Source organism: Desulfomonilia bacterium, assembly GCA_036567785.1.
Lineage (GTDB): Bacteria > Desulfobacterota > Desulfomonilia > UBA1062 > UBA1062 > DATCTV01.
The window spans coordinates 230,687-422,211 of the sequence record DATCTV010000062.1 but is presented as its reverse complement, the minus strand read 5'-3'; the positions used below and the strand labels follow the sequence as shown (position 1 = coordinate 422,211).

Below are 191,525 nucleotides of genomic sequence, written 5' to 3'. Positions count from 1 at the left end.
CCCATGGAAACCTTCCTGGAAAATCTGCCCTTGGCAAAAGACAAAATCTTGGATATGAAGTTCGATCTGGCAGCTTAAACTTAATCGTACAAACATCCCCTCGGAAAGGAGAGCTGTCAGATCAGGTCGGAGCTACTACATGTCAGTGCCTGTCATCAAGATTTCTGAATTTAGTTAATTCTGGTGTCCAACTTAATTTGAATTCACCTGTTGGGCCATTTCTGTGTTTTGCTATATTAATCTCAGCAATGCCCTTATCTTGTGTATCCGGATTATAAACTTCGTCTCTGTATATGAGCAATATGATGTCTGCATCCTGTTCGATTGCACCGGATTCCCTGAGTTCGGACATCATAGGTCTCTTGTCTCCTCTGGCCTCGACATTTCTGTTAAGCTGGCTTAATGCGATCACAGGTACTTTGAATTCTTTGGCAATTGCTTTCATCGATCTTGATATCTCGGAAATCTCCTGCTCCCTGGAATCCACCCTGCCCTTTATTTTCATAAGCTGAAGATAATCTACCACCACGAGCGCCAGGTCTTTTTCTCTTATTGCAAGCCTTCTCAGCTTTGCCCTTATTTCCATCGGTGATATTCCGGCGGTATCGTCGATATACATGGGTGCATCATAAATTTTTGCCGAAGCAGTTGTCAGTTCAACCCATTCCTCGCTTTTAAGATAGCGTGAGTCACGCAATCTGGTTTGATATACGCCCGAGATTGATGAGAGAATTTTGAGAAGAAGCTGATCCCTTCCCATCTCAAGGGAGAATAAAGCTACAGGCCTGTTCTCATATACAGCCACATGTTCGGCAATATTCATTGCAAGGGATGTCTTCCCCATGCCCGGACGTCCTGCAATAATAATCAGATCAGAAGGATGAAGCCCTCCCATAAGTTTTGTATCAAGGTCGGAAAACCCGGTCTTTATTCCGCCTTCTTCGATTTTTCCTTCCGATATAAGTTTTATCCTGTCATAAAGAGTGTTTACAAGCTCTTTTGTTCTGATAAGACCTGATGCCTCATTTCTCAATTCCCTGTTGATATCAAAGATAATCTTTTCGGCTGATTCGACTGCGTCGGAAACTTCCCCGGCATTTGTCCTGGCTATTTTTACAATCTCATTTGCGCCGGTGATAAGGGATCTGATAATCGCCTTGTCTTTAACAATACTTGCATAGTATCCGATGTCTGCTGTAGTTGGAACCCTGTCGGTAAGCTGGCCTATATAAGCCGCTCCTCCAGCCTTATCGAGTTTGCCTTTCCTGTCAAGAGACTCGGCCAGCGTAATATAATCAATGGGGATGCCTTTATCCCTGAGAATCAGCATTTCTTCATAAAGCATCCTGTTCCTTTCAGAATAAAAATCCTGAGGAGGCAGGACATCAATAATTTCATCCATGGCGGAATTCTCAAGGAGAACCGCACCAAGGATGAATTCTTCCGCATCCTTATTGTGAGGAAGGATTGCTATTGTTTCTTCCAAGACATTAAACCTCGGCTTTCACTTCAACTTTAATTGCTGCCGCAACTCCTGGGTATAGTTTTATTGTAACATCATGCGTACCTGTATGCTTGATCGGTTCGACAAGATGGATTTTTTTCTTTTCGACTCCAAAACCTTTTTCTTTCAATGCATCTGCGATCTGAGACGTAGTGATCGATCCAAACAGCTTACCGTCATCGCCTGATTTTACATTAAAGCTCAAAACAACGGCAGAGAGCTCATCTGCAGCTTTCTGAGCATGATCTCTCGTCTTTGCTTCAGCCCTTATCCCTGCCTCGATCTTGTCCTTGAAAGTCTTTGCCGCTCCTTTTGTTGCAGGAATGGCCTTGCCTCCCGGGATAAGATAATTTCTTGCATAACCGTCTTTTACTTTTACTTCCTGACCTGCAGAACCCAATTCTTCAATTGTTTCCAAAAGTATAACTTTCATGCCTGATCTCCTTTAATTTTTATGCGTTTTCTGAAATAAAACCAGTTGTCAAACAATCCCAAGAGTATTGCCATAATCATTATATACATCTGTGTTATTATCAACAGGTAAAAAAATATCCGCCACCCTGTCCAAATTTTCATATACTCGAAAATAAACACGATAACCGAAAGCCCCTGGAAAAAGTATCCAATACAAACAATCAGAAGGATGTTCAGGCCGATTGTATTCACTATTTTATTCGGCAGAAGAGAGCACACGGAAGCAACAATGAATACCGCTATCAGCCAGCCGGGACAACTCCACCTGCTGAGGTCGGTTTTTAAGGCAACTTTTGATGCGATGACCAGATTGAACCACATTATCATTGCTGTTCCTATGACAGTTATTGACGGGAAGAGTCTTATTATTGCTTCTTCAATAGAAGGTCTTTTGAGATTGAAAGCGGTAATATCAGCCGGGTTAAGCACGGTTGAATATTGTCTGATAAAATTATCCATCATTGCCTTTACCCAGGCCGAAACCGTCTGATTTATTGTGGAACCGCTTTTATAGCTTAATAGTGCAATCATTGAGATGAATATCAGCGATGCTGCTATTGTCGGAAGAACCACTGACATTCCTATCTTTTTTCTTTTTATCATTTCCCACATCAATAATCCGCATAAAATGATAATGCCATATGTTATCGCCCCTTCAATAAATGCCGGTATCAGACCTAAACAAATGGGGCTTAAAGAGACTGCATATTTCAACACTCCGTCTGTTCTGCTCGCAAATATGCAATAGAGTGCCGGCAAAAAAAGCACTATTGCCATTGTGTATTCAGGCATGCAGATTAAAGACGTTCCAGATATCAGCAGCACCCCGGCGGAAAGCCAGGGTGCCGGTGTTTTGTTTCCGGTCAATGCCGGCGGCATATTCCTAATTGTGAACTGTAAAGGGCAACAGGGCTATCATGCGTGCTCTCTTAATCTCGATAGCGAGCTCTCTCTGATGACGGGAGCATGTCCCGGTAATCCTTCTTGGCAGAATTTTTCCCCTGTCCGTGATATAATCCTTAAGAACCTGGCAATCCTTATAGTCTATCTTGAGTTTTTTATCTTCACAGAACCGGCAGCTCTTTTTCTTGAAAAATGTCCTGGACTTGTTTGGGGCTCCCGTCTGTTTCGGTTTTCTCGGCCTTTCCATGTCTATACCTCCTCTTCCGAGTCTAAGGCTTCGGGTTCAGAATCATCCGCCGCCTTGGTATCCTCTTCAACTGCTTCCTGGGATTCTTCTGCTTCGGCAACCGGCGCCGGCGCAACCACCGCCTTTTCAAGATCTTCCCGTTTCACATGCTCACCAAGCTTGATAATGATGAAACGCAATACGTTTTCATCAATCCTTAACGTGCGTTCAATTTCGGAAAGCATCTTTCCGGGACCTTCCAGATAACTTAGAAAATAATGACCTTTTGACTTTTTCTCGATTTTATAGGCCATGGTTTTTATTCCCATGTCCTCAATCCTGATTACTTCACCATCGTTTTTCCTAACATTGTTTGTGAAACGGGTGATGACCTTTTCGACAGCGTCTTCCCTGAGTTCAGGGTTGACGATTTTCATAAGCTCGTAAAACATCTGTTCCTCCTTATGGATTTTTTAGCCCCGCCTGGAGCAAGGAGCGCGTTTCTAATATAACAAAGCCTTTTTATATTCAAGCACGTTTTTCCAGTGACATCTTGATATGGGTAAAATAAGGGACAGCCGTTTAATGACGTCCCTTATTTTCAATATTTCAGACATCCCATTTTCCTTGCGAACGCAGCTTTTCCACGATCTCTTTTGATTTTTTCTTAAGCTCCATATAATCGGTTTTCGCCACCCTGTTAAGCGGCATTTCACCCTGATTGATGATCTCAACATGAGACGGTCTCGAATATGCAGCAATATCGTCACATGCCGTCATAACATCATTCGGGGTTATTGGATTTGCACTATCAATATTTTCTGCGAATACCATTATACCTTCACTGAAAATGTTATGCTCGACGCCTATTACAGCTATCGCGCCGATTCTTCCCTTCAGCCTGCCTGAAATATGGCTCTCTATATCGTCCGGGAACACCTGATAGCCTTTGGGTTTTATTACCAGTTTTGACCTGCCGGCAAAGTGCAGACCGTCGGCATCATAATATCCGAGGTCTCCGGTATAACAGACGCGGTCTTTTGATACCGTTTTTCGGGTATTATCTTCGTCGCCCATATACCCGAGAAAAATCTGTGGGCCTGAAAAACATATCTCCCCGACTTCACCCGGACTTTTTTCCTTTCCTGCCATGCCGTCCGCCTGCATCGGCTCGCGGATCGATATAGGGCACAGCGGCATATCAAATCCGATACCCTTCACCAGGTCATCCACACCGGCATTGACATCGGTATAAGTACAGAAGCCGGCTGTTTCGGTAAGTCCGAGACCGGTTCCGATACGCCTGGCCATCTTTGACATTTTCTCAAGAAACTCGCGTGTCACTGCCTGACCTCCGTATATGGCGAATTTCAATGACGACAGGTCATATTTGCCGTAATCAGGCAATCTCCATTCCATATTGAATAATGCAGGTATCTGCCCGATGTTTTTGACCTTGTAAGCCTGTATCGCCTCGAGGCTCTTCAACGGATCAAATATATGGAGAATAACGCTTATTCCGCCACCGAATATTGTTGTGGCAAGCTGCTCGGTTATGCATCCCACATGCGAAGGAGGCAGATTGATAAGCATGGTATCGCCTTCCTCAAGTTCAAAAGAAACGGCAAGACCGATATTCTGTATCAGTATGTTCTCATGACACAGAAGCGCAGGCTTCGGCGACCCTGTTGAACCGGTAGTGAATATAATGAGGCAGGCATCTCTTTTATCGACAAGCTTTCTGGCCCTTTTGACTGTACCGAAGATAAGGCTTTTTATGAAGACTTTTTTAATGTCCTTTACAAAATCAGTAATGCCTACAGCACCTTCCATTATCATGTCCTGTTCCTTCTGGAACTGGACCCAGTGTTTGATATAAGGCGACTTTTTCATCACTTCGGCTATCATCGGCCTGAAATCCGCAATAGGTGTCTTTCCAAGGAAAAAATATGCCTTGGGTTTCATCTTGTCCATGCAGTACTGTATTTCTTTAGCCTTCAGCCTGAGATCAAGCGGGGCCACGATCGCCCCTATGCGGTAGCATGCATAAATCAGGTACACATGCTCTTTCAACAGAGGAAGAGAAGTGGCTACTACATCACCCTTTTTTATCCCGATTGAGAGCAGCTTTGCAGCAAATGCCGATACCGATGTATTGAATTGCTTCCAGGATATCTTATCACCTGTATTGTGTTCGATTATTGCAATCTCGCCGGGTTTGCTCTTCGCATATTTTTCTACATAGTCAGCCTGGTTTGAGAGCAGTTTCCGGTATTGCTCATGATATAGTTCCGGGTTTTTCCTTGCCATATTATCCTCCTGAAATACTTTAATTTTACCCCTAAATGTCAAATGATAAACAGAACCAGGGGGGCATCATTAATAATATAAAGAGGTATTTCTGTCCAGACTCAATCCTGGTGGTAAATTCTCCTGTTTGAAGAAAGGAGCATCTATTCCTTCGAGAGTGGTTAAACCGGCTGCCCCAGCAGGGCAGAGGCCTTGATGGCAGCTTCTTTAACCGTTTCTCCGTATTCATCGTAATGGGGCATGATGAGCCTGTCCAGCCCGGAAATGCCTATCGAGCAAACGACCTGTCCTTTATGGTTTAGCACCGGAGATGCAAAACAGATGACGCCGGGTTTATATTCTTCGTTATCAACGGCCAGTCTGGAATCTCTTATACCGGAAAGGGCACTGTAAAGCTCTGTCTTTGAAACAATAGACTTGGGAGTATATCTTTCAAGAGGTGATATCCTGATGATTTCATCGATCGTATTTTTTTCCATGAAAGCAAGAATAGCCCTGCCGAGTGCGGTCTGGGTAGCGGATTCGCGTGTGCCAATGGAAATGCTTATGGTTATCGCATCCCTTGGCTGTTCTACAGCTATAAAAACGACTTCTCCCCTGTCCAGGATCGCCAGGTGCGTATTCTGGTTCGTGCGCCGGCAGACGTCTTTCATTATGGGCCTTAAAAATTCTTCAAGGCGCAGATTGTCCGAAAAAGACCCGGCCAGTTCAAGCACCTTGAACCCGAGCGAATATCGTTTCGTATCATTATCCTGATAGATAAATCCCGCCTTGACCATTGTCTTTATAAGGCGGAAAACGCTTGAACGGTCTATCTTGAAACTTGCGGCTATTTCGTTGAGCGTCATGGGAGAACCCGCTTTGGCCAGGATTGTCAAAATTGTGAGCCCTCTTTCAAGTGATTGGATTGTTCCGTTGTTCATGATCTGATGAGGTATAGGTTTTAAAAAATAATGTCAATCGGATGGATATATGTTTAATAGATTGTTGCAACCGTCTTAAACAAGTTTGATAAGAAGAACATATTCCAAACGGGAGGATTTATGAAAGCTTTGATCATGGGTGGAGGAATGTCAGGCCTGGCAACTGCAATCAACCTGCTAGATGCGGGAATTGATGTCGAAATCATTGAATCCGATACCATATTCGGCGGCCGGGCCAATTCATGGCTGGATAATGAAGGCGACATGATTGATAATGCGCTTCACGTGTTCTTCCCCTATTACGTCAACCTCATCAATTTTTTTAAGAAAATGGGAATTGAAAAAAACATAATCTGGAAAGGTACTGACTTCTTTTTCGCACAGGACGACGGAAACCAGCCGGTGCTGCATTTTGAAAACTACCCTGCGCCGCTTCACACAGCCATCGCATACATGAATCTTATCAAAAGCTATAAAGGCATTCCCAAATGGAAAATGCTTGCCGGCATGCCTGCATTCGCTTATGCCGTAGGAGCTTCCAAAAAGGAACTGGACGAGCTGGACAATCAATCCTGGACAGAATGGGTTTCAAGAAGGGGTCCGCGTGGGGCATTCAAGCCCATGTCTCCTGCCATATACGGCCTCACATTCACCCCTGAATACGCTATATCGGCCAAGGTAATGGTAAACTGGTTCAAAAAGGTTTCGGCATCCGCAGAGACCTCACGTGTCGGTTTTGCAAACGGAGGGCTCGGCGAAATCTGGGTCGGAACCTGCCTTGAGTACATCAAGTCAAAGGGCGGCAGTTTCGAGACAGGAAAAATGGTGACCTCGATAAACTGTGAAGACGGCAAAATCAAGAGTGTTACCGTAAACGGCAAAGAGGATTACAAAGCCGATATCTACGTTTCAGCCATAAGTCCATACTCTCTAAGAAAGGTCATCCCGAAGGAATCGTTCAAATATAAATACTTTCAGGATTTGACCCATTTCGAAGAATCCCCCTCGTTGTCCATACAGGTGTGGTTTGACAGAAAACTTACAGATGTCGATGTGACATTCTTCTCAACGGACTGCATTTTCAACACCTATGCAGACCTTTCGAATGTGCTTCCCCATATATTCAAGGGAGGCAGCATGTTCGAGATGGTCATTGCGCCCGCCGATGCCGTACGCTTTCTGCCTGATGAGGTGATTTACGAGAAGACGATCGATGATATCAAAAGGCTCTTCCCTGCCGCACGCGAAGCACAAGTCAGAAAATACAGGGTTGTAAGGGAACGTCAGGGTGTTTACCGGCCCTTCCCCGGCATGGAAAAACACCGGCCGTATCAGCGTACGCCCTACCCCAACCTTTACCTGACAGGCGATTATACAAAAACACATGTAAGTTCGGGCGGGATGGAGGCTGCTATCTGGACTGCCAACCATTGTTCGGAGCTCATCATACAGGACAAACTGAATAAACGCGTCGTGTTGAACATTGAATTTGCGCCACCCAAAGGACTTGTACCTCTTGTCAGACCTTTCATGTATGCCTCTGTCGTTCTGGCACTGACCGCAGGTGTAAAAATCATAAGGAAGATATTTTTCAGATGAAGCCCTTAATCAGGATTTTCATAATCATCCTTATAACGGCGGCCTGTCTTGAAGCATCGGTCAAGGTAGGCCCCTGGAAAAAGATACGGGAATCGGATGGAATTACAGGCTGGGTCAGAACGAATTCAAGGAGCAGCGTCGATGAAGTCAGGGCAGAAGGTATTATTGATGCACCGATGTCTGTTGTCGAAGCGATCTTAAGGGATATACCAGCACAGAAAAAGTTCATGTTTCTATGTGAAGATGCAAGAAGAATCGAATTGCCCGGGTACCCTGACACACCTGACAGCTTCAGTACATACTTTCAGCAGGGGCTACCCTGGCCGTTGTCGGACCGCTATGGCCTGGGAAGGATATCATTCATGCTTGAGAAAGAAACAGGGAGGATAATTGTCAGAGGGCTTGCTGTAAAAGCTGATTTCAAGCCTGAAAAACCAGGCATGGTGGAGATGCCTTTCGGGGATGTCACATGGACGCTCAAGGAAGAAGGAGGTAAAAAAACCCTTCTCACCTACCAGCTTCTGACAGACCCGGGCGGAAATCTGCCATCTTCTATAGTCAATATGCTGCTGAAGAATCTTGGCGTTACAACACTTAAGAACATCAGGAAACTTTCCAAAATGCCGCCCTACAAAGACGCCAGGACAGTATTGACGACCACTCCTTACCTGCAGGATTAATGTCTGCGGGGGCATCTCATTCATCTGATGGATATTGCAACTCACTGAGGAAAAGGAAGGAGAATCCGACCGTCAGAATCATGAATCCGTGATGTATTATAAATGCAACAATTCAAATTATTGTGAAAATTCCCGCGATTGGTGAAATGAATAATCAACCGGGGAAATGCACAACATGCGCCGGGCTTCATCGGCGTCCGCCAGTTCTCTTCTGATCACCTTCGCCATATATGAAATACGCTCGATCAACTGAACGTTTGTGGCAAGTTCTTTTTTCTCGTAGTCAAAATAGATATTGTCCTCCAGGCCGACTCTGACTCCTCCTCCTGCCGCAAGGGCAGTGAGATTTACCGGCAGTTGAAAAACTCCGATGCCGGCCGCGGACCACAGAGATTCTTCGGGAAGACAGTTTATCAGATAGGCAATATCCTCAATACGGGCCGGTATGCCTCCCAGTGAGCCGAATATCAAATTAAAATAAAGTGGTTGAGGCAGTCCAAGCTTTTTATGAAGATGCTTGGCAAAATTCAGCATGCCGCTGTCGAAAATCTCAATTTCCGGTTTGATACCCTGTTCAAGCATTGTTTCAGCAAGCCTGAATATAATATCCGGAGGGTTTACGCTTGCATGCTTGGGAAAATTAAGAGAACCCGTTGTGATGCTTGCCATTTCAGGCTTTTCTATTCCTTCCAGGAAAAGGACTTCAGACCTTTGTTCGAAATCCTTGAAGAACCGTCCGCTTGTGGAAACACAGATAATTACATTGCACTTTTCCCGGATCCTGCGGATGATGCGGCCATATTTTTCGGCTTTATAACAGGGATTGCCCTGTTCATCACGAATATGCAGGTGGATAATCGCAGCACCTGCCATATGACATGCAACTGCGTCCTGCACGATCTCATCTTCTGTGACTGGTACATGCGGAGTGTCTCTCTTTGTGGGTATCATCCCGGTGATAGCTGCATTGATTATAACCTTCGGATAGGGTTCCATGGGATAGTCGCAGCTCATGATGGCAATCTCCTGTTTTTAAAATAGACACTCAATCGTTCATTCATTGCCCTTTTCATCGTCCCGATCGTCCGGATAAAAAGGTTTTGCGATAATCCTGCACCTGTATGTAAATCCTTGGCATTATAAGTTGACTCGGCCATGAGAGTGGTACTTGACCCGGTCAGTTCAATGAAATCCTTGTATCCGAATCCGAAACGGGCATGTATGCGTTCGGCACGTCCCGGATCACCCAGAAGATCAAATAGGACATCCATAGCAAAGGAATTCAACAAAGGGGTGTTTCTCTTAAGAGCCAGCCGGGCGAGAACATATGGAATCAGGTCATTCGTCAGACTATAAGGACCTGTAAATTCGGCTGCTTCCGGGAATATCCTCAGAAGTTCATTTTCATCATGGATGCCGAGGTAATGATTCAGGATTTTACGATATTCCCAGACCGTGCGCTGCCTTGATTCCTGCCGGTTGCCGCTGGCATTGGCTTCATTGTCACGGACCCTGAATTGTGTGAGTTTTTCCTCCATGATATGTATATCGTATTTGAAACAGAGTCTTACCCAGAGATCAAGATCAGGCAGTTGATGCAGCCTTGAATCGGGCCTTCCGACCACGTCATAACATTCACGGCGGATCATGACACTGGGTAAACAAATACAGTTGCCCTCATAGAAAAAACGGCGCAGCCATTCGTAACGGCTTCGATTGGGTTGAGTGAAAATGCTGAAATAGAAATGGTTTTTGTCAGTAAAGGCTAGACCGTCGTCATCAATTATCTGAGCATCGGTAAAGACCGCGCCATATCCCGGGTGACTGTTCAAAAAGTCAACCTGTTTCTGAAGTTTATCCGGCATGTAGGCGTCATCAGAATTAATAATGGCAATGTATCTCCCTTCCGCCAGATCGATGCCCTTGTTTTTCGTAAAGATCATTCCGGCATTATGAGCGGAGAAAGTGGCCTTTATACGCGGATCGTCAAATCTTGCAATCTCCTGAGCCGTGCCGTCGTTTGACCCGTCATCGATAATGATGAACTCGAAATCCTTGTATGTCTGAGACAGCACGCTATTTATGCTGTGAGCCACGTACTTCTCATGGTTATAGGCAGCCATGATAACGCTTACTTCGGGTGCACGGCGGCGTGAGGCCATTGATTTGGCCGGAACACCCGAGACGGTTGTACCGTCAGGCACGTCTTTGTGGACACATGATGAGGCCCCGATGATGCAATCCTCACCTACCTTAACATGAGGCAGGATAACGGCCCCGGTTCCCACAAAGGTATTCTTGTTTATGGTAACGCTTCCGTTGATATTGACCCCCGGGGCGATATAAACATTTTCACCAATGATTGAATCATGCCCCACATAAACCCCGTCCGAGACCACCGTATTATCTCCAAGTCTTACCTGGGGTGAAACCACTGCATTATGCCTGATAATGCAACCCTGACCGAGGATTGCGTCCGCCGAGACAATTGCAGTCTCTGCTATAAGGCTGGCCAGAGTGAATCCGGCTTTTTTCAGGAGATCTCCGTACTTCCTGCGTGCGGCAACGTCCATGATGGCAACAACTGCCAGAGCCCCTGATTCAGCAAGTTGCGGCAGATCATCACTTGTGCCGAGATTATTAAGTCCATAAGTCGACTCAACATATGCACACCGGAAAACATCATCGACATAGCCGATAAAGTCGTAACGGTCTTTAAAAACAGAGTATATCAGGCCGGCAAGTTTCCCGCCACCGACAAGGATAACCCTTATTTTATTTTCATTGTCTCTCATCATAATTAATACCCAGCACCGTTTCCATAAATATTTAGACTATGTAACAAAGACTAGGCAACTTAAATCTCCTGACTGAAAAAATGTTTTTATTGACACTTAAATCCTTAAGGTGATTCAAATGGTTTCTGTCAGGCTTTTCTGACCTTTACATAAAAATCCTAATATATTTTAATCAAAAGGACGGGAACCCATGAAGGGAAACGATGTAATGACAATCGATGAATTCGAGAGCAAGAATCTGCTGAAGCAATACGGAATAGAAGTGATAAAAGAGGCCCTCTGCCATGATGTTTCATCGGCATATGCCGCGGCCGGAAAGATGGGCTATCCTGTAGCGCTGAAAGTCTGTTCGGCCGACATTCTTCATAAGACAGAGATGAGAGGAGTTATCCTTGATATCGCCGGTTCTGATGAAATGAAAAAAGCGGCAAGGGAACTCTCAGAAAGGTTCCCGGGTAAAAACCTCCTGATACAGAAGATGGCCAGGAAAGGGATCGAACTCATAATCGGTGCCAGACGCGATCCTGTTTACGGGCCGGTTATTCTTGCAGGGTTCGGAGGTATATTCACCGAAGTCTTCAGGGATACATCCATAGAACTTGCCCCGGTAGATAAAAAGACGGCTATGAAAATGCTCGAAAGCCTCAGGGGGGCGTCCCTCCTCAAGGGTTTCAGGGGACAGGAAGGCGCCGATATAGAGAAGATCGCCGGATGCCTGGTCGGCATCTCAAGGCTTATGGCCGAAAGGGAAGATATTTTTGAAATAGACGTCAACCCGCTCATTGCAACACCTGAGAGTGCAGTGGCAGTAGATGCCCTTGTAAGGTTGAGTGGCTCACCTGCCGGAAAAAAGAGGAAAGTTTTTGACAGCCGGACAGTGGACCCGTTCTTCAATCCGGAGAGAGTTGCCCTGATAGGCGCATCCCGCACCCATGGAAAAGGCGGCAACATTATATTGAGAAATATCATCAGGGCGGGATACAAGGGCGAACTGATACCGGTAAATCCGTCAGTCAATGAAATACTCGGCCTCAAGGCATACAAATCTGTCAGAGACATCCCAGTCCCTGTCGACCTTGCTATGATAGTAATCCCCAAGGCCGCCGTGAAGGAGGCCATTGCAGATTGCGAAGCAAAAGGAGTCAAGGCTGTCATCCTCAGCACCGGCGGATATTCCGACATCGGCCATGCAGGAGCACTCGAACAGGAGGAAATCGTCGAGCAGACAAAGAAGGCCGGGATAAGGCTGATGGGCCCGAACAGCATCGGGACGATCAATCCTGCTTCAGGCCTTGCAACATCCATAGTCGGTCTCGAACCCATCATGCCGGGAGGGGTTTCCCTGATAGGCCAGTCAGGGGTGTTCTCATCCGGCTGGGGCAGATGGATTGCGGACATGAAACCCTTCGGAATATCCAAGATAGCCTGTATCGGGAACAAGGGCGATATAAACGAATGCGACCTGATAGAATATATGGCAACCGATGAAAATACGACCACGCTCGGCATGTACCTGGAAGGGGTGAGCGATGGCGAGAGGTTCATAAGGGCTTCGGCAAAAGCCAGCTCGAAAAAACCGGTAGTTGTAATCAAGTCGGGACGGACAGAGGCCGGTGCTCAGGCGATTGCGTCCCATACAGGTTCTCTTGCAGGTTCGGACGAGGTTTTTAATGCCGTATGCAGAAGGACCGGACTCGTTCGCACTCACGATTCCGAAAGCTTCTTCGACACATTGGCGGCCTTTGAAGCCCTGCCCCTGCCGAAAGGCAACAGAATGGGAGTTCTGTCTATCACCGGCATGGGCTGCGTTGTGACAACTGATGCATGTGACGAGCACGGGATTGAACTGCCGGAACTGAAGCCTGAAACGCTTAAAAAGCTCGGCGAGGTGATGCCGTCATGGGCCCCGGTCAGGAACCCGGTAGACATCTGGTCTGCAACCGAACAGCATGGATCAAAAAAAACAATGAGCCATATAGCCTCGTGCCTACTGGATCAGAATGACATCGACGCAGTCATGATCATTTTCGTTCTGATGCCAGAAACCATATACGATATAGAGGAAGCCTTCGGCGACATCATAAGGGCCCACCCTCACAAGCCCGTTTTCGTAAGCTATTACGGAGGCACAGAAAAAGAGGCCAGACATGTGCATGAAGGCTTCATGAAACTCGGCGTTCCATCCTATCCCACGCCAGAACGTGCCGTCTATGCGTTCAGCTGCATGGTCAGATATGCAAGATACAAGGGGCTGATAAAATAAGGCGCATGAACCTGCGGCAGCCTTTTCCTCTGATAAGTATAAACACACCATAAACTCGGGGGTGTTTATACGGCAGCCATACCATAAACCGCATTTTTGCCGGATCGTTAATAAATTAGATATTACGCAATATCAAAGAGTTATATTTTTTATTCCAATTCCTCTGATTTTTGGCATGCATCTGGCTTAGAGTTATCCAACTGAAAAGGAGGAACTCAGATGAAGAAACCTGTTAAAAAGAACATCTGTATCGCATGCGGGAAAGAGCCGGCAACAACAACATGTGATCATTGCGGAAGACCGATATGCAAGGAGTGCATCACACTTGAAATCTGGGGTTCGGGCGCTGAAGACCTGAGTGCGAAATATTTCTGCCCGGGCTGCAAGGAAAATCCCGATATCAATCCATGGGGTGCTCATACCAGAGAAGCCGAAAAACTTGCTAAAGCAGCCTGATAAATCGGGCCTGCGAATATCTTTTCTTAATAAGCAATATTTTATCTTCATAAGAGGTATCTGGAATGGATGGAATTGAAAGGGTTGCAGTAATAGGCACAGGAGTGATCGGCTCCGCCTGGGTATCTCTTTTCGCACAGAAAGGATACCGGGTTACGGCCTATTCGAGAAGACCTGAAACAAGGGAAAAGGGATATCAACAGGTCTGCTCTAACCTCGATTTCTTTGTTGAAAAAGGGGTTTTGACAAAAGAAGACCGCAACCAGGCTGTTGAGCGGGTCAGGTTTGTTTCGGAGATCAAAGAGGCCGTCAGCGATGCCCATTTCATTGAGGAATGTTCAGGCGAGACATATGAAATCAAAAAGCCCGTATTCGAAGAGATCGACCGCCATGCTCCTGCTTCGACAATAATCGGGAGCAGCTCTTCGGGTTTATGCATGAGCGAAATTCAGCAATCGGTAAAACACAAGGACAGGTGCGTCATTACCCATCCATGGAATCCGCCGCACCTTATTCCCCTGATCGAAATCGTACCAGGCAGGGATACGTCCGATGCCACGGTCAAGACCAGCATCAGATTCATGGAACATCTCGGCAAGATACCCGTCCTTGTTAAAAAAGAGGTGCCCGGATTCATCGGCAACAGGCTTGCAGTAGCGCTGTGGCGCGAAGCCATCGACCTTGTGGAAAACGGAGTCGCCAGTGTGGAAGATGTTGACAAGGCGCTTTATGCAGGCCCCGGGCTCAGATGGGCGCTTATGGGTTCGCACATGATCTACCATCTGGGCGGAGGAGAAGACGGGGGCGTCGGCCACTTCATCGACGGCATCGGCAACACGACATTCAAGGCAATCTGGGAGGAGCTGACAACCTGGAATTATATAACCGAACCGATGAAGGAAAAGCTAATCGAAGGCATTAAGGAAGAGATGAAAGGCCGCAGCTTCAAGGATTTTGTCAAATGGCGGGATGACAAGATATTCGAGCTTATAAAGCTTGTCTATGGAGGCTGACATGTCAGGCAAAATCATGAGCGTGGAGCAGGCGATCGGACTGATCAAAGACGGTGATACAGTTGCCGTAGGCGGTTTCGTGGGCAATGCCCACCCTGAAGAGCTTACATCCGGTATTGAACGAATATTCCTTGAAAAAGGCCGTCCCAGGAACCTGACCATTGTAGGGGCAGCCGGTCAGGGAGACGGAAAAGACAAAGGGCTCAACCATCTGGCGCATGAGGGCCTGATCAAACGGGTGATCGAAGGCTACTGGAACCTGGCACCCAAACTCGGTAAAATGGCGCTGGAAAACAAGGTCGAGGCATATAACTTCCCTCAGGGCGCAATCTCATGCCTGTTTCGTGAAATTGCGGGCAAACGCCCCGGGTTTATAACGCACACCGGGCTCAAAACATTTGTCGATCCAAGACTTGAAGGCGGCAAAGTAAACGCCAGGACCACCGAAGACCTCGTCGAGCTCATCAATATAAATGGACAGGAGCGCCTCTTCTACAAGGCATTTCCGATAAACGTGGCGCTCATCCGCGGCACGACCGCCGACAAGCAGGGAAACATCCGCATGGAGAAGGAAAGCACTTCGCTCGAGATGCTGTCCATGGCGCAGGCGGCAAGAAATTCGGGCGGGATAACAATCGCCCAGGTAGAGAGAATATCAGAGAACGGAAGGTTCAGGCCCATGGATGTCAGGGTACCGGGAATATTTGTCGATGCGGTTGTTGTAGCAAGACCCGAAAACCACTGGCAGACCTTCCTTGAAGTCTATAATCCAACCTATACAGGCGAAATTTACGCACCTATGGAAAATATGGAACCCATGGCGTTCACGACGCGCAAGATCATCAGCCGCAGGGCGGCAATGGAACTGACACCAGGTGCGATAGTAAATCTCGGCATAGGGATGGCGGACGGAATTGCCGCCGTTGCCGCCGAAGAGGGCATACACAATCTGTTCACTCTCACAGTGGAGTCAGGGCCGATCGGAGGGGTGCCTGCCATGGGACTCAGCTTCGGCGCCTCGGCAAACGCACAGGCAATAATCGACCAGCCATACATGTTTGATTTCTATGATGGAAACGGCCTCGACATGGCGTTTCTGGGGATGGCCCAGACAGACAGGCACGGCAATCTCAATGTCAGCAGATTCGGTACCAGGATGGCGGGCTGCGGCGGGTTTATAAACATCACACAGAATGCCAGGGAAGTCATGTTCATAGGTACGCTTACGGTCGGCTCCGAAGTCAAAGTTACCGACGGCAGAATGAAGGTCGTCAAACAGGGACGCGGAAAGAAATTTGTCGAAAATGTCGAACAGATCACGTTCAGCGGCGAATATGCACGGGAGACCGGGCAGAAGGTGCTTTATATAACGGAGCGCGCCGTATTCGAACTCAGGGACGAAGGCGTAACATTGACGGAAATCGCTCCCGGGCTTGACCTAAAACGCGACGTGCTTGACGAGATGGAATTTGTTCCTCACATCGCACCTGATATGCGTCTCATGGATGAAAGGATATTCTTTGATGAAAAGATGGGAATCCATGACGAGATTTCCGCAAAAAAGAAAATCTGAACAGGGAGCGGGTGAACATGGACATATTAGAAGAAGGTACCGGAGAACTTTTTACTGACCCCGATCCCGATAAAGCGCGGGAATATTTCCGCGGCAAATCACGAAATAAGACAAACAAGCAGATGAGCCTCAAGGATGCTGTAAAGAGGTTCATTCATAACGGTGAATATCTTGCAATCGGGGGCTTCGGGTCCAACCGGACACCGCTGGCGGCTTGCAATGAAATCGTCAGACAGGGACTTAAAAATATGGGATTTGCAGGAAACGCGTCCACTCATGATTTTCAGGTGCTGGCGGCAGGTGAAGTCTTCGACCGTGTCGACATGGCATGCGCCGCGGGCATGGAGGCCAGAGGTATCAGCCTGTGCGCACGCAGATATCTTGAAAGCGGACGTGTAAGGATCTGCGAGTGGTCGAACTTCGGCATGGCTGCACGTCTGAAGGCAGCCGCCATGGGCATGCCTTTTATAACTGCGAGAAACATGATGGCTACCGATACATTCAAATATTCGGCTGCAAAAATCATTAAATGCCCCTTTACCGGCAAGCAGCTTGTGATGCAGCCCGCACTCTATCCGGATGTAGCTGTGATACATGTTCATGAGGCGGATATCTACGGCAACTGCCGCATCAGGGGAAGCCTCTTTTCGGACGATGATCTCGCCCGGGCGGCAAAAAAACTGATCATCACGGCCGAGCGCATTATTCCCAATGATGAAATAAGGCGAAACCCGATGGATACCGTCATCCCCTATTACCTTGCAGATGCCGTATGCGAAGTGCCTTACGGGGCATATCCCGGAAGCATGCCTTATGAATACTTTTCAGATGAAGAGCATTTGAAAGAGTGGCTTTCCCTTCAGCATGATGACGCTCAATTCAGGGCATTTCTAAGGCGCAATATATATGAGTGTCAGGATCATGCAGCGTACATCCAGATAAACGGAGGTACAGGAAGGCTTAAAGAATTAAGGGCCAGAGAACTGATGCTTCATAAGGAGGAATCCCACCATGCGGGACTATAATATCATGGAGCTGATGATCTGTGTTGCGGCCCGTGAACTGGGCAACGGGTACACTGCCGGAATCGGAACCGGAGCGCCATGCGCAGCTGCAATGCTTGCACAGAAGACCCTGGCCCCTCACCTGGTGATTATGTTCGAATCCGGCGGAACAGACCCTGTACTGCTTGAAATGCCCGTTTCGGTCGGAGACTCCAGGACATTCAACAGGGCCGTGATGGCGGGCGGCACAATGGAAATAATGCAGGCATGCAGCCGCGGTCTTGTGGACTATTCAATACTGGGCGGCGCCCAGATAGACATGTATGGAAATATCAATTCAACCATGCTGGGCAGCGACTACAGGAAACCGTCCATAAGGCTGCCCGGCAGCGGTGGCGCGAATGACTTCGCCTCCCTCTGCTGGCGCACTATCATTATGTCGGTGCAGGAAAAAAGTCGTTTTGTAGAAAAGCTCGATTTCATGACAACTCCCGGCTGGCTTCAGGGCGGGAATTCGCGTACGGAAAAAGGATTGCCGCCGGGTACCGGGCCTTACAGGGTTATAACCAATATGGCCGTGATGGACTTCGAGCCCGAGAGCAAACGCATGAGGGTGATATCGGTCAATCCCGGCTGTACATTCGATGATATCCAGAAGAACTGCGGATTCGAACTGCTCAAGGCCCCTAAAATCTTTGTCACAAAGTCGCCTACCGCACAGGAACTTAAAATCCTGCGCGATGAAATCGACCCGCACAGGCTTATAATCGGCAGGTAGCATAATTCCAATAGGTCAGTTTATCTGCATCACACCTTGACTCTGTTTCACCCTGCCGGTAAATTGAATACTTATGAACAGGTTCTATGCATGCCTTGCGGTTTCCATTATCATTCATATGGCAGTCCTGGTTCCGTTTTATCTCATGGAAAGGTTTGGAATTATTGCACCTCCCGGGATAATCAAAGTTTCCCTAGTCGGTTCTCCGGCGGTTAAAGGACAGTCCGAATCCGAAAAAGCAAGCCGGACGGATTTTAATGTCACAGCTCAGGAAGAGAAACCTGATTCAAAAGAAACTGAAAAATCCGACTATAATGAAGAACAGTCTGACAGGATCAACGAAGCGCCCGTTGACGACCCGAGCAATAAGGCCAACCTCAGCTATTACGGAAAGGTCAAGGGGAAAATTTTTATCAACTATAAATATCCCCAGGAAGCTGCAGATGAAGGCATACACGGATATGTTAAAATTACTTTTATTATAGACAGTTCCGGCAGGGTCACTTCATTGAGGGTGAAAAAAAGCTCGGGCTATAAAATCTTAGATGCCGTCTCGTCAAAGGCAGTACTTGATGCAAGCCCGTTCCCGCCCCGGGAAAACAGTATCAAGATCGAGGTCGGCTTTCTTTATGTCCTCGACAACTGAGGTATCAATTTATTATTTTCTTTTCTCTGAGTTCATCCAGTTCCTGATCGGTATAACCGAGCCAGTCTCTCAATATCAATAGATTGTGCTCACCCAGACCGGGCCCCGGCATTCTGATAGAACCGGCAGTATCCGAGAACTTGTACGGTATTCCGGGAATATCTACTTCACCGAATTGCGGGTGGGTTATTTTTGTCAGCATACCGCGTGATTTCAGATTTTCATCCGAGTTCACCTGCTCGCAGGTATATGCTGTTCCGCAGGGGATTTTCCTTTTTTCAAGACTTTCTACAACCTCAGCCGATGTGTGCAGAACCGTCCATTCTTCAATTATTGCAACCGCCTCGTTGTGATTGCGTATCTGGGAAATAAGGTTGTTGTACTTCGGATCATTTTGAAGTTCAGGCCTGCCCACGATTTCAGAAAGGTCTTTCCATTGCCTGGATGTTATCGCCACTATTGCGACCTTACCGTCCGAGGTCCTGAAAAAACCGTAAAACGGCATGCGGTCGTCCGAATTGAGCACATCCCTCGGCATCCTGCCGAGCGTTTTGTTCGCATCTTCCATTGAGGGCCCGATCGCTCTATCCAGCATGGCCCTGTAATTCGAGAAATAGAGTACATCCTGCATCGACATGTCTATGTGCTGGCCGTTGCCGGTCTTCATCCGGTTAATCAGGGCAAGCAGCACGGCGTTGGCTGCATAAGCGCCTGCCGTAAGATCCGCCCAGTAATTTGAAGGTGTTCTGAGTCCTTTCTGATCATTCCAGAAATGTCCTGATGTGGCCTGGGTTATTATGTCAAAAGCAACCCTTTCGGGATTAACGCCTGTCTCGCCGAATCCGGAGATGGATACATGTATAATGTCTTTTTTTATTTTTTTCAGATCATCATAGCCGAGACCATATTTCTCGAGTGAACCTGGAACATGATTATGCACGAATACATCCGTCTCCTTGACAAGCCGCCTTACGGCATCACTGCCTTCGGGTTTTCTGAAATCAATCGCCAGCCCGTACTTGTTCCTGTTGAATACCGAGAAACCCCTTTCCGCACCGGGCACCAGTCCGAATATTATCCTCAGAGTCTGACCTTCAGGCGGTTCCACATGGACAACTTCGGCCCCCATGTCCGCAAGAATCTGGGTGCATCGCGAACCTGATATGAACTGTGCAAGTTCTATAACCCTGATTCCTTCAAGAACACTCATTGTTTACCTCCAATCTGATTGTGAATATTACAATCAATGTAAATTTAGTTTACAAGTATCACCTGTAAACTCTTAATTAAATTGTATATTTTTACGATTACATGCTTGACGAAAATCTTCAATAACTTATTATTTGTAAAAATGCGATCTTCGTTGATATATCATCAGGCCAAGTATTAGGTCTTTCAAATATCAAGGAGGAATTATTTATGAATTTTCAGTCTCTGCCATTTGGAATTAAAACATCTGCTTTATTTTTTGTAATGTTTTTCTTTCTTTTGACTGCTTCCCAGGCTGGGGTCTGGGATATGGACATTCCAATTCCCAATAACGATCCCGGCTGGGCAACGTTCAGAACCCTTTGGGACAAGCACTGGGACGGGAAAAACATAAACCAGATAATTGCCTGCTTAAAGGGCATAGAGCAGAAGAATCCCAATAATCTCGAGGTTAATCTCTGGCTTTCAAAGGCTTACAGCATAAAGGGAAAGCGTCACAATAAAAGTTCCGACTACAAACTTTCGGAAGCATACTGTGTCAAGGCTCATGGAATCGACAAGGACAACATAACCGCATTCAAGCTGCTGATCGACGCTGTCCCAAATATTTACAGTTATAATGAAATAATGGCTAAACACGGACAATGGATAAAATCCGTTGTCCCTCTTCCAACCGGAGAAGCACTGCCGCTTATGCCCAACCAGCCCGGCTGGGATAAATTTTATGAGCTGTGGCAGGAACGAAACGATATTGAAAAGGCCGTCTCCGCAGTAAAAATGCTTGATGAAATGGCTGCTCAAAATCCCGGTGACGGAATGGTCCAGGTCTGGGCATGCAGGGGGAACTATTATCTCGGCGAATACTGGTCGTCCATGGACATGCATGACTCCAAGGCAATGCCTTACTATAAAAAGGGCACGCAGTACGGTGAGAAAGCGAAAAGGCTGCTTCCCCACAGCGTACCTGCCACATACTGGTACCAGCTGAATCTTGCCAGGTCTCTTCAGTATGCAAATATTCTGACTCAGGCAAAATATTTAACAACCTTTGTAGGGCTTCTGCTCTTCTGTTCATATGAAAATTCTCTTTATTATTATTTCGGTCCGAACCTGACACTGGGCACCATGATCACGAATACAGGATGGCTTGCTGAAAAAGGCATGGGCATAGCAGGCGTATCGCTCGAAAACGAGATGATATCCCTCGATCTGGCAATGATGCTGTATCCTGACTATCTCTATATACCTTACGCAAAAGCCGACGTGCTCGCGTACAAGGGCAAAAAGAAAGAGGCCATGAAAATCCTTGAGGATGTTCTTGTCATGGACCCAGACCGCGACAAGAATGCCATGGCTGAAAATCGTTGCCATCAGAGATTTTCAAGACTTCTCTACAATAAGCTGAAAAAAGAGAAATGAAGTCCGGATTATAAACCGGACTTTTATTTTGAAATAATAATTATTCATTAAGGAGGCGTACATTGTCTTACAGAAACGATACTCTTTGCGGGCTGTTCCACTCACAGGCGCTGCATTTTGGCAGCAGGCATGTTTTTCTGATGGGAAAGTTCGATGAAGACGGCAACCCGTCGCAAACCTATTCATCCATTACATGGGAACAAGCCAGAAATGAAGTCATTGCACTGGCCAGGGGACTCAGGGCCCTTGGGCTCGGAAGGGGGGACAGGGCTGTAATTTTTTCGGAAAGCAGGCCGCGCTGGATTATAGCTGACCAGGCGATCCAGGCATGCGGTGCAATAGGCGTCCCGTTCTATCCGACGGTTTCAATGGATGAGCTTGTTCATATGATCGGGAACTGCGAACCGAAACTTGCAATAGTATCAACAGTCGATAAGGCCATCAAGATCAATACGGCATGCGAAGGACTTCAAAGGTTTCCAGTTATCGTCATAACACCTTTTGACGGTGAAAGGCCTGATAATTCATATTCGCTCAATGAGGCATTCAGGCTCGGAGAAAAAATAAGCGCCGCCGAAATTGAAGAATGCATACAGCGTGTAATACCCGATGATATTGCATCGATCATATATACATCAGGCACGACAGGACTTTCCAAAGGGGTCGTCATTTCACAGGGCAACTGGATGGCAAATATTATTCAATGTACAAACTCCGAGATGATGCGGAGGCAGAAGGAGCTGGAACTGCATCTTGTTTCGCTCATACACCTGCCCCTGTGCCATTCATATGCCAGGACAAGCGACTATCATGTATCAGGGCTGTATCTGGGCGGTACTCTGGCATTTGCCAGGGATTATAAAACACTTCAGGAGGACCTCCTTGAAATAAGACCAAATATCATTACGTCAATACCCATGTTTTTTGAGAAGTCATTCGAGAGAGTCAAGTCAGCGGTAGCAAAACAGAAAAAGCCTTACCGCAAGATCTTCGACCTGGCGATGAAAATCGGAAAGCTTTACTGCGACAGCATGGCCACCGGCAAAAAGATGAATATCTTCCAGCTGATCGCCTTTGCTCAGGCCAATAACCTTGTTTTCAACAGAATCCGCGAACTAATGGGCCTCGACCGTCTGGTGTTGGCCCTTTCGGGAGGAGGAAAGCTTTCAAAAGAGGTCTGCACGTTCTTCCGCTCACTGGGAATCCAGCTTAACGAAGGGTACGGGCTTACAGAAACAAGTCCTGTGATAAATTTCAACGAACCCGCATTCATCGATGAAGCACCTAAAACACCTTTACGTAAATGGATCAGGAAAAGTCTCATAGATATGACGACGGAGCTTATGGTTGTATGCCAGTCAAAGGGAATATCACCTTATTCCCACCCGGCGCTTGGACTCAAGCTGGCGCTGACCTATTATACTCTTGTATATAAGATGCGCGTAAAACCGGGAACTGTCGGCCGGCCGGTAATCGGCACCATTGAAAAGGTCGCTGAAGACGGAGAATTGCTGGTTAAAGGGCCGCAGATATTCAAGGGATACTGGCGCATGCCTGAAGAAACAGCAGCAGCATTCACCGATGACGGATGGTTCAAGACTGGCGATATCGGAAGGTTCGACTCCGACGGATTCCTCGAGATTACGGACAGGAAAAAGGAACTCTTCGTGACCACAGGCGGAAAGAATATAGCACCCCACCCTATCGAGGTGTCTCTGATAGCAAGGCCCTATATCGACCAGGTCTGTCTTGTCGGCGACAACAGAAAGTTCATTTCCGCACTCATAATTCCCGATTACCGTGCACTCGAAAAATTCGCGAGGGGTAAGAACATACCGTATAATTCCATCCAGGAGCTTGTGAATCTGCCCGAAATCGAATCCCTGATACAGAAAGAGATCGATTTTGTTAATGCAAGACTTGCAAGGTTTGAGCAGATTAGGACCTTCAGGATACTCGCAAACCCCTTCGATATCTCAACAGGCGAATTAACGCCCACAATGAAGGTGAAACGCCGCGTTGTTTATGAAAAGTTCAAAAGCGATATAGAGAAGATGTATACTCAAACCAATTAGGTGTATGTCAGGGGAGGGGTAAAAAAAGCACCTCACCCTTCCCTTATCCGTCCCAGCATGATTACCCTGCGAGCATAAGCATGTCTGTTACTCAGATATTGCTTTACCCGCAAAATCATTTACGTTATAAGTTTAAAATGAATGATAATTCATTTTAAACATGAGGGGACACATGCTGTCTCCCACTTATAAAACACTAATGGGAAGAAAGGAGATTTCATGAAGGATGTGGTTATTGTTTCGGCATGCAGGACCGCAATCGGAACATTCGGCGGTACGTTAAAAGATGTAATATTGGCTGATCTCGGTGCAGCTGTAATGAAGGAGGCCGTCAAAAGGGCGGGAATTGATCCCTCAACCATCGATGATGTCCGTTTCGGATGCTGCATGGAGCATGTGAACACCCTCAATTCAACAAGAACGGCAGCTCTTCTTGCAGGTATCCCTGTTACTGTTCCGGCAGTTACAATCAACAGGGTATGTCCTTCGGGAATGGAAGCCACGGCAAGCGGCATGGCCATGATACAGGCCGGCATGGCTGACACGGTTCTTGTCGGCGGCATGGAGCACATGTCAGGTGTTCCTTACGCATCGCTTGAGGCCCGCTGGGGTTGCAGGCTTCAGGACAAAACCCTTGTCGACTGCATTATAAGAGGACTTCACTGCGGTTCGTATGTACAGCCGCTTTCAGATGACAGCCCGGCAAAAGACACGCCGCTATTCGATATGTTCAAGGGAAAGCCCTACATCATGGGCCAGACAGCGGAATTCATAGCAGCGATATACGGCATAACACGGGAAGAAATGGATGAAGTGGCACTGAAAAGCCACAACTGTGCGGAAAGGGCAACAAAAGAAGGTGCATTTGCTGAAGAGATAGTCCCTATTGAAATACCCAGCAAAAAGAAGGGCAAACCGCCTGTAATATTCGACAAAGACGAACACTTCAGACCCGGGCTTACCATGCAGGACCTTGCAGACCTTCCGCCGGCATTCATTCCCAAAATAGGCAAGGTAACCGCAGGCAATTCATCAGGCATCAACGATGGCGCATCGGCGATGGTCATCATGAGCGCGGACAAGGCAAAAGAACTTGGCTTGAAGCCGCTCGCTAAAATCCGCTCGGTCGGCCGTGGCGGATGCCATCCTTCGGTAATGGGCCTGAGTCCCACTCCAGCAGTCAAGAACCTTCTGAAGAATGACCCGAAACTGACCATCGACAGCTTTGAGCTTATAGAGCTTAACGAAGCCTTTGCATCTCAGTATATCGGATGCGAAAGGGACCTCGGATTCAAAAGAGACCGGGCAAACCTCAACGGCTCAGGCATCGGTCTGGGCCATCCTGTGGGTTCGACAGGCTGCCGTATAATAGTATCGCTCTTATACGGGATGAGAAATCGCGGTAAAAATCTCGGACTCGCAACCATCTGCGGTGGCGGTGGTGTAGGAATGGCGACAGCGATAGAAATAATCTGATCCTTTTATTATGAAAGGCCGTGTACATTGATATATTGATGTCACGGCCTTTTCATAAATTATCTCGAATAAATCCATCAACTTTTCATATTAAATATATATTCCTACTGAATTGCGGAGTATAATAATCATATTAATTAAATTGTAATTCAGGAGGTAAGAATCATGTATGATGTTATAATTATAGGGGCTGGTTATGGAGGTATGAGTACTGCGGCGCTGCTCGGAGAATATGGCAAGAAGATTCTTGTTCTCGAAGGCTCTGCGCTTAAAGGCGGCAGGGCTGCATCTTTCAAGGACAGTGACGGCTATACATGGGAATACGGCGCCCATTCACACAGGCTTGCACATAAAGGTATTGCAAATCAGGTATTCAAAAAACTTGGTGAAGAGATCGAATTTATCCCGGAAGCCAGGGATTCAAAATTGATATTCAAGGGAAAAGTCTGGGAAAGGCCACGGGGTCCTCTGGAATTTCTCTCAACCCCCATGCTGAGCCTTAAGGCAAGGTTCACGCTGCTGCTTTTTCTTCTGAAATTAAAAAAAGCGCATCCCCATGACTGGTATGAGAAGACCTTACTTCAATTTTACCGTACATGGTTCAACAATAAAGAGGTCGAGGAATTCCTATCGTTTTTCGGCATGACCGTCATGTGTCCCGATGCTACAAAGGTCAGCGCCGGAGAGGTTATAGATTTTCTCCAAAGGGCGCTAGCAGCAGGAATCGGTGTTGGTGAACCTGCAGGCGGTTCAGCACAGCTTTTCAAGAAGCTGAAAAAACATATAGATAAAAGAGGAGAAATAAGGCTTGAAGAAAAGGCTGTTTCAATAATTGTAGAAAACGGACATGTCAGGGGAGTGGTAACAAATAATGGGATCTATAATGCAAACAGGGTTGTTTTCGCAGCAAGACTGCCTCTTCTTCTGGACATTATCGACAACTCGCTGCTTTCCAACAAGCTGGTTTCATATGCGAAGAACCTGGAAAACAGTTCGGGCCTTTCAATTGATTTCATAACGCATGGTCCTGCAAGCAGCATCAAGGGAAGCATACTTGGTGTTGACATTCCGATATGGGCAAAATTCCAGTCGAATACGGATGCTTCCTTCACGCCAAAGGATAAATACCTTTCGACCTGGGGAATCATGCTGCCATGGAAATACGACGGTGATCCTGCTGTTGCCGAGAAAACAGAAAAAAAATTGAAGTCGACCATCTCTCATTTTTTCCCCGGGTTTCTGCCGAACATCGTTAAAGAAAGAAAGATCGTTGCCAATGTCATGAACGGCAACGTGCTTACTCCGGGACAGTCCAAACCCAAAAGGCCGCGGGTTGTATGCGACACCGTCCAGGGGCTTTATTTCGTGGGTGACACCGTCAGAGGTGACGGCTGTTCCGGCGACATCAGTTTTTCTTCAGCTATAAAGGTTGCGGATACCATTTCCGGAGAGCAGTTCTATTAAATGTGAGAGGAGGTCAACTTGAGCAGCCCGTACAATATCATACCCTGGCCTGAAAAAGTCATTTCTGATGAAGGTTTTCTGAGCTTTAGCAAAAAGATCATCATAACTTTGCCTGAACAAGCGGATGATGCATGGGTAAGAAAGGCTTATGTTTTCAAAGATAAATTGAAAGAACGCTTCGGTATTGACGCAGGTGTGATTTCCGGTTCAGGAGAGAATGCGGAAACCCCTTCGATCGTGATCGAACATGTCATGCACCGGGAAGAAGCCTACAGGCTCTCTGTAAAGGATATTATCAGAATCAGCTCCGGTTCGCATTCCGGGCTTCATAATGCATTCATGACACTGCTGCAGCTTATTATACGAAACAAAAGTTCAGTTGTTGTCCCGAAGGTTCATATTGAGGACAGCCCTCGATTTTCCTGGAGGGGAACACTGATTGATCCCGCACGCAATTTCCTTCCTGTCTGTATGGTCAAGGAATATATCGATCATATATCCGAACTCAAACTTAACATCCTACACTGGCATCTGGTCGATGACCAGGGGTGGCGTATGGAGAGTCTGATCTTTCCCAGGCTGCACCTCTCCGGGGGAAAAGGCGGATATTATACACAGTCCGAGATACGCGAGATCATAGCCTATGCGGAAGACCGGAATGTAATGATCCTTCCGGAAATCGACATGCCCGGCCATACATCGGCAATGCTTTCTGCCTATCCCGAACTTTCCTGCACAGGAAAACCTGTGGAACTGAGGCAGCGGCCGGGTATTTTTGCATCCGCCCTTTGCGCGTCGAACGAGGCGGTATATGATTTCATCGACAGGCTTTTAGGTGAAGTCGCAGGGCTTTTCCCCTTCCCCTTTGTTCATATAGGCTCCGATGAAGTGGTCGCCGGTGACTGGCTCAACCATGATGCATGCACATCTCTTATGAACAAGAATGGAATAAAGGACAAAACAGGACTTCATGCATATTTTGTTTCTCGCGTAAATGATATCCTCATAAAGCATGGCAGGAAAATGATCGCATGGGACGAGGTTACTCATTTCATACCTGACGGGGCAATCGTTCAGGCATGGAGAAACCACAAATTCGCTCTAGTGGCAGCTGAAGCGGGACATGATGCCATTGTATCGCCTACCACGCACTGTTATTATGATTATCCCCATATAGTCACATCAGTTGAAAAGGTATATTCATTTGAACCTGTTCCTGAAAACATTACCACAAATCTTGCAAATCATATTCTGGGAACCGAGGCCAATCTATGGGGGGAATGGATTACACCTGAAAAACTTACAAAGAGAGCCTTCCCCAGGATGCTTGCTCATGCCGAGGTCTGCTGGACACAAAAAGAAAATCGAAATTTTATACATTTCAGGGACAGAATGCATGCCATTTCAGACGACATGAAAAAAAGAGGGGTGCGTTTCGGCACGAACTTCGAGCCGTTCCTGTGGCTATGGTTCGGCATCATGAAGCTTTATGAAATCCTCTTTATCAGAGACAAGGACAAAGGCAGCGAATAGCGGCTGATCATTTCCTACCAGGAATTAAACTTGTGACCTGTGCCAGATTTTACAGATTATGCGGCCTCAATCCTGAATGATGCAGGCCCCAGCCAGCTCGAAAAGAACTCGGCGTCTTTCATGCTTTCGGGAAAGGCCTTTCTGTATTCATCCGCCCACTCGAAGAAAAAACCCTCGGCCGCAGCCTGAACAGGGACAAGCGCCCACACCGAACCTCCTTGACCTGAATTGAAAGCCGATGATGCGGGTGCTCCCAGTTTCCGTGCAGCCTTGTTTAAAAATATGGTCTGGGGCGTCTGGTTGCCGAGATGCGTTACCCCGAGATTCTGTGATTCGTCAGCCAGTCTTCCGAATTCCTCAATGTTGCAGTCAATCAGCGAATCTCCGGCAGCAGGGATTATTTCCATGCTTTCCCTTATGAACTGTTCAAGACGCTTTATGAGGTATATGGGATCGAGTCCGCCCTTTTTTAGCGATTTCCTGATTATTGCCGGGAATGATTTTTTAATATAATCAACACCTGCATCCATAAGCACCTCATTGAGGTTATTAAAGAAAGTGGTGTGATGTCTGTTCCAGATATCGACCAGCACCGATGTGAGCATGTAAATCATTTTGTGCTTTTCCAGAATATTGTCTGCCAGCCCGGCTTTTACACCGCTGGTTGCAATGCCCATTACATATCCGTCAGGAAGCGGGATTTCCCTTTCAAGGACAACAGGAGAGAATGAATACTGGCTGAACCGGTTTTTTGAACAGCACATGAGCGCTGTATAATCCTCACCGCCTGTTAATGTCCCGGTGCCGATATCTCCGGGCAATCCTCCGAAATCGTGTCCTTTTTCAATGGCTCCGAGATAGCCAGCCAGAGATTTGCCGTCAGTAATGCTGGAAACAAACTTGTGCTTTTCAAACAGCCTGTTGATGTGTGCAATGCAAAGCGAAAAGCCTGTTATCAGAGCACTCGAACTGCTCATTCCCGATCCTGAAGGCAGATCGCTGGCAAAGGCGATGTCTGCGCCTTTCAGATCAGGGCCGAAATTACGGGCGATTCTCCTTGCTGCAGTAACAGGGTAGTTCGTCCAGTGCCCTGCCTCCGGGATAAGCCCTGCATCGAGGTTGAATGAAGTTTTCATGACGCTGGACATATCGTAAATATTAATCTTATTGTCATTCCTGCCTACCGCTGTAAAACAGAAGCCCCTTTCAAGGGCGGCAAGAAGGCACCGGCCGCCGGCGTAATCCGTATGTTTTCCTAAAAGTTCTATACGACCGGGAACAAAAAGCATTACGGATTCGGCGTCCTTATCAGCCCCCTGTTCGATAAGTTTTGAACAGCATATTGCAAACAGGTTGGCCTTTGAAACAGAAGCCCTCCTGCTCAAGCCCTTTTCAACAAGCCTGTCATAGAAGTCATCATATCTGGAAAACTTTGAAAGGCATGTAAAAGGACTCAAAGGCTGACCTCCTTATGCCTGAGAAAGGAATCGACTGACTTTATATCCGAACGCCCCGTCATATCGAGGACACCCAGCCTGACAGGTATCATCCTGAATTTTTCGTTAAGATTGCTGATGGCGTATTCAACAGCGGATGCAATCTCGTACTCACCTCTTATGGATGGCTTTATGGAGCGGCAGGCCTCAAATATCGATTTGGAGAATTTCCAGCAGTTCATGCTTACGTACATCCCGCCTGCATTCTCCTTCATGAACTCTTCGGAAGGCTTCTCGATAATCCTTTTCAGATAATATTTTTCATCAGGCTCCAGCAGGGCATATTTTGATATGCGTTCAGCAGGGATATTGCCATGTTCGACAAGCGCTTTACCGTCGAATGCGACAGTAGCGCACGAATCGGATTGTCTCAGGGCTACGAGCGCTTCGGCAGGATAATAATTATCCGAATTGATTACAGCGAATGCATCATCCCCTGTAAATCCCGATGCAGCCAGAACCGCATCGGCAGTGCCTTCAGGCTTCTCCTGCTCGGCAAAACTTATCAGCACCCTTTTGGGATTTATCGAACCGTAATAATCCCTGAGAGGATCGAATTCCGCACCCGGCCCGATAACCAAGCATATCTTTTTATACCCTGCATCGGCAAGCGCGCTTATCACATAATCCAGAAACGGCCTGCCGATAGGGATCATGGCCTTTATTCCGGTATCGGCGACATGATTCTGTTCAGGACTTACTTCAGCATCATTATCCCGGCTCCTCATCCTGGTGCCCAGACCACGTGCGAGAATCACGGCCTTTTCCATAGCACCATCCCCCATAAAATAAGATTTTCTATGCTGAAACAGGTATAGAGGTTAATTCATCCCTGAAAAAGAGCTGGGCGGCATCACCAAAGCTGCTGACATATATTATTTCCAGGTTAAGGGATACATCGGTTGTCAGTTTCAATATGTCCGCCTCATTTTTTGCAGGAAGTATAACTCTGCTTATGCCTGCCCTTTCTGCGGCAAGGACCTTCTCCTTTATACCGCCTACAGGGAGTACACGCCCTGAAAGGGTCACTTCGCCGGTTATCGCCGTGTCGCTCCTTACAGGTCTGGCCTGGAAATAGGAAAGGAGTGCACAGAGAATCGCAAGACCGGCTGAAGGCCCGTCTTTTGATATGGCGCCTGCAGGGACATGGATATGTATATCGATTTTGGAAAAATCAACAGGTTCGACCACAAGGTCTGCAATTCTGCTTTTCAGATATCCGATTGCTATTCTTGCGGATTCCTGCATGACCTGGCCCATATTACCGGTCAGTTCGATTTTACCAGAGCCTGGCATCGATGATACTTCGATAAGCAGAATCTCACCGCCTGCCGGCGTCCATGCAAGGCCGGTCGATATGCCTATGCAGTCGCTGTTCATGGCCTGCTCTTTGTATCTTGTCACGGGCCCGAGGTATTCGCGGACGATTTCGCAGGTAACACGTTCCGGAATTTCAAGATCAGACGCCTTTCTCTTGGCGATTTTTCTGAACAGACTCTCAATCTTTCTTTCGAGGTCGCGTACACCCGACTCGACAGTATACGAGTTTATGATCATCATCGTGGCTTCATCATCAAAAATGATAGGCTCATTTTCAAGACCTGACTCGGCAGCCTTTTTCCTTATCAGATGAAGCTTTGCGATATTCAGCTTTTCGTCATCCGAGTACCCGGCAATGTCGATTATCTCCATCCTGTCCAGAAGTGTTGCAGGTATTGTTTCCGTTGTGTTCGCAGTCGCTATGAACATGACCTGCGAAAGGTCGAACGGTATTTCCATATAGTTGTCTTTAAAGGAAAAGTTCTGTTCGGGATCAAGAACCTCCAGCATGGCCGATGCCGGATCACCCCTGAAATCCTTTCCGAGCTTGTCAATTTCATCCAAAATGAACACGGGATTCATTGTCCCTGCACGCTGGATTTCCTTGATGATTCTGCCAGGCATGGCCCCGATATATGTCCTTCTGTGGCCCCTTATTTCGGCTTCATCACGAATTCCGCCGAGAGACATCCTGATATACTTTCTGCCCATCGCCTCGGCAATGCTTTTTCCAAGGGATGTTTTTCCTACACCGGGAGGCCCCACAAAACATATGATGGATCCTTTCGAATCCGCCTTGAGCTTTTTAACGGCCAGGAACTCAAGTATTCTTTCCTTCGCATCCTTGAGATTGAAATGATCCCTGTCAAGTACCTCTTTCGCCTTTTCAATGTCGATGAAATCCTGAGTCCTTATCTCCCACGGCATGTCGAGAATAAACTCGATATAGCTTCTGCTGACCGTATATTCCGGAGAATACTGGTGCATATATTTAAGCCTGCCCATTTCCTTGTTGAGGGCTGTTCTTGCCTCTTCCGGCAGTGGAGTCCTCTCGATCCTTTCCTCAAGTTCTTTTGTCTCTTCCGCCATTGGGTTGCCCGCCTTCGAATTGTTTGCCCTCTGTGCCTTCGGACTGATGCGGTTGAGATAGCCGAAAACGAGCTTTATCCTCGTCATACTGTCGGGTGTGTACAGGAATCTCATCTTTTCCTGAATCGGAAGGTCAATGTTTGCAGCGACCATATCTGCAAAATTGCCGGGATTCTTTTCTTTCATAAGGTTGACGGAATTGGGAAACACAAGCTTGACCAGGGCCCTGACCCCCTGGATTAGTCCTTCGTTCAGAAGGTTTTTTTCATACCAGTCCGGAACATCCGTAACACGTATGTCTCCTATTTCGCCGTCCATCCGTTCCATGGACCTGACCCTGCATTCGCCGTCTATGATGACAGTGTCATCATGGGCTTCCCTGACCAGGCATCTTACACCTATATCTCCAGAAGACATCGGGGTTTTGAAAAAAATAGCCAGCTCTCCCTGCAGCTTCAGGAGTTCAGCCATCTCGGGACTTACTTTAAGGGAAAATGAGCTGTGTGGAAAAAAAACATTATCCCTCACTATCATTGCAAACATAATATCTCCCCCACGTGTCTATGATTATACACTTCTTATCGGCTCATTCAAGAATAAGTAAAATTATATGACTCACTTGGAAGTCTTTGCCACAGGGAGTTCATGCCATGATGTCGTGAAACGCCTGGACCTTTTCTCCTGTCGCATGCGCCAATCCCTGCCCGTCCCGGATGATGCCGGGGTTACGGTTTCCGAGCCCCATTCGGCGTTTATTCTGTCCACCGTCTTCATAAGTCGAAGCCTTTTCGGATTGTCGATGGCACCGAACAGGCTTGTCTGAACACTGCCCCTCGGAACAAGACCTGTGAAGGTAACCCCTGTTTTTCTGTAGGCCGGACCCTCACGATAAATATTCTCAAGCAGCCTTACGGAATACATTATGAGTTCGGGCGTATATGACGACGGCTCAGGGAGTTCCAGCGATGCGCCACGTGAAGTGAATCTGCCGTCAGCAAATTCATTTTCAAGAAGGTATACGCTGATGCCGGACGCCGCCATATCCATTGCCCTCAGCTTTTCGGCGGCGCGGCTGACATAAGACGACAGTGCCTCCCTGATTTCCTCGATACGGTAGAGTCTGCATCCGAACAACCGCGAACATGTAATCGACCTCCTTGCAGCAGGCTCTGTCCCGGAGCCGATGCAGGGTGTACCCCTGAGTTCATATACCGTTCTCAATCCCGATACAGAGAGAACCTTTCTCACCCACTCATCATTTGCATTTTTGAGTTCAAGCGCTGTCCTTATGCGGTGTTTTTTAAGCACCAGCGAATGGCTGTAGCCTATACCCCAGACATCACCTGCTTCCATATCCCCGAGGACTTCATCTTCTCTCTCCCTTATGTCGAACACGCCCGTACCCTTTTTCGCCTTTTTTGAGGCGGCCTTTGCAAGCGTTCTGGTAGTTCCTATTCCTATGGATACCGGTATGCCTGTCCATTTTTTTACCGTCTTTCTGATGTTTCTTGCATAATCTGCTGGGTCAGGGACTCCGGTCAGGTCCAGAAACGCCTCGTCTATGGAATATATTTCGATGCCAGGGCTCATTTCCTCGAGAATGCTCATGACCCTGTGCGAAAGGTCTGCGTAAAGCGGATAGTTCGATGAAAGTGCTACTATATTATGGCGTTCGGCAAGCATCCTGCATTTGAACAGGGGCTCTCCCATTTTTATGCCTGCCGCCTTTGCCTCCTCCGACCTTGCAACTATGCAGCCGTCGTTGTTGCTGAGCACTACGACGGGAACCCCCTTGAGCTTCGGATTGAATACACGCTCGCAGGAGACATAGAAATTGTTGCAGTCGACAAGGGCGTAAACTCTTTTCATGTCTTATGGATAACGTACGTCACCACTCCCCAGACTTCGAGATGCATGCCTTCCTTCAGTTCTATTGCCTGATATGAAGGATTTTCCGGCAGGAGGCGGCATCCGTTCGAGTCCCTTCTGAATCGCTTTACAAGAAATTCCCCGTTTAGCACCGCTATCACTATGCTTGAATCAGACGGTTCAATCGCCCTGTCTACAATAAGTATGTCACCGGGGTGTATGCCCGAGCCTGTCATCGATGTCCCTTCCACTCTGACGAAATAGGTAGCAGCGGGGTGTTTTATCAGAAACTCGTTAAGGTCAAGCGAACGGTCGACGAAATCATCGGCCGGGGAAGGAAAACCGGCGCTTACCCCTGCCGTAAAAAGCGGTATTTCCATCCTGGTCCCGCCGTTATGCCGCCATATTTGAGTAACCCTGACATTGCTTTCCATGACGGAATTCTTACACCCTGGTTTCCGCCGTGTAAAGACGGACGCTTATCCGGCGGTGGACAACCGGCTCAGTTCACTGTCTCGTTCAGCTTCTTGTATATCCTGAAGGTATTCTTGAGGATATGCTTCGATTCCCATATTTCCTGGCCGAGCCTTTTATGTTCGTCGAGTATCTGCCTTATCATGTCGGTCTCGGTATTGGGATTGATTGTGATCGCCCTCAGGACAACAATCCTTCGGGGTGCATATATTGTCGATTCTATACGGGTTCTCGAAACAAATGAGTTGTCGTCGTCTCTTATTTTTTTATGAAGTTCGATATTGAGTTCGTTAAGAACATTGTTGATCATGGTTATGGTGGATGCATGCTCTTTGGGATTTTTCATGCACCTATCAAGCATCTTCTTCAGTTCCTTCGGAACAAAGCGGTAATTGATTATGAAAAGCTCGGGTCTGTTCATCTGCTCGAAAAGAGGTTCTTCATCAAGCAGTTTCACGAAGGTATTCTGGAGCAGTCTGGCATGTTCGAAGACCAGTTCATAGCCTCTCCGGCCTATTATCTTGAGGGCAGCCCACGGTTTAAGGCTTGCAAATGGCCTCGAACCTTCAAGAGTGAACCTGCCCTGGTCGACCGACCCTTCTCTGATAATATAGTTTGCTGTGTGATAGAGATATGCAGAATCTTCTTCATTTCTGAAAAGGCAGATACCCATGGAGTTGGGGGCATAAAGCAGCTTGTGGGCATCGAGGCTTACGGAATCGGCCTTCTCTATGCCTTTAAGCATCTCTTTTCCGCCCTCCATAAGGAGTGCCCCACCGCCCCATGCGGCATCCACATGGTAATGGGAACCCAGCTCTTTTGATATGTCGGCAAGCGCTTCCAGATTATCAATATTACCGGTTTCCGTCGTTCCTGCAATCCCGACGATCGAGAGTATCTTCGTAGGTCTTCCGACGGCCTTGTCTTCTTTCAGTATCCTTTCAATGGTCTGCCACAGCTTATCGATGTCGATATTATTCGTGCACGGATGAACAGGAGAAAAGATGACCCCCTTTTCCCCTATTCCCAGCAGAGCGCCGGATTTGCATATTGAATAATGCCCGCGTTTGGATACCAGGATTACCGCCTGCCTGTATCCATAATATGCAAGTGAGCGTACAAGACCTTCCTTTCTTATGCCGCCGAATTTGTGCCCGTCGGGCGGAAAGGCCTTGGCACAGGCAAGCATGAATGCGGTAAGGTTGGCAATAGTCCCGTCAGAGGTTACATTTCCCAATGCAATCTTATGGTTCTGGATGTTTTTTTCATAGAAATGATTGGACCTGTTAAAGACCAGCCTGTGCATCCAGCACAGAAATTCCCTTTCAACAAAGGATGAGGCCTTTGCACTTTCGATCTTGACCTGGTTCTGATTGAGACTTACGGCGATCATCTCGAGAAGGATCATGAAATAGGGAATGGCCGATGTCATGTGGCCTATATAATAAGGGTTGGCGACTTTAACCGAATGTTTGATAATATTCTTTTTTATCTCATCAAGAAGGTCTTTCACCAGCATCGGAGTTTTAGGCATTTCCGTATTGCTGAAGATTCTCCCTAGTTCTTCCATCGATATGGAAGAGTGTATGCCACCCTTCTCCTTGAAGAAATCATGTATCATGTCAAGAAGATGGTCGCCGAATTCTATGAACCTGTCCGGAGAATTCGGCATTATGAAAAGCTTGCGCATGTATTCCGGGGTTGCCTCTATTTTTTTGGGACGCAAGTTTTTGTCTCGTTTAAGCGAATCCATTTTTATCCTTCACTTTGTTCAAAACAGATGACATATACATCATTATCCCGTCCCGGGAAAGTAAAGAAAACAAATAAAACCTTAAATGAACGGAGAGATATGAACGGGAAGCTGGAATCAAAAGGGAAAGGAACACTCTTCATAGTACCAACCCCTATCGGCAACCTGAAGGATATAACATTAAGGGCGCTTGAAATATTATCAGAGGTTGAACTTATCGCATGCGAGGACACACGCCACACGCTCAAGCTTCTGACTCATTACGGGATAAAAAAGCCTCTCGTTTCATACGAGAAATTCAGTGAAAAGAAAAAGCTCGTTCATCTGATCGAGAAGCTTGAATCAGGAGAGAATATTGCACTTGTCAGCGACGGGGGAACACCGCTTATAAGCGACCCCGGCACAATGCTTGTCATTGAGGCAAGGAACAGAGGCATCAATGTCGTCGCCCTGCCCGGAGCATGCGCCTTTATAACGGCTCTCAGCGCATACGGCTTTGATTATAAGTTCCGTTTCATAGGCTTCTTCCCGAGAAAACAGTCAGAGGCGCTCTCTGAGCTGGCAAAAATGAAGAGCTCCAATGAAACAACTGTCTTCTATGAATCCCCCAGAAGGCTCCTTACAACCCTTGAACTGATAAGGAAGCACCTTGAGGATGTCCAGGTATGCATTGCACGAGAGCTGACCAAGGTTCATGAAGAGTATGCCGCCGGCAGACTGGAAGAAGTGATTTCACGCTTCAAGGATAATGAACCCAAAGGTGAGATAACAGTTATAATAAGGGGAAGCCGGGACGATAAGAAAGTCATGCCCGACATAAGGATGAAAGCCGAAGAGCTCCTTGATAACGGGTATTCAAAGCGCGATGCTGCAAAGATGCTCCATGAGTTGTATGACAGGCCCAGAAAAGAAATCTACGAAATGCTTATTGACAAAAAGATTATGAATATAAAACATTAATTAGGAGAATGTTATGGCGCGCGAGTTTATCAATATTGCCGCTTTTTCTTTTCTTGCCCTCTTTCCCATAGTCAATCCGCCTGCTATGACCCCGATTTTTCTCGATATGACGTCGGACATCACCGCATCCGAAAGGAACCGGCTTGCAGGCAAAATAAGCTGGTATACGCTCATACTGCTGCTGGTCGTCCTTCTTGTAGGCGGGTGGATTCTCAAGCTTCTTGACATATCCATACACGTCATCAGGATAGCGGGCGGACTGCTCCTCTTCAACATGGCCTGGCAGATGCTCAACAGCGAACCAGGAGAGAGCGCTCAGAGAAACGGCGGGTTCAAGAGCGACAGCACTTCGAAGGTCTTTTTCCCAATGACCATGCCGATCACCGCCGGACCCGGCACGATTGCGGTAACGCTTTCGCTCATTCCGACTGGCTCCCTTCTGAAACCCGACACATGGATAAGCTTTGCAGGAGTCGCCACAGGAATCGCTCTCGTATCACTCATAGTTTTTGTTTTTTACAGATACTCCGGATATTTCTTCGGCAGGTTGGGCAAACAGGGCATACAGGTGGTGACGAAGCTCTCCGCCTTCATACTGCTTGCCATAGGTGTTGAAATAATATGGAAGGGATATAAAGGCCTTATATCCTGATTTCATTTCCGTCCTTAATAAAACACCGCTGTCATGCTTTTTGTACCGGCAGGAATTGTACGACACACGTATGTCGAGGAGGGATTATCACATCAGCCCTTCTGCCGTAAACGTATCGCGTTACGGAGGTGGATTATGGAACAGACAATTCTGGACGGAATATTCATTATATCGTTTTATATTGCAGGAACAGTGATACTCCTTATGGCAGGTGAGTTCATATGTAAGATTTATGAGATTGTCTTTCCGGCAATGAACAGAAAAGTATCCTGTCTCTTTTCATCAGCTTTCGTACACAGGCGGCAAAGACCTTTTCATGGCTGCTTGTGCCGGACATTTCCCGTAAGACAAAAGGGCTGATAATTAACAAACACTCGACGACGTCGCTTGTTTTATTTTATCATATGCACCTCAAATAAAGCGGAAAAAAGGAGCGGCTTATGATTATAAAGCAAACAGCCCTGTTCGAAAAACCCGGGGAGCATAATACTAAGGATTGCTTAGCTATTTTGAAAAATGCCGTTTCACAGGGACTTTCAAGGCATGTCGTGGTTGCATCAACTTCTGGCAGAAACGCCAAGGCGTTCTTCGAAGCACTCAAGGGTGCTGATGCCGGTCTCATTATCGTAACGCACTGCGCAAACTTCAAGGAGGAGAACCACGACGAATTCGACCCGCGCGTACGCAGGATGCTCAAGGAAAACGGCGTGCCCGTCTATACCGGAACCATTCTCACGTCTTCCCTTGAAAAATCAGTCATGGACAAGTTCGGCGGCAGTTCCACCGGCGCATTGATAGCCGGATGTCTTCGCCGCTTCGGTGAAGGCGCAAAGGTGTGCATAGAAATCGTGATGGAGGCCTGCGATGCAGGGCTTATCCCGGAGGGCGCCGAAGTGCTGGCCGCAGCCGGTACAGGCCACGGCTCCGACACCGTCATGCTCATAAAGTCCAGACCGTCCAGACGTTTCCTGGACCTTGAGGTCCTCGAGATCCTGGCGATGCCCAGAGGCAGATAAGAAATATCAGCGGGGTGAATCAGGTCTCAAATCAACCTATTGAACGGCGAGATAAAATATAATTATAATTTTAGCAGGATATCCCGATAATATGTATTAAACTATCTTTTTTATTAAAAGGTTTTCTTATGTCGGGAGAGTGCCATGCAGCGTAATATAACCGTCAATCTTGGAAATCTTGTCCTTTCATTATCCGATGCGATGGATCTTGCGAGCCCTGACTTGATTCAACATCAGCAAAGGACGGCATATGTAGTCTGGGATATGGCAAGAGCGGCAAAACTCTCAAATGACAGGATCGAAAAGTGTTTTATTGCTGCATTGCTTCATGATATCGGCGCCTTTTCTCTTGAAGAAAAAATCTCGCTTCGGAATAATGAGAAAGATGATGAAACCCATTGCATACGTGGCGGAACATTGCTCAGCCCCATATTCTGGTTAAATAATCCTGCTGAGATCATCAAATTCCATCACAAAGAATGGCGGTCATGGGATGAAACGATTGAGAATCCCATAGTTTTTGATTCGCAATTAGTTCTTCTTGCCGATTATCTGGAACGTCAGATTGACAGGAACAGATACATTCTCCATCAAAATCAGGATATTACAAATAAGATAGTATCTTCGTCAGGCTCCTTGTTCAATCCTCGGATAGTGGAACTTTTCCTGTCCGTTTCCAACAGTGAAGAATTCTGGCTGGATATCGTATCACCAAGACTATATTCCCTTCTTCTAAATGAAGGCCCTTTCAGAAAAATAGAGATAAACCATTTTGAAATATTGTTGTTATCTGAGTTGTTCAGAAACATAATCGACTTTCGATCACGGTTCACGTCAACTCATTCATCAGGTGTTGCAGCTTCGGCATCAATGTTGTCAAAAATATTCGGATTTTCAAAATCCGATATCGAATTAATGGAAATTGCAGGCAACCTGCATGATCTTGGAAAACTTGCAGTTCCCAATTCCATTCTTGATAAACCCGGCAAGCTGACAAATGAAGAGATGGCTGTCATGAAATCACACACATATTATACTTATTTTGTGATCAATACCATCGGGGGTCTCAAGCAGATCGCAGAATGGGCCGCTTATCATCATGAGAAACTCGATGGTTCCGGATATCCTTTTCACTGCAATGAGGACGAGATAAGCACCGGGTCAAGGATTATGATGGTTGCGGATATCTTCACCGCGCTTGCCGAGGACAGACCATACAGAAAGGGCATGTCAAGGAATGAGGTTGTCCAGATATTATCGCAGCTGAAAGACAATGCACTGCTTGATGCTAAAATCGTTAATCTTCTATTTGAAAATTACAATGAAATATTCGCTTATATGTCTGAAAAACAGTCTCTCGCCAAGGAGTTTTACGAAAAACAGTTCGCTTTTATAGAAAGGGAATGAGCCTGAATGAATTTTTGAATACAATTAAAAAATAACCATGGATGTTATTTCAAGAACCGGTTTGAATTATCATTGATTGATAAGTTCTATTCTGTATAACATTCAATGAAGAACAGGCAGATTCGGCATACACCAATCAACCCCGCCAGGAGGAAATTATGATCAGATTTGATTTTTCCGGAACAAGCGATGCCTTGATCGGAAACCGTGGAATTTCACTCAAAGATATCGAAGCCATTATGCCGCTGTGCACGAAAGCTCATGAAACAATGTCGGTTAACAGGGCGGAAGGCAGAATAAAATTCCAGGACCTGCCTGATGATAAAAAAATGATGGAAGCTGTAAAATCGCTGGCAAAGAAACTCAAGGGCAAGTTCAGGAACATAGTCCACCTGGGAATCGGCGGGTCATCGCTCGGGCCCAAGGCCATGTTCTCTTCCATAAAGCCGCCCTATTACAATCTTAGCGGCAACCCCAGGATTTTCTTCTGGGACAACGTCGATCCGGAACTCATGTCAGTAACCTTCGAGCACATCAGGCTTGATGAAACACTCTTTATTGTTGTCAGCAAGTCGGGAGGTACGGCGGAGACCGCATCACAGTTCATGTATGTATATGACAAACTCAAAAAGCAGCTCGGAGAAAAATACAGAGACCATCTCGCCGTCATAACCGACCCCAAGGGCGGGATCCTCAGAAAGATCGCAGACAGCGAAGGCATGGCGAACCTGCCGATTCCGCCTGAAGTGGGCGGCAGGTTCAGCACTCTTACCCCGGTGGGGCTGCTTCCTTCCGCTCTTCTCGGAATAGATATAGATGAGTTCATGAAAGGCGCAGGGAAAATGCGCGATAAGACTGTCAGTCCCGATGTCTTTTCAAACCCGGCCTACCTCTATGCGGCCATACATTTTCTTGCATCCGTAAAGGGCGCGAACATGTCCGTGCTCATGCCCTATTCCAATGCGCTCTTCGATCTTTCCGACTGGTACTGCCAGCTCTGGGCCGAAAGCAGCGGCAAGAAAACATCGCTTAAAGGAAAGACCGTATTCGCAGGACAGACTCCGATTAAGGCGCTCGGTGCAACAGACCAGCACTCACAGTGCCAGCTGTATATGGAAGGCCCGTTCGACAAGGTCGTGAACATCATAGACGTGAAGAAATACCGCAAGGAAATCACCATCCCGGATGTCTTCGGCGATACCGCCGAAATGGGCTATCTTTGCGGCAAGACCGTGAACAAACTGATACAGTCCGAAGCGAAAGGCACATGGGGAGCCCTCATCGAAAACCAGCGTATGACCGCTCGTATCACTCTCGATGCGATAACAGAGGAAACCATAGGCGCCATGTTCATGTTCTTCATGACCGCAACGTCATTCTTCTGCTACCTGCTCGATGTCAATCCCTATGACCAGCCCGGCGTCGAACTGGGCAAGGTCATCACGTTTGACCTAATGGGAAGAAAAGGCTACGAGGGCAAGGCAAAATCTTTTGCCGAAGTGGACAAGCTGGTGCTCGAACTCAAGTGAAAGTAAGGCTTCTGCCCAAAGGCCTGATCGACATGATCGCGGCCGGCGAGGTAATCGAACGGCCTGCCTCAGTCGTCAAAGAGCTCATCGAGAACTCCATCGATGCTGATGCGACATCCATATCAATCGAGCTGACAGGTGCCGGGATCGAACTCATCCGCATAGCTGACAACGGCTCCGGCATGGATGAGTCCGACCTTGAAACCTCAATATTAAGGCATGCCACAAGCAAGATCAATTCAGCCGATGACCTGTTCAATATAAGAACTCTTGGGTTCCGGGGTGAAGCGATCCCGAGCATCGCATCAGTCAGCAGGATGATGATTTCATCGAGGCAGGAACAGTCTTCATCGGGAAGCTTTGTCGAAATGGAGGCTGGCGAGATAACAGGACGAGGCAAAAAGGGCATGCCGCAAGGAACAGTCGTCGAAGTAAGGGACCTTTTCTTCAACATGCCTGCAAGAAAGAAATTTCTCAAGACACCGGCCACCGAGCAGAAGAACATGCTTGACGTCATATCGAGATATGCCCTTGCCCACCCGGACATAACCTTTTCGGTAACATCAGGAGAACGCAAGATTTTTAACCTGACATCATCCATGCCAACTGCAGAAAGGGCAGGCATCATTGCAGGTACAGACTTCAAGGAAAATATGAAAGAGTTTACAAGAAAGGCGCCCGGCATTCACGTGCACGGCATGCTTGCATCACCAGAGGTCAACCGGCCAACCCGCTCTTCGATATATGCCTTTGCAAACGGGAGATCCGTGAAAGATGCGGTTGTGACAAGCGCGGTTCTGGAAGGTTTTTCCGGCATGCTCATGCGGGGGCGTTATCCTGTTATAGTTCTGTTCATCGACATCGACCCGGCGGACGTCGATGTAAACGTACACCCGACAAAGGCAGAAGTAAGGTTCAGGGAACCGTCCAGGATATACGGCCTTATTGTATCCATAATCCGAGAAACACTTTCTTCATCGGGACACAACCGTTATGAATCCGTGTGCGAGCCTGAGATGCCTTACATTATAAAAAGGCCCGTATATGAAAATCCAGCCCTGCAGACATCATTTATTCAGGAGTATGACAAGCCGCATGGATTTTATTCGAACAAGTCCGTAATCGGTGTGCTCAAGTCAACCTATGTACTGCTTAGCGACGATGATGCATTTTACATACTCGACCAGCACGCATCGCATGAGCGCATAGTCTTTGACAGGCTCAACAGGTCAGACATCTCGGGCAGCCAGTCCCTGCTCCATCCGATTGTCGTGGAGCTTACCGCACAAGAGTTCGCGGCATTTGAAGAGATCATGGATCAGCTTGAAGCGATCGGCATAGAGGCAGAGCCCTTCGGAGAATCCGAAATCGCGGTAAGGACAGTCCCGACGCTGCTCAGGGATTCGGATATAAAAGACATCATCCACGAGATTGTCCACGAACCCCTTCCTAGGCAGAGGGACGAACGAAGGAAGGAAATCATCTCGCGCATCGCCTGTCATTCGAGCGTGCGCGCGGGAAAGCCCCTGACGCAGCCTGAAATAGCCGCCCTACTCCGCCAGTTGGATGAGGCCGGTGCGCCGACTACATGCCCGCATGGGAGGCCGATATTTAAGCGTATCTCACTCGAAGAAATCGAACGCTGGATTGGGCGCAGAACGTCATAACTTCGAATCTCTGCGTCTTTCATCGGCTCGTCGCTGCAACATACACTAAAAGTATGTTTCGCTCCTCGCCTTCGCCAATCCTTGACCTTCTTTGATTCGGGCTGTTGACGGCCCTCACCATTCAGACGCATCTTCGATGCGTCAATTTTCGTGAAGCTAAAATTTGTTCTGCCGCCCTGCGATTTATTTTTCACATACCAGCTAACTTGGAAACCCTGGAAAGATAGTTATTTATTCATGAACGTCCCCTTGATGTCCCCTTCGAATCTCTGCATCATTCCTCGTCTCGTCGCAGCAACATACACTAAAAGTATGTTTCGCTCCTCGCCTTCGCCAATCCTTGACCTTCTTTGATTCGGGCTGTTGACGGCCCTCACCCTTCAGGCGCATCTTCGATGCGTCAATTTTCGTGAAGCTAAAATTTGTTCTGCCGCCCTGCGATTTATTTTTTTACATCCCAGCTAACTTGGAAACCCTGGAAAGATAGTTATTTATTCATGAACGTCCCCTTGATGTCCCCCGAAGGCAGCACAATCAGCCTGAGCCTTCCATTATATAGTGATTAAAGCTTAAACTGTTTATTAGTTTATTATCCATATAGAGAATGCCCCTATCCTAAGAATGCCGAGGCGAAAGGCTGTATCAATACGCATGATTTCATGGTAATTATTGATCATGATTAAAAAAGTTGTTCGTAAAAGCAACCTGCAAAATATGCAGTCTGCGAAAGAAGATCTCTTGTACTGGCTGAGCCGACCTGAAGAAGAGCGGGTGGCAGCCGTCGATTATCTGAGAAAACAATACTATGGAACTTCAGAAAGACTTCAAAGAGTTGCTCGAGTTATTCAACGGGCATAAAGTTGATCCATCCAAAAGGGTTTACCTCCTGCTGATTTTTTCTTAATCATCATAGACATTGCCCCTACCCTCAGAATGTAAAGCAGCCATAGTTCATTTTAATTGATCTTTAAGCACTTTTTCTTTACATTCATCTTGGAAGAATAAGAAATATTGCTCACGAAAATCGTAAAAAACTAAATTACTATATAAATAGTTAAGTTCAATATAACATCAAATAATAAATTTTATAAATTCAGGAGGGCATCATGGAAAAGCAAGTTACTATTAAGGAAGTGATTCAAAAGATTGAATTAATACGTTCATCGACAGTTATTAGCTATATGGCCGCACAAAATGCACTTGTTGGACCAGAAGATGCCGGCATGTTGGTCGATACAATAGAGATGATGCTACCATCAAGTCGGAAACTGACTCGTCTTGATTTATTCCTACATAGTCCCGGCGGTTTTCTTGACTCCGCTTACAAAATAGTTAGAATCTGCAAAGAATATTCTGAAGAATTCAATGTAATTGTTCCATTAGCTGCGAAATCTGCCGCAACAGTTATTACCCTTGGGGCTAAGGAAATATTAATGACAGTCATTGCAGAATTGGGGCCAATTGATCCGATTATTCAACACCCATATAAACCTGATGTTCGTGTACCGGCACGGTCAATCAAGGATTTTTTTGCCTTTTTAATTTCTACAGAATCAACAGAGAAGATTTTAGTCGATCCGCAATTTAAGGCTCAAATGTCGAGTTTGCTAGACCCTTACTTAATAGGAACTTATCAAACAGCTCTGAATTCATCAAAACAAATTGCTGAAAAACTATTGAAAGAAAATGCTTTAAAGGATCGTCCTGAACTTATAGATGAAACTGTTAAAAAGTTGAGTGAAACTTATTATTCCCACTCTTATGTTATTGATAGAAATGAGGCTAGAGAAATAGGTCTGAATGTAATCAACACCGAAACTGTTTCTGAACTAGATCAGTATGTAAGACTCCTTCTCAGGGTTTACCAACAGTTCATGACTCAGAATAATGTTATCAAGCTTATTGGGAATAGAGAAATAAATAGAAACATACAGGCAATACCGGTATCGCCGCAGGTTGTTGCTCCGAATAAACCGGTCAATTTACTCTATTGAGGAAAACATGGATAACCTACTCAGTGGTGCACTTGGTGCGCTTATAGGTACAATTATTTCTTCTTTATTAAGTTACCTGATTTTCCGAAAACAAATTAAGGTGGATTCGAATAGAATCTTTCTTTCCAATCTTCTAGAAACTATTCAAGATATTTATCTGTCACTTCAGCATGGCACTGAAGTAAAAGAAGATCACATAAAGAGACTGATCTCATTTCGAGCTATTGGACTAAAGGAATTCAATAAGATCAATAATAAGATCAATGAATTGAACACTCTAATAATCAGCTATAATGAAGGTGTTTTAAAATCACTAAAATCTACAACTACAACTTCTCATCAAATAAATGCTCGTAGCGAATCTGAGAAGAAGGTATTCGAATTAATCAAGGTATTAAGAGATATGACATAAGGGAACCTATCGAAGTTTGAACACTAAAAAAGAAAGTAATTGCCAGCTTTTCAGATGTTCAATGAAAGTCAATGGAAGATAATATGTCTGCATTTTTATACAGACCGCTAGAACAAAGCAGACCGCGAAGCGACGAAATCGAGGCGCGAGACATACTTTTAGCGTATGCCGCAGCAACGAGATGAGGTGCGACAAATTTTGCATCACAAAATTGACATACCGAAGGTACGCCCGAAGGGTGAGGGCTATCTGCCCAAATCAAAGGTATGCAAAGTTATGGCGGCCTGTACAATCCGGTTTATATTCAAGATGCTGTCTAGTAGGCCAGGAGGAAGCGACGCAGGCATACTTTAACGTATGCTGAGGAGCATTCCGACGCAGACGACGACGGCAGCGCTTGAATAGAAACCGGATTACCAAAAAATAATGTTCCGGCAATGTTCAGGTCATGTTAATCTGCTATCCGTGTGGATCATGGAAGAAGGCGTAAACAAAATATTTTACCTCAAGCTGACGGTGCTGGTCATTGTACTGTCCATGCAGTTCGTCGGAATTTTCGACCACTCGCTGTGGACGCCCGACGAGCCTCGCGTAGCTGAAATAGCGCGCGAAATGGCTGTTTCGGGCGATTATCTCATCCCGCAGCATTCAAATGCACCATTTCTCGAACAGCCCCCTCTGTATTACACCCTTGCCGCCCTGTTCTATCGTATTTTCGGGACCTCAAACGAAGGCTTCGGCAGGCTTGCTTCTGTAATATTCGCTCTGGCAACACTGGCAGTCGTGTTCTACGGCACGAGGAGGCTCTTTTCAGAACGCATAGCACTTCTTGCGGTTCTTATCCTATCAAGCTGCTTCACTTTCTATGAAGTAAGCCACAAGATGCTTGTGGATTCCGCACTATGCCTATTTATTACAGGGGCGTTGTTCTCATTCATTCTGGCGGAAACAGGCCGCTTTAAGCATGGATACAAGCTCTTCTGGATAGGCCTGGGGCTTGCTTTCATGTCAAAGGGCATTATCGGGATAGCGATTCCGTGCGTGGCCGCAACCGCCTATTACATATGGCAGGGGAAATTCCCCGAACTAAAAAAGATATGGTTTTTCCAGGGATGCGCAGCAGTCATCATCTTCATGGCCGCCTGGGCCTTTGTTCTTTACCAAAGGGGCGGCATCGAATTTATAAGGACATTCTACCTCTACAATCAGTTAGGAAGGTTCCTAAACATAGGCATATATTCAGGCGGACATGTAAGGCCATTTTACTATTACTTTACGACCATATGGGCTGATGCGGCGCCCTGGTCGCTCATCCTTGTACCTTTCTTTATCTCAATCAGAAATTACACGAACGAAAAAAAATTTATCGTATCATGGTTTATTGCAGGATTTATTCTTTTGAGCATTGCATCGACAAAACGCGGGCTTTATATATTGCCTCTTCTTCCCGCAATGGCAGTCATGGCGGCCCTGTGGATGGAGCATGTGATAACCGAAGCGTCTTCAAGAACGGACAAGGTGTTTTTCTGGATTATCATCATCCTTGTTTCTGTTTGTTCGCTACTGCTTCCTTTTGTATATGTGATGAAATTTCACGGCGCATACCTGACGGCGGTTCTGCTGCTTCTCACAGGGCTTGCCCTTCCGGTATTCGTATACAGGATATTCAAACCCGGACTCGCTTTCGTACTGGTTGTTTCATGGACTTTCCTGATCGTTTTATGGATACCTTTCGTGATTCCTCTCGTCGATATCCAGAAAAGCTACAAGCCGCTTTTCACGCAAATAGGAGAGTATGCCAATGGTTCACAGGTAACAGGCTATCAGCTTACCGAGTCGCTTGAGGCGTTTTCTCCTTTTTACGGTAACTTTTATGTTGAGAATATCGAGAACAGGGATGTATTTGAAAAACTGATCAAAAGCCCCGGGACATCTTACCTGATGATAATACCTGTCAGGACAGACGATGGGCTGAAGCAGCTTATAAAAGAGAGGTACACCAGGATAGTCTCGGACACCGACAAGGATGTTGAAATCTGGAAACGCTGGGTTGAGGGTTAAGAATGGATTATAAAGATAAGTCACACGGGATCGATGTCAGTTCATGGATGGCGCCGGCTGTCATAATCATTGCGGCTGCGGCTCTTTTAATAAACATCGGCATGCCCTCCCTGTGGGGCTCCGAAGGCCGCTGGGCTGTTATCGCACGCTACATGTTCAGAACAGGTGACCTCTTTCACCCGATGCTAGGCAACTACCCCTACTGGGACAAACCAATTTTATCATACTGGCAGGTCATACCTTTCGGATACATCACGGACGGTGTAACAGAGGCGGCATCCCGCATGCCCTCGGTAATCTGGGCGGTTATCTGGCTTATCCTCACATATTCGACCGCATCGAGACTTGCCGGGAAAAAGGCGGGAATACTTTCGATAATGGCGCTTGCGAGCAGTTACGGATTCATGTTCTGGGGCAGGAACGCTCAGGTGGAGATGTCAAATGCCGCCATCATCATGCTGGCCATATGGTATTTTCTGAGACACAAGGATGATTCCGGCAAGGCATGGCTCTTTATTCTCGCGGCAATTACAGGCCTGGGTGCAAACCTGAAAGGCCTGCCCGCAGTGGGAGCACCGGCACTCGCCATAATTCTGGCATCGCTCGTCCTGAAAGACTGGAAATGGTTTCCGAAGCCTCATATCTTCATTTCTGCAGTAGTATTCGGATTCCTGATATTTATTTCCATCCCTGCACTGGCTTCTGCCGTAACGGGTTCAATGGAACCGCTTGATCTTGTATGGAAAGAAAACGTGGTGAGGTTCTTTTCGCCCTTTGATCATAAAGACGCTTTCTATGTATATTTCATCAGGATATTCGACCTGTTCGCTCCGTGGTCCATTCTCCTTCCCGCAGTGTTCGTGTATATCTTCCGCCAGAAAAGGTTCACTAATCAGGGTATGAAAACCGTTCTGCTCTACTTTGCAGGCATATTTCTTTTCTTCACCTTATCCGGCTCGCGCAGGTCATATTACATACTGCCTGCACTTCCATTTGCAGCGATGACTGTTGGCTTTTTCCTTTCGGAGATTGAAAGCGCCGGCACATCCAGTGGATACCGGCTTTTCTTCAGCATATCCGGCCTGCTGTTCTCGTTATGTCTGATTGCACCGGTCTTCATCCTCACAATAAAACCCGGTCTCATACCTGTGGCTAATGTTAAGGACCTCATGCCCGTTGCCGCAATGCTGCTTGTTATCGGTATATACACGGGCTTTTATTCCATAAGGACAAAGCCGGTTCCGGTAATGGCCGGTCTGCTTTCGGTGTGGCTTATCTATTCGGCAGGAATAGTACCCTTTGTCTCGAAACTGCCCGGAAACCTACGGTCCGAGGTCAATATGCTGAAGAGCACGGACAGGGAGGTTTCATACCTCTCATCTGACGACGCAAAGATAATCTTTTATCTGGATAAGCCTTACACTGTGTTTACAGAAAAGGGTCCGGCTAAAAGATGGGCACTTAATACTCACGGGATTATCCTGGCCCATGATGAGGTAAAAGAGCCCGGCTGGAATAAATTGTATGAAGTGGGCAAATGCATAGCCTACGAAATAGGAGATGAAAAATGAACGAATTCATTCCCATGAGCAGGCCTTTCATAGGCGAAGAAGAAATCGAGGAAGTAACGAAGGTTCTTAGAAGCGGATGGATCACTACAGGCCCGAAATGCAAGGAATTCGAGGAAATATACGCCTCTCTCACCGGCGCCAGGGAAGGAATAGCCCTTGTCTCGGCGACTGCAGGCATGCACCTTACGCTCAAAGCGCTCGGAATAGGCGCCGGAGACGAGGTCATCACCCCTTCCATGACATTCGCTTCCACCGTAAACCAGATAGCGCTTGCTGGAGCCAGGCCGGTTTTTGCCGATTGCGACTATGACACGCTTATGGTGAAACCAGAAGATATCGCACGTCTCATAACAAAAAAGACTAAAGCGATCATCCCAGTACATTTTGCAGGTGCCCCGGCAGATATGGATGCAATCGAGGCGGCTGCGGGAAATATCCCGATCATAGAAGATGCGGCGCACGCCATAGACACACATTACAAGGGCAAACATATAGGTTCGAAAAATCTGGCGATCTTTTCATTCCACCCTATCAAGAACATAACGACAACCGAAGGCGGCATGATAACCGGAAGCGATGAAATACTCATGAAGCGTATCAGGATATTGAGGTTCCACGGCATAGAGCGTGACGCATGGAAACGCTACGGCAAAGGTTCCGACCCGAGCTATGACATCACGGAACCGGGCTATAAATACAACATGACCGACGTTCAGGCGGCAATAGGCATCGCCCAGATGAAAAAACTCGGCATAATAACAAAAAAACGCAGCGAGATTGCAAATGCCTACCTTGCAGGCATGAAAGACATAAAGGGCATTGACCTGCCCGGTATCCCCTCCTACGATCACAAACACTCCTGGCACCTTTTCGTTGTAAAGGTCACCAGCATGAGCCGCGGAGAATTCATGGCCGCCCTCGCCGAAGAGAACATCGGCTACGGCATTCATTTTCCAGCATGCCATACCCTCAAATACGTCAAAGACATGTTCGGCGAAACGAGCCTTCCCGTTACTGAAAATACCTCAGAAAAAATTTTGAGCCTGCCGATATATCCTTCCATGACCGAGGAAGAGGTTATAAGCGTTGTCAGGGCGGTAAAAAGGATTCTTGCTTGAAGAAAGGCCTTATCTTCACGATTATTCTTGCCGCAATCGCATTTACAAGCATAGGCATGTGGGGTGATGTGTTGAAGGCGGGCAATGAGCTCAGGAATTTCCCGTGGTATCTTATACCGCTCATCGCCTTTTTCGGTTTCATGAATGACATGATCAAATTCGGACGATGGCATATATACCTTAAAAAAATGGGTTATGAGACAACCCTGAAAGAAAGCCTTGTGATATTTGTTTCAGGCCTTTCAATGAGCGCAACGCCGGGCAAGATCGGCCTCCTGATAAAAAGTCAGATGCTCAAGAAATTATCCGGCCGGTCGTTCATTTCATCGACCCCGGTTATCGCAGCTGAGCTTTACATGGACATGATAGGCCTGAGTGTAATATCTCTTCTTGCCGTAGGCCTCTTTGCAAAGGGGATGTGGGCCGCTCTCATACTCTGTGTGCTGCCGCTTCTGGCGCTGAACCAGAAATTTTCCGGTTTCTGCATAGATATTCTCGCAAAGATACCATCTCTCAAACACAGGGCCGATGACCTTAGAAAGGCTGTCGATGACATGTTCGGCCTTTTCGGTTTCAGAACGCTTATCGCTTCATTTGCAATAACGCTTATCGCATGGACAAGCGAGGGCGTGGCGCTTACTCTAATCCTCAATGGACTGGGTTTCGATATGGGAATAATAAAATCTACCGCCATATTCGGTTTTTCCACACTGATAGGCGTTATTTCCATGCTGCCAGGCGGGCTTATAGTTACGGATGCCGGTCTCATGGGACTTATCGTGCATGAAGGGGTGCCGGCGCAGGCGGCGGGGTTAGCTACCATCATGGCCAGGGTATTTACCCTGTGGCTGGCGGTAGGAATAGGCAGTATTGTGCTTTTCATAAACAGGAAATATATATACGGAAATATCCGGGAGGTCAGCTGAAGTGGACAAGATATCTGTGGTTATTCCGGTCTACAACGAGGAAAAGGGGCTTGACAGGCTCTTTGAAAGGCTCGTGCCGGTAATGGAAGGCATGCACAGGGATTACGAGATCGTGCTTGTCGATGATGGCAGTTCGGACAATTCGCTTGAAATTCTAAAAGCCCGGGCCAGCGAAAAGATCAGGATAGTCGAACTCATGAGAAATTACGGTCAGCATTCTGCAGTGTTTGCAGGATTTGAAAGCTGTACGGGCGAGATAATCATAACGATGGATGCAGACCTGCAGAACCCGCCCGAAGAAATCCCCAGGCTTGTATCAACCATGGAGGAAGGCGGGTTTGAGGTCGTAGGCACTGTGAGACATGCGCGCAAGGATTCGATATTCAGAAAGCTTCCGAGCAGGATAGTAAACGGCTGGGCAAGGAAAATCACAGGCGTGAACCTTAGCGACTGGGGATGCATGCTAAGGGCTTACAGACGCGAGGTGGTTGATCTGATGGTAAAGAGCCAGGAGCATTCAACCTTTATTCCTGCGCTTGCCACGACGTTTGCAAAAAAGGTGACCGAGATCGAGGTAGGGCATGAAGAGAGGTTCGCAGGAGAATCCAAATATTCGATAGCAAAACTCATATCGCTTCAGTTCGACCTTGTTACTTCATTTTCCGATTTTCCCCTTAAACTCCTGCTTTATACAGGCCTGATTCTGGCAATAGCAGGTACATCGCTGGGTATAGTGCTGGCTGTGGCCAGGTTTTATTTCGGTGCAGACTGGGCGGCGCAGGGCGTATTCACACTGTTTGCCGTACTGTTCTTCTTCATAGGAGCACAATTCCTTGCATTCGGCATCATGGGGGAATATGTGGGCAGGATATATAAGGAGGTCAAGAAACGTCCTCCATATACGATAAGGAGAATACATGATTCCGCTTTGCATTAAAGATCAATCCGAGGAGTCAGGGAGGGAGCTGCGCAGGCATACAGTCATGTATGTCTCTTCGCCTTCGCTACGCTTGGCTCGAGGAGCGAAACAGGATGCTCATGATCCCGTTTTTGAGGAGCTAACGACACAGAAGACAATGGAGGCGCTTGAATGCGTAGCGGAATGAAGGCGATAGTCTTTGCCTACCACAACATGGGAGTCACAGGGATATCGAAGCTGATCGAGCACGGCTTCTCAATCCCTCTGGTATTCACACATGAGGACAATCCTGACGAGAACGTATGGTTTTCTTCGGTCAAGTCACTGTGCCGCGATAAGGGCATACCTTTTGTAACACCAACAAGTCCGAACACTCCGGAATGGATCAGCGAAATCATCGGCATGAAACCGGATTACATATTCAGCTTCTATTACAGGTATATGATTTCCGGCGATATCCTTTCTATTCCCAAATACGGTGCATATAACCTGCACGGCTCGCTGCTCCCGAAATTCCGTGGCCGCTGCCCGGTCAACTGGGTAATTATAAAGGGCGAAACCGAGACAGGTGTAACTTTGCATGAAATGGAGGTCAAACCCGACGCAGGGGCGATTGTCGCGCAGAGGCGCGTTGAAATCTCCCATGACGATACTGCCCATTCGCTCTTCGGAAAACTACAGAACGAGGCAGCGCTCATGCTTGATGAATGCCTGCCCGATATGGCCCGAGGCGTTGTGAAGAAGACTCCTCAGGACCTTAGCAAAGGCTCATATTTCGGAGGAAGGAAACCTGAAGACGGCCGCATCGACTGGAACGTGGAAGCCTTACAGATATACAATCTGGTGAGAGGTGTAACCCGTCCCTACCCCGGGGCCTATTCCATGCTCGGTGAAGATAAAATCATATTCTGGAAGGTCTCAATTCTTGAAAACTCCTTTTCCGAGCCCGGCCGGATAGAATATGGAGAGAACCTCCTTATCGGCTCAGGAAAAGGCTCGATAGTTCCGATAGAGATAGAAATCGGCGGAAAAACACTGGCAGGAGACGATCTCCACCGGTTCTTTAAAAATCATGAAGGAGAAAAATTGACATGAGAGTACTTATTATCGGCGTAAACGGTTTCATCGGTTCACATTTAAGCGCGACAATCATGCGCGATACGGACTGGGAAGTATACGGAATGGACTTGAGGGACGACAAGCTTGCAATGACCGGCATACTGGACAACAACCGCTTCCATTTCGTCGAGGGCGACATAGCCATTAACAAGGAATGGATAGAATACCACATAAAAAAGTGCGATGCCGTTCTTCCGCTGGTCGCCATCGCCACCCCGAAAACTTATGTGGAAAATCCGCTGGGTGTGTTCCAGCTTGATTTCGAAGAGAATCTTAGGATAGTACGCCAGTGCGTACAGTACAAAAAGCGCGTGATATTCCCTTCAACATCCGAGGTCTACGCCATGTGCACGGACAAGGAATTCAAGGAGGACGAATCCAATTTCATTCTCGGCCCGATCAACAAGCAGCGCTGGATTTATTCATGTTCAAAGCAGCTGATGGACAGGGTCATCTGGGCATACGGCGAAAAGGGACTGCTTGATTTCACACTCTTCAGGCCTTTCAACTGGATCGGCCCGAGACTTGATTCTTTAGAAACAGCCAAGGAAGGCTCTTCTCGCGTTGTCACACAGTTCATCGCATCTCTCGTATATAAGGAACCCATCGTGCTGGTGGACGGCGGCAAACAGAGCAGGTCCTTCACATACATCGACGACGGCATAGACTGCCTTATGCGAATTATCAGGAATGAAGGCGGCAAGGCTTCCGGCCAGATATTCAATATCGGAAACCCCGCAAACAACTGCTCTATAAAAGACCTGGCGGAAAAGCTGCTCGTCATGTTCAAGGAGCATCCGGCACACAAAAAAGACAAGAAGTTCTCCAAGATTGTCATACAGGATGCAAAGAAATTCTACGGAGAAAGCTACCAGGACATACAGACAAGGGTGCCTTCAATCAAAAAGGCAAAGGAGATCCTGGGCTGGTCCCCCAAGATCAAACTTGATGATGCGCTCAAACGCACTTTGAACGCGTTTCTTGATGAACTTTAGAATCCGACAAAAAGAAGGCATGATGCATTGGGACTGCATGAAAACCGGATATAACTTAAATATGATGATACCGGTTTACATGCAGTCTGACGATCTGCAGATTCATATTCAGGAATTTTAAATGCCCGAACTTGCTCTCAAAGTAGATATAGATACCTACCGGGGTTTCAGGGACGGTCTCCCGTCTCTTCTTAAAACACTGGGAGAACGTAATCTCAAGGCGAGCTTTTTCGTAACCTTCGGGCCGGACCGTTCAGGTCTTGCGATAATCCAGATGTTCAGACCGCGTTTTTTCATGAAAATGCTCAAGTCGAACGCACCAGGCACATACGGCATTGAAACTGCCCTTTACGGGACGCTGCTCAAGGCCCCGATGATTGCATCCGCAAATCCCGAAGCAGTACGCCAGATAGCAGAACTCGGCCATGAGACCGCCTGCCATGCATGGGATCACAGGCTGTGGCAGGACTGGCTCGGCATCATGGGCAGAAAAGGCATTCACGAGTGGTTCAGAAAAATGGTGGGCGCTTATATGGACGCAACCGGAACCGCACCAGGTGCATTCGGAGCACCCGGGTGGATGATGAACACATCCGCCTTGAAAGAGGCCGCTGCCTGGGGCTTTAAATATCTCAGTTGCACACGGGCGCAGGTCCCTTTCATTTTTGAAGAAAACGGCCTGCTTGAAATACCCTCGAACATTCCATGCATAGAAGAAGTCGGAACTGACGGCGTCCTCACAGCACTTGAAAAAAATGCCGGCAGCAGTGTGCCTCAGGTTCTTCCAGTACATACAGAGATAGAGGGCGGCGCCTTCAAAGCCGACTTTGAACGTATACTTGATAAGGCTGCTGCCCTTGGATACAATATCAGAAAGCTATGTGATATAGCCGAAGGCATCGACCGTTCACGGCTTGAGATACGACCTTTGAGAAAAGCTCTGCTCGCAGGACGTGCGTTCTCATGCTCTGTGTGATTTGCCGGATACTTTTCCTACCGTCGCAGCAGTTCAGGAATGCCTGATTCACACGGGACACCCGTGGAACAAAGTCCGCACCCGTAGATGAATATATGATATTTCCTGTTGCAGTGCTTCAAGGAAGCGGCGACCTTCCTGTAGCAGACCTCCTTGTCGTGCGCATTCTCTCTGGTTATGGCATTTACAGGACACCTTGCCGCACATTTCAGACAGTCTATTCCCTGATAGTGAAGACAGTTGGCATGGATATCATCCGGGCGCTCACGGTTCGGCTTCAGCTTAAGGTTGACCACAAAGCTGCCCACACGATGTGCAGCTCCCTTCTCCGTGATAAGGAAGTCATTCATGCCGAAAGTGCCGAGTCCTGCTGCATAGGCGATATGCCTGTGGGACCAGGGGGAAGCCCATCCCACTTTAGGATAACGCTTCTTATTGAACATTGGAGTCACGTCCGGCGAAACTGCAAGGATGCCTTGACTCATTAGATGTGTCACGATCTCGCGGACAAAAGTCTGGCTGAATATCTCACCCAGCAGACGGCTCTGTGCCCACCGTTCCGAGGTCCATTCCTTTGCAGATGCATTGTCCCTTCTGGTCATGCTGGTAAACGGCATGGCAAAAGAAACCACGCTGATATCACAGGGCTCAGGAGGTTCTACACCGTTTTTTCCGGCCTGCCATTTCATGATTTCCCAGGGGGTGAAATGGTGCGGTCCGATAACCTCCCTGAATTTTTCAAATATCGGATCATCTCCCCGGACAAACCCGATGAGGGGCTCCACAAAAACCGGCTCACCGTAATACGGGTATTCCATTGCATTTTCAGGATGGGTTGAGACCTTTTCCTTGATGGTGCGTATGAACCACTCTTCATCGTACGCATCCCTTATATCGCTGATGAACGCTTCTCTGTTCAGAACAGGCTGTTCAGGCAGGAAAAGCCCGCGCATCTCTCCCAGGGCATTTTTCATTCCGCCGATATCCGAAAGAAATGAAAACAGGCGGTAACGTTCTTTTATTCTGTGCCGGTACGTATTTTCAGCCATTCTTCATGTGAAACGGCTTTGTCAACGAGCTTGCCGAATTTGTTTATGCATGTGTCGCGGATAAAGGCGTCAACATCGTCATACTTCTCAGGCAGCATTACAACACGGGCTTCGAGCCCTTTTTTTCTTATCAGATCAATTGCCTTTTTCGTCTTGTCCGCACCTGACAGCGCCAGTATTATTGTTTTCGCCCCGAAACCGGCGGCGGTCTTGAGCATCGAAGCCGTAAGGCCTTCCCTTCCCACACCGATGACGCCCTTGATGCCTATGCAGTCCGAAAGCATTGCATCGAAAAAACCTTCAACAGCAACAAGCTTATCCTGTTTTCTTGATTTATACATAAGCAAGGGCGTGCCTTTGAGATATTCCATATTGGTAAGCGGCACATATGAATTATGCTCATTATCAGGTGACATGCCATATAGGCCCATAAGCCTGCCGCATAAGTCCCTGTAGGGTATTGCAATCATCAGGGTGTTTTCATTGCAATAAGAAAACACGCCCGAAATTTCCGCCCGGGAATAATCTTTTTCAAGGATACTGAGAGTTTCCTCATAACCCGGGAAGAGCCCGAGTCCCATATGCTCGATCTCCTCGCCCATGTATCCACGGCTGTTGAGATAAGTCAGCCCATCTTTTCCCGTCTCCGAAAAGAGCATCGCAGAGTATATGCTCATTGCCGATTCGAGCATGCATGAGCGGGTTAATTCATTTTTCCACTCATTTTCTGAAGGGATCACTCGCAAGGAAGCGGCTTTGTTGAGATACTCAAGGACATCGTTAAAGCTCATTGTCCTGTATTTAATCAGGAAATCGATCCAGTCTCCATGAGCACCGCATGCAAAACAGAAATACCGCGGGCTGTCGGTATTGATTATCAGCGTGGGAAGGGTATCTTCATGGAACGGACAACATGCTATGTAGCCTTCGCCTTTTTTCCCGAAACCTGAAAGACCGCCGAATATCTCTTCCTGAAAATTCCTGTCAAGCAGCCTGACATATATTCTTTCCATAACGGACAGGTGCTTCATTTAATCACCTATGATGGGACCCCTGACAGGCCATACATATGATAAAGATGCTTTGGATTGCGTGCTCACCGTGCCGTCATTGAAATCCACAAACCATGCATATGACGAATTGGCTGCATAAGATGTCGATGTCCAGTATTTGTAATTCCCGTAACCGGTAAAATATGTTGCAATCGATGACACTATCGCAGGGGCAAACTCCGATGCGTCAAGTAAAGTCTCCAGTTCCTCCATAGTCGGCAGTCTCCACTGGCCGTCGGTAAGGCTTTTGCAGTATGAATTCGCATCGCCCCATGTTTTGGGTACGTCGGGTGGCGTTTTGAACCATACAAGTCTGGTCAGGTTGTCTTCAACCATCATGCCGTCGTTAAAATCGGTGAATCTCGGACTGGCCCATGTCTTTCCCAGCCTCAGATATCCGTCCTGATGCCTGCAGGTGTTGCCCGGCGTACAAGCCGAGGGAGGGGCTTCAAGCGGGTTATAGACCATATTCTGGCCTGTTTTTATAACAGTGTTCGTACCGCCGCCAGGAATCCTCACCAGCAGCATACTTGCAGCAATGCCGGATTTGCTAACCGATTTTTTCGTGCCGTCGTACATATCTACGCACCAGGCGTTCTGTACCGCACTCTCATCGGTCGTAGATGTCCAGTAGTAACTTCCTTTTGCTGTCAGGATATGTAAAAAGGGATAGCCGCTGGCAAGGGCCGGGCCGTATTTCGTGTAATCCATGAGGCTCATCATTTCCCTTATGTTCGGCATATGCCAGGCAAGCTGCTCGTTTTTCATATAATTCGTATATCCCAGGTTCATGGCGACCTCCCAGCTCTTTAACCCGTACAGGCCTGTAACTTCAGGATTCTGAGGGTCTTTGAGCCATATCAGGGTGGTATAGTTATCGGTTACGGTTCCGTCTCCGTTGTCGGTAAACCTTGGCGGTTCGGGAACCGGCCCGGGACCGCCACCACTGTCTTCACCCCCGCCGCATGAAACGGAAATGATTATCGAAAAGAGCAGCATTAAACACATTGCTTTCTTCATATACACCTCCAAAACAATCCTCGAGACAGTTATAATGGTAAAACTTCATTAATCTAATCGGTTTTCTGTGAATGATTATTTAGGAAAATATCCATTAATCTAAAGCTTAACCGCAGGCATTGCACTGCGGCATATCATTCAGTGTGTTATCCTGATATGGCTGAAGATATGAAACAGCCGCCCGAGCTGGATGAGCCCGAATCATCATCGCTTAACGTTGCAGTATCCCTGGTTGCCTGCACGGGGGCCTCCGTAATCCTGAATCTGCCCAGGGTCTTTGTGGTAAATACGGCCTTGCCGTTATCCATGCTTACTTCAGAATTGATTCCCGCCCATTTCTCTGTTGTAAAATCATAAAGTTCTATATACGGTCTTTCACCCGAATAAGGTACGGCAACCCTTGCCGGCTGCTTTAAAGTCTTTCCATACGGGAGGATATCGAATGTATATCCAGGTGATGATCCGGAGACACTCATCTGACCACCCTGTCCAAGACTGACGCCGATGCCCACTTCAAATCCCCCGGATGATGAGCCTTCAGGAATATTCAATTCAATGCCGATTGAACTGTCAGTGACCGAGAGGGACTGACCGGAACTGGCCTGTGCAGCTAGGAGTATGCTTCCGGTAACAGATATGCTCAGCTTGTATTTAACCGTACCTGACGAATTGATAAGGTTATAATAAAAAAGACCTTCTGTCTGAAGATTGAGAATCAGACCAACAGGCACGGGATATCCGTTGTAAAAGGGTACTGCATTAAGCGACTTGTCGGGCATGATTCCATCGAGCGCAACCGTTGACCCCTTCTCTGCTATCATGTAAATCATGTAAGGGTCACTTCCGGGGAAGCTCAGAAAATCATTCATATCGGTATTTGAAATATATTCGGTAAAGTTGCTGAATCCGTCCAAGTCATTGTCATATATGGAGTCGAACGGGTTTAAAGGATCGAGGCCCATGGAACTCTCGACAGCATCCGGTATGCCGTCCGAATCGGTATCCATTTCGATATTTGATTTCGGTATTGAAATAGATACCTCGTCAGAATATTCACTCTCGTTCAACGAGGCATCATATGCGGTAACGGCAAAATAATACGTCACACCTTCCTGAAGGCCTTCTATGTCATAACACGTGTTCTGTCCTGCAATCTTGACATTGATATATCTTCTTGATGCCGTTCCGTAATAGACCCTGTAACCCGCAACTTCGTCAGATGACGGATTGGCTGACCATGATATCTGGACACCTGCGGCAAATGCCTTTTCTTCAAATAATATGCTGCATGAAACCATTAACAATGTGCAGTATAAACCTATCCTAAAAAATCTCATGACATGTATATATCAAATGCCATGCCAAGGTAATATTTGTTATATTTCAATATGTTAGCTATACAGGCGGTCTTCTTGAATTACAATTGCGAACATTGTTGTTACAATAGTGTACTTATACAGAAAAGAAAACACCCTGCATCAAACTATGCAGGGTGTTTTCAATTAGTTACGAGGAGCTTTTACCCGATTTGCTCATGAACAACACTATCGTGCTTGCGACAAATATGGAGGAGTAGCAACCTATGATTACACCTATCAGCATAACCATCGCAAAACCGTGCATAACCTCCCCTCCCAGGAAAAACAGCGCAATGACGACGAGGAAGACGGTTAGAGCAGTCAGTATGGTCCTGCTCAATGTCTGACTTATGCTCATGCTCATGACATGGGCAAGGTCATAATTCGGAGACTGCTGCTTCTTTATGTTTTCCCTGATCCTGTCAAACACAACTACCGTATCATTGAGAGAATAACCTATCAATGTCAGCAGCGCAGCGACAACCGTGAGATCCATCTCTCTTCTCAGTATCGAAAACATTCCGAGCACTATGATCACATCATGCAGGGTTGCTACGATTGCTCCCACAGAGAATTTGAATTCGAATCTCCACCACACATAGATCAGTATGCCGATAGCGGCCCATATGAGTGACAGGAAGCCCTTCGTTTTTATATCCTTACTGACCGCGCCTCCCACCATTTCTATGCGTCTTATTTCAAAGTTGCCCTTTCCGAAGGATTTTTCGAGTTCCGAACTGAACTTTCCGCCGAAGCCTTTATTCGTATCCTCTGTCTGAGATGTTCTGATCAGAAAGTCATTGTCCGATACCGCGCCTACACTCTGAATTCTCTCGTCCTGCATACCCATGGGTTTGAGAGCTTTGCGGATATCATCTGCGGTGGTCGGATTTTTGAACTGCACCTGAATTACCGAACCTCCGGCAAAGTCGATTCCGTAGGAAAAGCCCTGCACAGCTATGCTCCCGATGGCTATCAGCGAGGTAATCAGAGAAAATCCTATGAAGTACCATTTGTACTTCATGAAATCTATATAGGTTCCGGGTTTAATGAATTCTAACATGAACTGCCTCCCCTAAATGCTTATGCGTGAAACATTCTTGCTGTTGACGAACCATTCCATAACCCATTTGCAGCCGACGAGCACGGTAAACAGAGTGGTCAGAATACCTACGCACAAGGTTACTGCAAAACCCTTTATCGGTCCGGTGCCGAACTGGAACAGTACAAGACCTGCAATCAGCGTCGTCACATTCGCGTCCACAACGGTTGATATCGCATGCTTGTATCCGGCCTCGACCACCATTTTGGGAGTCCGGCCGAGCCTTATCTCCTCCCGCATTCGTTCGAATATCAGAATGTTGGCATCGACGGCCATACCGATGGTAAGAACAATACCTGCAATACCGGGCAGCGTGAGCACAGCTCCCACCAGGGACATGAATGCGGCTATCAGCATGATGTTCAGGATAACCGCAATATTGGCCAGCATACCGGAAGCCCTGTAATAGATAATCATGAAGATTATTACCAGAACACCGCCTATCGCACAGGCTACCAGTCCCTGATGGATCGAATCCTTACCTAGAGATGGTCCAACTGTTCTTTCTTCAAGTATCTCGACAGGCGCAAGCAACGACCCGGACCTGAGGACAATGGCCAGGTTCTTTGCCTCCTGATCGGTGAATCTGCCTGTTATCGAGGCCTTGCCACCGGCTATCCTGTCCTTTATGACGGGTGCCGAATAGACTTTTTTGTCAAGCAGAATGGCAAGCCTCTTGTTTATATTCTCTCCCGTAATGCGCTCAAAATCTCTTGCCCCCTGGGCATTGAAGTCAAGGGAGATATAAGGACTGGCTCGGTCGATCTTCACCCTGGCGTCATTGAGAGTATCACCCGTAAGTTCGACCTGCTTCTTCAGGAGTATCGGTTCGTTCGTCTCTTTCATGTATGCGATGTAGCTGTCCTGAGGTATATCGCCGGCCAGCGCATTGGAGAGAGAATGATCTTCGTCAACCAGCTTGAATTCCAGAACAGCAGTCTCTCCTATAATTCTTTTCGCCCTTTCAGGATCCGTTATGCCCGGTAACTGCACGTTTATGCGGTCCTTGCCTTCCGTAATAATCGAAGGTTCGCTCACTCCAAGCTGGTCTATTCTGTTTCTTATGGTTTCGAGGGCCTGACTTATGGAAGAATCCTTGATTTTTTGAATCTCGTCTCTTTTTACTGAATATCTAAATACGGTCACACCGCCGATTGTTTCCGTTGAAGGATCGGCAAAAGATGTCTGCTCGTTCAATATTGCAGTAAGCTTATCCTGATCCGCGGGATCCCTCAATGTTACGGCAATGCTGTCAGGCGCTACAACTTCGATTTTAGTATAATGTATCCTTTTCTGCTGCATCTCCGATTTCACTGTTGACGCGATGATATTCAGCTTTCCAGTTACCGCCTTGTCCGTATCCACTTTAAGAATCAGGTGCATGCCGCCCTGAAGATCCAGCCCGAGCTTGACCTGTTTTATGTGTTTTCCGAGAGGTCCAAGCCAGTTGTCGGCCAGTTGATACGGAGTCAGCAGAGAGACCATCGTGGGCAACGAGAGTATGAGGCCTGCTATCATAACAACTGCTATTATGATCCCCCGTAATTTAAAATTGTTCATTTAACTTCCCCCTTTATTAAGCTTTGGTTACAGCTTTACTGTCCTCAGAGCCTTTTTTGAACGCTACAAATTCTCTTGATACCTTTATTTTAACGTTTTGTGCAATCTCAATTGTGAGGACATTCTCAGCAACACCCACAACCTTGCCGTGAATCCCGCCGGTTGTGACGACTTCGTCGCCCTTGTCTATCTTGGAAAGCATCTCACGGTGCTGTTTCGCCTTTTTCTGCTGCGGCATTATAAGCAGGAAGTAGAAAATAACAAAGATAAGAATAAGCGGGGCGACACTCATAAGCATGCCCATTGTTCCTCCCGACGCCGCATCCGCGGCATAAGCAACACTAAACATTGTACATCTCCTTTATACTTGATCTCAGTTTATCCAGATACTGGTTCTCTACGGCATGCCGCATCTTATACATTAATTCAAGATAGAAATGAAGGTTATGTATGGTTGCAAGAACAGAAGACAGTATTTCACCTGAAATGAACAGATGTCTCAAATACGCAAGCGAGAAATTTCTGCACGTATAGCAGGTGCAGTTTTCATCGGGCGGACTCTTTTCCAGCCTGTATTTCGCCTGTTTGAGTGTAATCTTGCCGTTTAATGTAAAAAGCTGGCCGTTCCTTGCGTTTCTTGTGGGAAGCACGCAGTCGAACATGTCGATGCCGCGGGCGACGGCCTCGACAATATCAAGAGGGGTTCCCACACCCATCAGATAACGGGGTTTTTCCTCAGGCAGAAGAGGTGCGGTATAGTCAAGCACATCCATCATGATCTCATGTCCTTCACCGACTGACAGTCCTCCTATGGCGAAGCCGTCAAACGGGATACCGCATATCTGAGCCGCGCTCATTTCCCTGAGGTTCTTATAAACTCCACCCTGAACAATTCCGAACATTGCATTATCAGTACTTCTTGCATCGATGCATCGTCCTGCCCATGACGTCGTCCTTCTGACTGCATCAAACGCCTCTTTCTCGCTCGATGGGTAAGGCACGCATTCGTCAAGGGCCATCATTATATCCGAGCCCAGTTTTTCCTGTATATCGATTGCCTTTTCAGGCGTAAGACTCCTCCTGCTCCCGTCTATATGCGACTGGAACACGATGCCGTTATCAGTAAGCTCCCTCAATTTCGCCAGGCTGAAGACCTGATACCCGCCGCTGTCGGTAAGTATCGGACCGTCCCATGCCATGAATTCATGCAGACCTCCGATCGTTTCTATAAGGTCTTCACCTGGACGCAGATGGAGATGATATGTGTTTGAAAGAATGATCTGCGCACCGGCTTTTCTCAGGTTCCCGGGGGTCATTGCCTTGACAGTGCCCTGTGTGCCGACAGGCATGAATGCAGGGGTATCGACAGGGCCCCTTTGAGTGTATAACCTGCCCCTCCTTGCATTGCCGCACCGTGCCAGCACCTCGAATCTAAATGATGAGCATTGCGTCCCCATAACTGAAAAACCTGTACCTTTCTTTTACCGCTTCACTGTATGCCTTCATTATCAAATCATACCCGCCGAATGCGCAAACCAGCATGATAAGCGTCGAACACGGAAGATGGAAATTTGTCAGCAGCGCATTCACACATCTGAATTCAAAACCGGGTCTGATAAATATTCCGGTACTGCCCCGGCCTGACTCTATCCTTCCCTTTTCACACATCAGGTGTTCAAGAACCCGTGTTGTGGTTGTTCCGACCGATACTATCCTTGTTTTGTTATTCATTGCCATATTAATTTTCTTTGATTCTTCTATTCCGATAAAATATTCTTCTTCATGCATTATGTGGTTTTCAATATTTTCCACCCTTACCGGCTTGAATGTTCCCAGTCCCACATGAAGGGTTATATAGACCTGCTCGATCCCTTTTCGTGAAATATCTGTAAGCATCTCATTCGTAAAATGAAGTCCTGCAGTAGGCGCCGCAACAGAGCCATCATCTTTTGCATAAACGGTCTGATAATATTCCCTGTCACGGTTCTCCGCATCCCGGGATATGTAAGGAGGAAGCGGCATTTTACCGGTTTTGAAGATCAGTTCGGGTCTGTCAAAACGTACAATGCCTTTCTCGAGTTCTCTTTCAACGATTTCGGCCCTGAGCCCGCTTTCGAAATACACGGCCGTTCCCGGCCTTGAAGGTTTTGAAGACCTGACAAGGCATTCCCACATCCCTCTTTCAAGTTCCTTCAGCAGGAATATCTCGACATTGCCGCCTGTCGCCTTTTTTCCTGTCAGTCTTGCAGGTATGACCTTGCTGTTGTTAAGGACAAGTGTATCATCAGGCAACAGATAATCTTTGAAATCATTTATATGTCCATGAGAGATCTTGGACTTTGCCCTGTCAACGATCATGAGCCTTTCAGTTCCCCTTGGAAGCGGGTATTGCGCTATAAGTCCTTCAGAAAGGTCGTAATGAAAATCGCTGAGTTTCATCTGATACTAGAGATTCCTTCCGAAATAAACAATCGCCAGCCCGGACAGCGCGCAGAGAAGCCCTGCTATCTGAATCCATTTTTCAGGTATCTTTTCTATATGCCTGGCCGCAAGTTTCAAACCCCTGGGAAAGAGCATGTAAGGAACGGCCTCGATTATAAAAACCATGCCGATTACACACAGGAAATATCGGAAATCGAATTTCATGAAAGAATCCCTATCATGAATGTAATGCCTCTATCAAACCGTCATCGATGATGTCGGCACTGATGTGATTCTTAAGGGTTTCAGGCGACTTTCCCCATGAAGCGGTGTTTCCTCCGGTACCCCTGGCCTTTGTATATCTGAGGCAGATGGATGCGGCCATTTCAAGATTTACTGTGTTCACTGTTCCCCTGATAACACCGGTTGGTCCAGGCACATTGTCAATCTTAACAAAAACATTACCCGGGAATTTGAGCTTTTCAGCAAGCAGATTTTCCTGTTCGTCTCTGGGAACAATCATTACGGTATCGCTGTCAAGAATGAATTTTCTTCCGATGACGTCCATGGCAAAATCCGCTCCTGATGGTATTTCCGGGCTGAATCTTTCAAGTGTCCGCCTGACCTTGTCTGCAATCTGGGCATATGTAAGGAGGCAACCGCCGGCAGGCGACGGAATATTCTCTTTTAAAACGCCGTAGGAAAGGGCAATTGCTTCCTGTTTTCTTCGGCCCCTGCCCGTTATATCGAGCATGTCTTCCTTGTTTATTATGCCTTCTTTCTCAGGAATTGATTCTGGCATATGCCTCGCACAGAGCGGCCTTACAAGCAGTCCTTTCAATCCCGAATCCCTTTCTATGACATTCATCGCATCTTTTCTCTGTGACATCGGCCTCTGTCCGAGCACCTCGCCGGTTATGACAAAGGATGCGGAATATTCGTCCATAAGCCCACCGGCCATCTTCAACATTCCGATTTTGCAGTCAATACAAGGATTCATATGCTTGCCGTATCCGTGTTCAGGGGAAGCAAGTATCTTGATAAAATTTTCCGTATAATCGATTATCTCCGGCATGACGCCGAATCTGCTTGAATGTTTCTGCTTGAATTCCGATGGGGCCAGCAATGCGCTGAACCCGAAAAAAGGCGTGGCAAAATAAAGAGGCACAACCTCTATTCCAAGGTCATTTATCAATCTGACGCATATTATGCTGTCAAGCCCGCCTGAATATAGCGCCAAACAGCGCCTGTACATAGGTGAACCCCTTTTCTTCTGTCATCGGTTTTCACGGACATAAAAAAGATCCATACCGCTTTTGCGGTATGGATCCGGAATCTGGCGGGAGCGACGGGACTCGAACCCGCGACCTTCGGCGTGACAGGCCGACGTTATAACCATCTTAACTACGCCCCCGCGTATCTATATCTATTTTACTGGTAGGCGGAACAGGGTTTGAACCTGTGACCCTCGGCTTGTAAGGCCGATGCTCTCCCGCTGAGCTACCCGCCCTGAATCTAATATGCTACTTCTTGTTAACAGCTTCCTTGAAAGATTTCCCGGCTCTGAAGCGAGGAGATTTGGATGCTTTAATTTTTATAACCTTTCTTGTCCTTGGATTTACGCCCTGACGCTCTGCCCTTTTCACAATTTCGAACGTGCCAAAGCCGACCAGTGTTACCTTATTGCCTCTGGCAAGGGCTTCCGTGATCGCCTCCGTGGCTGCATTTATCGCTTTTTCCGCCGCAGCCTTGGGCAACCCGGCTTTACCTGCAACAACCGCTATCAATTCAGTTTTAGTCAAGGCATACCTCCTGTGGAAATAATGTTTTTTATTATTGCGTTCACCCGCGTCAGTACCTAACAGCTATTGCAGGTGGTGTCAATACCTTAAATGCTCTGTTTATCACATTTTACAGGCAAAATGATTTAATATTATCTTGCCCTGTCCATGCAACTCTTATGCCTGCTTCGTGTTTCTCTCGAAAACAATTAAAGGCTGTATGCCTTTTAATATAACTTCCTGCGATATATGGCATTCCTTGACGCCGTTCATATCCGGAATATCGTACATTATGTTCAGCATTACGCTTTCCATGATCGACCTGAGACCTCTTGCGCCTGACTTGCGTTTCATCGCCTGTTCAGCGATAGTCTTAAGCGCATCCTTGCTGAAAGTGAGTTCGACTCCTTCCATTTTCATCAGCGCCTGATACTGCTTCACCAGTGCGCTCTTGGGTTCGGTGAGTATGGCTATAAGGGCTTCCTGGTCAAGCTCGTGTAGTGTGGAAATGACAGGCACCCTGCCGACGAATTCGGGAATCATACCGAATTTGATGAGGTCTTCAGGCTGTATATTTTTCAATATGTCACCGATGTTTTTATCTTTTCTGCCCTTGACCTCGGCGACAAAACCGATTGTTTTCTGGTCCATCCGCTGTGATATTATCTTGTCGAGCCCTATAAAAGCGCCGCCGCAGATGAACAGTATGTTCGAGGTGTCAACCCTTATGAATTCCTGCTGCGGATGTTTTCTCCCGCCTTTTGGCGGAATTGAAGCCAGAGTTCCCTCGATAAGTTTCAAAAGGGCCTGCTGGACACCCTCTCCTGACACATCACGCGTGATGGAAGGGTTGTCGCTTTTCGATGCTATCTTGTCTATTTCATCTATATAGACGATGCCCCTCTGCGCACGGTCAATATCGTAATCGGCGTTCTGAAGAAGGTTGACGATTATATTCTCGACATCCTCTCCGACGTAACCCGCCTCTGTCAATGTCGTTGCGTCGGCGATGGTAAAAGGAACGTCGAGTATTTTCGCAAGTGTCTGAGCAAGAAGCGTTTTGCCAGAGCCGGTGGGTCCGATCAGCATTATGTTGCTCTTGTTGATCTCGATTCCGCCGATATTAGTACCTGCTTCTATCCTCTTGTAATGGTTGTATACGGCAACGGAAAGTATCTTCTTTGCAGACTCCTGACCTATCACATATTCATCAAGCACGTTCTTTATTTCCGAAGGTTTCGGAATCTGGGACGAGGATGAAAAATGTGTGTATTCACCCTCCTCTTCGGTCAGTATCTCGTTGCACAGAGATATGCACTCATCGCAGATATAAACATCAGGGCCTGCAATCAGCTTTCTGACTTCTTCCTGTGACTTGCCGCAGAAAGAGCATCTCAGGCCCGGCCTGAAATGGTCATTTATCTTTGGCATCTGCCTTGCCTCCTTCTGTTGCCAGCTGTCTCTTGGCAATCACGCTGTCCAGTATACCATATTCTTTGGCATCCTGGGGAGTCATGAAATAATCCCTGTCAGTATCCAGTACAACCTTTTCAATCGGCTGTCCGGTATGATGGGAGATTATGCTGTTCAACTCGTCCTTCATCCGCTGCATCTCTTTCGCCTGTATGGCCACATCGGTCACCTGCCCCTGCACTCCTCCCAGCGGCTGGTGAATCAGAATGCGGGAATGCGGCAGGGCATACCTCATGCCCGCCTCGCCGGCAGCCAGAAGCACCGCCGCCATGGATGCGGCCTGGCCTATGCATATTGTCGACACCTTGGACTTTATGAACTGCATGGTGTCATAGACTGCCATTCCGGCCGTCACAGAGCCGCCCGGCGAATTGATATAGAAGTAAATGTCCTTGTCGGGGTCTTCCGACTCGAGAAAAAGCAGCTGCGCAACCAGCAAGTTTGCTATGTCATCGTTTATCTCGCTTCCGAGAAGAACAATCCTGTCCTTCAGAAGCCTTGAGTATATATCGTATGACCTTTCTCCCCTGTTAGTTTGTTCCACTACTATCGGAACCAGCATCACCTTCTCCTTCTGCCGAAGCAGCAGTGTCTTCTGTTACATTGGAATTTTCGATAACGTAGTCGAATACCTTCCCCTCCAGGAGCTGGAACCGTATCTCATCGAGTCTGCCGCTTTCTTCGAGGCCTTTTCTTATATCCTCAAGCGGCATATTGTAAGTATTCGCCATCTCCTGTAGTTCTTTATCGACATCCTCTTCGTCAACCTTAATATCAAGTTTTTTCGCAATGGCTTCAACAAGAAGCGATTGCTTTAAAATCTGCTCGGCCGAAGAAAGGGTCTCCTCTCTTAGGGCATTCGTATCAGGATAGACATCCTGAAGCTTTACTCCCTGGGACGCAAACCTTTTCGCCATTCCCTGAACCATCATGGTGGCCTGAAGTTTAATCATGGATTCGGGCACTTCCACTTTATTCTCCTCGACAAGCTTTGCAGCGACCCTTGAATAGACTATGCCCTTCAGTTTTTCAGCCGCCCTTTTCTCAAGCTCGGTCCTTATCATTTTTTTAAGATCTTCCACGGTCGGGGTATCTTCCCTTACCTTTTTCGCGAAATCATCATTAAGTTCAGGCATTACCCTGTGTTTTATGGAAACCACCTTCAGGGTGAGGCTTACGTCCTTTCCCCTAAGCTCTTCGATATAATGATTATCCGTTATTTTCGTTTCGTATGTCTTCTCCGCGCCCGTCTTCATTCCGAGAACCATATCCTGTGCGCCCGGAACAAAGCTTCTGTTACCGGCATCCACGGTAACTTTTGTCCAGTTCAGCTTTTCATGATCTGCCGATGATATATCTGATATTACATAGTCGCCCTTTTGGACTTCATAATTCTCATCCGTAACATCTTCCATTGTAGAGTATGATTCCATGAGTGATGTTATGGCCGTATCCACATCCTCGTCCTTCACTTCGAAAACGGGCTTTTTCAGATCGAATCCTGTATATTTTTCAGGGTTGATTTCAGGCTTGACGTCGAACTTTGCAGTGAAGGTGAAGTCCTCGTCATCTTTAGGGTCTTCGTTATCGATCTCAGGCATGGATACGACAAACAGCTCCTGCTCCCTGACGGCATTGTCATAGTTTTCCGAAACGAGCTTTTTCGTGAGTTCGCCTTTTATATAGCCGCCGTAATATGTATCAATAATATTCTTCGGGGCCTTGCCTTTTCTGAATCCCTTTATAACCACTTCCTGGGCAACTTCCCTGTAGATATCATTTTTTACTTTCTGAACTTCTTCCTTCGGGACCGTCACGGTCATTTCTTTCTTGGTGCCGGAAATTTCTTTGATTTCTACTTTCATTTTGCATCCTTTCCACTTTTTCTTTTCAAACAGACTGAGTTTTACACCTACTATTTACATTTGCCGACAAGGTCAAGGTTTTTTCGGCAACCCTCAAAAATTTGGATTCATTTTTCTGAGAATAACAAAGCCGCAAATACACCCCGTGTTTCTCCGGTGTAATTCTTACCGTTGGTATAAATATAAAATGGTTTTTCTATATGCAATTCGGCCCCTGCTCCCTTGATTCCCTTGACAAGAAACAGGCTTGCGCGGCTTTGAGGATGCGAGTGTATCATTATGATTTTCTTGGGCTCGATATTATTTTTTCGCATCGTGCAGATCATATCAGGCATGCGCCAGACAGGATATATCGCATAAAACCTCCCGCCGTCATCGATCATGCGGCCTGCGCAGGCAAGCATCTGCTCGAGAGTCAGCTTTATCTCGTGCCTGGCCAACGCCTTTTCGTCATGCGGATTAACTCTGCCGCTTCCCATCGGCCGGTAAGGCGGATTCACGACAACCGCATCATACGGCCCGCCTGAATAATCGTTTATATCGCATCTGCTGATCTTCACTTTTTTTTCAAGACCGTTCATTGCGACCGAGCGCTTCGACATCTCTGCAAGAGCTGGTTGTATCTCGACACCCGTCATATTCATATTTTTGACCCCTGCCAGCAGTATTGATACAACGCCCGAACCGGAACCAATTTCGACAACCGATGTTCCTTCTGTTTCATCAACAAATGCTGCAAGAAGATATGAATCAATGGAAAAACGGTAGCCTTTTTTCTTCTGGATTATTGTGAGGCCGCCGACTGTGAGTTTCCCGGCGGTCTCGTCGGGTTTTACTTCAGGGTTTTGCATCGATAAAGATTACTTCATCCAGCTTTCTGTTATAAGAAAATAATTCGGCATCCATGAAAAAACGCTTCAACTCTATTTCTGCAGACTCGATGCTGTCCGATGCATGCACCAGGTTTGAGCGGATGCTCATGGACATGTCGCCCCTTATCGTACCGGGGGAAGCCTCCCTCGCATTCGTAACCCCGCACATCGACCTTGTGATCCTCACAGAATCGATGCCCTCTATGCATACGGCGATTATCGGGGCGGACATCATGAACTCGGCAATCCTCTGGAAATACGGCTTGTCCCTTAGGTGTGAATAGTGCTCTTCAAGCAGGGGAAGGTCCAGCCTCAGCATCTTCATGCCGGTTATTCTAAGGCCCTTGTCCTCGAACCTTGAGATGATCCTTCCTATCAGGCCCCTTTCAATCGCATCAGGTTTTATCAGCAGAAGAGTTCTTTCCATCACGCCTCGCTTGTATTTTTAACTTCCTTGTTGATGAGATATTTCGCAACAATGGATTCAAAAGGTGTTTTGCCGGGCTTTCCCTTGCTGAGGCTTGCAAGCGATTCATAATCGCTCTTCCAGACGATATCGCCGGGCGCGATAAAACAGAGGCTATCCGGCTCATATGTAAGGAAAAGCTTTCCGTCTTTAAAATAGTAATGCTCCTTGCTTACTATTACCGGATATGGCTGCATTAGCGGCGGAATATCATTCGGCTTGAACCAGAGTTTGATTTCCCTTTCGGCATCTTCCTTGTTGGCGGATGCGTGGATGAGATTGTCCATCCTGTCGCTGATGACATTTCCCGCAGCATCCTTGATAGGCACTATGGTTCCGAGCGACCTTATGCAACCGGGCCTTTCGTCCCTTGCTATATGGGGATTGGTGTTGCCTGCAATCTTCCTGATCTTCTGGATTGCATCCTCTCCCTGGTACACAAACGCCATGACCCTTCTTTTCCACTGGTCTTCGGGATAGTGAATCTGACCCGTTATGTATTCAAGCAGCGAAGGGAAGAACGCCTTGCCCCTGTGTTCGGCATAATGCTCTTCAGCGAGCATCCTGTTGACGCTTACTATCTTTGTTGCGGCAAATCTCAGGCCCGTATGGAATTCCGAAAGCATTGACAGGATATAACCTGTCAGTGAATTTTTCATGGCATCAGGCTTTATGAGCACCAGTGTCTGTTCGAGGTCTTTTAGCGGCATGCAGCTCTCCTTGATTGTTGGTTTATATTACTTTTTCCCGCACTTATATGCAGAATGCTTCTTATGTCAAGAAGCCATATCCTTATAATCTAATAAGGCCTTTCGACCTGGCCGTTGGTTGAGACCCTGTCGCCCTGCCAGACGCCGCGGTAAGGGACTGCAACACCGTCTATTGGCATGAAGGCTATGCATAAAATCCTGAAGCCCATCTGGATATCCACGTCGAAATGGCCCTGATGCTTCATACCTACAGTGAGTTTTCCCTGATAGTTCGGTGAAACAAACGCCGTTTCAAGAGGTATGCCGGAGCGTATCATGGTGGTGCGGGGCCTGATGTATGCAAAAAGCCAGGCAGGCAGATTCACCTGCTCTATCGTCTGAAACAGCAGGTAATCCCCGGGTCTTATTCTGAACACACCGTCAGGTGAATCATTTATGTCCATGAGTTTCTCTATTTCAGGTGTTACTCTTGAACCGCGCATCAGTTCTGCCCCGCCGGCGGGCTTGTATATTGCACCGAGCCTCAAATCCAGTGTCGTGCCTTCGATGCCTTCGGTCTGATCCGAAGCAAGATTTTCGACAAGCGGCTTAGAAATCATTTTGCTGGTTTCATGATCTTCAACTTCGACGCCGATTTTCAGCAGCTCAAGTATCCTGTCCGCGCCCAGAACCATTAGACTCTCCTCCTTGATGTGTCGGGGTTCAGGAAATCGGCGGCGTATTCTATCTTGTCCGCAATTATGACAAGCCTCTCGACCGTCGTATTGCTTGAGGCAAGGACCTCTTTCCAGTATTTGTCCCTTTCCGGTATGGGCGATTCGTACGCATGCTCGTAAACTACACGGCTTATGCCTGACATGACGATGAGTTTTGCGCAGGTGATGCAGGGCTCAAGCGTGCAGTAGATAGTAGCGCCTTCGAGTGAAACACCTTTTTTTGCCCCCAGCGCTATGGCATTCGCCTCTGCGTGCGCCGAGCGGCACATGTCGTATTTGGTGGCCTCGGGCCACTCGACCGACCTCCTGAAGCATACCCCGTCGTCAACACAATGGCCCTGTCCGGGAAGGGCGCCGTTGTACCCTGTTGCAAGTATCTGCCTGTCCTTTACTATCACCGAGCCGGTAGGCCGTGAAACGCATGTCGAACGCGAAGCGGCGAGCTTCGCAAGCATCATGAAATATTCATCCCATGTAGGTCTCTTCACTTCAGGTTCTCCTGAAAAGTATATTTTCCCCCGGAATTGTGATATGAAGGGGATATCGTGTGCTGCCGTTCCGGAATAGAATTTCAATAACTTTATCAGAACTGAATATCAAAGCAAGATTTAGGTTTTATTTTTCTTTGTTAATTGATTTTTTTAATCCCGGCTTGACCCAGGTCAAACCCTTCATGATTCTTTCATGTTATCAGATGGCAACAAAAATGAAGGAGTGAAAGATGATAAACCTTTATGAAGACATTCCGTATGAAGCTGAAGGATTGGGAAAAAGGCTTCTTGTTAACAGGGAAGATATCAGAATCGTCCAGGTGGCCCTCAAGCCAGGTCAGTCCGTACCGGCACATAAGACGGACGGCAATGTCAATATCATTGTTCTAAGGGGAGAGCTTGACATCCATGTGACGGACAATAAACACACCGCAAAGGAAGGGGACATGACAAGCATCCCTGCAGACACGCAGATGCAGGTGAAAAACGAATCAGCCGGTAACGCGACATTCCTTATTATAAAGACGCCGAAATCCGGAACCAGACTTCAGATGTAAAATATCAGACAAGGAGGAATATCATGTTCTGTAACCAGTGTGAACAAACGGCCAAAGGGACCGGATGTAACATATCCGGAGTATGCGGGAAAAAGCCCGAGGTATCAGCCCTCATGGACAACCTCATCTTCGGACTGAAAGGTTTGTCGGTTTACGCGAACCTATTAAGACGGGAGGCAGGGATCGTAGACGACATTGTCAACCGTTACACGGTCGAAGCCCTGTTCAGTACGATAACGAATGTAAACTTCGACCCTGAAAGACTAGTCAAACTTCTGAAAGACTGCCAGACTCTGATCGTCTCAACAAAGGGCCTCTGTGATAATGAAGGCGTAAAAGTCCCCCAGAATGAATACACAACCTGGACACCCGGCAATGACATGGTTGAAATGATCGAGAAAGGCAACGCTCATGGAATAACCACCTGGAATGCCGATCCGGATATACTCTCGGCAATAGAAGTGCTGCTATTCGGAATAAAGGGAATCGCCGCCTATACAGACCATGCGTTCATACTCGGGAAAAAGGATGATTCGATATTCGGATTCATTCATAAGGCTCTGGCCGCAATGACAGACAGTTCGCTTTCGCTGAATGACTATGTGGGGCTTATCCTCGAATGCGGAAAAGTAAATATAAGGGCCATGGAAATTCTTAATAGCGGACATAAAGAACATTTCGGTACTCCGGTCCCCACACCGGTCAGCTTCGGGACAAAGGCCGGCAAGGCAATCCTTGTCTCGGGCCACGATCTGCTTGACCTTGAATATCTGCTCAGGCAAACCGAAGGCAAAGGCATTTTCATATACACGCACGGTGAGATGCTTCCAGCTCACGGGTATCCGGAGCTGAAAAAATATCCCCACCTGGCTGGCAACTACGGCAGCGCCTGGCAGAACCAGCAGAAGGAATTCCCTGAGTTTCCGGGCGCAATCCTCATGACGACCAACTGCATCCAGAAACCGGCTGAAAGCTATATGAACAATATCTTCACTACAGGCCTTGTCGCATGGCCTGGTGTAAAGCACGTCACAAGGAACGATTTCTCGGCTGTGATAAAGCGCGCCCTTGAATTGCCGGGATTTCCCGAACAGCCTGGCAAGGATATCATGGTCGGGTTCGGACATGACGCCGTGCTTGGAGTTGCCGATAAGGTCATAGAAGCGGTCAAATCTGGCGGCATAAAGCACTTTTTCCTTGTCGGCGGCTGCGACGGCGCCAAACCTGGACGCAACTATTATACTGAATTTGCCGAGAAGGTCCCTGAAGACTGCATGATACTTACTCTCGCCTGCGGGAAATACCGGTTCAACAAGCTGGAATTCGGCGATATAGGAGGCCTTCCGAGACTGCTCGACGTCGGACAGTGCAACGACGCCTACTCCGCGGTCCAGATCGCAACTGCCCTGGCGGGCGCTTTCAATTGCGGTGTTAACGACCTGCCGCTTTCATTCATCCTCTCGTGGTATGAACAGAAGGCGGTTGCGATACTGCTTTCGCTCTTTTATCTGGGTATTAAGAACATCAGGCTGGGGCCAAGCCTCCCCGCCTTCGTTTCTCCGAACGTGCTTAAATTCCTGGTGGAAAACTTCAATATAATGCCGGTTTCAACTCCGGATGAAGACCTGAAAGCAATACTCGGAAAGTAATAAAATAAAAAATAGTGCGGCATAACCGCACTATTTTTTATTTCTTAATCAGATCCCAGCTGGTTTATGCGTACAGCGAATCTATCATATCCTGATACTTTTTCAGCACCTCGCGGCGCTTGAGCTTCAGGGTAGGCGTGAGCATTCCGTTCTCGACCGTGAAACCTTCCGAGAGAAGAAGTACCCTTTTCGGCAGTTCATAGCTTGCAAAAGTCTTTTTGAGATGTTCGGTGATTTCATCTTCGTACATTTTTATAACCTTCGGGTCTTTAACAAACGCCTCTTTATCTTCCGGCAGGCCTTTTTCCTTCGCCACCTTTTTCATGACAGCGAAATCAGGGACTACAACGCAGACGGTATAGGGTTTGTTCAACCCGAATATCATTGCCTGCTCAACGCTTCCAAGCAGCTTTATTTCCTCTTCCATTGCCGAAGGGTACACGAATTTGCCGTTCTCGAGCTTGAACTGCTCTTTAATGCGGCCTGTAATATACAGGAATCCGTCCTTGTCAACATAGGCCCTGTCACCTGTTCTAAGACCGCCGTCCTCAGTCATTGTGGCCTTCGTCTCTTCGGGCTTGTTGTGATATCCCTTCATGACATTCGGACCGTAGACAATCAGCTCACCGTCCGTGGCATCGGGATCCATGCCGGTCTTGTCTATGACAAGCTTGACCTTGTCAATGGCCTTGCCGCAGCTGCCCACCTTAAAATCGGCTGGTGTATTGACCGTTCCGGCAGGCGAGATCTCAGTCATTCCCCATGCCTCGTAAACAGGCGCGCCAATATCGAACATGAACTGCGCGATATTGGCGCTCAGCGCTGCACTCGAGCTGATGGAAAGCTCTAAATTTCCGCCGAAGAGTTCTCTTAATTTGCTGTAAACGATCTTATCGACCAGCTTGATCTTAAGCGCGTTAATAAGGCTTGACTTTCCCTGCTTTGCGAGTTCACGCTTCTTTTTGTTCTCTTCCGTTCCCATGTCGAACAGCTTCTGTGCAAGGCCGCCCTTATCCCTGATTTTCTGCTGGATGCCGTCATATACCCTGTTGAATATCCTAGGCACGGCGACAAGCATTGTAGGTTTGACCAGCTGAAGATCGCCAACGATAGTTGCCGGGCTCTCGGCGAATCCGGTCGAGCCGCCAAGCATCAGAAGGGTATTGAGTTCCGCAGTCTGCCCGTATGAATGGGCCCAGGGCAGGAATGACAGTGTACGTGTCTTGTCACTCAGCATATGGAATGCCTTGCGAAGGGCATGGACCTGACTTGAGAAATTGCCGTGGGAGAGCAGAACACCCTTGGGATTGCCTGTTGTACCTGAGGTGTATATCAGACCCGCGATATCTTCCGCGGTAGGTTTAAACGACGGGACAATGTTTTTGAACCCGTTTTCCATAAGCTCCTTATAGCTTCCGGGACCTGTTTCGTTGATTATGAATACATGTTTGAGGGTATCTATCTCATTTTTCCATGTAAGGGCCTTCTCATATATATCCCTCTTGGAAACAAACAGCACTTTCACCTCGCTGTCCTTGATGATGTATTTCCACATGGAATCGAGCTCGGCCTCATACATGGGGACATATCTTGCGCCTACACCATAGGATCCGTAGCAGCATACAGCCCATTCCGTACGGTTGTTTGCAATGATGCCCACGGCGTCACCTTTCTTGATTCCCAGACCGGCAAGACCACTCCTTATCCCGTCAACCATATGGTTAAACTCAGAATAGGTTATCCATTCATACTGGCCGCTGGAGTTTTTTGTGCCGAAGAGCTTATTGTTCGGGTACTTCTTTACGCTTTCCTCGAGAATCTCAACTAAATTATCCGGTTTATCCAGTTCGTACATTTTGTTACCTCCCGTATATAAAAATATTTTTATTTTTTTTGCTGTTAACGCCATACTGCCCGGTAAGCAAATCAACATAGCTTCTAGATTTGTTGATATTATAATCCTGTCAAAGATGCTTGAACAATAAGACCTTATTAAAGATAATACTATTTTCAAAAAAAGAAAGTCCGAAACCCTGATATTATTTTAAGCGCCTCGAACTTTTCAGCTTATCATATACATCAGGATAGAGTTTCCCCATGCAATCGGGACACAGGCCATGGGACATGTCTGCATATGAATGATTCTGGATGTACACGGCGACATCCTCCCAGAAGCCTTCATCGTTACGTATTTTTTTACAATGCATACATATCGGTATGATACCTCGAAGGGTCTTGACCTCTTCCAGAGAAATCTGAAGTTTCTGCTTTTCCTCTTCAAGCTGCTGTGCGTTCTTTTTAAGGGCATCGGTATTCTTTTCAGTATGAAGCACATAAACGGTTATAGGCATGAGGCTTGCAAAAATGACGCTTGCAAGAAAATAAAGAGTCTGTTCGGGTGACTGATTGAAATAAAAATGCTCTTCCCAGGCCGAATCGAAAGAATCCGTTACCGCCCTCATCAGTCCGGTGAGGGCATAGCCTGCAAACACTATCATTCCCACTAATCTTCCTGAACTGTATATTTTTCTGTCAAGCCCGTACATAATAAAGGCGCCGTACCCAAGCCCGAAAACCATAGAGGCCGCACTGCTTTGAAGGGCAATAATATTTTTTTTCAGAATCAATACACCGAAAAGGGCTATTATAAAGAATACGGCAGCTGATAATGCAAACATACCTACCTTTGTACGAGGATTGCTGAAAACACTTATGCTGAAGGCAAAGAAAGGCCATAAAAAGCTCAAAAGGCAGATATACAATTTCCATATCATAGGATTGCGGGAGCCTGAATACGAGAAACCGGCAATGTTCACCAGAATCATATAAATCGTGGCGAAAGTAAAAAAAAGAGCCGCCTTTGAATCCGTGTTCTTCCAGAGTATCAGGTAATAAACGAGTGAGAACAGCTCTATTATATAAAGCACAACAGTCAAAGTCGGAATACTCATCTGATCTAACACCCGGAAACCCTACAGGAAAATATTATTCAATATCAAGCAATTTTTGACTGTTAATCCTCATTCTGCTGTTCTGTTTCGCTTTCAGAAGAAGATAAGGGGGGTGCAGATACCGATATGTCCCATGAATAAGAATGACTCTTGCCCTTCTGATAAAAATTCACGGTCAACTCATGCATGCCGATATCATCCATCTTCGGCGAGTAGAAGAAAATGTTTTTTGTCTGAGAAGCCAAAAGTTCCCCGTCAAGATACCATTCAAATCCCGAGAGGTTCTCTCCCACTATGCCGAATCCAGTTACGGTATTGGTGGCGACCATTTTTGTAGGTTCGAAGTTTGTGGGAAAAGGAAAGTAGCAGCCTGAGAGAACAGTACACAGAATAACCGGAATAGTGATTAAATATAATTTTCTCATGATTTGCTCCCTTAAATTGTGAGGTTTACTGGACATTGATTAACCATATCCGGTTCTCGGTGCTGCCACGAGGCCCAGTCACTTCCAATGTCATCTGGAATATCCCCTCTTTGTCGGGTGTAAACGAATAAGCAAGCCCGGTTGCTATATCTTGAACTTTGTCGAAATATTGAAGAGTCCATTGAGCATGGCATGTTGACGGAAACACAACCGCACTGAATTCCAGGGTATCTCCCCTGTCCATGGTTATTAAAGAGTCTGAAGGTGATGATGAAACTATGCAGCCGCCAAGAATCAACATCGAGAGAAACAGTGCTATCAGAACGATTTTTTTCATATGACCCTCCCAGAAAAGTGATTGAGCACGTGCACGGATGCAAATTGATAGTATAATTCTAGCACATGGTTTTTTGATATGCAATTTTTATAGTATTAATTCTTCTGAACCTCCTTCATTATCTGAGCATAGAATTGGATCATTTTTATATAGGCATCGACAGGGGTACGCTCGTTCGAAGAGTGTTCTGAATCAATCTCATCATCTGTCAGATAGAGCGGCAGGAAGCCATATACATCCGGTGTAAGCACCTTATAGAACCTCGAATCCGAAGCTCCATTGTTGATGTAAGGAGAAAACAGCAGTGTTCGGTCATCCTTGAGTATCTGGCATGTCGTTTTCATAAGTAGTTTGTAAGCAGGAGATGTAACACTTGAAACCGGTGTGGGATCGTTTTTTACGGGCCCGGCGACGATCTTGACCCGGGGATCATCAATGACTTTCTTTGTCCTCGCAATAACCGACTCAACCGTATCGCCCGACCTTATCCTGAAATTAACCTTTGCACTCATCCTCTGTGGGATGATATTTTCGGCAACGCCTCCTTCAATCATCGTCACCGCAATAGTCGTCCTCTGCAAGGAATCCATGAAAGGATCCTCCGAAAGTATGGATTTAACAAGAGGTCCTGTCAGCCATGTGTTTTTCAGCACGAAACTGAGATATGTCGGCATCTGTGGAGTAAGCGGGATAATCATCGTCTTTACGAGCTTCAGGTCGGCCGGGAACTGGTTGTTTTCAAGTCTTGTGATGGCCCTTGCCAGGATGCCTGCCGGTCCATGCTGCCCGGGCGCTGACGAATGGCCGCCTTTATCCTCGACTATCAAGTCCAGGGTCAGATATCCTTTCTCTCCTATGGCGATGCCTGCAATGGGGCAGTTGACGCCTATATCGGGAAATCCGTCCGTCTTGACCGCCCCGCCCTCGTCGAGTACGAATTCGGGTGTGACGCCCTCCGCCTTGAGCCGTTCAGCAATCTTTGCAGCCCCGGCATAGCCGCTGGTCTCTTCATCGAAACCAAACGCGAGATATATCGTACGATCGGGTTTTACCCCCTGATTCAGAAGTATTTCAATCGTTTCCAGCAGAGCCGTAACAGATGCCTTGTCATCCTGAGATCCCCTGCCCCATACAAAACCTTCAGCAATCGCCCCGCTGTAGGGCGGATATTTCCAGGTGTTTTCCGTACCCGGTTCAACAGGCACGACGTCCATATGTGCTATGAATATGACTGGCTTCAATGATGGATTGCTTCCCTGCCACTTGAACAAAAGCGCATATTTGTTTATGACCTCGAGATTCAGGTTTTTATTTACCATCGGAAACGCGGTTTTCATCCAGTTCTGCATATCAAGGAAAGGCTTGTCGTCGAACGGCTTTCCTTCTTCCGGAGATACAGTCTTGAACTGCACGGCTTCGCTCAGGTGCTTTAATGCGAGGTCTCTGTCTACTTTTACGGGATCGACCTTCGGATACTGCTCCACCTTGCCCGCATGCGCACAGGCGGCTATGAGCATGGTAACAAGTAATAAAATGAATATCCTTCCAATTGCATGCTTCATTGTAAACTCCTTGAATTTTTTTAAAAAACCCTATCAAATTACCTTTGCAAGAAACGCCTTGATGCGGGGATGCTCCATCGTATCCGAGAAAAGATCATCCGGATGACCCTCAAATATGAAGCGGCCGTTATCCATGAATATCACCCTGTCGGCAAGCTCCCTTGCGAACCCCATCTGATGCGTCACGATCAGCATGGTCATACCCTCTTCCGCAAGAGCGTGTATTGTGTTCAGCACCTCGCCGACAAGCTCCGGGTCGAGCGCCGAAGTCGGTTCGTCAAAGAGCATTATCATGGGCTGCATCGCGAGAGCCCTTGCGATCGCCACCCTCTGCTTCTGTCCCCCTGACAGGAAGGCCGGATATGTATTCTCCTTGTCAAGGAGCCCTACCTTTTCCAGCAGAGACAGTGCGATCTCTCTTGCATCCGTCTTCTTAATCTTCTTGACGGTCACAGGGCCTTCCATGACATTCTCGATTACCGTCATATGAGGGAACAGGTGAAAGTGCTGAAAAACCATGCCCACTTCCGATCGCAGTCTGCAGATATTCTCCTGTTTGTCGAAAACGAGTCTTCCGTGCTTGTCTCTTTTATATCCGGCTTCTTTTCCGCCCAGGAGTATCTGCCCTTCATCGATTTTTTCCAGAAAATTAATCATCCTTAGAAGAGTCGATTTCCCTGACCCCGAAGGTCCTATGATTACGATCTTCTCGCCCTTTTCGATATTGAGGCTCACATTATCAACGGCTATGAGATCGCCGAATCGCTTGATGACATTCTTAAGTTCAATCATCGGTTTTCATAGACCCCCAGTCTGTCCTCGATCCGTTTAAAAACCAGTGTGAAGATGCTGGTCATGATAAGATAAATGATCGCAGCCTGAACCAGAATGAATATGTTGAATGTCGCATTGAATATCTGGTCTGCCGAACGCATCAGCTCAACCATGGCAATGGTCGAGACAAGGGCGGTATCCTTGATGAGTGCTATGAATTCGTTTCCAACTGGCGGGACAAGCCGTTTGTATGTCTGCGGGATTATGATTCTTCTCATCGCCTGAGCGTATGTCATGCCTAAGGACTTGGCCGCCTCCATCTGTCCGGATTCGATGCTTTCTATCGCACCTCTTATTATTTCAGCCAGATAGGCGGAATAGTTTATCCCGAGCCCAAGCACAGCTGCCGTAAAAGGTTTAAGCGTGATTCCCAGCTGCGGCAGTCCGTAATAGATGAAAAACAGTTGAAGCAGAAGGGGTGTCCCCCTGAATATCCAGATATACAGCCAGCAGATATAAGAAAGAAACCTTACCCTGCTTATCCTCCCCAGGGCTGCAAAAAGCCCTCCGATCGGGGACACAAGCATGGTTACAAAAACAAGGATGAGGGTCATGGCAGAGGCCTTCATAAGGGTCGGCAGATAGGTATTCATGTCCTTGATGAATCTGAGCCATCCGGGTGTCATAGCCGCATCAGCCTGAGACATGAGATTTTTTGCCTCGAGGTTGTCCGGATAAAGACCGAGCACTTCGGCACAGATGCCTGATGCTTTCGAATATTCACCACGGCTGTAGTATATCCTGGCGGCCTCAATCCTTGCACGCACGAAGGCGCCGGGGTCATTACTGTCATGAGGGGCCGGGACAGCCTCGAAAAATCCGAGCGCATCGTCAAGCCTGCCTTCCTGCTGAGCCTTCGTGCCTTCCGAGAGCAGTTCGACTGCTGACGGAGCCGCATCAGCCCTTAATGATAAAAGGCAAATAAATATCAATAGAACAGAGGACGCGAAAAAGACCGCGCTATTATATTTACTTATTTGTCGTGATATCATCCCCGAACCATTTTATTGATATCCTCTTCATAGTCCCGTCTGCAAACATGGAATCAAGCGTCATCTGAACCTTGTCCCTCAACGCCGCATCCGATTTTCTGAAGCCGATGCCGATAGGCTCCGATGTTAGAGGCTCAGGCAGAACCGCATATTCTCCAGGACGCTGAGAAAGATAATACCGCCCTACAAGCTCATCAACGGCAAGGGCATCTATCCTGCCTATTTTCAAATCCATAAATGCGGATGTATTCTTGTCATAGCGCTTTACTTCTCTGAACTTTATATTTAGCTTCTTGAGCGCCTCTTCCGATGTGCTTCCCAGCTGGACACCCACGACATTCTTAACATTGAGGTCCTTGACGCTCTTTATTTTTTTGTTGCCGGCCTTTACGACCATGATCTGCTTTTCGAGTATATAAGGATTTGAAAACAAGATCTCTTTTTCCCTTTCAGGGGTAACCGACAGCGCCGACCATATCATGTCGAACTTGCCGACCTTGAGCGACATTATAACGCCTTCCCATGCCGTAGGAACATGCTTGACCTTTATGCCAAGGCGTCTGGCTACTTCTTTCGATGCGTCGATATCAAATCCTACAAGTTCGTTTTTTTCATTGCGGAATTCCATCGGCGGAAATGCATCATCAATCCCTATTAAAATTTCCCCCTTTGCCTTAACCTTGTTCCATGAATCATCCGCGGCCTGAATGCTTCCTGAAACACTCATAAGAGCTGAAATGCACAGGATCGCAAATATAAGCTTTTTCTTCATATGGATTCCTCCTCGGTTGGATATCTGCCGTTTTTTAAAACAAATATCATATCTTTACAATCTATTGTATTCTGCCCTGACTCCTTAGCTTGTCTGTGATGGACTGAATCTGAGGAATGGCAGCCATAGCCGCCTTTTCCCCTTCAAGGATCGCCTCGTTCCTTTTTTCCAGTTCGGCCGAACCTATATGGCCAACCCTTGGTCTGATGACGACATCTGCATTATTGAGCTGGTACATGGATATCTTTGCATACATAATGTCTATCGCCTGAAGTATCGTATCCATAATTCCCTCCGGCACCGCCTCACCTACTCCCCCAGAAATATCCACTGCAATCACCACATCCGCGCCCATCCTTCTGGCTGCATCGACCGCAACAGGGCTGACAACGCCCCCGTCCACATAAGTCCTGCCTGAAATCGATACGGGCTGAAAAATTCCGGGAATCGATGAACTTGCCCTTACCGCCTTCCCCGCATTTCCTGATGCAAAAACCACTTCCTTGCCTGAAGCAAGGTCAGTGCTGACTGTATAAAATTTGATCTTGAATTTCTCGATAGGCGTATTGCCGAGGCTTTTATTGATAAAATTTTCCAGCTTTTCACCTTTGATAAATCCGTTTTTAGGAATTGTCAGGTCAACCACATCGCTCTTTTCAATTTTCATTGACAGGGCCTGAAGGTCATATGCCTTGTAGCCGTAGGCGTAAAAAGCCCCCACGACACTGCCCGCACTTGTACCTATTATGAAATCTATAGGCACTTTATTGGCCTCCAGGACCTTGAGCACTCCGATGTGCGCAAATCCCTTTGCAGCGCCTGCGCCGAGGACAAGGGCAATTTTAGCAGGCTTTGGCGGAATAACCTCCACTACCGGTGTTTTTGGAGGTGTCCTGATCAACGAACATGCCGAAGCCGAAATCATCACTGCACATAAAATCAGACAAATAATTTCTTTTCTTTTCATTCTGCACCACCTTTTTTATTCCGAGACATAAGCGGCAACCCTGTCCCCGACCTCGCTTGTCGTTATGCCCATCTGGCCCGCATACTGAGACTTCATATCCTTCGCGATAACCTTCATGACAGCCTTTTCTATTCTGGAAGCAGCCCTGTCCTCTCCTAGAAATTTTATCATCATCTGAGCGGCCCCTATTGCAGCAAGGGGGTTGATTGCGTTTCTGCCCGTCCACATCGGGGCCGTTCCGCCTATCGGTTCGAACAGGCTCACGCCCTCCGGATTAATGTTTCCGCCTGCGGCAATTCCCAGACCGCCCTGTGTAATGGCTGCCAGATCTGTAATTATGTCCCCGAACATGTTTTCCGTGACGATCACATCAAACATCTCGGGGTTGGAAACCATATAAAGGCATGTCGCATCTACATGGTAATATTCACGTTTTATATCCGGGTACTCTCTGTCGCCCATTTCATTGAACACCCTGTCCCAGAGGCCGAACACATTTGTAAGGACATTGGTTTTTCCTACGAGCGCGAGTGTTTTGCGTTTCGAGTGTTTTCTCGTATATTCAAATGCATATCTCAGGCATCTTTCAACCTGGAAGTAGCTGTAAAACATCTGTTCAACAGCTGCTTCATGAACAGTCCCCTTCATGGAAACGCCGCCCATCCCCGAATAGAGACCGCCGGAATTCTCCCTTATAACGGTGTAATCAATGTCTGCAGGGCCTTTATTTTTGAGCGGCGTTTCAACATTCGGATACAGTTTCACAGGCCTCAGATTGATGTACTGATCCAGTTCAAACCTCAATCTCAATAATATCCCTTTTTCAAGAATCCCCGGCTTGACATCGGGATGACCGATCGCTCCAAGATAGATTGCATCGAATTTTCTGAGCTCGTCGATAACCCCATCGGCAAGTATTTCGCCGGTTCTTATAAACCTTTCACCTCCGAAATCATAATTCGTAAAATTGATTTTAAAACCTTCGGCAGCTGCAACTGCATCAAGCACCTTGACACCCTCAGCGACAACCTCGGGGCCTGTGCCGTCACCCGGAAACACAGCGATATTATACGACCTGATCATAATTTCTCCTTCTCTGCACAGTCCTGCAGTGAGAAGATACTATTAATTAATCTGTTTGAAATCCAGTCGAAATTACTTTTAAAGAAATGCTTTTTTATCCGGCATAAGTATCGAGATAACGCTGAATGTAGCTTTTTACCCTTTCCCCGGGTTTGATTATTCCGAAATGACCCTCGCATAGTATGTCCGATTCAAGACCGATTACTTTCTCCATGGATTCTCTCCACATCGCGATGTCGGAATCGAAATCGGCATGGAATGGGCCGTGAATATCCTGGCCGAAGAGAATTCTCTGCCCGTAATCGTCAATATAAAATACAACCGAGCCCGGTGTGTGGCCCGGGGTATGAAGCCAGCTGATTTTTTTGTTTCCGATATCAATTACACCTTCAGCCCCCTTGAGCCTGAAATCGACCCTGGTTTTTGGAAGTCTTACGCCATACCATGTTGATGCTGTCTTCTTCGGGTCTCCGGATTCTATCGCATCTGAATCAAGTTCATGGGAATATACATTGAGCTTATACTTTTCCTTGAAGAATGCGAGGGCCCCTATATGGTCAACATGGCAGTGCGTAAGCAACAAACTTGATAATCTGTACGGGTCAAGACCGGTTTCTTCAATATTTTCGATAATTAATTCAGCGCTTTTTCCGGCTCCGCAGTCGATCATGCAGAGTTCATCACCGCAGTCTATTATAAATACAGAGGCATCTTCGGGGTTTGAAATATCAGCCCCTCCGACCATGTATATTCCCTGTGCTATCTTTTCAGATTCCATAACTTAACAAGAAAGGGGGGATTTTATTCCCCCCTTCATCTTTACAGGTTTATAGCTGAACTGATGAAGCACAATCCTCCTCCGCCGCCTCCATCATCACCGGATGCGCTTTCATCCAGAACAAGTTTGCCGTCACCGCCAATTCCACCCGATATCGGCAGCTGTGAAGTGTTTCCAGCCTCATCTTTTGTAATAACGGCATAATATGCATAATCATCGGACATCTTCACATAGACGGTTTTTCCGCCTGTGATAGGTGTAATCTGTTTGACAAGGACCGCTCTGGAAATGTTGCCCAGGTTGATAGGCTCCGAATAGCCGTAAATGCTTATCGACTTGGCCTTTCCGTTATACCCGTCATCCCCCGGGCATTTGAACTGCATCTCACCGTCTTCCCATTTATATGAGGTTACAGCTGCCGGAGCAATCCCGTCATGTTTAAGGTTGGATGTCGTCATGTTGTCATGCCCGTATGTCGGCCATGAAGGTTTTTCGCTGTATTTACCGTCAGTGTCCCAGACAAATATCCATCCTTCCCTCGTTACGACGGCAAGCTCATTAAGACCGTCATTATCAATATCATCTACTGCGGGAGTCGTCATTACCCAGCCGGCTGAAAGTTTGGGAAATCCGGGTTTATCCATGCCATCTTCTCCGAATGCGTGGATCAGATAAAGACCCGAGCCAGAAATTATATCAGGTATGGCGTCTCCGTCCACATCAGCTGCTGCAGGCTCCGAATACATCACATAGTCGTCGATTGTACGCGGGAACGCGTCAAGGAACTTCCCTGTCTTGGGATCCCATACCTGTATGATCTGGTTATATGGAAGATTCATGCCTGCCAGACCAAGGTTAGCAGCGGCAAGAAGTGTGACGCCGCCTTTTATGATCTCTGGCTTGCCATCACCGTTGATATCTCCAAGTGCGATACTGTCAAAAAAATTAAGGGCCAGCGTCTTGTCGCGGATTCCAACCGCATTCTTGCCCATCGGCCCCTGATCCATTTCCTTTAGAATTTTACCATCCCCGTCAATAATTGTTGTTTTTGCTGCGGTAAATGAAGCGACAACTTCGTCGGAACCGTCATTGTCATAGTCATATGCGACCGGTTTTGAGGATGGTCCCAGCTGCGGCAGGATGTCTGGCATGAGTGATTCCACTGCCACCGGCCAGCCGGATACGAATGCCGTGCTGTCGGCCCTCTGTCCATCCATGCCGTTCAATGCGCCGGTGTTCCTTATTGCATAGATCATGCAGTTCTTGGAAATAAAGCTGCTGACAACATCCAGCACAAACGGGAAGAAAGCTGACGGGACATTGCTCAGGTCAAGTGATGATTTTTTGCCGTTTCGCGGCACCGCCTCATTAGTTGCTACTATCAGTTCGGGTTTTCCGTCGCCGTTTATATCGGCCACACAGGGCGAATAAATAATCTTGCCCCCGACAGAACTGCCCTTGGCATAAACCGGCCAGCCCCTTACCTTTGAGCCATCCGAATGCCATGCATAAAGCCTCTGGTCGCCACTTCCGACAATGATCTCTTTCTTTCCATCACCATCAAGATCAAACAGAACGGGCGCTGCCATTGAACCTGCGCCGAGAGGATTATCCTTATTGATCTTCCCGTCCGCCACATCCTTATAGAAATTGGCGCTAAAATCCTTCGGTTCGAATTGTCTCTCTCCTGTCGCCTTGAAGCAGTATAATTTTTCCCCGGCAACAGCTACGATTTCCTTGATCCCGTCATTATCGATATCGGCGATAGAGGGCGTTACGAATGTCTGTCTGAATGGAGTACCTTCTATTCTCATATTATGTCTGGCTGATATTGAGAACTCATCGGCTGCAAATTCAATGGCCTTGCCATTGACGGTATATGGCGTGCCGTCATGTCTGAATATCAGAATTCTCCCGTCGGATGTGGCAATGATGACCTCTTTCAGATTGTCACCGTCAAGGTCTTCAAATCTCGGCGATGCATCTCCGCCGACGCCTATATATTTCGGCCATCCCTCGTGAAGTTTTTTATCTTCATGGATGAACATTGTCCTTCTGTCCTCTGGATAAAGGTAAGGATAATAATAGCTTGAATCCATCTGTTCATTGGCCCTTATCCTTATCGTGAACATGTGCCTGTTTGCCTGGATGTTGGCATCGGTCGGCTGCTTTTCGTCAGGTGTATTCGGGTAATACGAAAAATCCATTCCCGGATTGAATATTTTCTTGATAACGCTCAGATCAATATTTGCAAGCTCGATGTCAGTACCTGTCGAATTGCCTCTTGCTATCACGACAAATTTATCTTCAAGAGGTTCGATTCCCTGGGCAGCCTCGATAATCCAGCCTGAATTGCCGTTTACCCCCGGCAGCACATCGCCCCTGATTACAAGCCTGTCCTTGCGCGGATCAAGGTAATGGTTCCAGGATGGTGATGTTATCCTGACTACAGGGGGGATCAGTCCTTCATCAAGGGCCTTGATGGCATGATAAAGATTCACTCTGCCATAACCGAAATGCTGATCCCATCCAAACTGGGAAGCATCTGGCGAGCCTATTGAACCACCGTTTTCAGGCAGAACATCCTCGCATGTAAGAGTTATGAGCTGTTTGATCTGATCGGGATGAAGCGGCATGCCGTTTTTATAGTCACGAATGATACCGAGCTTTTCCCTGCCCTCAACAGTGGCCCTCATCCTCTTTGCATGCGATATCAGCAGGCCGCCTGCTCCTGATGACAATGAGGTTGATTGAGATCCTGACGGTACTTCGAAGTTGATCTGGTTTTTGCTGCCGAACTGGCAGAGGTTTGAATTTCTGAAATATGTAGTGGGTTTCAGGATATTCTCAGGTAAAGGATAGGCATCAGATACCGTACCTGAGCAATATACGGGTTCATTGAGGTAAGTCGGGAAATTATGGTTGGCGCTGTTTATATCGGACGAGACCATAAACAGGACAAGCCCCCATTTGTCATAGGCCTCCTTGAAGGCGGCCTTGCATATCCCCGAGTTATTGAGTCCTCCCAGTGCGCCTTCCAGGACATTCGCCCCGTTTCTGGCGGCATACAGTGAGCCTATTCCAAAATAGTTCGTATCCTGGACAAAGGAATCCCATGTCTTCAAAGGCATGATCATGCAGCCCGGGCAAACCCCCGAACCGCCCGTGCCATTGTCCTGTTCGGCACCGGCGCCCTCAGCCTGGCCGTTCCCATGTTTTTCGGCAGCTGAATAACTGGATACATCCTCAGGGTCGTTGTCGTCTTCAAAGAAGTCCCATCCGCATATATCGTCTACAAAACCGTTGTTGTCGTCATCTATACCGTCTGAAAAAACCCTGATGAGATCCTGGGGTGTCAGCCGGGATATATCATTTTCAGCCATATATTTTGCAAGCAGCCGTATATGTGCAGGTTTATCCGGATTAAGACTCATTACGGCATATTCATAATCCTTTACATTGAAGATACCGTCGGCAATTTTATGATTATCGATTTTGTCAACCCACACAAGCTTCCCATTTCCGTTTTTCACCATAATCCTTTGGACATCCCATATGGGCGCAAATGACACGGGATCCCAGTCAGGGGCATAATTGATCAGTTCTCCCTTGTTGAGATTCCATTTATAACGGAGGTCTTCATTACTCCATGTCGCACCGGTATCGAGAATTGCTATCACTACGGATGGATCCCCTTTTTCTATATCCCATGCAAGATCAACTGACGAGCCGGAAGGCTGAGAGTCACCTTTCTTATGTTTGGGGTTCCTGGGATCGTTGTCATTATATTTTAAAGAATAATTAATATAAGTTTCAGTGCTTCCGGGACCGAACAACTCGATTTGCTTCTTGAACCCTGGATCGTTAGGAACATATGCCAGGGCGATGCTTCCGAAAATCAACGTTACAGAAAGTAAACAGACAGTAATTCTTTTCATGATGCCTCCTTCCGATAAAAATTAATAAATAAACCTGCATTGCATTGTTCTTATCGGATGCCATACAGATTCTCGTTGCCTGCCTTTCATACTTGTCTGAAATCTGCTTTCTTAACTAATCAATATTAACCATCAAAATGCATTTGTAAAGACATATTTAATATGTATTTACGCTGATGATGATTTGATATAAAGTTGTTTTCATGACAAATTTTCTTATCAAATGGGCTGTGTCCGCAATCTCGCTTGCAGTTGCTGCAAAACTGATAAAAGGCATCAATATTGACAGCGGCTGGACGCTTCTTGTAGCCGCACTGGTAATAGGCCTCCTGAACGCGACACTGAGATGGTTTCTGATCATCCTTACGCTGCCTATAAACATTCTCACACTGGGACTTTTTACCTTTGTAATTAATGCCGTTATGATTATCCTGGCATCCAAACTGGTAGACGGTTTTCAGGTTGTCGACTTCTGGACAGCTTTTCTAGCGGCCATACTAATGTCCATCGTGGGATTTTTTCTTAATATCCTGTTTGATTCCTGATACCTTTCAATACCTGATGCTGAATGTGTTCAATGAGGGGTCAGCCGGGACCTCGGTATAATCAACACCTGCAACATATGCACCGGGAGGGCCCTGATAACACCATGAGAGAAGTCTGTCGACCTTATCTTCCGGCCCCTGCGCCAATACTTCAACAGTTCCGTCTGAGAGGTTTCTTACCCAGCCCGCAACCCCGATCCTTCTTGCCTCATCACGGGTGGCTGCTCTGAAGCACACGCCCTGAACTCTCCCGGAAACATTAACCTGTATGGCCTTCATGACCTGTCCCCCACGATATCAAGAAACGCCTCCTCGTCCAGAATCTGAATCCCAAGCTTGATTGCCTTGTCCAGTTTTGAACCCGGGTCAGCACCTGCAACAAGATAATCAAGCTGTTTTCCAACGGAATCGACGACTATTGCTCCATGAGCCTCAGCCATTTTCTTCGCATCGGACCGGGCCATCTTATCAAGGGTTCCTGTAAAGCAAATCCTTTTGCCTGATATTAAAGAAGTTGTTACAGCAGGTGCAATATTATCATTGACCGGCAGAACACCTGCATCAAGAAGCCTTCTTATCTCTGCTCGATTGTCGCTGTTGCTGAAAAAATTGTGAATGGATGCAGCAACCTCCCTGCCAATACCCCTGACAGAAGAAAGATCGTCCATTCCGGCATTCATGAGATCATCAAGAGATTTGAACCTCCTGGCCAGGTCGGACGCAGTCGTGGTCCCGACATGCCTGATTCCGAGCGCATATATGAACCTGCCAAGAGATACGGTTTTGCGTGAAGATATAGCAGAAAGGAGGTTGTTTGCAGAAAGCTCTGCAAATCCTTCCAGTTTGAGCAGGTCGTTTTTCGTAAGAGTAAAAAGCCCAGAGGCGTCGCTTACATGAAGTATATCCACTATCTGTTCAACAATCCTTCCGCCTAAGCCCTCGATGTCAAAGGCGTCTTTTGATGCAAAATGGTAAAGCCTCTCCTTGATGATAGCCGGACACGACATGTTGATGCATCTGTAGAAAACGCCTTCAACCTCGACAAGAGAGCCGCAGACGGGACAGGCCTCTGGCATCTTGAATTCCCTCTGAGTTCCGTCCCTTTTTGAAACAACAGGGGAAACCACCTCCGGGATAACGTCTCCGGCACGCTGGATAAGAACCGTATCTCCTATCATCAGACCTTTTCTTTTTATTTCATCGAGGTTATGCAGAGTGGCCCTGCTTACTGTCACGCCGCCCACATGCACAGGTTCCAGTATTGCTACAGGCGTCAAAGTTCCGGTACGCCCCACCTGAACCTCGATGTTTTTAAGAACAGTCGTTGCCTGTGTGGGAGGAAACTTGAATGCTATGACCCAGCGGGGTGATTTCGCCTTCACACCAAGACTCTCCTGAAAGCTTATGCTGTCGACTTTTACGACTACCCCGTCCATTTCGTAAGGCAGACCCTCCCTGATATCTTTCATATGATCAATATAAGCCATGACTTCATCAAGCCCGGCACATATCCTGCGCTCATTGTTGACCCTGAAACCTGCCCCTGAAAGTATGTCGAGAACTTTGAACTGTGATGGCGACAATTCAGCCGGTTCAGAAACGCCGTACGCAAAGAACACGAGCGCACGCTGAGCCGTTATGCGCGGGTCCAGCTGTCTCAAGGAACCTGCGGCGGCATTTCTCGGGTTTGCAAAAACAGGTTCGCCTTTTTTCATGCGGTCATCGTTAAGGGCTTTGAATGCATCCTTAAGCATTACAACTTCCCCTCTTACCTCCAGCAGGTCACTGCCCGATATATCTATTTTTAACGGTATGCTTTTAATGGTCCTCAGATTGTTTGTTACATCCTCCCCTGCCAGACCGTCACCGCGGGTTCCGCCTCTTACAAGGATCCCTTTCTCATAAACAAGCTCCACAGCAAGGCCGTCGAATTTCGGTTCGCAGCAATAGGAAATATCCGATACTCCGAGCCACTTCCGTACCCTCTCATGAAAAGCCCTTAATTCGTCTTCATCCATCGCATTATCTATGCTTAAAAGAGGTACCCTGTGAACCATCCGTGCAAACTCCGAAAGCGGGGCGCCCCCTACCCTCTGAGTCGGGGAGTCGCTTGTAATCATTCCGGGATTGGCTTCTTCAAGGGCAATGAGTTCCCTCATAAGCTCATCATATTCGCCGTCCGATACCTCAGGCGAATCGATCACATAATACCGGTAATTATGGTGATTTATGATTCTTCTCAACTCATCGATACGTTTTATTTCATCCATATTGACATTTTATAAATCTTGTCAGAACATGTAAACCTGATAAAAAATAATTTTCATTTAAAGAAAATATCAACACTCGCCGAAATATTGTTTCATAAATTAAATAAAACAGCTTGATTTTGTTGGGCGCTTGATAAATAGAAGTAAGGCGTTTAATACAATCTATTAAGACAAGGAGATTGTTATGGCAAAAGTTGTATTCAATGTTCAGGACCAGTTTTTAAATCAGGCCAGGAAAGAAAGAGTTTCAATCGTGATAACGCTTCTTGATAATGTAAAAATGGAAGGGCATGTCAAAAGCTTCGACCCGTTCTGCATACTTCTGCAGACCGACAAGCCAGTCCTGATTTACAAACATGCAGTGGCAAGCATCGAACCTCTGGAGGTAAACTCCAAACTGAAGGATTTCCTCGCAGGATGACCCCAACAAAGAGTCTAAAGGCGGCCGTCATTCTGGCCGCCTGCCTCTTAACAGCCTTACCTTCATACTCTGCCGAAATAATTCTTACATCTCAAGGAACGGGAATAATCAACAGCCCAAGTATACAGAAGGCGGAGGAGGCGGCGAAACAGGACGCCTATTCCAAGGCTATAACCAAGCATGCCCTCAAGCTTGTCCCTCAAAGTTCCGTCTATGCCGTTTTGAACAAGCTTCCCGGACTTATAACCGAGCGCGGTATGCAGGATGCCACAGTGATAAGGCTTGTTTCAAAAAACCGGCAGGCAAATGTAGTCTATGCAACCTATGAATTCACGATGAAAGACGACTTTCTGAAACAGTGGATTTCAGCAAACAGATTCGACATACCCGCCGAGTTCAGGCCCAGGATAATCCTTGCTGTTACAACAAATTCCCCAAGTGAAAAAAACCGTGAATGGTGGAACTCTACAGGAAATAAGAAATATTCGGTCTTTGAATCAAGACTTGCAACGGAGCTTTCCCAGTGGGGAGAAAACGTGTTCATGGAAGCGCCGGAATCAAGGGCGGCAGGGGCAGACCCGATAATGATTGCGTCATTGTTCAAGGCCGACCTTCTTGTTTCGGGCAGTATAAGGATACAGTCCCTGGGCGGTTCAATGAATCAGTGCATTCTGAAGCTGAACCTGGTCAATGTCTCGAGCAAATCGGTGATCGGTTCGTGGAACCTTTCAAAAAAGGCGGAAATGCCGGTAAATGACATGTACGGTCTTGTAATTTCATCCATCCTGGACGATCTCAGGCAGAAGATCGACCAGAAGATAACAGCCGTCTCAACCCCTGCATTCGTAACCGCTATCTGTATTGATAACATTAGAAATCATGAGTCATACCAGAGGGTTTATGACGCACTTGCCTCAACTGATGGCATAATGGAGATTCAAATAAGCAGCATTTACGGACATTCAATATGCCACACCGCCAAGATCAAGGGTACGCTCGAAGATATAATGCTCAGTTTCAAAAACAAAAACCTCCCGGGCATCGATATTCAGATAAAAGACGATTCCGCCCGGCTGATAATCGAGTAGAAAAACCATATTCTTTTTTAGCCTTTTGTATGGATAACTTGTCATGCCTTACAGCACAGCTGGTATTAACAGGTATGAACATATTCAGAAGAAATCATATTCACCACGAAGGACACGAAGAGTTCGAAGATAATAAATATTGAGAGTATAATCGGTTTTCTATAAGTCCTTAGAAGCTTTTCTTCGTGACCTTCGTGCTCTTCGTGGAAAAAAATCATTTAAGAAATTGAACATAGAGTTCGTTAATCCTGGATCAAATATGAGTCCGGATTAGTATGTTATCTCACCACTCACCACTAGTTTCTTACCGTCATCCCTCCGTCAACCACCAGCGAGTGACCTGTAATAAATGATGAATCTTCAGAGGCAAGGAAGAGTGCCGCGCCTGCAATGTCTTCAGGCTTTCCGATTCGTTTGAGAGGCACAGCCTTTATCATCTTCTGCCTGTATTCATCCGAGCTTATAAGCGGAGCCAGCATGTCGGTCTCGATGGGCCCCGGACAAATTGCGTTTACCGTGACCGAGAACCTCGCAAGCTCCATGGCATTGGCCATTGTGAGGCCTATGACCCCGGACTTTGTCACGCAATAGACAGGGAGGAAGGCTGATCCGCGTATGCCCTCGACTGAAGATATGTTTATGATCCTGCCTCTGCCGCTCTTCTTAAGATAAGGAACGCACGCCCTCGTCACACGCATGACCCCTGTCAGATTGACACCGAAGGCGCGGTCTATCTCGGCATCGGATATCTGCTCCATATAGCCTATGGTACCTGTTCCCGCGTTGTTCACAAGGACATCTATTCCGCCCATCAATTCTGCGGCCTCTGCTGCAAGACGCCTCACATCATCCTCTTTTGAGACGTCTGCTATTGTACCGGAGGCTTTACCGCCTGATGCATTTATCTCAGCCACGGTATTTTCCAGCTTCTCTTTATTAATATCAGAGATGAACACGGATGCACCTTCGGAAGCGAACCTTACTGCAATAGCTTTGCCTATGCCTGATGCTGCGCCTGTTATGACTGCTTTGACACCTGCAAGTTTCATCATTCCACCTTTATAGTTTTGATTTTTCGATAACAGCTTTTGCCGTTTCATCAAGTATCTGAACCGCGAATTTGAGCATGCCGAAGCGTTCATCTTTTGTCTGGCCGTTGTAGAAGCGGTAATAAATCTGCTGGGCGATCACTGCGAGCCTGAAGAGACCGAAGATATAATAATAATCGAAGTTCCTTATTTTGATGCCCGAGCGTTCCGAATACCTTTGAACAATCTCTTCACGGGTCATCATGCCGTCGATATTGGTAGGCATAAGCCTTATCATGAGCATGTTGGGCGAATCGTTCTTCTCAACCCAGTAGGCGAGCGAACTTCCAAGGTCCATGAGCGGGTCGCCTATGGTCGCCATCTCCCAGTCGAGCACGCCTACGATTTTTAGAGGATCATCCTTGTCAAGCACAACATTGTCAAACTTGTAGTCATTGTGGATTATGCCCGGCTTAGAACTGTCCGGCGGCATTTTTTCGGCAAGCCATGCCATTACCTGTTCGAAATCGGGCACATCCGGCGTCCTTGCCTTCCTGTACCTTTCACTCCATCCTTCAATCTGTCTTTTTACATAGCCCTCGGGCTTTCCATAAGAATCAAGGCCGATGGCATGATAATCGATAGAGTGCAGGTCGAGCTGGATATCGATGAGGTTTTCCGAGAGCATTCTTGCCTGAGATGCTGACAGGTTCATGCCCCTGGGCAGGTCTTTTCTCAGGATAATTCCCTTGAGCCGTTCCATTACATAAAAGGGGCAGCCCATCACGCTTTCATCTTCAGAATAAAGTATGGCCTCCGGACAATACGGGAACACGGGTTTGAGCGCCTTCAGCATCCTGAACTCCCTCCCCATGTCATGCGCCGATTTTGCCTTTGTTCCGAATGGAGGCCTTCTCAGAATCATTTCCTTATCGCCTGAAGTGACAAGATATGTAAGGTTTGAAAACCCGCTGGGGAACTGTTTGATCTCAAGCTCTCCGGCAAGTCCCGGGATCGAGTCCCTCAGAAAAGCGCCCACCTTTTTAAGGTCTATCTCCTCGCCCTGCCTGATATCCTTCGGCTTGTCGATATAGTCATCGCTCATTTCTTATCCCTTTTCATGCGTAGTTTTTCAAGGCCCTTCTGCCGAAGGAGACCTTGTGAACCTCATCTGCTCCGTCATATATCCTGGCCGCCCGTTCATGGCGGTAGAAATATGCCAGTATGGTGTCATCGGTCATGCCGAGCCCCCCGTGCACCTGCAGTGCGCGATCGATGACGCGCTGCATGGCGTTCGCGACAACGAATTTTATGAGCGCTATATCGTCTCTGGCGGCCTTTGCACCTTCGGTCTCTATTTTCCATGCCGCATGAAGGGTCATGAGTCTTGCCGCCTGTATGTCGGCGGCGCTTTCGGCTACCCATGTCTGGATGATCTGCTTCGAGGCCAGAGTTTTCCCGTCAGGTGATATAAGCCTCTTGGCTGCACGGCTGCACATGAGGTCATAAGACCTTGCACATATGCCCAGCCATCTCATGCAGTGATGGATCCTGCCCGGTCCGAGCCTTTCCTGCGCGATCACGAAGCCCCACCCTTCAGGCCCGAGCAGGTTCTCCTGCGGCACCCTGCACGACTGGTACAGGATCTCCGCGTGGCTCGCGTAATCGCTGCCTTCATGACCCATTACCGGGATGTTGCGCACGAGGTTGAAGCCGGGAGTATCGGTAGGCACGATTATCATGCTGGCCCGCATGTACGGTGACTGTTCAGGGTTGGTAACTGCCATGACTATTGCGAACTTCGCACCGTCCGCCGAACTCGTGTACCATTTCTGGCCGTTTATCACATAATCACCGCCATCCTTTACAGCGGTCGTATCCATCATTACAGGGTTCGAGCCGGGAAGCTCCACCTCGGTCATCGAGAAGCAGCTCCTGATCTTGCCCTCGATAAGGGGCTTCAGGTATTCCTCCTTTTGCTTTTCGGTGCCGTATTTGTGCAGTATCTCTATATTGCCGGCATCGGGAGCCTGGCAGTTGAAGACATAATGCCCGAGAGGTGTGCGGCCCAGTTCTTCGGACACAAGCGCATGCTCCATCAGGTCAAGCCCCATGCCGCCGTATTCCTTTGGGTGATTGGGCGCCCAGAGCTCCATCTGCTTGACCGCCCTGCGTTTCTCTTCCAGGACCGGAAGCATGTCCCTGAACTCCTTGTTTACAAATTCAGGTTCAAGGGGGATCAGTTCATTGTCGACGAATTCACGGATCATGGAAAGGATGGCCTGCATTTTTTCTGTCACGGTAAAATCCATTCTGACCTCCATCGGCTTGATTAAGAAATGATATGCCTATGTTATTTTTTGCGCAAGCACTGCTGCATCAAACTCAATATTTTTCAAACTCATCTGAAAGTAATCATTTCCCTGTATCCGTCTTCGAGATGCGGCCAGGCATTGAATGTTCTGAGGGTGATGCGCTCCTCATTATAGACAAGCTTCGAAACCGAAGTATTTGCGATCTGCCAGCAGAGATGCTGGGCCGCCTCATCACCGATGCCTGTCACATCCTCTATGCAGGCCGAAATCGTGCCGCCGGATGCAACAATGAGAATAGTCTTACCGCCGCCATAAACGGAAGTTATTCTGGAAACTGCGAGAGAAACACGAGTCTTAACAGAATTCCAGCTTTCAATGCCCTCACATGCGTCCCCCTTTGACACCCACTTCAACATGGAACGCTCAAATATTTTCTGAAACGCCTTGCGGTCTGTAAAGATCTTATCAAATGAGCTTTTTATCGCCGGGTCTTCTTCAATCAGTTCAGGGGCCAGAGCCGTTATGATGGATTTCGAGTCATACTCGTTGAATTCCGGCATGACATCAAGCTCAGGCAGGCTTATGCCGCTTAAGGCGAATTCATTAATGATGATTTCGGCAGTCCGTAACTGCCTGTCCATACTGCCCGAATAAACAGCGTCGAATGTTACCCCGGTCTTTATGAAATATCGCGCGAGAATTCCCGACTGTTTTATGCCTACATCCGAAAGCACATCATAATTTGCCTTTCCGAATGACGCCTGTCCGTGCCTTACAAGGTATATCATGCTCATTTAATGATTCATGCGGTAAAGTCATGGTCATGTCAAGCAGCAGCCCATAAAGGCTTGCCTTTTAATAATGAGAATGCGAACATTAACTCATGAATATACTCGTCTGCATAAAGGAAGTCCCTGACACCGGCTCACAGATAACGCTGGATGAAAGAGGCAAATGGATAGATGAATCGAAGGCTTCCTTCAGGATGAACCGCTATGACGAGCATGCACTGGAAGAAGCGCTCAAGATAAAGGACATCCTGCCTGACACTGCGGTGCATGCGCTGACCTTCGGCCCGGCAAGAGCCGCCCGTACCGTTAGAAGGGCCCTTGAGACAGGAGCGGATGAGGGTTTTCATGTTCTCTCTCCTGAAGGTTTTGCAGATGCACCATCCACTTCGGCGGCCATATCAGCTCATGCAAAAGCGCATTCATACGATTTGATTCTCTGCGGTGTAATGTCCGAAGACAGTATGCAGTCTCAGGTCGGGCCCATGATTGCGGCGATGATTGATGTACCGTTCACAGTACAGGCCGTTTCAATAAAAATTGATCCAGAGATCAGTCATGCCACAGTCGAACGCGAACTGAGCGGTTCAAGAAGACAGATGCTCAGGATAAAACTGCCGTGCCTTATTACCGTCCAGACTGGCATTAACCGGCCCAGGTACCCGTCACTGAGCAATGTATTAAGGGCAAGGAAGCAGCCTTTAAATACGTTCAAACCGGATCTTGACCTTAAACAAGATGACAGCTTCACCCTTCATTATCCTGACGTATCCTCAAAAGGCACCTTCATAGAAGGAACACCCGAGGTCAAGGCCGGTCGTCTGGTGCAGATCCTGAATGAGCATTCTCTTGTCAAGGTGAGACCATGTTTGCTGTAATCCTTACGGAATCGGGATGTGATTCACGTGAACCTGCAGCACTCGCTTCGCTTCTGGGTGCTGACATGACCATGCTATTGAGCCTCCCTGATGATTTTGAATGCAATCCCGAAGCCTTAATGAACAATGCGGTGATACTGTTTAAAGAACTGGGACCGGATGCCATAATATTCCATGAAACATCGAGCAGTTCGGGCATGGCAGCGTTTCTTGCGGCAAAGCTCGGCGCTTCATGCTTTACAACAGTGACGGGAATTAACATGAAGAGCGGTTCACCAAGGCTTCTGCGGCCTTTCCTTGGCGGAAAGGCTGTAATTGAGGTAATCCCGAAATATCCCGCAATCATATCCATAATGCAGGGAGTATTCAAAACAGCTGATACCACTCCCCTGCCCCCGGCATCAGACTTGCCTTATCCTTCATTGGGGGAAATTACCCTTGAGTACGGAATAAAAAGTCTGGAAATATTCAATAAGGACTCATCGGAAACGGGTTTGCCCATAACAGAAGCTGATGTCATAGTATCGGCAGGCCGCGGCATCGGAAAGCCTGAAAACCTGGAGCTTATAAGGACGCTGGCCGGGCTGTTTTCCCGCTCTGCAGTTGCGGGCTCAAGGCTCGTCATAGATGCGGGCTGGCTGCCGTACAGAAACCAGGTCGGCCTCACGGGAAAAACCGTCAGACCAAAGCTCTACATCGCATGCGGCATATCGGGTTCGCCCCAGCACATTGCCGGGATGAAAGATTCGTCCCTGATAGTATCAATCAACAAAGACCCTCATGCGGCAATATTCAATTATTCCCATTACTGCATTGTGGAAGACCTGGAAAAGTTCCTTCCTGTCCTTATAGAGGAATTGAGCAGGGTGTCATAGTTTCCAGTCGGCCCCTTCCATATCAGTGATATATCTGCCAGGACATATAATAAAGAAATAAGCATCTCCTGACGAAAAGCATTATAACCCGATATTTCAGGAGGAAAAGATGAACCATACAACCAAAGGAATTTCCTCATGGAAGATAAGCCTTCTCATTATACTTCTTCTTGTTTCATCGCTTTCCGTCCATGCAGCTGAACCTGCAGGCAAGCCAGAAACAGTAAGCACAGTCGAGAAGCTGCTCAGCTTCGCTGGCGGGCTTGCGGGCGTAAGCTCGGGCGGTCAGTGGGGATTCATCAATACTGCGGGCAAGGTTGTAATCAAATTCATCTTCAAGGAAATCGGATCGTTCGATACCGACCTTGCCCCTGCAAGGGTCGATAAGGAAAAATGGGGATACATAAACAAAAAAGGGCTTTATGTCATAAATCCGAAATATGACGGCGCCAGGCCATTCAGGGGCGGCTACGCTCCTGTCAAAAAGGGAAATGCATGGGGAATGATAGACAAGAAGGGCAGGCTGGTCATCGACTATTCGTACCAGGATCTCAAGGGTTTCAATTCGGGCCTGGCTCCGGCGAAACGCGTTGGCAAATGGGGATTCATAAACAAGAAAAACAAGTTTGTCCTGGAAAGGCTCTGGCTGGATGCAGGTGAATTTCAGGAGGGTCTGGCTCCGGTAAAGAACCTCGAAAACCAGTGGGGTTTTATTGACACCAACGGGGAGTTATACATTGAAGCACAGTTCGACGAGGCCGGAGAGTTCAGCGAAGGCCTCGCCCCGGTGAGGGTTGAGAGTAAGTGGGGATTTGTTGATAAGAAAGGCAGATACAAGATCAACCCCCAATATGAGGATGCAAAACAGTTCAGTGAAAAGCTCGCTGCAGTAAAAGAAAACGGCAAATGGGGTTATATTAATCCAAAGGGCCGGGATGTAATCACCCATCAGTTTGACGAGGCGGCTGATTTCTCGGACGGTTTCGCACTTGTCCAGAAAGACGGCATGGCATTTTATATTGATACCGAAGGTGTAAAGACGCTCGATGTAACAGTTAAAACAGCAACAGCGGCAGCGCTTGAGGCTGAAGCTGTCCGTTCGACGCAGAATCCGCCACAGAAACCATCCGCAGGCAATGGTTTCGGCAGCGGAAACAACGCCGCCAGAATTGACAATTACCTGTTTTATGAAGAAGAGTTCAGCGAACTCCTCAAGTGCGGCCTTGATGACAACGGCTGGCCGGGAGCGTGCAGTGTTGTTACAAAACTGGTGCGGGTTCCGGGCGGAGAAATGACATGCCAGTACGGCAGTTCAATGTTCGTGCTGGACAGCAGTGAGCCCGGAAAGCTTGTTTTAAAAGAATATTCAAACCTGGATGATTTCAAAAGCTCTAAAGTAACGGTCTTTTCTGACAGCGATACTGAAAACAGTCTCAAAGTCTGTCCTGTGGTTGACGATGATTACTTCTATGTACTGTCTGTAAAAGACGGCAAAACTTCTAAGTCATACAGGCTCTGGAAATATTCACGTACAGATCCACGAGCAGAATCGATTTCCGGCAACGAAATTACGGTAGATGACAGCAATTATGAAGTAAGGATAAGAAGGATCCCGGATACGAACAGCATAGGCGTTTTCATAAGGACTTCCAGAACTGATAAAGACAATAATCAGCATGTCGCGCTGAATTGCTATGCCGTCAACCTGGACACCATGAAGAACAGCACACCTGTGCGCAAAGACGATGTGTTGATAGATCGTGCTCCCTATAATGACAAATGGATGAGCGATGTATGCTATGCAACCGTTGACGGAAAAGTGGGTTTTGTAACCGGCTTCTGTTTCAATGAAACAAAACTTTCTCCAAGATACGATATTTTTTTCATACCCGTTTACACTTCTGACGAAGCTCTGGAAAATTTTTATTTCAGCGGCGATTCAATCGTGAGCGTCAAAAAAATGTTTAATTTCGAAAGGCTTCCATCTCTCATGTACCATAACATCGGTTTCACACCATCTAAGAAAATGGAAGAAGGATTTGCCGACGAGCTGCGTTATCTGGACAGATACTGGTACGGCCATGGCCCGGACTGGAGGGCAATCACGGATTCAGGGCTGAAATTCATATCATCCGAAGAAGAAGACAAGAATTATAAAACCTTCAGTCTCGGCAGGTTCAGGCCTGTAGGAGTTGTTTTCGGTGTTCCGCCAAGGTATGACGACAAGACGGCAAATGCCAGCAGATTCACGCTTGCAACTACTTCGAGTGATGTAAGCAGCATGATTTATGCATCCACATTCGGCACCGCATCGACAACGAACAAGGAGTGGAAGTCTGCGAATATGAGTTTCATGAGGTCAAGCATGCTTTCAAAAAGCGTAATCGACAGCACGACAAAACAGATTGATCTCTATGCTTCACAGACCGTCTCAATAGAATCCTACGGGAAAAACAGCGCATGGATCATTGGAGCGCCCACATATATAAACTATTACCTCTATGAAACCAGAAACAAGGACGGCAAAGAGCCTTTAAAGATAATGTCTCCCAAAGGCGCCGTTGATTTTATCAGCCAAACGGTACTGCCTGTCGTGCTTCCGGCTGACACCAGCAAGTATTCCTATCTGTGCTATGACATCAGCAATCCGGATTCAGCGGATGCTGTTTTCGGCGGGCTTGATGCAAGCTGGAATGAAGTCGTCAAGGGCCTGCCTGCGTTTTATGCGAATGACGACATCGAAAAATGGGTAAAGGACGACAGGGGCGATCTCTGGTATCAGAACTCTCTGTCCAATAAGAAATACGATGTGAAAGTCATCAAGGTAAACACGGCCACCAGCGAAACCGACAGGTTTACGATTACGGACACGAAGAGGAATATCGAGAGTAAAAGCAAGAAAGTAAGACTGAAGCTCCCGTTCGTAAAAGAGCGCTTTGTCAATGTTACGAACGCCACAAGCACAACACTTTCAGACAGGAACGAATGGATCTGGGATTATCAGATGATAAAGTACAAGGATATCGGCAACCCGAAGCAGATAACCGACACGATCTACCTTTTCCTTCCTAAAGAAGGTGCTACTGCAGCCGACCTGCCCTGGAGCTCTGATTTCATGAAGGAAAACAACATCGTAACTTTTGCCATATGCTACGGAGTCAATTACGGGATCATGAAGGATGCCGGTAACGATGCTGCAAAGTAGGATATGTACATTTTGAAAGGCTGGTGGGTCGTACTGGGATTGAACCAGTGACTTCTACCGTGTGAAGGTAGCGCTCTCCCGCTGAGCTAACGACCCGTTTACGATTCTTCGTGTTTAATCAGTACAGCTTTTTTATGTCAAGGAGATTTTAGCTTATGAGCTTGCAGCTGTTGAGCTGATTAGCTGTTAAGCAGATTTATAAAATTTTCAGATTTTGCTTAACAGCTTATCAGCTATCTCTACTATTAACATAGTAAAATTAGCACCTTTGTGATAATCATAACGTCTATGGAGAATCTTTATCCCAACATGCTTGAGCTTGTAAAAAAGGCCAGCATCGTTATTTCCGATGATGTTCTCTCATCGCTTGAAAATGCCCTTCAGAATGAAAGCATGTCTTCGCTTGCATATGAGACTCTGGATACAATCATCAAAAGCGCCGGGCTTTCTGAAAATAAAAACCTGCCGATCTGCCAGGATACCGGTTCCATATTCGCAGTGATTCGCTCCGACGCGGCTGTCGCAACAAAAATAAGGAAGTCTTTGATCAAGGCCATAAGAGAACTTACCCGTGACGGTATCCTAAGGCAGAACTGCGTAAATTCGCTGACTGGTAAAAACACGGGCGACAATACAGGCGAGCATGTCCCTCAAATCCATTTCGAACCATACGGCGGACAGACACAGGTGAGTCTGATGCTCAAGGGCGGCGGATCGGAAAATGTCAGCACACAATACAGCCTGCCGGATGTAACGCTTAATGCAGGCAGAGACCTTGAAGGCGTAAGGCGATGCGTGCTCGATGCCGTGTTCAGGGCCCAGGGCAAAGGCTGTGCGCCTGGTATTCTCGGAGTCTGCATCGGAGGTGACCGGGCATCCGGTTATCATGTCGCAAAGGAGCAGCTTTTCAGAAGGCTCGATGATACAAATCCAGATGAAGTGCTTGCAGGGCTTGAAAAGCTTCTGCTTGAAGAGGCGAATAATCTGGGGATAGGCCCTATGGGGCTTGGCGGAAAGACAACGCTGCTGGGCGTAAAGATTGCCGGGATATGCAGACATCCTGCAAGCTATTTCGTGACAATAAGCTATTCGTGCTGGGCAACAAGAAGATACACTGTGGTACTCAACGAGACCGGGGGTATCGTTAAATGGATATAAAACACATAACATCCCCTTTCAGTGAATTCACTGTCAGGTCGCTGCACATAGGCGACGGCGTGCTCTTGAGCGGGACAATCGTCACGGCCAGGGATGCCGTGCACAAGCATCTTGCATCGACGGGAGCTTCGCCTCTAAGCATTAAAGGCATGGTTATCTATCATTGCGGCCCTGTAACTGTCCAAACAGGGGACTCATGGAATGTCATGGCCGCAGGCCCTACCACATCCATACGAGAAGAGCCCTATGAAGCCGATATCATCGAAAAATTCAGGCCGGCCGCCATTATGGGAAAAGGCGGCATGGGCAGGCATACGCTCGAGGCCATGAGAAAGTCGGGCTGCGTCTACCTCAACGCCACAGGCGGCGCTGCGGCATATCTTGCAGGATGCATAAAATCCGTGAAGGATGTCTTTTTTCTTGACGAGTTCGGACAGCCTGAAGCCATGTGGGTTATGGATGTAACCGGCTTCCCTGCCATAGTAACAATGGATTCTTTCGGAAAATCGCTTCACGATGAAATAGAAACCGTTTCCAGAAAAAACCTGGAAAAGCTTTTAAACAGCAAAACAAAACACGATTGAGGAGGAAATACCATGAACGTAAAAGATTTATTCGACCTTAAAGACAAGGTTTCCATAGTAACAGGCGGCGGCAGGGGCATAGGCTCGTTCATCGCCAAAGGGCTTGCGGAAGCGGGCAGTAATGTTGTCATTGCCTCGCGCAAACTTGCGAATTGTGAAAAAGAGGCAGCCGAACTGTCGGCCCTTGGCGTGAAATCGCTTGCCGTCAAATGCGACATGGGATCTGAAGCTGATATAACAGCGCTGGTTGACACGACGATGAAGGAATTCGGACGCATTGATGTTCTCGTAAACAATGCCGGTGTGACCTGGGGCGCGCCGACGCTTGATTTTCCGCTGGACGCCTGGGACAAGATATTCAGCGTGAACACGAGAGGCGTATGGATAATCTGCCAGAAGGTTGCGAGGATCATGAAGGATCAGGGAGGCGGCAAGATGATAAACGTGTCGTCCATTTACGGCTCACGCGGCTCCATGGAAGAGGCGCATCCTGCAGTCGCCTACAACCCTTCAAAGGCAGCAGTCGAAGTCCTTACGAAGAATCTTGCCGTTAAACTTGCCCGCTACAAGATATATGTCAACTGCATGGCGCCAGGCTTCTTCAAGACCGACATGATGGCCTATGTCTTCAAGCCTGAAATGAAGCCAATACTTGACGCAATAGTAAATGAAATTCCGCTCAGGATGTGGGGCGACGAGGACGAAATCAAAGGCCTGGCGGTTTTCCTGGCATCCAATGCCTCGAACTATATCACCGGCGGCATATTCCCGGTCGATGGAGGATTAGGAGCGAAATAATAATAGTTTGTAAACTGATGAGCTGTTGAGCAGAATCAAAAAAGGCTTTGCTTGACAGCTTATTTTACATTGTTTGCAATCTGATCTGACAGATAGACAATACTGATTATGACATTCTCTGAAACAAAGCCTTCGGCACCTGGATAAATGCGTAGATTTCAGCAGGATATGATAAGTTTCCGTGGTTTTATTAAACTGATAATCAATCGCAGATATGAGCAGTTTGAGATGTTTCATGGAAGATGTTATTTTTTTAATATTTGCAAGGATAAAGGTCTGACACGGCTTAATTTTGACATCATATTCCAACATTAGAAGACCTCCTTTCCCTAATTCATAATTAAAGGGAAATCATTTGTTATAATTTTATTGCTATTTGCCACAGTGGACTTTCCTTTACCGGCTGAGAACATAGTTTCTGTTGCAGAAAGCGCACTGATAATGAAAGTCAGTGGTCACCCTGCATCTTTTTTTTGAAAGGTTCATCCTGCTTATAATTTCGTCCACCAGTTCATGATTGTCTATTATGCACCTGTCAAGATATACGAAGAACATCCGATCTTTTATAGAGTAAACCACCCTTCCACGCGGGTAATAGTCATAATCTGTTTCTGTGATTGTATGTCTAATCCCTTCTGAAAGGCATACCTCCTGAAGCGCTTCCCAGAATTCGCTGTGGGCACGCGGATGGTCAATATAATCTGAAGTTTTTTCTGCTTCGTTAACAGAAGTGCTGTCAATGAGTACCTGGCCCTCAACTGAAAATATAATGCCGACTTTTGGTTTGTCTTCTTTAGTTTTGTTCATATTGATCAACTATATTTGGCTCTCTGAACTCACAATTATACTTGGTGCTTTTTTAGCATTTTCATCATTACTAAGAAGTGACATTATTCCAATATAGTCACTCGCAGGTTCAATAACCTCACCTCTCTGTTCATATAGTTTTTCAGCATCATCATAATGATTTGATTTTTTTTCGTTATCAGGTCTTCCTTTAAATGATAAAAAACCTTCATAAAGATATACTATTTTTTTATCATCTTTATGATCATGTATTTTTTTGAGTAACATCAAAGCAGCTATCAAGACAGAGCTACCTGATCCAGTGTACCAATATCTTGTTTTTTCCCCATCTTTTTCTTTTGGTTTTTCACGCCCTTTTGGATTTCCTTTTTCATCTAGATAATATGATAATGGTGCTTCGATTATTAAGCCTATTTTATTTTTCTCTTCCTTGGCGAATGATTTAAATTCATCAAATAAGTTACCATAAATAATATTTTCTTTTTTACCTTCTGGATAAAAAATTCCACAGGTTTTATTCTTAGTTGAAAAGCCCATATCTATGGAAAACCATAATTCAATCTCTTTGATATCTTTTTTTTGTCCTGGAATGATCTTCATGCTTTCTCCTTTTCATATTGTAGATTTTGAACTTAGTCTTTCTTAAATACCAGTCCATTACTCATCAAATCGTCAAACAGCTTTCTGTACCTGTCTCTCTTTGTCACCATGGGTGAATGACACATTGCATCACCCCCGCTGGAATAGTTGAAGGATGATGAATAAAATCTAAAATCACCCTTACCTAGAAATCTCCCAACAAAACCATCGATTTCTTCATCGGAATAAACTCCCATGTCTGTAATCGAACCGTCATGATGAATAATTTTAACAAATCCGTCTATATCCTTGATTAGGAAATCTCTGCCGTTCTTGCTAATTTCATTTGACAGGAAGCTGAAAAAATCACCTATCTTTTCATTTTTTAAAGCATACACAAGCTTTACTGATATGTGTTCAAGTTCTTCATTTATTTTGCAATATCCACCATCAAGGGAATAAAATCCCCACGGGAAATATCTTCGGTTGCGCCAGTCGCACAATTTGTTTTCAAACAAAATATCCTTTCTTGCAGATTCCAGTCTTGAAAATGCTTCGTCAGACTGATCCTTAAAAAGGGGAATTATTGCAAAAACATAATCTTCACTGCCAGCTACCTCGAAAGCTCTTTCGAGGCTCAAGTCATCAATTTTCTGAATGTATGCAACGATATCATGTATTACATTTGTGTTTGCTTCCCGGTTACCATACCTTCTTAAAAATTCCATATATCGCTTCTCCTGATATTCATCGTTGAACATTATGCGACAAGCTCTTCAGCACCCCGGATACTCTAAGATGTCTCTTCATTTTCTGGTATAATCAAGCGAGAGTTCGATTGGCATCGATCATTATTACACTTTTGAGCCATTACCTAGGGCCCCTTTTTTCATCGGGTAAATTTCATTAAGGTTACTCTGTCACATTTAACATCTGAAATACTCAGCTGGTTGATGAACACCTCCGATTGTCCTGAGGTCCTGTCACAGGTCCCGTCCTGCATCCCTGAAATCCATGCTTCGATCCTTGCTCTAGTGTTTTCATCAAGCTGCCAGCATTGTATCTTCCAGCCGTCAGGCTTTTTACCATGCCTGATTCTTATCCATCCTTTTTTTATAAGCGCCAGCATTATCCTGTTTCTTGCCTTACCTTCATGACCCACGGGTTCACTCTCTTTGAGGAATTCCAATTTTACCTCATCTGTCGTAAGCTCGAATCTTTCGGGCATATCTATAATCTCCTGAATGTGCGTCCTCCCGACAGGCAGGATTGCACCTTCAGGATCGATCCAGTAGGCTTCATTTTTCATTAAGCTGTCTCGGAATTTCTAAGGGCATTGACAGACTTCCTTACCGACATTGCAAGCCTTCGTTCCTGAATGGATGCCTCTTTGAAATGTCGCCTCGGGTTTCCGCATGTCCAGCATGAGCATGGTGTTGGGGTTCTTGCCACCTTTCCCAATTCAGGATCTTCAAGTTTATGCCCCCACCAGTATTCACCACGCTTTTTCATTAGACGGCGGCGATGATGTCTTCTCACTGCTCGTTTCTGATCTTTCAACATGCAAGAACTCTTTTCAGATAAGCCGGACATTTCTTCAGTCATGTTTCACCTCGCCTAAGCGTTTCATACTTTCCATTGCCATACTTTCTCCGAAGTCATTTTTTAAATTCTTATATATAAGACCTTGAGGAGTGAAAGGCTTGTACCATTAAAATAATTATTTTTTTCTAATCTTTTGGTTGGCTGTGGAACTTATCGAAATGATAGGGTTTAATTTATTTTGAAAAACTTCAATCTCATATCAGCGGAAAACAAAGGGTGCCTGGTCTTTATTCTTGAAAAAATTAATCAGTTGTTCCATTTCGCGGCCAGACACAGAGATATTCCTAAACCGTTGCTTGTCCGGATTGATTCCAACTGATTAAAGGTTCCTTCTTCATCTCAACGCATTCTTTAAGATACAAGTTAATAAGATTCTGATAAGGCATACCTGTTTTTTTGGAGAGCTGCTTAAAATATTCAATAGTGGTTTTTTCTAGCCTTATAGTAACCTGGGATTTAAGGTCCTTAATATAAGGATTCCTTTCACCTTTCATTTTACTGAAATCATACTCTTTTCTCATACGCGCTCCTTCCAGTAGGCATCTTCTTCATTCTTTGTGGCCTTTCTGGCTGAAATAATTCTTATGACCGAGTCATCCTTCAAATAACAATGACATACTACCAGAATCCTCAGTGTTGCACTTATCCCCAGCATTATGAATCTATCTTCTTTATCTGAATGGTCTGGATCAAAATATCTGATTGCATAATCATCCAGAAAAACTGTTTCCGCTTCTTCAAAGGAGACATCATGCTTCTTCATGTTAGACAGGTTCTTTTTAGGGTCCCATGAAAATTCTGTCATAATTAATTTATAATTATCATATATTGTTCAGTCAAGTTCTATTTCTGAATCATTGAATTGAATTCTTCAAATGGTGACCATCTAAATATCAGGTCGTATCTATCATGGTCAAACCGAGGGACGCTGATGATAATATGAATATTAAATTTGTTGTCATATTATCATCAGCGTACTCTACATGACACCACATGACACTTATCCATTTAGTTTGCTTCACTGTACCTTTTTAAATGAAAGCCCGATATAGCTCATGGTATCTTCATTAATTTTGACAATTTCCCCGGATCCGGCAATACGAGCCAGATTCTCCGAGAGAGGGACAAGCAGCAGTTGTCCTTCCCCGATCCAGGTATTTATCTTGATCATGGGCCATCCGTCCTTTTCGAAAAAAGACAGCCTATTCGACGGCAGATAAAGTTTCAGTATATCCGGATAAGTCTCATTCCCGTCAAGTGCCCATATGCCATAATAGCGGTTGTAAGACTTGGGAATAAGGTTTTTCCGGTAATGATGGAGTGGAATGGAAAATGTAGATTCGCCTTCCTGTGCTTCCATATACAGGAATTTATCCCCATTGCGGTTGTTCGCGAACCTGAACCGTATACTTTCATATTCGGTAAACCGTGCGACATCCAAATCCATGAAGAGAATTCGAAGTACCGGTTTGAAAACGCCATCACCTTCCGGAATAAGAAGGGCCGCAGGGCCTTTAAATTTCGCGTATAATCCATTTTTCTTCAGAAAAATATCGACAATAGGGCCAAAACCCTCATATCGCCCGCACAAGGATTCATAATCCTCTGTGAATTTTATCTCTTTATTTTCACAAACAGGATATTGGGTGTCGGTGACCCTGTATAAATCAATGATGCCACCAAGTCCCCTTGCGATGATTTCCATGTTCGCTTTCCATCCGACAGACGAATTCGTGAGGATCACTATTCCGAGTCTTTCTTCTGGAATGTAAGTCATCGCAGAGGAAAAACCGTTGATATTGCCACTTCCGGATATTGTCGTACGTATGCCTTTGAACTGATAGGAATTCAAATACCATCCGGAAGAGTATATGTTCGTGTTATCATAAAACGTGTCGATGGTGAGATCAGCATTCTTCATGATTGAACCCACTATGCGGCTGCTGTTAAATTCTGCATTTGAAGCATTGGAACTTGAGGACAAAAACCTCAAGAACACAGTAAGATCCCTGAGTGTGCTGTACAGACCGCTCGCAGGCTTGTCTTCGTTGTCAATCCTCGATATCTCCGTATTTCCATTATGCCCCTTGGACATATGAGCAGCGATTTCATCAGTATAAAGAAAAGAGGTCTGGCGCAGACCAAGCGGTTTAAAAACCTCTTTTTCGATATATTTTTCAAATCGTTCACCGGTAACCCTCTCGATCATGATTCCAAGGAGCCGGTATCCGACATTCGAATACTTTGAGGCGGAGCCCGGCTTGAAACAGAGGTATTCATCCTTTATTTGAGAGAGAAGTTCGGTATCGGATTGAATTTCCTTGCCGTTATCACGCAGGTAATAGTCAATCATAAGCCCGGACGTATGTGTGAGAAGATGATTCACCGTGATCGTGGTTTCACCACCATCAAGGTTTTTGATGGAAAAATCGGGGATATATTTCCTTATATCGGCATTGAGATCGATTTTACCCTGTTCTATGAGTTTAAGTATCGCCAGTGCAGTAAAGGATTTTGTGAGCGAGCCGATCATGAAATAAGTGTCTTCTGTTATGGGAACTTTCTTTCTGGTATCTGCATACCCGTAGCATTGCGAAAATATAACGCGGCCATCATGTACCAAAGCGACGGCCGCACCGGGGATCCGTTGCTTCTCCAGGTTAACTCTGATATTTTCGTCAAGTGCGCTTATCGCGCCTTCAGGATCTCCATTGTTGAAGGCAGGTCGATCCGGATGCAGGGAACTGCAATTTATCGAAAGAAGGCATGAAAAAATCAATAAAAAAACAATTGAGGGCAACCGTTTTATGGTTATCGCGAAAGCTGAATAATCTGAGAGTATCACCCTAACACTCTAATAATCTTGCATTAAAATTTCAATAAGAATGTTTTAAACATTATCTATTGGGAGTTTGAAAGCTTGATTTTCAAACTTATCCGGTTAGTTATCTGACATCAAAATATTAAAAATCGCAGGAGTCTGTGTTTTTTATCATGGTTTTCATATATTCCAACCCTCATTCAAGATGATATCGAGGAGGCCAGGAGGAGGCGACGCAAGCATACTTTAACGTATGCTGAGGAGCATTCCGACGCAGCCGACAAAGGTAGTGCTTGAATGAGAGTTGGAATCAATAGAACCAGTAGATATCCTTTTTAATCTCATCTATCTTGGCCCTGCCCGCCTTATAGCCTTGTTCCACAAAATAATCGATGCGGTCAAAATCATACCAGTGTTGAGAATGGATTTCCGGGGTGATGACACAGTCGAGATCATTGCACAGATAGATGTCCATGAAATCCCTGGTTATGTCATAACTTCTGAAAATAACATCAAAGGTGTTTTTCAGTTCGTTATCGGGATCAGTCAGAGGCTCAATACCTTTCCTCACATTCACGCCGATTATGTAGTCAGGATTAAATGTCTTCGCCAGGTGTACAGGCACCATCTCCGCCACTCCTCCGTCAACCAGCAGCATATCATGCATGCTTATGGGAGGGAAATATCCCGGGATGGCACTGCTTGCCTGAAGAGCACCGCACAGGCTGCCTTCCGAGAACACAATCGGGTCGCCGGTAATGAGATCAATCGCCTGGCATTTAAACGGTATCGTCATATCCTCAAAAGACCTGTCTCCTACGAGAAGTCTCATGTTCATGACAAACGTTTCCTGGGTCAGAATTGATAGATTGTTGACCGCCTTGGTATAGAAATACCCTTTTTTGAATGTCGCCTGAATGCGTTCGAAAAACGAATGGGCCGATTCCCTTTCCATTGATTTTATCTCTTTCTGAGCGTCCTTGAAAAAAGGTGAATCCATGTATTCCCTGACCCTCTTTTCAACTTCGTTTATATCCCTGTAAATGCTGTACAATGAGCCAATTATCGCCCCGAAGGATACTCCGGCAATCGCATCTATCGGGATCCCGGCCTCTTTCAGGGCCTTCAGCACACCGATATGGGCAAGCCCCCTCGCGCTTCCTGCGCCAAGGGCCAGCACCACTTTTCTTTTCCTTCTGATCTTCATCCTTTTCTCGATGTAAATATGTCCTTGTCCATGTCCTGCATCTGCACGAAGTCGAAGCCTTCCGCAGAATCAAACCATTCAATACCCTGAGACCTGCAACTTTCGCATGCGCCCCTCGGTATATGAACACAGGTTGCGCTGTTTCCGGTTGACGCCCTTGTCTCAATCCTGAATACCCCTGGACAGTCGCACATCTTCTTAAACTCGGCCTGTCTGTCAACTATATTGTCGGTGTCATATCTTACGGTCTTGCGGCGCTCGACTATGCCTTCCTTTTTCAGGGGTATTCCCTGCCTCTTGCGCCAGTAATTAAGCATCGAGTCACATAAGCCTGCAATATACTTCATCTCGACTGAGGCCTGCTTGAACCTGTCAGGCCTGAAATCAGGCTCTTTCAGATATGAATAATCCACGCCTGCAAGGGAAAGTATTATGCCCGTATTGATATACGGCAGGGCCATTTCTATGGAATAGCCGCCTTCCAGGACGCATATGTCAGGGGAAACGATTTCGGTGAGTCTTGCATAACCTCCCGCAGTGAACTGCATGTCGGTGATGGGGTCGGAATAGTGGTTGTCCTGCCCGGCCGAGTTTATGACAATATCAGGTTTGAATTCATCGAGTATCGGCCTGATCAGGTTTTCAGCTACATATATGAATCCGTCGTCGGTCGTTCCGGGAGGAAGCGGCACATTCAGCGTCATCCCCCTCGCCCCTGAACCGCCCAGATCTTCAGGAAATCCGGACCAGGGATAGAGCGTCCTTCCATCCTGATGCACGGAAATAAAGAGTATATCCGGGTCATGCCAGAAAATATCCTGTGTGCCGTCTCCATGATGGCAGTCGGTGTCTACGATAACAATTTTCTTGATATGCGGGTAATTCGTCCTGATCCATTCAACCATGATCGCTTCCATGTTGATATTGCAGAAACCCCTGCAACCGTGGACGACACGCATGGAATGATGACCTGGAGGCCTTACAAGTGCGAATGACCTGTCCACCTTCTTCTCAAGCACAAGCCTTGCGGCCTCGATGCAGCCGCCCGCTGATATCCTGTGGGAATCCGTTATAACCGAATCTATGTCCGGAAGACAGAAATGAACCCTTGATATGTCCTTATCCGTTGCAATTCCGGCCTTGAATTCGCTTATCCCTTCAATGTCAAGCAACCCCTCCTCGATGACCTGATCATGGGTGTAAAGAAGGCGCTCTTTCCTTTCCGGATGGAAGGCCGATATCTCCCAGTCATAGGCCGGAAAGAAAATAAGCCCGGTTCTGTTTTTTGCCTTGATCCTTCCTGTCTTCACCCTGAAGCCTTTCTTCTGAATTCCGGTATGATCCCGGGCCTGGTCTGGAGCTTGAGCCTCATATTCCTGCCCACAGTCCTGAACCCGCTGACCATGTTGAAGCACTGCTCTTCAACGACATCAATTCCGTAGTCATCTGCAAGGCCAAGAAAAACAGCATTTTTTTTCAAGAGTCTTTCCCCGCTGCTTTTCAAGTCTTCAATCATATACGTGGGAGGTATTATATCTTCAGCTTCAAGTTCAGGGCATATCATCTGTTTTCGCTGGGTATCTGCAAGGAGAGTTATCCTGGCCGTCGTCTTAGAGACCGCTGCGCCTATGGCATTTGCAACATCATAATTTTCAGGTACTACGCAGGGTATGCCCAACTCCTCCTCAATAAATGTTTTCAGCGCTAGTGCCGGACCCCCGATCAGTATAATCTTCTCAGGTTTGACGGTTTCAGGATGAAGCATTTCATATATGGTATAGACAGGATTCGCATTCACATCTTCCAGAAAATCCGTGTACGCATTTTTTATTATGCCCACCATCTGTCTGATAATAGTCTTTGCTGTTTCTTCGACATTCATCCCGCAGGCCGAAGCAATATCGCTTACGGCTTTTACCGCCTTATCCTCGCTGCCTGTTTTTACATAGCCCAGCACCCTCAAGGCATCCATTACCGTGGGAACAGTTCCGCCCAGACAGCACGGAGGCCCTTTTCTTGAGGGGCCCACTTGTATATTTCCCTTATCGACAATAACAGCCGAATCGCCGCCTGCACCGACTGAAACTGTTTTCAGGCCTCTCACAAGGGTTTTGAGACCTTTAATGCTTATGCCTTTCGGTTCGAATACGGGCAGGCCAAGCGCAAGTAGCCCTATATCAGTCGTGGTGCCTCCAATATCGAGCACTGCGGCACATTTTTCATCCGGCCTTAATGCAAAAGCCCCCATTATGCTGGCTGCCGGTCCCGAAATGATTGTTTCAACAGGAAGCCTTTCCGCGGCAGATGAAGAGAATGTCCCGCCGTCCGCCTTCAAAAAGAGAATTCTGGATTTGATTCCCAGTCCGGCAAATGCTTTTTTGACTGAAGAGACAAAACGGGCCTGAACAGGCAGAACGCCTGCATTAAAAAATACCGTATGGATTCTTCTTGGAAAATTGAGGCTGCCGCTCATCTGGTGCCCCATTGTAACGTATTTGAACCTTCCTTCTATCATGAATTTTATCCTGAGTTCATGATAATGATTTCTTACCGAAAATTTCGATACTATGCCGACCGAATCAATCCCCGAATCCTTGAGCAGCCGCGCGGCACGCTCCACTCCAGGCTCATCGAGAGGTATATATTGCCTGCCCCTGTGGTCTATGGCGCCTTCAATAAGATGAAAATCCCTGTTGAGGAAATATGATTTAGGATTGACGCCGGGCCCTGCACTCACAAACATCCCCGCCCTTTCAAGCCTGTTTTCGATTATCGCATTGGTGGTAAGGGTTGTCGAAAGTACAACTCTCTTGATGCCATCGTAATCGATATTCATGGATGAAACCCCTGCAGTGATTGATTCGACAATATCGGGGGCTGTTTCCACCTTCATGGATGAAACAACCTCTCCCTTGCTGATACATACAACATCAGTATGAGTACCGCCGACATCAATGCCAAGTATCATAAAGTCCCTCGGGATATTAAATATTGATTGTATATCTTTTATCACAACTTGAAGCTTTTATCTCTATCTGATATGAAACCCTTCAATCCCGGTATGGAGGAATAATTTTTGTGAGAAAGCTTGACTTTATATTTGTTTCATTATTCATATTGCTTTCAGCCGCATGTTCCGCTGACGGGCCTGATATTACGTCAGTCTCCCTTTCAGACCGTTACCCTGTCACCGAACAGAAAATAGTCCTGGGAGTGTCCTGTCTGACCAACAATCCTCCCATGACGTACACCTGGAATTGTGACAGTTCAGACAGCTACTTTCAGGACGGCAACGGAAATATTATAACACCGGGAACGGTTACCAGCTTGTATGGTCTGTACTGGGTGGCTCCCCGGACACCGGGAACCTATACCGTGACATGCACCATCGGAGACAAACTGGATGATAAGACGGAGACGGCATGTTTCATAATTAATGTTTCAGCCCGAGGAATCATACAGCTTATGAACGCAAACCCTGCAACAGCTGAATCCATAAGTTATGACGTGAATACAATGTCCGGCGGAATATTTGCAGTGGTGTCCGGCGACAAGAACAGTGACGGAACTGTCTCAAACAATGTAAAGATGTTCACATCCGTAATGTTCAAAATTGATATGGGCTGGGGTGGAACCTACCCTCTGGAAGCAATTTATCCCATATATTATTCAATATTTTACGCTACCTCTTATGTTATATGGGGGGGCTATATGAACGGTGACAGTTTATCACTGGTCGATCACAGTTCATCGGCGGATGATATCGTATATACAAAGACAACAAGCCCAACCGACTCCGTCAACAGTCTCACTCTTATCAACGACAATATCTGGATCTCGGCAGATTCGGGCTTATGGAAGTTTGATACAATAACAACAGGTTTTACAAATCAGATCCCCTATGAATCATACAATGCCGATAATTCAGGCAGTCTTTCCGCGGTCGCAACCTCTATGGGCGTATACTACTGCACTACAAACGCCATGAACTGGGAGCATCTCCCATCTGATTCAGGTGAAAAAACACTTTCTGTGGTTGCGAAGTCAAGTCCGCTTAACATCTTCGCCCTGCTTGATAACGGTAAGCTTATGCAATATTACAAACCTGATGGAATAACATGGAGTTCCTCAGATATAACGCCAACGGGTATTGACATCAGCAGCGTGTCCAAAATTTCAAAAGACCCGAAAGGCAGAATATGGGTAGGCAAATACAGATATAATCCGTCACCGGCTGCCGGAGAAGACCAGTGGTTCAATCCCGACACGCAAGGGGTATTCCCTGCCGGCCTTGTTTTTGATTATACCATTGTGAGCGCCGAAGGTCTTGTTTATTTCAGGACTGCGGACGGTCAGCTCTGGGTATGGGGAAAGACGCCTGATCCATTTTATCCTGAATGAAGGGCAAAGTTCAGATATTCACCTATGGCTGCCAGATGAACGACCTGGACAGCCAGAAAATTTATTCATCCCTTGCCGGGCTTGGCTACAATGAAACAACCGATTCCGAAAACGCCGATGTAATAATCCTGAACACCTGTTCGGTAAGAAAAAAGGCCGAGGAAAAGACTCTGAGCAATCTTGGGCGGCTCAAGTATCTTAAGAAGAAGAGGCCCGGGGTAACAATAATCGTCACCGGCTGCGTGGCCCAGCAGGAAGGCGAAGCTCTTATTGCAAAGATGCCGTATATAGATGCGGTTGTAGGCACTCATCAGCTTCACAGAATTCCTGAGATCGTTCAGAATGTCAGAGAATCCCGCTCTCAGGAAATCCATACGGCTTTCTCCGAGTTCATCCCGTCTCTTGAACTTATTCCGGAGAAATCTTTTATCCGTCCAGGCCACAGGGCATACATAAACATCATGCAGGGCTGCGACAACTACTGCTCATACTGCATCGTTCCCTATGTAAGGGGCCGAGAGATCAGCCGCGACTGGAGAAATGTAATCGATGAAGTAAGGATACATGCAGAGAGGGGCGTAAAGGAAATCTTCCTTCTCGGGCAGAATGTGAACTCGTATGCAGGGGGCATAAGTTTCGGGGCGCTTCTCAAAAAGATTGCTGAAGTTGACGGCATAACAAGGATACGATTCACAACCTCACACCCTAAAGATGTGAGTCCCGAACTCATCGACTGTTTTGCGAGTCTCGACAATCTCTGCAGCCATATCCACCTGCCCTTTCAGTCAGGCTCTGACAAGGTACTGAAGGCGATGAACCGCAACTATACGTTTGATTCCTATTTAAGGCTTGTGAGCGAACTCAGGAAGGCCAGGCCGGATATCGCCTTCAGCGCGGACACAATGGTAGGGTTTTCCACGGAAACCGATGATGATTTCAGGAGAACTCTCGACCTGATCGAAGCTGTAAGGTTCGATGTGCTCTATTCGTTCAAATATTCGCCAAGGCCCGGCACCGTTGCTGCCGGTATCGAGGATGACGTCCCTATAGAGCTCAAAAAGGAGCGGCTTTCAATCCTCCAGACCATTCAGAACAGAATAACGCTTGAGATAAACCGCTCAAGGGCAGGTCAGACATTTGAAGTGCTCGTTGACGGGCCGAGCCAGAAAAATCCTTCTCAGATATTCGGACGCACCACCCATAATACGATAGTGAATTTCGTGGGGCCCCTGTCCCTTGTAGGCCATGAGGCCGTGGTAAAAATAACGCGCGGCAACAAAAACACCCTGACAGGCGAAGTCGTTTAACTTGTCTGACTTCCGTTTACTTCACACCCAGGCGTCAAAACTGCTCGCATTCTTTTGAAGTCTTCTGTTTGCGGCCGAATTCCACTCCGTCTATTACGGCCCTCATGCCGCAGAAGGATTCCTTGCAACCGCCGTTCATATCTTCAATCAGTATTGTGTTCCTTTTTATGCGGATATTAATCCTGCAATCTTTCGGATAGTCCGGATTATTTCTCTCAGGGACAGACTGATATGCAGTGCCTTTGTAAACCGCCTCGCCGTCCATCGAGCAGGTATGGCCGTTTGCACCAACGAGAATGAAAGAGAAATAAATCCTGTCTCCTTTGGATTTCTTTATTGTCAGGCAGTCCGTGGTCCTTGCCGGCTCATCCCTGCCGGTATCGGGATTATGGATATAGTTGTCCCTGGTTATTGTATAGTTTCCAAAAATATCCCTGTCGTTTTTATCAGCAGGTTCATTCCACTTATTGAGCTCGGCTGTTCTTTCCTGATAAGCCTTCTTCAGGCAGGACACATCCCTGCATGCATTCCGGGTGTTTTTAAGCCACAGCTTCTGGTCCGCCGACAGCGGGGCCGAATCCGAGGCCCCGGCCACTGCCTTTTTGTATGCAGCGGTCATGCTTTCATCCATCAGGCTTAAATCGGGATTTCCGCAGATCATCTTCTCTATGGAGGAAGATGCCCTTTCACAGTTGAAGCCTGCCGCAACAGAAATTGCTGGTATAAGAACAATCAACGCCGTGAAAATGATTCTAATGTTTCCCATAGGTCTGCCTTCCCTATCGGGTCTATCTTAAGATTATGGAATCTTTTCTTCCGGTCATGTTCTTTGATGAAGTGGCAATGCCGAGCACCCTGCATAAAAAGTCCATGGCGCCTATCGGCAGGATGGCCTTAACAAGGGGCAGAGTATAAACGCTCGACGGCACGCCTATCATCGCCCTGCCGTTTTTGATGCCTTCTATGATTTTCACGGTCACATCTTCAGGCGTGAGCATTCTGGTGCCTTTTACAGCCTGCGCTCCTTCAAACATGCCGGTTGAAACCGTATTCGGACATACATATATGAATTTAATCTTTTTCTGTCCCGCCAGAGCCATTTCCTGTCTGAGAGATTCGGTTAGTCCTACGACGGCAAATTTTGATGCACAGTAGTCAGAAATATAAGGTACTCCCAGCAGACCGCCTGCAGATGCCATATTAACTATGACGCCCTCGCCTTTTGAAACCATGTCGGGAAGAAATGCCTTTGTAGTCCAGAAAATCGACATGAGGTTTACGGCAATAAGCTTTTCAATCACCTCATCCGTCTTTTGCAAAAAGGGCGCAGAGCGGACGACTCCCGCATTGTTAACGAGGATGTCAATCGTGCCGAATTCCTTCTTCAACTTTTCCGCAAGCGAATATATATTCCACTTATCGGAGATATCGCATACATAGGCGGCAATCTGACCCGATGGCGCCAGTTCCTTTGTTGCGGCTGCAAGCTCGGCTTCCCTGATATCTACTATCGCCACACGCGCACCTTCCTTCAGAAAAAGCCCGGCCATGGATTTCCCCATGCCCATCGCACCGCCTGTCACAAGTACATTCTTTCCTCTTAACTCGATTTTGCAGCAGCCCACAAAAAACCTCCTTATCTGGTTATTCACCCTTGGTTTGGTTTATATTCTCAACTCCCAGAATCCTGCCCATGTTGTCCGCTGTTTTTATGAAATGATTCAACGTTCTGGCATCATATTGTCTCGAGGTCTCGGATATGATTTTATATGTATCTTCTTCCAGTTTCTGTACAATCTCCTCACCGCTTGTGGTCAGATAGACATGGACACCACGCCTGTCCTCTTCGGCGTAAACCCTTTTCACGTAACCAGCCTCTTCAAGCTTCCCGAAAAGCCTCGTGGCGCTGCTGAACGGAAGGCCTATCCCGTCCACCAGTTCACGCATGCGCTGGGGATTTTTTCTCCTGAGCATCTGCAGGGCAAGTATGGCGGTGTAGTCCAGTCCGAAGGTATTGATCTTCTGCCTTTCAAACCTGTAAACGGCAAGAAGGGCGTTGAACAGAAGATCATCCAGTTCCTTTCTTGGGATGTTAATGGGATTTTTCTTCATGACAATAAAATAACACTATTATTTCCATATTGCAATTATATTGATGTGGAAATATTCCATTGCCGTGAATTTAATGTATAAGTTACAGACAAAAATCTGATTCAATTTTCAAGTGAAGCGATCTGCATGCCTTCTGGAGAAGGGCATTTCCGGAATTGAAGCAGGTATTTCAAAGGCACAATCCTGAAGCCTTTTTCCCTGATTCCAGTGACTATCCTTTCCAGTTCATCAGGGGTCCATGGGGTTTCATGAAAAAGTATTATGTCTCCGTCCCGGACATTCGACACCACCCTGCCGGTAAGGTCATTTCCTGAAAGTCCGGCCCAGTCGAGAGAATCAAGACTCCAGAGCACTCCCGTAAGCTTGTTTCCGGCAAGCGCATTCTTCAGATTATCATTGAAGGCACCATAAGGCGGTCTGAAATATTCGGACGTTATTCCCAGACTCTCAAACACATACCGCGCCTTTTCGACTTCCTCAAAGCATTTTTCCCTATCATAAGCGGTGTACTTTTCATGTGAATATCCGTGAATATATGTCTCGAAAAGCGGCTCCCTGTACTGTACGATATTCTCGAAATTCATATTTTCAGCCACGAGAAAAAACGCGGCATGACACTCAAGCTCCTTAAGAATTGAGAGGATCTTACCGGAATTTTCGGACGGGCCGTCATCAAAGGTTATGGCAACAATTTTTTCCTTGCTCGAAACACCAAAGACGAATGCATCCTTCAGCTTGATGTCCTTTCGGCTCAGATAATCGGCATACTGGTCATAAAACAGGAACCTGCACGGTTCGGCTTTTTCCTCTTTCGCCAATTTTCCGCCGAGCCAGGCGCACCCGTTCAGGACAGCAAGAACTATAAACAGGCATGCCGCAAATGCAGTAAATCCTTTCTTCATTTTTTAATTTCCTTAGAATCTTTCCAGGGAATCCATTTTATACACATCCCTTCGTCGCATATCCTTGCATGAAAGCCCTGAGCCTGTTTCCGGTTTTCATTTTCGCCCTCCTTCGTACCCCTGATCGGCAAGAGTACGGATCAACCTTTATCATTTTAATTAAGTTTACTTTGGCAAATCACGGGCGCTGACTTGATATTCCGCAGTATGTACAGGCAGATTAATCATATGAGCCAGATTTACCGATAGACAGAAATATTATTACCAAAAAAAATTAGGAGGCATTATGTCAACCCTTACACAAAAACAGGAAAAACTGCTTCTTCTTTTTAAGAAAGCGATAAAGGGGGAACAGGATGCGCAAAGACTGTACGCCGAGATGCTGGACAGCAGTGATGATCCTTCAATAAAAGATATTATCAGGGAATTCATATTGCAGGAGAAAAACCATGAGGAACTGCTTCTGAAAAAATATAAAATTCTCAGGAATACCGATGAGTTCAAAGATTAGCCGTCTTGGAATTTAAGTGATATTCCGCATTCCGGCATACCACGATGTACAGAATACACGACTTGCTTACATCATTTTTGCAAGCTTAAAGTTGACATTTCTCGAATTGCCAAGAAGCAGGATGCTACAATGAAAAGACAAAAGGACAGCTGTAATGGATTTTGATGATAACGGTATTTATATCGGGCTGGATATAGGTGGGACAAAGCTGCTTGTCGCCTCGGCCGATTCCTCGGGCGGCATTATAAGAAGGATTCAGACTGGAACCCCGGTGAAGCTTGCCGACGGACTCAACCTGATTGACTCCATGATCGAAGAAGTTTCCAGCGGAAGACGTATAAAATCAATAGGCGCTGCAATCGGCGGACCTCTTGACTGGCAGGCTGGTATTGTTTCGCCGCTTCATCAGCCGGCATGGAGGAACGTGCCCTTAAAGAAGATCATGACCGGAAAATGGCACTGCGATTTTCATGTTGATGTCGATACAAATATTGCAGCGCTGGGAGAATACTACTTCGGCGGAGAAAAGTCTCAAAGGCTTCTCTATCTTACAATCAGCACCGGCATGGGCGGCGGATACATCGTGGGCGGCCGTATATACAGGGGATCAGGAGGCGCACACCCTGAAGCGGGCCACCAGTCAATAAATTTCAGGTGCAGCCATCCTGAAAATATCGTCTGCGAATGCGGTGCTACTGACTGTTTAGAAGCCCTTGTCTCAGGCAACGGAATAAGGCGCATTTATGGCAAACCCGCCGAGGAACTTGACCCTGAAGAATGGGAAGAAGTAGCATATAACCTGGGCCAGGGACTTAGAAATCTTGCCGCAATATATCTTCCTGACGTTATAGTAATCGGAGGAGGCGTTGCCATAGGTGCCGGGGAAAATTTCATAAACGCCGCGGCAGATGTCATGGCAGGGTATCTGAAAATCGTTCCTGCGCCTGCTGTGAGGCTCAGCAGGCTCGGCTATGACACGGCGCTCATGGGTGCGATCGCCACAGCGATATACGGGCTTGATTCATGTGAATGAATATGAACCTTGATATCAGATTCTTCCTTTAACGAGCCTTTTTCTCTCATCTGTAAACGACCACCATGGAAGAGCGTCGCCGCTTTCCATGAAATGAACAGCCGCCATGAACACATCGATAACGCACGGGTCCTGTCTTTTTCCCGTCGCCCTGTTGAGCTTTTCATACAATTTAAAAGGGTCTTTTCCGATGAGCTTAGCCGGATGATCGATGCCTATGAGCCTGAGGTCTCCTGCAATAGCCTTGCCGATATTAGGAAGCTCTTCGAGCCTTGATACCGATTCTCTGTCCGGATTCTTCACCTTGAGTCCTCCACGACGTTCAAACAAAATACCGCACCGATAAAAGAAACAGGCATATTCCCGACAAGACATTAAGGTTGATTATTACATTTGAAATAATCAGGTTGAAATGCCCATTTCTTCTGACGATAATTTTATGAACTATAAAAGGAACAACCCCGCCTATGCCTGTTATAATGCCGAATACAAATCCGATGGTGCTCAATTTCTCAATCTCGATCAATCCATAGAAAATCAGAATGACAATCGGAACATGAAGGAGCAGAAAGCCGGTTATCTTTCCCGGAAGTCTTAGTATCTCCCATTCCTTTTCATAGGCAGACTCGATCTCATGCAGGATAAGCAGTGTTGCGTTTATTACATAAAGCATAGAGATAAATTTCATCTTCATTTCCTCCTTGAAATGAGATTTTTATAACTCTTCAAAGCTTACTTATCCGGTTTTCCCGAGAGCTTATCTATCGCCTTATCCAATGCCAGGTTGAATTCGTCGGATTTGTCCATCATCAGGAAATGATCGGCATTTTTTATAATGATCGCTTCGAAGGAAAACATATGCCTCCTGTTGGCCTTATAGTTGATCGCCGACATATCCCCATCCACCGTAATGACCGGAACGCGGATTTTATCGAATATCTTCGCAGCGTCCCCTGTAATGTACTGGGCCATCATATTGTTCATTGCACTCATGGCTACAGTTGGTGGTGCAGCCGAAATATCGGATAGAATCCATTCACTGAGTTTTTTATCGGTTCCGGGTAATATCATCTGTTTGATAAATTCACGGCTTCCTGTCCTAAAGTCTTTTTCAATAGGCTCAGTCATCATTTTAAGCTCTTTTTGTGTGAGCGGATACTCAATGTCCTGAAGCGTATCTATGCCGATCAGGCCTATGACATTATCAGGCATGAGCCCGGCGGCTTCCGCTATCACAGAACCGCCCATTGAATGGCCTATCAGGATGACTTTTCCGCCTCCCGCCGCATCGGCAACCGCCTTGACATCCTCTCCGAAAGACTTCATCGTATAATCCTTGCGCGACAGGCCGGAATTACCGTGGCCTGCAAGATCGATGACGACAACCCTGTATTTTTTTGAAAAATACGGAAGCTGCGCCCTCCAGTAACGCGAATCACAGCTCCAGCCATGCACGAAGACAAGGGTCGGCTCTCCTGCACCGTATATTTCATATGAAATCGGAACGCCGTCTTTTGATACGGCCATATGAGGCCAATTCGTCTCAGCCTGAAGAGGCACTGAATTCAATGCAATAATCATCAGAAAACCGCCCAGGCATATTGAAAGCTTAGCAGCAGTCCTGAAATTTGTTTCACCGTACGCTTTAATGATATCTGTCTTTTCCATAATTATTTATCCTTTCTTTTTCAGGTAATAATTTATCTTTTATTGTGCAGACCATCTTCAGTCATCACAAGTGAACAACATTTTCTTCAGATGCTTACCGATTGCTTCTTTATTTCTGGCCGCGTAATCACTGCCCGGTTCTTCGCCGCAATTCCTGCATTTAATATCGTAGGCGGAATTAATTGTCCGGCATTTATGGCAACTGTAGTTTTCCCGTATCTCCTTCAGCCAGTTCTCCCATCCCGCTGTCCTGATCCGGTCAAGGTCTTTGAAAAGCTCGATCCTGTGCGGCATTGCCGACTGAAATTCTTTCAAAGCTTCACATGGATACTCGTCACATTCCACACAGAAACCGATTCCCTTTTGAGCGGCGCAACCGGACATTTTGCATATCCTGCAGTAAGGGCCTCTCTTTTCCGCGAGGCACCCATAGCATTTCACTTCTTCCTCTGACATCTGAAACCGGCTGGCCATAGCCTTGAGCCTGGCCGGGTCTTCAGTGGTTGCGATATATAAGGAGCAAGCCTCACAGTAAAGACCGCATACCGCTGCCAGTTTTTTATCCTCTTTTGCCTGATGACTTTCCTCTTTTTTCATTTTTATCTTTTCCTGTTTTTTTTAGGGTTTGCCGGCCACAACCGGTCTTCATACTCTTTTGAAAAGCAGGGCGAGTTGGCAGTCAGATATTCCAGAACCTCATTTCCCGTATTTTTTATCCCGTGATTTCTGTTTGGCGGGATATGAATTGCGTCACCTGCGCAAACCTCCCGTCTCTCGTCTTCAATGATCATAAGCCCTTTACCGCTGATGATATAATAGCACTGTTCGGGTTCATGTGCATGAACAGGCTGCTCCGACCCGGCCGGAACCTCGGAAACCTGTATTGACAGATTTCCGCACGATGAGCTGTATGGGCTTATGAGCATGTATGAGGTGAGGGCTTCGAGCTTTCCGGTGTTCCTCCAATTATTTCTATTGAATATTTCCATATCATTTCATTTTCGGCATTAATCAGTATTTGTCAATGATGAAGCAAGCAGACAAAGCCTTATCCAAGACCCAATTCTTTTGAAATAGTGATTAAAGGCCGGATGTGGTATCGATAAAGAGAATCAAGTAAATATTATTCTCGGGGAGGCGGCCATGTATTATCTTATCCCGGTTCTTTTCGCAGTCGTGGGTATTGTAATCTACTGGTGGGCTCGCCAGCAGAACGACCTTTCGACCGTTTCGGTAGTCCAGCCCGTTATAACGATCCTGTGCATAATAACCGCCCTGCTCTCCTTCACCAGGCCTGGCACCAACAGAAAACTCACTGTCTGGCTCTCTGCAGGTCTTGCAATTGCTCTCCTTGGAGACTTTCTGAACCTCAACATGACCGACCCGTTCGTTGTCATAAGGGGCCTCGTAATCGCAATCATCGCCTACATGACATACGCCGTGGGGCTTACCGTAATAAACGGCTTTCACAGGCAGGACCTGTATGTGGGAGCGGCGGCCCTCGTTATATACGCAGGCGTCATGTCATATCTCTGGCCCTATCTCGGCAATATGAGGATACCCGGGATGATATACGGGCTCGTGCTACCGTTCGTCGTCACCAGGGCGGTTTCCACATTTTTCGGAAATAAGATATCAAAGACTCAGGCAACATTCCTTACAATCGGCACCGCCATGCTATATATAGGCGATGTCGAATTCGCCCTTCATACATACTCAAAGGTTGTGCCGATACTGTTCGGGCCTTTCCTCTATTCAGGGGGACAGCTTTTGATCGCGTTGAGCGCCTCATACGGCAAAAAGGTTTGCTCGGCCTTAAGCGACTGATTCGATTTTAGAATTCAGCCCTGTTCATCCGGTCAGGTCCGCGCGTTCATTAAATGTGCGAGCCTTCCCGTCTTCATTCCGTCGGTACGATTGCTGAAGTATCTTGCGTTCATATCATCAGGACCAATATCTTCGGCATGAGCGAATCCCATTTTCAGTAAATGCTTCCTCAACTCGGACGGATCGAAGAAACTTTGAAACGGTTCGCCTGCCTCGGCCACATGACTGGACAGACCTTCAAATGCTTTCATGCCTGTCGGCCCGAGCAGTGAAGGAGATATCATGTAGTCGAAAACCACAACACTTCCTGCAGGCATTGATGCGATAAATGCAAGTGTCGTATCGATTGCAGCCCCGCTCAGATACATGGTAACGCCCAGCCACGAGAAGAACGCCCTTTCATCCCTCTTGAAGCCTGCCCGGATCAGGCCCTCAGCGAGCGTCTCTTTTTCAAAATCAACGGGTGAGAATGTAAGTCCTGATGGAACATCAATGCCTGATTTATTCAAAAGAGTGCGCTTAAATGTTTGCGTGTCCGGACAGTCCACCTCGAACACGCGCAGATCTTCGTAGGGATTCCTGTATGCAAATGTATCGAGCCCTGCGCCGAGAACCACATATTGTCTGATTCCGTTTTGCACGGCCCTGCCAAGTTCGTCTTCCGCAAACCTGCTGCGGGCGGCCATTGAGGCCCTGATCACGCGAGATAGTGTTGAATCCTTCAGCCATTCTGGTAATGGGTTTTGCGACAAGGCATTTTCAAGACCAAGGATGCGCAATGCAAGTGGGTCCTCTAACACCCTGGGCCTGTCCATAATCTGGTGGGCGGCACGCCTCAACGCAACCTTCATTGCGGTTTCACTCGGACTGTCAGCTTTCATTGTGAGTCCTCATATCACCACACCTTTTTGCATGCTTCAAGGAACGGGCATCAGAATCCCTTGTAGTTCTTCAGGGGATCTTCGCTCTTGTCTTTCCTTGCAAGTCCCTTCTGGATGGACAGGGCATAGGCAAGAACATCAGATGGTTTCCATACGAGGTTCCAAGACTTAACCCAACTTGAATACCTGTCGCCCCCTCCTTTCCTCAATGCAGTGGATACGACGGTCGAGCAGTTTAATTTGAGAGTATCCCATGGGAGAAGCGGGCCCTGAAACTTCACGCCGTCCCTGTTCAGGCCGAACGACTGCCACCAGTCCTTGATCCTGTTTTCGTCAAGCCCTTCTATGTATATCTGATGGTCGGGCTTCTGCTTTTCAGCCTTTACATCCTCATCGAATGTCCTGTTCCTGAAAGGATTGGACGAATATATGTTCTGGTGAATGTGAGAAGGAACAAGCCCCGGCCTTTCCGGCCACCATGAGATATATGTCCTGTCAATCTGCATCGAAGCATGTCCCCACGCAGCCGACTTGCCCCTGAAACTCCATATATTTACGCACAACATCTTTACCAACCTCCCAATATAAATAATTATATCCCGGCAGGCTTTACTGTAAACACATAAGCCCTTCCGCTTTGATATTCCACATCCGGATACGGCTCTCTTTCAATTATATCAACATCGACCAAGCCGCACTTTTTCAGGCAGCCGAAAATGAAATCAACAGTGAAATACATGAAGTCCAGATGTGTTTTCATGCCCAGGAATTCATCGGCTACGGAATCATATGCCTCTTCAATCCTGCACGGATCCCGTCTCATATCCTGTTTCATCTGGAAAATATCATTTTTAACGATATCGCAAACAAGGCTATCCCGAATATCTTTTCCAGGAGCCTCCCGGGTATATTTACGGCGAACTTTGCCCCAATGAGGCTTCCGATGAAGAAGCCCAGGCAGATAATTAATGCAATTTTTATATCAACATAACCTTGCCTGTAGTATGCCCATGCGCCAAGAATGCCGATTGGCGGAACCAGCAGGGCTAAAGTCGTGCCTTGAGCCATATGCTGTGAAAAACCAAACAGGAATATCAGGGCAGGAACAATGATGACTCCACCACCAATACCGATCAAGCCGCTTAACCCTCCCGCAGTCAAACCCAGAACAAGAAAAAGCAGAATTTTAACCATTACACCCTCCCCTATTGTTTTTAAGCTCAATTTCTTCAGGTCTTTTGCGTTTTGAAGCCAGTTCCAGAAGTCTTGCCTTCATTATTCAGGCCGGGTCGAAAAAATCCCTGTGATACACAATGTGATCTCTCCGTCAGGCCTCTTAACAGTAACTTCCTCATCCACCTTCCTGTTAAGCAGCGCCCTGCCGACAGGCGAGTCAATGCTGATCCTGCCTGTGCTCACATCAGTCTCCTCGGGACCAACCAGCTGATAACAACGTTTGATTCCAGACTCCTCCTCATACGTGACCCAGCATCCGAAAGTAACCGCAGACGGATGTTCAGGGGGAGGATCAGCCACTTTCAGCACTTTCAGCCGGGAAGAAAGATGTTTAAGCTTGCTGTCTATCTCTCTCAGGCGCCTTTTGCCATAGATGTATTCGGCATTCTCCGATCGGTCACCTTCCGCTGCGGCATCGGCGACACCGCGAACCACTTTAGGGCGCTCCACCTTCCAGAGATAATCATACTCCTCGATCAGTTTTTTCAAGCCTTCGGCTGAAATCAGATTGCTCACTCGTGTACTCCAGCATGATATTAAACCGGCAGCCTCATCACATGAACCGCCGGCGGAAATATCTTAAGGCTGATTATTTTTCGACGTCGAGCAGCTCCACATCAAAAAGCAGCGTTGCGTTCGGAGGAATGACCCCGCCCGCTCCCTTAGCACCGTAACCGAGATTGGGAGGTATGATAAGCTTCCTTTTACCGCCGACTTTCATCGTCATGACACCTTCATCCCACCCCGGGATGACCTGACCCACACCTATAATAAACGAAAAAGGCTGATTCCGGTCAACCGAACTGTCGAATTTTTTGCCGTTTTCAAGTGTCCCGGTATAATGCACCTTTACACGTTTACCTACAGATGGCGAGGCGCCGTTGCCTGCAACAACATCGATATATTTAAGGCCGGATGCTGTTGTCACTGTTTTACCCTCCTCTTTGGCAGATGCAGGCAGAGCAATCAACACCGCCGCAATAACCAGAACTATAATTAACCCTGATCGTTTCATACCTTCACCTCCCCTGGCCTTAATATTTTTTTTCGAGTTTATCAGCGGTACAGATTCTTCTTTTTATATTCCCTGATAAGGTTTGCAGTATCATTGGCATCTTTTGCATAGAGAAGGGCCTTATTCTTCAAGTCGCTCGGAGGAGCCTCCGCCGCCACCTGATTCCATAAGGCGGCAGCCTGATCGAAAGAGCTTATGGCATTCAGCCACTGGTGGTTGTTCATCTGATCAACTCCCTGATTGTATATGTCTTTCGCCTGGTTGAAGTCATCCAACAGTTTGTCATTGGCTGCACTTCTATTCACATTTTCCTTTATCGCTGCCGCTTCATTCCTGCAGTATTCCGCGTTTTGCCTGGAATTTTCCATCATTTCCCTGGTGCTGCAGTCATTCATGGCAGCCGCCTGCTCAAATTGACGAGCTGCATCCAGATAAAGCTCCTGGGCCTTTTGGTAATTTTTCTGGCTGGCAAATGTTTTTGCGGTATCAACGTTTCCTTTTGCAATCTTGTATAGATCATCACACTGCCCGGCCATAACCTGATTGAGAGGTACAAAGAGGCAGACAATGAAAATCAGCGCCATTATTTTTTGAATTTTCATTTTAGCCTCCCGACCATTTTATTTGATAAATTATTAGTGAGTCATCCTTTCAGGTTTGTCAAAATAATTTTATTTTCAAGAATTAAGACCTGCCCGATTATCGTCATTATGAAATTTTACCCGTTTGCATCCACCATTATTGCGCAGACGGTATCACCGGCAGTTCAATTCTTGACGGGTATTCTTTGGTGTGCTTTATCGAGACAAGAGTTTCGGGACAGTCTCCCGGCTCATTGCCCGAGCATAGGTACGGATTCATTTCGAAATTCCTATAGTCAGCGCATGCTATGGCTATCCTTATCCTGTGGCCTTTTTTGAAAACCCATGATGTCGGCATCAGATCAAACCTGAGTTCTACTGTTTTGCCGTCCGCAAACGGTTTTTCAGTGTACTGATCTTTCCTGTATCCGTGCCATGGAAGATCAGGCTTAATATCCGTTTTTCCGAGCACCTGGTCGTCATCATTGTATTCGTTCTTCCATCCGGCGCGAAGTTCACCTTCGGTCACGTAAAGAGATCTCCCGGATTCGTCCACATCGGTAAGATACACATAGAAATCGCCGTCATCCCTACTGGACGAAACCCATATATCCACAACCGGATGTCCGGTGACCTCTATGTCGCCGACCAGAATCTCCGTCTCATAGACAAGGCATTTTTTATCAGGAGCGGTTCGGTCCATCAGCCCGTCGGGTGTATACATCATCAGCCAGCGGTTTTTATTGTTTTTCCCATAGCTCGAACTGTGGGTGAAGTCCGCCATATATGTATCAGCACCTTCATTTGAAGGCTTTTGTGACAGTCCGTTCTGGGAATTGAAATAAAAAGGCGTCACTTTCTGACGCTTGAGCGGCCACTCTCTTTCTGTGCGCCAGCCGTAATTCATGACATATATGTTCACAGGCGGCTCGGAGGCTATGCCGTTTTGTATCCCCTTCAGATAGAAGTCGAAAAAACGCAGCCGCTCGGCGGCTATCTGTTTCGTATAGTCTTCTTCGTAGCCGAAATATTTTTTATACTGTTTGGTTATGAACGGATGATAGTGGAATCTGGGCGCTATGTTCATCCGGGCAGCTGTCTTGCCTTCCATCGTTGCATAGAGTTTTGTCGTGCCCTTGGTAAACCCGTCGAACCATCCGCCGACGTTATATACCGGAATGCCGGATGCGATTATTTCGTTTATATAGAAGTCCGGGCTGCTGTCGACGAAGCGCGCGTTACCGATAATCTCCGGTGCGGTGCTGTCGAAATATGGTGTATTCTTTCTGGCGAAGAAGTTGAATGGAATGTCAGATGTGTGCTCTTTCGTGGCATTGAAGTAGATATCCTGCCGCTTCCTGCCGTCGCTGTATACAGGCACTCCATTATCGAGGAATGAGCCGTCCTTCATGAGCGGCATTTCATCTGCACAACTCCCATCATTATCCTCATCCTTTGCAGGTGTCGTGGGTAGACTCATTTTCCCGGGATCAAACCGGTTGAGATTTAGGTTCTGCAGAAATTCGCTGTAACGTTCAATCCATGCGATTGCATCAATCCCGCCGGGTCGTATGCCTTCGGTAAAGCCGTCGGCCAGTATCATCTCGGGCATGATGCAGGTTAAAGCCTTGGGATGCTTCGCAGCTATCATGAGTTGAATCCAGCCCAGATACGACTGCCCGGTCATCCCGACTTTTCCGTTCGACCAGGGCTGTGAGCCGATCCAGTCCACCATCTCTTTTCCGTCTTCAGCCAGAACAGGTGTAAAGGGAATCTGCGACCCGTAGGAGGCGCCTGTTCCCCTCATGTCTGCCACAACGATTGCATAGCCATGCGAAAGAAAGAGTTTCGTATCATACTTAAGGGAATAGTCGAAAACCGGGCCTGAGGTCCCTTTGGTTATGCGGGCAATCACTTTTTCATACCAAGTCATCTGCGGATAGAGATATGACCTGCCATAGGGTGTGAAGATGAATATTGCGGGAAACTTATCTGTTTTAGGACCGTCCTTCGGCAGGAATATGTCCACAGCCAGTTTTGTCCCGTCACTCATGGCGACAAAGGTTGTTTCTTTGCTGACACCCTTGAATTTAGGCGCTCCGTATCCCGAATATTTGAACGGCTCGCTTACGCGTTTGCCTGATATATCCTGCAAAGCCGTCCCCGCAGGCTTCTGGGCCTCTTCTTCTGACGCAAAGCCTGTCTGGAAACCTACGATAAACAATACCACCGCCAGTAATACCCGGATTAGACTTTTTATCATTCAATTCCCCTTCTTATTTATTAGAATCAGGAGTTTCAATAAAAGAATCTTCTATTAATGATTAATCCCTGTTAAATGGTTTATTCCTCTCACAAATATTAAGCTATCAAAACAGATTTCTCAATAATGTTAATCCACCAAACCGTATCAATTTTTCCTCATGGCTTGCAGGAATGCCGGCGGCTTCCCATTCTGATCTCAGCGCCTTCTCGATTCAAGTATTTCAGGGAGTATTCCAAACTCGTGCCTGGCATGTTCGTTCAGTTCGGATTCAAGATTCTTCGGAATGAATAATTTTATTATCGGATCCAATATCGAAAGGAATCCCTTGAAGCCGATCAACAACGAATGCTTGAGGATCACATCATTGTTTTTCTGCTCGGTCCTAAGGACAAGCTTTGCGGGCAGCAGGATCAGCTTTTTCATCTGCCAGCAAATCAGTTTGTCAGGAATATAGTCCGAGATGACGGCATGGAATTTAAGTCTTATTGGGCCTACAAATTCATCAAAGTACACCGAACTTCCTATGATGTCCGGCTTGTGATCAAGTTCGTGGAATGAAATATGAGTTCCCGGCCACCAGTTGTTATACTCCTCATCAGTACATGTAATCATGAAATCAATTATCTGATTTGGAGTAATGTCTTTAATTTTGATTGTTGTTGTATATTCGATCATCGGACTTACATTGTCTCCTTATAAATGATTTAATCAAGTGTGATATCATGTTTTAATTTCGATATTCATAGTTATATCCTGCCCTTTGAAACAAGCTCTGCGAAATGTTCGAACGATCGGTTGTGCGATTTTTCTTCATCCCCGGGAAAACAGCAGGCGGGAAGTTTCCTCATCTTCAGATGATGTTCGATGCATTCGCAGCATATGCCTTTCCTGCTGCAGGGCTCGGTGGTGCAGTTGCACCGTTCAAGGTTCTTTTCTTTTTTGCATTCCATTATATAACCCCCCCCGGTTTTTCTATCATTGTCTGATGCGGAACTGCATTCTTCAGATGCGTTCGCTTATCGCCAGCTTTATTCCCAATCCCACGAACAGGGTGCCAAGGCCGCGGTCCAGCCAGCGCGAAATACGGATATTATGGTTGAGATAGCCTGTAAGCCTTCCTCCCACAATGATAAGGGGAGGTTCAATAAAGCCTGCCACCACTATTATAAGCGAGCCGTGCAGGAACAGCTGCGCGCCGACAGGCCCTGCACCGGTCACGGCGAATTGGGGAAGAAACGCCAGAAAAAAAACGGCGGTCTTGGGATTGGATACCGCCACGAATACACCCTGACGGAAAATCTTGACCGGATCATTCTGGACGATCCCGGCATCGACAGTCCCGCCCTTACCCTTTGAGATCAGCGACTGGATGCCCAGAACGATAAGATAAATCGCCCCTATCCACTTGACGACGGAAAACGCCGTTGACGATGCGGCCAGGACAGCGGACAGCCCGAGCGCGGCAAAAATCACGTGAACAAACGCACCGCTCCACACGCCGAACATTGCAGTGAAGCCAGCTTTCACTCCTTGTCTTGCGGTCCTTCCGAGTATGAACGCCATGTCCGGACCTGGAGAGAGGTTCAGCAGCACGGCTGCTGAAAAAAACGTCATCCAGTGTGCCAATGAATAGTCGAACATGATTTCTCAATATTCTTTCGCATTTGGTTTTTCCACAAAAAGACAAGCCTTACCTTCTGATTCAGATCGTCCTCGCGGAACTTTTCATAGCCGAGCCTTTCATAAAGCCTGATATTTGCAATGCTCCTCTTGCCAGTAAACAGCTCGAATCTCTCAGCATCAGGAAATGCCTTTTCAATGCCTTCCATGAGCATGCTTCCAATACCGCGCCCCTGCCATCCGGGATTGACTATAAGCCTGCCGATATAACATGTGCCCTTATCGAGATGCCCCCTCACCGATCCGATTATCTTATCATCATGCACGGCTTTGAGAAAAATCTTTTTATGAAATTCCGACTCGATGTCTGAGAGAGTCTGCGTCATCGGCGGGATCGAAAAGTCCCCGTTCAACTCGGCTTCTCTCAGATAAGCCTCCTTCTGCAGGGCGAGTATTTCAACCGCATCTCTGCTATCAGCCTTTATTATGATGACATCCATTGCCGTCCCCCATTCTAATCTTAATCCGGAAGCCGGGGCTCAAGCAAACACCCCGTCCTGCTTATTTAAAACAATACATTATCATGTCCCGATTTTTATAAAATATCTCTCCATTGTCAGTACGCTCTACATTCAACCGTGAATCACTGCCAGCTCTTCCCATACCGGACGCACTTCAATAGTCGCGGCCCTTGCCATCGGGTGTGCTGATGCTATCTTAACGGCATCATCCATCTCCAAACAGTCTATCAGTACGTATGCCGAGATCTTTTCTTTTGCGTGCGTCGAAGGTCCTTTTACAGCCTTGATCTTACCGCCTCGCACACGAACGGTTATTGCCTCTTCGGCAGGCCGCAACGGGTTCCCGTGTATCAGGATTCCACGGCCGGTCATCTCATCCATCCATTTGAAGATGTCTTCGACAAGATCTTTTGTCGGCCTGAAATGAGCATCGTGGCTTATGATCAGCAGAAATTTCATTCTTTCTCCCGTACAGTTTCTTTTCTCAAGGCTTAAGCTCAAGAAAGTATGCCGCGTCGCAGCGTAAGGCCAGATGTCCTCTGTCGAACCTGCGAAAGCCGTATCCTTCATAAAGTGCGATAGCTTCCTTAAGGACAGATGCCGTTTCGAGTTCGACCCGTGAATATCCCAGAGACTTCGCCCTTGAAAGAGCGTGCTTCAGGAGACGGCGTACCAATCCCTTTCCTCGATGAACCGCCTCAAGATACATCTTGCGTATCTCGCACGTGTTCAAATCGAACCTGTACAAACCCACGGTAGTGATTATCCTGCCGTTTTCATCAGTCATTACATCGAACGCGCCCCCCTGTCAGAATATTCTCGCCTGATGTCCGAAAGATCTGAATCCGTTGAATCAGGGTCGGGCTTTAGTCCGTACTCATTGAGTATTCCGAACACGAGCCTTTCAATGTTGTTCCTGTCCTGATTCGTTGCTGTTCGCATTGGAAATCCCGAGTGTCCGTGTCAAGCACCGGCGCATGCCCTGTCGAGCACCATGACGGCGATCGGTATTCCTGCCGGATTCTTACCTGCCGAAGCCAGATCGTGGAACCCGAACGATTCGTATAGCCTTCTTGCTGGAAATCCCGCATCTACAGTGCCGTCGAAAGTAGTCACTGTAACAGGCCTCATGCAGTCGAGACATGCTATGGCCTCAGCCAGCAGTGCGGCACCGGCCTTTTGTCCGCGGCTGCGCTTGGCCACGGCCAGCCATAATATTTCGTTAGCCTCCAAGGATATTATGACACCGCCAACAAGACAGCCTGCTTTGTCATCGGCAATGCACAGGGCCTTACCGTCTGTTACGGCCTGTTTGAGGCCCTCGCAAAACGCAGGTTCCTCCGACATGGGACCGAATAATGGTTCAACCTCTTTCGCCAGTTCAAGCCATCCTGCATAGTCATCCATCGTCGAGCGTCTTACATTCATCATGTTATTTCCATCAGCTATTTCTGTGACCTTATAAACCGTTCAATCCGGCTGGCCCAGCCCGTCGCGTTCGGCAAAAACCTCCTTTGCTGCAAGGACACCGTTCAAAGCAGCTGGGAAGCCTGCATAAACTGCCATCTGGATCATGATCTCCACGATCTCCTGCCTTGTACACCCGACGTTTAGGGCACCGTGAATATGGACCATAAGCTGCGGCCTGGCATTGCCGAGTGCGGCCAGTGCGGCAACCGTTGCGATCTCGCGTTCCTTGAGTGTCAGGACCCCGCGGGAATAGACATCCCCGAAAGGAAACTCGATGACATACCTGGCGAGGTCCGGTGCGATGTCCTTCAGGGATTCCATCACGATCTCACCTCCGTGACCGTCAATCTCCTTCAGCTTTTCCAATCCGCGCTTGTATCTTTCCGATTCCATATTCACCTCCTTGATCATGATTGCCGTCGGCCCGGACCAGCTACGCGAACAATTCAGACCTCTTAATCTCACGGCCTTCCCTTGACGAGCGGTATGCGGCCAGGGTCCACGCAACGGCGATTGCCGCATCCTCCGTATCCGCCGCCCATTTCCCCGTGAAATTTCTTTTAATGCTGTCGCAGCCGGTAAGCCTGTCTATGAAGTGCCTCATCTGCCTGAAATAAAGGGTATTCTCTATTCCCCTTGGAAGAAAGACCGGCGTGAACGCATCCGGTATCATATTGAGATGCCTGTAAACACCAAGCTTCATGGGTTTGTGCTCATATTCCTGGAACGCCTCGAAACGGATACGCGCCTTTTCCGCGTTAATCATCCCCTTTTCATAGCCCTCCGGCCTTCCTATGGCCAGGCAGCTCTTTTCGATAACTGCGAGAGCCCCGCTCGAAAGTGTGAAAACGGCAACCGCCTGGTCTTCATATTTGCGGCCGGGATATGAGAAGCCGGTCTTGGCGTATACGCTTTCGATTTCACCGAAGAAGAACCTCATCAGGTCGATGTAGTGCGGCCCGTGGTCGAAGAAATCGCCTCCGCCGGTGCGCTCATCGAAATAGCGCCATACACCGTATTTCTTTTCAAAATCGACACCTGCCTTTTTGAAGAGGTCGAGCGTCTTTCTTAAAAAGCCCTGCGTGAAGTCCGGGATGTAATAATGCCAGTCCAGACTCATCTGGTATATCCGGCCAAGTGAGCCGCTGTCGCACATTTCCTTTATCTTCTGGAATCCGGTTTCAAACCGCTTGGAATGGCAGATCTGGATAATCTTGCCGGTCGTCTTCGAAAGCTCTGTCATGCGCGTGCAGTCTTCGACTGTTGTTGCCAGTGGTTTTTCGCAGAGTATATGCACGCCCGCAGCGATGCAGTCTTCGAACATCTGCCTGTGAAGCCATGGAGGAGAGGCTATCACCACTGCGTCAAGTCCTGTCTGCGAAATCATTTCACGGTAGTCTTTGAAAGCGCGGCCCGCCTTGAATTTCCGCGCAAACGACGTACGGTTGCCTTCATCCGGATCGGCAAACGCCTCTATAGTTGCGCGACTGTCCGCCATGATAGCCGGCCCGTGACCTACACGGCTCACCTGTCCGCAGCCAATAATGCCAAATCTTAATGCCATGATACCCTCCGGTATTGTATATTGATACAGTCATTTCTTTTGCCGTCATCAGACTGTGCATTCCCTTTTACGCACGGTAACATCCGCACCTGTTTATATACCACCCGGAAGGAACGATTTGTATTGATATTTGATCTAATAGCGCCTGATCGCCTTGAAATTGAATACAATATGAACACAGCCCGTTATCAGGAAAACTAGTGCTAGCGAATTGTGCGCGATCATCCAGGCATGGATCGATTCCGCCTCTGCTGCATGCCTTGCCAGATGAAGCATGACACCCGAGACCGGCAGTCCGATGAAGCTCAATGCCATAACCGATGTCACCCATTTTCTCCTGTTAAAACCCTTACTTTTCATGATCTCTCCTTTTTATGTTGCATCAATGTGAGCAACAGCTCATATTATGGGATGATTGTTCAAACATGTGCGTTTGTCTACTCGCATTGAAAGGGGCCTGATAATGAAAAGCGGCAAACTGCTGAACCCGCGCAAGAAGCCTTCTCAGCCGCGGTCGATAAATACGTATGAGGCTATACTCGAAGCGTCTGCTCAGGTTTTTACAGGCCTGGGTTACGTCAGAACCACCACCAACCGCATTGCAGAGCGCGCCGGTGTCTCGATAGGTTCACTATACCAGTATTTCCCGAACAAGGATGCAATATTGGTGGCTCTCCTTGAAAGGCACATGGGAACCGGTCCCGAAATACTGTCAGGAAAAATCCGCCCGGAAATGACCCTAAATGAAATCATGACAGTCGCAATCGAAACCGCAATCGAGGTGAACGAGCGTGATCCCGATCTTCACAGAATACTTGATGAAGAAGTGCTCTACCCGCCGCACATTCAGAAAATCATCCGTTCGAACGAAAAGATGTACGCAAAAACTATCGAAGAAAGGATGGCTGCCGAATATCCTGGAAAATATGAAAACCCGGCCCTTACTTCCGAACTGGTTGTCTTCGTGATCAAGATGGCATGTCACTGGTTCGTTATGGAAAGGCGTGACGAATTCGATAAAAATGAATTCGTAGGCGAACTGAACCGCATGGTCTGTTCATATCTGGGACTTGATGGATAAACTTTCGGAAGATCAAATTTATTTATTAAAAACGTTATCTTCTCGCGTCCTGTAATTAAGCTGCTTCCGGGTGCCGCCCAATTTGGCAAGACTCCGGATGTTTTCTCCGGCGATAAGCGCTTCCAGACCAAGTCTGACAAGTGCTGTTTTCTCTTTGATTCCGGTAATGCCGGCTGCTTTATCGATCAGATTATCCTCAATGTTCAGCGTCGTTCTCATACGCTCACCTCATACGATTGTGATGCCTTAATATCTTAATATGTATATTATAGGCATATTCGTAAACATCATTTACGGGATGTCTATACACACCGCCGTACCTATCCCAGAAAAGATTGTAATTCATGATCTGTTCCGGCTCGGCCATACACTCACTACTACTGCAATATGCTCAGAAATCTTTCAGGTTCAGGACCCTTGCCGCATTTTTATATGCAACCTTTTCAATATCGGGCTCGCTGACTGGCAGATGCTTTAAAAAATCAACGGCGACTTTGTTCGATTCAAACGGCCAATCCACTGAGAACAAAACATTGTCTATTCCAAGTGTTCCCAAAGCACAAAGAAACGAAGGGTATGAAAAATTTCCACTAGTCGTGACCACCATGTTTTCTCTCATATACTCGGCAGGTGACCTCTTAAGTCCTTTATCCCGCGCGTAAGCTTTCAAACGATTGTCTATCCTGTCCAGATTATAAGGGATGGATTCCCCAAGATGACCGAGAATTATTTTGAGTTTGGGAAACCGGTCAAAGACGCCGGCGGTGAGCAATCTCATGAAATGGCAACTGGCATCAACCATAAAACCCCATTCAGGCCCTGACAGCTCTTCTCTTCCCTTGAAGTATGCCTCTCTCATCTGAGATAACGGAAATTCAGGATGAATATAGATAGGGACATTCCGTGACTCGGCCAATTCCAGAACAGGCCAGTATTTCATGTCGTCAAGGAACTCACCGTTAATCGACCCGCACACAAACCCACCCACAAATCCTTTAGTATTGAGCGCCCGATCGAATTCATCCACCGCCGCCCTGGTATCTGCAAGAGGGAGGGATGCAAAAGCTGAAAACCGTGAAGGATACTTTTGTATGGCCTCTGCTGCTTTATCGTTGCCTTCCCTCATTATTTCAAGCGACTCCGAGGGGTCTTTAACCTGAGGACCGATAAAAGAAAGCACCTGCATGTCGATGCCTGCCTCATCCATTGCGGCGATACGCCTCTCGCCCAAATCCAGTATTTCTTCTGCCACATCACTTTGTATGAGTTCATTAGATGTTTCCATCGTGAATCTGTGGAGTTGCAGCTCTTCCTCCATGAGCTTAAGTGAGCGTTTAGTCAGAAATTCTTCTTCCAAGCCAATAATTTTCACTGTTTATCCTCCTGTCTTTTAGATATGTTGAACATATGCCTCAGTGGTGGCGGTATGCCGTCCGCTGCCGGCAATGGTTAAATTTCGCTTTTGTTAACGTTCTTACGATCACCGATTCGCAGGATGAGTATATCTGAACCTAATCGGGAATAGATAACCCGGCAATCGTCAATACGATAGTTTCGAAGCCCGGTAAACTGGCGCTTGAGACTGTGATTCGATTCCGGCTTCTTGATAAGCTCTGTTTCAATCAAGTCGAGAATTCGCTTCGCATCGGAACTCGAGAGTTTCTTGAGGTCGCGATAAACTGACTTTTATTCTTTATATTTACCTCTCCAATAAAAAACATTTTTTCCATAAACAATTAATAACCCATCAAAACAGTTTACTCAAGAATGTTTATACTCTAATTTGTGTATTATAATAAGATTAGATTATAGTCTTGATTTTAAGTTCTGCTTTATATTCGGGATTATCCCGAGGAGACAATGAGGAAGCGATGCATGCATACTTTGACGTATGTCTCTACGCTTTTGGCTTGAGGAGCGAAACAGGATGCTCATGATCCCATTTTCGAGAAGCATTCCGACGCAGCCGACAAAGGCAACGCCAGAACAAGAAGTAGAACAAAATTAGGAGGCAAAGATGAAAGTTAGAACCGAACGTAATGGAAATGTATTTATCGTCATTATTGACAGGCTCAAGGAGCGCAACGCCATCGACCGCGAAACCGCCGAGCTTCTCTACGATGCGTTTGTAGCGTTTGAAAACGATGCCGACCTGCGCGTGGCTATTCTCTACGGCGAATATGGCCATTTCAGCGCAGGCGCTGACTTGAAAGCGCTTTCTTCCGGTGTATTTAACAGACTGGAGCCTGAAGGTTCGGCCCCTCTCGGCCCAACACGGCTGAGACTCAGTAAACCCGTGATTGCCGCTGTTGCAGGCTATGCGGTTGCGGGCGGGCTGGAACTTGCCATATGGTGCGACATGCGCGTAGCCGAACAGAGCGCTGTTTTCGGCGTATTCTGCCGCAGGTGGGGTGTGCCTCTGATAGATGGCGGGACCGTTCGGCTTGCACGCATAATCGGCCAGGGGCGAGCGCTCGACATGGTGCTTACGGGAAGGCCGGTGGGCGCGGAAGAAGCCCTCTCATTCGGACTTGCCAACAGGGTCGTGCCGGACGGCAAGGCGCTGGAAGCGGCCATGGAGCTTGCGACCGAGATTGCAAAGCACCCGCAGACCTGCATGAAGAATGACAGGCTTTCCTTGTACGAATCTTTCGACCTGCCCTTTGAAGAGGCGATGAAGAATGAGTTCAGGCGCGGGATGGATTCGATAAATTCGGGCGAACTGCTGGAGGGCGTCGACCGGTACAAAACAGGAGAGGGGAGACACGGCAAGTTCTAGTTCAGGGCGTTACAACTTTGCATCTCTGCGTCGCTCCTTATCTCGTCATTGCGACATACGGCAATGTATGTCTCACTCCTCGATTTCGTCACTTCGCGGCCTGTTTTGTTCTGGCAAGCAGAACACTTTATTTGTTTTTAAGTGCTTCCATTGTCCGGCTGTGTTGCTGGAATACTCTTAAGCAAAATATTATAATCCTTCAAATCTGCTTATTAGCTTATGAGCTCAACAGCTTATCAGCTGATCATTGACATAAACGGGCAATGAGCCATAATGTTTTTAAAAATCAAAGGTGGTGAATGCCGATGAAGATAACCGGAAAAACTCTGAGTTTATTAACGATCACGGCCGTATTCATTGTCTCATGCCTCTTTATCGTGGGATGCAACAAAATGGACATCGTTGCATGGTACATGGGAATCCCCAAACCACAGTACAAGGTCAAGGTCGTCGAGGGCATAATGATTCCGATGAGAGACGGAGTGAAACTGGCGGCCGACCTCTACATGCCTGACAAGGTAGGCAAATATCCGATCGTACTCATAAGGACAATGTATGGCAGACAGAATAAAAGTCATGGATACGATACGATAGCCAGAATCTTCACATCCCAGGGTTATATCTTTCTGGTCCAGGATGTGAGGGGCCGCTTCGATTCAGAAGGTGAATTCTATCCCTATATATTCGAGGCTGCGGACGGATATGATACCGTTGAATGGGCGGGAACACAGCCTTGGAGCACCGGTAAGGTCGGTACAATAGGCGCATCATACTGGGGCTCGACTCAGTGGTTGCTTTCCCCCAATTCAAGTAAATATCTCAAGGCCATGGTTCCCATAAACACAAGCCAGGATGTTTATCCGCGCTGGATATACTACAGCATCTTCAGGATTACCGATGTGCTGGCATGGTTTTACGAGAACGCGCCCCGCAGGGGAAGGAGCATAGAGGGTATCGACTGGAACAAGGCAGTCTCCACTCTCCCGCTCATAAAGGCGGACGAATCACTCGGTGAGAACATCCCGGCCTATGACGACTGGATAAACCATCCGGTGCCGGGACCCTACTGGGACAGGATACGCGTGGATAACAGGGTGCAGCAGATTACGGTCCCGGCCATGATTATCGAAGGCTGGTACGACTATTATCTGGACCTCGCCCTTAATGACTTCAACCGCATGAGAAATGAAGGCGGAAGCGTCGAAGCAAAACAAAGCGTCCTCATGGTAGGCCCCTGGACCCATACCATGAAATCAAAGTTCTCTGACGCCGATTTCGGCAAGGATGCATCATTTATAAAACAGTACAAACTGGTGATCGACTGGTTCGACTACTGGCTCAAGGGAAAGGACAACGGCATCCTGACGAAAGGGCCGGTAAGGATATTCACCATGGGGGCCAACACATGGAAGACGGAAAATGAGTGGCCGCCCAAAAACGTAAGGTACGATGAGTATTTCCTTCACAGCGACGGCAATGCAAACGGCATAGAGGGCGTAGGGAGCCTCACGAAGACCATGCCCGGCAGTGAGAATCCTGACGGATACGAATACGATCCGGCCGACCCTGTACCATCTGTCGGCGGCACCTCTATTTACGGCAATCTCAAGGCAGGCCCCTATAACCAGAAAACGGTCGAATCGCGCAGGGATGTGCTGATTTACACGACAGCGCCGCTTGAGACGGACATGAATATCACCGGGCCCGTGAAGCTTATTTTCTATGCCTCCTCTACGGCGAAAGACACTGATTTTGCCGCAAAGCTGACCGACGTTTATCCGGACGGGAAGTCCGTCAACTTACAGGCCGCAGTAATCAGGGCGAAGTACCGTAACTCGTTCGAAAAACCAGCGCTTCTGGAAAACGGAAAGGTTTACAGGTTCGAGATGCTCATCGGATCGACGAGCATCCTCCTGAAGAAGGGGCACAAGATAAGACTACAGCTTACCTCGTCCAACTTCCCGGAATACGGAAGAAACCTGAACACCGGGGATGACAACGGCACTACATCCGCCATGGTAAAGGCCTCGCAGGTGATATATCATGACAGCGAACACCCGTCGAAACTCGTGTTGCCTGTAATCCCGTGACCGATTTTATCGCAACATTCATATAATGATGAGACCTGTCTTTAAAACCAAACGGTTCATAGGATAGGTCTTTATCTGCCTTTTTTTTTGCTGTTGCCATTGGTCCGGGATAGGGTTATTATTTCCACATCGGTAATTTTCCGGTCCGGTAATTCAAATAAGGAGGCATTTCATGGGTATTTTTAAAAAAGCATTATTCGTCGCCGTTTCTGGTCTCGGGGTAAATGTGGCGCTCACGGTTATAAACATACTTCAGGCAGGGAGCAAATATCCTGACGGCCGGACAATGAAGGACATCCTTGGTATAGACCCGCAAAAAGCCACTGCCGACGATATAGCCAGACTTTCCAGGGCCGACTGCATGCAGCTTTTCTATGCGGCCGATGTGCCCGACTTCGCTTCAATGAAGGGAGAGTTCACGGCTAAAGTCCTGCCCGGAGGCGTTCAGGGCAAGGCGAGCGAACTGTTCACCCATCACGTATTTCCGACAGGCGGCGTCACCCTTAAGACCCACTGGGAGGGAAAGGCCTTGCTGCCGGAAACTCCCACATCCGGATATGGCTATAATATCTTCTCGGACAGGTCTTCGGGAAGCCCGAAAGTGCTCAGACTCAGAAAATTCAGGACGCATGTGGGACCGACGACACTGGGCAAGGACGGCAGAAACTCCTTACATCTAGTCTATCACGACTTCAACACCGGAGCGGTAAAATCCATGCATGACGAAGCACGAAAGATAAACGACAACCTCTACATCTGCGGCGGCTATATGGCGCTGGGCGGAGGGGCCATAAACCCGGCGCCCTTCGTTCTGATCGGCCCGCCTTCGGAATGGGTGGGACTGGACAAGTAAGCCTCAGCCTGCAAGCGATTTCACAGGGAACAGGGAGGCAGCCTTCTCATATAAGGACCTCCCTCGAAACCGAAACGCCGGTAAAAAGAAGCGGCGCGAGAATTTGCCGGATGGACCCATATCTTTATGTCCGTGGTATTGTTTCTTTCGAAAAAACCTAGTGCCGATTCGACGAAGAGTCTACCGTAACCTTTGCACCTGAGCCTTTCATCAACGAAGAGAGACTCTATTTCCCCGGTGCCATCCTCTGAAATCGTTGAATAGCAATACCCTGATATTTCATCGTTCACGTAAAGCAGTTCGATGCTGGTCTTGAAGCCTGACTTGTCAAGAAGCTGTTTCCTGCGTTCGGGCCATACGGTCGTTCTGACAGGCTGGCCTGTTTCAGTATCAAAAACCTTGTGCATTTCATTGAGCAGAAACCACAATGGTTCAATAAGGTCGATCGAATCCTTTTCGATTTCCATGAACATAGGCAGCAATTATTTTTGAGGCATGGAGTTCACAAAACTGATGCAGGTCTTTACCCAGAATGAAAGGTCGCTGTCGTCCTCATATCCTTTGGGGCCTACAACGACAAAGCCTTTCATGGGTTTGCCTGTCATATCGAATTTTCTGGTATGGGCTTTTTCAAGATAAACTTCATAATCGGATGTCCCCAGCCTGGCTATGAAATCCTCGCCGATTATGCCGCAAAGCATGTTGCCGTTCAGCATGAACGCCATGCCACCGAACATCTTCTTTTCGGTAATGCCCCGATAATCAACAAGAATTTTCCTGATCCTCTGCGCCAATCCTTCATCGTGCGGCATAATCCTGTCCTTATGGTGAAAATTAGAATGTACAACTGATGCTGAAAGAGGGATTTAACTCTCCTGCTGTATCTTTATCGGAATAATCGTCGTTGAACTTGACGCGAAATAAATTGTATTCCAGATCCGCCCCGACGGCCAGGTTCTTGAAGACCCTGAAATCGATGCCGACAAGGCCCTGGATGCCAATATTAAACGATGTCGAATTGACCGATTCGTCGTAAGAGCGGCTGGAATACTCGATCTTTATTTTCCTGTAATACACGCCAGGCCCGGCACCCGCGTAGAAATCGATAATCTTCGAACTGTAGATGTACATGAACGTAACAGGGGCGTTCACCGAGTAAAGGTCGGCCTTATAGTTTTCCCAAAAACCGTTTTCATATTCCATGGACTTGTCGCAGGAATTGTGCGCATACCCCAGGGCTCCCCTGACCCCTAATGCGCCGAATTTCCTTGTGTAGGAGAGTTCATAATAAGCGCCGGGGTTAAGCTCGATGTTGTCTCCGACCGGATTGTATATCGTTATGGAAGGGTTCATATAACCGAGTTTGAACATGGCGGAATTATCAGCAGGCCGTCCACTGGCAGCATGGGCAAGCACAGGGAAACAGACTGTGCAGAACAGCATCATGACGGCAAAACGCTTTCTCAAGTCACCCTCAAATCAATTTCAAGTCATGAAAACAGCTGTTTTAAATATGATTTTAAAATTTTTCGCCGAACCTTTCCAGATGAGTCATGGCTGAAAGCTCTTTTCTACCCGGAGAATTGCGTAACGCCTCAGGCTTTCCGACCGGCAGCACGGCGACAACCTCATACCCGTCTGGAAGGGCAATTATCTTTTTACAGGCGTCATGGTCCATAAGCCCTACGACAACCGTTCCGAGTCCTATCTCATGGGCCTTGAGGCACAGGTTCTGCACGGCCATGCCGAGGTCGAACATGAACCATTCCTTGTGCTTGGTCAGGTCTTTTCCGCCATAACCACCGGATACGCCGGTTTTCGCGCAGGCGACGATCAGAACCGATGCGTTCAGCGCCCCTTTTGTGGCCGGATTTTTCTCTGAGAATGTTCCAACGACCTGCTGAATCCGCTCTTTATCCCTGATGATCACGAACTCCCAGACCTGTGTATTGGCCCATGACTGCGAGAGCCGGGCTGCTTCCAGCACCTGCTTCAATTCATCGTCAGTAACCACATAATCCGTATACTTTCTTACGCTTCTTCTTTCTGCTATTGCCTTATCGAGTTCCATATTTATCCTCCTTTTTTATCCCATCATCTTCATTACGAATTCCAGGGCCGATCGCACCTGCGGGTCAAAGAAGCAGTTGAGACTCTGCTGCCAGTCTTTCTTGTCAAGCCTTGCCTGTATAGCATCGGCTACAGGCTTCTTGAGCCCTTCCTTGAGTTTGATGAAAGCCCTGCCCGGATTGTCGATGAATTTTGAGACAAGTTCCTTCGCCCTTGCTATAAGCTGGTCATCCGGGACAAGTTCGTCGACGGCGCCGATTGCCTTGGCCTGCTCCGGCGTAAGCATTTCGCCGAAGTACATTACATCGCGGAAATTCTTGTCACTGTTAAGGCCGAATCTCACGACACCGGTCTGTACTATCGACAGCGGCAGTCCTATCTTGATCTCGCTCATTCCGAACTTTATCCTGGGGTTATCGGCCATCACACGATAGTCGCAGGCCATTGAAAATATCATCCCTGCTGCGACGGCATGGCCGTTTATAGCTGCGATGACCGGCTTTCTGCACCTGAAAAGGTCGAGAAGAATGGGCTCTTCGATATCGAAAAACGCGATAACCTCATCGAGATTTTTTAGCGACAGGAACATGGGCAGGTCGAAACCTGAAGACATCACCTTGCCTGTGCCTGTAAGGACAATCCCCTTTATCGCATCGTCCGTGTCGGCCTTTTTCACTATTTCGCCAAGAGCCTTTACCGTATCAAGCGTTATCGTATTCCCCTTGCCGTTTTCGAATGCAGCTATGATGATGCCGTCTTCAATCCTGGTATTTATCATGATCCCCTCCGAAATTATTTTTCTCAGTCTTAAAAACTTGTTGAACAGCTTACCCCGAGCTGTTCATATATCTTGAGTGTGGCACGCGCTGCATTCAGCGTGTAGAAATGCACACCCCTGACACCGTTGTCTATCAGGTCCCTGACCTGCTCGGTCGCCCAGTGGATGCCCACCTTCTCGGCAAACCGGTCGTTCTCGGCGCGGAGAACCGCCTTCTGGAGCCTGGCCGGAATTCTAGCACCATCGGTCTTTTCGGATATCTTTACCATGCTGTTTCTGTTCAAAACAGGCATTATTCCTGCTATTACCGGCACCTTAATCCCAACCAGCTCACAGCGCTCCCTGAAATCATAGAAGTCCCGGTTATCGAAAAAGAGCTGCGTGATTATGTAGTCGGCGCCTGCGTCGACCTTGGCCTTAAGATAATCCATCTCAAGGAGCCTGTTCGGAGTTGCGGGATGGCCTTCCGGATAACCGGCAACCCCTATGCACATGCCAGGATAGTTCTTCTTTATATATGTGACAAGTTCAGAGGCATACCTGAATCCGTCCACAGGCGTATCCCATATCTGACCTGCGGGTGCATCACCCTTAAGGGCCAGTATATTCTCGACCCCGGCCTCCTGATATCTGTCCAGTATCTTTTTTATCTCATCCCTTCCCGCATTTACACAGGTCAGATGTGAAACTACGGTAAGACCTATTTCGTTTTTGATCCTTATGACAAGGTCGTGTGTGTTTTCACGGGTGGAACCGCCCGCACCGTAGGTTACGCTCACCCATGAAGGCTTCAGGTCCTTCAATTCAGATATCGAGTTAAAGAGCTTTTCCCATCCCGGTTCCGTCTTTGGCGGAAAGAACTCAAAGCTGAATGTGATTTTGGACTGGTTCAGAATATCAATTACTTTCACTGTTACCTCTTGAATTTTTTACCATATACATTTCATCAAGTCACTTAATATAAACCCGGATGACACTGATATGCATCTTCAATCTAAATGTTATCTGGGAATACTTTAGTATATTTTATGCTGTAGCGCGTTTCTTCCATTATTCCGTCAACAATGCCGCGCCATTTGAGATAATGTGCACTTTCCTTGTGTCTGGCCGAGACGCTCATATCCTCATATATCTCGCAGAAAACAAACTTCGACGGATCGTCATCCTGCTGCATTATGTCGAACCTCAAAAATCCGGGTTCATTGAGGCTGTTCTTCGCATTCTCAATGGACGCCTCCCTGAATATCTCTTCAGAACCTTTTTTTACGTGTATGAAAACCAGTACGACTATCATTATGGCCTCCTTCAACCCGTTTTCTTCACGGAGTGTATCAAGCAGTTGCATTATTATCAAGAATTGAGAAAGTAATAACATAAGCGTCCTTGCTTCATTACGTCAAATCGTTTTAAAAGGATTTCATGAGCATCATTACCATTATAATTCTTGCCCTCGGACTTTCCATGGATGCCTTTGCAGTTTCAGTAACAAGCGGGCTTACCATGAAGGTTCTGAAAATCAGATATGCTCTCAGGATAGCCCTCTTCTTCGGATTGTTTCAGGCCTTGATGCCTGTGCTTGGCTATCTTGCAGGGTTGAGCATCAGAAAATACATAGAGGGCTTCGACCACTGGATAGCATTCGGGCTTCTTTCGGTAATAGGAGTGAAAATGATTTATGAATCGTTCTCGCTCAATAAAGATGAACGGGCCATGAACCCGAACGACATCCTGCTCCTGCTGACACTGGCCATAGCTACAAGCATTGACGCACTGGCCGTGGGTCTGAGCATATCCCTGCTCAATGTCGATATATTCAAACCCGCTCTTATTATCGGATCAGTTACATTCGCAATCAGCCTGGGCGGCGTGTTGCTCGGTAAGGCTGCAGGCCATCTTTTCGAGAACAAGATCGAAATTCTGGGCGGGCTTATTCTCATAGGGATAGGCATCAAAATACTTATAAGCCATCTGAGTACTTGAAATGCGGACTGCCGGAAGGCAGGCAGCCCGCAGCTTGAACTTATTTCTGCTGGATATCCGGTTTTATCACCGTCATTGCCGTTGCAATGAGCCCGGCCATGTCTGAAAGGTTCGCCGGAATAATCATCGAATTGTTGGTTTTGGCGAGATTCCCGAATGCGTTCACGAACTGTTCGGCTACGCGGAGATTGACCGCCTGCAGCCCGTTTGATTCTCCTATGGATCTGGCTATTTCCCTTATCCCTGTGGCTGTAGCCTCTGCTACAAGCCTTATTTCCGCAGCCCTTCCCTCGGCCTCGTTTATGCGCTTCTGCTTTTCGCCCTCAGACTTGAGGATAAATTCTCTCTTATCGCCTTCAGCCACATTGATTTTTGCCTGCATTGCACCTTCGGACTCGGCTATGACCGCCCTCTTCTCGCGTTCGGCCCTCATCTGTTTTTCCATGGCATCCTTGATGCTCTGCGGAGGCTGGATATTCTTGATCTCATAGCGTATTACCTTTACGCCCCAGGGCTCTGATGCCTTGTCCAGTGCGTCCACCACGGCGGCGTTTATCTTTTCACGTTCTTCAAATGTCTTGTCCAGTTCTATCTGGCCGATCTGGGAGCGCATTGTCGTCTGTGCCAGCTGAATGGCGGCAAACAGAAGGTTTGCTATCCCGTAGCTTGCCTTTTCTGCGGATACTATCTGCAGGTAAAGCACACCATCGACTTCGATTGCAATGTTGTCCCTGGTTATACATGATTGCGGCGGCACATCTATTGCCGCTTCTTTCAGAGAATGCTTGTATGAGACCTTGTCGATAAACGGGATGAGAACATGAAGACCTGCATCCCATGTTGCAAAATATTTGCCCAGCCTTTCAACCACATATGCGGTCTTTTGCGGGACAATTCTTATACCCCAGCCGAGTATGATGACGACAAGAACAATGATTATTGAAAGTATGACGGTTAAGACTGACATATTGCCTCCCTTATCTATTTTTTTAACGGTTTAACCTTGAGTGTAATATTATCCCTGCCTGTTATCTCCACATTATCACCCTCGGGAATTGCTATATCCGAAACAGCCGGCCATGAGCTGCCCCTGAATTCGACCTTGCCGGCTATGCCTGGTTTGATCTCCTGAATGACAACGGCATTTTTACCCACATAACCCTCCAGGTATTCATCCGAAGTGCCCGGCGTCCTGTTTCTTCCTACAAACACACTGCTGAATTTCTTTCTTAGCAGGAGAAGCAAAGCCAAGGAAAAAACAAGGAAGGCAAAAAGCTGAAAAGAAAGAGCAAGAGGAATTATCAATATCAGGATAGCTGTCAGCATGGCTCCCAGTCCGAAAAAAAAGAGGACCAGTCCTGGAAGCACCATCTCAACAAGGCAAAGAATCGCCCCCACGATGAACCATATGAGCACCGGATTTTTAAGAATTTCCATGTATTCCCTCCAATTCATTCTATCAGATTCTTTCTGAAATGAATAATACCCCAACTATTTCTCTTCTTCAAATCAAAGTACAGATGTTGTTTTATTTTCATGCCGGACTCCATGCTGTAATTAAACGTTTCATTTAATCATTAAATATTTTTTTAAAAGAATTGATCAGCAACATTACCAGTTTTGGCATCGTCAATTCATCCTTCAGTAGCATTTATCACTGCAATATCAGTTAGTTACAAACTTTATTTACTCTTTATCATAAACTGGCACGGTTCTTCCTATAGAATTGAATATTGAAACGAAAATTCAGGGAGGGTTAAAAAATGAAACGGACATTGCAGACATTGATCGTATCGGTATTCGTAATATTAATAACGGCGTCCTTCGCCTTCGCGGCAAACGCAGTTTCCGGCAGCGGCAATTTTCCTTACTTCAATCTCGGATGCCTCATCATGGGCGGACTGACCATCGTATCTTTGAAGTACAGGTATCAGAAGATGTATTTGAGCGAGGCTATCGGATCATTTGCACTTTATGCAGTTCTGGTAGCGCTTTTCACGGCGCCGGTTATCGAATCCGTAAAAACCCTTGTAAGCTGATTAGGCCGTATCGGGACGGGATCCAAATCCCGCCCCGGACAAACAGTAAAGGAGAAGGCTATGAAAAAGATGTTCAAAGATGACAAAGCCAGAAAAGAAATGAACGATGTCCTGAGAATCAGTGCATGGGGTTTCATAATAGTCATCTCCTCTTTCGTGTTCATGTATGTGGGACGATGGATCGATGTAAGTTTCAACACAGAACCCGCTTTTATGCTCGGCATGCTTGTTCTCGGCATCTCTCTCGGAATATTCAGGATGTACAGGGATGGTGTGGATAAGGCCCGGAATAACGCTTACAAACAGAATAAAACAGCATGACAAGACTCCGGCAGGAATATCGACTGGAGTCTTGATAAATAATATTTTCAGGATTAACCGGATTTTCTTTTTTTCCGTTTTTTTCCGTTCTTATCAACAGGTTTTTCTTTAACTGTCACAGGTTCAGGCAGGGCTTTTCCGGCCATAAGGTAGATGCCTGCGGCTACTATAAAGAATGATATCCACTGTGCCTGAGACATGCTGAACCCGACGTTCGGATTAATGCGGACAATCTCGACTGCAAACCTCATTATACCATGAATGATAAGGAAAACACCGAAAAGGGCTGCAGGTTTTTTGAGCCTGTCCCTCAAAAACATCAGGATAATAAACGTGATCAGGGCCCCGAATGCCTCTATTATGGGAGTATTAAGTACTACATCGGCCGTTGGAACAGACCCTTTCGGAAACGACATGCATAAAGGGGCAGGCCAGTTTATACCCAGACGGCTGCATGGCTCTCCGTAACACCCGTCACCTGAAAGGAAACATCCTATCCTGCCGAAACCGTATCCTATGGCGATCGCCGGAGCGGATGCATCCATGAGAGCAGTCAATGATATCTTTTTTCTGTAGCCTGCATAAAGAATGAATGCAGAGGCGAAGATCAGCCCCCCATACCATGAACTGCCCATGTTTCTTACGGCCGATATGAGATTAGTTCCGGAAAGGCTGTCCGGATGATCCAGGAGGTGAAAAAGCCTTGCACCGATAAAGGCCCCGATCAGGCCCAACAGTATCTCGGTAGAAGCGAATTCTCCCGGAATTCCCCTCTTCTTGAACTCGTATTCAAGAAGAAAATAGGCGCATATGAACCCGAGTGCAAGCATGCATCCATATGATGTTACAGGTATTGATCCGATTTTAAAGAATACAGGTATCATTTGAAATGATTCTGGCCTTTTAAAGATTAAAAGTCAATGTCAGTGGAGAATATGGTAATGAAATCCATGCTTGAACCACTTCAAAATGAAGGAGGATCTTTAAGCAGATCCCCCTTTGTTTGAATACTTTCCTTTAATCTCCCCAAGTGTTTATTACGATATCGTCAAGGTAAATATTGTCAATGATAAATAGATCGTCATACACAAAGTTGATTGTGGAAACCAGGGCATTCACCGCCCATGTACGCTGAACCCATACATTGGGATCTTTCGGGTCCAGTATGTGGTACTTGCCGTCAATTCCATGTGGGTCGCGTGGTGCTGGAGTTCCGTTCAGCATGAGAGTTCCGTCAACATAGAGCCTGCTGTGGACAGCCGAGGAGGCCGATCCTTTCCTGTACATCCAGGCGCTTATTGAATAGACATATGTCGGTTTCGGGAACGGGAAGCTCAGGACAAGTTTGTTGTCATTATCATGGCCCATTTTAGCATCCGGTTTGAAAGAAAGGAAACCGCCGTGCACATAGTCACTCGGGAATGAATATTCCACATTATCTACAACAGTTATGGCCCAAGGCGCTGATATGCACGATTCGAAGCTGCCGTCGAATGTGTCGAGAGTGACCTTGCTTGCCTTACTGAAAAGTTCACCATCGGACACTACGAGACTGAACATATAACGGCCTTCCTTATCGGGTATGAATGTCGGACTGACGGCAGTGTCACTTGAAAGTGCGGCCGTGCTGCCTGATGGTTTCATTATTACAGTCCAGGCATAGGTCAAATCCGAACCATCGGGGTCATAACTTGCAGCACCATCAAGGATCGCCTTGCCGCCGAACACTACGATGCTGCTGTTGATTGCAGCTGCGGCTACAGGCGGACTGTTTACTGTCATATTCCAAGTCTGGGTATCCGTGCCAAAAACATGTTTGGCTTTGACTGTCAGCGTATGGTCCCCGGCTTCAGCCGTATAGATATAGGACCATTCGGTATCGGGCAGATCTACACCATCAAGAGTCCAGGTATAGACTGCGTTTGATGGAAATACCTTCATGCTGAAAGTCGTTATGTCGCCCAATGTCATGGCAAGATCATTTGTTTCAGGCGTTTTTGATATAATGCACCCGCTCAGAAAAGAAGCTACCAGTATAACGGACAAAAAATAAAGAGATCGTTTCATGTGATGCCTCCTCAATTGATTAATGTAATTAAACACAAAAACTGATTTTTTATAGCATATACTGCAAGAATTAGTCAACATACTGAAATCTTTTTATTAAATCAAAGATCGCCTCTGCCTGTTATTTCCACTTTAGCATCAAGCAGCTTTCTGATTTTCTCCTCATCCCCGAGTTCAATCCTCAGGCATACACCGCAGTCTGAGCTTATATGTCTGGGTACAGGAATAAGCTTATGTGATATGCCCTCTTCTTTTAGAATTTTTTCCGCCATCATCGCATGGCTGACCGAATTGAAAAGTAAAGCGACATATTCCCTGACATGATTCATGGCCTGATCAGTCTGGCTGCATTTGACATGACGGAAAGAATCTCGAACATGTTTGTAATCCTTCCCGCACCGGTGCTGCCGGAGAGGTTAAAGAAATTCAGACATGTTCCGCACAGAAGTATCTCCACCCCGGCATCGGCCAGGTTTTTCAGGTCGTCCAGAACCTCGGAATCCACCGCCGCCAGTTTTACACCGGTATTGTAAAAAAGCATTCTGGAAGGAAGTTCATCCGCCTGTACAAGGGTATGAATGAATGCCTTCATAAGAACCTTTCCGAGATCATCATTCCCGCTTCCCATTGTTTCAGAAGAGATAACAGCAACGAGTTCACCAGTTGAAGCGTTGCACGAAACAGGAACATCAGCTATTGCAGCCGTGTCGATATCGCCCCTTTTCAAATGTATATGAAATTCACCATCCCCTAAATTCTCCATTTCCACTGAACATCCGAGCTTTGCTCCAAGCCTTCTTACGTTTTCCATTGCAGCTTTATTATCTACGATGACAACGATATTTTCATTCTCTTCAAGCGCTTTTTTTGCAAGGATAACAGGCTGCGGGCAGTTCAAACCACGTGCATCAACTGTTCTCTTCATATATCAATCTCCTTTCATAATCTTCGGCTTATTTCATATAGCGCCTTCAGGCCGTACTCTATCTCTTCTTCTGTATTGAAATATCCGAAACTGAACCTCAAGGTGCCCGCCGGGAATGTCCCTATTGTTCTATGAGCCTGAGGCGCACAGTGAAGGCCGGGTCTGCACATGATTCTATATTTCTCGTCAAGGATAAGGGAAGCTTCCGACGGGCTTATGCCTTCAAGGTTGAAGGAAACAACTGCAACCCTGTCCGAAATCGACTGCGGCCCGTAAATAATTGCACCTCTTATCTTTTTCAGCCCTTCAATAAAATTCTGCAAAAGCGACCTCTCTTTGTCCCTGATTAAACCTACTCCTGTTTTTTCTACAAACCGGATTCCGGCTCCGAGGCCTGCAATACCGATTGTATTCGGCGTTCCCGATTCATATTTATCAGGCATGAAATCAGGCTGATGCTCATATTCGGATCGGCTGCCGGTACCCCCGGACATTATTGGCTCAATCATCCCCTCCAGTCCCTTCCTGATATAAAGACCACCGGTGCCCTGCGGTCCGAACATGGATTTATGTCCAGTAAAAGCAAGCATATCGATTCCCATGCCTTTAACATCAATCGGGACAGCACCCGCTGTCTGTGCAGCATCCACACAGAATATTATGCCGTGTTCCTTCGCAATTAAGCCGACCTCGGCGACAGGCATGACATTACCTGTAACATTCGACGCATGCATCAGGTATATCGCCCTGGTATCGGGCTTTATTGCGCGTTTTATATGATCCGGATCGAGCATGCCTGATTCGGAACAGCTGATAATATCAAGCCTGACACCCGATAATTCCAATGACCTTAAAGGCCTCATTACCGAGTTGTGCTCCATGCTCGAAGTTATACAGCTGTCTCCCGGTTTCAGAAGTCCAGTTATCGCGATATTGAGCGCCTCTGTTCCGTTTTTAGTAAATACAATACCCAGAGGGTCTTCAGCCCCCAGGATACAGGCTGCTCTCTCCCTTGCCTCAAATATGAGCCTTCCCGAATCAACGGACCTTCTATGAGCGGACCTGCCCGGGCTGGCCCCTATTCCGGCGTTAAAATCCGTCATAGCCTGCACCATGGATTCCGGCTTTGGCCATGAAGTCGCTGCGTTGTCGAAATAAATCGTCTCCACCTGTCTGATTACCCCGGAATTTTCATAAGCGTCTGTACCCTTGTTTTTATCTTATTTATCGCGATGACCAACAGAATCATCATCAGTGATGGTCCCACTACCCATACATTTAACCAGTATGTTAATTTATTAATGATTGACTTTCATAATCAAATAACTTGAATCAATAATTCGCTTTAAGTTATTCAGATTTTTCATAATATCATTGATAGATATCATGCGATATATCGTTTCAAACAAAGGGTATGCCTTGAACCTATTTCTGCTTCAACTCTGACAGATCAAGGGTTTTCAGCCATCTCATCGTTTCCCCAAAGCCAAGCTGGAATGATACTACGGGTTTCCAGTCAAGCTCCTTCCTGGCTTTGTCGATTGAGAATACCATCCTTGAGTGAAGATTTTTCACTGTGTATGTAGTGAGCAGCGGACGCGATTCTATCCGGAAGAGTCTCCATACGACTTCCATCACAAATGCAGCTATGTAGGCAGCAGCATAAGGTATATATGTATTTACTTCAACTGCGTTAACGGCTTTTGCAATCCCTGAACAGAATTGCTCGAGGGTAACCGATATGCCGTCATGCACAAGATAGCCGTTGCCTACCGCCCTGTCGTCCTCGGATATGATCATCAGCAGATCCATTAGATTGTCAATGTAAGTGGGCCAGACAATCGCACCCCTCTGCCAGAATATCATTTCTTTTTTTATGATGGCGTCTGCAAGCAGAGGAACGAATGTCTTGTCCCCGGGACCATATACCCATAACGGGTAAACCATACTGACAGGCAGGCCGTGTTCCCTGTGATATTTCCAAGCGATTTTTTCCGCCATGATTTTTGAATCCGGATATGGCTCCTTCCAGAAACGCAGCGGCAGGGTTTCATCTATTGTAATGTCTTCACGAAGGCCGAACACATCGCTCGTACTTATGTCTATGAACCTTTTAACACCCGCTTTCAGTGATGCCTTGCAGATGTTTTCCATACCGCCCACGGTCACATCCAAGAACAGCTTTTTCGGAGCCCAGTCCGTTGCAACTGCTGCACAGTGGAAAACGACATCCCTTCCTTCGCAGGCTTTTTCCAGAGACTTGTATTTCCTCACATCTCCATAGAAGACTTCGACGCCTTTTTTCTCAAGCACCAATCCTTCGGTGTCCCCCTGCATGACAAGAGCGGCAACGGCATCACCTCTTTCAAGGCAGGTTGTTACAATATGACTGCCTATGAATCCTGTTGCACCGGTCACCAGAACCTTTCTCATTAAAAACCTCCCGAACTTAATAATTAAAGTTTCTTGCTCTTGATGATTTATGTTTTATATTATATGTAATTAAGGTTTAACAATGATAATTAATTCAATGTGAGGTGTGGGGATATGAGACATTCATTAATAAACAGGAAAATTTTCATCTTTTTACTTCTGGCTGTTTCGATTGTTTTTTCAGGCTGCAAAGAGAAGACTATCCCGGCAGGCAAATTTGTCATGGGCAGTCCGGCAAACGAACTCGGCCACAGGGCAAACGAGGCACAGCACGAGGTAACCCTGACGTATGATATTGAAGCCGCTTCGACAGAGGTCACCTGGAGTGACTTCAAAAGCCTTATGGGATTTGATCCAAGCTATTTCCCAAAGTCCCTGCCTAATCCAGGAAAGCCTGTGGAAAACGTCAGCTGGTATGATGCCCTTGCGTATGCAAATGCAAAGTCCATAAAAAAGGGGCTTAAACCCACGTACATATTGAGCAACGTCGTATGCGAAGACGGCACTGCTGTTACCGACTGCATGGAATGCAGAACCCACGGTGGTATTAAATCCGCTGATGTCAGCCTTAACGGTATTGCCAGCGTATATCAGGCTGAAGGATACAGGCTGCCGACAGAAGCCGAATGGGAATATGCGGCACGTGCAGGAACAACCTCCCCTGTTTATAATGGTGAAATATCCGTTCCCGGATGTGAAGGCGATCCCACGCTCAATAAAATTGCGTGGTATTGCGCCAACAGTTCCAATATGACCCATAATGTCGGCCTCAAATCACCAAATAAATGGGGCCTTTATGACATGAGCGGAAATGTGGAGGAATGGTGCTGGGACAATTACGGGGACTATGCAGGCGATATTCTCAATCCTACAGGCCCCGATACAGGGCATTTCAAGGTTGTTCGCGGCGGCAGCATCCGTTTCGACGGATCCACCAGACTGCGCTCTGCATACCGCGAAGGGTTTACACCCGATTACAGATGCCGTTTTATCGGATTCCGTCTTGTAAAAACAAAGAATCCTTCAGCGAGCGCTGAAATCAATGTTGTTTTGAACCCGATCGCGCCTCCCTCTTATGAATTGACAGCAAATATACCGGATTATCCGGATACACTTCCATTCTCCTTTACCAGGGCGGATAAAGGCACTCCTCTTTCTGATAACGAAATCGCTGCATTTACAAAGAAGATCACAGGACTGTGGAAAGACACCCACTACTTTGAATGGATGTATCTTACAAGCAACGGAATGGACGAATCCAATCCTTACGGCATGCCATGGTATAAGGCCCACCTCCAGGATTTCTCCGCCGAGAAGAACGGGGACACTGTCACATTCCATCATGGAGGAGGATCGGATAATCTCTGGATACGTTCCGGAAAAATGCTCAATAACGTAATTGCAGGATACCTGGCAAGCGGTGATCCTTTAATGGGAAAGATTGCTGAAAGCTATTGCAGGGGAATCGAAGCATTCTTCAAGGGCGAAGAATACAGCGACAATGACCCGGAGAGAACTATCATGCCACGCTGCATATTCACCCAGAATCACGAATATACGGTTCTAGGAAGAAAGGTAAAGGTGGACTATAACCCTGTCAAGGCTGGCGGCGAAAAGTACGACTGGAACGCCCATACGATACCGAACGACATCAACCCTTATTATGGAAGCATCTGGATAAGGAACATGCGAAGCAAGGACGATGTTCCGCATATATACAGAATGGTTCCGATGATAATGAGGCTGGCGAAAGAGGCCCCCGATGCAAACATAAGAGACGCTGCAACAAGGGCGGTGGCTTATCTGCAGGCTTTTGCAAAGGATATAGTCGATTCAGGCTACTATATAAGGGCCAAGGATAAGGAAGGTAACACCCAGATAATGTTTGAAGAGGAAACCCCCTGGCTGGTCAAAGACCTCATGAGCTTCGTGAATTTTGAAATACTGGTGCCGAATGCGGAATGCAACGCCAAAATTACATCCGCCATCCTGGGCTATCAAAGTCCGCTTTGCAACGACTGCGGGAAAGGCACCATAAACCTCTATGATATGGTTGCCGGACAGATTCACTATTACAACATGGCGATAGTAGTATATTTCCATCAGGCGGCAATCTCCAACGCGCTTATGAACAACGAAGACGATATGGCCCTTAAGCTACTCACGGGAATGTCCGAGAGGATGGATGCAATGATGGCAGGAAAGGGCAAACCAACAAGCGAACCATGTCCGGACTGGGAGCCAGATCTCGCAACCCACCTTCTGGTTGCCGCATCAAACGGGCTTCCGCTCAAGTCCTCCGAGGCAAGGCTTATTGCTACAGAGTACAGCAAGGCTGCGGATTATTATATAACATGGCCCAACTGGAACCTCTGGTCACCGACGGTTCCGAACGGCTTTGTATCCTACATTCCGGGCAACAGCCCTACAACTGATACTCGTGTTGTGGGAGCAGACGAACTGGCGTTCCTTATGGAGTACTGCTATTCCCCGTTCAGAAACCCAACCGGGGCGAAGCTCTGTGATTGCAGCATAGTACTCGACCCCTCGCGCTGGGGAGAATAAATAAAAAACCCCCTTCCTGAACGGAAGGGGGTTTTTTATTATCAGACTGTTGACATTTCAGATTTGAAGTTGATTATCAGATAAAAAATCGGAATATAATTTCAGGAGCACGGAATGGATATAAAAGACATTCTCCCGATAACGGATATGCGTAAGGCAAAAAAAATTCTCTGCATTCAGCCGCATCCCGACGATATGGACATAAGCGCTGGAGCCACTCTTTCAATGCTTTCAGACCTGGGTATTGAGATAAACTATCTGACAGTGACCGACGATTCGGCAGGATTCAAGGATGCAGGCGCCGACGACCTCGTAAGGAGACAGGACCAGCGCAAGGAAGAGCAGATGGCCGCCGGTAAAATTATTGGCGTAAAAGGCTATTACTGGCTTAATTACACCGACGCCGGAGACTGGTCGCAGCATGATGCGAGAAACCAGATCATCAAACATATCCGCATGCTGAGACCTGATTTCATTTTCACTGTTGATCCCTGGCTTATGTATGAGGCACATATGGATCATATCAAGACAGGGCATGCAGCAAGCGAGGCGCTGCTGCTTTACAATTTCCCGTTTATTCTTACCGAGCCTGATATTGACAGAAATTTTGAACCCTATGACATCGAAGGAATCGCCTTTTCTTTCACCGCAAGGCCGAATGTCATAATTGATGCAGGCAATTTCAGGGAGCGGAAATTCAAGGCTATTGCCGAGCACAAAAGCCAGTTCACTGAAGAATCGCTGGGCATGCTGAAAATGTATGACGAGATGAGATGCAGAAGCCTGGCGCAAGGCAGGGATTTCGAGTTCGGCGAAGGATTCAAGGTTCTGCATGCACAGTATATGCTTCACTGCTTCCCTGAGGCGATTGATTATTAATGACAGTGAGGAATTAAGAGCGATTTTAAAGAAATCTTGCAGGACTTTTATTCACAAACATGAATTCTGACCTCAAGAAAAATGTGTGAGATATGCCCTTTTTGAAAGCAGGAATTGACAGAATAATCATAACACCACCCCGCGGTATTTATCTAATCGGATATTCCGGAAGAAAGGGCGGTGCTGAAGACGTACATACCGATCTTACTGCAACCACTCTTATCCTCGATGACGGAAACGAGAAGCTTATCCTGATCTCACTCGATCTTCTGGCGCTTAACTGGGAGACTGTCGATACCATCAAGGCTGGCATAACAGCAAGACTCGGCATCGCAGCAAAAAACATCAGACTGTTCTGCTCACATACGCATTCAGGGCCGATTGCATGGCCGCCTTATAAACCATCCCTTAAAAACAGAGCGAAATACTACCTTTACAGACTCATGCTTTCGACTGAAGAGCCCATCTCGACAAAAGGCATAATGTCAAACTACCTTTACTGCGACTGGCTGGGAAAAAGCCTGATTGCATCCGCTGCACGCGCATCATCAAACCTTGTCAATGTTGAAATAAGTCATGACCGGACTCATTGCGGCATCGGCATCAACAGAAGGGAGAGGCTTTCAGACGGCACAACCGTCATAGGCTGGAACCGGGACGGTTTAGTTGACAGGGATGTTGATATCATACGGATTTCAAGCGGCGCCGAACCTGTCGTAACTATTGTCAATTACGCCTGTCATGCCTGTGTGCTTGGCGAAGAAAGCAATGTAATCTCCGCCGACTGGCCGGGGGCAATGAGGGCAAAGGTTGAAAAGCAACTGGGCGGCTTCTGCATGTTCATCCAGGGTGCATGCGCCAACATAAATCCCGATGTTGAGTGGTCGGACGACAACAGACCCGATGTAGAGCGGCTTGGCGGTATAGTTGCTGAAGCCGTTATTGAAGCTGAAGGAAGGCTGACTAAGATAAACCCTCTACCCTTGTCGGCCGCCACCGGTGAGGTTAGTGCCTATGTGGATGTCCCGGCAGGCATGGAAAGTTTTAGTGTTAAAAGGATTTACAGACCCATGCTTAAGAAAGGTGCTGCCATGCTTATGGAAGGGGCGGTGATACCTGAATTTATGATAGATCCGTTTCTTGATGTCCGCTACCCTTGGAAGACGATATTGAAACATGACGACAAAGGCTATTCCACTCCAATAAGAACCGGAGTGCTTAGGATTGGAGATATCGCTATAGCATCGGTAGCAATGGAGACATTTACTGAAACCGGCATTCAGATGAAAGCTGCCTCATCAGCGCCGATAACCCTTTTCACCGGATACACGGACGGCATGACCGGTTATCTTCCAACTGTCGAAGAAATCCCTTTCGGCGGATACGAGGTCGATGTTGTGCCATACATTTATAAGCTTCCGGGCAGATTCAGGCTTGATACTGAAAAAAATATAAGGCAACAGGTTCTAATGCTTATATCAGATATATTTAAGAACTAAGGAGATATTATGGATTTCAAGAAAGTCCCATCCATGGAATCACTTCTGGACAAATCAAAAAAGCATCTGTTCATGTTTTCACATCATGATGACGAAATCGTAAGCGCAGGAATAATTCAGAGACTGCAGCCGGGGGCGGCGCTTATGTGGCTCACAAATTCCGATGGCCTTTATTTCAAAGAGAATGTAACTCCTGAAGAGTACGGGAAAAAGCGCGTAGCTGAGGGTTGGAATGTGGCGCACGAGTTGGGGTTTAAAGATGACGACGTCACGAACGGCCTCTATTCGGAAGTTGACAATTACAGACTCTTCGTGAATTCGATAAAGAGCGAGGCTCAATTCGAAGAAGGCATTTCCTTCTGGAGAAAACAGGGCCGCGACATTTACGCCAAGATTAAAAAACACGACCCTGACATAATCTGGACGTATGCTTTCCAGGGCGGCATGCCTGAGCATGACCTTACCCATGTACTGACAGCCGCTTGCATTGACAGCTACGAGAGGGAGTTCGGAAAGAAAATCCAGATGGTGGAGATACCTGCCTACGAGCTTACAGTGCTTATCTCCTTCCGCTTCAATCCATGGTACAAAGGCACCAAGTATTTTATTGACATGACGCGTGACGAGCTTTTAAAGAAGCTTGCCGCAGCCTTTCATTATCCTTCACAGGTTGAACTGATTGAAAAATTCAGAAAGGTCATTGATAATCTTGGCAAGGTATCAGGTCTCATCGGAAGACCGTTTGATTTTGAATCATACTGCGGCAGGGAATATTTCGCACCAGTCTGCGAACCGCGCGACTATTCAAGACCGCCCTACCGTATCGACTTTTTCAATTACATGTTCGACGACTATCTGGGTGAGCCTGTCAAATTCATCGGCATGATGGACAGGATTTTTCATGAACTCTCGAAACCCGTGTTTCACCTTGAGCAGGGAAAAACCGTTGATAATGAAGCAGCTTCCGTGCATTCAAAAGGCTGTTCATGCTGCGGATAGCTGGAAGCCTTGACAATGAGGCTATAATAAAACTAAACCGATGACTGATTACAAGATACAAGTAAAAGGACAGTTAAAGGCATGAACCTCAAGGATTCCGGATACACGAAATTTTCTCTAGTCAGGGAAATGATGGAAGCGCCATCCATCATCAGAAGATTCGACCCCAAGATTTCAAGACCTGTCGCTTATTCCGTGATTCACAAACACAGGCTTCTGTTTACTGGCGAGGGCTCGTCGCGCATATTCCCGGCGAAAAACGCCATCTACCAGGCAAACAGAAGGGGCCTTGCCTTCAACATGATCACCGACGGCGGCAGACAGTCCATGGAGTACAGTCTCAAAGACCATGTGATCCTGGCGGCCAGCAATTCCGGAAAGACAAAGGAAGTTGTGTCGCTTCTGAGAAAGCTCAATTCCGAGGGGTGCGACAACATCTACGGGATTACCGCACATGACAAAACGCCAATAATGGAATTGTCAAAGAAGGGATTCCTGCTTGAATGCGGTGAAGAAAATGCAGTTGCTGCAACAAAATCGATCATCGAACAGGCGCTTTTTATGCTCTCAATTGTGGAGAATCTCTCTCCTACAGGCATGAACGAAGCCCTGCCATCACTTGCAGATGCATTCGAGCAGGTGCTGACAATGAAGATCGATCCCAGCATTATAAAGATGCTCTCAGACGCCCCGCAGATTTATTTTGCAGGCCGCAACAACGGAGTAGCCGAAGAGCTTACGCTCAAGACAAATGAAATCACCCGCAAAAAGGCTGATTTTCTCGAAGGTACCTATGCAGTCCACGGAATAGAAGAGGTCATGGACCCTCGAGAGGTTCTGGTGCTTATCGAACCTTTCGCCGAGGAAATCCAGAAGTTCAGCGACGTTCTGGTAAAGGGCGTGGGCATGAAGATAATCGCTATCGACCACAAGGAGACACCCTTCCCCACTATTATTATACCCGGTCTGGACCCGTACGACGAATTCCTTCAGATTGCATCAGGCTGGAACCTGCTCGTCGAGACCGGCATAGCCGAAGGCATCAACCTGGACAAGCCTCTCAGGGCCAGGAAGGTGGGGAATATTGATGAGGGTTCCGTCAAATAGGAAGGCCATCTGTGGAAATAGTAATTATACGGTTGATTATAATCAAATGGTTGTCTTCGAGCTTATGACTGAGCTAGTCCTAATGGAATCTTGAATGGACCTGTATAAAGATACCGCATTTATCTATGATTATGACAATCGTTCAATAGCAAAGGACGATATCCCCTTTTATAAAAAAATCATACCTCCCGGTTCATCCGTTCTCGAACTTGCAGCCGGGACTGGCAGAGTTGCAATCGAACTAGCAGAACATGGCTGCCTGATGACATGCCTCGACCTGTCGGATGAGATGCTTGCAGTCTTCATTGAGAAGATAAGAGGGCTGCCTAAAAAATTATTCGGCAGAATCGAAATAGTAAAAGGGGACATGCGTGTCTTTGATCTTGGAAGAACGTTCAACTGGATTATCATACCCTTCAGGTCTTTTCAGTGGCTCATCACAGAATCTGACCGCATAACCTGCCTTGAGAGCATAAAACAACACATGGATTCCACATCAACAACAGTGATTACTTTATTCAACCCTTTAACTGATTTAATCGAACACTGGGGAATATACAAGGATATCGAAGGACTCAATATAGATCTGCCGGATGGCAAGAGTCTCAGGAGATTCGAGAGTCAAGGCCGCCATGACAAGGTAAACCAAGTCATCGAATGCAATAATATCTATAGAATATACAAAAATAATGAATTGATAAGCGAACACAAACATAACTTCGACTTATTCTATATGTATCCTGATCAAGTCAGAGGTCTTCTTCAATCAAACGGACTAAAGATCGAATCGGTTTACGGATACTACGATTTTCAGCCTATCAAGGATGACATAAAGCTCGAGCAGATCTATATTCTGAAAAAGGCTGAATAGAGCAATGATCAAGGCAATCATATTTGATTTTGACGGGACAATCATGGACACCGAAAGCACGGCGTTCAACATATGGCGTGAGATCTATTTCACACACGGACACGAGCTGACTATCGATAAATGGGCGGAATGTATTGGAGTGCCTGTTAGCGGCTTTGATCCATATGAAGACCTGAGGGAGCTTACCGGCCTTCCTATCGACCGCATGGAAATGGCACTTGCGTACGCGACAAGAGAATCGGAATTGAATAAAGGACTGCCTTTGCTTCCCGGTATTGAAAAGACAATCCTGACTGCAAAAAGCATAGGCCTGAAGCTCGGAATTGCATCCAGTGCGAATCATAGCTGGATAGAAGAACACCTTGGCAGGAAAAGACTTCTCGACAGATTTGACGCGATCGTATGCAGAGAGGATACGGCTAGGCACAAACCTTTTCCGGACCCTTATCTCAAGATAATCGAGGTGCTGGGCTGCAAACCAAGCGAAGCAATCGCCATAGAAGATTCTCCGAACGGTATAAAAGCCGCAAAAGCTGCCGGCCTTTTTACTGTTGCTGTTCCGAATCAGGTGACCCGCTCTCTTGTAGGCGATGAGGCTGATATAAAACTTAAATCACTTACCGATATAACTCTCGAAGACCTGCTGGCAACGGCGCCCCATTGAACGTATTAAACTGTTATTCAATATCCGTAACAAAAGGCTGCGCCTGATGATGAATCCAGCTTTCAATGCCGAATATAATGAGGGCAAACCATATTATCCCGAAACCTGTCAGTTTGGAAAGATTGAAAGGCTCTTTATATATAACCACCCCTACGAGAAACTGAAGAGTTGGCGCGATATACTGAAGGATGCCTATTGTCGTAAGAGCTATCTTCTTCACCGCCGAGGCAAACAAGAGCAGAGGCACAACCGTGATGACACCTGCGCCCATAAGCAGCAGGATTGTGCTGACTCCCGAATGAAAAACTACTCCTCTGCCGTTCAATTCCATAAGGAAAATGTAGATCAAGGCCGGCATTAGAAGAATTCCAGTCTCGAGCGAAAGTCCGTCGAGCGAATTGAGTTCCCCTTTCTTCTTTACCATTCCGTAGAATCCGAACGAGAAGGCAAGTACCAGGGCAATCCAAGGTATCTTGCCATAGACGAATGTTAGAAACGCCACACCCGTGCCTGCGATGAGTATGGGAACCCATTGCCATATGCGAAGCCTTTCCCTGAGAAAGAACACCCCGAGGAGAACGCTTATGAGTGGATTAATAAAGTACCCAAGGCTCGCCTCGACTATAAAACCAGCACCCACGGCCCATACATAGGTAAACCAGTTTATTCCTATAAGAATTGCGGCCATAAAATATATCTTGAGGACTCCCGCATTTCTTATTGATTTTCCAAATGTGGAAATTCGCGACATTGTCAGGATCACAATGAGCAGGCTCACAAAAGACCATACAATCCTGTGGCTCAAAAGCTGCGGCGCAGGGACATTATTGAGTTGTTTTATATATACCGGAATAAATCCCCATATTATATATGCCGTAACTGCATAGATGATGCCCCTGTTCATCCTTTATCCTGTAGCAAACAAGCCCGCTTAAAACAAAGGAATAAAATCGATTTGAGCTCCCTTTTCCGGCAATAATTGAGAAATCATACTGAAATAAATAAGGCCGCCATATGGCGGCCTTATTTATTGTTTATTTTAGATCAATCTAGCAGAGTTCAAATATCGCGGCTGCACCCATTCCGCCACCGATGCACATCGACTCGATTCCATACTTCTTTCCGAGTCTCTGCATATTTGTGACAAGGGTGGCAGCCAGTTTTGCGCCCGTGCAGCCCAGCGGGTGGCCAAGGGCTATTGCGCCGCCGTTTACGTTGATTATCCTCTTGTCGCTTTCGTGTGACCACAGCTCTTCGTCGCCGATTCCAAGTTCGCGCGCACAATAGAGTGCCTGGGATGCGAATGCCTCGTTGATCTCGAATATGCCGTCTTTTTTCATATCATCAATCGTCATTCCTGCAATTTTAAGAACTTTGGGGATGGCATATCTCGGACCTACGCCCATCTCGTCAGCCCTGCAACCGGCAACGGCATATGCCTTAATCTTTGCGATCGGCTTAACGCCGAGCCTTTTGACTGCTTCACCGCTCATTACAAGCGTTGCCGCTGCGCCGTCTGTCGTCTGTGATGAATTGCCCGCTGTTACTGAACCACAGTTCTTCACCCAAGGATTTGCATTGGAGAATGCAGGCTTCAGCTTTGCAAGACCTTCCATGGTCGTATCGGCACGAACACCGTCATCGAACGTCTGCATAGTGACTGTCTTAACCCATTCACCGCCCTTTTCAACATACTTGACTGCCGGTGTCGGAACTATTTCAGTGAAGAGTCCCTTTTCCTGTGCGGCAGCGGCCTTCTTGTTCGATGATACAGCAAAAGCATCCTGCATTTCTCTTGTTATGTCATATCTCTGGGCTACGTTTTCAGCCGTCATGCCCATCGATATATATACATTCGGGTTTTCCCTGGCCCATTCGGGATGCGGCCTGGGCAGATTTCCACCCATGGGAACTATTGACATGGATTCGAGTCCGGCGCCGATTGCAACTTCGCACCATCCCGAAAGAATACGTGAAGTCTGAAGGGCAATGGCCTCCAAGCCCGATGAACAGAACCTGTTAACGACAGCACCGCAGGTGTCATCCGGGAATCCGCACATCTGTGCAATGATCCTTCCTATATTAAGACCCTGCTCGGCTTCCGGAAATGCGCAACCGACAAGTATATCTTCAACTTCCTTTTTGTCGACGCCAGCCCTTTCCATGAGGCCGTTTAGTGCGGTCTTAAGAAGATCTTCCGGTCTGGTCTGATTGAAAGCGCCGCGAGCCCTTCTACAACCGGGTGTCCTTACTGCCTGAACTATATAAGCTTCTCTCATTGTTAATCCTCCTGTCCTACAATTTCTGCCTACAAGAACAGCGGTTTGCCGGTGGCCATGATGTTCTCGGCCATTTTCTGCGTGTTCTCGGTCTTCCACAGCTCAACGAATGCTTCTCTTTCCAGCTTCTGCAGATATTCTTCGCTGACCAGTGTTCCTGATGGTACATCTCCGCCCGACATGCAGAATCCTATCTTCTTGGATATCAGTTCCATATGAGGAGTGATCTTCCAGCCGAGTCTAAGGTTCAGCATTTCAGCCTCAATCATGCCCTGTGCTTCCCGTCCGAATACCGGTATCTTCTTCTTGAGCGGGGGCGCATATCCGTCTTCAACCATCCTGAGGACCTCTTTCTTGGCTTCACCGATAAGGTTGTCGCGGTTCATGACAATGCGGTCTTCTGCAGTGAGGAATCCCCTCGCCCTTGCTTCCTTGGCAGACATTGTCGTCTTTGCCATTGCCACACACATGAATGCCTCGAGGAAGAATCCCGCATAGTCTGTAACCTTTGAAATTTCCGGTTTGGACGTGATTGTTTTTCTCCAGAGATTTATCATGCCGCAACCGCCGGGAACAAGACCTGCACCGATTTCGACAAGTCCTATTATCAGGTCCATATGTGCAACAATCCTGTCGGATGCAAGGCATACTTCACATCCTCCGCCGATTGAAATTCCGTAAGGGGCTGCAACTACCGGGAACGGGGCATAACGCAGGCCCATGATTCCGGAATGGACATTCTTAATGAAATTGTCTATCTCGTCGAATTTGCCTTCTTTTGCAGCTCCCAGCATGTACGCCAGGTCTCCGCCGGCCGAAAATGCGCCTGGCATACCGCCAGCCTGATTTCCAATCACCATGCCGACACCGTTTTCATTTACATAATTGCCAGCTTCAGACATGAAATCGACCATAACCTTGTTGATCGCGTTCATCTTTGAATGGAATTCGAGGCAGAATACGCCGTCTCCGATGTCTATCAATGACGCTGAAGGCGATGTCTTTACGACCTTGTTCTCAGCTCTCAATGCCGCAAGGCTTATAGCTGAAGGATTGACCTTGACAGCCTTGTATGTGCCCGATGCGAAGTCATAGAACATCTTTTTGCCTTTTTCCAGCTTGTAGAAAGATTTGGCGCCCGATGCGAGCATCTTCTCGACGTTAGCCGGAATCTTCATTCCTTCCGCTTTCATCTTCGCTACAGACTTCTCCACTCCGATTGCATCCCAGGACTCGAATGGACCGAGCTCCCAGTTGTATCCCCATTTCATTGCGTTGTCGATTTCGACAACAGTATCGGAAATTTCCGGAATTCTGTTTGCGGAATAAATAAACGCGCCTGCAACGACCTTCCATGCGAACTTAGCGCCCTTGTCATCTCCGTAAACAACTGCCTGCAGCTTATCGGAAAGGGTCTTGGCTGCTTTTGCCGCATCAAGGCATGCAAATGTCGGTTTTCCAGCTTCTACATACTCACCTGTCTTTGCATCGATAACCAGTTTAACCCTTTTCCCTTCAGGTGTTTTGTCTTTCTTGTAGAAGCCGGCTTTTGTTTTATTTCCGAGAAGTTTCTTGTCCAGCATCGCTTTAATGAAATCCGGGATTATAAATACATCCCTTTCCTCATCGTCTACACACTTGTCATATGTACCCTGAGTAACATGAGTCATTGTGTCGAGACCTACAAGGTCTGCTGTTGCAAAAATGGCAGTCTTCGGGCGGCCGAGTGCCGGTCCGAACAGCGCATCAACTTCGGGGATGGTAAGCCCGTCCTTGAGCATCTGATTGATCGTAAGGCTTATTCCATGGATGCCTATGCGGTTTCCGATGAAGTTTGGAGTGTCCTTAGCCCAGACGATACCTTTGCCAAGCCTGTTCTCTCCGAAGTCGGCAATAAAATCGAGTATCTCTTTCTTTGTTTCGGCACCGGGGATGATCTCAAGCAGATGCATCCAGCGGACAGGATTGAAGAAGTGTGTCCCGAGGAAATGTTCCTTGAAACCTTTGCTCAATCCTTCGGACATGTCTTTAAGAGGAATTCCGGAAGTGTTCGATGAAACGATCGTGTCGGGCTTCCTGATTGTTTCCAGCCTCTTGAAGAGATCCTGTTTGATCTTGAGGTTTTCAACAACGACCTCTACGATCCAGTCACAGTCTGCAAGCTTGTCGAAGTCGTCAGTAAGGTTGCCGGTTGTAATGCGTGCCAGGTCTTCTTTCTGGAACAGCAACGGCGGTTTTGCCTTCTGCAGAGCTTCTATGCCCGCAAGAACAAATCTGTTTCTGGCCTTGGGATCGTTCTTTTCCTCATCCTTCAGGTCGAACGGTACGATGTCAAGAAGTACGACATCTACGCCAGCACCGGCCAGCAGAGCAGCAATTCCGCCACCCATGATGCCTGAGCCGATAACTCCAGCCTTTTTGATTCTCCTAACCATACTACCTCCTGCGTTAGTGATTTATTAACATTTCTATAAAGCCGAAATTTATGATTGAAGAATGAATCAACGTTCAGTCTATACAGCAAGCTCCATGTTAAATCAAGAGTTCTTTATTATAAACATAGTTTTTGTTAATGTACACATCATCATTTTTAACTTGGTTCAGAATAAAGGGTGGTTTTATATTATGAAACGTTTATCTCCCGGAATAACCGGAGTTTTGTGGATGGTTTCATCTTCAATACTGTTCAGTTTCATGGCCGTATTCGTAAGATATGCAAACAGCTTCTACAATCTGAGCGGATGGAAGACTTCCGAGATGAGGTTTGCAGTCTGCATCATGATCATTCTCGTACTCTCATTGTCAAAAAAGTATCCGTTAAAATTTGTCAACTGCTCATGGCTTGCCTCCCGTGGAATTTTTGGCGGAGCAGCCGTCTGTATCTTCTTCTATACTATAAACAAAATCGGTATGGCAAAGGCCACAGTTCTTACTTTCACATATCCTTTATGGGCCGCCGTGCTTTCACCTCTTCTTTTCAAGAAACCTGTTTCAATCGGAATCTGGATTGCAATAATAGCAGCTTCAACAGGGTTGTATCTGATAGTAATACCGCCTGAAGGTATTGACTCAATATCTCTTATGGACTTACTAGCTCTTTTCGCCGGTCTTCTTTCCGGATGGGCAATCCTGTCAATCAAAAAGCTGCATGAAACAGATTCGTCAAGGGCAATATTATTTTCTCAATGCCTGTTCGGACTCATGTTCGCTATTGTCCCATCAGCCAAAGAGGGTTATTCATTTCCGGCAGGGGCTTGGGGAATGCTTGTACTCATCGGTGTTGTAGCTGCAGCAGCCCAGCTCCAGATGACGCATGCCTATAAATTTGTAGGGGCAGCGGAAGGTTCTCTGATCAGCATACTTAATCCTGTACTTAACGTTTTTCTTGGGGTAATATTTTTTAAAGAGCCACTGACACTGAGGATGTTTTTCGGTTGTGCAATTGTTTTTGCATGCTGTGTTTATGCAGCAATACCTGGAGGATACGAGAGAGAGTGTTAGTTCATTTTTTTGCATCAGAATAATCTTTATTATCAAAACAGGAGGACTTTTTAATTATGAAACTTTTTAAAGAAAATTGTTCTGTATTAACTGCAATTCTATTCATCACGATTCTGTCTTGCCCGGCTACAGCCTTTTCCACTCCGTACGATATTGACCCACCGTTTCAGTCGAATACACCCGAATGGCAGGCCTTTCGTCAGCAGTGGGACAAGCACTGGGACGGAAAAAACATCGATCAGCTTATCTCATTGCTCAAGGGGATCGAGAAAACAGACCCGAACAATGTCAGCCTCAATTTGTGGTTTTCAAGGGTATATTGCCTCAAAGGAAAGCGTTCTTCGGGCAAAATCAGATCTGAATCCTTCAATAATGCTGTGACCTATGCAGCAAAGGCCAGAGGTTTAGACAAGGATAACGTCCTGGCTGTAAGGCTTCTTATCGATGCCGCATCAAACATAGATTCATCTGCCTCGATTATGTCAAGATACGGAAACTGGATAAAGGATATATCTCCCCAGCCTTATATTGAAAGTCTCGATCCCATATCCAGTATGCCGGGATGGGATAATTTCGCAAAGCTCTGGGCGTCCCGATATGATATAGACAAGGCGACACAGGCGCAAAAGATGATGGAGGACTGGGCCAGTTCAAACCCTGACAACGGAGCGGTCCAGATATGGGCCATCAGGACATGCTCTTACATGGGTGATTACTTTACCAACGTTGGAGACAGTAAAAAGGGGCTGACATATTACAAGAAGGGAATTACCTACGGTGAAAGGGCAAACAAGCTGATTCCCAATAGTCTCCCGGCAAAATACTGGTACAATGCGTGCCTTGGAAGATCCGTCCAGCACGCCAGTCTGATTAAGAAGGCAAGCCATTTTTCGACATTTTTCGAGCTTGTTCTCTTTTTCTGGCGTGAAAATTCCCAGTATAATAATTTCGGATTCGCAATAACCATGGCGCCAATGATAACAAATGGCGGCTGGGTTACTGAAAAAGGCATGAACGCAGCAGGCGTCACGGCGGAAAACGTTCTTACATCACTGGACATAGCTGCAATAGTATATCCGGACGTGATCCAGATCCCGTATTCGAAGGCCCTCCTGCTCGAATACAAGGGCAGAAAGGGCGAGGCAATCAAGGTTCTGGAAAATCTGATAACAAAGAACCCCGACAAGGGCGGCCCTTCAATCATGGCTGAAAATCGCATCAATATGAAAGAAGCCAAAGAACTGTATGAAAACCTGCTGAAAGGAAAGTAGCGTGGGAGTTAAATACGTCTATTGCTCAGGACCCCTTTTCTGTCCTGAAGAAACGGCCGGCATGTCGGCAATCTCTAAGGTGCTCGAAGACTCGGGATTCATTACTTTCCTTCCACATAGGGACGGAATAGAACGCTTCGTGACCAGATTTATAAACACCCCTTTAAATGTGGATTTAATGGGCAGCAGGAGGAAAATGGACAACGCAATATTCGCCCTGGATGTATATCAGATTGTGAAGAGATGTGACTGTCTCGTTATGAACATGAACGGAAGAGTACCGGATGAAGGTGCCGTTGCAGAGGCAGGCATCGCGTTTGCAGCCGGAAAACCTGTTGTATTATACAAGAATGATGTAAGAACGATATTCAAAGGCGGCGACAATTCAATGATCAGAGGCCTTTCTGCATGTCCGCCTGTCAGCAGACTCAAAATGCTGCCTGATGTCATAAGAAACATTGAGCCATCCGCCGCAAATATTTCAGGAAGACTGCTTAAGGCAGTAAATTACGGAGAAAAGATATGGTCTTTTCTAAAGCACGTCCCGTCATCAGGATTGAACACTAAAGAGCAGAATGAAATTATAATTGAAATAATGAGGATATCAGAGGCTCAGGCTGACAATTAATCTATTAACAGGGAGGAAATTCATGCACAATCCTTTGGTTAATACGTTAAAAATCATGTGGCTTTCTTTATGGGCTGTAATTGCCACTCTGGTGCTTTTCATACCCATTACATCAGCAGCCATATTTAGCAGAACCGGCAACCTCGCATTCACCCTTTCCAAGCTCTGGGCATACACCCTGCTTACCGTAACGAATGTTCGTCCTCATATTACTGGAAAGGAAAAGATCAAAAAAGGTCAGTCGTACATAATCATTTCGAACCATCAGTCGGAATTCGACATACTCGCGCTGGTGACCACTCTCGGCATTCAGTTCAGATGGATTATAAAAAAAGAACTGAAAAAAGCCCCTCTTTTCGGTTATGCCCTATATAAGTCGAGGAATATCTTTATCGACCGGTCAAACACAAAAGATGCCATAAAGAGCATCAACGAAGGCATCAACAGGCTTCCGGAAGGCACTAGTGTCATGTTCTTCGCCGAGGGAACCAGGAGCAATGACGGGAACATTCAGCCATTCAAGAAAGGCGGCTTTATGATAGCAGTCGAAAGAGGTCTTCCCATACTTCCTGTTACCATCAACGGCAGCCGCAGGACACTGCCAAAAAAAAGCCTCGTCTTCAGTCCCGGCCCGATTGAAGTAATAGTCGGTGAGCCAGTTGAAACCTCGGGTTATTCCCAGGAAACCATACAGGAACTGATTGACAAGACCCGCGAAATAATTATCTCAAACTATAAGATAAATTATCCTGATAATGAAAGCGGCCGTAAAACCGGCCTCGTTTCATTAGCTTTATAATTCATCTTGATAACGGATGTCTTTCATCCGGTTATCAAGTCTTTTTTTCCTTTTTTTTCAGGAACGAAAAAAGTGTAGATCAGAAGTCCTACCATACCGACGGAGATATACATGTCGGCAACATTGAATGTAGGCCAACGGTATGTGAATGCATGGACGTTTATAAAATCCACTACTTCATTATGAACAATCCTGTCTGTCAGGTTTCCGATTGCACCTGCAAGTATCAGACAGAGTATCGCCTTCAATATCAGCGAGTCATCGTTGGACTGTTTAAAAATGATGAATATTGCAATTACGGCAATTGCTGTCACTGTAAGGAAGAATGCAAGTCTGTATGAATCCGGTATGTCCTGCAGCAGGCCGAATGCAACCCCTGTGTTCCTGACATGTATGATCTCGAAATAGTTCGGAATCACGGATATGCTGTCACCTATCTGCATTCTTGACAGTATTGCCCATTTCGTTATCTGATCAATCAGATAGAGCGGGAGCAGCATCATAAGCCCCCACTTCAGATATGATTTCATTTCAGCTGAAAAGCGCATCTTGCACATACCTCCGGGTGATCTTTATCGGCACCTATGTCTTTACTGTAGTTCCAGCATCTGGGACACTTTACTCCGGTTGATTTGGCAACTGCAATACCAAGCTGCCTGAATATTTCGCTTTCAACAAACGGGCCGCTGCCTTTTGCCACTTCGACTTCCGATACGATAAACACATCCTTGAGGAAGTCTTTTACTGAATCGACAAAAGCAAAGGTGTCACCATCAGCAGTTATTTTTACTACTGCATCTAGAGGATGCCCGATAATTTTATCACGTCTTGCCTGTTCCATGGTTTTAGATACTTCCTGTTTGAGTGCAATTATTTTCGCCCATTTCGCTGCCAGGGCATCGTCCTTCATTGCTTTTTCAACAACAGGCATAGCTGAAAGGTGTACGCTTTCCTCCTTGCCTTCAAATGCAGGCATATAATCCCATATTTCTTCTGCCGTGAACGAGAGAATCGGGGCAACAAGTCTGGTAAGACTGGAAAGAATATTGAAGAGCGCGGTCTGGGCAGAGCGTCTGTCCAAGCTGTCCTTCTTGTAGACATACAGCCTGTCCTTCAATATATCGAGATAAAAGGCGCTCATATCCACAACGCAGAAATTATAGATCTGCTGGTAGATGGCATAGGGCTCGAAATCATCATAAGCCTTCCTGACCTTTTCAATGAGATCCTGAAGCAGATGAAGGGCGTAGCGGTCAAGTTCAAGCATATCGGTATAAGCAACAGCGTCTTTACCGGGTTCAAAATCAGAGATGTTGCCTAATATGAACCTGACTGTATTTCTTATCTTGCGGTATGTCTCGACGAGCCGGTCTACTATTTCATTTGAGATGCGTATATCGTTGGTATAGTCCTGGGCGCTGACCCACAGTCTTAAAACCTCGGCGCCGTATTTGTCTATTATTTCCTGCGGGGCTATTGTGTTGCCAAGAGATTTGGACATCTTGCGGCCTTCGCCATCAACGACGAAACCGTGTGTGAGGACGGAACGGTAAGGGGCGTCTCCTCTCGTACCAACGGAACACAGCAGGGTCGAATGGAACCATCCTCTGTGCTGATCAGAACCTTCGAGATACATGTCAACAGGCGAGCCGATCCTATCGTCTTTTTCACATACTGCCGCATAACTCACTCCCGAATCAAACCACACATCGACAATGTCCTGTTCTTTTTCAAAATCAGTGAATGAGCAGTTCGGGCATTTGGTCCCTTTTGGCAGCAGCTCTTCAGCGCTTAAAGCAAACCAGGCATCCGAACTTTCTTTAGCGAATATGTTGGCAACATTTTCGGCCGCCTCACCCGAAATCAGGACCTCGTTACATGATTTGCAGTAAAATACAGGAATAGGAATACCCCAGGCCCGCTGACGCGAAATGCACCAGTCAGGTCTGTTCAAAATCATGTTGTATATCCTGTCGCGCCCCCACTCGGGAATCCAGCGTACCTTATCGATTGCTTTCAAAGCTTTTTCGCGCAGGCCGTTATGTTCCATTGATATGAACCACTGCCATGTCGAGCGGAAAATGATAGGACTCTTGCACCGCCAGCAGTATGGATAGGAATGGGAATACTTGTCTTCATTAAGCAAAGCGCCCTTTTCAGACAGCACCCTGTTTACATTCGGATTGGCATCGAAAACGAACTGCCCTGCAAAGCCTTCTACATCTTTCGTGAACTTTCCGTCATTATCGACCGGCGCATAAACATCAAGACCGTACTGCTTTCCTATCTCATAGTCTTCCTCGCCGTGACCCGGGGCAATATGTACACATCCAGAACCTGTATCAAGGGTTACAAAGGGTGCGTTAATAATCAGCGAATCACGCTCATACAGGGGGTGACTTGCCTTCATGCCTTCAAGCACCTCACCCTTGAATACTGCAAGAGTCTTGTATTCGCTGATTCCGGATGCTTTCATAACGCTTTCCACAAGTTCGGACGCTATTATCAGGACATCAAACCTGTCGGTCTTTACAGCAGAATATTCCATGTCCGGATGCAGTGCTATAGCCAGATTGGCAGGTATCGTCCAGGGAGTGGTGGTCCATATTACGATATATACACTCTCCCCCTCAAGCTCAGGCATGATTCCGGAAACATCTGTTTTCATTCTGAATCTGACAAATATTGCGGGCGTTACCTGATCATGATATTCGACCTCGGCTTCGGCGAGCGCCGTTTTACATTTCGCACACCAGTAAACAGGCTTTCTCGCCTTATAAAGCGAGCCTGCTGAAATAAACTTCGCAAGCTCATGTGCAATTGCCGACTCGTATTCATTTTTCATAGTAAGATACGGGTCTTCCCAGAGCCCCAAGACCCCGAGCCTTTTGAATTCGTCTCTCTGTATATCAATAAACTCCAAGGCATACTTTCGGCACTCTTTCCTTATATCAAGCTTGCCTAGTTCGGCTTTCCTTTCCCCCATGTTGATTTCGACCTGATGCTCTATCGGAAGGCCGTGGCAGTCCCATCCAGGCTTGTAAAAGGTATCGTACCCCATCATGAAAAAGGATTTGACAATTATATCCTTTAAAATCTTATTGAGCGCGGTTCCAAGGTGTATATGGCCGTTGGCATACGGAGGCCCGTCATGGAGTATGAACTTTCTCCTGCCTTTGGATTTATCAATTATCTTATTATAGAGTTCTGTTTCCTCCCAGCGCTGAAGAAGTTCGGGCTCTTTTTTTGTTAGGCTCGCCTTCATGGGAAATGCAGTCTGCGGCAGACAAAGCGTATCCTTGTAATCCATCACTACCTCCTAGAATATTCATCGTCTGTATCGCATGAATCCTCTAATTGTCAATGCCAGAGGTTTTCCTGCAGACAAATAAAAAAGGCCGGTATGAACCGGCCTTTTTTAAATGTTTTCAAATTTCAGTTCTATAAACCTAATACACTTGGGATGTCATGGTATTCACTCTTGAATATCTGAGAATTCGCACCATCGGACTGTTCCCAGGAAATCGCCGCATTGCCGCTGCTGCTCATGACGACCTGGGGAAGAATGGCATCCTGATTGTCCTGGCTTATATTATCGGTCAGTGACTTAGGTACTGACCAATTAAGGAGCTGAGCCGGCAGCCCTGAAATCGCACGGAATTCACTCTTGAATATCTGGTACTTTCCGGCAGCCTCGTTCTTGGAGTCTCGCTGATACCAGACAATAATCGAATTTCCTTTATTGTCTATCGCTACCTGGGGCAGCCATGCAGACGTATCTGCAACACTTATACTGTCTGTTATGCTGCCGGGATGCGTCCAGATTTTGTTTCTCAATTCACTTTTGTATATCCTCACAATACCACTATCAAGTTCCTGTTCCCATGTGATAACGGCATTCCCGCTGTCGTTAAGTGCAACCTGCGGATAGTATGCATTACCGGCATCAGGACTTATGTTGTCTGTCAGTCCTGCCGGATGCACCCAGGCTCCATTTGAAAAAACACTCATAAATATCTGATACCTGAAACCGTCTCTCTGCTCCCAAGTTATGATAGCCTGACCCGAATCGTTCATTGCCGTCTGAGGATAGTATGCATCCTCGAAATTAGGACTGATATTATCCCCAATACTTAAAGGGTTCACCCACATGCCATATCTTCGTTCACTTTTGAATATCTGCCAATTAGCCCCGTCAGACTGCTCCCATGCAACTATTGCATCCCCTGATTCATCCATTGAAACCACCGGGTAATATGCGTTCTGTCCGTCAGGACTTATATTTACGGACGCGGCTCCCGGATGTATCCACAAACCGTTTGTACGTTCACTCTTGAATATCTGGTAAAATGCCCCGTCAGACTGCTCCCATACAATCACTGCATCTCCTGAAGTGTTCATTGCAACCCTGGGATAATTTGCATCTGTTCCCGCGGGGCTTATGGAATCATCCAAACCGACAGGATGTGTCCATATCCAGTTGTTTCTCTCACTCTTATATATCCTGTAATTTGCTCCATCATGCTGGACCCATACTATAATTGCATCCCCGTTATCATTGATTGCAACTCTCGGATAATATGCATTTCCGCCTTCGGGGCTGATATGATCAGTAAGTTTGGTCTTTGTCCATGCCCCGTTTACAAACTCTGCCTTGTATATCAGGGAATTTGCTCCATCGGACTGTTCCCATACAACCAGACCGATCCCGGTTGAGTTGATGGCCATCTGTGGATTTTTTGCAGGCTGGCCGTCAGGACTTATATTGTCTGTAAGATTTGCCGGATGCGTCCATTGTTTACAGCCGGATGACAAACCGCCAGCAATAACAAGGAAAATTAACATGATACATAGTTTGAATCTAAACGGATTTTCCATAAGATCTCCTTAATAAATTGTTTCTGAATGAATTGACATCCCTTTGCGTTCACAATTCATCATAATCTTAAAATATTTAAATATGCAAAAAACATGCAAAATTCCAACTTGTTGAAATCAATAGTCTCATCATAATCATGTTTTTTTGAATTTCACACTTTGATGAAAATATTTTCTCTGATACTGGAAATTATTTGCTTTATCTCTTCGCCCCTCAGATTTCAAGCTTTCCGCATATTTCCTTTAACCCAGTAATTCCATGATCGGATAAGTATCCTGATATGCCTTCGATTATACCAGGCAGACAGAATGGTTCGACAAGAAGCTGTGTTCCGACCTGAACCGCCGAGGCACCTGCAAGAAAGAACTGTATGGCATCCTTATGGGATGCAATCCCGCCTGCCCCTATAACAGGTATCCCTACATGTCTCGATACATCCCATACTATTTTCAGCGCTACCGGTTTTATGGCAGGCCCTGACAAACCTCCAGTAATATTTCCTAGAACGGGCCTTTTTGTTTTTTCGTCAATCACCATTGCAGGTATGGTATTTATGCATGTCAGGGCATCCGCCCCGGCCTCCTGCGCAGAAGCCGCCATCCGGCAGATATCACTGGACATTGGGGAAAGCTTTACTATCAAAGGCTTTTCAGTCTTTTTTCTTACAGAGTATACAAGTTCCCCCAGCACCTCCGGATCTCTGCCAAACTGGATTCCTCCCTTTTTAACATTCGGACAGCTTACATTCATCTCAAGGGCTGCAATACCATCAACACTAAGCTTCTCAGCCATAAGAACATATTCTTCCTCTGAATTGCCAAAAAAATTGACGATGACGGGAGTATTGAATCCTTTCAGAAAAGGAAGCTTTTCCTTAAGGAACTTCTCGATGCCTACATTCTCCAACCCTATTGCATTGACCATACCGCTTGCAGCTTCGGCCACGCGCGGTGTCGGGTTTCCTTCTTTCGGGTTAATGGACAAGCCTTTTGTTACTATGCCACCCATCATATTCAAATCGATAATCCTTGAAAACTCCTCTCCATATGCAAAAGTCCCTGATGCATTCATGACGGGATTTTTAAGCACCAGTCCGCGCCCGAGATCAACTGCCAACTGTGCATGCTTCACCATATGATTTCCTCTGCATTGAAAACAGGCCCCAGTGCACACACACTTTTGTTGCCCGAAACCGTCTTAACGACGCATCCGGCACATACCCCGAAACCGCATGCCATTCTTTCTTCCAATGAAACCTGGCAGGGAATATTCATATGCCTGGATATATCGGCTACTTTCTTCAACATCGCCACCGGGCCGCACGCATATATAATATTCGGCTTTTTCAGGTTCATGCCTGACAGAATATCTGTAACAAGCCCCTTATGTCCGACAGAACCGTCTTCGGTGGCAATCTCCGCCCTGGCCGGTATATAGTCAAAAGGGATGTCTTCTTCAGATCTGGCCCCAATCAGGAAATTTCCTTTTTTAATCTTGTTGTACAGGGACAGTAGAGGAGGAAGACCTATTCCGCCGGCTATGTAGACAGCCTGAGCTTCATCCTCAATTCTGAATCCGTTTCCGAGAGGACCCATAACGGAAATTGCTTCTCCTTCCTTGAGCATTGAAAGAGCGATTGTCCCTTCCCCCCTTGTCTTGTAAAGCAGAGCAAGCACTCCTTCCTTAAGCTCCATTATTCCGAGAGGCCTTCTCAGGAAGGCTCCAGGCGAGGGCGCTTTTACCATTACGAACTGGCCTGGAATGTATGGATCCATTTCGCATTCCAGGCTCAAAAGATAAGTATTTGATGCGATCTGTCTGTTGCTTATGACTGTGGATGTTAATTCCTTCAAGGAGACCTCCATATTTTTATAAAGCCTTTTTTATCCTTATCATGCCAATTTCCACAGTATGGCAGCCGAAATCCCCAGAATGAACGCCCCGACCCAGGAATAACGCGAGTGCATTCTCTTGCCGGAAACCAGGCCTGCAAGGCCTATCATAACTGAAACCGCGGGCATATACGAAAAAACCTTCATGGCTTTCTGAGGCAATACCGGAATAATAAACCATGCGAGAGCCGAAAACACTGCTACGCAGACACCGGTTGTTGCAAGTGCTCTTAAATATACACCCGCCAGCGATTTGATCATAACGGAATCTATTTTATCAAGCCAGTCATCTCCAAGTCTGCCGGGAATATGTTCATTGCTTTTCATGATATATGAATCCATTTCTCTTCCTATAATGAGAGCAGGAAGACACAAAACAAGCGCAAAGCCTGCCGCAGGAAGGTTCTCCATTGTCCGTGAAGCGACATGGGCAACAGGCAGGGCAACAACAGTACAAAAATTTTCGTCATATGGCAGGTAGCCTCCTACCGGAGGGGCATAGAGTCCGATAATCTCCAATGAGACCCCTATCATGAGGGACAACTGGATGTTTTCGAATATCAGGCCGAGAATTACAGAAATAACAACTGGTCTGCTTATCTGTATCTGAAGCGCATACTCTCTATCCATCCAGAGCAATGCACCTATAAATACTGATGCTGTGATGGATGTTATCATTCTCCTAAAGTATCGAGTATATGTTTAATGTCAATCTCTTTTTCCCTCGGTACAGACTGAAGATTAATCGATATCCCCTGCGCCATCATTTCTTTCAGCATCGTGATATCATCTTCATTCACCCAGAACGAATACATCAGCTGCTTATCAGCACCGGATGAACGCATGTTGCCAAGATTTATCCTGGCCAGAATTCCATTTTGTACAATTCTGTATGCATCAAGCACAGAGGACACGATAATCAGGGTCGTTTTATTAACAAGTTCAGGGTCTTCCGAGAGATCTTTTACGCTTTCGACGCCTACCATTCTGAGTTTGATTCTTTCTGGAACAGCCATTGACAGTATAGCCATCTGGAACTGGTCTTCGGCAAGCGTATCATTTGCAACCACAACACACTGGGCTTTCAGATAAGGCAGCCATGATTCGAGTATCTGGCCGTGAATCAGCCTGTCATCGATCCTTATCAGAACAATATTCATTACTTTTTCGCAGCAGGCGCCAGTATTTCAGATGCTATATATATGTTGTTCATTCCGCTCTCTTTCAACAATTGCGCCATTTCTTTTATTGATCTGCTTTCACGTTTCGTTATTGCACCGATCAACATGGGGAGATTGACACCTGTTATGACCTCAACATTTTCTTCAAGGAACGACAGGCTTATATTGGATGGAGTTCCTCCGAACATGTCAGTCAGGATTATTACGCCATTGCCTGTGTTCACTTCTCTGATGGAAGTCTTCAGCATTTTTCTTAGTTTCTCCACATCACTGCCCTGACAGAACGAACATGCCTTCACACCGTCAACATGCCCTACTATAAGCTCTGCAGTTTCAATTAATGACGCTGCAAGATTGCCATGTGCAACAACAAGAATGCCGACCATTAGAGCCCTCCCTGTGTAAGTTCTCGATGAACAACCTTGCAATTGAACTTTGCTTTTTCAACAAGCTGTCCTATTTCCTCGGCTATTGCAACCGACCTGTGCCTGCCACCCGTGCAGCCGATTGCAATATTCAGATACGATCTCCCCTCTTTTCTGCACAAAGGTAATATGAACGATATGAAGCCCTTGGTTTTTTTTATGAAATCTGTATAGACCTTGTGCGAGTTGAGCCAATCCTTGACATCAGGATCAAGTCCGGTTTTTTTCATCAGATTCTCAACAAAATGAGGATTCGGGAGATACCTGACATCCAGGACGATGTCGGCATCAAGAGGAATGCCTTTTTTGAATCCGAATGACCTGACCTCAACATACATGCCTTTCGATGCAATGATCCTTTTCATTATCTCTTTAATACGCCCGGCAAATTCATGGACATTAAGACTGGTAGAATCAATCACGAAATCAGCCATGTCTTTGATGGGAGTCATAATCTCCCGTTCGGCTTCAATGGCCTCAAGCAGATTGGGGTAATTATCGCTGAGAGGATGGCGTCTCCTGGTCTCCTTGAATCTGTTCAGCAGCGAGCCAGTCTTGCTTTCTATGAATATAAGCTTAGTAATGGGCATGGTCTGCTTCATTGCCAGGATCGCCTGCGGAGCCATCTGGCCGAACACATCCGCCCCACCCCTGATATCGACACCGAAACATACCCTTGACAGATTCAAGGATGCAAAATCATATATTTCGACAAGCTTCGAAAGCATGTCAACCGGGATATTGTCCATGCAGAAAAAGCCCTCGTCCTCTATCGCCTTCATCGCACTGGACTTTCCCGAACCGCTCAAACCTGTAACGATAAGGAATATGGGCTGTTTCATACACTCTCCTGCCTATAAACCGGATTCTCTGATCCTTTTAATAGCACAAAATTCGCCGCACATGGTACAGACATCGGAGTTTCCGATTTCACTTGATTCCCTGAGCTTTTTTGCATTTTCAGGATTGAATGAAAGTTCGATCTGGGTTTCCCAGTCAAGTTCCTTTCTTGCCTTCGACATGGCGATGTCCCTCTCCCATGCATATGTCATACCTTTTGCCAGGTCGGCTGCATGGGCTGCAATCCTGGACGCTATGACTCCATCAACCACATGTTCGACCGTAGGCAGCATCAGGTGTTCTGCAGGCGTTACATAGCACAGGAAGTCAGCACCCATATAAGCTGCAAGGGCTCCGCCTATTGCACCCGCTATATGATCATAGCCGCTTGCACAGTCTGTCACCAGAGGACCAAGTACATAAAACGGGGCCCCTTTGCACAATGATTTCTGTAGTTTTATATTCTCTTCAACCATGTGAAGTGGTACATGGCCCGGACCTTCAATCATAGCCTGCACACCTTTCTCCCTGGCGCGTTGCGCAAGTTCGCCCAGCGTTACAAGTTCTGTTATCTGGGCGCGGTCTGTCGCATCCGCAATCGATCCCGGTCTCATACCGTCCCCGAGGGATACCGTGACATCATATTCAGAAAGAATATCCAGTATGTCGTCATAGTATTCATATAACGGAGATTCCTTTGAATTCTTTCTCATCCAAGAAACCATGAATGCGCCGCCCCTGCTCACGACATCCAGTATCCTGCTTTGCCGCTGGAGGGCATTCAGTGCATTCAGATTGACGCCGGAATGTATCGTCATGAAATCGACACCTTCTCTGGCCTGAGATTCAACTGTCTTGAGAAAATCTTTGATGCTCATATCGGTAATGTCTTTTTTCTTCCGTGACAGGTCATAAGCAGTCTGATAGATGGGTACCGTGCCAACCATTACGGGTGAGGCCTTTATTATCTTCTTCCTGATCGCATTAAGACTGCATCCCAGTGAAAGGTCCATAACGGAATCAGCGCCTGCCTCGACGGCAGCCTTGAGTTTTCTAAGTTCCTCATTCATATCCATATGATACGGAGAAGAACCGATATTAGCATTTATTTTAGTCCTGAGTCCTTTTCCAATTCCTCTTATGTACTCAAGATTTCTTTTGCTGTTCTTCGGAATTACAATGGTTCCTTCAGCCAGCCCTTTCCTGACATATTCGGGACTGAGCCCCTCATACCTGGCAACCACTGTCATTTCATCCGTTATTATCCCTTTTCTTGCATTTTCAAGCAGTGTCATATGTTTTCTCCAAAATTATTCAGGAAAGTCATCTCCGCATAAGGATCCATTGCATCCTGAACTGCTCTGATAACAGCGATGTTGTTTATGCCTGTTCCCTTTAGTTCTCCTACATTATCCCTGTTTATTCCACCTATGGCAACCACCGGATGATGCGATTTCTCCACTGCTTTTCTTAATTTTTCAACCCCTGTCACGGGATCTGGTCTTTCTTTCGAATCCGTCTCCCAGATCGGCCCGAATCCTATGTAATCCAAGGGCTCGTTCTGCGCCTTTTCCACCTGAGACAGGTTATGTGTCGAAAGCCCTATCATGAAATTATCTCCGAGGAAATCTTTTGCCCTTCCCGGCTCGATATCATCCTGTCCGAGATGCACACCGTCTGCATTACACATCCTCGCAATATCCAGTCTGTCATTGACTATAAACAGCGTCTTCGTGCCTGAGGTTATTTCCCTTATCTTGAAGGCTATGTTCATCAGTTCCCTGTCAGACCCTTTTTTCTGCCTTATCTGTATTACAGGCAAACCCGCCTTTACAGCCAAAAGAGCAATATCCTCATATCCCGTTCTGGGATTTGTCATCACAAGATAAAGGCCTTTTGGCAGAAGCTTCCTTTTCATTTTGGCATAAGCTTTTTTTTCAAGCTCATATAACTCATACCTGAGCTTTTTCATTAAGGACGATTTGTCCTTCTTCCCTATTTTGTACACCTCTTCAAGCACCCTCAATCCCTCTTCCGCCCTCTTGAGGTTTGCCGAAACGATATCGCCCGGTTCTGATCTATTGTACTCGTTCGCACCGCTGGATAAGTAACCGACATCATCAAGAGAGTTTCTTGCCAGGATAACATCCCCTCTGTCGACAACAGTTACAAGATTATGGCGCAAGTCTTTCAGCCGCTGCTGTATCTCATCTGATACGATGCTGTACCTGAATATGTCTTCAACCACACGAAGACCTTCGGTCACGCGGTTTATATTTGCATCTATTATGCGGTCAATCCCGTCATTCATTAAAGGTTTTCCAATATCAAAGTGGCGGCTTTTTTGCCTGACAGAAGCATCCCGCCGAACACCGGACCCATTCTGTATCCGCCGTAAACAGCATTCGCGGCCATCCCTGAAACATATAGCCCCGGAAAGCATTCACGGGTGTTTTCAACAGTATGCATCTCACCCATATCTGCATCCATTGATTTCTCCCCCATTATTCCGCCTGTAGGAGTATTGAGCTTTACCCCCATTTTCTTGATAAGCACCCCGACAACTTCAGCGGGATGCCCTGTTGCATCAAGCACATATTTTGAATGAATGGTCAGAGGGTCAACATGAAGCCTGTTAAGCTCAACGGGCGTCCAGTTTATGACAAGCCCGCATACTTTTCCGCTTTTAAAGACAACGTCCTCCATTGAAACAAGGTTAAATATCTTAAGCCCCGCACTGACAGATTTATATATAAGGGCAGAAACCGCTTCAACGGCATCTATTGTATAATACTCTTCCTCGTAATTTTCAGATTTCATACCGAATTCATCAATAATTGTTTTAGCGGCATCTTGAACCACTATTTCATTGAACATCATGCCGCCGCCCCACATACCGCCACCAACTGCAAGTTTCCTCTCGAACATGGCGACTTTTTTCCCGGCTTTTGCCAGATAATATCCGCAGACAAGTCCTGAAGGGCCTCCACCGACAATTGCCACATCAATGTCCAATGCGTCTTTTATCTTCTTGAAATATGTGTCAAGTATGGCCCTTGTTATCGTAATCTCATTAAGCATGAGGCATCCTCCAGAAATTTATTATGCCCTGATATAATCATTACCGGACAGTGTCAATCTCACGTTTTTAATATTGAATAAAATATCCATCTTAATCATAATATGCCCATCATGAACAAACTGTTCAGAAAAATAACAGACGGCGTCATGGCGTTGTGGACAACAGTTACAACTGTCATCTATACGATTTTACTCGGTATTCCGGTAATATTTATTGCACTGGTAAGCAAAACGGGAAAACTTCCGTTCAAATTGGGATGCGCCTGGTCCTGGCTCATCATGAAGACCAACAGGGTTAAAATTCAAGTGATCGGACTTGAAAAGTTCGTGCATGAAAAATCATATGTTTTCATATCAAATCATGCCAGTAATCTCGACCCTCTCGCAGTAATACTGGTTATACCGCAAACTCTCAGATTCATAGGCAAGAGCTCGCTTGCAAAAATTCCGATATTCGGATGGGCAGCCAAACTTGGACGAATGATTTTCATTGACAGATCAGATCACACGAAGGCCGTGGAAACTATAAACAAATCAATAAAGGATTTAAAGAACGGCATCAGCGCATTCTTTTTCGCAGAAGGAACCCGCAGTTCAGACGGTATCCTTCAAACCTTCAAAAAGGGCGGTGTTGTCCTTGCACTGAAGGCAAAACTTCCAATCATCCCTGTTGCAATAATCGGCAGTTACCGTCTTCTTCCCAAAAGAGCAATCAGGATACGGCCAGGAATTCTGAAGATAATAATAGGAGATCCCATCGATACAAGCGCTTATTCCGACAATGACAAGGATATTCTCCTCCAGAAGGTCAGGAGAATCATTGAGGAAACCCTGAACGAATACAGTCTGCCTTTAACAGCCTGATATAAGGGAAGTGTTAATACAATATCTAATGAGATTAAGGAGGCAGTTTTGTGGAAAGATGAATATGAAAGAAAAAAAGTTACCCCGAAACAGATAAAAGACATAATCCGTCCAGGTTCTAGGGTATATATTGAAACCGGATGCAGTGAACCCCAATATCTCGTTAAGGAACTCATTCTCGAAAACAGGGAATTAAGCGATGTTGAAATATATACATCCATTCCATTAAGGGGATATTCAGATTTCGGCGGTGAATACGGCTCACGTTTCAGGATCAAATCATTTTTTATTTCTTCTAAAGTCAGTTCTGCTTACGAGGAAGGAAGCGCCGATCATATGCCGCTTTCTTCAACAGGTCTTATCAAGCTGTTTTCCCAGGGCTATATACGGATTAATACTGCTATCATCCAGCTGGGACTTCCTGACAAACATGGTTTTATGAGCCTTGGCATAACAGTAGACCTGGCTAAAATTATAATTGAAAAAGCAGACGTCATTATTGCACAGGTCAACTCCCGCATGCCAAGGAGCTTTGGTGACGGGTTTGTACATATAAGCAAAGTGGATTATATAATCGAAAAGGATGAACCTTTGCTGGAAATACCTCAGGATGAACAGGATTCCGAAACTATCAAGGTCGGTGAAAACATCGCCAGGCTGATTGATGACGGTTCAACCATACAGGTCGGATTCGGCCGAATACCGAATTCCGCTCTGCGGGCGCTTAAAAACAAAAAGGATCTTGGCGTTCATTCTGAAATCATTACAGATGAAATCTGCGATCTTATGGATAGCGGTGTCATTACAAACATCAAAAAAGATATCGACAACGGTAAAACAGTTGCCAGCTTCTGCATCGGAACATCAAAGATCTTTGATTTCGTAAATGACAATCCAAGCGTGGAAATTAAAAATCTAAGTTATACGACAGATCCCCAGAATATTCTTTCGCATAAGAAAATGGTGGCCATAAACGGTGCTGTGGAAATAGATCTTACAGGACAGTCATGCGTAGGCATGAGTGATAATTTCGGGTATTTCGGTGCCCTTGGACATGCAACATTCAACAGAACCGCCATGCTCACCGAGGGGGGAAAAGGTATTATTGCATTAAGGTCAACTTCACGTGATGGAAAATTTTCCAGAATCGTCCCCGAGTTCTCAGATAATAAGATAGGAATCATTACCACCCAGGCCGATATACACTATGTCGTGACTGAATTCGGACATGCCGATCTATTTGGCAAATCCATCAGAGAAAGATCATTGGCGCTGATAACGATTGCTCACCCGAAATTCAGGTCATGGCTCCTTCAGGAAGCAAAACGACTGAACTACGTTTATAAGGACCAGTTTTTACCTCCTGACAACACTTTGTATCCCGAAAAATATGAAAAGGAACTTTTCATGGGAGGAGAAAAGCTTTTGGTCCGCCCGATTAAAGTTACTGATGAAAGGGGCATCCAGGACCTTTTTTATGCAATGAGCCGGCATGACAAATTTTACAGGTTTTTGAGAAATGTTTCCGCATTGCATCACCAGCAGGCTCAGCCACTTGTCAGTTCCGATTACATTAATTCCATGGCACTGGTGGTAACCCTTTCAAACCTGAAAGAAGAAGGCATAATAGCCGTGGCTCATATTGCACGTGAGACGAAAGAGGATATGGATGATGTTTGCGAGTTTGCCGCCATGGTTCATCCGAACTGGCAGAACATAGGAATAGGAACGTTTCTTTTGAAATACATTCTTGGAATCGCACATGACCTTGGCTTCAAAAAAATGATTGCTTACATATGGGAGGACAACATGCAGATGCTGAAGGTTTTCGGCAAAACCGGTCTTCCTCTCAGACAGAGCATAACAAACCGTGTTTGTACTGCGGAACTGGACCTGTCCTTTTACAAAACAGAGCAGTTTTGAGTTATGTTTTAAATTGCTATGACCTGCCTGCTCTGGTATAGCTTCACCGAATGAATAAAGAGTTTGAAAAGGGATTATTAGACATCACAATAAGCTCAAGCAGGCTTACAGGTGAAATTGCCGGTTATATTCTTGGATCGGGAGGAAAACGGTTAAGACCCAAACTTGTTCTCATGATGGGTGAGGCTGTAGGCGTCGATCCTGAAAAAATAATGCCCATGGCCTATTCTGTCGAGATTCTTCATACTGCAAGCCTTCTTCATGACGACGTCGTTGATGGAACCGAAATCAGACGGTTCAAGCCGACCGCCAATCAGGTATACGGTGACAAACCCGCCCTGCTTGCAGGCGATTTTCTTTCAGCCACGGCATTGGATATAGTTTTTTCCATTGGAAATATCAGAATCGCTCAGTCAATCGTCAGAACAATAAAAAAAATGGCTGAAGGGGAATTGAAGGAAATAGAATATGCTGCATCTTTTCATAACAACATCAATACATACCTTGATATAATCTACCTGAAAACAGCATCGCTGTTTGAGCTTTGCACAATAACACCCGGACTCATAGCCGATCTGGATCCGGTCAGAATTGTGGCGCTATCCGATTTTGGGAAGAGCATTGGCATGGCATTCCAGATTGTTGACGATGTAATAAATGTCTATCCTTTGAAAGATGATGACAAGGATGCCTGCAATGATATTTTCGAACGCAAATCAACACTTCCCCTTATTTATCTTTTCAATGAAAGACCTGACATTATTTCCGATCTTTCTGCAACCGAAGATCCTGTAAAATGGCGCAATATTATTATGCCGGGGCTTGGCAATGATATTCTGAACAGATGCAGGAAAACGGTTGTTGAATATTTGGATTATGCAATTTCCGCAATAAAACAGGCCGGTTTTCTGACAGACAGAATCCTGAAACTTCCCGAGATCATACTTGGCCCGATAGAAACCAGGCTTTAATCCTTTACCCCACCCGTTTGAAAGCAGTTCTCATGAATTTCCGGGCTAAAGTTTTACATGGTTATTGATTTCTGCTTCATTAGTAACTAATTCAATAATAAAAGATCGTTTATGCTGTCAAAGGAGACAGGAAAGTGGAATATAAAGACTATTATAAAATTCTTGGCGTTGAAAGAGATGCATCGCCTGATGAGATCAAGAAGTCCTATAGAAAACTCGCCAGGAAATGCCACCCTGATACCTGCAAAGATGATCCTAATGCCGAACAGAGATTCAAGGAAATCAACGAGGCGCATGAAGTCTTGAGCGATCCTGAAAAAAGGGCAAGATATGATGCCCTTGGCAGCAACTGGCAGCAGGGACAGGATTTTTCACCACCACCGGGTTTTGAGGAATTCTTTAATTTCGGAGGGCAAAGAGGACAGGGTAGATCTTTCAGGTTTGATTTTGGCGGATCTCCACATACGTCCGGAGGAGGCTTCTCGGATTTCTTTGAAACCTTATTCGGCGGTTTTGGCGGCATGGGAGGAAGACCGGAACAGCATTCATTCAGGAGGCAGGCGCCAGTCGGCAGCGATATAGAAAGTGAAATATCAATATCGCTCGAAGACGCTCACAATGGTGTAACAAAAGAAATCGCGCTTCAGGGGCCAAATGGCATTAAAAGGCTTAAT

At 46.7% G+C, this 191,525-nt stretch carries 192 protein-coding genes, 3 tRNA genes and 2 pseudogenes (1 of these 197 cut by a window edge); 68 read left to right on the top strand and 129 right to left on the bottom strand.

The window, feature by feature from the left end; translation table 11 throughout:
• Positions 1-142: 142 nt before the first annotated feature.
• From dnaB to VIS94_17860, 7 genes are all read right to left on the bottom strand, one after another.
• Positions 143-1,486, bottom strand: coding sequence for a replicative DNA helicase (gene dnaB, locus VIS94_17890; protein HEY9162950.1), 1,344 nt, complete (start codon positions 1,484-1,486; stop codon positions 143-145).
• 4 nt (positions 1,487-1,490) lie between these two features.
• Positions 1,491-1,937 (bottom strand): 50S ribosomal protein L9, encoded by a 447-nt coding sequence (gene rplI, locus VIS94_17885; protein HEY9162949.1) that lies wholly within the window; start codon positions 1,935-1,937, stop codon positions 1,491-1,493.
• On the bottom strand, positions 1,934-2,857 hold the full coding sequence (locus VIS94_17880; GenBank protein HEY9162948.1) for a DUF2232 domain-containing protein: 924 nt from the start codon (positions 2,855-2,857) through the stop codon (positions 1,934-1,936). The genes rplI and VIS94_17880 overlap by 4 nt, the downstream gene beginning before the upstream one ends.
• Positions 2,858-2,861: 4 nt before the next feature.
• The gene (gene rpsR, locus VIS94_17875; protein ID HEY9162947.1) at positions 2,862-3,128 is read right to left on the bottom strand and encodes a 30S ribosomal protein S18; all 267 of its coding nucleotides are present in this window, start codon (positions 3,126-3,128) and stop codon (positions 2,862-2,864) included.
• A 2-nt stretch (positions 3,129-3,130) separates the two neighbouring features.
• A complete protein-coding gene (rpsF, locus tag VIS94_17870) occupies positions 3,131-3,559 on the bottom strand; it encodes a 30S ribosomal protein S6 (protein HEY9162946.1) in 429 nt (142 codons plus the stop codon).
• A 157-nt stretch (positions 3,560-3,716) separates the two neighbouring features.
• Positions 3,717-5,417: a class I adenylate-forming enzyme family protein gene (locus VIS94_17865; GenBank protein ID HEY9162945.1), complete on the bottom strand. Its 1,701-nt coding sequence runs from the start codon at positions 5,415-5,417 to the stop codon at positions 3,717-3,719.
• 161 nt (positions 5,418-5,578) lie between these two features.
• Positions 5,579-6,340 carry an IclR family transcriptional regulator gene (locus VIS94_17860; protein HEY9162944.1) on the bottom strand — a complete coding sequence of 254 codons (762 nt, stop codon included), beginning with the start codon at positions 6,338-6,340 and terminating at the stop codon, positions 5,579-5,581.
• A gap of 120 nt (positions 6,341-6,460) precedes the next feature.
• On the opposite strand from VIS94_17860, the gene VIS94_17855 reads away from it, so the two are divergent.
• Both VIS94_17855 and VIS94_17850 read left to right on the top strand, forming a co-directional pair.
• Entirely contained in the window at positions 6,461-7,939 is a 1,479-nt protein-coding gene (locus tag VIS94_17855) for an FAD-dependent oxidoreductase (GenBank protein HEY9162943.1), read from the top strand.
• Positions 7,936-8,619 (top strand): hypothetical protein, encoded by a 684-nt coding sequence (locus VIS94_17850; GenBank protein ID HEY9162942.1) that lies wholly within the window; start codon positions 7,936-7,938, stop codon positions 8,617-8,619. Before VIS94_17855 ends, VIS94_17850 begins: the two co-directional genes overlap by 4 nt.
• Positions 8,620-8,736: 117 nt before the next feature.
• Here the strand turns inward: VIS94_17850 and VIS94_17845 are convergent, their stop codons facing one another.
• Positions 8,737-9,633 (bottom strand): 3-keto-5-aminohexanoate cleavage protein, encoded by an 897-nt coding sequence (locus tag VIS94_17845; protein HEY9162941.1) that lies wholly within the window; start codon positions 9,631-9,633, stop codon positions 8,737-8,739.
• Complete coding sequence (locus VIS94_17840; GenBank protein ID HEY9162940.1) at positions 9,630-11,417, bottom strand: NeuD/PglB/VioB family sugar acetyltransferase; 1,788 nt, start codon at positions 11,415-11,417, stop codon at positions 9,630-9,632. The genes VIS94_17845 and VIS94_17840 overlap by 4 nt, the downstream gene beginning before the upstream one ends.
• Positions 11,418-11,607: 190 nt before the next feature.
• Here VIS94_17840 and VIS94_17835 point away from each other — a divergent pair, with 190 nt between their 5' ends.
• The 7 genes from VIS94_17835 (at position 11,608) to VIS94_17805 (ending at position 19,150) form a co-directional block, all read left to right on the top strand.
• Positions 11,608-13,680, top strand: a complete 2,073-nt coding sequence (locus VIS94_17835) for an acetate--CoA ligase family protein (GenBank protein ID HEY9162939.1) — start codon at positions 11,608-11,610, stop codon at positions 13,678-13,680.
• Positions 13,681-13,899: 219 nt separating this feature from the next.
• On the top strand, positions 13,900-14,136 hold the full coding sequence (locus tag VIS94_17830) for a B-box zinc finger protein (GenBank protein ID HEY9162938.1): 237 nt from the start codon (positions 13,900-13,902) through the stop codon (positions 14,134-14,136).
• A gap of 65 nt (positions 14,137-14,201) precedes the next feature.
• Positions 14,202-15,149: a 3-hydroxyacyl-CoA dehydrogenase NAD-binding domain-containing protein gene (locus VIS94_17825; protein HEY9162937.1), complete on the top strand. Its 948-nt coding sequence runs from the start codon at positions 14,202-14,204 to the stop codon at positions 15,147-15,149.
• 1 nt (position 15,150) lies between these two features.
• Positions 15,151-16,722, top strand: a complete 1,572-nt coding sequence (locus VIS94_17820; GenBank protein HEY9162936.1) for an acyl CoA:acetate/3-ketoacid CoA transferase — start codon at positions 15,151-15,153, stop codon at positions 16,720-16,722.
• Positions 16,723-16,739: 17 nt separating this feature from the next.
• Entirely contained in the window at positions 16,740-17,747 is a 1,008-nt protein-coding gene (locus VIS94_17815; GenBank protein ID HEY9162935.1) for a CoA-transferase, read from the top strand.
• Positions 17,734-18,504 carry a CoA-transferase gene (locus tag VIS94_17810; GenBank protein HEY9162934.1) on the top strand — a complete coding sequence of 257 codons (771 nt, stop codon included), beginning with the start codon at positions 17,734-17,736 and terminating at the stop codon, positions 18,502-18,504. The genes VIS94_17815 and VIS94_17810 overlap by 14 nt, the downstream gene beginning before the upstream one ends.
• A gap of 73 nt (positions 18,505-18,577) precedes the next feature.
• The gene (locus VIS94_17805) at positions 18,578-19,150 is read left to right on the top strand and encodes an energy transducer TonB (GenBank protein ID HEY9162933.1); all 573 of its coding nucleotides are present in this window, start codon (positions 18,578-18,580) and stop codon (positions 19,148-19,150) included.
• Between the two features lie 4 nt (positions 19,151-19,154).
• Here VIS94_17805 and VIS94_17800 read toward each other — a convergent pair whose 3' ends face one another.
• On the bottom strand, positions 19,155-20,360 hold the full coding sequence (locus tag VIS94_17800; protein HEY9162932.1) for a CoA transferase: 1,206 nt from the start codon (positions 20,358-20,360) through the stop codon (positions 19,155-19,157).
• A gap of 209 nt (positions 20,361-20,569) precedes the next feature.
• On the opposite strand from VIS94_17800, the gene VIS94_17795 reads away from it, so the two are divergent.
• The 5 genes from VIS94_17795 to VIS94_17775 all read left to right on the top strand — a co-directional run bounded on the left by VIS94_17795 (position 20,570) and on the right by VIS94_17775 (position 28,326).
• Positions 20,570-21,778 (top strand): hypothetical protein, encoded by a 1,209-nt coding sequence (locus tag VIS94_17795; GenBank protein ID HEY9162931.1) that lies wholly within the window; start codon positions 20,570-20,572, stop codon positions 21,776-21,778.
• Between the two features lie 62 nt (positions 21,779-21,840).
• Entirely contained in the window at positions 21,841-23,853 is a 2,013-nt protein-coding gene (locus tag VIS94_17790) for a long-chain fatty acid--CoA ligase (protein HEY9162930.1), read from the top strand.
• A 219-nt stretch (positions 23,854-24,072) separates the two neighbouring features.
• Entirely contained in the window at positions 24,073-25,329 is a 1,257-nt protein-coding gene (locus VIS94_17785) for an acetyl-CoA C-acyltransferase (GenBank protein HEY9162929.1), read from the top strand.
• Between the two features lie 165 nt (positions 25,330-25,494).
• Positions 25,495-26,793, top strand: a complete 1,299-nt coding sequence (locus VIS94_17780) for an NAD(P)/FAD-dependent oxidoreductase (GenBank protein ID HEY9162928.1) — start codon at positions 25,495-25,497, stop codon at positions 26,791-26,793.
• A gap of 18 nt (positions 26,794-26,811) precedes the next feature.
• Positions 26,812-28,326 (top strand): beta-N-acetylhexosaminidase, encoded by a 1,515-nt coding sequence (locus VIS94_17775; GenBank protein HEY9162927.1) that lies wholly within the window; start codon positions 26,812-26,814, stop codon positions 28,324-28,326.
• Between the two features lie 56 nt (positions 28,327-28,382).
• Here VIS94_17775 and VIS94_17770 read toward each other — a convergent pair whose 3' ends face one another.
• From VIS94_17770 to VIS94_17745, 6 genes are all read right to left on the bottom strand, one after another.
• The gene (locus tag VIS94_17770) at positions 28,383-29,783 is read right to left on the bottom strand and encodes a galactokinase family protein (GenBank protein HEY9162926.1); all 1,401 of its coding nucleotides are present in this window, start codon (positions 29,781-29,783) and stop codon (positions 28,383-28,385) included.
• Positions 29,780-30,592 (bottom strand): nucleotidyltransferase family protein, encoded by an 813-nt coding sequence (locus VIS94_17765; GenBank protein ID HEY9162925.1) that lies wholly within the window; start codon positions 30,590-30,592, stop codon positions 29,780-29,782. Before VIS94_17765 ends, VIS94_17770 begins: the two co-directional genes overlap by 4 nt.
• A 28-nt stretch (positions 30,593-30,620) precedes the next feature.
• Positions 30,621-32,774, bottom strand: a complete 2,154-nt coding sequence (gene lon / locus VIS94_17760; protein ID HEY9162924.1) for an endopeptidase La — start codon at positions 32,772-32,774, stop codon at positions 30,621-30,623.
• 72 nt (positions 32,775-32,846) lie between these two features.
• The gene (locus tag VIS94_17755; protein ID HEY9162923.1) at positions 32,847-34,100 is read right to left on the bottom strand and encodes a Y-family DNA polymerase; all 1,254 of its coding nucleotides are present in this window, start codon (positions 34,098-34,100) and stop codon (positions 32,847-32,849) included.
• Complete coding sequence (gene umuD, locus VIS94_17750; protein ID HEY9162922.1) at positions 34,097-34,534, bottom strand: translesion error-prone DNA polymerase V autoproteolytic subunit; 438 nt, start codon at positions 34,532-34,534, stop codon at positions 34,097-34,099. The genes VIS94_17755 and umuD overlap by 4 nt, the downstream gene beginning before the upstream one ends.
• A 68-nt stretch (positions 34,535-34,602) precedes the next feature.
• The gene (locus VIS94_17745; GenBank protein ID HEY9162921.1) at positions 34,603-36,327 is read right to left on the bottom strand and encodes a pyridoxal-dependent decarboxylase; all 1,725 of its coding nucleotides are present in this window, start codon (positions 36,325-36,327) and stop codon (positions 34,603-34,605) included.
• Positions 36,328-36,426: 99 nt separating this feature from the next.
• Between VIS94_17745 and rsmI the strand changes: the two genes are divergently transcribed.
• The 16 genes and pseudogenes from rsmI to VIS94_17665 all read left to right on the top strand — a co-directional run bounded on the left by rsmI (position 36,427) and on the right by VIS94_17665 (position 55,649).
• Positions 36,427-37,287, top strand: coding sequence for a 16S rRNA (cytidine(1402)-2'-O)-methyltransferase (gene rsmI / locus VIS94_17740; GenBank protein ID HEY9162920.1), 861 nt, complete (start codon positions 36,427-36,429; stop codon positions 37,285-37,287).
• 13 nt (positions 37,288-37,300) lie between these two features.
• Positions 37,301-37,939, top strand: a complete 639-nt coding sequence (locus VIS94_17735) for a MarC family protein (protein ID HEY9162919.1) — start codon at positions 37,301-37,303, stop codon at positions 37,937-37,939.
• A 135-nt stretch (positions 37,940-38,074) separates the two neighbouring features.
• Complete coding sequence (locus VIS94_17730; GenBank protein ID HEY9162918.1) at positions 38,075-38,299, top strand: hypothetical protein; 225 nt, start codon at positions 38,075-38,077, stop codon at positions 38,297-38,299.
• An 80-nt stretch (positions 38,300-38,379) separates the two neighbouring features.
• A complete protein-coding gene (locus VIS94_17725; GenBank protein ID HEY9162917.1) occupies positions 38,380-38,955 on the top strand; it encodes a hypothetical protein in 576 nt (191 codons plus the stop codon).
• Positions 38,956-39,099: 144 nt separating this feature from the next.
• Positions 39,100-40,362 (top strand): HD domain-containing phosphohydrolase, encoded by a 1,263-nt coding sequence (locus tag VIS94_17720; GenBank protein HEY9162916.1) that lies wholly within the window; start codon positions 39,100-39,102, stop codon positions 40,360-40,362.
• Between the two features lie 158 nt (positions 40,363-40,520).
• Positions 40,521-41,891, top strand: a complete 1,371-nt coding sequence (locus tag VIS94_17715; GenBank protein ID HEY9162915.1) for a glucose-6-phosphate isomerase — start codon at positions 40,521-40,523, stop codon at positions 41,889-41,891.
• The gene (mutL, locus tag VIS94_17710) at positions 41,888-43,558 is read left to right on the top strand and encodes a DNA mismatch repair endonuclease MutL (GenBank protein HEY9162914.1); all 1,671 of its coding nucleotides are present in this window, start codon (positions 41,888-41,890) and stop codon (positions 43,556-43,558) included. Before VIS94_17715 ends, mutL begins: the two co-directional genes overlap by 4 nt.
• Before the next feature lie 1,106 nt (positions 43,559-44,664).
• The gene (locus VIS94_17705) at positions 44,665-45,552 is read left to right on the top strand and encodes a peptidase (protein HEY9162913.1); all 888 of its coding nucleotides are present in this window, start codon (positions 44,665-44,667) and stop codon (positions 45,550-45,552) included.
• 7 nt (positions 45,553-45,559) lie between these two features.
• Complete coding sequence (locus VIS94_17700) at positions 45,560-45,964, top strand: hypothetical protein (protein ID HEY9162912.1); 405 nt, start codon at positions 45,560-45,562, stop codon at positions 45,962-45,964.
• Between the two features lie 474 nt (positions 45,965-46,438).
• Positions 46,439-48,025, top strand: coding sequence for a glycosyltransferase family 39 protein (locus VIS94_17695; GenBank protein ID HEY9162911.1), 1,587 nt, complete (start codon positions 46,439-46,441; stop codon positions 48,023-48,025).
• 2 nt (positions 48,026-48,027) lie between these two features.
• Complete coding sequence (locus VIS94_17690; protein HEY9162910.1) at positions 48,028-49,596, top strand: glycosyltransferase family 39 protein; 1,569 nt, start codon at positions 48,028-48,030, stop codon at positions 49,594-49,596.
• On the top strand, positions 49,593-50,714 hold the full coding sequence (locus tag VIS94_17685; GenBank protein ID HEY9162909.1) for an aminotransferase class I/II-fold pyridoxal phosphate-dependent enzyme: 1,122 nt from the start codon (positions 49,593-49,595) through the stop codon (positions 50,712-50,714). Before VIS94_17690 ends, VIS94_17685 begins: the two co-directional genes overlap by 4 nt.
• The gene (locus tag VIS94_17680; GenBank protein ID HEY9162908.1) at positions 50,711-51,640 is read left to right on the top strand and encodes a lysylphosphatidylglycerol synthase transmembrane domain-containing protein; all 930 of its coding nucleotides are present in this window, start codon (positions 50,711-50,713) and stop codon (positions 51,638-51,640) included. The genes VIS94_17685 and VIS94_17680 overlap by 4 nt, the downstream gene beginning before the upstream one ends.
• Positions 51,621-52,577 (top strand): glycosyltransferase, encoded by a 957-nt coding sequence (locus VIS94_17675; GenBank protein HEY9162907.1) that lies wholly within the window; start codon positions 51,621-51,623, stop codon positions 52,575-52,577. Before VIS94_17680 ends, VIS94_17675 begins: the two co-directional genes overlap by 20 nt.
• Positions 52,578-52,742: 165 nt before the next feature.
• A pseudogene (gene arnA, locus VIS94_17670) lies at positions 52,743-54,673 on the top strand (bifunctional UDP-4-amino-4-deoxy-L-arabinose formyltransferase/UDP-glucuronic acid oxidase ArnA).
• Positions 54,674-54,794: 121 nt separating this feature from the next.
• Entirely contained in the window at positions 54,795-55,649 is an 855-nt protein-coding gene (locus tag VIS94_17665) for a polysaccharide deacetylase family protein (GenBank protein ID HEY9162906.1), read from the top strand.
• A 17-nt stretch (positions 55,650-55,666) separates the two neighbouring features.
• On the opposite strand, the gene VIS94_17660 is transcribed toward VIS94_17665, so the two are convergent.
• The 22 genes from VIS94_17660 to VIS94_17555 form a co-directional block, all read right to left on the bottom strand.
• Positions 55,667-56,698 (bottom strand): epoxyqueuosine reductase, encoded by a 1,032-nt coding sequence (locus tag VIS94_17660; GenBank protein HEY9162905.1) that lies wholly within the window; start codon positions 56,696-56,698, stop codon positions 55,667-55,669.
• Positions 56,668-57,729 carry a CHC2 zinc finger domain-containing protein gene (locus VIS94_17655; GenBank protein ID HEY9162904.1) on the bottom strand — a complete coding sequence of 354 codons (1,062 nt, stop codon included), beginning with the start codon at positions 57,727-57,729 and terminating at the stop codon, positions 56,668-56,670. The genes VIS94_17660 and VIS94_17655 overlap by 31 nt, the downstream gene beginning before the upstream one ends.
• Positions 57,730-58,770: a DUF1566 domain-containing protein gene (locus tag VIS94_17650; protein ID HEY9162903.1), complete on the bottom strand. Its 1,041-nt coding sequence runs from the start codon at positions 58,768-58,770 to the stop codon at positions 57,730-57,732.
• 146 nt (positions 58,771-58,916) lie between these two features.
• The gene (locus tag VIS94_17645; GenBank protein ID HEY9162902.1) at positions 58,917-60,068 is read right to left on the bottom strand and encodes a fibronectin type III domain-containing protein; all 1,152 of its coding nucleotides are present in this window, start codon (positions 60,066-60,068) and stop codon (positions 58,917-58,919) included.
• Positions 60,069-60,276: 208 nt separating this feature from the next.
• Positions 60,277-61,191, bottom strand: coding sequence for a protein translocase subunit SecF (gene secF / locus VIS94_17640; protein HEY9162901.1), 915 nt, complete (start codon positions 61,189-61,191; stop codon positions 60,277-60,279).
• Positions 61,192-61,203: 12 nt separating this feature from the next.
• A complete protein-coding gene (gene secD / locus VIS94_17635) occupies positions 61,204-62,790 on the bottom strand; it encodes a protein translocase subunit SecD (protein ID HEY9162900.1) in 1,587 nt (528 codons plus the stop codon).
• Positions 62,791-62,806: 16 nt separating this feature from the next.
• Positions 62,807-63,139 carry a preprotein translocase subunit YajC gene (gene yajC / locus VIS94_17630; GenBank protein ID HEY9162899.1) on the bottom strand — a complete coding sequence of 111 codons (333 nt, stop codon included), beginning with the start codon at positions 63,137-63,139 and terminating at the stop codon, positions 62,807-62,809.
• Positions 63,132-64,247, bottom strand: coding sequence for a tRNA guanosine(34) transglycosylase Tgt (gene tgt / locus VIS94_17625; GenBank protein HEY9162898.1), 1,116 nt, complete (start codon positions 64,245-64,247; stop codon positions 63,132-63,134). The genes yajC and tgt overlap by 8 nt, the downstream gene beginning before the upstream one ends.
• Positions 64,222-65,229, bottom strand: coding sequence for a tRNA preQ1(34) S-adenosylmethionine ribosyltransferase-isomerase QueA (gene queA / locus VIS94_17620; protein HEY9162897.1), 1,008 nt, complete (start codon positions 65,227-65,229; stop codon positions 64,222-64,224). The genes tgt and queA overlap by 26 nt, the downstream gene beginning before the upstream one ends.
• Positions 65,230-65,235: 6 nt before the next feature.
• Entirely contained in the window at positions 65,236-65,436 is a 201-nt protein-coding gene (locus VIS94_17615) for a DUF2065 domain-containing protein (protein HEY9162896.1), read from the bottom strand.
• Between the two features lie 13 nt (positions 65,437-65,449).
• Positions 65,450-66,466, bottom strand: coding sequence for a hypothetical protein (locus VIS94_17610; protein ID HEY9162895.1), 1,017 nt, complete (start codon positions 66,464-66,466; stop codon positions 65,450-65,452).
• 82 nt (positions 66,467-66,548) lie between these two features.
• Positions 66,549-66,625: transfer RNA gene (locus tag VIS94_17605), tRNA-Asp, on the bottom strand.
• 21 nt (positions 66,626-66,646) lie between these two features.
• Positions 66,647-66,721 (bottom strand) — tRNA-Val (locus tag VIS94_17600).
• A 13-nt stretch (positions 66,722-66,734) separates the two neighbouring features.
• Positions 66,735-67,076: an HU family DNA-binding protein gene (locus VIS94_17595; protein HEY9162894.1), complete on the bottom strand. Its 342-nt coding sequence runs from the start codon at positions 67,074-67,076 to the stop codon at positions 66,735-66,737.
• A gap of 93 nt (positions 67,077-67,169) precedes the next feature.
• A complete protein-coding gene (gene clpX, locus VIS94_17590; GenBank protein ID HEY9162893.1) occupies positions 67,170-68,423 on the bottom strand; it encodes an ATP-dependent Clp protease ATP-binding subunit ClpX in 1,254 nt (417 codons plus the stop codon).
• Complete coding sequence (gene clpP, locus VIS94_17585; protein ID HEY9162892.1) at positions 68,407-69,027, bottom strand: ATP-dependent Clp endopeptidase proteolytic subunit ClpP; 621 nt, start codon at positions 69,025-69,027, stop codon at positions 68,407-68,409. Before clpP ends, clpX begins: the two co-directional genes overlap by 17 nt.
• Positions 68,996-70,330: a trigger factor gene (tig, locus tag VIS94_17580; GenBank protein HEY9162891.1), complete on the bottom strand. Its 1,335-nt coding sequence runs from the start codon at positions 70,328-70,330 to the stop codon at positions 68,996-68,998. Before tig ends, clpP begins: the two co-directional genes overlap by 32 nt.
• 107 nt (positions 70,331-70,437) lie before the next feature.
• Positions 70,438-71,181, bottom strand: a complete 744-nt coding sequence (locus tag VIS94_17575; protein ID HEY9162890.1) for a methyltransferase — start codon at positions 71,179-71,181, stop codon at positions 70,438-70,440.
• Complete coding sequence (ndk, locus tag VIS94_17570) at positions 71,168-71,632, bottom strand: nucleoside-diphosphate kinase (GenBank protein HEY9162889.1); 465 nt, start codon at positions 71,630-71,632, stop codon at positions 71,168-71,170. The genes VIS94_17575 and ndk overlap by 14 nt, the downstream gene beginning before the upstream one ends.
• Positions 71,629-72,378, bottom strand: a complete 750-nt coding sequence (locus tag VIS94_17565) for a nucleoside-diphosphate kinase (protein ID HEY9162888.1) — start codon at positions 72,376-72,378, stop codon at positions 71,629-71,631. The genes ndk and VIS94_17565 overlap by 4 nt, the downstream gene beginning before the upstream one ends.
• An 89-nt stretch (positions 72,379-72,467) precedes the next feature.
• The gene (locus tag VIS94_17560) at positions 72,468-73,052 is read right to left on the bottom strand and encodes a hypothetical protein (GenBank protein ID HEY9162887.1); all 585 of its coding nucleotides are present in this window, start codon (positions 73,050-73,052) and stop codon (positions 72,468-72,470) included.
• Positions 73,052-73,582, bottom strand: a complete 531-nt coding sequence (locus VIS94_17555; protein ID HEY9162886.1) for a dCMP deaminase family protein — start codon at positions 73,580-73,582, stop codon at positions 73,052-73,054. The genes VIS94_17560 and VIS94_17555 overlap by 1 nt, the downstream gene beginning before the upstream one ends.
• Positions 73,583-73,815: 233 nt before the next feature.
• On the opposite strand from VIS94_17555, the gene VIS94_17550 reads away from it, so the two are divergent.
• Both VIS94_17550 and hcp read left to right on the top strand, forming a co-directional pair.
• On the top strand, positions 73,816-74,142 hold the full coding sequence (locus tag VIS94_17550; GenBank protein HEY9162885.1) for a cupin domain-containing protein: 327 nt from the start codon (positions 73,816-73,818) through the stop codon (positions 74,140-74,142).
• Between the two features lie 23 nt (positions 74,143-74,165).
• Positions 74,166-75,791 carry a hydroxylamine reductase gene (gene hcp, locus VIS94_17545; GenBank protein HEY9162884.1) on the top strand — a complete coding sequence of 542 codons (1,626 nt, stop codon included), beginning with the start codon at positions 74,166-74,168 and terminating at the stop codon, positions 75,789-75,791.
• A gap of 64 nt (positions 75,792-75,855) precedes the next feature.
• On the opposite strand, the gene VIS94_17540 is transcribed toward hcp, so the two are convergent.
• From VIS94_17540 to VIS94_17485, 12 genes are all read right to left on the bottom strand, one after another.
• The gene (locus tag VIS94_17540; protein ID HEY9162883.1) at positions 75,856-77,646 is read right to left on the bottom strand and encodes a long-chain fatty acid--CoA ligase; all 1,791 of its coding nucleotides are present in this window, start codon (positions 77,644-77,646) and stop codon (positions 75,856-75,858) included.
• 184 nt (positions 77,647-77,830) lie between these two features.
• Positions 77,831-78,742 carry a hypothetical protein gene (locus VIS94_17535; GenBank protein ID HEY9162882.1) on the bottom strand — a complete coding sequence of 304 codons (912 nt, stop codon included), beginning with the start codon at positions 78,740-78,742 and terminating at the stop codon, positions 77,831-77,833.
• Positions 78,743-78,804: 62 nt separating this feature from the next.
• Positions 78,805-79,167 (bottom strand): hypothetical protein, encoded by a 363-nt coding sequence (locus tag VIS94_17530; protein HEY9162881.1) that lies wholly within the window; start codon positions 79,165-79,167, stop codon positions 78,805-78,807.
• 25 nt (positions 79,168-79,192) lie between these two features.
• Complete coding sequence (locus VIS94_17525; protein ID HEY9162880.1) at positions 79,193-79,504, bottom strand: hypothetical protein; 312 nt, start codon at positions 79,502-79,504, stop codon at positions 79,193-79,195.
• Positions 79,505-79,599: 95 nt separating this feature from the next.
• Positions 79,600-81,066 carry a M20/M25/M40 family metallo-hydrolase gene (locus VIS94_17520; protein HEY9162879.1) on the bottom strand — a complete coding sequence of 489 codons (1,467 nt, stop codon included), beginning with the start codon at positions 81,064-81,066 and terminating at the stop codon, positions 79,600-79,602.
• A gap of 33 nt (positions 81,067-81,099) precedes the next feature.
• Positions 81,100-81,858 (bottom strand): amino acid ABC transporter ATP-binding protein, encoded by a 759-nt coding sequence (locus VIS94_17515; protein ID HEY9162878.1) that lies wholly within the window; start codon positions 81,856-81,858, stop codon positions 81,100-81,102.
• Positions 81,855-82,823, bottom strand: coding sequence for an ABC transporter permease subunit (locus tag VIS94_17510; protein HEY9162877.1), 969 nt, complete (start codon positions 82,821-82,823; stop codon positions 81,855-81,857). Before VIS94_17510 ends, VIS94_17515 begins: the two co-directional genes overlap by 4 nt.
• 46 nt (positions 82,824-82,869) lie before the next feature.
• Positions 82,870-83,664 (bottom strand): amino acid ABC transporter substrate-binding protein, encoded by a 795-nt coding sequence (locus tag VIS94_17505; protein ID HEY9162876.1) that lies wholly within the window; start codon positions 83,662-83,664, stop codon positions 82,870-82,872.
• Between the two features lie 61 nt (positions 83,665-83,725).
• A complete protein-coding gene (locus VIS94_17500) occupies positions 83,726-84,631 on the bottom strand; it encodes a patatin-like phospholipase family protein (protein ID HEY9162875.1) in 906 nt (301 codons plus the stop codon).
• Between the two features lie 15 nt (positions 84,632-84,646).
• Complete coding sequence (locus VIS94_17495) at positions 84,647-85,714, bottom strand: 3-isopropylmalate dehydrogenase (protein ID HEY9162874.1); 1,068 nt, start codon at positions 85,712-85,714, stop codon at positions 84,647-84,649.
• A gap of 94 nt (positions 85,715-85,808) precedes the next feature.
• A complete protein-coding gene (locus VIS94_17490; GenBank protein ID HEY9162873.1) occupies positions 85,809-86,492 on the bottom strand; it encodes an MBL fold metallo-hydrolase in 684 nt (227 codons plus the stop codon).
• 41 nt (positions 86,493-86,533) lie between these two features.
• Positions 86,534-90,430, bottom strand: a complete 3,897-nt coding sequence (locus tag VIS94_17485) for an FG-GAP-like repeat-containing protein (protein ID HEY9162872.1) — start codon at positions 90,428-90,430, stop codon at positions 86,534-86,536.
• A gap of 203 nt (positions 90,431-90,633) precedes the next feature.
• Between VIS94_17485 and VIS94_17480 the strand changes: the two genes are divergently transcribed.
• Positions 90,634-90,975, top strand: a complete 342-nt coding sequence (locus VIS94_17480; protein HEY9162871.1) for a phage holin family protein — start codon at positions 90,634-90,636, stop codon at positions 90,973-90,975.
• A gap of 6 nt (positions 90,976-90,981) precedes the next feature.
• On the opposite strand, the gene VIS94_17475 is transcribed toward VIS94_17480, so the two are convergent.
• Both VIS94_17475 and ligA read right to left on the bottom strand, forming a co-directional pair.
• On the bottom strand, positions 90,982-91,254 hold the full coding sequence (locus tag VIS94_17475) for an acylphosphatase (GenBank protein HEY9162870.1): 273 nt from the start codon (positions 91,252-91,254) through the stop codon (positions 90,982-90,984).
• A complete protein-coding gene (gene ligA, locus VIS94_17470) occupies positions 91,251-93,245 on the bottom strand; it encodes an NAD-dependent DNA ligase LigA (protein HEY9162869.1) in 1,995 nt (664 codons plus the stop codon). Before ligA ends, VIS94_17475 begins: the two co-directional genes overlap by 4 nt.
• Before the next feature lie 184 nt (positions 93,246-93,429).
• Between ligA and hfq the strand changes: the two genes are divergently transcribed.
• Both hfq and VIS94_17460 read left to right on the top strand, forming a co-directional pair.
• Positions 93,430-93,666, top strand: a complete 237-nt coding sequence (hfq, locus tag VIS94_17465; GenBank protein ID HEY9162868.1) for an RNA chaperone Hfq — start codon at positions 93,430-93,432, stop codon at positions 93,664-93,666.
• A complete protein-coding gene (locus tag VIS94_17460; protein HEY9162867.1) occupies positions 93,663-94,754 on the top strand; it encodes a hypothetical protein in 1,092 nt (363 codons plus the stop codon). The genes hfq and VIS94_17460 overlap by 4 nt, the downstream gene beginning before the upstream one ends.
• A gap of 296 nt (positions 94,755-95,050) precedes the next feature.
• On the opposite strand, the gene VIS94_17455 is transcribed toward VIS94_17460, so the two are convergent.
• The 4 genes from VIS94_17455 to VIS94_17440 form a co-directional block, all read right to left on the bottom strand.
• Positions 95,051-95,806: an SDR family NAD(P)-dependent oxidoreductase gene (locus VIS94_17455; GenBank protein ID HEY9162866.1), complete on the bottom strand. Its 756-nt coding sequence runs from the start codon at positions 95,804-95,806 to the stop codon at positions 95,051-95,053.
• Positions 95,807-95,813: 7 nt separating this feature from the next.
• Positions 95,814-96,887 carry a phosphotransferase family protein gene (locus tag VIS94_17450; protein ID HEY9162865.1) on the bottom strand — a complete coding sequence of 358 codons (1,074 nt, stop codon included), beginning with the start codon at positions 96,885-96,887 and terminating at the stop codon, positions 95,814-95,816.
• Between the two features lie 13 nt (positions 96,888-96,900).
• Entirely contained in the window at positions 96,901-98,094 is a 1,194-nt protein-coding gene (locus VIS94_17445; protein ID HEY9162864.1) for an acyl-CoA dehydrogenase family protein, read from the bottom strand.
• Positions 98,095-98,183: 89 nt separating this feature from the next.
• Positions 98,184-98,891 carry a histidine phosphatase family protein gene (locus VIS94_17440; GenBank protein ID HEY9162863.1) on the bottom strand — a complete coding sequence of 236 codons (708 nt, stop codon included), beginning with the start codon at positions 98,889-98,891 and terminating at the stop codon, positions 98,184-98,186.
• Between the two features lie 89 nt (positions 98,892-98,980).
• On the opposite strand from VIS94_17440, the gene VIS94_17435 reads away from it, so the two are divergent.
• From VIS94_17435 to VIS94_17425, 3 genes are all read left to right on the top strand, one after another.
• Positions 98,981-99,763: an electron transfer flavoprotein subunit beta/FixA family protein gene (locus VIS94_17435; protein ID HEY9162862.1), complete on the top strand. Its 783-nt coding sequence runs from the start codon at positions 98,981-98,983 to the stop codon at positions 99,761-99,763.
• Complete coding sequence (locus VIS94_17430; GenBank protein ID HEY9162861.1) at positions 99,751-100,638, top strand: electron transfer flavoprotein subunit alpha/FixB family protein; 888 nt, start codon at positions 99,751-99,753, stop codon at positions 100,636-100,638. The genes VIS94_17435 and VIS94_17430 overlap by 13 nt, the downstream gene beginning before the upstream one ends.
• A 109-nt stretch (positions 100,639-100,747) precedes the next feature.
• Positions 100,748-103,843, top strand: coding sequence for a WG repeat-containing protein (locus tag VIS94_17425; protein HEY9162860.1), 3,096 nt, complete (start codon positions 100,748-100,750; stop codon positions 103,841-103,843).
• Positions 103,844-103,864: 21 nt separating this feature from the next.
• Here VIS94_17425 and VIS94_17420 read toward each other — a convergent pair.
• Positions 103,865-103,939: transfer RNA gene (locus tag VIS94_17420), tRNA-Val, on the bottom strand.
• Positions 103,940-104,152: 213 nt separating this feature from the next.
• Here VIS94_17420 and VIS94_17415 point away from each other — a divergent pair.
• The 3 genes from VIS94_17415 to VIS94_17405 are packed head-to-tail and all read left to right on the top strand — an operon-like array spanning position 104,153 to position 106,383.
• The gene (locus tag VIS94_17415) at positions 104,153-105,001 is read left to right on the top strand and encodes a fumarate hydratase (protein HEY9162859.1); all 849 of its coding nucleotides are present in this window, start codon (positions 104,153-104,155) and stop codon (positions 104,999-105,001) included.
• Positions 104,992-105,585 (top strand): FumA C-terminus/TtdB family hydratase beta subunit, encoded by a 594-nt coding sequence (locus tag VIS94_17410; protein HEY9162858.1) that lies wholly within the window; start codon positions 104,992-104,994, stop codon positions 105,583-105,585. Before VIS94_17415 ends, VIS94_17410 begins: the two co-directional genes overlap by 10 nt.
• Before the next feature lie 12 nt (positions 105,586-105,597).
• Positions 105,598-106,383, top strand: a complete 786-nt coding sequence (locus VIS94_17405) for a glucose 1-dehydrogenase (GenBank protein ID HEY9162857.1) — start codon at positions 105,598-105,600, stop codon at positions 106,381-106,383.
• Between the two features lie 396 nt (positions 106,384-106,779).
• Here VIS94_17405 and VIS94_17400 read toward each other — a convergent pair whose 3' ends face one another.
• From VIS94_17400 to VIS94_17350, 11 genes are all read right to left on the bottom strand, one after another.
• Positions 106,780-107,190: a hypothetical protein gene (locus VIS94_17400; protein ID HEY9162856.1), complete on the bottom strand. Its 411-nt coding sequence runs from the start codon at positions 107,188-107,190 to the stop codon at positions 106,780-106,782.
• Between the two features lie 9 nt (positions 107,191-107,199).
• On the bottom strand, positions 107,200-107,790 hold the full coding sequence (locus VIS94_17395; protein ID HEY9162855.1) for a hypothetical protein: 591 nt from the start codon (positions 107,788-107,790) through the stop codon (positions 107,200-107,202).
• Between the two features lie 32 nt (positions 107,791-107,822).
• A complete protein-coding gene (locus tag VIS94_17390) occupies positions 107,823-108,497 on the bottom strand; it encodes a hypothetical protein (protein ID HEY9162854.1) in 675 nt (224 codons plus the stop codon).
• A 161-nt stretch (positions 108,498-108,658) separates the two neighbouring features.
• Positions 108,659-109,078 (bottom strand): hypothetical protein, encoded by a 420-nt coding sequence (locus tag VIS94_17385; GenBank protein ID HEY9162853.1) that lies wholly within the window; start codon positions 109,076-109,078, stop codon positions 108,659-108,661.
• Positions 109,078-109,281: a hypothetical protein gene (locus VIS94_17380; protein HEY9162852.1), complete on the bottom strand. Its 204-nt coding sequence runs from the start codon at positions 109,279-109,281 to the stop codon at positions 109,078-109,080. The genes VIS94_17385 and VIS94_17380 overlap by 1 nt, the downstream gene beginning before the upstream one ends.
• Before the next feature lie 377 nt (positions 109,282-109,658).
• On the bottom strand, positions 109,659-109,895 hold the full coding sequence (locus VIS94_17375; protein HEY9162851.1) for a CopG family antitoxin: 237 nt from the start codon (positions 109,893-109,895) through the stop codon (positions 109,659-109,661).
• On the bottom strand, positions 109,892-110,179 hold the full coding sequence (locus tag VIS94_17370; protein ID HEY9162850.1) for a BrnT family toxin: 288 nt from the start codon (positions 110,177-110,179) through the stop codon (positions 109,892-109,894). Before VIS94_17370 ends, VIS94_17375 begins: the two co-directional genes overlap by 4 nt.
• A gap of 213 nt (positions 110,180-110,392) precedes the next feature.
• The gene (locus VIS94_17365; GenBank protein ID HEY9162849.1) at positions 110,393-112,219 is read right to left on the bottom strand and encodes a serine hydrolase domain-containing protein; all 1,827 of its coding nucleotides are present in this window, start codon (positions 112,217-112,219) and stop codon (positions 110,393-110,395) included.
• 286 nt (positions 112,220-112,505) lie between these two features.
• On the bottom strand, positions 112,506-113,402 hold the full coding sequence (locus VIS94_17360) for a patatin-like phospholipase family protein (protein ID HEY9162848.1): 897 nt from the start codon (positions 113,400-113,402) through the stop codon (positions 112,506-112,508).
• Complete coding sequence (locus tag VIS94_17355) at positions 113,399-114,712, bottom strand: histone deacetylase (GenBank protein HEY9162847.1); 1,314 nt, start codon at positions 114,710-114,712, stop codon at positions 113,399-113,401. Before VIS94_17355 ends, VIS94_17360 begins: the two co-directional genes overlap by 4 nt.
• Entirely contained in the window at positions 114,709-116,370 is a 1,662-nt protein-coding gene (locus tag VIS94_17350) for a hydantoinase/oxoprolinase family protein (GenBank protein ID HEY9162846.1), read from the bottom strand. Before VIS94_17350 ends, VIS94_17355 begins: the two co-directional genes overlap by 4 nt.
• A 110-nt stretch (positions 116,371-116,480) precedes the next feature.
• Between VIS94_17350 and VIS94_17345 the strand changes: the two genes are divergently transcribed.
• Both VIS94_17345 and miaB read left to right on the top strand, forming a co-directional pair.
• The gene (locus VIS94_17345; GenBank protein ID HEY9162845.1) at positions 116,481-117,803 is read left to right on the top strand and encodes a hypothetical protein; all 1,323 of its coding nucleotides are present in this window, start codon (positions 116,481-116,483) and stop codon (positions 117,801-117,803) included.
• Positions 117,800-119,110 carry a tRNA (N6-isopentenyl adenosine(37)-C2)-methylthiotransferase MiaB gene (gene miaB, locus VIS94_17340; protein ID HEY9162844.1) on the top strand — a complete coding sequence of 437 codons (1,311 nt, stop codon included), beginning with the start codon at positions 117,800-117,802 and terminating at the stop codon, positions 119,108-119,110. The genes VIS94_17345 and miaB overlap by 4 nt, the downstream gene beginning before the upstream one ends.
• Before the next feature lie 34 nt (positions 119,111-119,144).
• Here the strand turns inward: miaB and VIS94_17335 are convergent, their stop codons facing one another.
• The 4 genes from VIS94_17335 to VIS94_17320 form a co-directional block, all read right to left on the bottom strand.
• Positions 119,145-119,876, bottom strand: a complete 732-nt coding sequence (locus VIS94_17335; GenBank protein HEY9162843.1) for a hypothetical protein — start codon at positions 119,874-119,876, stop codon at positions 119,145-119,147.
• A 22-nt stretch (positions 119,877-119,898) separates the two neighbouring features.
• Positions 119,899-120,735 (bottom strand): SDR family oxidoreductase, encoded by an 837-nt coding sequence (locus VIS94_17330; protein HEY9162842.1) that lies wholly within the window; start codon positions 120,733-120,735, stop codon positions 119,899-119,901.
• A gap of 19 nt (positions 120,736-120,754) precedes the next feature.
• Positions 120,755-121,222, bottom strand: coding sequence for a MarR family transcriptional regulator (locus VIS94_17325; GenBank protein HEY9162841.1), 468 nt, complete (start codon positions 121,220-121,222; stop codon positions 120,755-120,757).
• Positions 121,223-121,323: 101 nt separating this feature from the next.
• A complete protein-coding gene (locus VIS94_17320) occupies positions 121,324-122,124 on the bottom strand; it encodes a polysaccharide deacetylase family protein (protein HEY9162840.1) in 801 nt (266 codons plus the stop codon).
• A 286-nt stretch (positions 122,125-122,410) separates the two neighbouring features.
• Between VIS94_17320 and VIS94_17315 the strand changes: the two genes are divergently transcribed.
• Together VIS94_17315 and VIS94_17310 are read left to right on the top strand one after the other, a co-directional pair.
• The gene (locus VIS94_17315) at positions 122,411-122,635 is read left to right on the top strand and encodes a ferritin family protein (protein HEY9162839.1); all 225 of its coding nucleotides are present in this window, start codon (positions 122,411-122,413) and stop codon (positions 122,633-122,635) included.
• 154 nt (positions 122,636-122,789) lie between these two features.
• On the top strand, positions 122,790-123,668 hold the full coding sequence (locus VIS94_17310) for an ROK family protein (GenBank protein HEY9162838.1): 879 nt from the start codon (positions 122,790-122,792) through the stop codon (positions 123,666-123,668).
• A gap of 15 nt (positions 123,669-123,683) precedes the next feature.
• Here VIS94_17310 and VIS94_17305 read toward each other — a convergent pair whose 3' ends face one another.
• From VIS94_17305 to VIS94_17285, 5 genes are read right to left on the bottom strand one after another with little or no spacing between them, the layout of a single operon-like run.
• Positions 123,684-123,971 (bottom strand): helix-hairpin-helix domain-containing protein, encoded by a 288-nt coding sequence (locus VIS94_17305; GenBank protein HEY9162837.1) that lies wholly within the window; start codon positions 123,969-123,971, stop codon positions 123,684-123,686.
• 19 nt (positions 123,972-123,990) lie between these two features.
• Positions 123,991-124,356, bottom strand: coding sequence for a DUF6713 family protein (locus VIS94_17300; protein HEY9162836.1), 366 nt, complete (start codon positions 124,354-124,356; stop codon positions 123,991-123,993).
• A 44-nt stretch (positions 124,357-124,400) separates the two neighbouring features.
• Positions 124,401-125,336 carry an alpha/beta hydrolase gene (locus VIS94_17295; GenBank protein HEY9162835.1) on the bottom strand — a complete coding sequence of 312 codons (936 nt, stop codon included), beginning with the start codon at positions 125,334-125,336 and terminating at the stop codon, positions 124,401-124,403.
• A gap of 57 nt (positions 125,337-125,393) precedes the next feature.
• Complete coding sequence (locus VIS94_17290; protein HEY9162834.1) at positions 125,394-125,933, bottom strand: DUF3795 domain-containing protein; 540 nt, start codon at positions 125,931-125,933, stop codon at positions 125,394-125,396.
• Between the two features lie 2 nt (positions 125,934-125,935).
• Positions 125,936-126,325 (bottom strand): cupin domain-containing protein, encoded by a 390-nt coding sequence (locus VIS94_17285; protein HEY9162833.1) that lies wholly within the window; start codon positions 126,323-126,325, stop codon positions 125,936-125,938.
• Positions 126,326-126,479: 154 nt separating this feature from the next.
• Between VIS94_17285 and VIS94_17280 the strand changes: the two genes are divergently transcribed.
• Complete coding sequence (locus VIS94_17280) at positions 126,480-127,163, top strand: lysoplasmalogenase family protein (protein HEY9162832.1); 684 nt, start codon at positions 126,480-126,482, stop codon at positions 127,161-127,163.
• A gap of 32 nt (positions 127,164-127,195) precedes the next feature.
• Here VIS94_17280 and VIS94_17275 read toward each other — a convergent pair whose 3' ends face one another.
• From VIS94_17275 to VIS94_17185, 19 genes are all read right to left on the bottom strand, one after another.
• Entirely contained in the window at positions 127,196-128,044 is an 849-nt protein-coding gene (locus VIS94_17275) for a class I SAM-dependent methyltransferase (GenBank protein HEY9162831.1), read from the bottom strand.
• Positions 128,045-128,094: 50 nt separating this feature from the next.
• Positions 128,095-128,610 carry a hypothetical protein gene (locus tag VIS94_17270; protein ID HEY9162830.1) on the bottom strand — a complete coding sequence of 172 codons (516 nt, stop codon included), beginning with the start codon at positions 128,608-128,610 and terminating at the stop codon, positions 128,095-128,097.
• 26 nt (positions 128,611-128,636) lie between these two features.
• A complete protein-coding gene (locus VIS94_17265) occupies positions 128,637-128,879 on the bottom strand; it encodes a hypothetical protein (protein HEY9162829.1) in 243 nt (80 codons plus the stop codon).
• Positions 128,876-129,238: a sulfite exporter TauE/SafE family protein gene (locus VIS94_17260; protein ID HEY9162828.1), complete on the bottom strand. Its 363-nt coding sequence runs from the start codon at positions 129,236-129,238 to the stop codon at positions 128,876-128,878. The genes VIS94_17265 and VIS94_17260 overlap by 4 nt, the downstream gene beginning before the upstream one ends.
• 81 nt (positions 129,239-129,319) lie before the next feature.
• The gene (locus VIS94_17255; protein HEY9162827.1) at positions 129,320-129,796 is read right to left on the bottom strand and encodes a GreA/GreB family elongation factor; all 477 of its coding nucleotides are present in this window, start codon (positions 129,794-129,796) and stop codon (positions 129,320-129,322) included.
• 73 nt (positions 129,797-129,869) lie between these two features.
• Positions 129,870-130,295 carry an FKBP-type peptidyl-prolyl cis-trans isomerase gene (locus tag VIS94_17250; protein HEY9162826.1) on the bottom strand — a complete coding sequence of 142 codons (426 nt, stop codon included), beginning with the start codon at positions 130,293-130,295 and terminating at the stop codon, positions 129,870-129,872.
• A gap of 41 nt (positions 130,296-130,336) precedes the next feature.
• A complete protein-coding gene (locus tag VIS94_17245) occupies positions 130,337-130,897 on the bottom strand; it encodes a hypothetical protein (GenBank protein HEY9162825.1) in 561 nt (186 codons plus the stop codon).
• Positions 130,898-131,033: 136 nt separating this feature from the next.
• Positions 131,034-133,139 (bottom strand): CocE/NonD family hydrolase, encoded by a 2,106-nt coding sequence (locus VIS94_17240; GenBank protein HEY9162824.1) that lies wholly within the window; start codon positions 133,137-133,139, stop codon positions 131,034-131,036.
• 198 nt (positions 133,140-133,337) lie between these two features.
• Positions 133,338-133,817, bottom strand: coding sequence for a hypothetical protein (locus VIS94_17235; protein HEY9162823.1), 480 nt, complete (start codon positions 133,815-133,817; stop codon positions 133,338-133,340).
• A 71-nt stretch (positions 133,818-133,888) separates the two neighbouring features.
• A complete protein-coding gene (locus VIS94_17230) occupies positions 133,889-134,092 on the bottom strand; it encodes a DUF6485 family protein (GenBank protein ID HEY9162822.1) in 204 nt (67 codons plus the stop codon).
• Positions 134,093-134,144: 52 nt separating this feature from the next.
• Positions 134,145-134,783: a LysE family translocator gene (locus VIS94_17225; protein HEY9162821.1), complete on the bottom strand. Its 639-nt coding sequence runs from the start codon at positions 134,781-134,783 to the stop codon at positions 134,145-134,147.
• Positions 134,753-135,262 carry a GNAT family N-acetyltransferase gene (locus VIS94_17220; GenBank protein HEY9162820.1) on the bottom strand — a complete coding sequence of 170 codons (510 nt, stop codon included), beginning with the start codon at positions 135,260-135,262 and terminating at the stop codon, positions 134,753-134,755. Before VIS94_17220 ends, VIS94_17225 begins: the two co-directional genes overlap by 31 nt.
• 132 nt (positions 135,263-135,394) lie before the next feature.
• Positions 135,395-135,742, bottom strand: a complete 348-nt coding sequence (locus tag VIS94_17215) for a YciI family protein (protein ID HEY9162819.1) — start codon at positions 135,740-135,742, stop codon at positions 135,395-135,397.
• A 25-nt stretch (positions 135,743-135,767) separates the two neighbouring features.
• The gene (locus VIS94_17210; GenBank protein ID HEY9162818.1) at positions 135,768-136,070 is read right to left on the bottom strand and encodes a GNAT family N-acetyltransferase; all 303 of its coding nucleotides are present in this window, start codon (positions 136,068-136,070) and stop codon (positions 135,768-135,770) included.
• Positions 136,070-136,225, bottom strand: coding sequence for a hypothetical protein (locus VIS94_17205; protein HEY9162817.1), 156 nt, complete (start codon positions 136,223-136,225; stop codon positions 136,070-136,072). The genes VIS94_17210 and VIS94_17205 overlap by 1 nt, the downstream gene beginning before the upstream one ends.
• A 21-nt stretch (positions 136,226-136,246) precedes the next feature.
• Positions 136,247-136,714: a GNAT family N-acetyltransferase gene (locus VIS94_17200; GenBank protein ID HEY9162816.1), complete on the bottom strand. Its 468-nt coding sequence runs from the start codon at positions 136,712-136,714 to the stop codon at positions 136,247-136,249.
• A 39-nt stretch (positions 136,715-136,753) separates the two neighbouring features.
• Positions 136,754-137,146 carry a carboxymuconolactone decarboxylase family protein gene (locus VIS94_17195; GenBank protein ID HEY9162815.1) on the bottom strand — a complete coding sequence of 131 codons (393 nt, stop codon included), beginning with the start codon at positions 137,144-137,146 and terminating at the stop codon, positions 136,754-136,756.
• Positions 137,147-137,186: 40 nt separating this feature from the next.
• A complete protein-coding gene (locus VIS94_17190) occupies positions 137,187-138,317 on the bottom strand; it encodes a Gfo/Idh/MocA family oxidoreductase (protein HEY9162814.1) in 1,131 nt (376 codons plus the stop codon).
• Positions 138,318-138,452: 135 nt separating this feature from the next.
• The gene (locus VIS94_17185) at positions 138,453-138,677 is read right to left on the bottom strand and encodes a DUF4405 domain-containing protein (protein HEY9162813.1); all 225 of its coding nucleotides are present in this window, start codon (positions 138,675-138,677) and stop codon (positions 138,453-138,455) included.
• Positions 138,678-138,780: 103 nt separating this feature from the next.
• On the opposite strand from VIS94_17185, the gene VIS94_17180 reads away from it, so the two are divergent.
• Positions 138,781-139,398, top strand: coding sequence for a TetR/AcrR family transcriptional regulator (locus VIS94_17180; protein HEY9162812.1), 618 nt, complete (start codon positions 138,781-138,783; stop codon positions 139,396-139,398).
• An 18-nt stretch (positions 139,399-139,416) separates the two neighbouring features.
• Here the strand turns inward: VIS94_17180 and VIS94_17175 are convergent, their stop codons facing one another.
• From VIS94_17175 to VIS94_17165, 3 genes and pseudogenes are all read right to left on the bottom strand, one after another.
• Positions 139,417-139,617, bottom strand: coding sequence for a type II toxin-antitoxin system VapB family antitoxin (locus VIS94_17175; protein HEY9162811.1), 201 nt, complete (start codon positions 139,615-139,617; stop codon positions 139,417-139,419).
• A 172-nt stretch (positions 139,618-139,789) separates the two neighbouring features.
• Positions 139,790-140,770, bottom strand: a complete 981-nt coding sequence (locus VIS94_17170) for an amidohydrolase family protein (protein ID HEY9162810.1) — start codon at positions 140,768-140,770, stop codon at positions 139,790-139,792.
• A gap of 77 nt (positions 140,771-140,847) precedes the next feature.
• Positions 140,848-141,060, bottom strand: a pseudogene (locus VIS94_17165) (type II toxin-antitoxin system RelE/ParE family toxin).
• Between the two features lie 355 nt (positions 141,061-141,415).
• Here VIS94_17165 and VIS94_17160 point away from each other — a divergent pair.
• The 3 genes from VIS94_17160 to VIS94_17150 all read left to right on the top strand — a co-directional run bounded on the left by VIS94_17160 (position 141,416) and on the right by VIS94_17150 (position 145,120).
• Positions 141,416-142,177 carry a crotonase/enoyl-CoA hydratase family protein gene (locus VIS94_17160; GenBank protein HEY9162809.1) on the top strand — a complete coding sequence of 254 codons (762 nt, stop codon included), beginning with the start codon at positions 141,416-141,418 and terminating at the stop codon, positions 142,175-142,177.
• A 299-nt stretch (positions 142,178-142,476) separates the two neighbouring features.
• Entirely contained in the window at positions 142,477-144,267 is a 1,791-nt protein-coding gene (locus VIS94_17155) for a CocE/NonD family hydrolase (GenBank protein ID HEY9162808.1), read from the top strand.
• Between the two features lie 172 nt (positions 144,268-144,439).
• On the top strand, positions 144,440-145,120 hold the full coding sequence (locus VIS94_17150; GenBank protein HEY9162807.1) for a hypothetical protein: 681 nt from the start codon (positions 144,440-144,442) through the stop codon (positions 145,118-145,120).
• Positions 145,121-145,140: 20 nt separating this feature from the next.
• On the opposite strand, the gene VIS94_17145 is transcribed toward VIS94_17150, so the two are convergent.
• The 7 genes from VIS94_17145 to VIS94_17115 all read right to left on the bottom strand — a co-directional run bounded on the left by VIS94_17145 (position 145,141) and on the right by VIS94_17115 (position 149,262).
• Positions 145,141-145,587: a GNAT family N-acetyltransferase gene (locus tag VIS94_17145; GenBank protein ID HEY9162806.1), complete on the bottom strand. Its 447-nt coding sequence runs from the start codon at positions 145,585-145,587 to the stop codon at positions 145,141-145,143.
• 15 nt (positions 145,588-145,602) lie between these two features.
• Positions 145,603-145,932 (bottom strand): TfoX/Sxy family protein, encoded by a 330-nt coding sequence (locus VIS94_17140; GenBank protein ID HEY9162805.1) that lies wholly within the window; start codon positions 145,930-145,932, stop codon positions 145,603-145,605.
• Positions 145,933-145,954: 22 nt separating this feature from the next.
• Positions 145,955-146,587 (bottom strand): hypothetical protein, encoded by a 633-nt coding sequence (locus VIS94_17135; GenBank protein ID HEY9162804.1) that lies wholly within the window; start codon positions 146,585-146,587, stop codon positions 145,955-145,957.
• A 52-nt stretch (positions 146,588-146,639) separates the two neighbouring features.
• Positions 146,640-147,191: a nitroreductase family protein gene (locus VIS94_17130; protein HEY9162803.1), complete on the bottom strand. Its 552-nt coding sequence runs from the start codon at positions 147,189-147,191 to the stop codon at positions 146,640-146,642.
• A 15-nt stretch (positions 147,192-147,206) separates the two neighbouring features.
• Positions 147,207-147,968 carry an enoyl-CoA hydratase/isomerase family protein gene (locus VIS94_17125; protein HEY9162802.1) on the bottom strand — a complete coding sequence of 254 codons (762 nt, stop codon included), beginning with the start codon at positions 147,966-147,968 and terminating at the stop codon, positions 147,207-147,209.
• Positions 147,969-147,997: 29 nt separating this feature from the next.
• Positions 147,998-148,879, bottom strand: coding sequence for a methylenetetrahydrofolate reductase [NAD(P)H] (metF, locus tag VIS94_17120; protein ID HEY9162801.1), 882 nt, complete (start codon positions 148,877-148,879; stop codon positions 147,998-148,000).
• An 83-nt stretch (positions 148,880-148,962) separates the two neighbouring features.
• A complete protein-coding gene (locus tag VIS94_17115) occupies positions 148,963-149,262 on the bottom strand; it encodes a putative quinol monooxygenase (protein ID HEY9162800.1) in 300 nt (99 codons plus the stop codon).
• Positions 149,263-149,387: 125 nt separating this feature from the next.
• On the opposite strand from VIS94_17115, the gene VIS94_17110 reads away from it, so the two are divergent.
• Entirely contained in the window at positions 149,388-149,948 is a 561-nt protein-coding gene (locus VIS94_17110) for a manganese efflux pump MntP family protein (GenBank protein ID HEY9162799.1), read from the top strand.
• Positions 149,949-149,988: 40 nt separating this feature from the next.
• Here VIS94_17110 and VIS94_17105 read toward each other — a convergent pair whose 3' ends face one another.
• A complete protein-coding gene (locus VIS94_17105) occupies positions 149,989-150,915 on the bottom strand; it encodes a stomatin-like protein (protein ID HEY9162798.1) in 927 nt (308 codons plus the stop codon).
• 14 nt (positions 150,916-150,929) lie between these two features.
• Positions 150,930-151,385 (bottom strand): NfeD family protein, encoded by a 456-nt coding sequence (locus VIS94_17100; GenBank protein ID HEY9162797.1) that lies wholly within the window; start codon positions 151,383-151,385, stop codon positions 150,930-150,932.
• A gap of 326 nt (positions 151,386-151,711) precedes the next feature.
• On the opposite strand from VIS94_17100, the gene VIS94_17095 reads away from it, so the two are divergent.
• Together VIS94_17095 and VIS94_17090 are read left to right on the top strand one after the other, a co-directional pair.
• A complete protein-coding gene (locus VIS94_17095; GenBank protein ID HEY9162796.1) occupies positions 151,712-151,987 on the top strand; it encodes a hypothetical protein in 276 nt (91 codons plus the stop codon).
• Between the two features lie 60 nt (positions 151,988-152,047).
• A complete protein-coding gene (locus VIS94_17090) occupies positions 152,048-152,308 on the top strand; it encodes an AtpZ/AtpI family protein (protein ID HEY9162795.1) in 261 nt (86 codons plus the stop codon).
• A gap of 53 nt (positions 152,309-152,361) precedes the next feature.
• On the opposite strand, the gene VIS94_17085 is transcribed toward VIS94_17090, so the two are convergent.
• The 6 genes from VIS94_17085 to VIS94_17060 form a co-directional block, all read right to left on the bottom strand.
• Positions 152,362-153,192, bottom strand: coding sequence for a prolipoprotein diacylglyceryl transferase (locus VIS94_17085; GenBank protein HEY9162794.1), 831 nt, complete (start codon positions 153,190-153,192; stop codon positions 152,362-152,364).
• Positions 153,193-153,325: 133 nt separating this feature from the next.
• Positions 153,326-154,375, bottom strand: coding sequence for an Ig-like domain-containing protein (locus VIS94_17080; protein ID HEY9162793.1), 1,050 nt, complete (start codon positions 154,373-154,375; stop codon positions 153,326-153,328).
• Positions 154,376-154,476: 101 nt separating this feature from the next.
• On the bottom strand, positions 154,477-154,704 hold the full coding sequence (locus VIS94_17075) for a DUF3343 domain-containing protein (protein ID HEY9162792.1): 228 nt from the start codon (positions 154,702-154,704) through the stop codon (positions 154,477-154,479).
• Complete coding sequence (yedF, locus tag VIS94_17070) at positions 154,701-155,300, bottom strand: sulfurtransferase-like selenium metabolism protein YedF (GenBank protein HEY9162791.1); 600 nt, start codon at positions 155,298-155,300, stop codon at positions 154,701-154,703. Before yedF ends, VIS94_17075 begins: the two co-directional genes overlap by 4 nt.
• Positions 155,301-155,314: 14 nt before the next feature.
• Positions 155,315-156,469: an aminotransferase class V-fold PLP-dependent enzyme gene (locus VIS94_17065; protein HEY9162790.1), complete on the bottom strand. Its 1,155-nt coding sequence runs from the start codon at positions 156,467-156,469 to the stop codon at positions 155,315-155,317.
• A gap of 256 nt (positions 156,470-156,725) precedes the next feature.
• A complete protein-coding gene (locus VIS94_17060; protein HEY9162789.1) occupies positions 156,726-157,733 on the bottom strand; it encodes an NAD-dependent epimerase/dehydratase family protein in 1,008 nt (335 codons plus the stop codon).
• 114 nt (positions 157,734-157,847) lie between these two features.
• Here VIS94_17060 and VIS94_17055 point away from each other — a divergent pair, with 114 nt between their 5' ends.
• The 7 genes from VIS94_17055 to VIS94_17025 all read left to right on the top strand — a co-directional run bounded on the left by VIS94_17055 (position 157,848) and on the right by VIS94_17025 (position 166,317).
• Complete coding sequence (locus tag VIS94_17055) at positions 157,848-160,298, top strand: formylglycine-generating enzyme family protein (protein HEY9162788.1); 2,451 nt, start codon at positions 157,848-157,850, stop codon at positions 160,296-160,298.
• A gap of 114 nt (positions 160,299-160,412) precedes the next feature.
• Positions 160,413-161,177: a PIG-L deacetylase family protein gene (locus tag VIS94_17050; protein HEY9162787.1), complete on the top strand. Its 765-nt coding sequence runs from the start codon at positions 160,413-160,415 to the stop codon at positions 161,175-161,177.
• A gap of 101 nt (positions 161,178-161,278) precedes the next feature.
• Positions 161,279-162,676: a hypothetical protein gene (locus VIS94_17045; GenBank protein ID HEY9162786.1), complete on the top strand. Its 1,398-nt coding sequence runs from the start codon at positions 161,279-161,281 to the stop codon at positions 162,674-162,676.
• 9 nt (positions 162,677-162,685) lie between these two features.
• Positions 162,686-163,675 (top strand): PIG-L family deacetylase, encoded by a 990-nt coding sequence (locus tag VIS94_17040; protein HEY9162785.1) that lies wholly within the window; start codon positions 162,686-162,688, stop codon positions 163,673-163,675.
• 81 nt (positions 163,676-163,756) lie between these two features.
• On the top strand, positions 163,757-164,782 hold the full coding sequence (locus tag VIS94_17035) for an SIS domain-containing protein (GenBank protein ID HEY9162784.1): 1,026 nt from the start codon (positions 163,757-163,759) through the stop codon (positions 164,780-164,782).
• Positions 164,783-164,876: 94 nt separating this feature from the next.
• On the top strand, positions 164,877-165,653 hold the full coding sequence (locus VIS94_17030; GenBank protein HEY9162783.1) for a class I SAM-dependent methyltransferase: 777 nt from the start codon (positions 164,877-164,879) through the stop codon (positions 165,651-165,653).
• A gap of 4 nt (positions 165,654-165,657) precedes the next feature.
• Positions 165,658-166,317: an HAD family phosphatase gene (locus tag VIS94_17025; protein HEY9162782.1), complete on the top strand. Its 660-nt coding sequence runs from the start codon at positions 165,658-165,660 to the stop codon at positions 166,315-166,317.
• A 13-nt stretch (positions 166,318-166,330) separates the two neighbouring features.
• Here VIS94_17025 and rarD read toward each other — a convergent pair whose 3' ends face one another.
• The 3 genes from rarD to VIS94_17010 all read right to left on the bottom strand — a co-directional run bounded on the left by rarD (position 166,331) and on the right by VIS94_17010 (position 171,031).
• Positions 166,331-167,221 carry an EamA family transporter RarD gene (gene rarD / locus VIS94_17020; protein HEY9162781.1) on the bottom strand — a complete coding sequence of 297 codons (891 nt, stop codon included), beginning with the start codon at positions 167,219-167,221 and terminating at the stop codon, positions 166,331-166,333.
• 145 nt (positions 167,222-167,366) lie between these two features.
• A complete protein-coding gene (locus tag VIS94_17015) occupies positions 167,367-168,596 on the bottom strand; it encodes a thiolase family protein (GenBank protein ID HEY9162780.1) in 1,230 nt (409 codons plus the stop codon).
• Positions 168,597-168,625: 29 nt separating this feature from the next.
• Entirely contained in the window at positions 168,626-171,031 is a 2,406-nt protein-coding gene (locus tag VIS94_17010; GenBank protein HEY9162779.1) for a 3-hydroxyacyl-CoA dehydrogenase/enoyl-CoA hydratase family protein, read from the bottom strand.
• 190 nt (positions 171,032-171,221) lie between these two features.
• Here VIS94_17010 and VIS94_17005 point away from each other — a divergent pair, with 190 nt between their 5' ends.
• The 4 genes from VIS94_17005 to VIS94_16990 are packed head-to-tail and all read left to right on the top strand — an operon-like array spanning position 171,222 to position 174,795.
• Positions 171,222-172,097 (top strand): DMT family transporter, encoded by an 876-nt coding sequence (locus VIS94_17005; GenBank protein HEY9162778.1) that lies wholly within the window; start codon positions 171,222-171,224, stop codon positions 172,095-172,097.
• A gap of 56 nt (positions 172,098-172,153) precedes the next feature.
• Positions 172,154-173,368 (top strand): hypothetical protein, encoded by a 1,215-nt coding sequence (locus VIS94_17000; protein ID HEY9162777.1) that lies wholly within the window; start codon positions 172,154-172,156, stop codon positions 173,366-173,368.
• A 1-nt stretch (position 173,369) separates the two neighbouring features.
• A complete protein-coding gene (locus VIS94_16995; GenBank protein HEY9162776.1) occupies positions 173,370-173,996 on the top strand; it encodes a nucleoside 2-deoxyribosyltransferase in 627 nt (208 codons plus the stop codon).
• 22 nt (positions 173,997-174,018) lie between these two features.
• A complete protein-coding gene (locus VIS94_16990; protein ID HEY9162775.1) occupies positions 174,019-174,795 on the top strand; it encodes a lysophospholipid acyltransferase family protein in 777 nt (258 codons plus the stop codon).
• A gap of 23 nt (positions 174,796-174,818) precedes the next feature.
• Here the strand turns inward: VIS94_16990 and lspA are convergent, their stop codons facing one another.
• The 12 genes from lspA to VIS94_16930 all read right to left on the bottom strand — a co-directional run bounded on the left by lspA (position 174,819) and on the right by VIS94_16930 (position 187,093).
• Positions 174,819-175,343 (bottom strand): signal peptidase II, encoded by a 525-nt coding sequence (gene lspA, locus VIS94_16985; GenBank protein HEY9162774.1) that lies wholly within the window; start codon positions 175,341-175,343, stop codon positions 174,819-174,821.
• Positions 175,322-178,105, bottom strand: coding sequence for an isoleucine--tRNA ligase (gene ileS, locus VIS94_16980; protein ID HEY9162773.1), 2,784 nt, complete (start codon positions 178,103-178,105; stop codon positions 175,322-175,324). Before ileS ends, lspA begins: the two co-directional genes overlap by 22 nt.
• Before the next feature lie 131 nt (positions 178,106-178,236).
• The gene (locus VIS94_16975) at positions 178,237-179,673 is read right to left on the bottom strand and encodes a hypothetical protein (GenBank protein ID HEY9162772.1); all 1,437 of its coding nucleotides are present in this window, start codon (positions 179,671-179,673) and stop codon (positions 178,237-178,239) included.
• Positions 179,674-179,887: 214 nt separating this feature from the next.
• Positions 179,888-180,805 carry a dihydroorotate dehydrogenase gene (locus VIS94_16970; GenBank protein HEY9162771.1) on the bottom strand — a complete coding sequence of 306 codons (918 nt, stop codon included), beginning with the start codon at positions 180,803-180,805 and terminating at the stop codon, positions 179,888-179,890.
• The gene (locus tag VIS94_16965; protein ID HEY9162770.1) at positions 180,802-181,527 is read right to left on the bottom strand and encodes a dihydroorotate dehydrogenase electron transfer subunit; all 726 of its coding nucleotides are present in this window, start codon (positions 181,525-181,527) and stop codon (positions 180,802-180,804) included. The genes VIS94_16970 and VIS94_16965 overlap by 4 nt, the downstream gene beginning before the upstream one ends.
• Positions 181,528-181,566: 39 nt before the next feature.
• Positions 181,567-182,244, bottom strand: a complete 678-nt coding sequence (locus VIS94_16960) for a PTS sugar transporter subunit IIC (GenBank protein HEY9162769.1) — start codon at positions 182,242-182,244, stop codon at positions 181,567-181,569.
• Complete coding sequence (locus tag VIS94_16955) at positions 182,241-182,726, bottom strand: PTS sugar transporter subunit IIB (protein ID HEY9162768.1); 486 nt, start codon at positions 182,724-182,726, stop codon at positions 182,241-182,243. Before VIS94_16955 ends, VIS94_16960 begins: the two co-directional genes overlap by 4 nt.
• Positions 182,726-183,133: a PTS sugar transporter subunit IIA gene (locus tag VIS94_16950; protein ID HEY9162767.1), complete on the bottom strand. Its 408-nt coding sequence runs from the start codon at positions 183,131-183,133 to the stop codon at positions 182,726-182,728. The genes VIS94_16955 and VIS94_16950 overlap by 1 nt, the downstream gene beginning before the upstream one ends.
• Complete coding sequence (gene rapZ, locus VIS94_16945; GenBank protein ID HEY9162766.1) at positions 183,133-184,014, bottom strand: RNase adapter RapZ; 882 nt, start codon at positions 184,012-184,014, stop codon at positions 183,133-183,135. The genes VIS94_16950 and rapZ overlap by 1 nt, the downstream gene beginning before the upstream one ends.
• A gap of 12 nt (positions 184,015-184,026) precedes the next feature.
• Positions 184,027-185,307 carry a phosphomethylpyrimidine synthase ThiC gene (gene thiC / locus VIS94_16940; protein HEY9162765.1) on the bottom strand — a complete coding sequence of 427 codons (1,281 nt, stop codon included), beginning with the start codon at positions 185,305-185,307 and terminating at the stop codon, positions 184,027-184,029.
• Positions 185,304-186,323, bottom strand: coding sequence for a thiamine phosphate synthase (gene thiE, locus VIS94_16935; protein ID HEY9162764.1), 1,020 nt, complete (start codon positions 186,321-186,323; stop codon positions 185,304-185,306). The genes thiC and thiE overlap by 4 nt, the downstream gene beginning before the upstream one ends.
• Complete coding sequence (locus VIS94_16930) at positions 186,323-187,093, bottom strand: sulfide-dependent adenosine diphosphate thiazole synthase (GenBank protein ID HEY9162763.1); 771 nt, start codon at positions 187,091-187,093, stop codon at positions 186,323-186,325. Before VIS94_16930 ends, thiE begins: the two co-directional genes overlap by 1 nt.
• Positions 187,094-187,204: 111 nt before the next feature.
• On the opposite strand from VIS94_16930, the gene VIS94_16925 reads away from it, so the two are divergent.
• The 4 genes from VIS94_16925 to VIS94_16910 all read left to right on the top strand — a co-directional run.
• Positions 187,205-187,957 (top strand): lysophospholipid acyltransferase family protein, encoded by a 753-nt coding sequence (locus VIS94_16925; protein HEY9162762.1) that lies wholly within the window; start codon positions 187,205-187,207, stop codon positions 187,955-187,957.
• A 48-nt stretch (positions 187,958-188,005) separates the two neighbouring features.
• Positions 188,006-189,880 carry a GNAT family N-acetyltransferase gene (locus tag VIS94_16920; GenBank protein HEY9162761.1) on the top strand — a complete coding sequence of 625 codons (1,875 nt, stop codon included), beginning with the start codon at positions 188,006-188,008 and terminating at the stop codon, positions 189,878-189,880.
• Positions 189,881-189,930: 50 nt separating this feature from the next.
• Positions 189,931-190,851, top strand: coding sequence for a polyprenyl synthetase family protein (locus tag VIS94_16915; GenBank protein ID HEY9162760.1), 921 nt, complete (start codon positions 189,931-189,933; stop codon positions 190,849-190,851).
• 134 nt (positions 190,852-190,985) lie between these two features.
• A protein-coding gene (locus tag VIS94_16910; protein ID HEY9162759.1) for a DnaJ C-terminal domain-containing protein crosses the window boundary here: on the top strand, positions 190,986-191,525 show its 5' portion. The gene runs 405 nt beyond the window's last position; 540 of the gene's 945 nt are visible here — the first part of the coding sequence; it begins with the start codon at positions 190,986-190,988; the stop codon falls past the right edge of the window.

What these genes read in the sequence shown, in the direction of transcription:
- VIS94_16955 (HEY9162768.1), bottom strand. Translation starts at nt 182,726, where the DNA reads ATGAATATTGTTCTGATAAGGATCGATGACAGGCTGATTCACGGCCAG.
- VIS94_17490 (HEY9162873.1), bottom strand. Translation starts at nt 86,492, where the DNA reads ATGGAATCTGAAAAGATAGCACAGGGAATATACATGGTCGGAGGGGCT.
- VIS94_17140 (HEY9162805.1), bottom strand. Translation starts at nt 145,932, where the DNA reads ATGCCGCACGATGAAGGATTGGCGCAGAGGATCAGGAAAATTCTTGTT.
- VIS94_17235 (HEY9162823.1), bottom strand. Translation starts at nt 133,817, where the DNA reads ATGATCGAATATACAACAACAATCAAAATTAAAGACATTACTCCAAAT.
- VIS94_17715 (HEY9162915.1), top strand. Translation starts at nt 40,521, where the DNA reads ATGATCAGATTTGATTTTTCCGGAACAAGCGATGCCTTGATCGGAAAC.
- VIS94_17850 (HEY9162942.1), top strand. Translation starts at nt 7,936, where the DNA reads ATGAAGCCCTTAATCAGGATTTTCATAATCATCCTTATAACGGCGGCC.
- VIS94_17385 (HEY9162853.1), bottom strand. Translation starts at nt 109,078, where the DNA reads ATGAAAAATGAAGCCTACTGGATCGATCCTGAAGGTGCAATCCTGCCT.
- VIS94_17455 (HEY9162866.1), bottom strand. Translation starts at nt 95,806, where the DNA reads ATGATGAAACTTGCAGGTGTCAAAGCAGTCATAACAGGCGCAGCATCA.
- VIS94_17855 (HEY9162943.1), top strand. Translation starts at nt 6,461, where the DNA reads ATGAAAGCTTTGATCATGGGTGGAGGAATGTCAGGCCTGGCAACTGCA.
- VIS94_17290 (HEY9162834.1), bottom strand. Translation starts at nt 125,933, where the DNA reads ATGAAAAAAGAGGAAAGTCATCAGGCAAAAGAGGATAAAAAACTGGCA.
- VIS94_17280 (HEY9162832.1), top strand. Translation starts at nt 126,480, where the DNA reads ATGTATTATCTTATCCCGGTTCTTTTCGCAGTCGTGGGTATTGTAATC.
- VIS94_17125 (HEY9162802.1), bottom strand. Translation starts at nt 147,968, where the DNA reads ATGATAAATACCAGGATTGAAGACGGCATCATCATAGCTGCATTCGAA.
- VIS94_17755 (HEY9162923.1), bottom strand. Translation starts at nt 34,100, where the DNA reads ATGAAAAGAGTTTACGCCCTTGTCGACTGCAACAATTTCTATGTCTCC.
- VIS94_17525 (HEY9162880.1), bottom strand. Translation starts at nt 79,504, where the DNA reads ATGAAAAAAATCGTTCTGATAGCACTGTTTCTCTCGATGTTGATTCTT.
- VIS94_17745 (HEY9162921.1), bottom strand. Translation starts at nt 36,327, where the DNA reads ATGGATTCGCTTAAACGAGACAAAAACTTGCGTCCCAAAAAAATAGAG.
- VIS94_17860 (HEY9162944.1), bottom strand. Translation starts at nt 6,340, where the DNA reads ATGAACAACGGAACAATCCAATCACTTGAAAGAGGGCTCACAATTTTG.
- queA (HEY9162897.1), bottom strand. Translation starts at nt 65,229, where the DNA reads ATGAAACTCAGCGATTTTCATTACGACCTTTCTGAAGGACTTATAGCG.
- VIS94_17310 (HEY9162838.1), top strand. Translation starts at nt 122,790, where the DNA reads ATGGATTTTGATGATAACGGTATTTATATCGGGCTGGATATAGGTGGG.
- VIS94_16950 (HEY9162767.1), bottom strand. Translation starts at nt 183,133, where the DNA reads ATGGTCGGCATTCTTGTTGTTGCACATGGCAATCTTGCAGCGTCATTA.
- VIS94_17650 (HEY9162903.1), bottom strand. Translation starts at nt 58,770, where the DNA reads ATGAAGAAAGCAATGTGTTTAATGCTGCTCTTTTCGATAATCATTTCC.
- VIS94_17840 (HEY9162940.1), bottom strand. Translation starts at nt 11,417, where the DNA reads ATGATGAGAGACAATGAAAATAAAATAAGGGTTATCCTTGTCGGTGGC.
- VIS94_17060 (HEY9162789.1), bottom strand. Translation starts at nt 157,733, where the DNA reads ATGAGAAAGGTTCTGGTGACCGGTGCAACAGGATTCATAGGCAGTCAT.
- VIS94_17205 (HEY9162817.1), bottom strand. Translation starts at nt 136,225, where the DNA reads ATGCGAACAGCAACGAATCAGGACAGGAACAACATTGAAAGGCTCGTG.
- rarD (HEY9162781.1), bottom strand. Translation starts at nt 167,221, where the DNA reads ATGAACAGGGGCATCATCTATGCAGTTACGGCATATATAATATGGGGA.
- hfq (HEY9162868.1), top strand. Translation starts at nt 93,430, where the DNA reads ATGGCAAAAGTTGTATTCAATGTTCAGGACCAGTTTTTAAATCAGGCC.
- umuD (HEY9162922.1), bottom strand. Translation starts at nt 34,534, where the DNA reads ATGGAAAGCAATGTCAGGGTTACTCAAATATGGCGGCATAACGGCGGG.
- lon (HEY9162924.1), bottom strand. Translation starts at nt 32,774, where the DNA reads ATGTTTGCAATGATAGTGAGGGATAATGTTTTTTTTCCACACAGCTCA.
- lspA (HEY9162774.1), bottom strand. Translation starts at nt 175,343, where the DNA reads ATGCGCTTTTCAGCTGAAATGAAATCATATCTGAAGTGGGGGCTTATG.
- miaB (HEY9162844.1), top strand. Translation starts at nt 117,800, where the DNA reads ATGAAGGGCAAAGTTCAGATATTCACCTATGGCTGCCAGATGAACGAC.
- VIS94_17160 (HEY9162809.1), top strand. Translation starts at nt 141,416, where the DNA reads ATGAAAGTTAGAACCGAACGTAATGGAAATGTATTTATCGTCATTATT.
- yajC (HEY9162899.1), bottom strand. Translation starts at nt 63,139, where the DNA reads ATGTTTAGTGTTGCTTATGCCGCGGATGCGGCGTCGGGAGGAACAATG.
- VIS94_17645 (HEY9162902.1), bottom strand. Translation starts at nt 60,068, where the DNA reads ATGGTTTCATGCAGCATATTATTTGAAGAAAAGGCATTTGCCGCAGGT.
- VIS94_17540 (HEY9162883.1), bottom strand. Translation starts at nt 77,646, where the DNA reads ATGTACGAACTGGATAAACCGGATAATTTAGTTGAGATTCTCGAGGAA.
- VIS94_17425 (HEY9162860.1), top strand. Translation starts at nt 100,748, where the DNA reads ATGAACCATACAACCAAAGGAATTTCCTCATGGAAGATAAGCCTTCTC.
- VIS94_17300 (HEY9162836.1), bottom strand. Translation starts at nt 124,356, where the DNA reads ATGAAATTTATCTCTATGCTTTATGTAATAAACGCAACACTGCTTATC.
- VIS94_17115 (HEY9162800.1), bottom strand. Translation starts at nt 149,262, where the DNA reads ATGATAGTCGTACTGGTTTTCATACACGTAAAAAAAGGTTCTGAAGAG.
- VIS94_17050 (HEY9162787.1), top strand. Translation starts at nt 160,413, where the DNA reads ATGGATATAAAAGACATTCTCCCGATAACGGATATGCGTAAGGCAAAA.
- VIS94_17515 (HEY9162878.1), bottom strand. Translation starts at nt 81,858, where the DNA reads ATGATTGAACTTAAGAATGTCATCAAGCGATTCGGCGATCTCATAGCC.
- VIS94_17150 (HEY9162807.1), top strand. Translation starts at nt 144,440, where the DNA reads ATGGGTATTTTTAAAAAAGCATTATTCGTCGCCGTTTCTGGTCTCGGG.
- VIS94_17845 (HEY9162941.1), bottom strand. Translation starts at nt 9,633, where the DNA reads ATGAGCTGCGACTATCCCATGGAACCCTATCCGAAGGTTATAATCAAT.
- VIS94_17480 (HEY9162871.1), top strand. Translation starts at nt 90,634, where the DNA reads ATGACAAATTTTCTTATCAAATGGGCTGTGTCCGCAATCTCGCTTGCA.
- VIS94_17505 (HEY9162876.1), bottom strand. Translation starts at nt 83,664, where the DNA reads ATGAAGAAAAAGCTTATATTTGCGATCCTGTGCATTTCAGCTCTTATG.
- VIS94_17380 (HEY9162852.1), bottom strand. Translation starts at nt 109,281, where the DNA reads ATGAAAAAGCGTGGTGAATACTGGTGGGGGCATAAACTTGAAGATCCT.
- VIS94_17025 (HEY9162782.1), top strand. Translation starts at nt 165,658, where the DNA reads ATGATCAAGGCAATCATATTTGATTTTGACGGGACAATCATGGACACC.
- rpsR (HEY9162947.1), bottom strand. Translation starts at nt 3,128, where the DNA reads ATGGAAAGGCCGAGAAAACCGAAACAGACGGGAGCCCCAAACAAGTCC.
- VIS94_17190 (HEY9162814.1), bottom strand. Translation starts at nt 138,317, where the DNA reads ATGGCATTAAGATTTGGCATTATTGGCTGCGGACAGGTGAGCCGTGTA.
- VIS94_17800 (HEY9162932.1), bottom strand. Translation starts at nt 20,360, where the DNA reads ATGAGTGTTCTTGAAGGAATCAGGGTTATAGAACTTGCACAGTTCATA.
- VIS94_17550 (HEY9162885.1), top strand. Translation starts at nt 73,816, where the DNA reads ATGATAAACCTTTATGAAGACATTCCGTATGAAGCTGAAGGATTGGGA.
- VIS94_17105 (HEY9162798.1), bottom strand. Translation starts at nt 150,915, where the DNA reads ATGTCAGTCTTAACCGTCATACTTTCAATAATCATTGTTCTTGTCGTC.
- VIS94_17215 (HEY9162819.1), bottom strand. Translation starts at nt 135,742, where the DNA reads ATGAAATTTCTGCTGATCATAAGCCACGATGCTCATTTCAGGCCGACA.
- VIS94_17225 (HEY9162821.1), bottom strand. Translation starts at nt 134,783, where the DNA reads ATGTTCGACTATTCATTGGCACACTGGATGACGTTTTTTTCAGCAGCC.
- VIS94_17075 (HEY9162792.1), bottom strand. Translation starts at nt 154,704, where the DNA reads ATGAATCATGTCAGGGAATATGTCGCTTTACTTTTCAATTCGGTCAGC.
- VIS94_17250 (HEY9162826.1), bottom strand. Translation starts at nt 130,295, where the DNA reads ATGAAACGATCAGGGTTAATTATAGTTCTGGTTATTGCGGCGGTGTTG.
- VIS94_17210 (HEY9162818.1), bottom strand. Translation starts at nt 136,070, where the DNA reads ATGACTGATGAAAACGGCAGGATAATCACTACCGTGGGTTTGTACAGG.
- VIS94_17485 (HEY9162872.1), bottom strand. Translation starts at nt 90,430, where the DNA reads ATGAAAAGAATTACTGTCTGTTTACTTTCTGTAACGTTGATTTTCGGA.
- thiE (HEY9162764.1), bottom strand. Translation starts at nt 186,323, where the DNA reads ATGAATGACGGGATTGACCGCATAATAGATGCAAATATAAACCGCGTG.
- VIS94_17810 (HEY9162934.1), top strand. Translation starts at nt 17,734, where the DNA reads ATGCGGGACTATAATATCATGGAGCTGATGATCTGTGTTGCGGCCCGT.
- VIS94_17685 (HEY9162909.1), top strand. Translation starts at nt 49,593, where the DNA reads ATGAACGAATTCATTCCCATGAGCAGGCCTTTCATAGGCGAAGAAGAA.
- VIS94_17035 (HEY9162784.1), top strand. Translation starts at nt 163,757, where the DNA reads ATGAACCTCAAGGATTCCGGATACACGAAATTTTCTCTAGTCAGGGAA.
- VIS94_17030 (HEY9162783.1), top strand. Translation starts at nt 164,877, where the DNA reads ATGGACCTGTATAAAGATACCGCATTTATCTATGATTATGACAATCGT.
- VIS94_17560 (HEY9162887.1), bottom strand. Translation starts at nt 73,052, where the DNA reads ATGGTTCTGGGCGCGGACAGGATACTTGAGCTGCTGAAAATCGGCGTC.
- VIS94_17000 (HEY9162777.1), top strand. Translation starts at nt 172,154, where the DNA reads ATGAAACTTTTTAAAGAAAATTGTTCTGTATTAACTGCAATTCTATTC.
- VIS94_17520 (HEY9162879.1), bottom strand. Translation starts at nt 81,066, where the DNA reads ATGAAGCATGCAATTGGAAGGATATTCATTTTATTACTTGTTACCATG.
- VIS94_17295 (HEY9162835.1), bottom strand. Translation starts at nt 125,336, where the DNA reads ATGGAAAAGACAGATATCATTAAAGCGTACGGTGAAACAAATTTCAGG.
- VIS94_17055 (HEY9162788.1), top strand. Translation starts at nt 157,848, where the DNA reads ATGAGACATTCATTAATAAACAGGAAAATTTTCATCTTTTTACTTCTG.
- VIS94_17415 (HEY9162859.1), top strand. Translation starts at nt 104,153, where the DNA reads ATGCTTGAGCTTGTAAAAAAGGCCAGCATCGTTATTTCCGATGATGTT.
- rplI (HEY9162949.1), bottom strand. Translation starts at nt 1,937, where the DNA reads ATGAAAGTTATACTTTTGGAAACAATTGAAGAATTGGGTTCTGCAGGT.
- VIS94_17100 (HEY9162797.1), bottom strand. Translation starts at nt 151,385, where the DNA reads ATGGAAATTCTTAAAAATCCGGTGCTCATATGGTTCATCGTGGGGGCG.
- VIS94_17155 (HEY9162808.1), top strand. Translation starts at nt 142,477, where the DNA reads ATGCCGATGAAGATAACCGGAAAAACTCTGAGTTTATTAACGATCACG.
- VIS94_17720 (HEY9162916.1), top strand. Translation starts at nt 39,100, where the DNA reads ATGCAGCGTAATATAACCGTCAATCTTGGAAATCTTGTCCTTTCATTA.
- VIS94_17445 (HEY9162864.1), bottom strand. Translation starts at nt 98,094, where the DNA reads ATGGATTTTACCGTGACAGAAAAAATGCAGGCCATCCTTTCCATGATC.
- VIS94_17805 (HEY9162933.1), top strand. Translation starts at nt 18,578, where the DNA reads ATGAACAGGTTCTATGCATGCCTTGCGGTTTCCATTATCATTCATATG.
- VIS94_17450 (HEY9162865.1), bottom strand. Translation starts at nt 96,887, where the DNA reads ATGAGCGATGACTATATCGACAAGCCGAAGGATATCAGGCAGGGCGAG.
- ileS (HEY9162773.1), bottom strand. Translation starts at nt 178,105, where the DNA reads ATGGATTACAAGGATACGCTTTGTCTGCCGCAGACTGCATTTCCCATG.
- VIS94_17815 (HEY9162935.1), top strand. Translation starts at nt 16,740, where the DNA reads ATGGACATATTAGAAGAAGGTACCGGAGAACTTTTTACTGACCCCGAT.
- VIS94_17180 (HEY9162812.1), top strand. Translation starts at nt 138,781, where the DNA reads ATGAAAAGCGGCAAACTGCTGAACCCGCGCAAGAAGCCTTCTCAGCCG.
- VIS94_17865 (HEY9162945.1), bottom strand. Translation starts at nt 5,417, where the DNA reads ATGGCAAGGAAAAACCCGGAACTATATCATGAGCAATACCGGAAACTG.
- VIS94_16925 (HEY9162762.1), top strand. Translation starts at nt 187,205, where the DNA reads ATGAACAAACTGTTCAGAAAAATAACAGACGGCGTCATGGCGTTGTGG.
- VIS94_17665 (HEY9162906.1), top strand. Translation starts at nt 54,795, where the DNA reads ATGCCCGAACTTGCTCTCAAAGTAGATATAGATACCTACCGGGGTTTC.
- VIS94_17320 (HEY9162840.1), bottom strand. Translation starts at nt 122,124, where the DNA reads ATGAAGAAAGGATTTACTGCATTTGCGGCATGCCTGTTTATAGTTCTT.
- VIS94_17095 (HEY9162796.1), top strand. Translation starts at nt 151,712, where the DNA reads ATGAAACGGACATTGCAGACATTGATCGTATCGGTATTCGTAATATTA.
- VIS94_17700 (HEY9162912.1), top strand. Translation starts at nt 45,560, where the DNA reads ATGGATAACCTACTCAGTGGTGCACTTGGTGCGCTTATAGGTACAATT.
- VIS94_17325 (HEY9162841.1), bottom strand. Translation starts at nt 121,222, where the DNA reads ATGAAGAAAAATCCCATTAACATCCCAAGAAAGGAACTGGATGATCTT.
- VIS94_16975 (HEY9162772.1), bottom strand. Translation starts at nt 179,673, where the DNA reads ATGGAAAATCCGTTTAGATTCAAACTATGTATCATGTTAATTTTCCTT.
- VIS94_17175 (HEY9162811.1), bottom strand. Translation starts at nt 139,617, where the DNA reads ATGAGAACGACGCTGAACATTGAGGATAATCTGATCGATAAAGCAGCC.
- VIS94_17335 (HEY9162843.1), bottom strand. Translation starts at nt 119,876, where the DNA reads ATGGGAAACATTAGAATCATTTTCACGGCGTTGATTGTTCTTATACCA.
- VIS94_17660 (HEY9162905.1), bottom strand. Translation starts at nt 56,698, where the DNA reads ATGGCTGAAAATACGTACCGGCACAGAATAAAAGAACGTTACCGCCTG.
- VIS94_17010 (HEY9162779.1), bottom strand. Translation starts at nt 171,031, where the DNA reads ATGGTTAGGAGAATCAAAAAGGCTGGAGTTATCGGCTCAGGCATCATG.
- rapZ (HEY9162766.1), bottom strand. Translation starts at nt 184,014, where the DNA reads ATGAAACAGCCCATATTCCTTATCGTTACAGGTTTGAGCGGTTCGGGA.
- VIS94_17440 (HEY9162863.1), bottom strand. Translation starts at nt 98,891, where the DNA reads ATGAGCATGATATACCTTGTAAGGCACGGACAGGCGTCATTCGGAAAG.
- VIS94_16960 (HEY9162769.1), bottom strand. Translation starts at nt 182,244, where the DNA reads ATGATAACATCCATCACAGCATCAGTATTTATAGGTGCATTGCTCTGG.
- VIS94_17285 (HEY9162833.1), bottom strand. Translation starts at nt 126,325, where the DNA reads ATGGAAATATTCAATAGAAATAATTGGAGGAACACCGGAAAGCTCGAA.
- hcp (HEY9162884.1), top strand. Translation starts at nt 74,166, where the DNA reads ATGTTCTGTAACCAGTGTGAACAAACGGCCAAAGGGACCGGATGTAAC.
- VIS94_17395 (HEY9162855.1), bottom strand. Translation starts at nt 107,790, where the DNA reads ATGAAGATCATTCCAGGACAAAAAAAAGATATCAAAGAGATTGAATTA.
- VIS94_17430 (HEY9162861.1), top strand. Translation starts at nt 99,751, where the DNA reads ATGTTTGCTGTAATCCTTACGGAATCGGGATGTGATTCACGTGAACCT.
- VIS94_17565 (HEY9162888.1), bottom strand. Translation starts at nt 72,378, where the DNA reads ATGCCGCTAAAAGACCTCGAACAGACACTGGTGCTCATAAAGCCTGAT.
- VIS94_17315 (HEY9162839.1), top strand. Translation starts at nt 122,411, where the DNA reads ATGTCAACCCTTACACAAAAACAGGAAAAACTGCTTCTTCTTTTTAAG.
- VIS94_17110 (HEY9162799.1), top strand. Translation starts at nt 149,388, where the DNA reads ATGAGCATCATTACCATTATAATTCTTGCCCTCGGACTTTCCATGGAT.
- rpsF (HEY9162946.1), bottom strand. Translation starts at nt 3,559, where the DNA reads ATGTTTTACGAGCTTATGAAAATCGTCAACCCTGAACTCAGGGAAGAC.
- VIS94_17195 (HEY9162815.1), bottom strand. Translation starts at nt 137,146, where the DNA reads ATGGAATCGGAAAGATACAAGCGCGGATTGGAAAAGCTGAAGGAGATT.
- VIS94_17795 (HEY9162931.1), top strand. Translation starts at nt 20,570, where the DNA reads ATGAATTTTCAGTCTCTGCCATTTGGAATTAAAACATCTGCTTTATTT.
- VIS94_17080 (HEY9162793.1), bottom strand. Translation starts at nt 154,375, where the DNA reads ATGAAACGATCTCTTTATTTTTTGTCCGTTATACTGGTAGCTTCTTTT.
- VIS94_17085 (HEY9162794.1), bottom strand. Translation starts at nt 153,192, where the DNA reads ATGATACCTGTATTCTTTAAAATCGGATCAATACCTGTAACATCATAT.
- VIS94_17220 (HEY9162820.1), bottom strand. Translation starts at nt 135,262, where the DNA reads ATGGATGTCATCATAATAAAGGCTGATAGCAGAGATGCGGTTGAAATA.
- VIS94_17765 (HEY9162925.1), bottom strand. Translation starts at nt 30,592, where the DNA reads ATGGAAAAGGCCGTGATTCTCGCACGTGGTCTGGGCACCAGGATGAGG.
- VIS94_17880 (HEY9162948.1), bottom strand. Translation starts at nt 2,857, where the DNA reads ATGCCGCCGGCATTGACCGGAAACAAAACACCGGCACCCTGGCTTTCC.
- VIS94_17825 (HEY9162937.1), top strand. Translation starts at nt 14,202, where the DNA reads ATGGATGGAATTGAAAGGGTTGCAGTAATAGGCACAGGAGTGATCGGC.
- VIS94_17360 (HEY9162848.1), bottom strand. Translation starts at nt 113,402, where the DNA reads ATGAAGATCAGAAGGAAAAGAAAAGTGGTGCTGGCCCTTGGCGCAGGA.
- VIS94_17725 (HEY9162917.1), top strand. Translation starts at nt 38,380, where the DNA reads ATGATTATAAAGCAAACAGCCCTGTTCGAAAAACCCGGGGAGCATAAT.
- VIS94_17535 (HEY9162882.1), bottom strand. Translation starts at nt 78,742, where the DNA reads ATGAGTATTCCGACTTTGACTGTTGTGCTTTATATAATAGAGCTGTTC.
- VIS94_17350 (HEY9162846.1), bottom strand. Translation starts at nt 116,370, where the DNA reads ATGATACTTGGCATTGATGTCGGCGGTACTCATACTGATGTTGTATGT.
- VIS94_17610 (HEY9162895.1), bottom strand. Translation starts at nt 66,466, where the DNA reads ATGTACAGGCGCTGTTTGGCGCTATATTCAGGCGGGCTTGACAGCATA.
- tig (HEY9162891.1), bottom strand. Translation starts at nt 70,330, where the DNA reads ATGAAAGTAGAAATCAAAGAAATTTCCGGCACCAAGAAAGAAATGACC.
- VIS94_17015 (HEY9162780.1), bottom strand. Translation starts at nt 168,596, where the DNA reads ATGAGAGAAGCTTATATAGTTCAGGCAGTAAGGACACCCGGTTGTAGA.
- VIS94_17185 (HEY9162813.1), bottom strand. Translation starts at nt 138,677, where the DNA reads ATGAAAAGTAAGGGTTTTAACAGGAGAAAATGGGTGACATCGGTTATG.
- VIS94_17130 (HEY9162803.1), bottom strand. Translation starts at nt 147,191, where the DNA reads ATGGAACTCGATAAGGCAATAGCAGAAAGAAGAAGCGTAAGAAAGTAT.
- VIS94_17575 (HEY9162890.1), bottom strand. Translation starts at nt 71,181, where the DNA reads ATGCAAAACCCTGAAGTAAAACCCGACGAGACCGCCGGGAAACTCACA.
- VIS94_17655 (HEY9162904.1), bottom strand. Translation starts at nt 57,729, where the DNA reads ATGAAGCACCTGTCCGTTATGGAAAGAATATATGTCAGGCTGCTTGAC.
- VIS94_17530 (HEY9162881.1), bottom strand. Translation starts at nt 79,167, where the DNA reads ATGAGAAAATTATATTTAATCACTATTCCGGTTATTCTGTGTACTGTT.
- VIS94_17270 (HEY9162830.1), bottom strand. Translation starts at nt 128,610, where the DNA reads ATGTTGTGCGTAAATATATGGAGTTTCAGGGGCAAGTCGGCTGCGTGG.
- VIS94_16990 (HEY9162775.1), top strand. Translation starts at nt 174,019, where the DNA reads ATGCACAATCCTTTGGTTAATACGTTAAAAATCATGTGGCTTTCTTTA.
- VIS94_17475 (HEY9162870.1), bottom strand. Translation starts at nt 91,254, where the DNA reads ATGAAGGCCATACAGGTTAATGTTTCCGGGAGAGTTCAGGGCGTGTGC.
- VIS94_17245 (HEY9162825.1), bottom strand. Translation starts at nt 130,897, where the DNA reads ATGAAAATTCAAAAAATAATGGCGCTGATTTTCATTGTCTGCCTCTTT.
- VIS94_17735 (HEY9162919.1), top strand. Translation starts at nt 37,301, where the DNA reads ATGGCGCGCGAGTTTATCAATATTGCCGCTTTTTCTTTTCTTGCCCTC.
- VIS94_17265 (HEY9162829.1), bottom strand. Translation starts at nt 128,879, where the DNA reads ATGAAACAGGATATGAGACGGGATCCGTGCAGGATTGAAGAGGCATAT.
- secF (HEY9162901.1), bottom strand. Translation starts at nt 61,191, where the DNA reads ATGTTAGAATTCATTAAACCCGGAACCTATATAGATTTCATGAAGTAC.
- VIS94_17460 (HEY9162867.1), top strand. Translation starts at nt 93,663, where the DNA reads ATGACCCCAACAAAGAGTCTAAAGGCGGCCGTCATTCTGGCCGCCTGC.
- VIS94_17090 (HEY9162795.1), top strand. Translation starts at nt 152,048, where the DNA reads ATGAAAAAGATGTTCAAAGATGACAAAGCCAGAAAAGAAATGAACGAT.
- VIS94_17040 (HEY9162785.1), top strand. Translation starts at nt 162,686, where the DNA reads ATGGATTTCAAGAAAGTCCCATCCATGGAATCACTTCTGGACAAATCA.
- VIS94_17705 (HEY9162913.1), top strand. Translation starts at nt 44,665, where the DNA reads ATGGAAAAGCAAGTTACTATTAAGGAAGTGATTCAAAAGATTGAATTA.
- clpP (HEY9162892.1), bottom strand. Translation starts at nt 69,027, where the DNA reads ATGCTGGTTCCGATAGTAGTGGAACAAACTAACAGGGGAGAAAGGTCA.
- VIS94_17435 (HEY9162862.1), top strand. Translation starts at nt 98,981, where the DNA reads ATGAATATACTCGTCTGCATAAAGGAAGTCCCTGACACCGGCTCACAG.
- VIS94_17785 (HEY9162929.1), top strand. Translation starts at nt 24,073, where the DNA reads ATGAAGGATGTGGTTATTGTTTCGGCATGCAGGACCGCAATCGGAACA.
- ligA (HEY9162869.1), bottom strand. Translation starts at nt 93,245, where the DNA reads ATGGATGAAATAAAACGTATCGATGAGTTGAGAAGAATCATAAATCAC.
- tgt (HEY9162898.1), bottom strand. Translation starts at nt 64,247, where the DNA reads ATGGGGACGCAATGCTCATCATTTAGATTCGAGGTGCTGGCACGGTGC.
- thiC (HEY9162765.1), bottom strand. Translation starts at nt 185,307, where the DNA reads ATGACACTGCTTGAAAATGCAAGAAAAGGGATAATAACGGATGAAATG.
- VIS94_17240 (HEY9162824.1), bottom strand. Translation starts at nt 133,139, where the DNA reads ATGATAAAAAGTCTAATCCGGGTATTACTGGCGGTGGTATTGTTTATC.
- VIS94_17500 (HEY9162875.1), bottom strand. Translation starts at nt 84,631, where the DNA reads ATGAAAAGAAAAGAAATTATTTGTCTGATTTTATGTGCAGTGATGATT.
- VIS94_17830 (HEY9162938.1), top strand. Translation starts at nt 13,900, where the DNA reads ATGAAGAAACCTGTTAAAAAGAACATCTGTATCGCATGCGGGAAAGAG.
- VIS94_17405 (HEY9162857.1), top strand. Translation starts at nt 105,598, where the DNA reads ATGAACGTAAAAGATTTATTCGACCTTAAAGACAAGGTTTCCATAGTA.
- VIS94_17695 (HEY9162911.1), top strand. Translation starts at nt 46,439, where the DNA reads ATGGAAGAAGGCGTAAACAAAATATTTTACCTCAAGCTGACGGTGCTG.
- VIS94_17200 (HEY9162816.1), bottom strand. Translation starts at nt 136,714, where the DNA reads ATGATGAATGTAAGACGCTCGACGATGGATGACTATGCAGGATGGCTT.
- VIS94_16915 (HEY9162760.1), top strand. Translation starts at nt 189,931, where the DNA reads ATGAATAAAGAGTTTGAAAAGGGATTATTAGACATCACAATAAGCTCA.
- VIS94_17400 (HEY9162856.1), bottom strand. Translation starts at nt 107,190, where the DNA reads ATGAACAAAACTAAAGAAGACAAACCAAAAGTCGGCATTATATTTTCA.
- VIS94_17145 (HEY9162806.1), bottom strand. Translation starts at nt 145,587, where the DNA reads ATGGAAATCGAAAAGGATTCGATCGACCTTATTGAACCATTGTGGTTT.
- yedF (HEY9162791.1), bottom strand. Translation starts at nt 155,300, where the DNA reads ATGAAGAGAACAGTTGATGCACGTGGTTTGAACTGCCCGCAGCCTGTT.
- VIS94_17690 (HEY9162910.1), top strand. Translation starts at nt 48,028, where the DNA reads ATGGATTATAAAGATAAGTCACACGGGATCGATGTCAGTTCATGGATG.
- VIS94_17005 (HEY9162778.1), top strand. Translation starts at nt 171,222, where the DNA reads ATGAAACGTTTATCTCCCGGAATAACCGGAGTTTTGTGGATGGTTTCA.
- clpX (HEY9162893.1), bottom strand. Translation starts at nt 68,423, where the DNA reads ATGCCAAAGATAAATGACCATTTCAGGCCGGGCCTGAGATGCTCTTTC.
- VIS94_17835 (HEY9162939.1), top strand. Translation starts at nt 11,608, where the DNA reads ATGAAGGGAAACGATGTAATGACAATCGATGAATTCGAGAGCAAGAAT.
- VIS94_17615 (HEY9162896.1), bottom strand. Translation starts at nt 65,436, where the DNA reads ATGAAATTCGATTTCCGATATTTCCTGTGTGTAATCGGCATGGTTTTT.
- VIS94_17820 (HEY9162936.1), top strand. Translation starts at nt 15,151, where the DNA reads ATGTCAGGCAAAATCATGAGCGTGGAGCAGGCGATCGGACTGATCAAA.
- VIS94_17370 (HEY9162850.1), bottom strand. Translation starts at nt 110,179, where the DNA reads ATGACAGAATTTTCATGGGACCCTAAAAAGAACCTGTCTAACATGAAG.
- VIS94_16930 (HEY9162763.1), bottom strand. Translation starts at nt 187,093, where the DNA reads ATGCTTAATGAGATTACGATAACAAGGGCCATACTTGACACATATTTC.
- VIS94_17390 (HEY9162854.1), bottom strand. Translation starts at nt 108,497, where the DNA reads ATGGAATTTTTAAGAAGGTATGGTAACCGGGAAGCAAACACAAATGTA.
- VIS94_17275 (HEY9162831.1), bottom strand. Translation starts at nt 128,044, where the DNA reads ATGAAAGCTGACAGTCCGAGTGAAACCGCAATGAAGGTTGCGTTGAGG.
- VIS94_17410 (HEY9162858.1), top strand. Translation starts at nt 104,992, where the DNA reads ATGGATATAAAACACATAACATCCCCTTTCAGTGAATTCACTGTCAGG.
- VIS94_17375 (HEY9162851.1), bottom strand. Translation starts at nt 109,895, where the DNA reads ATGAGAAAAGAGTATGATTTCAGTAAAATGAAAGGTGAAAGGAATCCT.
- VIS94_17230 (HEY9162822.1), bottom strand. Translation starts at nt 134,092, where the DNA reads ATGGAATGCAAAAAAGAAAAGAACCTTGAACGGTGCAACTGCACCACC.
- VIS94_17730 (HEY9162918.1), top strand. Translation starts at nt 38,075, where the DNA reads ATGGAACAGACAATTCTGGACGGAATATTCATTATATCGTTTTATATT.
- VIS94_17780 (HEY9162928.1), top strand. Translation starts at nt 25,495, where the DNA reads ATGTATGATGTTATAATTATAGGGGCTGGTTATGGAGGTATGAGTACT.
- VIS94_17495 (HEY9162874.1), bottom strand. Translation starts at nt 85,714, where the DNA reads ATGATCAGGTCGTATAATATCGCTGTGTTTCCGGGTGACGGCACAGGC.
- secD (HEY9162900.1), bottom strand. Translation starts at nt 62,790, where the DNA reads ATGAACAATTTTAAATTACGGGGGATCATAATAGCAGTTGTTATGATA.
- VIS94_17260 (HEY9162828.1), bottom strand. Translation starts at nt 129,238, where the DNA reads ATGGTTAAAATTCTGCTTTTTCTTGTTCTGGGTTTGACTGCGGGAGGG.
- rsmI (HEY9162920.1), top strand. Translation starts at nt 36,427, where the DNA reads ATGAACGGGAAGCTGGAATCAAAAGGGAAAGGAACACTCTTCATAGTA.